The 225,665-nt window shown below is 66.2% G+C and carries 219 protein-coding genes and 2 tRNA genes (2 of these 221 only partly in view); 98 read left to right on the top strand and 123 right to left on the bottom strand.

What is annotated here, in order from left to right; all coding sequences use genetic code 11:
- On the bottom strand, positions 1–929 hold the 5' portion of the coding sequence (locus NP511_RS06295; RefSeq protein ID WP_049964849.1) for an N-acetyltransferase DgcN family protein. Its footprint begins 91 nt before the window's first position; only the first 929 of its 1,020 coding nucleotides appear in the window; the start codon lies at positions 927–929; its stop codon lies beyond the left edge, outside the window.
- 192 nt (positions 930–1,121) lie between these two features.
- On the opposite strand from NP511_RS06295, the gene NP511_RS06290 reads away from it, so the two are divergent.
- Complete coding sequence (locus NP511_RS06290; protein WP_006181288.1) at positions 1,122–1,307, top strand: hypothetical protein; 186 nt, start codon at positions 1,122–1,124, stop codon at positions 1,305–1,307.
- Positions 1,308–1,361: 54 nt separating this feature from the next.
- On the opposite strand, the gene NP511_RS06285 is transcribed toward NP511_RS06290, so the two are convergent.
- Together NP511_RS06285 and NP511_RS06280 are read right to left on the bottom strand one after the other, a co-directional pair.
- Positions 1,362–2,282, bottom strand: a complete 921-nt coding sequence (locus NP511_RS06285) for a Vms1/Ankzf1 family peptidyl-tRNA hydrolase (RefSeq protein ID WP_049964848.1) — start codon at positions 2,280–2,282, stop codon at positions 1,362–1,364.
- A gap of 29 nt (positions 2,283–2,311) precedes the next feature.
- On the bottom strand, positions 2,312–2,695 hold the full coding sequence (locus NP511_RS06280; RefSeq protein WP_006181286.1) for a DUF5802 family protein: 384 nt from the start codon (positions 2,693–2,695) through the stop codon (positions 2,312–2,314).
- 353 nt (positions 2,696–3,048) lie between these two features.
- Here NP511_RS06280 and NP511_RS06275 point away from each other — a divergent pair, with 353 nt between their 5' ends.
- Positions 3,049–3,879 carry a hypothetical protein gene (locus tag NP511_RS06275; protein WP_233274314.1) on the top strand — a complete coding sequence of 277 codons (831 nt, stop codon included), beginning with the start codon at positions 3,049–3,051 and terminating at the stop codon, positions 3,877–3,879.
- A gap of 85 nt (positions 3,880–3,964) precedes the next feature.
- Complete coding sequence (locus NP511_RS06270; protein ID WP_049964847.1) at positions 3,965–4,624, top strand: ArsR/SmtB family transcription factor; 660 nt, start codon at positions 3,965–3,967, stop codon at positions 4,622–4,624.
- Here the strand turns inward: NP511_RS06270 and NP511_RS06265 are convergent.
- A complete protein-coding gene (locus NP511_RS06265; protein ID WP_049964951.1) occupies positions 4,621–5,247 on the bottom strand; it encodes a hypothetical protein in 627 nt (208 codons plus the stop codon). The two genes, NP511_RS06270 and NP511_RS06265, sit on opposite strands and share 4 nt — an antisense overlap.
- A gap of 251 nt (positions 5,248–5,498) precedes the next feature.
- Positions 5,499–7,835 (bottom strand): phosphoenolpyruvate synthase, encoded by a 2,337-nt coding sequence (gene ppsA, locus NP511_RS06260; protein ID WP_049964846.1) that lies wholly within the window; start codon positions 7,833–7,835, stop codon positions 5,499–5,501.
- Between the two features lie 203 nt (positions 7,836–8,038).
- Here ppsA and NP511_RS06255 point away from each other — a divergent pair, with 203 nt between their 5' ends.
- Positions 8,039–8,674: a hypothetical protein gene (locus NP511_RS06255; protein ID WP_211249091.1), complete on the top strand. Its 636-nt coding sequence runs from the start codon at positions 8,039–8,041 to the stop codon at positions 8,672–8,674.
- Here the strand turns inward: NP511_RS06255 and NP511_RS06250 are convergent, their stop codons facing one another.
- The 3 genes from NP511_RS06250 to thiC form a co-directional block, all read right to left on the bottom strand.
- On the bottom strand, positions 8,675–9,574 hold the full coding sequence (locus NP511_RS06250; RefSeq protein WP_049964845.1) for a PhzF family phenazine biosynthesis protein: 900 nt from the start codon (positions 9,572–9,574) through the stop codon (positions 8,675–8,677). It abuts the gene before it with no gap.
- A gap of 48 nt (positions 9,575–9,622) precedes the next feature.
- Positions 9,623–10,957, bottom strand: a complete 1,335-nt coding sequence (locus tag NP511_RS06245; RefSeq protein WP_049964949.1) for an alpha/beta hydrolase family protein — start codon at positions 10,955–10,957, stop codon at positions 9,623–9,625.
- Positions 10,958–11,031: 74 nt separating this feature from the next.
- Positions 11,032–12,477: a phosphomethylpyrimidine synthase ThiC gene (gene thiC / locus NP511_RS06240; RefSeq protein WP_049964844.1), complete on the bottom strand. Its 1,446-nt coding sequence runs from the start codon at positions 12,475–12,477 to the stop codon at positions 11,032–11,034.
- Positions 12,478–12,714: 237 nt separating this feature from the next.
- Here thiC and NP511_RS06235 point away from each other — a divergent pair, with 237 nt between their 5' ends.
- Together NP511_RS06235 and NP511_RS06230 are read left to right on the top strand one after the other, a co-directional pair.
- Positions 12,715–13,413, top strand: coding sequence for a phosphoribosyltransferase (locus NP511_RS06235; protein ID WP_006650259.1), 699 nt, complete (start codon positions 12,715–12,717; stop codon positions 13,411–13,413).
- A gap of 103 nt (positions 13,414–13,516) precedes the next feature.
- Positions 13,517–14,245, top strand: coding sequence for a sporulation protein (locus NP511_RS06230; protein WP_049964843.1), 729 nt, complete (start codon positions 13,517–13,519; stop codon positions 14,243–14,245).
- 63 nt (positions 14,246–14,308) lie between these two features.
- Here the strand turns inward: NP511_RS06230 and NP511_RS06225 are convergent, their stop codons facing one another.
- From NP511_RS06225 to NP511_RS06215, 3 genes are all read right to left on the bottom strand, one after another.
- Entirely contained in the window at positions 14,309–15,463 is a 1,155-nt protein-coding gene (locus NP511_RS06225; protein WP_211249090.1) for a segregation/condensation protein A, read from the bottom strand.
- Positions 15,456–19,046 carry a chromosome segregation protein SMC gene (gene smc / locus NP511_RS06220; protein ID WP_049964842.1) on the bottom strand — a complete coding sequence of 1,197 codons (3,591 nt, stop codon included), beginning with the start codon at positions 19,044–19,046 and terminating at the stop codon, positions 15,456–15,458. Before smc ends, NP511_RS06225 begins: the two co-directional genes overlap by 8 nt.
- Before the next feature lie 76 nt (positions 19,047–19,122).
- Complete coding sequence (locus NP511_RS06215) at positions 19,123–19,431, bottom strand: DUF7518 family protein (RefSeq protein WP_006650263.1); 309 nt, start codon at positions 19,429–19,431, stop codon at positions 19,123–19,125.
- A 147-nt stretch (positions 19,432–19,578) separates the two neighbouring features.
- On the opposite strand from NP511_RS06215, the gene NP511_RS06210 reads away from it, so the two are divergent.
- Complete coding sequence (locus NP511_RS06210; RefSeq protein ID WP_049964841.1) at positions 19,579–20,712, top strand: M48 family metallopeptidase; 1,134 nt, start codon at positions 19,579–19,581, stop codon at positions 20,710–20,712.
- A gap of 5 nt (positions 20,713–20,717) precedes the next feature.
- On the opposite strand, the gene NP511_RS06205 is transcribed toward NP511_RS06210, so the two are convergent.
- Positions 20,718–23,750 (bottom strand): PAS domain-containing sensor histidine kinase, encoded by a 3,033-nt coding sequence (locus NP511_RS06205; RefSeq protein WP_049964840.1) that lies wholly within the window; start codon positions 23,748–23,750, stop codon positions 20,718–20,720.
- A 111-nt stretch (positions 23,751–23,861) separates the two neighbouring features.
- Between NP511_RS06205 and NP511_RS06200 the strand changes: the two genes are divergently transcribed.
- A complete protein-coding gene (locus tag NP511_RS06200) occupies positions 23,862–24,719 on the top strand; it encodes an SDR family oxidoreductase (protein ID WP_049964947.1) in 858 nt (285 codons plus the stop codon).
- Positions 24,720–24,721: 2 nt separating this feature from the next.
- Positions 24,722–26,746: an AMP-binding protein gene (locus NP511_RS06195; RefSeq protein WP_049964839.1), complete on the top strand. Its 2,025-nt coding sequence runs from the start codon at positions 24,722–24,724 to the stop codon at positions 26,744–26,746.
- Here NP511_RS06195 and NP511_RS06190 read toward each other — a convergent pair whose 3' ends face one another.
- Positions 26,747–27,181, bottom strand: a complete 435-nt coding sequence (locus NP511_RS06190; RefSeq protein WP_049964838.1) for a type II toxin-antitoxin system VapC family toxin — start codon at positions 27,179–27,181, stop codon at positions 26,747–26,749. It lies immediately after the preceding gene.
- On the bottom strand, positions 27,182–27,427 hold the full coding sequence (locus NP511_RS06185) for an AbrB/MazE/SpoVT family DNA-binding domain-containing protein (protein WP_049964837.1): 246 nt from the start codon (positions 27,425–27,427) through the stop codon (positions 27,182–27,184).
- Between the two features lie 113 nt (positions 27,428–27,540).
- On the opposite strand from NP511_RS06185, the gene gatB reads away from it, so the two are divergent.
- Complete coding sequence (gatB, locus tag NP511_RS06180; protein ID WP_049964836.1) at positions 27,541–29,037, top strand: Asp-tRNA(Asn)/Glu-tRNA(Gln) amidotransferase subunit GatB; 1,497 nt, start codon at positions 27,541–27,543, stop codon at positions 29,035–29,037.
- A gap of 8 nt (positions 29,038–29,045) precedes the next feature.
- Here the strand turns inward: gatB and NP511_RS06175 are convergent, their stop codons facing one another.
- From NP511_RS06175 to purK, 16 genes are all read right to left on the bottom strand, one after another.
- On the bottom strand, positions 29,046–29,873 hold the full coding sequence (locus NP511_RS06175) for a CBS domain-containing protein (protein WP_006650271.1): 828 nt from the start codon (positions 29,871–29,873) through the stop codon (positions 29,046–29,048).
- A gap of 74 nt (positions 29,874–29,947) precedes the next feature.
- Complete coding sequence (locus NP511_RS06170) at positions 29,948–31,444, bottom strand: DHH family phosphoesterase (RefSeq protein WP_049964835.1); 1,497 nt, start codon at positions 31,442–31,444, stop codon at positions 29,948–29,950.
- Positions 31,445–31,490: 46 nt separating this feature from the next.
- Complete coding sequence (locus tag NP511_RS06165) at positions 31,491–33,017, bottom strand: NADH-quinone oxidoreductase subunit N (RefSeq protein WP_049964834.1); 1,527 nt, start codon at positions 33,015–33,017, stop codon at positions 31,491–31,493.
- Entirely contained in the window at positions 33,017–34,540 is a 1,524-nt protein-coding gene (locus tag NP511_RS06160) for a complex I subunit 4 family protein (protein WP_049964833.1), read from the bottom strand. The genes NP511_RS06165 and NP511_RS06160 overlap by 1 nt, the downstream gene beginning before the upstream one ends.
- Positions 34,537–36,594 (bottom strand): NADH-quinone oxidoreductase subunit L, encoded by a 2,058-nt coding sequence (nuoL, locus tag NP511_RS06155; RefSeq protein WP_049964832.1) that lies wholly within the window; start codon positions 36,592–36,594, stop codon positions 34,537–34,539. The genes NP511_RS06160 and nuoL overlap by 4 nt, the downstream gene beginning before the upstream one ends.
- Position 36,595: 1 nt before the next feature.
- The gene (gene nuoK / locus NP511_RS06150) at positions 36,596–36,901 is read right to left on the bottom strand and encodes an NADH-quinone oxidoreductase subunit NuoK (RefSeq protein WP_006181260.1); all 306 of its coding nucleotides are present in this window, start codon (positions 36,899–36,901) and stop codon (positions 36,596–36,598) included.
- Positions 36,898–37,293: a hypothetical protein gene (locus NP511_RS06145; RefSeq protein ID WP_049964831.1), complete on the bottom strand. Its 396-nt coding sequence runs from the start codon at positions 37,291–37,293 to the stop codon at positions 36,898–36,900. The genes nuoK and NP511_RS06145 overlap by 4 nt, the downstream gene beginning before the upstream one ends.
- Positions 37,290–37,562 carry an NADH-quinone oxidoreductase subunit J gene (locus NP511_RS06140; RefSeq protein ID WP_006650277.1) on the bottom strand — a complete coding sequence of 91 codons (273 nt, stop codon included), beginning with the start codon at positions 37,560–37,562 and terminating at the stop codon, positions 37,290–37,292. The genes NP511_RS06145 and NP511_RS06140 overlap by 4 nt, the downstream gene beginning before the upstream one ends.
- Positions 37,563–37,603: 41 nt before the next feature.
- A complete protein-coding gene (locus tag NP511_RS06135) occupies positions 37,604–38,065 on the bottom strand; it encodes a NuoI/complex I 23 kDa subunit family protein (protein WP_006181257.1) in 462 nt (153 codons plus the stop codon).
- Entirely contained in the window at positions 38,062–39,159 is a 1,098-nt protein-coding gene (locus NP511_RS06130) for a complex I subunit 1/NuoH family protein (protein WP_006650278.1), read from the bottom strand. The genes NP511_RS06135 and NP511_RS06130 overlap by 4 nt, the downstream gene beginning before the upstream one ends.
- Before the next feature lies 1 nt (position 39,160).
- Complete coding sequence (locus tag NP511_RS06125) at positions 39,161–40,816, bottom strand: NADH-quinone oxidoreductase subunit D (protein ID WP_049964830.1); 1,656 nt, start codon at positions 40,814–40,816, stop codon at positions 39,161–39,163.
- The gene (locus NP511_RS06120; RefSeq protein WP_006650280.1) at positions 40,813–41,520 is read right to left on the bottom strand and encodes an NADH-quinone oxidoreductase subunit B; all 708 of its coding nucleotides are present in this window, start codon (positions 41,518–41,520) and stop codon (positions 40,813–40,815) included. Before NP511_RS06120 ends, NP511_RS06125 begins: the two co-directional genes overlap by 4 nt.
- A complete protein-coding gene (locus NP511_RS06115; RefSeq protein ID WP_006650281.1) occupies positions 41,517–41,924 on the bottom strand; it encodes an NADH-quinone oxidoreductase subunit A in 408 nt (135 codons plus the stop codon). The genes NP511_RS06120 and NP511_RS06115 overlap by 4 nt, the downstream gene beginning before the upstream one ends.
- A gap of 274 nt (positions 41,925–42,198) precedes the next feature.
- Positions 42,199–42,840: an AIR carboxylase family protein gene (locus tag NP511_RS06110; RefSeq protein ID WP_049964829.1), complete on the bottom strand. Its 642-nt coding sequence runs from the start codon at positions 42,838–42,840 to the stop codon at positions 42,199–42,201.
- Between the two features lie 52 nt (positions 42,841–42,892).
- Positions 42,893–43,204 (bottom strand): hypothetical protein, encoded by a 312-nt coding sequence (locus NP511_RS06105; RefSeq protein WP_006650283.1) that lies wholly within the window; start codon positions 43,202–43,204, stop codon positions 42,893–42,895.
- Between the two features lie 102 nt (positions 43,205–43,306).
- A complete protein-coding gene (gene purK / locus NP511_RS06100) occupies positions 43,307–44,509 on the bottom strand; it encodes a 5-(carboxyamino)imidazole ribonucleotide synthase (protein ID WP_049964828.1) in 1,203 nt (400 codons plus the stop codon).
- Between the two features lie 147 nt (positions 44,510–44,656).
- On the opposite strand from purK, the gene NP511_RS06095 reads away from it, so the two are divergent.
- The 7 genes from NP511_RS06095 to NP511_RS06065 all read left to right on the top strand — a co-directional run bounded on the left by NP511_RS06095 (position 44,657) and on the right by NP511_RS06065 (position 50,103).
- Positions 44,657–45,490 (top strand): DUF4097 family beta strand repeat-containing protein, encoded by an 834-nt coding sequence (locus tag NP511_RS06095; protein WP_049964827.1) that lies wholly within the window; start codon positions 44,657–44,659, stop codon positions 45,488–45,490.
- Positions 45,491–45,590: 100 nt separating this feature from the next.
- Positions 45,591–46,013, top strand: coding sequence for a 6,7-dimethyl-8-ribityllumazine synthase (gene ribH / locus NP511_RS06090; protein WP_006650286.1), 423 nt, complete (start codon positions 45,591–45,593; stop codon positions 46,011–46,013).
- On the top strand, positions 46,010–47,155 hold the full coding sequence (locus NP511_RS06085) for a pyridoxal phosphate-dependent aminotransferase (RefSeq protein WP_049964826.1): 1,146 nt from the start codon (positions 46,010–46,012) through the stop codon (positions 47,153–47,155). Before ribH ends, NP511_RS06085 begins: the two co-directional genes overlap by 4 nt.
- A 120-nt stretch (positions 47,156–47,275) precedes the next feature.
- Positions 47,276–48,016 carry an HNH endonuclease gene (locus NP511_RS06080; RefSeq protein ID WP_084158243.1) on the top strand — a complete coding sequence of 247 codons (741 nt, stop codon included), beginning with the start codon at positions 47,276–47,278 and terminating at the stop codon, positions 48,014–48,016.
- Between the two features lie 40 nt (positions 48,017–48,056).
- A tRNA-Gln gene (locus tag NP511_RS06075) sits at positions 48,057–48,129 on the top strand.
- A gap of 308 nt (positions 48,130–48,437) precedes the next feature.
- Positions 48,438–48,830: an IS200/IS605 family transposase gene (tnpA, locus tag NP511_RS06070; protein ID WP_049964824.1), complete on the top strand. Its 393-nt coding sequence runs from the start codon at positions 48,438–48,440 to the stop codon at positions 48,828–48,830.
- Between the two features lies 1 nt (position 48,831).
- The gene (locus NP511_RS06065) at positions 48,832–50,103 is read left to right on the top strand and encodes an RNA-guided endonuclease TnpB family protein (RefSeq protein WP_049964823.1); all 1,272 of its coding nucleotides are present in this window, start codon (positions 48,832–48,834) and stop codon (positions 50,101–50,103) included.
- Between the two features lie 48 nt (positions 50,104–50,151).
- On the opposite strand, the gene NP511_RS06060 is transcribed toward NP511_RS06065, so the two are convergent.
- A complete protein-coding gene (locus NP511_RS06060) occupies positions 50,152–50,697 on the bottom strand; it encodes a cupin domain-containing protein (protein WP_049964822.1) in 546 nt (181 codons plus the stop codon).
- A gap of 328 nt (positions 50,698–51,025) precedes the next feature.
- On the opposite strand from NP511_RS06060, the gene glmM reads away from it, so the two are divergent.
- The 5 genes from glmM to NP511_RS06035 all read left to right on the top strand — a co-directional run bounded on the left by glmM (position 51,026) and on the right by NP511_RS06035 (position 58,769).
- Entirely contained in the window at positions 51,026–52,363 is a 1,338-nt protein-coding gene (gene glmM / locus NP511_RS06055; RefSeq protein WP_049964821.1) for a phosphoglucosamine mutase, read from the top strand.
- 196 nt (positions 52,364–52,559) lie between these two features.
- Positions 52,560–54,242: an alkaline phosphatase family protein gene (locus NP511_RS06050; protein ID WP_049964820.1), complete on the top strand. Its 1,683-nt coding sequence runs from the start codon at positions 52,560–52,562 to the stop codon at positions 54,240–54,242.
- A 92-nt stretch (positions 54,243–54,334) separates the two neighbouring features.
- Positions 54,335–55,009, top strand: a complete 675-nt coding sequence (locus NP511_RS06045) for a helix-turn-helix domain-containing protein (RefSeq protein ID WP_006181242.1) — start codon at positions 54,335–54,337, stop codon at positions 55,007–55,009.
- A 280-nt stretch (positions 55,010–55,289) separates the two neighbouring features.
- A complete protein-coding gene (locus NP511_RS06040; protein WP_233274313.1) occupies positions 55,290–56,939 on the top strand; it encodes a right-handed parallel beta-helix repeat-containing protein in 1,650 nt (549 codons plus the stop codon).
- A gap of 192 nt (positions 56,940–57,131) precedes the next feature.
- Positions 57,132–58,769: a flippase gene (locus NP511_RS06035; RefSeq protein ID WP_049964819.1), complete on the top strand. Its 1,638-nt coding sequence runs from the start codon at positions 57,132–57,134 to the stop codon at positions 58,767–58,769.
- A 126-nt stretch (positions 58,770–58,895) separates the two neighbouring features.
- Here the strand turns inward: NP511_RS06035 and NP511_RS06030 are convergent, their stop codons facing one another.
- On the bottom strand, positions 58,896–59,954 hold the full coding sequence (locus NP511_RS06030; RefSeq protein WP_049964818.1) for a glycosyltransferase family 2 protein: 1,059 nt from the start codon (positions 59,952–59,954) through the stop codon (positions 58,896–58,898).
- Complete coding sequence (locus NP511_RS06025) at positions 59,954–61,234, bottom strand: polysaccharide deacetylase family protein (protein ID WP_049964817.1); 1,281 nt, start codon at positions 61,232–61,234, stop codon at positions 59,954–59,956. The genes NP511_RS06030 and NP511_RS06025 overlap by 1 nt, the downstream gene beginning before the upstream one ends.
- A gap of 181 nt (positions 61,235–61,415) precedes the next feature.
- On the opposite strand from NP511_RS06025, the gene NP511_RS06020 reads away from it, so the two are divergent.
- Together NP511_RS06020 and NP511_RS06015 are read left to right on the top strand one after the other, a co-directional pair.
- Entirely contained in the window at positions 61,416–62,390 is a 975-nt protein-coding gene (locus NP511_RS06020; protein WP_049964816.1) for a glycosyltransferase family 2 protein, read from the top strand.
- A 141-nt stretch (positions 62,391–62,531) separates the two neighbouring features.
- Positions 62,532–63,710 carry a PKD domain-containing protein gene (locus NP511_RS06015; RefSeq protein WP_049964815.1) on the top strand — a complete coding sequence of 393 codons (1,179 nt, stop codon included), beginning with the start codon at positions 62,532–62,534 and terminating at the stop codon, positions 63,708–63,710.
- Positions 63,711–63,823: 113 nt separating this feature from the next.
- On the opposite strand, the gene NP511_RS06010 is transcribed toward NP511_RS06015, so the two are convergent.
- A complete protein-coding gene (locus NP511_RS06010; protein WP_049964814.1) occupies positions 63,824–65,152 on the bottom strand; it encodes a polysaccharide deacetylase family protein in 1,329 nt (442 codons plus the stop codon).
- Positions 65,153–65,367: 215 nt separating this feature from the next.
- Here NP511_RS06010 and NP511_RS06005 point away from each other — a divergent pair, with 215 nt between their 5' ends.
- Positions 65,368–67,071: an asparagine synthase-related protein gene (locus tag NP511_RS06005; protein WP_049964813.1), complete on the top strand. Its 1,704-nt coding sequence runs from the start codon at positions 65,368–65,370 to the stop codon at positions 67,069–67,071.
- A gap of 146 nt (positions 67,072–67,217) precedes the next feature.
- Complete coding sequence (locus NP511_RS06000) at positions 67,218–67,766, top strand: hypothetical protein (RefSeq protein WP_233274312.1); 549 nt, start codon at positions 67,218–67,220, stop codon at positions 67,764–67,766.
- On the opposite strand, the gene NP511_RS05995 is transcribed toward NP511_RS06000, so the two are convergent.
- A complete protein-coding gene (locus tag NP511_RS05995) occupies positions 67,759–68,370 on the bottom strand; it encodes a DUF7344 domain-containing protein (RefSeq protein ID WP_049964812.1) in 612 nt (203 codons plus the stop codon). The genes NP511_RS06000 and NP511_RS05995 overlap by 8 nt on opposite strands.
- A gap of 381 nt (positions 68,371–68,751) precedes the next feature.
- Here NP511_RS05995 and NP511_RS05990 point away from each other — a divergent pair, with 381 nt between their 5' ends.
- On the top strand, positions 68,752–69,741 hold the full coding sequence (locus NP511_RS05990) for a DUF1616 domain-containing protein (RefSeq protein WP_049964811.1): 990 nt from the start codon (positions 68,752–68,754) through the stop codon (positions 69,739–69,741).
- Positions 69,742–70,320, top strand: a complete 579-nt coding sequence (locus tag NP511_RS05985) for a metal-dependent hydrolase (RefSeq protein ID WP_049964810.1) — start codon at positions 69,742–69,744, stop codon at positions 70,318–70,320.
- A gap of 340 nt (positions 70,321–70,660) precedes the next feature.
- Here NP511_RS05985 and NP511_RS05980 read toward each other — a convergent pair whose 3' ends face one another.
- The 4 genes from NP511_RS05980 to NP511_RS05965 form a co-directional block, all read right to left on the bottom strand.
- Entirely contained in the window at positions 70,661–72,640 is a 1,980-nt protein-coding gene (locus NP511_RS05980) for a glycosyltransferase family 39 protein (protein ID WP_049964808.1), read from the bottom strand.
- A complete protein-coding gene (locus tag NP511_RS05975; RefSeq protein ID WP_049964807.1) occupies positions 72,630–73,592 on the bottom strand; it encodes a glycosyltransferase in 963 nt (320 codons plus the stop codon). Before NP511_RS05975 ends, NP511_RS05980 begins: the two co-directional genes overlap by 11 nt.
- Positions 73,589–74,662 (bottom strand): DUF354 domain-containing protein, encoded by a 1,074-nt coding sequence (locus NP511_RS05970; RefSeq protein WP_049964806.1) that lies wholly within the window; start codon positions 74,660–74,662, stop codon positions 73,589–73,591. The genes NP511_RS05975 and NP511_RS05970 overlap by 4 nt, the downstream gene beginning before the upstream one ends.
- A 113-nt stretch (positions 74,663–74,775) precedes the next feature.
- Positions 74,776–76,176 carry a nucleotide sugar dehydrogenase gene (locus NP511_RS05965; RefSeq protein ID WP_049964805.1) on the bottom strand — a complete coding sequence of 467 codons (1,401 nt, stop codon included), beginning with the start codon at positions 76,174–76,176 and terminating at the stop codon, positions 74,776–74,778.
- Positions 76,177–76,538: 362 nt separating this feature from the next.
- Here NP511_RS05965 and NP511_RS05960 point away from each other — a divergent pair, with 362 nt between their 5' ends.
- Positions 76,539–77,171, top strand: a complete 633-nt coding sequence (locus NP511_RS05960) for a helix-turn-helix transcriptional regulator (RefSeq protein ID WP_006650307.1) — start codon at positions 76,539–76,541, stop codon at positions 77,169–77,171.
- A 680-nt stretch (positions 77,172–77,851) separates the two neighbouring features.
- Positions 77,852–79,660, top strand: coding sequence for a glutamine--fructose-6-phosphate transaminase (isomerizing) (gene glmS, locus NP511_RS05955; RefSeq protein ID WP_049964803.1), 1,809 nt, complete (start codon positions 77,852–77,854; stop codon positions 79,658–79,660).
- Positions 79,661–80,316: 656 nt separating this feature from the next.
- On the opposite strand, the gene NP511_RS05950 is transcribed toward glmS, so the two are convergent.
- The 6 genes from NP511_RS05950 to NP511_RS05925 form a co-directional block, all read right to left on the bottom strand.
- Positions 80,317–81,237 (bottom strand): carboxypeptidase regulatory-like domain-containing protein, encoded by a 921-nt coding sequence (locus NP511_RS05950; RefSeq protein WP_084158241.1) that lies wholly within the window; start codon positions 81,235–81,237, stop codon positions 80,317–80,319.
- 392 nt (positions 81,238–81,629) lie between these two features.
- Positions 81,630–81,815: a hypothetical protein gene (locus tag NP511_RS05945; protein WP_049964802.1), complete on the bottom strand. Its 186-nt coding sequence runs from the start codon at positions 81,813–81,815 to the stop codon at positions 81,630–81,632.
- 251 nt (positions 81,816–82,066) lie between these two features.
- Positions 82,067–82,459, bottom strand: a complete 393-nt coding sequence (locus tag NP511_RS05940) for a helix-turn-helix transcriptional regulator (protein WP_049964801.1) — start codon at positions 82,457–82,459, stop codon at positions 82,067–82,069.
- A gap of 295 nt (positions 82,460–82,754) precedes the next feature.
- Positions 82,755–83,561, bottom strand: a complete 807-nt coding sequence (gene surE, locus NP511_RS05935) for a 5'/3'-nucleotidase SurE (RefSeq protein WP_049964800.1) — start codon at positions 83,559–83,561, stop codon at positions 82,755–82,757.
- A 51-nt stretch (positions 83,562–83,612) separates the two neighbouring features.
- Positions 83,613–85,160: a small ribosomal subunit Rsm22 family protein gene (locus NP511_RS05930; RefSeq protein WP_049964799.1), complete on the bottom strand. Its 1,548-nt coding sequence runs from the start codon at positions 85,158–85,160 to the stop codon at positions 83,613–83,615.
- Entirely contained in the window at positions 85,153–85,923 is a 771-nt protein-coding gene (locus tag NP511_RS05925) for a prephenate dehydrogenase/arogenate dehydrogenase family protein (protein ID WP_049964798.1), read from the bottom strand. Before NP511_RS05925 ends, NP511_RS05930 begins: the two co-directional genes overlap by 8 nt.
- 198 nt (positions 85,924–86,121) lie before the next feature.
- Between NP511_RS05925 and NP511_RS05920 the strand changes: the two genes are divergently transcribed.
- Complete coding sequence (locus NP511_RS05920; RefSeq protein ID WP_049964797.1) at positions 86,122–87,174, top strand: NAD(P)/FAD-dependent oxidoreductase; 1,053 nt, start codon at positions 86,122–86,124, stop codon at positions 87,172–87,174.
- 4 nt (positions 87,175–87,178) lie between these two features.
- Here NP511_RS05920 and trkA read toward each other — a convergent pair whose 3' ends face one another.
- From trkA to NP511_RS05905, 3 genes are all read right to left on the bottom strand, one after another.
- Positions 87,179–88,516 carry a Trk system potassium transporter TrkA gene (gene trkA / locus NP511_RS05915; protein ID WP_049964796.1) on the bottom strand — a complete coding sequence of 446 codons (1,338 nt, stop codon included), beginning with the start codon at positions 88,514–88,516 and terminating at the stop codon, positions 87,179–87,181.
- Between the two features lie 136 nt (positions 88,517–88,652).
- A complete protein-coding gene (locus tag NP511_RS05910; protein ID WP_006649412.1) occupies positions 88,653–89,174 on the bottom strand; it encodes an SRPBCC family protein in 522 nt (173 codons plus the stop codon).
- A 73-nt stretch (positions 89,175–89,247) separates the two neighbouring features.
- A complete protein-coding gene (locus tag NP511_RS05905; protein WP_049964795.1) occupies positions 89,248–90,447 on the bottom strand; it encodes a M48 family metalloprotease in 1,200 nt (399 codons plus the stop codon).
- A 184-nt stretch (positions 90,448–90,631) separates the two neighbouring features.
- On the opposite strand from NP511_RS05905, the gene NP511_RS05900 reads away from it, so the two are divergent.
- Positions 90,632–91,366 (top strand): NAD(P)/FAD-dependent oxidoreductase, encoded by a 735-nt coding sequence (locus NP511_RS05900; protein WP_049964794.1) that lies wholly within the window; start codon positions 90,632–90,634, stop codon positions 91,364–91,366.
- 90 nt (positions 91,367–91,456) lie between these two features.
- On the opposite strand, the gene NP511_RS05895 is transcribed toward NP511_RS05900, so the two are convergent.
- Positions 91,457–91,756: a hypothetical protein gene (locus NP511_RS05895; RefSeq protein ID WP_049964793.1), complete on the bottom strand. Its 300-nt coding sequence runs from the start codon at positions 91,754–91,756 to the stop codon at positions 91,457–91,459.
- A 115-nt stretch (positions 91,757–91,871) separates the two neighbouring features.
- On the opposite strand from NP511_RS05895, the gene coaBC reads away from it, so the two are divergent.
- The 12 genes from coaBC to NP511_RS05835 all read left to right on the top strand — a co-directional run bounded on the left by coaBC (position 91,872) and on the right by NP511_RS05835 (position 105,663).
- Positions 91,872–93,044 carry a bifunctional phosphopantothenoylcysteine decarboxylase/phosphopantothenate--cysteine ligase CoaBC gene (gene coaBC, locus NP511_RS05890; protein ID WP_049964792.1) on the top strand — a complete coding sequence of 391 codons (1,173 nt, stop codon included), beginning with the start codon at positions 91,872–91,874 and terminating at the stop codon, positions 93,042–93,044.
- A gap of 112 nt (positions 93,045–93,156) precedes the next feature.
- The gene (locus tag NP511_RS05885) at positions 93,157–93,792 is read left to right on the top strand and encodes a DUF7344 domain-containing protein (RefSeq protein WP_006649417.1); all 636 of its coding nucleotides are present in this window, start codon (positions 93,157–93,159) and stop codon (positions 93,790–93,792) included.
- A 116-nt stretch (positions 93,793–93,908) separates the two neighbouring features.
- Positions 93,909–94,478, top strand: a complete 570-nt coding sequence (hpt, locus tag NP511_RS05880; protein WP_006181204.1) for a hypoxanthine/guanine phosphoribosyltransferase — start codon at positions 93,909–93,911, stop codon at positions 94,476–94,478.
- A gap of 239 nt (positions 94,479–94,717) precedes the next feature.
- Positions 94,718–96,490 (top strand): ABC transporter substrate-binding protein, encoded by a 1,773-nt coding sequence (locus NP511_RS05875; RefSeq protein WP_049964791.1) that lies wholly within the window; start codon positions 94,718–94,720, stop codon positions 96,488–96,490.
- A gap of 140 nt (positions 96,491–96,630) precedes the next feature.
- Positions 96,631–97,659 carry an ABC transporter permease gene (locus NP511_RS05870; protein WP_049964790.1) on the top strand — a complete coding sequence of 343 codons (1,029 nt, stop codon included), beginning with the start codon at positions 96,631–96,633 and terminating at the stop codon, positions 97,657–97,659.
- Positions 97,656–99,389 carry an ABC transporter permease gene (locus NP511_RS05865; protein WP_049964789.1) on the top strand — a complete coding sequence of 578 codons (1,734 nt, stop codon included), beginning with the start codon at positions 97,656–97,658 and terminating at the stop codon, positions 99,387–99,389. Before NP511_RS05870 ends, NP511_RS05865 begins: the two co-directional genes overlap by 4 nt.
- Positions 99,389–100,726: an ABC transporter ATP-binding protein gene (locus NP511_RS05860; protein WP_049964788.1), complete on the top strand. Its 1,338-nt coding sequence runs from the start codon at positions 99,389–99,391 to the stop codon at positions 100,724–100,726. The genes NP511_RS05865 and NP511_RS05860 overlap by 1 nt, the downstream gene beginning before the upstream one ends.
- On the top strand, positions 100,723–102,075 hold the full coding sequence (locus NP511_RS05855; RefSeq protein WP_049964787.1) for an ABC transporter ATP-binding protein: 1,353 nt from the start codon (positions 100,723–100,725) through the stop codon (positions 102,073–102,075). The genes NP511_RS05860 and NP511_RS05855 overlap by 4 nt, the downstream gene beginning before the upstream one ends.
- Positions 102,076–102,077: 2 nt before the next feature.
- Positions 102,078–102,521 (top strand): DUF7555 family protein, encoded by a 444-nt coding sequence (locus NP511_RS05850; protein WP_049964786.1) that lies wholly within the window; start codon positions 102,078–102,080, stop codon positions 102,519–102,521.
- 50 nt (positions 102,522–102,571) lie between these two features.
- The gene (locus NP511_RS05845; RefSeq protein WP_049964785.1) at positions 102,572–103,090 is read left to right on the top strand and encodes a DUF7529 family protein; all 519 of its coding nucleotides are present in this window, start codon (positions 102,572–102,574) and stop codon (positions 103,088–103,090) included.
- A 422-nt stretch (positions 103,091–103,512) separates the two neighbouring features.
- Positions 103,513–104,880 (top strand): alpha/beta fold hydrolase, encoded by a 1,368-nt coding sequence (locus NP511_RS05840; RefSeq protein WP_049964784.1) that lies wholly within the window; start codon positions 103,513–103,515, stop codon positions 104,878–104,880.
- Between the two features lie 6 nt (positions 104,881–104,886).
- Positions 104,887–105,663 (top strand): acetoacetate decarboxylase family protein, encoded by a 777-nt coding sequence (locus tag NP511_RS05835; protein ID WP_049964783.1) that lies wholly within the window; start codon positions 104,887–104,889, stop codon positions 105,661–105,663.
- 266 nt (positions 105,664–105,929) lie between these two features.
- On the opposite strand, the gene NP511_RS05830 is transcribed toward NP511_RS05835, so the two are convergent.
- The 3 genes from NP511_RS05830 to NP511_RS05820 all read right to left on the bottom strand — a co-directional run bounded on the left by NP511_RS05830 (position 105,930) and on the right by NP511_RS05820 (position 106,969).
- Positions 105,930–106,004: transfer RNA gene (locus tag NP511_RS05830), tRNA-Met, on the bottom strand.
- Positions 106,005–106,070: 66 nt separating this feature from the next.
- Entirely contained in the window at positions 106,071–106,517 is a 447-nt protein-coding gene (locus tag NP511_RS05825) for a GtrA family protein (protein WP_049964782.1), read from the bottom strand.
- Between the two features lie 173 nt (positions 106,518–106,690).
- Positions 106,691–106,969: an HAH_0734 family protein gene (locus NP511_RS05820; RefSeq protein ID WP_006181193.1), complete on the bottom strand. Its 279-nt coding sequence runs from the start codon at positions 106,967–106,969 to the stop codon at positions 106,691–106,693.
- Between the two features lie 165 nt (positions 106,970–107,134).
- Between NP511_RS05820 and NP511_RS05815 the strand changes: the two genes are divergently transcribed.
- Genes NP511_RS05815 through NP511_RS05795 form a run of 5 tightly spaced genes read left to right on the top strand, consistent with a single transcriptional unit; the run spans position 107,135 to position 109,343 of the window.
- A complete protein-coding gene (locus NP511_RS05815; protein WP_006181192.1) occupies positions 107,135–107,416 on the top strand; it encodes a 50S ribosomal protein L44e in 282 nt (93 codons plus the stop codon).
- Positions 107,417–107,421: 5 nt separating this feature from the next.
- Entirely contained in the window at positions 107,422–107,595 is a 174-nt protein-coding gene (locus NP511_RS05810; RefSeq protein ID WP_006181191.1) for a 30S ribosomal protein S27e, read from the top strand.
- Entirely contained in the window at positions 107,592–108,392 is an 801-nt protein-coding gene (locus tag NP511_RS05805; RefSeq protein WP_049964781.1) for a translation initiation factor IF-2 subunit alpha, read from the top strand. The genes NP511_RS05810 and NP511_RS05805 overlap by 4 nt, the downstream gene beginning before the upstream one ends.
- Positions 108,389–108,568, top strand: coding sequence for an RNA-protein complex protein Nop10 (locus NP511_RS05800; RefSeq protein WP_006649430.1), 180 nt, complete (start codon positions 108,389–108,391; stop codon positions 108,566–108,568). Before NP511_RS05805 ends, NP511_RS05800 begins: the two co-directional genes overlap by 4 nt.
- Positions 108,569–108,575: 7 nt before the next feature.
- A complete protein-coding gene (locus NP511_RS05795) occupies positions 108,576–109,343 on the top strand; it encodes a proteasome assembly chaperone family protein (protein WP_049964780.1) in 768 nt (255 codons plus the stop codon).
- Positions 109,344–109,686: 343 nt separating this feature from the next.
- On the opposite strand, the gene NP511_RS05790 is transcribed toward NP511_RS05795, so the two are convergent.
- A complete protein-coding gene (locus NP511_RS05790; protein WP_049964779.1) occupies positions 109,687–110,466 on the bottom strand; it encodes a DUF7839 domain-containing protein in 780 nt (259 codons plus the stop codon).
- Positions 110,467–110,607: 141 nt separating this feature from the next.
- Between NP511_RS05790 and artA the strand changes: the two genes are divergently transcribed.
- Both artA and NP511_RS05780 read left to right on the top strand, forming a co-directional pair.
- Positions 110,608–111,681: an archaeosortase A gene (gene artA / locus NP511_RS05785; protein ID WP_049964778.1), complete on the top strand. Its 1,074-nt coding sequence runs from the start codon at positions 110,608–110,610 to the stop codon at positions 111,679–111,681.
- A complete protein-coding gene (locus NP511_RS05780; RefSeq protein ID WP_049964777.1) occupies positions 111,678–112,394 on the top strand; it encodes a metallophosphoesterase in 717 nt (238 codons plus the stop codon). The genes artA and NP511_RS05780 overlap by 4 nt, the downstream gene beginning before the upstream one ends.
- On the opposite strand, the gene NP511_RS05775 is transcribed toward NP511_RS05780, so the two are convergent.
- From NP511_RS05775 to NP511_RS05765, 3 genes are all read right to left on the bottom strand, one after another.
- Positions 112,395–112,607, bottom strand: coding sequence for a hypothetical protein (locus tag NP511_RS05775; RefSeq protein WP_006649435.1), 213 nt, complete (start codon positions 112,605–112,607; stop codon positions 112,395–112,397).
- A gap of 164 nt (positions 112,608–112,771) precedes the next feature.
- Positions 112,772–114,070 carry an NAD(P)/FAD-dependent oxidoreductase gene (locus tag NP511_RS05770; protein ID WP_049964776.1) on the bottom strand — a complete coding sequence of 433 codons (1,299 nt, stop codon included), beginning with the start codon at positions 114,068–114,070 and terminating at the stop codon, positions 112,772–112,774.
- A gap of 124 nt (positions 114,071–114,194) precedes the next feature.
- Positions 114,195–114,332 (bottom strand): hypothetical protein, encoded by a 138-nt coding sequence (locus tag NP511_RS05765; RefSeq protein WP_049964944.1) that lies wholly within the window; start codon positions 114,330–114,332, stop codon positions 114,195–114,197.
- Between the two features lie 231 nt (positions 114,333–114,563).
- Here NP511_RS05765 and NP511_RS05760 point away from each other — a divergent pair, with 231 nt between their 5' ends.
- Entirely contained in the window at positions 114,564–115,040 is a 477-nt protein-coding gene (locus NP511_RS05760; RefSeq protein WP_049964775.1) for an acyl-CoA thioesterase, read from the top strand.
- A 48-nt stretch (positions 115,041–115,088) separates the two neighbouring features.
- On the opposite strand, the gene NP511_RS05755 is transcribed toward NP511_RS05760, so the two are convergent.
- The 6 genes from NP511_RS05755 to NP511_RS05730 all read right to left on the bottom strand — a co-directional run bounded on the left by NP511_RS05755 (position 115,089) and on the right by NP511_RS05730 (position 121,068).
- Positions 115,089–115,805 carry an ABC transporter ATP-binding protein gene (locus NP511_RS05755; protein ID WP_049964774.1) on the bottom strand — a complete coding sequence of 239 codons (717 nt, stop codon included), beginning with the start codon at positions 115,803–115,805 and terminating at the stop codon, positions 115,089–115,091.
- Entirely contained in the window at positions 115,805–116,533 is a 729-nt protein-coding gene (locus NP511_RS05750) for an ABC transporter ATP-binding protein (RefSeq protein WP_049964773.1), read from the bottom strand. Before NP511_RS05750 ends, NP511_RS05755 begins: the two co-directional genes overlap by 1 nt.
- Complete coding sequence (locus tag NP511_RS05745) at positions 116,530–117,648, bottom strand: branched-chain amino acid ABC transporter permease (RefSeq protein ID WP_006649440.1); 1,119 nt, start codon at positions 117,646–117,648, stop codon at positions 116,530–116,532. Before NP511_RS05745 ends, NP511_RS05750 begins: the two co-directional genes overlap by 4 nt.
- The gene (locus NP511_RS05740; RefSeq protein ID WP_006649441.1) at positions 117,641–118,531 is read right to left on the bottom strand and encodes a branched-chain amino acid ABC transporter permease; all 891 of its coding nucleotides are present in this window, start codon (positions 118,529–118,531) and stop codon (positions 117,641–117,643) included. The genes NP511_RS05745 and NP511_RS05740 overlap by 8 nt, the downstream gene beginning before the upstream one ends.
- Before the next feature lie 3 nt (positions 118,532–118,534).
- The gene (locus tag NP511_RS05735) at positions 118,535–119,890 is read right to left on the bottom strand and encodes an ABC transporter substrate-binding protein (protein ID WP_233274311.1); all 1,356 of its coding nucleotides are present in this window, start codon (positions 119,888–119,890) and stop codon (positions 118,535–118,537) included.
- 212 nt (positions 119,891–120,102) lie between these two features.
- Positions 120,103–121,068 carry an MBL fold metallo-hydrolase gene (locus NP511_RS05730; protein ID WP_049964772.1) on the bottom strand — a complete coding sequence of 322 codons (966 nt, stop codon included), beginning with the start codon at positions 121,066–121,068 and terminating at the stop codon, positions 120,103–120,105.
- A 269-nt stretch (positions 121,069–121,337) separates the two neighbouring features.
- Here NP511_RS05730 and NP511_RS05725 point away from each other — a divergent pair, with 269 nt between their 5' ends.
- Positions 121,338–122,078 carry an NAD(P)H-binding protein gene (locus tag NP511_RS05725; protein WP_049964771.1) on the top strand — a complete coding sequence of 247 codons (741 nt, stop codon included), beginning with the start codon at positions 121,338–121,340 and terminating at the stop codon, positions 122,076–122,078.
- A gap of 125 nt (positions 122,079–122,203) precedes the next feature.
- Positions 122,204–122,341 carry a hypothetical protein gene (locus tag NP511_RS05720; RefSeq protein WP_006649445.1) on the top strand — a complete coding sequence of 46 codons (138 nt, stop codon included), beginning with the start codon at positions 122,204–122,206 and terminating at the stop codon, positions 122,339–122,341.
- Between the two features lies 1 nt (position 122,342).
- Here the strand turns inward: NP511_RS05720 and NP511_RS05715 are convergent, their stop codons facing one another.
- The 4 genes from NP511_RS05715 to NP511_RS05700 form a co-directional block, all read right to left on the bottom strand.
- Positions 122,343–122,591, bottom strand: a complete 249-nt coding sequence (locus NP511_RS05715; RefSeq protein ID WP_049964770.1) for a DUF6684 family protein — start codon at positions 122,589–122,591, stop codon at positions 122,343–122,345.
- A gap of 28 nt (positions 122,592–122,619) precedes the next feature.
- Complete coding sequence (locus NP511_RS05710) at positions 122,620–123,030, bottom strand: DUF7541 family protein (RefSeq protein WP_049964769.1); 411 nt, start codon at positions 123,028–123,030, stop codon at positions 122,620–122,622.
- A 174-nt stretch (positions 123,031–123,204) separates the two neighbouring features.
- Positions 123,205–123,342: a hypothetical protein gene (locus NP511_RS05705; RefSeq protein ID WP_006649447.1), complete on the bottom strand. Its 138-nt coding sequence runs from the start codon at positions 123,340–123,342 to the stop codon at positions 123,205–123,207.
- A gap of 79 nt (positions 123,343–123,421) precedes the next feature.
- Positions 123,422–123,643: a hypothetical protein gene (locus NP511_RS05700; protein ID WP_049905680.1), complete on the bottom strand. Its 222-nt coding sequence runs from the start codon at positions 123,641–123,643 to the stop codon at positions 123,422–123,424.
- A gap of 146 nt (positions 123,644–123,789) precedes the next feature.
- On the opposite strand from NP511_RS05700, the gene NP511_RS05695 reads away from it, so the two are divergent.
- The 6 genes from NP511_RS05695 to NP511_RS05670 all read left to right on the top strand — a co-directional run bounded on the left by NP511_RS05695 (position 123,790) and on the right by NP511_RS05670 (position 130,023).
- On the top strand, positions 123,790–124,344 hold the full coding sequence (locus NP511_RS05695) for a GMP synthase subunit A (RefSeq protein ID WP_049964768.1): 555 nt from the start codon (positions 123,790–123,792) through the stop codon (positions 124,342–124,344).
- Between the two features lie 157 nt (positions 124,345–124,501).
- Positions 124,502–125,182, top strand: coding sequence for a hypothetical protein (locus NP511_RS05690; RefSeq protein ID WP_049964767.1), 681 nt, complete (start codon positions 124,502–124,504; stop codon positions 125,180–125,182).
- The gene (locus tag NP511_RS05685; protein WP_049964766.1) at positions 125,179–126,489 is read left to right on the top strand and encodes a hypothetical protein; all 1,311 of its coding nucleotides are present in this window, start codon (positions 125,179–125,181) and stop codon (positions 126,487–126,489) included. Before NP511_RS05690 ends, NP511_RS05685 begins: the two co-directional genes overlap by 4 nt.
- Positions 126,490–126,662: 173 nt before the next feature.
- Positions 126,663–127,169, top strand: coding sequence for an LUD domain-containing protein (locus NP511_RS05680; protein WP_049964765.1), 507 nt, complete (start codon positions 126,663–126,665; stop codon positions 127,167–127,169).
- 1 nt (position 127,170) lies between these two features.
- Positions 127,171–129,498 (top strand): LUD domain-containing protein, encoded by a 2,328-nt coding sequence (locus NP511_RS05675; protein WP_049964764.1) that lies wholly within the window; start codon positions 127,171–127,173, stop codon positions 129,496–129,498.
- An 84-nt stretch (positions 129,499–129,582) separates the two neighbouring features.
- Complete coding sequence (locus tag NP511_RS05670; RefSeq protein ID WP_049964763.1) at positions 129,583–130,023, top strand: hypothetical protein; 441 nt, start codon at positions 129,583–129,585, stop codon at positions 130,021–130,023.
- Positions 130,024–130,067: 44 nt separating this feature from the next.
- On the opposite strand, the gene NP511_RS05665 is transcribed toward NP511_RS05670, so the two are convergent.
- The 12 genes from NP511_RS05665 to surE (NP511_RS05610) form a co-directional block, all read right to left on the bottom strand.
- Positions 130,068–130,322 (bottom strand): DUF3194 domain-containing protein, encoded by a 255-nt coding sequence (locus NP511_RS05665; protein ID WP_006649455.1) that lies wholly within the window; start codon positions 130,320–130,322, stop codon positions 130,068–130,070.
- A complete protein-coding gene (locus tag NP511_RS05660; protein ID WP_015299147.1) occupies positions 130,323–130,715 on the bottom strand; it encodes a prefoldin subunit beta in 393 nt (130 codons plus the stop codon). It lies immediately after the preceding gene.
- 85 nt (positions 130,716–130,800) lie between these two features.
- Positions 130,801–131,295 (bottom strand): DUF2243 domain-containing protein, encoded by a 495-nt coding sequence (locus tag NP511_RS05655; protein WP_233274310.1) that lies wholly within the window; start codon positions 131,293–131,295, stop codon positions 130,801–130,803.
- A gap of 109 nt (positions 131,296–131,404) precedes the next feature.
- On the bottom strand, positions 131,405–131,671 hold the full coding sequence (locus NP511_RS05650) for a KEOPS complex subunit Pcc1 (protein ID WP_006181152.1): 267 nt from the start codon (positions 131,669–131,671) through the stop codon (positions 131,405–131,407).
- 1 nt (position 131,672) lies between these two features.
- Entirely contained in the window at positions 131,673–131,807 is a 135-nt protein-coding gene (locus NP511_RS05645) for a DNA-directed RNA polymerase subunit P (protein WP_006181151.1), read from the bottom strand.
- 18 nt (positions 131,808–131,825) lie between these two features.
- Entirely contained in the window at positions 131,826–132,092 is a 267-nt protein-coding gene (locus tag NP511_RS05640; protein WP_006181150.1) for an eL43 family ribosomal protein, read from the bottom strand.
- A 75-nt stretch (positions 132,093–132,167) separates the two neighbouring features.
- Positions 132,168–132,374: a hypothetical protein gene (locus NP511_RS05635; protein ID WP_006181149.1), complete on the bottom strand. Its 207-nt coding sequence runs from the start codon at positions 132,372–132,374 to the stop codon at positions 132,168–132,170.
- 138 nt (positions 132,375–132,512) lie between these two features.
- The gene (locus tag NP511_RS05630) at positions 132,513–133,268 is read right to left on the bottom strand and encodes a DUF2103 domain-containing protein (RefSeq protein ID WP_049964761.1); all 756 of its coding nucleotides are present in this window, start codon (positions 133,266–133,268) and stop codon (positions 132,513–132,515) included.
- Between the two features lie 81 nt (positions 133,269–133,349).
- Positions 133,350–134,921 carry an Ig-like domain-containing protein gene (locus NP511_RS05625; protein ID WP_049964760.1) on the bottom strand — a complete coding sequence of 524 codons (1,572 nt, stop codon included), beginning with the start codon at positions 134,919–134,921 and terminating at the stop codon, positions 133,350–133,352.
- A gap of 2 nt (positions 134,922–134,923) precedes the next feature.
- Entirely contained in the window at positions 134,924–137,209 is a 2,286-nt protein-coding gene (locus NP511_RS05620; protein ID WP_049964759.1) for a type II secretion system F family protein, read from the bottom strand.
- Between the two features lie 3 nt (positions 137,210–137,212).
- Entirely contained in the window at positions 137,213–139,036 is a 1,824-nt protein-coding gene (locus NP511_RS05615) for a type II/IV secretion system ATPase subunit (protein WP_049964758.1), read from the bottom strand.
- An 81-nt stretch (positions 139,037–139,117) separates the two neighbouring features.
- Entirely contained in the window at positions 139,118–139,957 is an 840-nt protein-coding gene (gene surE / locus NP511_RS05610) for a 5'/3'-nucleotidase SurE (RefSeq protein WP_049964757.1), read from the bottom strand.
- A 150-nt stretch (positions 139,958–140,107) separates the two neighbouring features.
- On the opposite strand from surE (NP511_RS05610), the gene NP511_RS05605 reads away from it, so the two are divergent.
- Positions 140,108–140,629 carry a DUF8173 domain-containing protein gene (locus NP511_RS05605; RefSeq protein ID WP_049964756.1) on the top strand — a complete coding sequence of 174 codons (522 nt, stop codon included), beginning with the start codon at positions 140,108–140,110 and terminating at the stop codon, positions 140,627–140,629.
- A 15-nt stretch (positions 140,630–140,644) separates the two neighbouring features.
- On the opposite strand, the gene NP511_RS05600 is transcribed toward NP511_RS05605, so the two are convergent.
- The 5 genes from NP511_RS05600 to NP511_RS05580 all read right to left on the bottom strand — a co-directional run bounded on the left by NP511_RS05600 (position 140,645) and on the right by NP511_RS05580 (position 144,792).
- Complete coding sequence (locus tag NP511_RS05600) at positions 140,645–140,971, bottom strand: hypothetical protein (RefSeq protein ID WP_049964755.1); 327 nt, start codon at positions 140,969–140,971, stop codon at positions 140,645–140,647.
- Between the two features lie 84 nt (positions 140,972–141,055).
- Positions 141,056–141,352, bottom strand: a complete 297-nt coding sequence (locus tag NP511_RS05595) for a hypothetical protein (RefSeq protein WP_049964754.1) — start codon at positions 141,350–141,352, stop codon at positions 141,056–141,058.
- 129 nt (positions 141,353–141,481) lie between these two features.
- Positions 141,482–142,861: a tRNA pseudouridine(13) synthase TruD gene (gene truD / locus NP511_RS05590; RefSeq protein WP_049964753.1), complete on the bottom strand. Its 1,380-nt coding sequence runs from the start codon at positions 142,859–142,861 to the stop codon at positions 141,482–141,484.
- A 165-nt stretch (positions 142,862–143,026) separates the two neighbouring features.
- Entirely contained in the window at positions 143,027–143,800 is a 774-nt protein-coding gene (locus NP511_RS05585; protein ID WP_049964752.1) for an ABC transporter permease, read from the bottom strand.
- Positions 143,797–144,792: an ABC transporter ATP-binding protein gene (locus tag NP511_RS05580; RefSeq protein WP_049964751.1), complete on the bottom strand. Its 996-nt coding sequence runs from the start codon at positions 144,790–144,792 to the stop codon at positions 143,797–143,799. The genes NP511_RS05585 and NP511_RS05580 overlap by 4 nt, the downstream gene beginning before the upstream one ends.
- 365 nt (positions 144,793–145,157) lie before the next feature.
- Between NP511_RS05580 and NP511_RS05575 the strand changes: the two genes are divergently transcribed.
- Positions 145,158–146,114 carry a TIGR03557 family F420-dependent LLM class oxidoreductase gene (locus NP511_RS05575; protein ID WP_049964750.1) on the top strand — a complete coding sequence of 319 codons (957 nt, stop codon included), beginning with the start codon at positions 145,158–145,160 and terminating at the stop codon, positions 146,112–146,114.
- A gap of 60 nt (positions 146,115–146,174) precedes the next feature.
- Here the strand turns inward: NP511_RS05575 and NP511_RS05570 are convergent, their stop codons facing one another.
- On the bottom strand, positions 146,175–147,800 hold the full coding sequence (locus NP511_RS05570) for a potassium channel family protein (RefSeq protein WP_049964749.1): 1,626 nt from the start codon (positions 147,798–147,800) through the stop codon (positions 146,175–146,177).
- Positions 147,801–147,978: 178 nt separating this feature from the next.
- On the opposite strand from NP511_RS05570, the gene NP511_RS05565 reads away from it, so the two are divergent.
- Positions 147,979–148,998: an aldo/keto reductase gene (locus NP511_RS05565; protein WP_049964748.1), complete on the top strand. Its 1,020-nt coding sequence runs from the start codon at positions 147,979–147,981 to the stop codon at positions 148,996–148,998.
- 82 nt (positions 148,999–149,080) lie between these two features.
- Positions 149,081–149,539, top strand: coding sequence for a cupredoxin domain-containing protein (locus tag NP511_RS05560; protein WP_371827949.1), 459 nt, complete (start codon positions 149,081–149,083; stop codon positions 149,537–149,539).
- 158 nt (positions 149,540–149,697) lie between these two features.
- On the opposite strand, the gene NP511_RS05555 is transcribed toward NP511_RS05560, so the two are convergent.
- Complete coding sequence (locus tag NP511_RS05555) at positions 149,698–150,891, bottom strand: M24 family metallopeptidase (protein ID WP_049964746.1); 1,194 nt, start codon at positions 150,889–150,891, stop codon at positions 149,698–149,700.
- 99 nt (positions 150,892–150,990) lie between these two features.
- Here NP511_RS05555 and NP511_RS05550 point away from each other — a divergent pair, with 99 nt between their 5' ends.
- The 3 genes from NP511_RS05550 to NP511_RS05540 all read left to right on the top strand — a co-directional run bounded on the left by NP511_RS05550 (position 150,991) and on the right by NP511_RS05540 (position 154,703).
- Positions 150,991–152,139 carry a LolA family protein gene (locus NP511_RS05550; RefSeq protein WP_049964745.1) on the top strand — a complete coding sequence of 383 codons (1,149 nt, stop codon included), beginning with the start codon at positions 150,991–150,993 and terminating at the stop codon, positions 152,137–152,139.
- A 40-nt stretch (positions 152,140–152,179) separates the two neighbouring features.
- Positions 152,180–153,475 carry a 3-phosphoshikimate 1-carboxyvinyltransferase gene (aroA, locus tag NP511_RS05545; protein WP_049964744.1) on the top strand — a complete coding sequence of 432 codons (1,296 nt, stop codon included), beginning with the start codon at positions 152,180–152,182 and terminating at the stop codon, positions 153,473–153,475.
- 85 nt (positions 153,476–153,560) lie between these two features.
- Entirely contained in the window at positions 153,561–154,703 is a 1,143-nt protein-coding gene (locus tag NP511_RS05540) for a thiolase family protein (RefSeq protein ID WP_006181130.1), read from the top strand.
- Between the two features lie 446 nt (positions 154,704–155,149).
- On the opposite strand, the gene NP511_RS05535 is transcribed toward NP511_RS05540, so the two are convergent.
- A complete protein-coding gene (locus tag NP511_RS05535; protein WP_006649317.1) occupies positions 155,150–155,725 on the bottom strand; it encodes a DoxX family membrane protein in 576 nt (191 codons plus the stop codon).
- Between the two features lie 155 nt (positions 155,726–155,880).
- Positions 155,881–157,053 (bottom strand): MFS transporter, encoded by a 1,173-nt coding sequence (locus NP511_RS05530; RefSeq protein ID WP_006649316.1) that lies wholly within the window; start codon positions 157,051–157,053, stop codon positions 155,881–155,883.
- 255 nt (positions 157,054–157,308) lie between these two features.
- On the opposite strand from NP511_RS05530, the gene aroC reads away from it, so the two are divergent.
- Positions 157,309–158,460, top strand: a complete 1,152-nt coding sequence (aroC, locus tag NP511_RS05525) for a chorismate synthase (protein WP_049964743.1) — start codon at positions 157,309–157,311, stop codon at positions 158,458–158,460.
- 126 nt (positions 158,461–158,586) lie between these two features.
- Here the strand turns inward: aroC and NP511_RS05520 are convergent, their stop codons facing one another.
- Positions 158,587–161,607, bottom strand: coding sequence for an MMPL family transporter (locus NP511_RS05520; RefSeq protein WP_049964742.1), 3,021 nt, complete (start codon positions 161,605–161,607; stop codon positions 158,587–158,589).
- Positions 161,608–162,145: 538 nt separating this feature from the next.
- Between NP511_RS05520 and NP511_RS05515 the strand changes: the two genes are divergently transcribed.
- Complete coding sequence (locus tag NP511_RS05515) at positions 162,146–162,754, top strand: TetR/AcrR family transcriptional regulator (protein ID WP_049964741.1); 609 nt, start codon at positions 162,146–162,148, stop codon at positions 162,752–162,754.
- Positions 162,755–163,549: 795 nt separating this feature from the next.
- On the opposite strand, the gene lonB is transcribed toward NP511_RS05515, so the two are convergent.
- Positions 163,550–165,706 (bottom strand): ATP-dependent protease LonB, encoded by a 2,157-nt coding sequence (gene lonB / locus NP511_RS05510; RefSeq protein WP_049964739.1) that lies wholly within the window; start codon positions 165,704–165,706, stop codon positions 163,550–163,552.
- Positions 165,707–166,030: 324 nt separating this feature from the next.
- On the opposite strand from lonB, the gene NP511_RS05505 reads away from it, so the two are divergent.
- Together NP511_RS05505 and NP511_RS05500 are read left to right on the top strand one after the other, a co-directional pair.
- Positions 166,031–167,059 carry an LLM class flavin-dependent oxidoreductase gene (locus NP511_RS05505; RefSeq protein ID WP_049964738.1) on the top strand — a complete coding sequence of 343 codons (1,029 nt, stop codon included), beginning with the start codon at positions 166,031–166,033 and terminating at the stop codon, positions 167,057–167,059.
- 97 nt (positions 167,060–167,156) lie between these two features.
- Positions 167,157–167,582: a zinc ribbon domain-containing protein gene (locus tag NP511_RS05500; RefSeq protein WP_049964737.1), complete on the top strand. Its 426-nt coding sequence runs from the start codon at positions 167,157–167,159 to the stop codon at positions 167,580–167,582.
- 24 nt (positions 167,583–167,606) lie between these two features.
- Here NP511_RS05500 and NP511_RS05495 read toward each other — a convergent pair whose 3' ends face one another.
- On the bottom strand, positions 167,607–168,203 hold the full coding sequence (locus NP511_RS05495; RefSeq protein ID WP_006649310.1) for a TetR/AcrR family transcriptional regulator: 597 nt from the start codon (positions 168,201–168,203) through the stop codon (positions 167,607–167,609).
- A 319-nt stretch (positions 168,204–168,522) separates the two neighbouring features.
- Here NP511_RS05495 and NP511_RS05490 point away from each other — a divergent pair, with 319 nt between their 5' ends.
- Complete coding sequence (locus tag NP511_RS05490) at positions 168,523–169,335, top strand: polyprenyl synthetase family protein (RefSeq protein ID WP_049964736.1); 813 nt, start codon at positions 168,523–168,525, stop codon at positions 169,333–169,335.
- A gap of 190 nt (positions 169,336–169,525) precedes the next feature.
- Positions 169,526–169,858, top strand: a complete 333-nt coding sequence (locus tag NP511_RS05485; RefSeq protein WP_006181118.1) for a hypothetical protein — start codon at positions 169,526–169,528, stop codon at positions 169,856–169,858.
- 75 nt (positions 169,859–169,933) lie between these two features.
- Here NP511_RS05485 and NP511_RS05480 read toward each other — a convergent pair whose 3' ends face one another.
- Positions 169,934–170,227 (bottom strand): PadR family transcriptional regulator, encoded by a 294-nt coding sequence (locus tag NP511_RS05480; protein WP_049964735.1) that lies wholly within the window; start codon positions 170,225–170,227, stop codon positions 169,934–169,936.
- A gap of 193 nt (positions 170,228–170,420) precedes the next feature.
- Between NP511_RS05480 and NP511_RS05475 the strand changes: the two genes are divergently transcribed.
- Together NP511_RS05475 and NP511_RS05470 are read left to right on the top strand one after the other, a co-directional pair.
- Positions 170,421–171,248 carry an HpcH/HpaI aldolase/citrate lyase family protein gene (locus NP511_RS05475; RefSeq protein WP_006649308.1) on the top strand — a complete coding sequence of 276 codons (828 nt, stop codon included), beginning with the start codon at positions 170,421–170,423 and terminating at the stop codon, positions 171,246–171,248.
- A gap of 47 nt (positions 171,249–171,295) precedes the next feature.
- Positions 171,296–172,018, top strand: coding sequence for a class I SAM-dependent methyltransferase (locus tag NP511_RS05470; protein WP_049964734.1), 723 nt, complete (start codon positions 171,296–171,298; stop codon positions 172,016–172,018).
- A gap of 31 nt (positions 172,019–172,049) precedes the next feature.
- Here NP511_RS05470 and NP511_RS05465 read toward each other — a convergent pair whose 3' ends face one another.
- From NP511_RS05465 to NP511_RS05425, 9 genes are all read right to left on the bottom strand, one after another.
- The gene (locus tag NP511_RS05465; protein WP_006649306.1) at positions 172,050–172,514 is read right to left on the bottom strand and encodes a MaoC family dehydratase; all 465 of its coding nucleotides are present in this window, start codon (positions 172,512–172,514) and stop codon (positions 172,050–172,052) included.
- A gap of 28 nt (positions 172,515–172,542) precedes the next feature.
- On the bottom strand, positions 172,543–174,297 hold the full coding sequence (locus NP511_RS05460) for an acyl-CoA carboxylase subunit beta (RefSeq protein WP_049964733.1): 1,755 nt from the start codon (positions 174,295–174,297) through the stop codon (positions 172,543–172,545).
- Positions 174,298–174,302: 5 nt separating this feature from the next.
- Entirely contained in the window at positions 174,303–176,075 is a 1,773-nt protein-coding gene (locus NP511_RS05455; RefSeq protein ID WP_049964732.1) for an acetyl/propionyl/methylcrotonyl-CoA carboxylase subunit alpha, read from the bottom strand.
- Positions 176,076–176,077: 2 nt separating this feature from the next.
- The gene (locus NP511_RS05450; RefSeq protein WP_006649303.1) at positions 176,078–177,244 is read right to left on the bottom strand and encodes an acyl-CoA dehydrogenase family protein; all 1,167 of its coding nucleotides are present in this window, start codon (positions 177,242–177,244) and stop codon (positions 176,078–176,080) included.
- Positions 177,245–177,292: 48 nt separating this feature from the next.
- Positions 177,293–178,975: an acetate--CoA ligase gene (locus tag NP511_RS05445; protein ID WP_049964731.1), complete on the bottom strand. Its 1,683-nt coding sequence runs from the start codon at positions 178,973–178,975 to the stop codon at positions 177,293–177,295.
- A 186-nt stretch (positions 178,976–179,161) separates the two neighbouring features.
- Positions 179,162–180,559: a UbiD family decarboxylase gene (locus NP511_RS05440; protein WP_049964730.1), complete on the bottom strand. Its 1,398-nt coding sequence runs from the start codon at positions 180,557–180,559 to the stop codon at positions 179,162–179,164.
- A complete protein-coding gene (locus NP511_RS05435; protein ID WP_049964729.1) occupies positions 180,556–182,058 on the bottom strand; it encodes a UbiD family decarboxylase in 1,503 nt (500 codons plus the stop codon). The genes NP511_RS05440 and NP511_RS05435 overlap by 4 nt, the downstream gene beginning before the upstream one ends.
- Positions 182,055–182,552, bottom strand: coding sequence for a hypothetical protein (locus NP511_RS05430; RefSeq protein WP_049964728.1), 498 nt, complete (start codon positions 182,550–182,552; stop codon positions 182,055–182,057). The genes NP511_RS05435 and NP511_RS05430 overlap by 4 nt, the downstream gene beginning before the upstream one ends.
- Before the next feature lie 189 nt (positions 182,553–182,741).
- The gene (locus tag NP511_RS05425) at positions 182,742–183,398 is read right to left on the bottom strand and encodes a lactate utilization protein (RefSeq protein WP_049964727.1); all 657 of its coding nucleotides are present in this window, start codon (positions 183,396–183,398) and stop codon (positions 182,742–182,744) included.
- A 208-nt stretch (positions 183,399–183,606) separates the two neighbouring features.
- Here NP511_RS05425 and NP511_RS05420 point away from each other — a divergent pair, with 208 nt between their 5' ends.
- From NP511_RS05420 to NP511_RS05410, 3 genes are all read left to right on the top strand, one after another.
- Positions 183,607–184,392 (top strand): PHP domain-containing protein, encoded by a 786-nt coding sequence (locus NP511_RS05420; protein WP_049964726.1) that lies wholly within the window; start codon positions 183,607–183,609, stop codon positions 184,390–184,392.
- 226 nt (positions 184,393–184,618) lie between these two features.
- A complete protein-coding gene (locus NP511_RS05415) occupies positions 184,619–186,523 on the top strand; it encodes a 2-oxoacid:acceptor oxidoreductase subunit alpha (protein WP_049964725.1) in 1,905 nt (634 codons plus the stop codon).
- Between the two features lie 2 nt (positions 186,524–186,525).
- Positions 186,526–187,461 (top strand): thiamine pyrophosphate-dependent enzyme, encoded by a 936-nt coding sequence (locus NP511_RS05410; RefSeq protein ID WP_006181102.1) that lies wholly within the window; start codon positions 186,526–186,528, stop codon positions 187,459–187,461.
- Positions 187,462–187,542: 81 nt separating this feature from the next.
- Here the strand turns inward: NP511_RS05410 and NP511_RS05405 are convergent, their stop codons facing one another.
- Positions 187,543–187,863 carry a hypothetical protein gene (locus NP511_RS05405; RefSeq protein ID WP_006181101.1) on the bottom strand — a complete coding sequence of 107 codons (321 nt, stop codon included), beginning with the start codon at positions 187,861–187,863 and terminating at the stop codon, positions 187,543–187,545.
- Between the two features lie 140 nt (positions 187,864–188,003).
- On the opposite strand from NP511_RS05405, the gene lrpA1 reads away from it, so the two are divergent.
- The 4 genes from lrpA1 to NP511_RS05385 all read left to right on the top strand — a co-directional run bounded on the left by lrpA1 (position 188,004) and on the right by NP511_RS05385 (position 190,623).
- On the top strand, positions 188,004–188,432 hold the full coding sequence (gene lrpA1, locus NP511_RS05400) for an HTH-type transcriptional regulator LrpA1 (RefSeq protein WP_006181100.1): 429 nt from the start codon (positions 188,004–188,006) through the stop codon (positions 188,430–188,432).
- A 72-nt stretch (positions 188,433–188,504) separates the two neighbouring features.
- Complete coding sequence (locus tag NP511_RS05395; protein WP_049964724.1) at positions 188,505–188,984, top strand: SRPBCC family protein; 480 nt, start codon at positions 188,505–188,507, stop codon at positions 188,982–188,984.
- 89 nt (positions 188,985–189,073) lie between these two features.
- Positions 189,074–189,658, top strand: coding sequence for a nitrous oxide reductase accessory protein NosL (locus tag NP511_RS05390; RefSeq protein WP_006649295.1), 585 nt, complete (start codon positions 189,074–189,076; stop codon positions 189,656–189,658).
- A 56-nt stretch (positions 189,659–189,714) separates the two neighbouring features.
- A complete protein-coding gene (locus tag NP511_RS05385; RefSeq protein WP_049964723.1) occupies positions 189,715–190,623 on the top strand; it encodes a DMT family transporter in 909 nt (302 codons plus the stop codon).
- Between the two features lie 45 nt (positions 190,624–190,668).
- Here NP511_RS05385 and NP511_RS05380 read toward each other — a convergent pair whose 3' ends face one another.
- From NP511_RS05380 to NP511_RS05370, 3 genes are read right to left on the bottom strand one after another with little or no spacing between them, the layout of a single operon-like run.
- Entirely contained in the window at positions 190,669–191,787 is a 1,119-nt protein-coding gene (locus tag NP511_RS05380; RefSeq protein ID WP_049964722.1) for a cupredoxin domain-containing protein, read from the bottom strand.
- 27 nt (positions 191,788–191,814) lie between these two features.
- Entirely contained in the window at positions 191,815–193,524 is a 1,710-nt protein-coding gene (locus NP511_RS05375) for a pyrroloquinoline quinone-dependent dehydrogenase (RefSeq protein WP_049964721.1), read from the bottom strand.
- Positions 193,525–193,528: 4 nt separating this feature from the next.
- Positions 193,529–194,431 carry a hypothetical protein gene (locus NP511_RS05370; protein ID WP_371827948.1) on the bottom strand — a complete coding sequence of 301 codons (903 nt, stop codon included), beginning with the start codon at positions 194,429–194,431 and terminating at the stop codon, positions 193,529–193,531.
- Between the two features lie 259 nt (positions 194,432–194,690).
- Here NP511_RS05370 and NP511_RS05365 point away from each other — a divergent pair, with 259 nt between their 5' ends.
- Positions 194,691–195,548 (top strand): DUF8054 domain-containing protein, encoded by an 858-nt coding sequence (locus NP511_RS05365; protein WP_049964720.1) that lies wholly within the window; start codon positions 194,691–194,693, stop codon positions 195,546–195,548.
- Positions 195,549–195,553: 5 nt separating this feature from the next.
- Here NP511_RS05365 and fdhF read toward each other — a convergent pair whose 3' ends face one another.
- Both fdhF and NP511_RS05355 read right to left on the bottom strand, forming a co-directional pair.
- A complete protein-coding gene (gene fdhF, locus NP511_RS05360; RefSeq protein WP_049964719.1) occupies positions 195,554–197,692 on the bottom strand; it encodes a formate dehydrogenase subunit alpha in 2,139 nt (712 codons plus the stop codon).
- A 182-nt stretch (positions 197,693–197,874) separates the two neighbouring features.
- A complete protein-coding gene (locus NP511_RS05355) occupies positions 197,875–198,189 on the bottom strand; it encodes a hypothetical protein (protein WP_049964718.1) in 315 nt (104 codons plus the stop codon).
- Positions 198,190–198,404: 215 nt separating this feature from the next.
- Here NP511_RS05355 and NP511_RS05350 point away from each other — a divergent pair, with 215 nt between their 5' ends.
- Positions 198,405–198,959: a hypothetical protein gene (locus tag NP511_RS05350; RefSeq protein WP_049964717.1), complete on the top strand. Its 555-nt coding sequence runs from the start codon at positions 198,405–198,407 to the stop codon at positions 198,957–198,959.
- Between the two features lie 101 nt (positions 198,960–199,060).
- Entirely contained in the window at positions 199,061–199,693 is a 633-nt protein-coding gene (locus tag NP511_RS05345) for a molybdenum cofactor guanylyltransferase (protein WP_049964716.1), read from the top strand.
- Between the two features lie 45 nt (positions 199,694–199,738).
- On the opposite strand, the gene yqeC is transcribed toward NP511_RS05345, so the two are convergent.
- Together yqeC and NP511_RS05335 are read right to left on the bottom strand one after the other, a co-directional pair.
- A complete protein-coding gene (gene yqeC / locus NP511_RS05340) occupies positions 199,739–200,488 on the bottom strand; it encodes a selenium cofactor biosynthesis protein YqeC (protein WP_049964715.1) in 750 nt (249 codons plus the stop codon).
- Between the two features lie 46 nt (positions 200,489–200,534).
- Positions 200,535–200,774, bottom strand: a complete 240-nt coding sequence (locus NP511_RS05335) for a hypothetical protein (protein ID WP_049964714.1) — start codon at positions 200,772–200,774, stop codon at positions 200,535–200,537.
- On the opposite strand from NP511_RS05335, the gene NP511_RS05330 reads away from it, so the two are divergent.
- Complete coding sequence (locus NP511_RS05330) at positions 200,773–201,993, top strand: iron-containing alcohol dehydrogenase family protein (protein WP_049964713.1); 1,221 nt, start codon at positions 200,773–200,775, stop codon at positions 201,991–201,993. The genes NP511_RS05335 and NP511_RS05330 overlap by 2 nt on opposite strands.
- 7 nt (positions 201,994–202,000) lie before the next feature.
- Here NP511_RS05330 and NP511_RS05325 read toward each other — a convergent pair whose 3' ends face one another.
- The 3 genes from NP511_RS05325 to NP511_RS05315 all read right to left on the bottom strand — a co-directional run bounded on the left by NP511_RS05325 (position 202,001) and on the right by NP511_RS05315 (position 204,622).
- On the bottom strand, positions 202,001–202,483 hold the full coding sequence (locus tag NP511_RS05325; protein WP_006649282.1) for a hypothetical protein: 483 nt from the start codon (positions 202,481–202,483) through the stop codon (positions 202,001–202,003).
- Positions 202,484–202,544: 61 nt separating this feature from the next.
- Positions 202,545–203,597 carry a DUF2249 domain-containing protein gene (locus tag NP511_RS05320; RefSeq protein ID WP_049964712.1) on the bottom strand — a complete coding sequence of 351 codons (1,053 nt, stop codon included), beginning with the start codon at positions 203,595–203,597 and terminating at the stop codon, positions 202,545–202,547.
- A 113-nt stretch (positions 203,598–203,710) separates the two neighbouring features.
- The gene (locus NP511_RS05315) at positions 203,711–204,622 is read right to left on the bottom strand and encodes a hypothetical protein (RefSeq protein ID WP_049964711.1); all 912 of its coding nucleotides are present in this window, start codon (positions 204,620–204,622) and stop codon (positions 203,711–203,713) included.
- Between the two features lie 211 nt (positions 204,623–204,833).
- Between NP511_RS05315 and NP511_RS05310 the strand changes: the two genes are divergently transcribed.
- Complete coding sequence (locus NP511_RS05310) at positions 204,834–205,841, top strand: hypothetical protein (RefSeq protein ID WP_049964710.1); 1,008 nt, start codon at positions 204,834–204,836, stop codon at positions 205,839–205,841.
- A complete protein-coding gene (locus NP511_RS05305) occupies positions 205,834–206,118 on the top strand; it encodes a sulfurtransferase TusA family protein (protein ID WP_006649278.1) in 285 nt (94 codons plus the stop codon). The genes NP511_RS05310 and NP511_RS05305 overlap by 8 nt, the downstream gene beginning before the upstream one ends.
- Before the next feature lie 25 nt (positions 206,119–206,143).
- Here the strand turns inward: NP511_RS05305 and queC are convergent, their stop codons facing one another.
- The 4 genes from queC to NP511_RS05285 all read right to left on the bottom strand — a co-directional run bounded on the left by queC (position 206,144) and on the right by NP511_RS05285 (position 208,654).
- The gene (gene queC, locus NP511_RS05300; protein ID WP_049964709.1) at positions 206,144–206,872 is read right to left on the bottom strand and encodes a 7-cyano-7-deazaguanine synthase QueC; all 729 of its coding nucleotides are present in this window, start codon (positions 206,870–206,872) and stop codon (positions 206,144–206,146) included.
- Between the two features lie 29 nt (positions 206,873–206,901).
- Positions 206,902–207,690 (bottom strand): 7-carboxy-7-deazaguanine synthase QueE, encoded by a 789-nt coding sequence (locus NP511_RS05295; RefSeq protein WP_049964708.1) that lies wholly within the window; start codon positions 207,688–207,690, stop codon positions 206,902–206,904.
- 1 nt (position 207,691) lies between these two features.
- Positions 207,692–208,171 (bottom strand): 6-pyruvoyl trahydropterin synthase family protein, encoded by a 480-nt coding sequence (locus NP511_RS05290; RefSeq protein WP_049964707.1) that lies wholly within the window; start codon positions 208,169–208,171, stop codon positions 207,692–207,694.
- 126 nt (positions 208,172–208,297) lie between these two features.
- Positions 208,298–208,654, bottom strand: coding sequence for a winged helix-turn-helix domain-containing protein (locus NP511_RS05285; RefSeq protein WP_015299140.1), 357 nt, complete (start codon positions 208,652–208,654; stop codon positions 208,298–208,300).
- 145 nt (positions 208,655–208,799) lie between these two features.
- Between NP511_RS05285 and NP511_RS05280 the strand changes: the two genes are divergently transcribed.
- Positions 208,800–209,483: a competence/damage-inducible protein A gene (locus tag NP511_RS05280; protein ID WP_049964706.1), complete on the top strand. Its 684-nt coding sequence runs from the start codon at positions 208,800–208,802 to the stop codon at positions 209,481–209,483.
- A 2-nt stretch (positions 209,484–209,485) separates the two neighbouring features.
- On the opposite strand, the gene NP511_RS05275 is transcribed toward NP511_RS05280, so the two are convergent.
- Complete coding sequence (locus NP511_RS05275) at positions 209,486–209,620, bottom strand: hypothetical protein (protein ID WP_006182066.1); 135 nt, start codon at positions 209,618–209,620, stop codon at positions 209,486–209,488.
- 190 nt (positions 209,621–209,810) lie between these two features.
- Between NP511_RS05275 and NP511_RS05270 the strand changes: the two genes are divergently transcribed.
- The 6 genes from NP511_RS05270 (at position 209,811) to NP511_RS05245 (ending at position 214,190) form a co-directional block, all read left to right on the top strand.
- Positions 209,811–210,962 carry an ATP-NAD kinase family protein gene (locus tag NP511_RS05270; protein ID WP_049964705.1) on the top strand — a complete coding sequence of 384 codons (1,152 nt, stop codon included), beginning with the start codon at positions 209,811–209,813 and terminating at the stop codon, positions 210,960–210,962.
- Between the two features lie 130 nt (positions 210,963–211,092).
- Positions 211,093–212,124 carry a phosphate signaling complex PhoU family protein gene (locus tag NP511_RS05265; protein WP_006649272.1) on the top strand — a complete coding sequence of 344 codons (1,032 nt, stop codon included), beginning with the start codon at positions 211,093–211,095 and terminating at the stop codon, positions 212,122–212,124.
- A gap of 132 nt (positions 212,125–212,256) precedes the next feature.
- A complete protein-coding gene (locus NP511_RS05260) occupies positions 212,257–212,442 on the top strand; it encodes a DUF7525 family protein (RefSeq protein ID WP_006182063.1) in 186 nt (61 codons plus the stop codon).
- A 111-nt stretch (positions 212,443–212,553) separates the two neighbouring features.
- Positions 212,554–212,778 (top strand): DUF7123 family protein, encoded by a 225-nt coding sequence (locus NP511_RS05255; RefSeq protein WP_006182062.1) that lies wholly within the window; start codon positions 212,554–212,556, stop codon positions 212,776–212,778.
- 95 nt (positions 212,779–212,873) lie between these two features.
- The gene (locus tag NP511_RS05250; protein ID WP_006182061.1) at positions 212,874–213,308 is read left to right on the top strand and encodes an SRPBCC family protein; all 435 of its coding nucleotides are present in this window, start codon (positions 212,874–212,876) and stop codon (positions 213,306–213,308) included.
- A gap of 27 nt (positions 213,309–213,335) precedes the next feature.
- Entirely contained in the window at positions 213,336–214,190 is an 855-nt protein-coding gene (locus NP511_RS05245) for a nitrilase-related carbon-nitrogen hydrolase (RefSeq protein WP_049964704.1), read from the top strand.
- Between the two features lie 519 nt (positions 214,191–214,709).
- On the opposite strand, the gene NP511_RS05240 is transcribed toward NP511_RS05245, so the two are convergent.
- The 5 genes from NP511_RS05240 to NP511_RS05220 all read right to left on the bottom strand — a co-directional run bounded on the left by NP511_RS05240 (position 214,710) and on the right by NP511_RS05220 (position 219,731).
- Positions 214,710–215,432: a hypothetical protein gene (locus tag NP511_RS05240; protein WP_049964942.1), complete on the bottom strand. Its 723-nt coding sequence runs from the start codon at positions 215,430–215,432 to the stop codon at positions 214,710–214,712.
- Positions 215,433–215,570: 138 nt separating this feature from the next.
- Positions 215,571–216,761, bottom strand: a complete 1,191-nt coding sequence (glmU, locus tag NP511_RS05235; protein WP_049964703.1) for a bifunctional sugar-1-phosphate nucleotidylyltransferase/acetyltransferase — start codon at positions 216,759–216,761, stop codon at positions 215,571–215,573.
- Positions 216,762–216,855: 94 nt separating this feature from the next.
- Complete coding sequence (locus NP511_RS05230) at positions 216,856–218,388, bottom strand: aldehyde dehydrogenase family protein (protein WP_049964702.1); 1,533 nt, start codon at positions 218,386–218,388, stop codon at positions 216,856–216,858.
- A 128-nt stretch (positions 218,389–218,516) separates the two neighbouring features.
- Positions 218,517–218,843: a hypothetical protein gene (locus tag NP511_RS05225; RefSeq protein WP_084158239.1), complete on the bottom strand. Its 327-nt coding sequence runs from the start codon at positions 218,841–218,843 to the stop codon at positions 218,517–218,519.
- A gap of 78 nt (positions 218,844–218,921) precedes the next feature.
- Positions 218,922–219,731: an RIO1 family regulatory kinase/ATPase domain-containing protein gene (locus NP511_RS05220; protein ID WP_049964701.1), complete on the bottom strand. Its 810-nt coding sequence runs from the start codon at positions 219,729–219,731 to the stop codon at positions 218,922–218,924.
- Positions 219,732–219,857: 126 nt separating this feature from the next.
- Here NP511_RS05220 and NP511_RS05215 point away from each other — a divergent pair, with 126 nt between their 5' ends.
- Positions 219,858–221,072 (top strand): DUF7544 domain-containing protein, encoded by a 1,215-nt coding sequence (locus tag NP511_RS05215; protein ID WP_049964700.1) that lies wholly within the window; start codon positions 219,858–219,860, stop codon positions 221,070–221,072.
- 68 nt (positions 221,073–221,140) lie between these two features.
- On the top strand, positions 221,141–222,295 hold the full coding sequence (locus tag NP511_RS05210; protein ID WP_049964699.1) for an acyl-CoA dehydrogenase family protein: 1,155 nt from the start codon (positions 221,141–221,143) through the stop codon (positions 222,293–222,295).
- A 52-nt stretch (positions 222,296–222,347) separates the two neighbouring features.
- Here NP511_RS05210 and NP511_RS05205 read toward each other — a convergent pair whose 3' ends face one another.
- Both NP511_RS05205 and NP511_RS05200 read right to left on the bottom strand, forming a co-directional pair.
- Positions 222,348–223,079 carry a DUF6517 family protein gene (locus tag NP511_RS05205; protein WP_049964698.1) on the bottom strand — a complete coding sequence of 244 codons (732 nt, stop codon included), beginning with the start codon at positions 223,077–223,079 and terminating at the stop codon, positions 222,348–222,350.
- Between the two features lie 111 nt (positions 223,080–223,190).
- Positions 223,191–224,447: a Glu/Leu/Phe/Val family dehydrogenase gene (locus tag NP511_RS05200; RefSeq protein ID WP_049964697.1), complete on the bottom strand. Its 1,257-nt coding sequence runs from the start codon at positions 224,445–224,447 to the stop codon at positions 223,191–223,193.
- A gap of 960 nt (positions 224,448–225,407) precedes the next feature.
- Between NP511_RS05200 and NP511_RS05195 the strand changes: the two genes are divergently transcribed.
- Positions 225,408–225,665 carry the beginning of a Cdc6/Cdc18 family protein gene (locus tag NP511_RS05195; RefSeq protein ID WP_006649260.1) on the top strand. The gene runs 1,029 nt beyond the window's last position, so only the first 258 of its 1,287 coding nucleotides appear in the window; it begins with the start codon at positions 225,408–225,410; the stop codon falls past the right edge of the window.

The following is a 225,665-nucleotide window of genomic DNA, read 5'->3' as shown; positions in this document are numbered from 1 at the left end:
TCGCTGGCGGCCGCGTCGTCCGCCAGCCCGGACGTGTTGAGCGCGCCGGCGACGACCTGCCCGTCCGCGACCGGCGCGGCGACGCTCTCGTAGAGGTCGATGTACGTCGGGATCGACGGCAGCGCGAACGACTCGTAGCCGTGGATCGCCTCCCGGCCGGCCTCGTGACAGAGGACGAGTTTATCGGCCATCGAACCGTGGAGAATGCCGAGCGTGACCGGCGAGTACGCCGGATGGACGATGCTGCCCTGCCCCTCGACGAAGAGGTAGTCGTGGTCGTCGCCGATCTCGAGGATCATCTCCTCGACCGCGCCGGCGGTGAAGTCGCTGACGACGCGGTCGATCGGGGTGCCCCAGCCCTCGATCATGATGCCGGTCTGGCCGGTCGGGACGACGGCGGCGTCGTGGCCGGCCGCGCGGGCGTCCCGGGCCAACTCCATCGTCGTCGTCATCTTGCCGACCGAACAGTCCGTGCCGACGGTGAGGATCACTTCGGCGTCGACCTCGTCGGCGACGCCCTCGGCCACCGTGAGGCCCTCGGGCGGCTTCCGGACGTCGCGCAGTTCGCAGTCGTTTTCCGCCGCCAATCGGGCGAACTCCTCGTCATCGGACAGGAAAGAGTGCAGCCCCGAGATCACGTCATAGCCGTTCTCGAGCGCGACTCGAATATCGTCACGCCAGCTTTCCTCGAGATCGCCGCCGATCGGTGCGATCCCGATCAGTAAGGCGTCGACGGCGTCGGCCTCGAGGTCGTCCATGCCTTCGACGATCGGTGCGTCCTGGACGTCCGGAACGAAGTCCGACACTCGTCGGCCGGCGCTGTCACGGTCGAGGACGGCGATGATGTCGTGGTCGGCGTATCGGAGAACCCCGAGCGCGGTCTTGGCTCGGTCGGGAAACTGTTCGTGGGCAAGAATTGCGACGCGCATATCGGGACCTAGACGGGTGGTGATTAAAGTGGTGCGATCGGAATCGGCATCGGGGCGGTCCGGCGGTCGCCCCCGTAAGCCCTTCTTTCGGTCACGGTCCCGTTCACGGACCCACCGTTTCGGTTCCCGGATCGATCGATCGATCAGCAACGGTCGGTAGACTTATGACCGTGCGGCGTGGCACCATGTGACATGAATGGTGTCCTCAACGAGACGACGAACAAGATCCACAAGCACGAACACGGTCGTTCGGACTTTCAGACGACTTGTGGCGCGACCGCCCACGTCGCCCACGAGGATCTCCGACTGATCCCCGTCGAACAGGCCGACGACGCGAACCGCTGTGGCCGCTGCTTCGAGGACGGCGGCGGCTACTGACCCAGACGTACTATTGTCACCGGTTTCCGGTAACCCGCAGGACGGCGGCGGCTACTAGAGGACTCGCAGTTCCGTCGTCCAGAACGACCGATAGGCGTCCTCGAGCGCGGATTCGGGATCGCCGGTCGCGTCGACCGCGGCGGTTCCCGCCGGCTCGAGGCCGACTTCAGCGACGAGCGTGTCGACGACGCCGCGCTGGCCGACGACGAACAGTCGATCCACGTCGCCACGGCGTGTCGCGACGGCCTCGCGACAGCGCTCGAGGTGGTCGTCGATCTGTTCGTCACGGATCCGTTCGAACCGGGCCTGTGAGAACCCGCCCTTCGAGTGGGTGCCCTTGACGTCGCTTTCGAACCCGCGGTAGTCGATCCGCTCGTTGCCATCGTAAACCCCGAGCGCGAACAGGTCCGTCCGGACCAGCGCGAGGGCGTGGCGGCCGGTCGGCAGGAAGGTCTCGCGGTCGATGGCGAACCCGTCGTCCCACGTCGGCTCGAGCGTCGGCTCGACCGGCGGCGACAGGGCCACCGCGATCAGGCCGTCGTCGTCGACACAGCACAGACACGGCGCGGCGTCCTCGAGCAGCGCAACTCGGTCGCCGAGCGGCTCCTCGAGGGTCGACCGGACCGATTCGGGTAACCCAGACTCATCGACCGCGACGGTCAACGCGCCCTCCGGCCCCGTCCGGAACGAGTCCAGTCGGTCGAGGATCGCCTCGAGACGTCGTCCCCGGACCTGTGTCCGGCGACGGACGGCGACGCCGTCGTCGGCGTCGTCGACCTGCTCGAGTTCGCCCTCGAGTTGGGCGATCCGGTCCTCGAGACGGTTGACCCGCTGTTCGGCCTCCTGTCTCGCCGTGGCCGCCTCGGCCCGGCGGTCGGACTCGGCCTCGTAGCGCTCCCGTAACCGCTCGTTTTCGTCCTCGAGGTCCTCGATGCGCTCTTTGAGCGACGCACGGCCGAGCAGCTCGTCGATCATTCGGCGGAAAACGGGAAGCGAGCCTACTTCTAGGTTCCGGCGTTGGACAGGTCCGTGCCGGCCGGGTCGGGTTGCCAGCCGCCGGCGAACTCGAGCAACCGACGGGCGCAGTCGCGCCGGGCGAGAAACACCTCCCGGAGCGACGGCGGGTTCCTGATATCGGTCCCCTCGAGCATCGACTCGGGGAGCGCGAGCGTGTTCGTCGGGACGTTCTCGCCCCCGTGGACCGCGAAGTGTCGCGACTCGAGTTTCATTACGAGCGGGGTATCGAGCCGCTCGAGGCCGTCGCCGCTGGCGTAGACCTCCTCGTTGAGCCGCTCGTGTTGCTCGCTGTGCATGAGTGCGTGATCGCCCTCCGTGGGAGTCACGTAGAGTCGTCCGAGATAGTAGCTCCGCGAGAACACCTCGAACATGGTGTTTGGTGACAGGGGACGCACCGATATAACCCTTTTCGGACAGGTTTAAATCGACGCGCTAACAGACCGGTCCGTCGGTGAGGCATGATTCGGTTCCGGGTCGCGGCCGCTCGGCGGTCCGGTAGGGAACGTCGACGCTACCGCCGACGGTTCCGCGGTCCGTGAAACGGTTCGAACGGTTGGTGACCGAACCGTTCGTGAGACCCGATCGGCGGCGACGGTCGACCGGAAACGACGACAACTCCGCCCGCCTTGAACGCTCAAACGGTACCTCGACCGACGATGAGATCGATAAAACGGTCCGAACGAAGGTCCGTCTTTTTACTATGTTCCCGCAGACAACACACACGATGACAACCACTCGGTCGGTCGCCCTCCTGGTGGCCCTCGCAGTCGGCCTCACGGTCGCGCCGCTTGCGAGCGGTGCCGTCGTGAGTCCGTTCGCCGAGCCCGCCGCTGGCCAGAACGAGTCGGTAGCGGGGAACGCCTCCGTCGGAACGCTTCTGCAGGCGAGCGCGGCCGATACGGAAAGCACAGTCGATTCCGAGCAGTTCGAAGCCGCCCTCGAGAACGCGGCCAACGAGAGCCGGTTGCTTACCGACCGGACGGCCGACCTCGAGTCGCGGTTGGCCGACCTCGAGGCCGAACGCGATCGCCTCGAGGCCGACTACGAGAACGGCACCATCACGAAGGGTGCCTATCGGTCCCGGATGGCGAAGCTGACGGTCGAACTCGCCAGCCTCGAGCGGTCGATCGAACGGACCGAACGCCACGCCACCGAGGCTGGCGTCGCGGCGGACCGCCTCGCTGATCTCCGCGGAAACGCTTCTGCGGCTCGACAGAGCGCGGCGGAACGCGGTGGGCCCGGCGTCCGCGGCGTCGCTCGCGGGCTAGCCAACGGCGGTGGCCCGCCGGACGATGCCGGCCCGCCGGGCGACCGTGGCGGTTCGGACGGTCCGGCGGCCGACCCGGGCAAGGAGTCACCGGGAAACGGACCGGATAACGCCGGCTCCGCCGGGAACGCGACTGCGAACGGGTCCGGCGGTCAGTCCGCCGGGAACGGCGACGGCGGTGGACCACCCGAAACGACCCCACCGGCGTCCGGTTCGGGGGAGACTCCTGACAAAGGAGCCAACGGCGAGTCCGCAAGCGGTTCGAAGTCGACGGATTCCGACGACTGAGCGTCGTCGCTCCGCCTGAGCCGCTCGCCGTCGCGGATCCGGCAAGCAGACACGCTTTTCAGCGGTGACCACTTACCCACGCTCGATGGATTCCGCCGCGTTGTTGGACTTACTCGGGAACGAAAACCGGAGACGGATCCTTCGGTTGCTCGCCCGCAAACCGTGTTACGTAACCGAGATTTCGGAGTACATCGGCGTAAGTCCCAAGGCGGTCATCGAACACCTGCGGAAACTCGAGGAAGCGGGGTTAGTCGAGAGCCGGGTCGACGACCAGCGGCGAAAGTACTTTCATATCGCTCGGAACGTCCGGCTGGAAGTGAACGTCTCCCCGTACGGCTTCGCCAGCAAGAGCGCGTATCCCGCCAACAGTAGCTTCGATATCACGACCTGTCGACACCTCTCGATGGACGTCTCCTGGGACGACACGGACGACCTCGACGAGCTGCTCGCGGCGCTGGAGGATCTCGAACAACTGGAGAACGAACTGTCGCTGGCCCAGCGCTGGGTGCAGGGCCAGCTCTGTGAGGTCCTCGATCACGTGTCGGAAACCGTCGGCGCCGGCCCGGAGAGCCGGATCTACGCAGACCTGCTCGCGAGCATCCGGACCGAACCCAAGTCAGTCGGCGAACTCAGCGACGACATCGACGCCCCGCGGGAGGTCGTCGCCGAACTCCTCGAGGTGATGGCCGACAACGGCGTGGTTCGACGGACCGAACGCGGCTGGGAGCTGACGACGAACGGTTAGATATCTCGTGCGAGTCCGTCGCGCAGGTCGCGACCGAAGTAGTAGCCGACGACGGCCGCGAGCAACCCAACGGTCGCGCCGACGGCGACCAGCGACTGGCCCGAGCCGACCGCTGCGAGAACGGCGTTGTTCAACACCGCGGCGATACCCCCGACTGAGACGCCGGCGATTCCCACCTCGAGATAGCGCCGCTTCGACGCGACGAGGCCGACGAGGAAGGCGACGCCGAACATCCCGATCAGTCGGCCGGCGACGGGCAGCACGGTCGAACCGCCCACCAGACCGACCCCCAGCAATGCCACGAGTGCGAGGTACTCCTTCGGCGAGAAGTATCGACCCAGCGAGAGCCGCGACGTGATCGGCGCGAGCCACGACCGCGAGTCGTCGCCGTCGTCGGCCGCCTGTTCGGCGTCGCGGTCGGTCCCGGTGCTGGGACCGAGCGACGAGTCGCCCAGCGGGTCGTCGATCGGGGCTGCCGGCTCGCTCCCGGCGGCGTCGGCTGCCGTCCCCGCGTCGCCGACGTCAGTGCCCGAGTCCGAGAGCAGTCGGTCCGTCTCCTCGAGGAGGTCGTCGGTGGCGGCGGGATCCCGACTCTCGGTCACCTCGTCCGAGCGATCGCTCATGCTCGAACGGAGGGCGGCCGTCGGCATGGGCCTTTCCCCGGCCACAGGCTATCGGTCACCGGCCGTCCCACTGGCCCCCGAGCTGGCTCGGCCCGGCGATCGCGGTCGCGGCCCCCGGCGTCGGCCTCGGCTTCCTCGTCTTCGCGGGACAGGCGTACTCGTGGTGACGGCGGCCATCGGGGACTGCGACGGAGCTACTGGAGACTACTCGAGGCGCGGGTGACCGAAAAAGAGCGTAAACGAACGGGCCGTTAGCGGACCGAATCGAGCAGGAGCTTCTGTTCGACGCGTTTGACCTCGTGTTGGACGTCACGGACGGCGTCGATGTTCGCGGAGATCGACGTGATGCCCTCCTTGGCGAGGAACGTGACCATCTCGGGCTTGGAGCCGGCCTGCCCGCAGATGCTCGTGTCGACGCCGTGTTCGCGGCAGGTCTCGATGACGTCGCCGATCAGGCGCAAGACGGCGGGGTGGAGTTCGTCGAACCGGTCGGCGACGTTCTCGTTGTTCCGGTCGACTGCGAGCGTGTACTGGGTCAGGTCGTTCGTCCCGAAGGAGGCGAAGTCGATGCCGGCCTCGGCCAACTCCTCGACCGACAGTGCGGCCGCGGGCGTCTCGATCATCGCTCCCCACTTGCGTTTCTCGGGGTCGATGCCGGCCTCTTTCATGCACTCTTTGGCCCGATAGACGTCCTCGGCGTCGTTGACCAGCGGCAGCATGATCTCGACGTTGTCGTAGCCCATCTCGTAGAGCCGCCGGAACGCCTCGAGTTCGTGGGCGAACACGTCGGCACGATCGAGCGAGCGTCGGATGCCCCGGTAGCCCAGCATCGGGTTGTGTTCCTCGGGCTCGTCGGCGCCGCCCTCGAGCTGACGGAACTCGTCGGTGGGGGCGTCGAGGGTGCGCACGCGGACGGGTCGGGGGTAGAACTCGTCGGCGACGCCGCGGATGCCCTCGACGAGTTCCTTCGTGTAGGCGTCGGTGCCGTTTTCCTCGATGAACTTCTCGGGGGTCTGGTTCAGCGAGAGGATCATGTGTTCGGTCCGAAGGAGGCCGACGCCGTCGGCACCCGTCGCGGCCGCGCGTTCGGCCGCTTCCGGGATCGAGACGTTGACCTTCACCTCGGTCGCGGTCATCGGCTTGACCGGCGACTGCGGGCGGACCTCCTCGACCGGTTCGGTCTCCTCCTCGGGTTCGACCGCAGAGCCCTCGAGGACCGAGCCCTTGTCGCCGTCGAGGGTGACGACCTGCCCGTCCTCCAAGACGGTCGTGGCGTTGGTGGTGCCGACGATGGCGGGCACGCCTAGTTCGCGCGAGACGATGGCGGCGTGGCTGGTCATGCCGCCCTCGTCGGTGATGATTCCCGAGGCCCGCTTCATCGCGGGCACCATGTCGGGCATCGTCATCTCGGTGACGATGATGTCGCCCTCGCCGACCTTGGCCAGATCGTCGAGTTTGGTGACGATCTTCGCGGGACCGCTGACCGTCCCCGGGCTCGAGCCGAGTCCGTCGACCAGAACCTCGCTCGAGCCGCTCGCGTCCGCGCCGGTACTCGCGCCCTCGGCGCTCTGGACGCTCCCGCTGCCGTCGGTCAGTCCGGCCGCGGCGTCGACGCCGCCGGCCGCGTCGGCTCCGTTGCTGGAACTCTCGTCGATGGTCGTGATCGGCCGGGATTGGAGCATGTAGACGTCGCCCCCGACGATGGCCCACTCGACGTCCTGGGGCTCGCCGTAGTGGTCCTCGACGCGCTCGCCGAGATCCATCAGCGCGTCGATCTCGTCGTCGGCGAGGACCCGTTCGTTGCGCTTGTCCTGTGGCACCTCGCGCTCGACGGTCTCGCCGGTCGCCTCGTCTTTCTCGTGTTTGACCTTCTTCTCGGCGACGGTGACGTCGACGTCGCGGTCCTCGCGCTCGACGACGTAGTTGTCCGGTGACACCGCCCCGGAGACGACGGCCTCACCGAGGCCCCACGCGGCCTCGATGATCATCGTCGGCTCACCGGTCGAGGGGTGGCTCGTAAACATCACGCCGGACTTCTCGGCGTCGACCATCTGCTGGACGACGACGGCGATGTTGACCGCCGAGTGGTCGAAGCCCTGCTCCTGACGGTAGTAGATCGCCCGCTGGGTAAAGAGCGACGCCCAACACTCCCGAACCCGGTCGAGCAGGTCCTCCTCGGTGACGTTGAGGAACGTCTCCTGCTGACCGGCGAAGGAGGCGTCGGGCAGGTCCTCGGCCGTCGCCGACGACCGGACCGCGACGAACGCTTCGCCGTCGCCGACCTCGCCGTAGCTCTCGAGTATCTCCGCGCGAAGCTCGTCGGGGAAGGGCGTTTCGAGGATGAGTTCCTGTGCGCGGTCGGCGGCCTCGGCCAGCGCACTCGAGTCGTCGACGTCGACGTCGACGGCCGCGAACAGTTCTTCGTCGATCTCGGCCTCTTCGATGAACGATCGATAGGTCCCGGCAGTTACGACGAATCCCGGCGGAACGGGCAGCCCCGCACCCGTCAGCTCGCCCAGAGAAGCACCTTTACCGCCGACCTTCTCGAGGTCGCCGGCACTGATCTCGTCCAGCCAGAGTACAGCCATCTCTAGTGAGTCACTCGCTGGAACCGATAAAGAAGGTTGCGAACAGTCGCGCCGGATCGCAACTCGGCCGCGAGGTAATTTACGGCACGGTTCCGTCGGTCGCCGCTGTCCGCTCCTGACTGGGTCGGTCGGAACCGCCGCTTTAGCAGTACTGGCGATCGTCTTCCCATAGCGACTATACGATTCCAGCGACTGTCATCGCTATGGGGCTTCGTAACTCGTTCAAGTGGACGATCGTCTATCGGGGAATCACCGTCGGGTCGCTGGTACTCGGGCTGGCGCTCGTCGGTGCCGGGCTGCTCGCCGGCTTCGGCTCCGCGGTCACCACGCTGTTTACCGACCCGCGCAACGCCGAGTCCGCCATCGAGCAGGCGGATCCGATCATCACCCTGCTGTTCGCGGCCGCGGGGATCGTCGTCTGGCAACTCGGCAAGACCTACGCGCTGTTCGTGACCTTGCCCCGTGCGGCGGGTCGGGCCGCCGGCCGGCAACTCGACGCGACCAAACTCGCAAGCGAGGTACAGGACGGACTCGACGACCGGCTCTCGGACCTCGAGGACGACCTCGCCGAGACGAAACGCGCCGTTCGGGCGCTGGAGAGCGACGGGCAAACGACGACCTTCGACGAGACCGACCGCCTCGAGGGCGAGACGGACCGGCCCTCGGAGCTGGAGCCGGCGACTGCGGAGACGAACCCGCCGCCGTCGAGCCCATCCGACGATCCGAGGACGGAGTCCGCGGACGATGGCCCCGCGAACGACCGGTCCGCGACGGGGCTCGACGACGATACCGAGCCGGCGGACGAAACCGGCGACGACGCGGACGACCCGCTGGCCTAATCAGGCCTCGAGGATGTCGTCCTCGTCGGCGGCGGGGACGGTGATCGAGCCGTCGAGGACGGTCACGCCGCGGCCCCCCACTTGCACGCCGTCCGCGAGCCGCACACGGACCGCGCCGGGCCGGTCGACGTAGTGGCCCTGCTCGAGCCGGAGTTCGTCCGGGAGATCGCCGTCGAACGCGCCGAACCGATCGAGGTAGGCGGCGACGGCGCCGCTCGCGGTGCCCGTGACCGGATCCTCCGGGACGCCGGCTCCCGGCGCGAACATGCGGCCATGCAGCGTCGATTCGGGCTCGAGCGCGTCGAAGGTAAAGAGGTAGACGCCGGTCGCGTCGACGTCGTCGGTCAGCGCTTCGATCGCGGCCATGTCGGGGTCCGCGTCCCCGACGTCCGAGAGGTACGTGATCGGGACGATCAGGAACGGCAATCCGGTCGAGGCGACCGCGAGCGGAATGTCCGCGCTCGCACCCTCGAGCGCGGCCCGGTCGACCCCGAGCGCGTCGGCCACCCGGTCGTAGCCCACGTCGACCTCTCGGATCGTCGGGTCGTCCTGTCGCATCCAGACCGTGCCGTCGGCCGCGAGGTCGATCTCGAGAACGCCGACGTTCGTCTCGAGGGTCGTCGTCCCGGGCTCGAGCCCCTCGTCGTGGAGGTGTGCGAACGTCCCGATCGTCGCGTGGCCACAGAGATCGACCTCCTGCGTCGGCGTAAAATACCGGACCCGGCGGTCGGCGGTCTCGCTCGAGCGCAGGAAGGCGGTCTCGCTGACTGCCATCTCCGCGGCAATTCCCTGCATCTGGTCGGCCGAGAGTTCGTCGGCGTCAGGGACGACCCCCGCCGGGTTCCCCGTGTGCGGTTCGTCGGTGAAGGCGTCGACCTGCAAGACTCGCGTCGTCTCCATACGACGTGGGTCGGGCGAGCGGCGTATGAATCCTCGGACCCACGGCGGCTACAACTCGCGAACCCACGTCGCGATGTCGTTGACGACCGCCTCGGCGACGTTGTTCCGGACGGCGTAGGCGACCGCCACCGGCTCGCCCTCGCCGGGCATGAACAGGTGATTGCAGTCCGCGTAGGTTTCGACGGTGGTCGCGCCCGCGAACGAATCGTCCCACTGCTCGAGGTCGTCGGCAACGGACACCTGAAAGTCCCGTTCGCCCTGACACAGCAGGACGGGAAGGTCGGTCGCCGCTGCGACCCCGAGGTGATCGTAGTCGCCGATGCTGTCCCAGAACGCGCCGGGTTTGCCGAGGAGCCGCTCGGCGGGTTCGTACTCGCCCGACCGGACTCGGTCGATCTCGTCGCCCCAGGTCTCGTAGGTTGCCGTCAGGTCCGCCCACTCGTGGCTCCCGACCGAGACCTTGTATTCGAGCTGCGAGAAGGTGAACTCGGGGTAGGGCCGTGCCGGCGGTGCGAGCCCGACGACGCCGGCCAGACTTCCGTCCCGATCGGCGATTCGAGGTGCTGCCCGGCCGCCGAGTCCGTGTCCGGCGACGACGATCCGGTCGGGATCGACGCCGTCGACGTTCCGGAGTCGCTCGATCGCGACCGCGGCGTCGTCGGCGGTGACGCGATCGAGCGTGTACGCCTCGGGCGCGACTTCACAGGCCGGAACCCGCTTGTCGTATCGCAGCGTCGCGACGCCCTCCATCGCGAGTCCCTCGGCCAGATCGGCGAACGTCTTGGTGCCCCCGCGCGGGGTATCGGCCGTCATCGGCCCGTCGTCGTGGACGAGGACGACTCCCGGAACGCCGTCGCCCGCTGCGGGCGTCGTCACCGTCCCCGGCAGCGAGCAGTCGGGCACCGAGAGGGACACCGACTGCGTCGTTATCGCGTCCGGATCGACGTACGACGGCCGCTCGTACTCGTCGCTGAGCCCGTAATTTCGCACCCGCGTCTCGCCGTCAATGACGACGGTACAGTCGTGGTCGCCGCCGTCGAACGCCGCGGTCACTTCGACCGCACGTAGCTGCTGGCCCTCCGTCACTTCCGTCTCGAGGATCTCCTCGAACGAACCGCTCGTAGTCGTCAGTGCCAGCCAGAGCCGCTCGAGGCGGCCGGGATCGCCGTATCTCGAGCGCTGGTCCGACCGGAACCGCTCGCTCGCGCGCTCGAACCGCCCGTCCGCGAGGTCCTCGACGAGCGCCGTCGCGACGTCGGTTGCGGCTGCCGGATCGTCCCCGTCGTCGCTCGTCTCGTCGGTGAGGAAGCCGGCACAGCCGGCCACTGCCGACGCTGTCGCAGTCGATACCGCCGCCAGTACGGTCCGTCGTCGGGGTGCCATCGATACCGAACCGACCACGGTCCGTCGGATAAGCACACTGTCGATTCTCCGTGACTGTAACGGACCCCGAAGGGTCAGTCGTCGCTCGGTTCCTCGAGCGGCACGTCGCCCTCGTGATCGGCCATCGGCGGCAGGTCGCCCGACCGGTGGGTCCCCACGGGCGGGCGGTTGACCGCGGCGGCCGGCGAGGCCTCGAGGTCGGTGCCGTCCTCGCCCTCGATGGTTTCCATCTCACCATCCTCGCGCGCATCTTGGTCGATCCGCATCGAACAGAACTCCGCGCCACACATCGAGCAGAAACGGGCTTCCTTGTAGTTGTCGCCGGGCAGGGTCTGGTCGTGGAACGACCGGGCGCGATCCGGATCGAGCGCGAGGTCGAACTGCTCGCGCCAGTCGAAGTTGTACCGCGCCTCCGAAAGCGCGTCGTCCCAGTCGCGTGCGCCCGGCCGCTCGTTGCCCACGTCGGCGGCGTGGGCGGCGATCCGGTAGGCCGCGAGGCCGTCGCGGACATCGTCCTCCTCGGGGAGCCCGAGGTGTTCCTTGGGTGTGACGTAACACAGCATCGCGGCCCCGGCCTGTGCGGCCATCGCGGCACCGATGGCGCTCGTGATGTGGTCGTAGCCGGGTGCGATGTCAGTGACCAGCGGTCCGAGGACGTAGAAGGGCGCGCCGTCACAGACTTCCTGCTGGCGTTCGACGTTCTCCGCGACCTTGTGCATCGGGACGTGGCCCGGCCCTTCGACCATTACCTGGACGCCGTGGTCCCAGCCGACGCGGGTCAGTTCGCCCAGCGTGTCGAGTTCGGCGTACTGGGCCTCGTCGCAGGCGTCCGCCAGCGACCCCGGGCGGAGGCTGTCGCCGAGGCTGAACGTGACGTCGTGTTCGGCAAAGATCTCGCAGATCTCGGGGAAGACCTGATACAGCGGGTTCTGCTCGCCGTGTTCCTCCATCCACTTGGCCATGATGGAGCCGCCCCGCGAGACGATTCCCGTTTTCCGGCCGTCGGTCAACGGCAAGTATTCGGCGAGGATCCCCGCGTGAATCGTCATGTAGTCGACACCCTGCTCGGCCTGTTTCTCGATGATCTCGAGCAACAGCTCCGTCGTGATCGCCTCGGGACTGCCCGCCTGCTTGACGGCCTCGTACAGCGGCACCGTCCCGATGGGTACCGGCGAGTGATCGACGTGGGCTTCCCGAATCTCGTCTAAGTCGCTTCCGGTGCCCAGATCCATCACCGTGTCCGCGCCGTAGTGGACCGCGGTGTGGAGTTTCTCGAGTTCCGTCTCGAGGTCGCTGGTCGTCTCGCTATTACCGATGTTGGCGTTGACCTTCGTCGCGAACTCGCGACCGATGATCATCGGATCGAGGGCGTCGTGGTGTCGGTTGGCCGGGATGACGGCCTGGCCCGCGGCGACCTGCTCGCGGACGTACTCCGGATCGCGGTTCTCTCGCTCGGCGACCCGCTCCATTTCGGGCGTGACCGTCCCGTCGCGGGCGGCCTGTATCTGCGTTTTCGACATCGATAACTAGGTTGTACTACTAGGTTATAAAACTCTCCCGCTCCCACGGCTCGGCGCTATCGTCTCGCTGACCGCCCGCTCGAGGGGCGGGGATACGTCGGCCCCTCACGGTCGTCGATCCGTTCGACGTCTCGCAGTGGTCCCGGCGACGGGGCCGCAATCGCTCGATCGGGGGTGAAACCAGTTTCAGCCGACTTAAGGGGCGCGGGCTCGAGGGGTCGCGTAGGTGGCCACCAGATGTCCGACTTACCGGACGATTTCGACTGTACGATAACCAACTGGGAGTACATCTACGGACTGTGTCGGGACGTCGCCGACGACGTGCGCGACGACGAGTTCGAGCCCGACGTGGTCGTCGCGCTGGCTCGCGGCGGCTGGTTCGCGGGGCGGTGTCTCTGTGACTTCCTCGGGCTCGACGACCTGACAAGTCTGAAGATGGAACACTACGTCGGTGCCGCCGAGAAGTCCGACGAGCCGAGCGTCCGCTACCCGATGCCCGAAGGCAGCGTCGAGGGCAAGGACGTGCTGATCATCGACGACATCGCCGACACCGGCGGCTCGATCAGTCGCGCGTACGACTACGTCGCCGACCGCGACGCCGGCGAGGTCCGTACCGCGACGCTGCAGTTGCTCGGCACCAGCGAGTTCCAGCCCGACTACGTCGGCGAGCGCTTGGAGGAGTGGACCTGGGTCGTCTACCCGTGGAACTTCATCGAGGACATGGTCGACCTGATCGCCGGTGCCATGGAGGCCAGCGACCGCGAGACGTTCACGGACGAGGCGATCCGCCGTGCCCTGACCGACCACCACGGCATCGAACGCATCGAGATGGAGATCGCCCAGCCCGACCGCCTCCCCGAGGTCCTCGCCGAGATGGAACGCCGCGAGGTCCTCGAGTCGGTCGGTGACGACCAGTGGGCGCTGGCCGGCGAGTAACGCTGCCACGCTCGCGGATCGCTCCGAACCTCGCTTTCTCGCCGTCGTCTCACGCCGCTAACCTAACAAAATATTTATGCCACGGCTGCGGCCTTTCGACCGCATGAAACGAGTCCTATCGAGACTCGGCATCGGTTCGGCGACGGTCGAGACGGTCCTCCCGCCGACCCTCACGGCGGGCGAATCAGTCGACGCGCGCGTCGACGTTACCGGCGGCAACGACAGTCAGGACGTTGAGAGAATCTACGTCGCCCTGGTGACGCGGTACGAGACCGACGAGAGCCACGGAACCGCGAAGCTCGAGACGGACGCCCTCTCGAATTCGTTTACGATCGACCCCGACGAGGAACGCTCGTTTACTGTCACCATCGACATCCCCTACCACACGCCCGTCACGTCGGATCGAACCGACGTCTGGCTCGATACCGGCCTCGACATCGACTGGGCGGTCGATCCGGACGACCGTGATCCGATCGAGATCGAACCCGACCCGCTCCGCGAGACGCTGTTCGACGCCCTCGAGTCACTCGGGTTCGCCCGCAAAACGGCGACGTGCGAGGCCACGGAATCGCTGTTCGCGGACCACCGTTTCGTTCAGGAACTCGAGTTCGTTCCCCGGTCCGGCCCCTTCGTGGACGACCTCGACGAACTCGAGGTCGTCACGCTGCCCGAGGGCGACGGCTTCGATCTGCTGCTCGAGATCGACCGCCGCGGCGGCCTGCTCGCCGAACAGTTCGACGCCGACGAGCGACACGAGCGCCTCTCGCTCCGGCCGGGTGACGAGTCCGACCTCGAGCGGCGACTCCGGACGGCGATCGAGCGAAGTCTCTGAGCGGCGGGCCCGAATGCCCCCGCGTCCTCACTCCCCGTTTCCTCGAGCCGAGACGGCCCGCTCTCAGTCGGCGATCGCCTCGCTCGCGTCCGCGTCCACCGCTGCCTCCCTGATCCAGAGGTCGCCGAACAGTTCGTCCTGCTCGAGCGCGATCCGGCCCCGATGGGCCAGAAAGAGCAACGCCAGATAGCTCATCACGCGCGAGCCGCCGACGGCGTCTATCTCGGCGAACAGCACCTCCTCGCGCCCGTTCTCGTAGTGGACCTCGAGTTCGCCCTCGACGTCGTCGATGACCGCCTCGATGTCCTCCTCGTGGGTGGTGTGGGTGACGTCGTCGCTGGTCGGTTCGTCGTCGACCCGGAAATCGTCGCCCGAGCGGTAGTCAAGTTCCTGCATACCGCGGTCGTACCCCGACGGCGAGTCGCTCGTGTCGTAACTGCGCGACTCCTTCCACCGGGTGTCCCGTTCGGCAGTCCGCAGTTCCCGAACGAGTTCGTCCAACGTCTCCGGCTTCCCGCGGGCGTGCTTGCGCTCGAGGCGACGCTCCATCTCCGCCTCGAGGCTCTCGACGGGATCGAATCCCGGCGGGTGGCGCTCCTCGCCCTCGGCGTCCATCGCGGGATCGTCGGCGAACGGTGCCTCCCACGGCGGGAGTTCTTCCTCCTCGGGCTCGTCGGTCGCGAACAGTTCGTCGCTTTTCATCCGCAGGAGGACGCTCGCGTAGAACAGCGCCCGGCCCGACGTCCGGAGGTCCGCGTCCTCGATCGCCTCGAGGAACTTGTCGGTGACCCGGACGACGTCGATATCCCAGGGATCGATCTCGCCCTCTTCGGCGAGCTGGACCAGCAGTTCGACGGGTTCGACCTCCTCGTCGTCTCCGGCCCCCGCGTCCACCTCGTCCTCGGAGAACTCGAGGACGGAGTCGTCGGCTCTGGGTGCGTGGCTCGCGGCGTTCGTCTCGTCGTCACCGCTCGAGTCCGCGTCCCCGGGCCGCTCGCGGTCCTCGTGGCCCGTGATATCGAGGGGGATCTCGTCGCCGCCGTCGGTATAGAACTCGTCGCGGTCCCGTTCCGTCTCCGAGCCGCATGGCGGATCGCTACCTCGCGGGTCACTTCGTTCCCCGCTCACGGATCGCTCCGCTCCCCGTTCGCTTTTCCGCGGCGCGTCGCGCCGCGCTCCGCTCAGATCATCCGAGTCGCGTGGCGACTCGCTAGTCACTCACGGGCACCTCCTCACCACCGTCGTCGCTATCGCTGAGATCGATCCCGGTCACCGCGCTGACGTTGTCCTGTTGCATCGTCACGCCGATGGCTCGCTCGGAGCGATCGAGCATGGCCGAGCGGTGGGAAACGACGACGAACTGCGCCTCGCCGGCCAGTTCTTCGACCATCTCACCGACCCGCTCGGCGTTGACCGCGTCGAGGAAGGCGTCGATCTCGTCGAGCGCGTAGAAGGGGGCGGGGTTGTGTCGCTGGATCGCGAAGATGAACGCGAGTGCGGTCAGGGACTTCTCGCCGCCGGACATCGCATCCAGCCGCTGGATGGGCTTGTCGCCCGGCTGGGCCTTCATCGTCAGTCCGCCGTCGAACGGGTCGTCCTCGTTCTCGAGATGGAGGCTCCCGGTCCCCTCCGAGAGCTGCTCGAAGATCTCGGTGAAGTGGCCGGCGATCGCCTCGTAGGCGTCCATGAACGTCCGTTTCTTCTGGGTTTCGTACTGCTCGATCCGGTCACGGATACCCTCCGCTTCTTCGACAAGCGTCGCCTTCCCCTCCTCGAGGTCGTCGAGATCGTCCCGGACCTCGTCGTACTCCTCGATCGCGAGCATGTTGACCGGCTCCATCGCGTCCATGTCGGACTGCAACAACTCGATGGTCTCGAGGACGGTCTCGTGGTCGGGCACGTCCTCGGGGTCGTAGTCGCCGACCGCCGATTCAAGCGACTCGATTTCCCACTCGAGGCTGTCGGCCCGCTCGCGGGCATCCTCGAGTTTGCTCTCGACGGTGTTGACCCGATCCTGTTGTCGGTCGCGTTTCGTCCGCGCTTCCGAGAGTTCCTCCTTCAGGTCGCTGCGATCGGCTTTCAGCTCCGTCAGCTCCTCCTCGAGTTCCGCGACGGCCGCGCGTTTCTCCTCGAGACCCTCGCGCTTGCCCTCGATTTCGGCCTCGTACTCTTCGATTCGCTCCTCGTGGTCTGCCTTGCGGTTCTGGGCCGCCTCGATGTCGTCGTGGCGGTCATCGATCGCGTCCTCGGCGTACTCCTTCTCGAGGGTGAGTTCGTTGATCTCGCTGTCGATCTCGGTGATGCGGTCCTCGCGCTCGTCGATCTCGGCCTCGAGGGCCTCGATCCGATCGGTCAGTTCGGGGATCTTCGAGTCCGCGAGTTCGGTTTCGAGATCGTCGATCTCGGCCTCGATCTCCTCGATCGCGGCCGTCTTTTCGTCGATCGTCGCCGAGATCTCGTTCATCCGCTCGTCGACCGACTCCCGTTCCGCCCGCAGCTCTTCGAGTTCGGCCTCGAGGTCGTCGATCTCGCTCTCGACCCGCTCGCGTTTCTCGTCGAGTCCCTCGAGTTCGGCCTCGATCGAGCGCACCTCGTCGGCGGCGTCGGTCTTGCGGTCGCGGGCGTCGTCGAGTCGTTCCTCGACGCCGCGCAGTTCCTCGCGCAGTTCCTCGCGTTCCTCCTGCAGTTCGGTGATCTGCTTGGCGACGCGCTCGAGTTGGCCCTCGCCGCCGCCGGTAAAGGAGTACCGGGAGCCGCCGCCGGAGCCGCCGGTCATCGCGCCGCTTTTCTCGACCAAGTCGCCGTCGACGGTGACCATCCGGTAGTCGCCCATATAGGAGCGGGCGGTCTCGATGTCCTCGACGACCAGCGTGTCCCCGAGGACGTACGAGAAGACGCCGGCGTACTCCTCGTCGAAGTCGACGAGGTTGTACGCGAAGTCCACGACGCCAGGATCGCTGGGGGCGTTGGGTAGCCGGCGCTGGCTCATGTCGGTCAGCGGCAGGAAGGTCGCCCGACCGGCGTTGCGCGATTTGAGGTGTTCGATACACTGCTGGCCGACCACGTCGTCGTCGACGACCACGTTCGCCAGTCGACCCCCGGCAGCGGTCTCACAGGCGACGGCGTATTCGCCGGGCACCGTGCCGAGTTGGGCGACTGCGCCGTGGACGCCGTTGATCCCCGAATTGAGGATCGTCGTCACCGCACGGCCAAACGAGGAGTCGCCGCTCTCGCCGGCCTTTGCCTCGAGTTCGGCGTACTCCTGCTGTTTGGCCTGAATGTCATCGTCGAGTTCGTCGAGGTCCGACTGGAGCCGGCGTTTCTCGCCTTTCAGATCGTCGACGACGGCGGCGATGTTCGACCGGTTCTGCTCGGCCTTCTCGAGTTCCCGCTCTAAGTCGGCCCGCTGGTTCTCGATCTCGGGCAACGTCTCCTGCTTTTCCGCGATGGTCTCCTCGGTCTCCTCGATGGTGGTCGAGCGCCGCCGGGCCTCGTCGAGCAGGCGGTCCTGCTCGCGCTGAAGGTCGTTCTTCTCGGTCTTGGCGGCCTCGAGGTCGTCCTTGCGCTCGGCGAGTTCGGCCTTGAGTTCGTCGAACTCGGTGTCGACGGCTTCGATCTCGGCCTCGAGGTCGTCGCGTTCGGCCTCGCGCTCTTGAATCTCGGTCTTGATCGAGGCTTTCTCCAGCTTGTGTTCGCGGATCTCGTCTTCGAGGTCGTCGATCTGCTCTTGCTTGCGGTCGATCTCGACGAAGGCCTCGCGGCGGTCGGCCTCGGCGGCCTCGATCTCGGCCTCGCTGGATTCGATCTTGTCCTCGAGTCGCGAGATCTCGCCTTTGAGTTCCTCGATCTCGCTTTTGATCCGCAGCTGTTCGTCCTCGCCCTTGCGCTCGATCTCGTCGTTTATGTCCGCGAGGTCCTCCTCGAGCCGGACGACCTTGCCCTCGCGTTCGTCGAGTTCGCGCTGCAGTTCCCGGAGTTCGTCCTCGCGGTCGTCGATCTCCGCCGCGACCGACTCGAGGTCCGTGCGTTTCTCCTCGAGTTCGCTGGCTTTCTTGTAGCCCTCGTACTCCTCTTTCTCGCGGCGGAGCCGGCGATACCGCATCGCCTCGCGGCGCTCGTCCGCAAGCTGCTCGAGCCGGTCGCGTTTCTCCTCGATGCGGAGTTCGGCTTCGTCGATCCGTTCCTGGACCGTCTCGAGTTCCTCGAAGGCGTCTTCCTTCTTGGCATCGAACTCGGCGACGCCCGCGATTTCGTCGATGATCTCCCGGCGGGCGTGGGGAGTCATGTTGATGATTTCGGTGACGTCGCCCTGCATGACGACGTTGTACCCCTCAGGGGTAATCCCTGCCTGAGCCAACAGGTCCTGGATGTCGGAGAGGTTGACCGAGCGGTCGTTGAGATAGTAGTAGGAGTAGTAGTTGTCCTCGGTCTCTTTGACCCGGCGACGAATGCGGATCTCGTCGACGTCGCCAACGTCCTCGCTGCCCGCGGCGTTGACGACCTGCGAGCGAGTCAGCGTCCCGTCGGCGTTGTCGAGGACGACCTCGACGGTCGCCTCCCGGGAGCCGCCGGCGTCGCCGTCACCGTCCTCGTGACCGGGATTGTAGATGAGGTCGGTCAGCTTCTCCGCGCGGATCCCCCGCGTTCGGGCCAACCCGAGCGCGAACAATACGGCGTCGATGATATTTGACTTGCCGGAGCCGTTGGGCCCGGTCACGACCGTGAAGTCCTCGTAAAACGGGATCTTCGTCTTGCGGCCGAAGCTCTTGAAATCGTCGAGAACGATCGACTTGATATACATTCTTGATCCGAGCCCTCCGTCACACACGCGGCCGTCTGCCGGGTTGTCCGTTCCCCGACCGCGGCCGCCGCTGCAGTTATGCGACGATGATGTCGTCGCTACCTGAGTCTTCCGTTTCCTCGTCGGCCGTCTCCGTCTCGTCCTCGGCGTCGGCCGCCGCCTCGGCGACTTCGTCGGGTTCGGCCTCCGGCGTCTCGTCTCCCGCCACCGTTCCCGCCTCGTCGCCCCGCCGATCGGGGACCCGTGTCGGCGTTTCGGCGTCGAGTTCGGCCTCGAGGACCCGGATTCGCTCCTTGGCTTCGATGAGTTCGTCCGTCAGGCCCTCTACCGTCGACTCGAGTTCCGCGACCGTCGATTCGAGCTGCTCGACGCGATCGTTCGACATATCCACTAGGGGCCCGGCCGGCCACATAAACGTACGTCAGACTCATATCTAGAATCTCATATGTGGGCCGACCCCAGAAGCCGCCGGTCGTCCCTCGGTCCGACGACGACCGCAACACTGTTGGAAACACGGTATCGAACTGACAGTATGGCACTCTCGCCGGATCGACGGCTCCAGTTCCGGATCCTCGGTGCCCTCGCGTTGGTGGTCGGCGTCAACGTCGGCGTCCTCTCGGTTCTCGCCTGGAGCGGGCTCCGCGTGGCGGCGGCGAGCGGCTGGTCCCGCCCGGCCGTCGTCGGCGTTCCGTTCGTCGTCGGAGCGGTCCTCCTCGGTGCGGTCGGTCTCGTCGCCCTGCAGGCGCGATACGGCTCGCGATCCGCCGTCGCCGGGCTCGAGTTGACGGCGTCCGAGGGCGACGGTCCGAGAAACGTCGCCGGACGCGTCCAGCGGTTGGCGACGCAGGCGGCCGTCCCGGTGCCCTCGGTGGCCATCGCCGACCGTACCGAACCGACCTGTCTGACCGTCGGGAGCCACCGCTCGCCGACGATCGTAGTGACGAGGGGGCTGCTCGCAGAACTCGACGACGACGAACTCGACGCGGCCCTCGCCCACGAGGTCGCACACATCGCGAACCGGGACCTCCCGGTCGTCACGGCCGTCGCCGCGACCGTCGCGATCGGCGATCGATTGCTCGAGCGCGAACGGCTGCTCCGTCGCGTCCTCGAGAACGCGGTGATGCTCGGTCTCTTCACCGGGGTCGGTATTTTCATCCTCGCGGTGCCGATCCTCGTGATTGGGGCCGTGTACCTCGTCGTGAGCGCGGTCGCACGGGCGCTGCTCGGCGTGAACGCGATCGCGCTCGGCCTGTTTGCGAAGACTCGCGAGTACGCCGCCGACCGCGGTGCGAGTCAACTCCTCGGCGACCCGGCCGCACTGGCGAGCGCCCTCGAGACGCTCGCGGACTCGCGCCCGAAACGGGACGCCCGACTGCACGCGAGCGCGACGCTGGGGATCGTGTCGCGGCCATTGCCCGTCTCGGCGGACGATGACGACGGCGAGGACCACTGGGTCGAACGGTTTCTGCCGCCGGTCTCGATCGAGGGGCCGGCCGATCCCCGCGGACTGAACCGGGGGCTGGTCTGGCTCCACGTGCGCGTCGTCCGCCCGGCGGTCGCAGCCGTTCGTCGGCTGCTCGGATGGCGGCCCGCGACGCATCCGTCGACCGAGGCCCGGGTCGAGCAGTTACGGACGCTCGAGCGGCGGCGGGCGGACGCAAGCTGAGTCGCTCACTCGGCGTCCGCCGCGGGCAACACGACCGAAAACGTTGCCCCTTCGCCCGGCTCGGAATCGACGCGGATCTCGCCGCCGTGGCGTTCGACGATGCGCTGACAGAGCGCGAGCCCGATCCCGGTGCCGGCGTGGGCCTCGCGACCGTGCAGCCGTTCGAAGACCTCGAAGATGCGGTCCTGATCGTCCGGGTCGATCCCGATCCCCTCGTCGTGGACCGAGACCACCCAGTCCTCGCCGCGGCGCTCGGCGTCGACGCGGACGCGGGGCGGCTCGTCGCCGCTGTACTCGAGGGCGTTACCCAGGAGGTTCTGGAACACCTGCCGGAGTTGGCTGGCATCGCCCTCGACGCGGGGCAACTCCCCGACCTCGAGCGCCGCGTCGGTCTCCTCGAGCCGCAACTGCAGGTCCTCGAGGACGTCGTCGAAGACGGTCTCGAGGGCGACGGGCTCGAGCGGGTCGCCCTGGGTTTCGACCCGCGAGTACGCCAGCAGCCCGTCGATCATGTCGCGCATCCGTTCGGCACCGTCGACGGCGTACTCGAGGAACTCCCGTCCGTCCGAGTCGAGGGCATCGGCATAGCGGCCCTCGATCAGCTGGAGGTAGCTCGAGACCATCCGCAGGGGTTCCTGTAAGTCGTGTGAGGCGGCGTAGGCGAACTGCTCGAGGCGTTTGTTCGACTCCTCGAGTCGATCGACGGTCTCCTCGAGTCTGCGCTGGTACTCCTTGCGCTCGGTGATGTCGTGGGCCATCGTCACGCCGGCGAAGACGTCGCCGCGGGTGTCGGTGATCGGGACCGTGTAGACGACCCACTCGCGGCCGGCGTACTCGAGTTCGACCGCCCCTTGTTCGCCCTCGAGTGCGCCCCGAAGCGCCGGCTCGAGCGCGTCGCTGGTCGCCGCATCCCAGGCGTCCGCGTAGTGGTTGCCCTCGATGTCGGCCGGGTCGACCGGGATCTTCTCGAAGCCCTGGCCCGCCGCCAGCGTGTACTCGAGGTCGTGGTCGAACAGCGTGACGACGCCGTTCGGGAAGTTCTCGGCCAGCGTGCGATAGCGCTGTTCGGACTCCTCGAGTTCGCGCTCGCGTTTCTTGCGCTCCGTGATATCCCGGTCCGAGACGACGATCGAGACGACGTCGCCGTCGTCGTTCGTGACCGGCCGGAAGACACCATTCAGGGTGTATCGCTCCCCGTCCGGTCTGGAGAGGTCGGCCTCGAAGTTGACGTACTCGCCGGCGGCGGCTCGTTCGGTCCACTCCCTGACGTCCTCTCGAACGTCCGCGGACTCCCCGCCCCACCACGGCGTCTCACAGAACTGCTCGCCGATCACGTCCGTCAGCTCCGCGTCGACGTACTCCATGGCGGTTCCGTTGACGTCGATCACCGTCCCGTCGGGCTCGAGCAGTCCAACGAGGATGTTCGGGTCCTCGAAGATAGCCTCGAAGCGCCGCTCGGTCCGCTCGAGTTCGCATTCGCGTTCCCGCCGTTCGGTAACGTCCCGGAAGTAGACCGAAATCCCGGTCTCGGAAGGATAGAGGTTCGCCTCGACCCGGAAATCGAGCGTGTCGTAGTAGAGTTCGTAGCTGGTCGGCTCCTGGGACTCCAGGGCCGTATGGAAGGCGTCCCAGACCTCGTCGATCTCGTTGAGGTCGGGAAACACGTCCCAGAGGCGTTCCCCGAGGAGTTCCTCTTCGGAGCGTTCCAGCAGCTCCGCCGCACGATCGTTGACGTGGGTGAACCTGAACTCGTCGTCGACCGCATAGAAAGCGTCGGAGATCCGCCCGAGGATACGCTGCAGTTCGCTCTCGAGTTCGCGCTCGCGCTCCCGGCGGTCAGTCATGTCGCGGGTCACCTTCAGATAGCCCCGATGGGTGCCGTCGTCGTCCCGGACCGACGTGATCGTGACGTTCGCCCAGAACCGCGTGCCGTCCGCGCGAACGCGCCACCCCTCGTCCTCGACGGAGCCGTTCTCGAGGGCCCGCTCGAGGTTCCGTGCGGGAACGCCCGCGGCCCGGTCCGCGTCGGTGTAAAACTGCGAGAAGTGTTCGCCCAGGATCGCCGCGCGCTCGTAGCCCTTGATCTGGCGCGCCCCCTCGTTCCAGCTGACGACGTGTCCGTCGGTATCGAGCCGGAAAATGGCGTACTCCTCGACGGCGTCGACCAGCGACCGGAACGCCGCTTCGCTCTCCCGGAGCGCGCCCTCCGACTCCTTCTGATCGGTGATGTCGTAGTAGAACTCGACCCGTCCGCCGGCGAACTCCCCCGATTCGATCGGTTTGCTCTGGTAGGACAGCCAGCGGCCCTCGCGGTCGTCGTCGCCGGTGATCCGACACTCGAACCCGTCGACGTAGCGCTCGTCGTCGTACGACGACAGGACGGTCGCTGCGAAGCACCCGGGATCGTCGACCCGGTGTTTGAGGACTTCGTCGACGACCGTCCGGGTGTCCCGTCCGATGAGGCTCGCGCGATCGAGGCCGAAGTACTCCTCGACGGACTCGTCGGCCCACTCGATCTCACACTGCTCGTTGAGGACGATGGCGCCGATGTCGGCCCCGTCGATGACGCTCGTGATCGACTCGTAGGAGGCGATCGCCGACGCGAGCGTGTCCTGTCGACGGCGCTTCTCGGAGCGGTCGCGGGCGACGCCGATGGTCCCCCGGAACTCGCCGTCCTCGAGCAGCAGGTTGACGCGGAGTTCGAAGGGGATCGCGTCGCCGTCGGCAGTTCGAACGGCGAGTTCGAAGGTCGCGATCTCGTCGTCGTTCGCGGCGATCCGGGTCGTGATCTCGCGTTCGACGCGGGCCACGTCGTCGTCGGCGAGGACGAGCGAGACGTGTTCGCCGAGGAGGTCCTCGCGGGCGTAGCCGGTCGCCTCGACGATGACGTCGTTGACCGCGACGAAGCAACCGTCGGTGTCGAGCTGGTAGATCGCGTCGTCGATCGTGTTGACGAGCGTCCGATAGCGCTCGAGCGCGACGTCGTCGGTGGCGTCGCCCCAGAAGGCACCCTCGTCGGTCCCGGCTCGAGTACTCATGCTACGTCGAACGCCGTAGAACGGCAAAAGACGTTCGCCGGCGCGAGCGGCCAGCGAACCGCGGCCGCGGATACTTTTATGCCCGTCCGCGGTGAGTGGCAGACGGAAAACATGTCCCAGACGAAAGTCACGGCACCGACGGTCGACGACGACGAGATCTACCGGTTCCCCGATGATTCGTTTACCGACCGCAACGTCTGTCTCGTGACTGGCGGAGCCTCCGGTATCGGCCGAGCGACCGCACTGGCCGCCGCCGGTAACGGCCTCACGGTCGCGGCGACCGACGTCGACGAAGACGGCCTCGACGGGACGGTGGCTCGCGGCGAGGACCTCGGTCTCGAGGGCGAGATCGAGGCGATCCCCGGCGATCTCACGGTCGACGACGACGTCGAACGGATCGTCGACGAGGCCGCGCAGGTTGGCGATCTCAAGTACCTCGCGAACGTCGCCGGGATGCAACACATCGACCCCATCGACGAGTTCCCGATGGAGACCTACGACCTGATGCATCGGATCATGCTCCGGGCCCCGCTGTACCTCTCGAAACTGTGTCTCCCGCACTTCCGGGAGACCGCGGACGGCACGGGCTGTGTCGGCAACATGGCGTCGGTCCACGGCCACTACGTCACGAGCGACAAGGTCGCGTACAACGTCTCGAAGTTCGGCCTGCGGGGACTGACCCAGTCGATCGCCGCCGAGGGCGACGGGCAGATCCGGGCGTTCTCGCTCAGCACCGGCTACGTGAAGACGCCGCTGGTGACCGCCCAACTCGAGGATACCGCCGAACAGCGCGGCATCTCGGTCGACGAGGTGATCGAGGACGTGATGCTCGGTCAGTCTCGAGTCACGGAGATGATGGAACCGATCGACGTCGCCAACCTCTTTTTGCTCGGCTTCTCGGATCTCGGCCGGCACCTGGACGGCGGCGACCTGTTGTTTGATGGTGGCATGACGCTAACCTACGAGTGACAATGTCCGGGAACACGAGCCCAAGCCTCGAGGACATCGACGAGATCGCCCACGAACCGAGCCAGGAGTTCGTCGAGTCGACGAACGTCGCCGAGTTCATGGAGACCTACGGGATCGACGACTACGAGGAACTCATCGAGCGGACGACGACCGATCTCGAGGGCGAACCCGACAGCGGCGTCGAGTGGTTCTGGGACGAACTGGTCGACTACCTCGGGATCGAGTTCTACGAGCCCTACGACGAGGTACGGGACGACAGCGAGGGACCGCAGTTCACCGACTGGTACCCTGACGGCGAACTCAACATCGCCCACAACGTCGTCGACCGCCACGCCGCCCTCGACGAGGAGCGCCGGAACAAGGTCGCCACGATCTGGGAAGGCGAACACGGCGAGGTCCGCGAAGTCACGTACCACGAACTCCACCGGGGGGCGAATCAGGTCGCCAACGCGCTCGAGGAACGCGGCATCGGCACCGGCGACACGGTCGGGCTCTACATGCCGATGGTGCCGGAGGTCGTCTCGATCCTCTATGGCTGTTTCAAGGTCGGCGCGATCGCAGTACCGATCTTCTCGGGCTTCGGCGTCGACGCGGCCGCGACCCGGATCGCGGATTCGGAGTGTTCGGTCCTCTTTACCGGCGACGGCTTCTACCGGCGCGGCGATCCGGTCTTCCTCAAGTCCGCCGCCGACGAGGCGATCGCGGAGGCCGGCCACGTCGAGTCCACGATCGTCTTCGATCGATTGGGCTCGAGCGACGAGCGGAACGAACGGCAAGTCCCCTGGGACGACGACCGCGACGAGTGGTGGGCCGACGCCGTCGAAACCGCCGCCGACGACTACGAGACGAAATCGCTGCCCTCGAGTCAGGAGTCGATGCTGCTGTATTCGTCGGGCACGACGGGCAAACCGAAGGGGATCGTTCACACCCACGCGGGCGTCCAGGTCCAGTGTCCCAAGGAGGTCCACTTCGGGATGGATCTCAAGCCCGCGGACCGCTTCTTCTGGGTCTCCGACATCGGCTGGATGATGGGGCCCTGGAGCCTGATCGGGACCCACACCTTCGGCGGCACCGTCTTCATGTACGAGGGCGCGCCGGACTACCCCGAGCCCGACCGGTTCTGGGAGATGATCGACCGCCACAAACTCACCCAGTTCGGCATCTCGCCGACCGCCATCCGGGCGCTGCGCAAGCACGGGGACGAGTGGCTCGAGGGCCACGACCTCTCCTCGTTGCGAATTCTGGGCTCGACGGGCGAGCCGTGGGATCCCGAGTCCTGGCACTGGTTCCACGAGAACGTGGGCGGCGGCGAGGCCCCGATCATCAACATCTCCGGCGGCACCGAGATCTGTGGCTGTTTCCTGATGCCGATGCCGACCGAGTCGCTCAAGCCCTGTACGCTCGGCGGGCCCGGCCTCGGGATGGACATCGACGTCGTCGACCGCGAGGGCAATTCGGTCAAGGAGGACAACGAACGCGGCTACCTCGTCGCGCGTGACTCCTGTCCCTCGATGACCAAATCGCTGTGGTCGGGCGACGAGCGCTACCTGCACGAGTACTGGTCGACCTTCGAGGACATGTGGGACCACGGCGACTGGGCCCAGAAGGACGCGGACGGCTTCTGGTTCCTCCACGGCCGGGCCGACGACACCCTCAACGTGGCCGGCCGGAAGGTCGGCCCCGCGGAGGTCGAAGGCGCGCTCATCGATCACGCGGCGGTCAATCAGGCCGCCGCCATCGGCGCGCCCGACGACACCACCGGCACCGCCGTCGTCGCCTACGTCGTCCTCGAGGACGGCTACGAGGAGACCGACGACCTCCGCGAGGAACTGCGCGCCCAGGTCGGCGAGGAACTTGGCAAACCGTTCCGCCCGCGCGAGGTGCTGTTCGTCGACGAGTTCCCGAAGACCCAGTCGGGCAAGATCATCCGCCGAGCCATCCAGGCCACCTACACCGGCGAGGACCTGGGCGACATGAGCAGTATCGAGAACCCGGCGGCGCTCGAGGAACTCGAGGACGCGCGGTAGTCAGCCCGGATCGTACGGATTCGTCGCGGTCCCGAGTCGAGTGATCTCGTCGACGCGATCGAAATCGTCGTCGAACGCGTACAGGCATTCGACATCGTTGGCTTGCATATACGCGACAATACAAACGTCGACGAACGAAAGGCCGCTATGCCGGCGAAACAGCGATTTCGCTGTCGCCAACGTATCAGCTGATATCGAAACGAGGTGAAATCTGGCGTTTTCTTCTATACGGTCGAGAAAATCGACGGCCGGCTCGTGACCAGCGTGTGTCGTCAGTCCATTGAGCGTCTCCGCGAGAACGTAATCGAGGACGATCGCCTCGGGCAGGGACTGATCGTCGATCCCGCGAAGAATCGGAAGTGCGGCTTCGTGTGCCCCGTCTCGGCGGTAACTCGCGGCAAACAGCACCGACGTATCGACGACCGCACGCGGCATCTATTCGACTCCCCAGGCGTCGTGATCCGTCGTTGCGTCGGTCTCCTCGTCACCGTCGTATCCGGTGAAATCAGCGAACGAGCCACCGCGGCGGTGAACGACCTCCACTCGGATCGTTCCGTCATCTCCGACGTGCCACCGAAGTCGATCACCGTCATCGATATCGAGTTGTCGACGGATTCGCGCGGGAATATTGGCCTGATTCCCGGAGACCTTGCTTTCGGCGTCGACCCGATCGGTACTCATACTCGATGTTAGTCGCTGAAGGCACAAATATAGTGTGGTGGCACACTACTTGAGCGGCGACGAACCGAGCGCGTCCCGTTACGTTTTACCCCTGTGGGGCCGAATCGCCTCTAATGACTGCCCAGACCGTCCAGCAGGGCGACCTCGTGACCGTCATCGGGCTCGAGGTCCACGTCCAGCTGGAGACCGACACGAAGATCTTCTGTGGCTGTTCGACCGAGCCGAGCGACGAGCCCAACGAGAACGTCTGCCCGGTCTGTCTCGGCCTGCCGGGGGCGCTCCCGGTGCTGAACGAGGGGGCCGTCGAAGCCGCGGTCAAGATCGGCAAGGCGATCGACGCCGACATCCCCGAGGAGACCCGGTTCCACCGGAAGAACTACTACTACCCCGACCTCCCCAAGAACTTCCAGATCACCCAGTACGACGAGCCGATCTGTCAGGACGGCGACCTCGAGATCGCCGTCGAGGGCCAGCGCCGGACCGTTGCGATCGAACGGGCCCACTTGGAAGAAGACCCCGGTAGCCTCCAGCACGTCGGTGGCGGTGGCGGCATCGACTCCGCGGAGTACACCCTCGTCGACTACAACCGCGCCGGGACGCCGCTGATGGAGATCGTCACCGCGCCGGACTTCCGCAGCCCCGGCGAAGTCCGGGCCTTCCTCGCGGAACTCGAGGAGGTCCTCGAGTACCTAGGCGTCTTCGACGCCGAGCGCGACGGCAGCCTGCGGATCGACGCCAACCTCTCGATCATTCCCGAGGAAGACATCGAGGGCGACGACACCGACGAGATCGGGATCGACGCACTCGAGTCGGCCAACCGAACCGAGGTCAAGAACATCTCGAGCCACAAAGGCGCCGAGAAGGCCCTGGCCTACGAGGAGACCCGCCAGAAAAACGCCATCCAACGGGGCCGCGCGGTCGAGCAGGAGACGCGTCACTGGGACGAGTCCCGCGGTATTACGGTCTCGATGCGCTCGAAAGAGGAGGAGAAGGACTACCGCTACTTCGAGGAGGCCGACCTGCCGCCGCTGCGGGTCTCGGACTGGAAAGACGAGATCGCGATCCCGGAACTTCCCTCGGCCCGCCGCGAGCGGTTCCAGGCGGAGTACGGCCTGAGCGAGGAGGCCGCTTCCAAACTCACCTCCACGAAGCAGGTCGCGGACTTCTACGAGGACGTCGCCGGCGAGTTCGACCCCGATCTGGCGGCGACGTGGGTCGCGGACAACCTGCTGGGTGAACTCAACTACCGCGACATCGAAATTACGGAGATCGAGGGCCGCCTCGAGGAGATCAAACGCCTGGTCGAACTCGTCGCCGAGGACGAGATCACGGCGAAAAACGCCCGCGAGACCGTCCTGCGGTCGATGCTCGACGACGGCCGAACCCCCGACGAGGTCGTCGCCGAGGAGGGACTTGGCAAGACCGGCGAGGACGAAGTCCAGCAAGCGGTCGTCGAGGCCATCGACGAGAACCCCGACGCCGTCGACGACTACGAGAGCGGTGACGACGGCGCGATCAACTTCCTGGTCGGGCAGGTCATGCAGAAGACCGGCGGGAGTGCGGATCCGGGCGACGTGAACCAGCTGCTGCGGGCCGAACTCGAGGGCTAAGTCCCGCGCTATTGCTCGTCGTCCGTTCCGCTGCCGTCGGACTGGAGTCGCTTCGTCGTCTGGACGAGCGGGTGACGCGCGTAGTCGACGACGTCGATGTCGTCGATCCGTTCCAAGTCTTCCTTTTCCGCCGTGCGGGCCATTCCCAGATCGATCTCGTGATCGATGACGATGACGTAGGCGTCCATTTCGTCGATGTCCAGCCGGTCGGCCGCCAGCACGCGGTGGTGGCCATCGGCCAGCAGGAGCGTGCCACCGTTGTCGATGACCACCAGCGGCTCGGCCAGCCCCCGCTCGAGTTCGTACCGGCGGCCCTCGAGTTCGTCGGCGTAGACCCGACCCTGGGTGGGTGTGAGGTCGGCGAGGGCGACCGTACGCCGTTCCTCGGCCAGTTCGATCTCGTGGATCTGCTCTAAGGTCCGCTTGAGTTTGCCGACCTTCTCCGGAGTGGCCCGCTCGATCTGGCTGCGGATGACGTCGGCGTTGGAGATGATCCCCACGAGGTTGCCCGCGTCGTCGACGACGGGGAGCTTCTGGATGCCCGATCGGAGGATGACCCGCGCGGCGTCGGTCACCTTCATGTCGGGATGGGCGACCAGCAGATCGGTCGCCATCACGGTGAAGATCGGATCGTCGTCGTCGGCCAGCAGCAGGTCGCGGGCGCTGATGAAGCCCTCGACGCGGCGGCGCTCACAGACCGGAAAGCCGCTGTGTTCGTCGCTCTCCGCGATCCGGGCCGAGACCTCGCCGACGGTTTCGTCCGGCGATACCGTCGCGACGTCGCGCGTCATGTAGTCTTTGACCTTGGGCTTCGTTCGGTCCGACACGACCTCCATACGCGGACCGACGGCGGCCGCGCGCAAAAGTACTGTCACTGACGCCTCATCGCGGCCGCCCACCCGTCACGCGCTCACGCGGATTCGCCGCCGTCCGGCTCGCCACGTTTCGTGAACAGCCACTCGCTGGTCTGGGTGTAGGCCCCGACCGGGACCCCCGGCCGCGTCTCGATCGCCTCGAAGAAGCGGTTGGTGATCACCTCCTCGACGACGCTGACGATCGACTCGATCTCCGCCTCGTCGTCGGCGCTGCCCAGAATGCCGATCTCGAGCTGTGCGCCGGCCATGTCGGCGTGGCCGCCGGCGCTGCCGATCCGGTCGAACGCGTCCCGGAGCGTCTCGCCGAGATCGACGTCGGCGGCCCGCGAGCGGGCCGACACGTAGACCATCTGGTCGTTGAAGCCGAAGACAAGCGTCGTCTCGACGCCCTCCATCGCGAGCAGCTGGTCGGCGGCTTGGGGCAGCGCATCCCGGTCGCCGATCCGGCCGACGCTGGCCACCGCGACCGAGTCGCGCTGGATCCGGTTCTTGATCGCCCGCGCGATCGTCTCGAGGGTGTCGCCCTCGAGCGACGGCTGCTCGATCTGGCGCAGGACCGACGCGTCCGCGTGGGGCGACAGCACCGACGCAGCCCGGAAGTCGGCGGGGGAGACCTCGCGGGTGAAGTCGTTCGTGTCGACCCGGATGCCGTACAACAGCGCCGTCGCCATCGACGGATCGAACCCCAGATCGAACCGCTCGACGTACTCGGTCAGGACGGTACTGGTCGCGCCCGCACCCTGACGGAGGTCGACGAACTCGCCAGGCACCGGCCCGCGCGGCGGGTGATGGTCGATGACGATGTCGACGTGCAGTTCCGTCGGGAGCTGGTCGTTGACCCCCGGCCGGGAGTGGTCGACCAGCGCGAAGGCCGAATACTCCTCGAGCGACTCCGTGGGTCCGAGGTTCCGCAGGTCCAACTCGAGTAAGTTGACCATCGCCCGGTTCTCCTGATGGGAGATGTCGCCGAAGTAGCAGGCGTCGGCCGGGACGCCGACGGACTCGGCGATGTCGGCCAGCGCGACCGCGCTGGCGATCGCGTCGGGATCGGGGTTGTCGTGGGCCATGACCGCGAGCCGGCCGTCGATCCCGGCAAGCTGGTCTCGGAGTTCGATCGCCGACTCGGCCGACGGGCTCGCCGCTTCCGCGAGGACCCACTCCGACAGCGCGCTCGCGGGGCCGACGACTCTGTCCGCGAGGGCGTCGAAGCGCTCTCGATCCGCGGCCGTCGCGTTGCCGCCCAGATAGGCCACGATCGCGGCCCCGGGGAACCGATCGCGTGCGGCCTCGAGCGCGGCCCGGTTGACGTCGGTGCGGTCGCTGCCGACGAAGATCACGTCCGGTTGGTCGACGGCGGCGACGGTCGCTGGATCGCTCGGATCACCGTCTCGAGCCGGGATGCTCTCGTCTCGCAGCGTTTCGACGACGCCCGCGTCGTCGGTGATGACGAGCAGTCGGCCGTCGCGCTCGGCGAGATGATCGATGACTCCCCGACAGACGGAGCCGCAGCCGAACACGAGCCGGAAACACATTTGTCGCGGCTTGCGACCCCGGCGGGTAAAAGCTACCGGGTGCGGCTCAGCCGACGACCGTCGCGGCCGCCTCGGTCGCGACGTCGGCGATCGGACCGAAGGCCGCGAGGATGACCGCGGTCACGACGGCGGCGGCGACGATCGCCGCGTAGAGGCCGGTCGGTTTCGCGAGCGTGTCCCGCTCGCGGAGCGGCTCCTCGATCCACAGCGCCTTGACCAGCCGGGAGTAGTAGTACAGCGAGAGCGTGCTGTTGATCACGAGCGCCGCGGCGGCGGCGAGCAGCGCCGTGTTCTCGGTGGCTGCCTCGATCGTGTGGCTGAACAGGAGGTACTTGCTCCCGAACCCGCCGAAGGGCGGGATGCCCGCGAGGCTGAACATGAAGACGGCCATCGCGGCGCAGGCGACCGGTGCCTGGGTCGCGAGCCCGTTGTAGTCCTCGAAGGTACGGCCGACGCCCCAGTATTCGGCCAGCCCCACGAACAGGAACGCGCCCGTGTTCATGAAGCCATAGACCAGCAGGTGGATCATCGCCGCGCCCATGACGAGGTCGCCGGAGGACGTCGAGAGCGCCGCCAGTCCGATCAGCACGTAGCCCGCGTGGCCGATCGAGGAGTAAGCGAGCATCCGCTTGACGTTCTCCTGGGTCGCCGCTGCGAAGTTGCCGAGCGTCATCGTGACGATCGCCAGGATGACGAAGGCCCACGTCCAGTCGACGCCGATCACCGCCGTCGTCGCCTCGAGCGGGAACGCGGTCGTGAACACGCGGAAGGCGAGTACGAAGCCGGCGGCCTTCGAGGCCGACGAGAGGAACGCCGAGATCGGTGCGGGCGCGCCCTCGTAGGCTTCCGGTGCCCAGAAGTGGAACGGAACGCTGGCAGTCTTGAACGCGATGCCGCCGATCAGCATCAGGATGCCCAGTCCGAGCAGGCCGCCCATCTCGCCGGCCGCGTCGAGGTTCGCCGCGATCGCCTCGAGCTGCAAGGAGCCGGTCGCGCCGTAGACCAGGCTGACGCCGTAGACGAAGATCGCCGACGACAGCGCGCCGATCAGGAAGTACTTCAGGCCGGCTTCGACGCTGCCGCGGTTGTCCTTCAAGATCGCAACCAGGGCGTACGACGGCAGGCTCGTCAGCTCGAGTGCGATGAAGACCGTCACGAGGCTGTTCGAGACGGCCATCATCGACATTCCGGTTGCCGCGAGGACCAGCAGCGAGTAGTACTCGGCCTGGTAGGTGTGGTCCTGCAGGTAGTCGTGGCTCGCGACCGCGACTAAGGCGGTGACGATCGCCACGACGATCATGAAGAACAGCGCTAGCTGGTCGACGACGAACTGGCCGTCCATGATGTCGATGACGCCGTAGTTCTCGATCCCCGTCGCACCGACGCCCGCGGCGGCGTACCAGACGGCGACGGCCAGCGAGGCCAACGCGCCGATAACGGTCGTCCCGGAGAGGACGGTTCGGTTCGTCGAGTGCGGGTTGATGCTGTCGAATACGAACAGCACGAGCGCCGTCGCGGCGAGTATCAGTGCCGGTGCGAGCGCCAGCCACTGGGGGAGGTCGATGACCGCCATCAGAGGTCACCTCCCTGGACGATCGGATCGATTGCGTCGGTTATCATGTCGAAGATCAGGTCGGGGGCCACGCCAAGCAGGACGACGAGTCCGAGCAACACGAGCAGCGACGCGACGTCGTGAACCGGGGCGCGGCCGACCTCGTAGTCGGTTTCGAGTCGATACGGGCCGAAGACGGTCCGCTGGAGCGCGAAGAGGAGATAGCCCGCGACGATGACGATGCCGAACATCGCCAGCGAGGTAAACAGCGCCGAGTACGACAGCAGCTCGGAGCCGAAGGAGCCGAAGAAGATGAAGTACTCGGCGGCGAAGCCGCTCATCAGCGGGAGTCCCATGTAGCCGAACGCGCCGGCGATCAGCACGCCGACCGCGATCGGCATCCGGTCTGCCAGCCCGGACATGTCGGTGACCATCCGGGTGTGGGTCGCGTTGTAGATGACCCCGACGGCCATGAACATCAGTCCGGAGATCAGCCCGTGGGAGATCATCTGGAAGGTCGCCCCGCCGACCCCGAACTGAGTGTACGCGACCAGCCCGAGGATGACATAGCCCATCGACGACACGGAGGAGTAGGCAACGATCCGCTTTAAGTCGGTCTGGGCCAGCGCCAGCATCGCGCCGTAGATGACGCTGATGACGGCGATCGCCGCGATCGGCACCGCGTAGGTCTCGACCTGATCGGGGAACATCGTGAAGTTGAACCGCAGCAGTGCGTAGGTCCCCATCTTCAGCAGGACGCCGGCCAGCAGGATCGAGGCCGGCGTCGGTGCCTCGACGTGGGCGTCGGGCAGCCACGTGTGGAACGGCACGATCGGCACCTTCACCGCGAAGCCGAGGAACAGGCCGATGAAGACGACCGACGCGAGGGTCGTTCCGCTGAGACCGAACAGGCCGTCGGGCCCGCCCTCGAGCATCGCGGTCGCGACCTCCGGCAGCGCGAAGGAGGTCACGTCGCCCAGTCCGAAGACCAGCGCGACGAAGGAGCCGAACATGACCAGCGACGCCACGTTCGTGTAGACGAAGAACTTGATCGCGGCGTACTTCCGGCGCGGGCCGCCCCAGATCCCGATCAGCAGGTACATCGGGATCAGGACCGCCTCCCAGAAGACGAACCAGAGGAAGAAGTCGAGCGCCGAGAAGACGCCGATCAGCATCGCCTCGATGAACAGGATCAGTCCGTAGAACTGCGACTGGCGTTCGTCGATCGGGGTCCACGAGCTGACGATCGCGAGCGTACAGAGGATCGTCGTCAGGACGACCAGCGGGAGGCTGATCCCGTCGAGGCCGACGAACCACGAGATCGAGTAGTCGCCGATCTCGAGCCAGGCCGCCTGTGATTCGAAGGCGAGTTCGCCGCCCCGGAGGGCGTTCCCGCTGCCGTCGAAGGTCCCGAACAGCCACAGCGATAGGGCCGCCGGCACGAGGCTGATCGCGAAGGCCAGCTTGCCGGCGATGCGATTCGGCGCGACGAACGTAACGAGCGCGCCGATCAGTGCGACCGCGATCAGTGCTTCGATCATCATGCGAACCACCCTCCGAGATAGCCGAGGACGAGCAGTAAGGCGATGAACCCGCCCACCAACAGCGCCGCGTAGTTAGTCACGATACCCGTCTGGATCCGTTTCACCCAGTCGCTGCCGAACAGGCTGATCTGTGAGGTGCCGTTGACCACGCCGTCGATGACGGTCTGGTCGAACCGGTCGGCTGCCCGCGCCAGCGGCAGGGTGAAGCCTTCGGCGAGCCAGACCTGATACTCGTCCTGGTAGTAGTTGCTTTTGAGGACGCTGTAGGCGCCGCCGAGTTTCGTCGTGTGGCGGTCCGGGTCGGGCACGTTGTACAGCGTGTGTGCCGTGAACGCGCCGGCAAGTGCGAGCCCAAGCGAGAGCCCAGCACTCAGCAGCATCGTCGTCGTCTCGGAGCCGATGTAGGATTCTTCGAAGGCCATCTCGGCGACCGTCTCGTGGTAGTGGTGGTAGGTCAGTCCCTCGACGTAGCCGTACTCGCCGTCGAGCCAGAACTCGAGGAACGTGATGTCGACCCCCGCGAGCTTCGCGATCGGGGCCATGTTCACGAGGCCAGCGACGGCGGCAAGGGTCCCGAGCGCGAGCAGCGGGACCTTGACCGCCCACCCAACCGGGTGGGGGTCCTCGGCGGTGTCGGACCGGGGTTCGCCGTGGAAGGTCAGGAAGACCATCCGGAACGTGTAGAAGCCGGTGAAGAACACGGCCACCAGTCCCATCGCGTAGGCCGCGAGGATGACTGGTTCGGAGAGGCCGACGGCCAGCGCGTCGAACAGTACCTCGTCTTTCGACCAGAAGCCGGAGAACGGGACGATCCCCGCGAGCGCGAGCGCGCCAGCGAGGAACGTGTAGTAGACGACGGGCGCTTTGTCTTTCAGGCCGCCCATCTCCCACATGTCCTGTTCGTGGTGCATCAGAATGATGACCGCACCAGCACCGAGGAACAGTAAGGCCTTGAAGAAGGCGTGGTTCATCAGGTGGAAGACGCCGGCGACGTAGCCGCCGACGCCCAGCCCGAGCATCATGTAGCCGTACTGGCTGATCGTCGAGTAGGCAAGCACCTGCTTGACGTCGTCTTTGACGACGGCCATCGTCGCCGCGAACAGGGCGGTGAAGCCGCCGACGAAGGCGATGATCGACAGCGCGGTCGGCGAGAGCGCGTAGTAGCCGAACATCCGGGCGACCAGGTAGACCCCGGCCGCGACCATCGTCGCCGCGTGGATGAGCGCGGAGACGGTGGTCGGACCCTCCATCGCGTCGGGCAGCCAGGTGTGGAAGGGGAACTGCGCGGACTTGCCCAGCACGCCGCCCAGTACGAGCAGCCCGGTGATCGTCACCCACGTCTGGGCGTCGAAGCCGAACAGCGTCGCGCCGTCCTCGATCGCCGTCTCGGCGGCCGTGACGAACGACCCCTCGCCGGCGAAGCCGACCGTGCCGAACGTCGCCGCGATGGCGACGACCCCGATCAGGAAGAAGTAGTCACCGAAGCGGGTGACCAGGAACGCCTTCTTCGCGGCCGAAGGGGCCGATTCCGTGCGGAACCAGAATCCGATCAGCAGGTACGAACAGAGGCCGACGAGTTCGAAGAACATGAACGCCATCAGCAGATTGTCCGCGAAGACGAACGCGAGCATGCTGAAGGTAAAGAGCCCGAGTTCGGCGTAGTACCGCCGCAGCCCGGCCTCCCCTTCGGCGTTCATGTAGCCGAGGCTGAAGACGTGGACGAGCAGGGCGACCAGCGAGACGATCACCAGCATGAGCGCCGAGAGCGGATCGATCAGGATCCCGAACGTAAAGGCGATCGTCTCCGCGCCGGTTTCGCTCGCCGCTGCGCCGGCCGTCCACTCGTACAGTTCCGTGTGATGTGCGTCGCCGCCCGCGACGGCCGCGGCCATCACCAGCGAGACGACGAGCGACCCGCCGGTCGCGATGATGCCCGGCAGCGCGCCCTTCTTCGGCAGTTGCCTGCCGAACAGGAGCGTGATCACGAACGCTACGAGCGGGAACACTGCGATCGCCGGTGCGAATCCGAACGGATCTGCTGCTATCGTGGCCATCTTACCACCTCATCGTCGTCGGTACCGTGACGTCGACGTCACGGAAGTTGCGATACAGCACCAGAATGATCCCGAGCCCGACGGCCACCTCGGCAGCGGCCAGCGCCATCGTAAACAGCGCGAACAGCTGGCCGGTGAGGTTGCCGTGATAGAACGCGAACGCGATCAGATTGATGTTGGCCGCGTTCAGCATCAACTCGACGGACATCAGGAACAACAGTGCGTTACGACGCGTCAGGACGCCGAAGAGACCGATACAGAACACCGCCATCGACAACAGCACGTAGTACTGTACGTCGACGGTCATCGGTCGTCACCTCCGGTCTCCGTGCCACCGTCGGCGACGGCCGGCTCCGGCGTCTCGCTCGAGGCCTCGTCCGCACTCGAGAGCGCGGCGACGGGTTCGCCCCCTTCCTCGCGTTTCGCGAGGACGAGCGAGGCGTCGAGCGCGGCATCGAGCGCGACGGCGACGAGCAAGACGGCGGCGAGGAACGGTTCGGTCCCGCCGACCGTTTGCAGTTCGTCGTAGCCAAAGAGTGCGTAGCCGAGTTCGGCCGTAACCGAGATCCCCTCGGGGAACCCTTCCATGCCGCCGAACGAGGCGTTGAGTGTAATCAACGCCATCACGGCGAACAGTCCGACGGCGAGTAGCCCCGGGACCAGCGTCTTTCCGAGTCGGAGTTTCGGGCCGGTCGTCATGCCTGTACCACCTCGTCCGTCTCGGTGTCGTCGCGCTGGGTCAGCATGACGGCGAACGTGATGAGGACGAGGACCCCGCCGACGTAGACGAGGACCTGCATCATGGCGACGAACTCGGCCGCCAGCATCACGTAGTGGACCGCCACGCTGAGCAGCGCCACGCCCAGCAGGAGCGCCGAATGCCACGGGTCCTGCATGAGCACGACACCCACCGCGCTGGCCAGCGTCACCCCGGCGAACAGCGCGAACGCGATCAGCTCGTAGTTCATGGTTGTGTTGATAGTGCCCGTTTACGGGACGGGCGGACCCGTTACTGGTAGTCGACCTCCCCCTCGCCTTCACCGACCCACGCGCCGCGATCAGGTTCGCGGGAGGCGAGCGGGTCGATGTCCTTGTACCACGGGACGGCCTTCAACTGCTCTTTGTTGTAGACGAAGTCGTGTTTCGTGTCCGCGGTGAACTCGAAGTTCTCCGTCAGGAGGATGGCGTCGACGGGGCAGACTTCCTCACAGAGCCGACAGTAGATACACTGTCCGATATGGAGGTTGTACTGTTCGCCCTGTCGCTGATCGTTCGTCACGATCTGAATCGTATCGTTCGGACAGACGTTCTCACACTGGCGACACCAGATACACCGCTCCTGACTGAACTTGTGGACGCCGCGAAAGCGCGGCGAGACGTCCGGTGCGGTCTCCGGGTACTCCACCGTGAATGTGGAGCCGTCCAGTGCGTGTTTCATCGTCGTTGCCATCGATTTGAGTATCCCGATCATGCTATCAGCCCCACGATTACCGCGGTCAAGACGAGATTGGCGAAGGCCAACACGAGCAGGCCCTTCCAGCCGATCTCGATCAGTTGGTCGATTCGAACCCGTGGCACCGCCGAGCGCAGCCACTGGGTCGCGAAGAACACCGCCCAGATCTTGATGATGAACCAGACGATGCCCGGCAGGACGGGGCCGGCCGGGCCGCCGAGGAAGATCGTCGCGATGATCGCCCCGCCGAGGAAGATGTGGAGGAACTCCCCGAGGTAGATCAGCACGAAGTAGACCGAGGAGTACTCGGTCTGGTAGCCGGCGACGATCTCGGTCGGTGCCTCCGGCGTGTCGAAGGGGTTGCGACCGACCTCCGCGAAGTTCGCCACCAGAAAGAGGACGAACGCGAAGGGGTTGATCAGCGCGTACCACGTCGGGATGTCGATCCCGGCGATCGTCACGAGCGTTTCGTGTTGCTCGGCGACGATCGTCCCCATCTGCAGCGACCCGGAAAAGATCACGACCGACATCCCGGTGATGACCAGCGGAATCTCGTAGGCGACGTTCTGTGCCACCGCCCGGAGCCCGCCGAGCATCGAGTACTTGTTCGCCGACGCGTAGCCGGCCATCACCAGGCCCAGACTCGCGATCCCCGAGACGGCGAAGACGTACGCCAGTCCGACTTCGGGGTCCGCGAGGTGGATCCCGTTGCCCATCGGGATCACAGCGAAGCCAAGCAGCGCCGACGACGCGACGACGATCGGCGCGAGGTCGTAGGCCGGGCGGTCGGCGTTCTCCGGGATGACCAGTTCCTTCGACAGGAGCCGGACGGCGTCGGCGACGATGATGAAGAGGCCGGCCGGCCCGAGCCGGTTGACCGCGATCCGGTCGGTGAATGCGGCGGTGATCTTTCGCTTCGCCCACGGCCCCGCGACGCCGGTCATCGCCAGCATCAGGTTCCCGATGAGGAAGGCTGCGAGGAAGGCCGCGAGCAACTCGCCGCCGAGCCCGAATCCGTCGAGGCCGGTCAGCTCGCCGATCCGTTCGGGGAGCAAGACCGTGTCCTGCAGCGGCAGCGCCGGCGTCGCGGTCGCTGTCTGTGTGCCGGGCATACTAGCGGTCCACCTCCCCGAGGACGATATCGAGGCTGCCAAGCGACGCGATCAGGTCCGGGATGTACTCGCCTTCGGACATCTCGGGCAGCGCCGAGAGGTTGTGGAAACACGGACTCCGGATCTTGAACCGGCCCGGCTTGTCGGTCCCGTCCGAGCGGATGTAGATCCCGAGTTCTCCCTTCGCGCCCTCGACGCTGCGATAGATTTCCGTGTCCGCGTCCGGCTTCAGCGTCCGCGGCACGTTACTCTGGACAGTGCGTTCGTCCTCCGGCCAGTCCTCGAGCAGGTCGAGACACTGCTCGATGATCTTCGCGGACTCCTCGACCTCCTGCATGCGAACGAGGACCCGAGAGTAGTTGTCACAGCCGTCCTCGGTGACGACGTCCCACTCGAGGTTGTCGTAGTAGCCGTAGGGGTCGTCTCGCCGGAGGTCGTAGTCGATGCCGGAGCCGCGGGCGACAGGGCCGGTACAGCCGTACTGTTTGGCCACTTCCGGTTCCAGGATTCCGGTGTCGTGGGTCCGGACCTGAAAGATCTCGTTGCCGGTCAGCAGGTCGTGGTACTCGTCGACCTTCGCGGGCAGTCCGTCGAGGAAGTCGCGGGTCTTTTCGATGAACTCCTCGCGGGGTTCGGGCAGGTCCCAGGCGACTCCGCCCAACCGGAAGTAGTTGAACATGAGCCGCTGGCCGGTCAGATCCTCGAGGATGTCCTGGACGACCTCGCGGTCGCGCATGCCGTACTGGAAGATGGCGGTAAAGTCGCCGTAGACGTCGAGTGCGAAGGTCGCGAGCGCGAGCATGTGCGAGGCGATCCGGCACAGCTCCGCGCCCATCGTCCGGATGACCTGTGCGTACTCCGGGACGTCGATGTCCGCGAGGTCCTCGGCCGTGCGCGCGTAGGCCCACTCGTTGAGGAGGCCGGCCGAGACGTAGTCCCAGCGGTCGGGGTAGGGCATGATCTGGTGCCGGTAGGTCCCCTGCTGGCACATCTGTTCCTCGCAGCGGTGCAGGTAGCCGATGTCGGGGTCGACGTCGACGACCGTCTCGCCGTCCAGGACCGTCTCGATGTGGAGGACCCCGTGGGTCGCCGGGTGGTGGGGACCGATGTTGAGAAACATCGTGTCCGACTCGTCGTCGTGGTGGTCCGGCTGGACCGGGTTGGCGTGTTCGCTCAGGGTCACCAACTGCGGCTTCTCCTGGTTGTAGTCCTCGGAGAGCGGATGGCCCTGCCAGGTCTCGGGCAGGAGGATCCGTCGCGGATCGGGGTGGCCCTCGTAGTCGATCCCGACGAGGTCGAAGGCCTCCCGCTCGTGCCAGTCGGCGGTCCGAAAGACCGGCTCGGCGCTCTGGCTGACCGGATCGTCGGTGGTCGTCGGGACGACGACCGACACCTCCTGGGTCGGGTCGGCGTACTTCCGGAGGTGGTAGATCGACTCGTACCGGTCGGCGTACTGCTGGGCCGTGAGGTTCGCGAGGTGGTCGAAGCCGGCCTCGTCACGCAGGTCCGAGAGGACCGATTGGACGTCGTCCGGCCGGACGACGAACCCCGGCGCGTTCAGGTGGTCGTCGCGCGCGAGCGCGCGATCGCCGATCAGCGCCTCGAGGTCGTCCTCCGATACCTCGATCGCCGGGTCGCGCTCGAGTCCCGTACTCATGGCGAATCAGCCCAGTTGTAACGCATGACCAGATCCTCCTCGTCGATGTCGTCGGCGAGTTTCTGGACGAGTTCGTCCTGTGGCAGGTCGCCGAACTCCTCGAGTTCGTAGGGCTTGACCACGACGGGCGTGGACTCGCCGTTGCGGATCCGTTCCTGGAGCTTCGCGATGCCGTAGACGAGCGCCTCCGGCCGGGGCGGGCAGCCGGGGACGTGGATGTCGATGGGGATGATCTCCTCGGCGCCCTTGACGACGTTGTACCCCTCCTGAAAGGGGCCCCCGGAGATGGTACACGAGCCCATGCCGACGACGAACTTGGGTTCGGGCATCTGGTCGTAGACCCGCTTCATGCGGGGGCCGAACTTCGAGACGATCGTCCCGGGGACGATCATCACGTCGGCCTGTCGGGGCGAGGCCCGCGGCACGCCGGCCCCGAAGCGGTCCAGGTCGTGTTTGATCGCGTAGGTGTGCATCATCTCGATGCTGCAACACGCGATCCCGAACTGGAGCATGAACATGGAGTTGCCCCGCACCCAGTTCATGAACTTGTCGAACTTCGTGAGGATGAACGGCGTGGAGCCGAAGGCCTCCCGAAGCTTGGAGTTGAAGCGGTCGTCGGCACCCTCACCGATCCGCGAGTCGCGGGTGTCCGTCGACGGTGCGGTGCTGTCGTAGATCGACTGGCGTGGTTGGTCGCTGCTCATTGTCTGTCAGCCTTCAGTTGTTCGGCCGTCCGGGCCCACTGTACTGCGCCTGTGCGCCACGCCCACGCGAGTCCGACCAGCAGGATACCGACGAACAGCAGCATCGGTCCGAGCGCGCGGACGAGCGAGATTTCCGGCGACGCGAGGGCATCCTGGTAGGCAACCGCCCACGGGAACAACAGGACGGTCTCGATATCGAAGACGACGAACAGAAGCGCAACCATGTAGTACTGAATGTTGAACCGGATGCGCGTGCCGCCGGTCGGAATCTCGCCACTCTCGTAGGTGGCGCGTTTGCTCGTTTCGGGCACGGTGGGTCGCAGGAGAGACGATACCGACATCATCCCGAGCGGTATCAGTACCCCGACGAGTGCCAGCGCCCCGATGGCGATCCAATCATTCATCTCCGTAACGTTCGGGGCTTCAAACCGCACGCACATAAGGGTTGATTCTTCGTTTTTCGGGGAAACACGGGCCGAGACGCGACTTCAGCGAACGCGGAACCCTCGTAATTAATCACCTTATACTATATGTGTCCCTATGAATAGCGAACGAACCGGTAACAGGCTATTACTCACGGCCGAAAACGGCCTGTTTAACGGCGCTATGGCGGTAATATCTTCCTGCCGAATCCGTTCGGATGACCGAACGGTCACTGCCGTCGGCAGGCGACGGCGACTACTCCTCTCGATCCCGGAACGCCGGCGTCCCCCGGTCGTGGAGGTCTCGAGAGACGTCGCCGACGCCCGCTCGTAGGTCTTCGTGGTAGGCGACGAGGCGGTCGCGAACCGCGTCGTGTTGCCGGGCGAGGATCTGGGCGGCCGAGAGCGCGGCGTTGAAGGACTTGCCGGCGTCGACCGCGACCAGCGGCGCGCCCGTCGGCATCCCGATGACGCTGTCGACGGACTTCTCCTGGACCGGAACGCCGATCACCGGTAACGGGTACGCGATGGAGGCGGTCATGTTCGGGAGGTCCGCCGACTTCCCACCGGCCCCGGCGATGATCACCTCGAGCCCGCGCTCCTCGGCCGTCTCGGCGTAAGCCGTCATTAAGTCCGGCGTCCGGTGGGCCGAGGTGACGTAGGTCTCGAAGGTGAACCGCTCGTCGGGTGGGCTCTCGAAGTCGGTCTGCTCGGCGAACCCGAGTTCCTCGACGAAGGCATCGTAGGCCCCTCGGCGCTTCCCGCCGGTCATCATCGTCTCGAGGTCGGAATCGCTGCCCATGACGATTCCCACGTCGGGCGTCTCCGCAGTCGGTCGATCCTGGGTCGCTTCCTCGTGTAGCCGGTCGATTAGGTCCTCGACTGCCGATGCGGTCATACGCCGGGGTTTCGTCCCAGCCGCAATGAAAGGAACGGCTTCGCGGTCCGTGTCAGCGCGACCCCTTACAGCCGCCGCGGAGCCGGCTACACTCGGAGCGACGCGTGCGAAGGCAGAGATCGGTCCCCTCGTACTCCTCGGCCAGGACGTCTTCGAGAAGGCTCAGTTCGCGCTGCCCGTAGCCGTCGTTCGCGATGAAATACGGGACGAGCCGTTGCTCGGCGACCCGCCGGCCACACAGCCCGTCGGCTTTGAACGCCTGGACGACATCACGGAGGTCCGCTCTCGTCGGCTCGGGATCGAGGTCGATGCCCGATCCGCGGCCCTCCGAAAGCCGCTCGAAGACGCGTTCGCTATCTATCATGTCCACGCAATAACAGAGCGATCGGTAAAACGCTTTCTACGGTACGGCGCTCGAGACCGTCGTTTCGGGCGAACACGTTCGTAACGATTCCGCGTGGCGTCGCTATTCGAACGTGACGGACTCGCGGAGTGACACCGCCCGCTCCAGCAATTCGTCGACGCCCTCGTCGTCCCGTCCGGTCACCGTCACGTGTCCCATCTTCCGGAGCGGTCTGGCCTCCCGTTTCCCGTACCAGTGGAGGTTCGCGCCGGGCGTCTCGAGGATCTCGTCGAGGTCGCTCAGTTGCGCGGACCGTTCCTCCTCTACGTCGCCGAGCAGGTTCGTCATCACGGTCGGCGAGCGCAGCGCGGTCGAGCCCAGCGGCCAGCCCAGCACGGCCCGGACGTGTTGTTCGAACTGTGAGGTCTGTGCGCCCTCGATCGTCCAGTGGCCGGAGTTGTGCGGGCGCGGGGCGATCTCGTTGAGCAGGACCTCGCCGTCCGAAGCTTCGAAAAATTCGATCCCGTAGACGCCGCGCCCGTCCATCACGTCGAGTACGTCGCGCGCGATCGCGTGGGCGCGTTCGGTGACGGCCTCGATCGAGCGTGCGGGAACGACGGTCTCCCGCAGGATCTCGTCCTCGTGAATGTTCTCGCCGATCGGGAACGTCGCGATTTCGTTGTCGTTGCGAGGTCCGTCCTCGCGATTCGCCGAACGAAGTTCGGCGACTCCCTTGACCGCGATGACCGAGATCTCGCGCTCGAAATCGACGAACGACTCGACCATCGCGGGGCCGGCGACCGACTCGAGGGCGTCTTCTGCCTCTGACTTCGACTCGACGGGGACGTTCCCCCGGCCGTCGTAGCCACCGGTACGGGCTTTGAGCATCACCGGCGCGCCGTAGTCGTCGATCGCCGCTCGGACGTCATCGGCGTCGGAGACCGCGCGGAACGGCGGGACCGGGACGCCCGCGGCCTCGAGTTCGCGTTTCTGGACGAGTTTGTCGTGGATCGTCTCGAGCGTCGCGGGGTCGGGGTGGACGGGGGTCCCCGTCTCCTCGCTGACGCGGTCGAGGACCTGCTGGTCGGCCAGTTCGATCTCGAACGTGAGGACATCGGCCCGCGTCGCGAGGTCGCGGATCGCCGCCTCGTCGTCGAACTCGGCGACGATCTGCTCGCGGGCCACGGGTGCCGCCGGACAGTCCGGCGTCGGATCGAGGACGATCACCTCGACGCCCAGTGGCGCGGCCGCCTCGGCGAGCATTCGCCCGAGCTGTCCTCCACCGACCACGCCGACCGTCGGGCCCGGCGTTCGGAGCGTCGTCATTACGCCCCGATTCTCGTCGCCCGCGCTTAAGAATTCTCAAACACCACCGCTCGCGGGTCCGTTCTCGTATAAAAACCCTCGGGGAGAACACCCGAGTCGGAAACCCGAAGGGAGTATATATCGAGCTGGCAACCCACAGACACGAACATGCAACGACGAGTCTCCCGACGCCGGGTACTCGCCGGGGGCGGCCTCGGCGCGCTCGCGTCGCTCGCGGGCTGTCTCGCGACCGGTCGAGGGGAAACGGAAACCGTCACCGAAACGTTCGACACCGAAGGGATACGCGAGGTGTCGCTCGACACCGAGAACGGCTCGGTCACCGTCGAGGGAGCCGCGGACGACGCGACCGCGCTCGAGATCCGCGGCCATAAGGCCGCCCCCACGGAGGGGTCCCTCGAGTCGCTGACCCTCGAGAGCGAGCGCAGCGACGACCGGCTCACGGTCGAGACCGTCAGCGAGGACGTCCCGTTCCTGATCGGTCCCGATCCGAAATTCGACCTCGAGGCGACGGTGCCGGCCGAGGTGGGCGTGATCCGAGGCGAGACGACCAACGGCGACGTCACCGTCCGGGACGCGACCGGCGAGGTGGTCGCTGAGACGACCAACGGCGATATCGACATCGAAGGGGTCGACGGTGATCTGACCAGCCAAAACACCAACGGTTCGATAACGGTCTCCGAGGTCAGCGGCGACGTTCTGGCGGAGACGACGAACGGCGACATCGACGTAACCCTCGCAGCGGACGGCGGGGACTTGACCGCCGAGACCACCAACGATTCGATCACCGTCCGTACCCCGCCGTCGATCGACGCGACCGTCACCGCATCGGCGACGAACGGTGAAGTGTCGTTCGAGGGGTTCGACGGCGTGACGGCCGACGACGGGGACGACGCGACGGTAACGCTCGGCGACGGCAGCCGGCGGCTCCGTCTCGAGACGACCAACGGCTCCGTGACGGTGCAACGCGAGGCCGACGACTAGTCACGCAGCCGCCGTCGCGGCGGCTCCGTTCGCCATTGGGCGGCCCCGTCGACCGCCGGAGAACGGTACCTCTTTTACCCGCCCTCCCTACCGCTCGCGTATGATCACGCTCGGACTGGTGGTCGCGCAGTTCAACCGCCCGATCACCGAGCAGATGGAGCAGGAGGCCCTCGAAGCGGCCACCGCCGCTGGTGCCGAGGTGTACGAGACGGTCCAGGTCCCCGGCGCGTACGACGCGCCGCTTGCAGCCGACCGGCTCGCGCGCCGTGACGCCGTCGACGCCGTCGCCGTCGTCGGGACCGTCATCACCGGTGACACGGACCACGATCAGGTAATCACCGACGCCACCGCCCAGCGACTCTCCGACGTGAGTCTCGAGCGTGACACGCCCGTGACCCTCGGCGTGACCGGGCCAGGAATGTCCGCCGCGGAGGCCCGCGAACGCGTCGAGAACGCGGCCACAGCCGTCGAGGGGGCGCTCGATCTCGTCGACGAACTACCGGCTTCCGATTCCCAACAATGACGATGGAATTCACCGACCGCGTCTCCCGAGTCGAACCGTCCGCAACGCTTGCCATCTCCGCACTCGCGACCGAACTCGAGAACGAGGGCGCAGACGTCGTCGACCTCTCGGTCGGCGAACCCGACTTCCCCACGCCCGAGAACATCGTCGAGGCGGGGAAGGCGGCGATGGACGCCGGCCACACCGGCTACACCACCTCCGCCGGCATCCTCGAACTGCGCGAAGCGATCGCCGACAAGCTGGCCGCCGACGGCCTCGAACACACGACCGACGAGATCATCGTCACGCCCGGCGCGAAGCAGGCGCTGTACGAGATCGTCCAGGCCCTCGTCGAGGACGGCGACGAGGTCGTCCTGTTAGACCCCGCGTGGGTTTCCTACGAGGCCATGGTCAAGATGGCCGGCGGCGACCTCACCCGCGTCGACCTCGCCGAAACCGACTTCCAGCTCGAGCCCGCCCTCGACGATCTCGCGGCCGCCGTCTCCGACGAGACCGAACTGCTCGTCGTCAACTCCCCCTCGAACCCCACCGGCGCGGTCTACTCCGACGCCGCGCTCGAGGGCGTTCGCGATCTCGCCGTCGAACACGATATCACCGTCATCTCCGACGAGATCTACAAGGAGATCACCTACGGCGTCGAACCGACGAGCCTCGGCACCCTCGAGGGGATGGCCGACCGCACAGTCACCGTCAACGGCTTCTCGAAAGCCTACTCGATGACCGGCTGGCGGCTCGGCTACTTCGCCGGCCCCGAGGAGCTGATCGACCAGGCCGGCAAGCTCCACAGCCATTCGGTCTCCTCGGCCGTGAACTTCGTCCAGCACGCCGGCCTCGAGGCCCTCGAGACCGAGGAACCGGTCGCCGAGATGGTCGACGCCTTCGAGGACCGGCGCGACCTCGTCATCGACCTGCTCGACGACCACGGCGTCGACGTCGCCGAACCCGAGGGGGCGTTCTACATGATGCTGCCGGTCGACGAGGACGATCAAGCGTGGTGCGAGGGCGCGATCGAGGACGCCCACGTCGCTACGGTCCCCGGCAGCGCCTTCGGCACCCCCGGCTACGCGCGGATTTCCTACGCCGCGAGCGAGGAACGGCTCGAGGAGGGTATCGAGCGGCTGGCCGAGGAAGGTTACCTCTAGAAGCGCTGTCTGGATAGATTTCTTCGATCCGTCCTCGATCGACACCGTTCTGTCGGTTATTCAAACCACTTTCACTCCGGTTTAGTTACTATTATTCTTTTTACCGAATCCATTGTTTCTATGGATTGCCCAACGTGTGAAAGGTCACTGAACACCGAGCGAGGAATGCGGCAACATCATACGAAAATCCACGACGAACCGCTCCCGAATCGTACCTGCACGGGGTGTGGGACGGAATTCTACGATCCGAAATCGAGACGCGAGTTCTGCGACGACTGCAATCCCAACGCCGGAGAACACAATGGGAACTGGAAGGATGCAAAAGAGACGACATCGTGTGAGAAGTGTGGTTCGACATTCGAATATTATCCATCGGACAAATCCGGCGTCTACTGTTCGGATTGCGTCGAAAATGCTGACAGCTTTCTCGGAACGCCTTACTACGAATACCACGATATAGCACGTGTAAAACGGGTCTGTGAGTGGTGCGGGCGAATTTCAACCGTCCTCAAATCGAGAGCGGAACGAGAGCCAGTCCGATTCTGTAGCCAAAACTGCCTTAGCCGTTGGTTATCCGACCAATGGGAAGATTCCGACAACGCGTACAACGGCCGATGGAGAGAGATACGACGGCAAGCACTGGAGCGAGACGAACACACGTGCCAACACTGCGGGATTACACGCGACGAGATCGGTCATGAACCGGATGTCCATCACATTACGCCGGTCCGAGAATTCAACGATCCTCAACTGGCACACACCCTTGATAACGTCGTTTGCCTCTGTCGTAGCTGTCACAGATACGCTGAGATCGATATGATAGACACACTTTCACCCTCAACGTCTCAAGAGAAACAATAACTCCTAAACCGTTCTACCCCCAACAGGGAGTTGCCCGTTCAGTCCCGTGGTGTAGTGGCCAATCATATGGGCCTTTGGAGCCCATGACGGCAGTTCGAATCTGCCCGGGACTATTTTCGAAACTCACACTCAGTGACATATACTCGGAGGTTCGAGTCCTCGAGGTGTGAACCCGTTCTGAGATCTCCGGTAGAGTGAGGATAAACAACTGAACGCCGGGGTCGGCTATCTTGATTCAGCGAGAGAATCCCGCCCTTCCCGTGAGTGACGAGTGTTCCGACGCCCAGTCGGAACCGAGGAGCGAACAGGGCGGGAGTGAATCGCGTAAGCTCTGTGCAACAAACCACTCGGTTTCTCCTTGCTGAATACCCCACGTCACAAGAGTTATTTTTCTTGGGTGTCTTGTATCTGCTAAGGCCAAATGGAGTGTCATCTGCAAACAGGGTCGCACACAGTGTACGCACTCCAGTATCACTTCGTGACCGTCACGAAGTACCGAGCCGATATTCTCACAGATGAGCGGCTGGAGCGTGTCGCTGAAATCGCCCACGATATTGCAGATGACTTCGAGGCCGACATCAAGAACGTGGACGGCGGAACCGACCACGTTCACATCCTGTTTCGGACCAAACCAACCACAGACCTCACGAAGTTCATCAACTCGCTCAAAGGCGTCACGTCTCGCCGGATTCGCTCAGAGTTTCCTGAAGTGACACAGACGCTCGAAGATGCGTTCTGGCAACCGGGATACTTCCTCGCCACGACCGGCCAAGTGAGCATCGACGTGCTGATGGACTACGTGGACGACCAGTAGTATGACCGCGACAACCACGAAAACGCTGGAGGCCACGCTCGCCCCGCCGACAGCCCACAAAGAGCGCAAACTGTGCGACCTGCTCGACACCTACCGGGCAGGACTCCACGAGGCATTCGAGGCCAGGTGCGAGACGATGACCGCCACTAGCGATGTAGTGACGCCCTACAACCTGCCGTATCAGGCGAAGGCGGCCCTGTGTAACTACGTTCCGCAACTGCACGGAACCTACGATGCACAGGAGTTGGACGACGATCACCCAGTTCGACTCACCAACCAAGCAGCCGAGTTCGACCACTCACCGGAACGGGACTACGAGTTCACGTGGTGGGTGCCACAGCCCGGTCGCGGGACGAATTTCTGGATACCACTCCGTATCAACCCCGCTCAAGAAGAACTGTGGCACGACCTCGTGGACGGTGAAGCGTCGGCAGGCCAACTCCGCCTGCAACGTCACCGCACGTCGTGGACGCTTCACGTCACCGTCGGGTTCCCGGTCGAAGAACCGAACTACGAACCGACAGACGACGATGTAACACCAGTCGGCTTCGACATTGGCGAAGCACACCTGCTCGCGGGCTGTGCCTGCGAGCAGGGGACTTCGACTGACCCACTGCTCATCAACGGTGGTCGCGCTCGTCACCTTCGCAAAGAGATGCACACGACGCTCAAGCGCCTCCAAGAGCGTGACGCCGCCGAGTGGCGGATTGACGAACGGTTCGACCACTACCAGAACGCACTCACAGACATCATCGAAAAAGCGTCTCGGCAGGCAATCGAGTACGCCTGTCGATTCGAGAAACCAGTCCTCGTGCTGGAAGACCTTTCGGACATCCGCGAAGACCTCGATTACGGTGAGTGGATGAACCGACGCCTCCACGCATGGGCGTTCGCTCGCTTGCAGGAGCGCATCGAGGACAAAGCACGAGAGGCTGGCATCCCGGTCGAATACATCCGCCCGGAGTACACGAGCCAGACGTGCCACGAGTGCGGCCACATCGGGTATCGGGACGGAGATGAGTTCCGGTGTCAGAACGACGAGTGTTGGGTGTCGGAGTACCACGCAGACATCAACGCGGCGGTCAACATCGCTGACCGCCACAACCCGTGGGGTGAGAGCCTGCCGCTGAAACCGGCGGGCGATGACATCTCACGGGATGGGAGCGCCTGTGACAGCGCCGTGACCCACCGAGAGACGAGCGAGAAATCCTCGCAGATGACCCTCTCGACTTTCCACGGGTCGGAACCCTCTGCCAGCAACAGCGAAACTTAGCTGGTATTCCCATGCCGGGAAGCCGCGCCGTTCACGGCGCGGAGGATGTCACTTCGAGACGAGCGTCTCGTCTTTGGCGACCACCTCGTCACGTTTTCGATCGACGAAGAGCGCGTCCTGCCACTCGGGATCGTCAGCATCCGTGTTCTCCGTTCCCGACTCGTCCTCGAGGGCCTCCAGTCTGGCGGCGGTATCGAATTTGGCAGCCGACAGCGACCTGTGGGCCTGCTCGCCGATCACTTCGATCTTGTGCCGGGCGCCTCCGGGGACGTAGACGAACTCCATCGGGCCGATTTCTATGACTTGATGGCTCCCGTCTTCGCGTTCGAGTGTGTACTTGGCTCGCCCCTCGAGACACAGGTTCACTTCATCGAGTCCGGGAACGTGCGTGTGCCAGTCGATCCGTCCGGATGGCTCGAGTTCGAAGTAGAGGAGTCGGAACTCGTTCGTCCTGATGATCAGCGGCGAATGCCGTACGGCCTCGGAATCCGCGCCGTGCGCCGCCGGCGTCTGAACCTTGTACATCGTTTGCTCGGGGAGGTGCTTGTGGGCAAGGTCTTCCGGTGTCAGCTCCGAGTCGTCTTTCTGATCCATGACTAGGTGTCAAACGACGCGAACGGTATTGTTCTTATGCCCCGTCATCAATCGTCGTGAGCGCCGTTCGTGAACGGTGGTGGCGTGTTCTACTGTCGTGTAACAGAGCGAGGTGTCGCTCCAGATGGAGACCGACGCCGACCTGCGCGCTCTCGAGTAGGACTGGCCGGTCAGGGCAACCGTACTGAACGAAACCCGATCGAATACCGCCGACCGGACGGACAGCACATTCGGGAGACCGCTCCGGTCACGGACTCCGATCCGCAATGGCCGAGTGGCCGGCGCTAACAACTCCATAGTAATCCTCGCGTCCTCGAGGAGAGAGGATATGTTCGGAACGAGCGGAATCCGTGGACCGGTCGGTGAAGAGATGACGGCTGCACTCGCGCTCTCGGTCGGTCGTGCCGTGGCCTCCGAGGGCTACGATCGCGTCGTCGTCGGACGAGACGCCCGGGAGAGCGGCGCGGTCCTAACCGATGCGCTGATCGCCGGGGTACGGGAGTGTGGCGCGGACGTTCTCGAGGCCGGCATCGTGCCGACGCCAACGGTCGCCCGAGCGGTCCAGCGGACCGGCGCGGACGCGGGTGTCGTCGTCACGGCCTCGCACAATCCCGCGTCGGACAACGGGATCAAACTTCGGGCTGCCTCCGGGACCGCCTTCGATCTCGAGCAACGCAAGGCGATCGCGACGCGCGTCGAAACCGACGAGTACGACCTCCGCCCCTGGGACGGACACGGGTCGCTCGAATCGCTCGAGGGCGCGCTCGAGCGACATGCGACGGCGGTGGCCGAGTCCGTGTCGATCGACGATCCACCGAGCGTCGTCGTCGATATCGGAAACGGGAACGGGGGGATCACCGCCCGCGTACTCGCGGATCTCGGCTGTGACGTCGTGACGCTGAACGGGCAACGGGACGGGCGCTTTCCGGGCAGGCCGAGCGAGCCGACGCGGGAGACGCTCGGCGACCTGTCGTCGGTCGTGGCGACGACGGCCGCGAGCCTCGGCATTGCACATGACGGCGATGCCGACCGGATGGTAGCCGTCGACGAGACCGGAACGTTCGTCCCGAAAGACGTCCTCCTCGCCCTGTTCGCACGCGAGGCTGCAACCGCGGGCGACACGGTCGCCGTGCCGGTGGGGACGAGCAGGGCCGTCGACGACGCGCTCTCGAGGACCGGTGCCTCGGTGACCCGAACGCGGGTCGGTGACGGCGCAGTGGCGGAACGCGCTGTGCAACCGGGGGTCGTCTTCGGCGGCGAACCCAGCGGCGCGTGGATCTGGCCGGCCGAAACGCCGTGTCCGGACGGGCCGCTCGCGGCGTGCAAACTCGTCGAACTCGTCGCCGCGCGGGGACCGCTCTCGTCGCTCGTCGACGGCGTCGAGACGTATCCAATCCGTCGTACGTCCGTCAGGGTCGACGAGAAACGGGCCGTGATGGACCGGGTTCGCGAGGACGCCCGAGATCGGTACGACGACGTCGATCTGCTCGATGGCGTCTACGTCGGTGTCGACGACGGCTGGTTGCTTCTTCGGGCGAGCGGAACCGAACCGATCATCCGGCTCACGGCCGAGGCACGGGACGAGTTTCGAGCCGAACAACTGGAAGCGGACGGTATCGGACTCCTCGAGAGCGCGATCACGACCGTGTCGGGACTCCGACCGTGAGCGGGATCTCGTGCTGGTCGCGAGTGCGTCGATCGGCCGTTCTCGAGGCCGAGAGCGTGTTTAACGGAGTGATAATGAAGTGATCCGTCTGCGACGTTGCCGGATAGAGACGTGGTGGAACGAACAACGATGCTGCGGTGGGATGTCCGCAGCAGTCGAGCGAACACGAACGTGACAATGAGGGATAATTGAGCCGATGACTCGGACGTTTCGCCGCGACGACGCGACAGCAGGGAGTACCGAGGTCGAATCGACCGGGCTGGAAACGCTGCTCATCGGTATCGATGCTGGGTGTCTTCCGGTTTTCGAGCGATTGTTCGAGGCCGATCGGATACCGACCATCGAACGGCTCTGCACCGAGGGGGTGACTGCGCCCCTCGAGTCGCAGATCCCCCCGTGGACGCCGAGCGCCTGGCCGTCGATCTATACGGGTGTCAACCCCGGGAAACACGGCGTCGTCGGCTTCGTCAGCTACGACGGCTACGACTGGCACGTGACGAGCAACGACGACGTCCGCGAGCATCCCCTGTGGACGCTGTTGGATCGCCACGGCCGCTCGAGCGTCGTCGTCAACGCGCCGGTCACCCACCCGCCCGACGAGTTCGACGGGGCGATGATCCCCGGATTCCTCGGCCCCGAGGACCCGCCGTGTCACCCCGCCGGACTCTTAGACGACGTCCGCGACGCGATCGGCGACTATCGCGTGTACCCGAGCTACACGCGCGACGACGACTCGCTGTCCGACGACGCAAAGATCGAGGAGTACCGATCCCTCGTCCGGATGCGCGGTCGGGCGTTTCGCTACCTCGTCGACGAGTACGACCCGGACTTCGGCTTCGTCCAGTTCCAGAAGACCGACACGGTCTTTCACGAGTTCAGCGGGGAGCAACGACACGTCGATCGCGTCTACGAGACGACCGACGAGCAGATCGGGGCGATCCTCGAGGCCTGCGACCCGGACCGCGTCTTCCTCGTGAGCGACCACGGGATGGGCCAGTACGAGGGCTACGAGTTCCGGGTCAACGAGTATCTGCGCGATATGGGTTACCTCGAGACGACCACCGGCGGCAAGGGAATGCCGTCGTGGACGCCGATGCGGCGGCGACTCCGCGAGGGCGAGACGGTCGACACCTGGGAGCCGGGCACGGTCGCACGCGCGGCCTCGATCGCCGCCCGGTTCGGGATCACCGCCCGCCGCATCAGAGCGGCGCTCGAGCGGGTCGGGCTGGCCGACGTCGCCATCGAGTACGCTCCGGGCGGCGTCTCCAGAACGGCCAACGAACAGGTCGACTTCGCCGAATCGGCAGCTTACGTCCGTGCGCGGACCGAACTCGGGGTCCGCATCAACCTCGAGGGGCGGGATCCGAACGGCGTCGTTCCGCAGTCGGAGTACGAGGAACTGCGCGAGGAACTCATCCGGGCGCTACAGGCCATCGAAACCCCGGACGGGGAGCCGTTCTTCGAGACGGTCGCGCCCCGCGAGCAGTACTTCCACGGCGACGAGATTGAGGAAACGGTCGACATCGTCACGATCCCCGCCGACTTCGACCACATGCTCTCCGAGCAGTTGGCCGACGGCGACTACTTCGGTCCCGCCGAGCCCTGGAATCACAAGCTCGACGGGATCTTCGTCGCGGCGGGCGAGGGGATCGACGAGAGTCCCTCGCTCGAGCGGGCCCACCTCTTCGACGTCGCGCCGACGATCATGGCCGCGATGGGGGTCCCCTACAGCGACCGCATGGACGGCAGCGTCGTTCCCGTCGTCGACTCCGTGGGGTCGGCCACCTATCCGGCGTACGCGGATCGGGACGACGAGTCCCGGCCGGCGACGGACGAGGCGGTAACCGATCGGTTGGCCGACCTCGGCTACATGAACTGAGTCGCTGACGGTTCGGGCCGTTGCAAGCCGCTTATGCGTGGTATAAGTATAGGTAGGCGGCCCCGACGACCGAATACGATATCTGGATCGCAATGGGAGTTATCGCAGAAGTCCATCTCGTCCACGACGATCTGCCGCTGGTACCGACGATCGAGCGCTGTTCCGGCGTGCCGATCCGATACGAGTACGAGACGACGGTCGACGAGCGACGACTGCAGTTCGTCTCCGCGTTCAGCGATGAACATGCCCCCCTCGAGGAAGCGATGGCCGCCGATCCGACCGTCTCGAATCCGACGCGTGTCGCCGCGTTCGACAATCGGGCGATCTATCGCGTCGCCGTCGATACCGACCTCGAGATCGTGCCCGATCGCTGTGCTGCGGCCGGGCTGTTCGTCTTCACGATCGCGAGCGACGAGGGCGGCTGGGTCACGCGGGTTTCCCTTCCCGACCGGGACGCGCTGTCCGCGTTCCGCGCCCACTGTCGCGACCGTGGGATCTCGTTTCGCGTGAACCAACTGTACGATTCGTCGGTCTCGGACGACCGGACCTACTTCCTGACCGACCGACAGTACGAGATCCTCATGATGGCCTACTACGACGACTATTTCGAGGTGCCACGCGGGGTCACACAGGACGACCTCGCCGAACGGCTCGGGGTTTCGGATTCGGCGGTCTCCCAGCGGCTTCGGCGAGCGATTTCGACGCTGATCGGTGCCACGATCGAAAACGGCCGCCCGCCCGAAGCGTTCGAGAACGATTGCGGTTGAACAATTGGTTAGAAAATGACACTAGTTTACATCGGAGACGATATTGGGTCCACTATGGTCGACCGGAATACGCCTCAAAGAGGCCCAATAGCGGCCCTTATCGGCAGTCGGATTTCCGAAGCCCCGAATCGAAGACACGAATATACGGGTATCCAGTTACTGTCGGTTAACTAATAGTTCTCGCGATCAGTTCGGGGTGATCGGCTCTCGAACTTAAAAGCTTGCCATCCGAATCCATAGATACTGGACCCCATCATCACTCAGGAAAGAGTGACTCTCAATGTCGGATGGAAATGATCTGCAGCGCTCGAATCGTACCAGTTCTCGTCGTTCTCAGTCGGCCGCCAGGGAGGACGGTCGGCGATCCCTCGAGGAGGTAAGTTCACGGACACGCTCGCGTCGCCGGTTCCTGGGAGGGGCGGTCGCGGCGTGTGTCGCCGGAGTCGGACTCACGTCGACTGTCAGTGCATCGACGGATCCGTACAGCCAGTATTACGACGACTACGCGACCGTCGTCGACGTGACCGAGGCCGGGGCGGACGCGACGGGCACCGAGTCGATCACGCCCGTTCTCGAGGAGCTTCGGGGTGACGACACGCTACTCGTGTTCCCGGAGGGGGAGTACTTCATGGACGAACAGTTCAGGTTCACGGGGTTCGAGAACTTCGGCGTCGTCGGCGAGAACGCGACGCTGATTCCGGCGAACTACCACGACTTCGACGGCCCCCAGTATCGGTTGTTCCGCCTCGGCGTCTCGTACAGTCCCGGGGGTCACCTCCGCTTCGAGGGGTTCGACGTCGATCAGTCGGCTCCCGAGACGGGGATCCGAACGATCGAGGCCTACGCGTCAGACCGCCTCGAGGTGCGTGACGTGACGGTTCGGGGCTTCCACGACAGCGGGACGTGGGGGCCGGGGCTGTTCAACGTCACCGACCCCGACGGTCGGGGGATCGTCGAGCGGTTCCGAGCGCCGGACGGCGGCGCGTGGGTGGAAAACACCCCGAACGCGGGCAACCGCTGGCGCGGCCCGATCGGGATCGAAGCGAACCAGAACGCGGGCACGCTCGAGTTCAGACACTGCTGGCTCGGCGGGTTTCCGAACAACGGGCTCTACGCCGCGGGCGGTGACGGGACGATCATCGTCAACGGCGGTTGGTTCCGGAACAGCAACGGTGCGAACGTCCGCGTCGGCGGCCGAGACAGCGAGATCCGATGGCCGACCGTCGAAGTCGATTCGACGCGTCCGGAAGACGTGTCCCAGCGGGGCATCCGGATCGAAAGCGGACGGAACATCGAGATCCACGGTGCCGCCGTGGAAATCACCTCGCCCAAACCGACCAGTCACGCGATTTCGGTGATGAACACCTGTGAGAGCGCACGGATCGACAACACCCGCCTGCACCTCGAAGGGTCGGACGTGAACCACGGCATCGTCGTCTCCCCCGAATGCGGGGAGGCGACGATCGTCGAGACGGAGATCACCCACGAAACGGCGGGCGGCTATCCGCTCTGGATTCGGGACAGCGGCAGGACCGAGCAGATACTCGCCGAATACCTCACGATCACGGGGCAGGCGGGCGACGCCAGCGGCTTCCGAGACGGGATCCGCTGTGAACGCGACAACTGTCGGTTCAGCCACGTCGATGTCGCCCAGCATGGGCGCGACGGGGTGGACCGAAACGCCATCGTCAACACGGGGGCGGACCTGACGGTCTATGAGAGCGATCTCCGCGCCAGTCAGTATCCGTTCGTCGATCTCGGTTCCGACGCACTCGTTCGCGACTCGACGCTCGAGTCGTCGGGCGGTCACGAGGCGGTCTGTCTCTACTCCTCGTCAACGAATCCGACGTTCAAGAAGAACCGGCTGGTCGACGGGATTCGCGACCTCGGTGCAAGCGGCGTCACGACCTGGGAGAACACGTACCAGTAACGAGCGCCCGGGTTCGGGGCCGCGGCGAGGTGGCAGCTACCGGTCGGCGATTCCGGTTCCATGCCGCCGCTTGGCCCCGTTTAACGCCCGTATAATAACGCCACGCTGTCGCCACCGTCTCGCTACAGTGACTCCGTCGGACCGAGGCCGATCGTTGGCGAGAGGGGCGGTCGACCGTCCCGGGGGGAGACCGTGAACAGGAGTATCGCGAGCGGCGTCGTTTCGGTCGTCAGTGCCAAAGTAGTCGTTCTCGTCGTCACTGCGCTCTCGACGCCGCTTTTGTACCGGCTGCTCGGTGCAGCGGCCTTCGGCGAGTACGCGTTTTTGCTGTCGGTCTTCGCGATCTACATGATCTTCGTCAGCTCCGGCGTCACCGACGGCGTCCGGAAATTCCTCGCGGAGGACCGCGCCGCGGCCAACTGGAGCGAACACGTCGTCGGCTTCTACCTGCGGCTGGCGATCTCGCTCTCGGTCCTCGGGGCCCTCCTGCTAGTGGTTGCGACGCGGGTCGGACTCGTCAGTCGGGCGTTCGGACCCGAACTGACGAGCTATTTCTACGTCCTCGCTACACTCGTCGTGACGGCGCAGTTCCGCGATTACGCCCGGAAGACGCTCATGGGCTTCGGCCTCGAGCGGTACTCGGAACCGCTGAAGATCATCGACAAGGTCGGATTCGTCGTCGTTGCAGTGCCGCTGGTTTACCTCGGTGCCGGGGTGTTCGGCGCGCTTGCAGGGCAGTTGGTCGCGAGTACGCTCGTTGCTGCCATCGGGTTAGCCCTCGTCCATCGGCGGGTCTCGTTGTCGTGTCTCTTCAGTCGCCCGACGGAGCGGTTTCCCCGGAGACAGATGCTCACGTTCAACTCGATGAGCATCGCCCTGGTCTTCCTGTTGATGTCGCTCTATCACATCGACATCGTGATGCTCCAGCGGTTCACGGAGAGTTCCGCGGTCGGAAACTACAAGGCGGCGCTCACGCTCGCCGAGTTCCTCTGGTTTATCCCGATGGCCCTTCAGACGGTGTTCGTCCACTCGACATCGGAACTATGGTCCCAAAACCGGCTCCGGGAGATTTCGGATCTCGCGTCCCGGACGACGCGGTACACGTTCTTGCTGACGGCCGTCATGGCGGTCGGTCTCGCGGCGTTAGCTGATATCGCCGTGCCGATCTACTTCGGCGCGGATGCCACGCCGGCGATCACGCCCCTGTTGCTGTTACTTCCCGGATCGCTCGGCTTTGCCCTTGCACGCCCGATCCTGGCGATCTCACAGGGGAAGGGTATGCTCCGATATCCGGTCGCGGCCACCGGCGTTGCGGCCGTGATCAACGTCGTCCTCAACGTCGCTCTGATCCCCCGCTTCGGAATGCACGGTGCCGCTGTCGCGACCAGCGTCGGATACGGATCGATGTTTCTGTTCCACTGTTGGAGCGCTCGACTGGTCGGCTTCGATCCCCTCTCGGACGCCCGGCTCGGGCGTTCGATACTGGCGACCGTCCTCGCAGCCGTCCCGATCGTCACCCTCTCGACGGTCATCGGGAACCCGTGGCTCGCACTCGCGGTCGTTCCGCCCGCCGGCTTCGTGATCTTCGTCGTGTTCGCACTGCTCGTCGGCGCACTCGATCCGGCCGAGCCCTTCGAGGTGCTGTCGACGTTCCCCGACCCGCTCGGCGCGAAGGCGGACGCAATACGCGGTTGGCTCGCGGCCGGCGGGACGAAACAACGGGAGCAAAACAGGTTACACAGTCTGCTGTTCGTCGTCGGATTATCCCTGCTCGTCTCGGGGCTCACACTGGGGCTACTCGGCTCCGGGATCGAGAGCGTCGCGCCCTGACCGAGTCGGTACGTACCACGGACTCTCGAGCCCGGTTACCCCTTCCAATCGATCACTGTCGTGATACCGGAGCCGTCGAGACGTCCGGACAGCTGCGTACGTACCCGATCCTGCGCGTGTCCGGTGTTACTGGATCTGGGTCTCGAGGCTGTCGCTTTCGGCCATGTCGAACACCATCGCCAGCAGGAGAAACGCCGTTCCGGCGACGAACAACAGCAGGCTCGTCACGCTCCCGACGGCCGGTGTGCCGGGACTCGAGAGCGCGGCAGAGACGACCGCGCCGACGCCGAGGACGCCGGTCGTCGCCGTCGCCGCTCCGAAGAGGTAAAACAGTGCGAGCGGGTGGAAGTCCAATACGAGGTACTTCGTTTTCAGCCGCCACAGGAAGTTGCGAAGCAACATCGACGAGACCTTGGGAATGTACCGCCGATACGTAATACTCGACTCCTCGTCGCCGTAGACGGCCGGCATCGCCACGTCGGCGACGCGCATCCCGTGGACGTTTAGCTTCACCAGCAGATCGTTGCAGTAGCCGTAGTACTCGTAGAGGTTCTCGACCTCGATCGCCGCGAGGGCGTCGTGGGAGATCGCCGTATATCCGTTCTGGGGGTCCATCGTTTTCCAGTAGCCGGAGGCGATCTTCGTCAGGAAGGTCAGAACCGCGTTGCCCACGAACCGAAATCGTGGCATCGCGTCCCGGTACTCCCGGGACAGGAGCCGGTTGCCCTTCGCGTAGTCGGCCCCACCGTCGACGATCGGATCGAGGAGCCGCTGCATCTGTGAGAGGTCCATCTGCCCGTCGGCGTCGACGGTGACCGTCGCGTCCACGCCGTCCGCGAGCGCGGCGAGATAGCCGGTCTTGATCGCCCCGCCGGCACCGCGGTTTTCCGTGTGCTTGATCGGGACGACGCGGCCGATGGCGTCGTGGACCGCCGCCCGGTTCGTGAGCGCGGACGCACCGCCGTCGGCCACGAGCCGATCGACGGTCTCGCCGTCGCCGCGCTCGGCCGCGGTCGCGTCCGCCCGGGCAGCCTCGCGGATCTCGTCCCAGGTGCCGTCCGTCGACCGATCGTCGATCGCGTAGATCCGATCGACGTACGCGGGCATCTCGCGGATCACGTCACCGACGAACCCCTCCTCGTTGTAGGCGGGCAACACGACGCCGACGCTCGCGTTCCGGTACATCAGCGATCGCCTCCGCTCGTCCTCTCCAGCAGGTCGGTCGCGGTGACGACGTCGACGTCTTGCGTGTCGACGTACTCGAGCAGGTCCGCGAACGCGCGCTCGCTCATCCCGTTCTCGCCGATGTGTTCGAAGTGCAAGACCGCGAGCTGTCCGTACTCGGCGGCGAAGTCGACGTAGGATTTCGTCACGTCGCCGGCATCGCCGGCGAAGAAACCCGCGTTGTGTGGGTCGGTAAGCGGCAACCCGTTCGGACCGCCACCGAACCGGAACGCCTGCTCGTGGTACTCCCGGACGAGATCGCGGGCGGTCGAGCCCAGGACGTTTCGCGGCGTGACGAAGTGCTTCGCACCGTCCGCGAAGCCGCGGCTCTCGAGGGCCGCTTTCGTCCCCCGAATCAGCTCGTCCTGTGTTTCCGGCGGGAACTCGTCGAGGGACCGCGCGCCGGTTCGCGGCCGGGCCGCCATATCCCAGCCCGCGGCATCGAGTTCGGAGAGTGCAGCGTTCGTGAGCCGTCCCGTTTCGCCGACGGCCTCCGGGATGACTGCTTCGACGCCCGCGAAGCCGTACGCCTGCAGCTGCTCGAACGTGGCCGTGTAGTGGCTCTCGAGCGTGCCGTCGAACAGGAGCATGACCGCGCCGGTTTCGGGACGGTCGACCGCACGAAGGTCGTCGACCCGACAGTCGATCGGGCCGGTTGAGTCGGCACGACGGCGGGCGATCAGCCGTACCTCCCGGACGTCGGTCAGGTCGGGCTGGCCCTCGACCCGATCGGTCCCGAAGTCGACCCGGACCCACCGATCGGTCGGTCCAACGAGCGTACGCTGCATGGCGTGGACGTTGCGCGAGTTCGGTGCGAACAACTCGAGCGTGAGGTGCAGCTGTTCGCGGCCGGTGAAGCTGACGGCAAGCGAGAGGCTCTTGTCGCTCAGATCCAGTCCGTCCGGAATCGTCCTGTAGACGGCTGCATACTCGGTATCCTCGGCGGCCGTGAGGTGGGCCGACTGCGAGCCGACGTACGGGTCGGCCGTCCCGGCCTCGAGTTGCCCGGCGTCGATCATCGGCGTCCATCGGCCGAGATCCTCGAAGCGGTCGATCGGGTCCCCCGGAAGGGACAGTCGGTCGCCGGCCTCGTCGCCGTCGTTCCCGTCGCTCGACTGGGATGTCGCCGGCTCGCCGTCCGCGCCACGCCACTCCCGCATCTGCGAGAGACAGCCGGCGAGGCCGAGCGTTCCGGCCGCTGCAACCGTCGTTACGAACGATCGGCGGTTTCTGTTCGTCATCGACCGCGTCGACGAACCGTTCGCCCTTGCTTATACGGCTATTAGTGCGGGCATCACGATCGAACGCCGTCGATCTCGAGCCGGCCGGTCGCCGAGGGGGCGAGTCGACGCGGCCGCAGCCGTCCGGTGGTGGCGTTTATCGACGCGATAATAATCCGAGACGCGCCGGAACTGCCGGGAAATGACTCGCGTCAGCGTCATCATCCCGACGTACAACAGAGCGGCGACGCTTCCGCGCGCGATCGACAGCGCGCTCGCACAGACGATCGACGACCTCGAGGTGGTCGTCGTCGACGACGGTTCGACCGACGACACCGAGGCGGTGCTGGCCGAGTACGAGGACCCGCGGGTGCGGCCCGTAATCCACGCGACCAACCGGGGCGCGAACGTCGCCCGGAACACGGGACTCGAACACGCCCGCGGCGAGTACGTCGCCTTCCTCGACTCGGACGACGAGTGGCAGCCCGCGAAACTCGAGCGCCAGCTCGCGGCCCTCGAGGATCGCTCGAGCGACTGGGTCGGCGCCTACTGCGGGACGGCGTACGATCTGTCCGGCGCGAGCGGACGGCTCCGGTCGGTCGCCGCGTCCGTACTCGCTCGCTCGGACGACGAACCGACGAAAGAAGGTGGCGAAGAACTGATCGGCGAGATCCTCGCGGACAACGTCCAGCCGGGCGCGGGGTCGACGCTACTCGTTCGCACCGAGGTCGCCAGAGAGGTCGGCGGCTTCGACGAGGACCTCGACCGGTTCCAGGACCCGGAGTTCTGTCTGCGCGTCCTCGAGTGCGGGAACCTCGCGTACGTCGACGCGGCACTCGTTCGCCGCAACGAGACCGGCCATCCGCCCGCGGACGTGACGAGAACTGCGAGCCGACAGTACCTGTCGGCCTACGAATCCGAGGTCGAGCGTTTCGAGGCTGAGGGCTACGAGATCCGCTCGAGGCACGAACTCATCATCGCGAAGCGGTACTTCGCGGAGGGGCGGTTCCTGCGGGCCCTCTGGCACTTCCGCAAGGCTGGGGCGTCGCCGCGGACGTATCCCGGCGTCTGCTGGGTCGCCGGGGCCGGGCTTCGACGGCGATCGCGATCGATCGTCGCGGCGCTCGTCGCCCTGCTGGTCGCGATCACGCTCGGACGGCACACGCGTTCCGAGTGAGCGGTCCCCACCGATCGTCTCGAATCGGCACCGAACAGCGCGAATCGACGCACGATGGGACGGTTGCAGAACTGAAACGGTACTGTTTCCATCGGTTATCGCACCTGTAGTAAACCCGTTCGGAACCGACGGGTCGACCGGATGAGACGTGATATCCACTCACGACGATCCGTATTGGCCGTCACAGCCAGTTGTGTACTCGCGAGTGCAAGCGCCGCCAGCGTCGTCGGCGATACGGCCCGATCGGACGCGGGGACCGTTTCTCGAGCGTCGTTCGTCGTTCGCGAGGGGACGCCCGAAGAGACGACGGTGTACGTGACGACCGCGGACGCCGAGGGACCGACGGCGGTCGTCGTCGGCGGGATCCACGGGAACGAAGTCGCGGGCTATACGGCCGCCGGCCGGATTGCCGACTGGCCGATCGACGCCGGCACGCTCGTCGTGATCCCGGCGGCCAACGCCGTCGCCATCGAACGCGGGACGAGAACCGATGACGACGGAAACAACCTCAATCGACAGTTCCCGGAGGGCGAACCCCCGGGAACGGAACTCGCAGGGGCCATCTGGGACGTCATCACCGAATACGACCCGGACGTCGTCGTCGATCTCCACGAGTCGACGGGCATCTACGCGGGCGATCCCATGGACGGCGTCGGCCAGGCGATCTTTCACGGCGAGAGCGATGCGGCCGCCGACACCGCTGCTGCCGTCGCCGACGCCGTGACCCGGAATTTCGTCGACGACCCCGAACTCGAGTTCCGGCCCGGGCCGTTCTCCAGCCCCGAGAGCGATCCGACCGGCTTGCTCGTCCACAAAGCCGCCCGCGATCTGGGGGCCGATGCGTTCCTCGCGGAGACGCTCTCGACGGGCGTCGAACTGGAAACCCGCGTCCGGTGGCACACGGCGATCGTCGACCGACTCCTCGCGGGCGAGCTGTTGCTCGAGGACGCCGGCGACGGCAGTCCTCCCGAGAACCGGGACGATGCGGAGCCCTCGGAACCGGTCGACGACGGCACCGACGACGAGGGCCAGACCGGGGAGTCACCCACTGCACGGATCACGACCGCCCCGGAATTGGGTTCCGACACGACGCTCGAGCCCGGGCAGACGGTCACGCTCGACGCGTCACAGTCGTCCGACCCGGACGGAGAACTCGTCCGCTACGAGTGGCGTCTCGGTGATACCGGCTCGTTCGACGAGACCGGGGAGACGATCGACGTGACGATCAGCGCGACCGGCGACCACCCGGTGGCGTTGCGCGTCGTCGACGACGACGGAGCGGCTGACGTCGATCGGCTCACGCTCTCGACGGACTGCTAACCGCTTCTCGTTGCAGTCCAGTACCTGCCTCGAAACAGAGACGCATCGTTACCCGCTGTCGGTCGATTCGGTACGCGACTCCCGCTCGACGAAACGCCCTCGTGGGGCCCGAATCAGTGGTCGGCCACACGCAGCTTCCAGAGGTCGTCGAACGTGATGACCTCGATGTCAGCACTGTCGATGTACTCGAGCAACGACTCGTAGTCGTCCTCGGCCATCGTGTTGTTGGCCTCGAACGTGTGGAAGTTCAGAATCGTACACTGGTTGTGTTTGGCAGCCAGATCGACACACCGCTTCGAGATGTCGAGGTCGTGCCCGATCGTCCGCGGGAGGGCGAGCGGATCGAAGCCGTAGACGCTCGTCGTGTTAACGTTGCCGGCCTGGTTGAACCCGCCACAGTAGTGATAGTCGGTCGTCCGCTCGAGGCTCGTCTTGTCGAAACTGTTGTGCGGATGGACGATGTAGTTCGCCCCCTCGAAGCCGTTGTCGATGTACCACTGCTTGTCCCGCCTGAGCCGTTCGTCGATCGTCTCCCCGTCGTCGAGTTCGTGGATCGGGTCGTGGGTTCCGTGGACGACGATCTGATCGCCTGCCTCCTGTCGCTCCTGCAGTTCCGAGATCGACATGTGCCCGTCAACACCCTGTTCGGCCCACCGCGGCACCGGTGCCTGCACCGCTGGAAACCCGTACTCGTCGTGCAGCGGCGCGGCCGTCTCGTAGTAGTCGAGCGTTCCGTCGTCCCAGCTCAACATGACGTAGCCCTGATCGGGCGTCTCGTGGGTGCGCAGGTCGTCGATCCAGACTTCCGCTTCCGGCATCGAGTGCAGCACCTGCACCTCGAGCCGATCGAGGTAATCCAGCGAGGGCTCGGGCTCGCTTTGCTGGAAGACGCCGGGGCTCGTTCTGAACCAGCCGACGTCGGGCGCACGGTACCTGATCTGGCGGAGGGAGTAGACCTTCTCGCTCCCGAACTGGTCGACGAGACGCAGGTTGACGGCGATACTGTCGGGCGTCGTCGTTCGCACCGCGACGGACAGATCCGTCGCCGTCAGGTCCTCGCCGTCGAGGCTCCGTTCCGCGATGACGTTCTCGCTCCCGTTTGACTCGAGCCTGAAGCTCTGTTCGCCGTCGAAAACGACGTCGGTGTCGGCCGTTCCCGAGCCCTGAACGACTGTCCAGGCGTCGAGATCGCCGAAGTCGTCCAGCGATTCGCCCGGCTGCCGGAACCGGTCCCGGCTATCGAACGCCGTCTCGAGCGCTGGGACGCCGTCCGCAAGCCCCGGCGTGGCCGAGTCGTCCGGCGCATCGGTCCCGTTCGACGAACCGGTGTCGTCCCGATCGACCGCCGACTCGATACGATCCGCACAGCCGGCCATTCCGACGGCACCGACTGCACCGGACAGTGCGAGGAACCGACGTCGCGTGGCGCGTTTCCGTGTCATTGGCGAGCCGATGCTACCGACAGCGATCCCATTATTATAGATCCGATAGGCCGGATCGACCGTCGTCGGGATCGGCCCGGCCCCGTCGAACCGGTGCTTAACGGTCGCATAGTAATTGCACGCTCGGCCGGAGGAAGGCTACGGAGGCGGACGTGCGGACGGCCGTTCGGACCCGCCCCCGCATCCGGACGCCGTCTGCGAGGTGGTCTTCGACGATGAACAGGGAACTCTTCGGTGTATTCGGCGGTATCGACACGTTCGAGCAGTTTCGATCCAGCGACGACTTCGACGAGGTACTCGCCGGGCCGACGCTCACGGTCGGAATCAGGGATTCCGACCTCGGCGTTCCGGGCTGGAGCGCCACGTACACCGGCGATGAGGGCCGTTGTCTCGTCTGGGGCGAATCGTACGTCCCCACGGACGACCCGAACGCGGCTCGCTGGCTCCTCGAGCGCTACCGGGCGGACGGTATCGATGCGCTCCGTGATCTCAACGGCTCGTATCTGGCCGTGATCGACGCCGGGCCGACCGACGAGGCGGTTATCGCCACGGACCCGGTCCGTTCCCGCGAGTGCTTCTACACCGACGAACCGGGACCTCGAATCTTCGGAACCGACGCCGCTTCGGTCGGTCGAACCGTCACGGAGCCGACGCTCGACCGAGACGGGGTCCTCGAGTTCCTGCATCTGGGGGTGGCCCTGGGCGAGAAGACGCCGCTCTCGGAACTCCGTCGGGTTCCGCTCGACAGCCGGCTCACGTCGACGGCGATCGACCCGCTCGATCGGTTCGTCTACGATCCCCAGCCGGCAGCGGACTTCGACGCGGTCGGGGAACTCGCCGATCGCCTCGAGCGGGCGCTCCGTCGGCGATCGGTCCTCCCCGGCCGAAAGGGCGTCCTCCTCTCGGCGGGCTATGACTCGCGGATCATCCTCTCGCAACTCCCCGAGATAGCCCACAGCTACACGGTCGGATCGCTAGACGCACAGGAGGTCCGCGGCGCGAGAGCGGTCGCCGCACAATACGGCGCGAGCCACACCGCCTTCCCACCGGACGAGCGGTACCTCCGACCCGACGAGTCGAAGCGCCGGTACTCACAGGGGATCAAGGAGTCGTTGCACATCCATCACGCGGGCTACACCGACGAGATCGATGTCGATACGATGTATCACGGCCTCCTCTGTGATACGTTCTTCCGGGGCCACTTTACCGCCGAGAACACCGTCGACGTCCTCGGCAAGCGGGTTCCGACCGGTCGCCTCGAGTCCGACCCGGACCCCGTCGATGCCTTGCTCGAGAAGTTCGGGTACAGCCGCGAAACCAGCCTCGATCTCGCCGAGCGGACCTCGTTCGCCGTCGATCCGGACGCGTTCGTCCGAGGGGCGATCCGCGACGAGTTCGACTCGAGACGGTCGCGTGCGGACCGGATACAGAACGCACTGACCTGCTGTGGAATCGCCAATCAGCCATCGATGCCGTTTCACAATCACCTCTCAGATAACTTCCTGACGTCGTTTCTGGCGGCCGATCGGGACCTGATCGACTGGCATCTCCGGACGCCGCCGGAACGCCGAACGACGGAGACGTTCCTCCGGGCGTGCGAACGGATCGACGACGACATCTTGCGACACAGACCGCCGGACCGTCCACACGATACGACGCTTTTCAACGAGATCGAAGGCTTCGTCCGCCGGAAGACCCCGTTTCTTTCGTCGTTCGAACCTCCCTGGCCGGACCGGGAGGCACTCTTCGAACGACACGACTTCGATCAGCGGCATCTGGGCGACCTACCGCACGTCCACAGTCTCCCGACCCGCCACAAGCTCAGGGTCATCGACCTCCGCGGGTGGCTCGAGTTCCGGCCGGAGGGAGCAATGCGACTGCGCTCCTGGCTTCGACCCCCGGATCCAGCGGTCGCATAACCAGAGAGCCACAGCGGAGACAGGTCTATTATCCGATATGTGCGGCCGCGGCGAACTCCCGTGAACAGCGCCTAACAGCCACCTATTCAGTTTACGGGAAATAAACCGTGAGAAACCTTATATACCACGGGGAGTTAGCCTGGAATATGCGTCTGACGCCATCTTGGTTGCGCTCTTCGTCGGCGGATTCCGCTGAAGAGCGGTCCGAGGAGTCCGATCCTGATGCCGGGTCGACGACGGTCTACGCCCCGGGCTGCGATTTCTTGGCGGGAGACGACACCGATACTCGGGTGGGGGAGTTCCTTCCGGAGTCCAACGCCGCTCTCGTGACCGTCCTCGACGAGATGGCCATGCCCGCCACCGTCGACGAAATTACCGACGCGTTGGTCGAACCAGCCGACCCGCCGATCGAAACGTGGGCGGCCGTCCACGAGCGCCTCCACGAGGAGCGGCTGCCGGCACTGGACGCATCGGGAGCCATCGAGTTCGACGAAACACAGGGACTGGTCGAGCGCTCGGCGACGCCCGTCGACGGGACTCGCTCGGTTTCGCCGGCCGTACTCGTCGCGATCTCCATCGGTGTACTGCTCGTCGTACTCGCGTTCGGTGTGGTTGTGACGAGCGCACAGATCGAACCGCAGACCTTGCGCCGGTTGTTCTCCCTCGGCAGTGTGACGGCAGCCGCCGTCAGTTGACGAGCCGGCGGATCGTAAGCACGGTGAACAGCGACAGGATGAGTGCGCTCAAGCCGATTCCTGAGAGAAGCGAAGTGAACGGCATCTCCATCACTGCACCGAGGAGGATCGCGTAGGAGACGACCGTCGCGAAGATATAGGAATCCTGCCAGTCGGGACTCTCAGCGGCTGTCTCGTCGGGCGAGTCCTCGGACGGATCCAGCTCGAGGAACGTGTCGACGCGATCGGCGAGGGGCTTTCGTTCGACGATCCCGCGGTTCTTCTGATACTCGATCAGGCCCGCGTTGTCGAGTTTCGAGAGATGGGACTGGTACAGCGGAATGTAGACGCGCTGGCGTTGGGTAGACGTGAGTCCTTCGACGGTAGTATCGTGTTCCCACGCAGCGACCTGTTCTGCGACGTCGCGCATGCGTACGGGCCCGTTGGTGCCCCGGAGATACCGGAGAACCATCCGCCGGCGTTCGTTCTGGAGGAGATGGAAGATCTCGTCTTTCGAAAACGGTGGCTCCTCGGAGGGGCTATCAGCTTCGTCAGCCGGGTCCTGAGCGTCGTCGGTCGTCCCCTGCCCACCTTTCTCTTCGGAGCTGATATGTTTCGCTTTCATTTCGCCAGTCTTCCGTAGTCAGAGGGAGGTAATAAAGCATAGAAACCGTGTATCCGAGAATTACTGATTTTATGTATTTTCATGGAATGCTACCTGTGTTTTCTATGTTTTTAAAACCACGATATTGGTATTTATAGGGGCTGAAAACCACGATATGAATCATCCAATAGGGCATTTATTTCACGTCTAATGAAGATACATCGTTCGGAATCTTATAGCGAGTTTTGGACCGTTCATGACCGCGTGACGTTCACGAAATCCACTGTTGTGAGTGGGCGGCTATTCACTGTCGGCTTCGTTATGGTTCGGTGCCGATCCGACCCGATGGGTCGGGCTTATTCTGGCGATAATAAACCATCACCACCCGCTAGTGACGAGGAAATGAGCGACACCGACTGGTGGTTTTTCGATCTCGCGGTCGTCATCGCAGTCACTGGCGGGCTCACGTTCGGGATCATTTCGGGTCTCTCCGGTATCGAACGAATCGTCTTGACGATTCCCCTCGTCCTCTTTCTACCCGGGTATGCGCTCGTCTCCGCACTCTTTCCGGACGAACCGAACGACGAGTACCAATCCTTCGACGACGAGAAGACGGGACTCGGGAATCCGTTGCTGGTCAGTGGCGGGCTCGAGGCGATCGAGCGGACGATCCTGTCAGTAGTCTTTAGCGTTTCCCTCGTTCCCGCGATTGCCCTTTTCGCGACCGTAACCCCTAGGGGTGTGGCGTTGAAACCGATCCTCCTCGGTCTCTCCATACTCACCGTCGTCCTCGCGCTCCTCGCGATCGTCTCTCGCTACCGTTGTCCGGCCGATAGACGGTTCGTGCCGTCGATTACGTCGGTCTCCCCGTTCTTCGATCGCGGACGGCCGAGTCCGTACGAGCGGACCAGCCGTCGACCGTACAACCTGGCGATCGTGATCGGGCTCGTCCTGTTGCTCGCGAGCGGTGGGTTCGCCCTTGCGAATCCGCCACAACACGACGGGTTCACGGAGTTTTCGGTCGAAACCGAGAACGTCACCGGCGAGACCGACACGATGTACGAGTCGACCTATACTGCGGGCGAGCGACAGGAACTGCAGGCGACGATCACGAACCGGGAACACGAAGAACGGACCTACACGACGGTGGCGTTGCTCCAGCGGGTGAGTTACGAGGAGAACGCGACGACCGTCCGCGAATCGACCGAGGTAGACAGGCGGACTGCGACGGTCGCTGCCGGCGACTCCCACGGACAGACCCTCGCGATCACGCCGTCGATGCGGGGCGACGACCTACGGGTGACCCTGTTGCTCTACGTGGGCGAACCGCCGGCGGAGCCGACGACGGAGAACGCCTATCGTGCGATTCACCTGCCGATCGAGGTGACATAGATGTGGCCGTGGGAACACCTCGCGGTCGCGTACGTTCTCTACTCGCTGGCCGCGAGGGCGATCGCTCGAGAGCCGCCCTCGGCGTGCGGGGTACTCGCCGTCGCCGTCGGGTCACAGTTCCCGGACCTGCTCGACAAACCCCTCGCCTGGACGGTCGGACTGACGGACGCCGGCTACTCCGTCGGCCACTCGATCTTCGTCGCGCCGATCGTCTGTCTCGGTGCGTACGCGGTGGCCGCCCGGTGGGGCCGTCGAACGCTTGCAGGTGCGTTCTCGATCGCGTATCTCTCTCACCCGCTTGCGGACCTGCTCAGCCAACTGCTCAGAGATGGGGCGGTCGATCCCCGAACCGTCCTCTGGCCGATCGCGTCGCCGCCAGCGACCGCTCACGGGGGATTTTTCGACCATCTCGGTCTGTACGTCGGCCGGTACGTGAACCTGCTTCTCGCCGGTGGCATGACGCTGCAGGTCCTGTTTCAGGTACTACTGGGGCTTGCGGTGTTCTCGCTGTGGGTCGCCGACGGCGCGCCGGTCGCGGCTGACATGTGGCGACTACTGCGCGCCCGTCGGGCTCGCTGAGCGGGTTGGCTGCCCGCAGAAGAGTGTCTTGACTCGAGTCGCACTGTGTGTCCGTTCTCGCGGTCGTTCGATGGAGCCCGACCGGAGCGAGAGCGATCGAGTCGACGTCGACAACGGTACCGATCGACTCATCGTCGCGGTGGGGTGACCGGCCGCTCGGCCTCGAACTGTCACTGTTCTTGAGCCGCCGGGCAACGAAAGGGCCGCGATCGGTCGCTCAGCGACCGAACTACCGCCGACGAAACGCGACGGCAGAAGCGCTATTTCGCTCGTCGTCGAATCCGCGGCTCGAGTCCGATCCGGTGCCGTCGACGACGCCGACCCGGTAACGGGGAAGCGATTAGCTCTCCGCCGGGGACGGCGTACACATCGTCACGTCGCCGTTCGTGTAGACCGTCGCTTGCTCCGGCCGGCAGAGCTGCGTCCGTGAGAGGTCCGCAATCCGTGCGTTCTCGTCCGGGTCCGTGACGTACGTGGCATCGGTCGACTGGGCCGATCGATAGACCGTGTAGTCGTGATCCGCTCTACCGCCTTCGGGAACCGTTGCGGTCGTCGTCGACGGATACGCGCCGGTCCGTTTGAACAGCGTCTGATACGGGTGGTCGGTGTGGAGTTGCTGATCCGGCCGGATCTCGTCGCCCTGTGGCGAGCCGGTCAGTTCGGCGATCGACTCGGCCGCGGCGAGTTCCGACTCGTCGTATGCGAGGCGCTCGTGGTGGTCGGAAAACACCGGATCGTCGGCGTTGCTTTCCGGGGCGAGAAACATCGCACCCGGATAGGCGAGGACGACGACCAACAGGACGGCGGTGGCGAGCGACGGCGACAGGTTCCCGCGCAGCGTCTGCAACCCGATCGCGCCGAGAATAGCCATCGGCGCGTAGAGGAACGCGAACCAGCGGGTCGGGATGAACGTCCGGACGCCGAACATCGGTAACCCGAGGACGAACACCAACATGAACGCCGCCGCCAGCAGGAGGGTAAACACCGACTGTTCGGCGCGTCGCCTGTGGACGACGTACAGACACCCGACGAACGTCACACCGAGCAGGAACAGAAAGCCCAGGACGTCCACGTAGGGGACGATCTGGTCCAGCAGCGTCTGTGCGGTCTCGGTCCCCGCCTCGCCGCCGTCGGACGAGGACTCGCCTGCGGTGTTGAGAAAGCCGGCGCTCTCCTTGAGCGTCTGCGTGAAGTAGCTCAACACGGTCGCTAGAAACGACTCCTGCCGGTACGGCGTCAGCGACCACACGAAGATCGTCAGCCCGAGGTTGAAGACGACGAGCCCGACGAGGTTGACCGGCTTTTTCGTTCGGAACACGCTCGTATCGAGGCGCGTGAGCCCGAACGGGCCGACGACGAACACGACCTGAGCGATAAACGCCGCCAGCAGCAAGACGAGCATGATGAACGTCGATACCTGGTGGGTGAGGATGACGGCGACGCTCAGCAGTAACAGCAACGAGAAGTCCCGGATCGAGTACTCGATCCGCATCACCCTGAGCAGCGCGTACAACATCGCGAGGAAGAAGACGAGCCCCAGACTCGTGGGAATGTGATGTGTCCCCCACCGCACGACGTGACTCGCGAACGCGTAGAGGGCCGTCGCCAGTACCGCCCACCGCTGTGTGACGAGCAAGTTCGTCGTCGCGTAGACGAGCAGGACCGAGAGCGGCATCACGAGGCCGACGGAGAGGTACAACGCGGCGCGGATCGGAACGTCGTACAGCAACGACGAGGCGGCGACCAGCAGGTGGTAAAACGGCGATCCGTAGTGTTTGTCGTGGGAGATCGCACTCAGTGACTCCTCCGTGAGGATCGACTCGACGAGTTCGCGATGAGTCCAGATGTCGATCCCGATGTAGCCGGGCGTCGCGTACAGCGCGGTAAACCGGAAGACGACCGCGAAGCAAACGATCTGGAGCAACAACAGCCCCGGATGGAGGTCCCGGTCGCTTGCGAAGACGATCTGGGCGACGACGAGCGTCCCGACGACGCTTGCCGCCCCGAAAAAGAGGGGCGTTCTGGCTCCCTGGACGACCGTCAGCATCACGAGTGCGGCGAGTCCGGCGAAAACGATGCCCGGAAGCGCCATCGTTACCGGCGACGGCAGGGTCGGGACGGCCCGCGCGTCGTCGCGCTGATACAGCGAGAGGAGATACAGCGCACACGCGGTCCCGAGGACGATCGGTACCGTCTGGATGTAGATCTGTGACGCGAGGAATCTGAGCGGGAACAGTACGAGCGCGAGGACGAGTCCGACGATCGCTGCGACGGTGTCGAGTCGCAACGGCCGGAGTTCCGACAGCGAGCTATACGTCATGACTGACCCCCGTCGGATAGCCGGTCGCTTCCTCCCGGTCGAGTACTCGGCGATACAGCCCGGAGAGACGCTCGCCGAGCGAATCGACCGATAGCCCGTCGACGGCGTCGCGACCGTTGGCTCGGTCGCCCGTTTCGACGATCCGCTCGAGGCCGCCCAGGAGGGCACCGTCGTTGTCGCTGACGATACAGTTCGTCACGTCGCCGACCGTCTCGCGGACGAAGCCGACGTCGGTCGAGACGACCGGCAGATTACACGCAGCGGCTTCCTTGACGACCATCGGACCGCTCTCGCGTTTCGACGTGACAAGCAGGAGGTCGCTCGCGTTCATGTAGTAGGGCATCTCCGCGTGATCGACGCCGGTGACCGTTCGGAGTTCGACGTCGACCTCGGCCCGCTCGACGAGTCGCCGAGCCCGCGGGAAGTCCTTCACCGCTCGTGTCCGATCGTACGGGAACAGCGCGACCGGCCGGTCGGTCTCCCACCCGAGGTACTCGCGCGCGTGCGCTCGAGACATCGGCCGAAACAGGTCGGTGTCCACGCCGAACGGAATCAGTTCGTGATCCGTCTCGAGTTCCCGCGACATGGGCCGGCTCGGGACGACCGCGGCGTCCGCCCGTCGGACACCGTACCGACTGACCGATCGGAGCCACGACTGCTGGCCCATGAGGTCCGTTCCCCACAGGGACACCACCACGGGCCGAGTCGGCTGTGCGAGCGCGAACGGCGCGACGAGGCCGTAGTTCGCGTGAACGATGTCGAACGACGACGAACGGACTGCCGAGAGAACGGTCGGATAGAACCGTGCGTACGCCGCGGGCGACCGGCCCGAATCGCCGCTGTGTCGGCCCGGGACTTCGAGGACCGTGCAGTCGACGCCGCGATCTTCGAGGGCCGATACTTGCTGGTCGAAAAACGGTCGCCGCGAAGTAACCAGTTGGAGGACGTTCATGATCGGTCCGGGTTCGCTGCGGGAGCGGGTCGGTCGGCCGTCCGCGTCTGTGCGATCGTCTCGAGCTGTTGCACGACGAGATCCGTCACGTCGATCCGATCCGCGAGCAGGCGCTCGCGCCGGTGGGCCCACGTGTCGTCGGGTTCCGCGAGGACCGAGACCGCCCGCTCGAGGCCGCGGACGTGTCTCTCCTCGCCGGTGTACTCGAACAGGAGTCCGTACTCCGCGTCGAGTTCCGCCGTGTAGCCCAGAGAGAGGGGGTTCACGTAGACGGCCGGCGTGCCGAGGACGGCGGCCTCGGCCGCGGTCGTCGCCCCCTCGCTCAGAACGACGTCCGCGGAGGCGAGCAGATCGTGCATTCGCTCCGGTGCCGTCGTGAACTGGTAGGACTCGAGGGCCGCCGGCGGCTCGCCCTCCGCGGTGAGCAAGACCCGCAGGCCCGCCGCCTCGAGCCGATCGACGACCGCGTGCGGGTCGTCGAAACCGCCGTGGCCGACGTCGTGGGAGGCCGCCCAGCTACTGAGCCGAACCACTGCGAACGACTCCTCGGGCGCGAGATCGACGGCCTCGAGGACGGTCGGATCGGGCTCGAACCGCTCGGGGTGGAGATAGGCGAGTTCGTGATAGCCCGGATACGTCACCTGTTTCGGGCCGATATCGTCTCGGTAACACTCCGGCGTCGAGATCGCGTCCGCGAACGGATAGCTGAGTTTCGTGACGAGGGTCGCGTGTTCGGTGTCGTAGAAGACCAGGCTCTTCGCGCCGACCACCGACGCGACGTGGGCGGCGGCGACGCCGCCGATGGCCGTGATTACGTCCGGCTCGAGTCGCCGCGCCCGCTGGAGCAGTCGGAGTTCGTACGTCGCCTGGACTGCCGCCAGCGAGACCAGCGAATCGGCGTCGCCGGCCAGTACCTCGTGGTCGATGTCGTACGCCTCGAGGAGTTGGACGGCGACGTCGCTCTCGCGGGCGAAGACGTGGATCTCGTGACCCCGATTTTCTAGCTCCGCGATGGCGTGTCGGAAGAAGTGGACGTGACCGGGGTGTTGGATCGTTATCATGACATGCATGTCACGACACCCCCATCTCCGCACAGGCTGGAACAGCGGTTCCGCCCGGCGATGGTCGGGTGGCCGTACGGCCCGTCACCGTCCCGGTTACGTATCGCTGGTCTCGCATCGCCTCACAACCCCCGGTAGACGAATCCCGCATCGACGGCGGCGTCTTCGCCGACCGTCCCGGTCACGTCGATCAGTGCGGGGTCGTCGGTGAGTTTCCTCGCTACCGACTCGAGATCCAACTGTTCGAACTCCGCGTGGGGCGTCGCGAGGACGACGGCATCGAAGTCCTCGAACGCGAGCTGTTCCTGGACCTCGATGCCGAACGATTCCCGGGCCGCGTCGCCGTCGGCGAACGGATCGTACCCGGCGATATCGATGTCGTACTCCTGAAGGGCGTCGATGACGGCGTCGATCTTCGAACTGCGAATGTCTCCGACGCCGGCTTTGTACGCCAGTCCGAGTACCAGAACGCGACTCTCGCGGAGCGTCTTGTGACTCTGGTTGAGCGCTTTGATCGTCAGCTCCGCGACGTGATCGGGGACCGATTCGTTGACCTGCCGACTCGTCTGCATGAGTTCGGGGTCAAAGCCCTCCCGTGCCGATCGGTACGCGAAGAAGTACGGATCGACCGGGATACAGTGGCCGCCGACCAGTCCCGGTCGGTACTCGTGGAAGTTCCACTTCGTGCCCGCGGCCTCGAGAACGGCCCGACCGTCGATGTCCATGTTGTCGAGCGCCATCGAGAGTTCGTTGACGAACGCGATGTTGAGGTCCCGCTGGGCGTTCTCGACGACTTTGCAGGCCTCGGCGACTTCGATCGACGGGGCGGGGTGGACGCCCGCGTCGACGACCGACTCGTACAGCGTCGCGAGGTCTTCCAGCACTTTCTCGTTCTGTGCGCTGACGACCTTGACGACGTCTGCGAGACCGTGTTCGTCGTCGCCCGGTGTGGCGCGTTCCGGGGAGTAGCCGACGAAGAAGTCCGTGCCGGCGGTCAGTCCGGACGCGTCCTCGAGTGCCGGGGCGAGGACCTCGCGTGTCGTCCCCGGGTAGACCGTCGACTCGAGGACGACCGTCGTCCCGGGTTCCATTTTCGAGCCGACGGTGGCCGCCGCGCTCTCGACGTAGCCGAGGTCCGGCCGCTCGTCGTCGTCGATCGGCGTCGGAACGGCGATGATGACGTAGTCGGCCTCGGCGATCGAGGTCGCGTCCGTCGTGTAGGAGATATCGCCGTCCTGAATCGCCTCGTCCGGGAGGTCACCGGTCGTGTCGACACCCTCCTGGAGTCGGCCGACGGTCACGTCGTCGACGTCGTATCCGATCACGCGGTAGTCCGACTGGGCGAACCCGACCGCAAGCGGCAGTCCGACGTACCCCAGTCCGACGACACAGATCGTCGCTTCGCGCGTGGACCGGTCCGTCGGGTGTTCGAGGGCGGTTCCCTCATCGCTCGTTTCGAACGCGTACTGGCCGCTCGTTCCCTCGTCCGCTGTCTCCTCCGTATCGCTGATTATCGTAGTCATGGGTGATGCGTTGTCGCTGGACCGTCACACGACCGCGTGCGACGGCGATGTCCGAAACCGATGCGCCCGCGGTCCGCACGCGGTCCGCGGGCCGTGCCGTAAAATCCGCAAGTCGCTGTCGGGGGTTTACTATACCGCGGCTAAGCGACTGCAAGCGTGAGAGGGAGTGAGACCGGGCCGTGTCGGGGTTGTCGACGGGATCGACCGGTCGAGCCTGAACGGCCGTCTGAGCGCTTAGAACGTTATTAAACTCGCCCATATGGATCCATAATGAAGGGGCCACGGCTCGGATCTCGGGTGCGGTCGGCGAGTCCACCCCATCGGACTCGATCACGCACCGACCGTCACAGAATCGCGTACTCATGGTTTCCCATCCTCAGATCGGTGTCGGCGCCCGGTTCGAATCGATTCACACCGTCGTCTCGATCGACGCCGGTCCGACGTCGATCTCCCACCAGGACGTACACGCGATCCCCCCCGGAGTCGGCGGTCGATCCGGTGGACCGTTGGCCGTGATCCAACTGCTTCGCGTGACGTCGTTCTGGGAAGCTACCCTGATCGTGATTCTGTCCCTGCTGATCAGTGCCCTCGTCGGGATTCGCATTGCAGACGCGCTGTCGGAGCGCGAACTCGAGTTGCCGTCGCTCGCGCTCGGTACGGATCCGACGGGAGCGACGGACGACCCGTCCGACGCAGCCACTGCCGACCGCGAGCCACCCGGCTCGTATCTCTCGCCCGAAACGCCACCGAGGCTCCTGAGCGACGAGGGGACGGTGGTCCGATTGCTCATCGCGAACGACGGCCGCATTCGCCAGCGGACAATCGCGGCGGAGACCGGCTGGTCGAAGTCGAAGGTGAGCAGGATCTGTTCCCGAATGCACGCCGACGGCACGATAGAGAAGCGATCGCTCGGACGAGAGAACGTCATCGTCTTCGCTGAGCGACCGGTCGGCGACGAGACGCAGTCGGACGACGCCGAGAGTCCGGCCGCCTGAGCGCCGGTCACTCCTGTCAGCGCCGTCGTCCGGGTCGGACGACGACCGGCGTCCCCGAACCGACGACCGGCGGCGACGTGGCTCCCGCCGTCGTCGGACCACGTCATCGGCGTCTGTAACGACGTTCGATCGTGTAGTCGACCCCGAAGCCGCTATTTGCTGCCGACCGAAGCCGATCGGGACACCGTTCGGCCGTTTCGTTCCGATGTGCCGTCCCTATCGACGGGTACGGCTCCGGATAGGCACCGTGACCGCCCCGTCGATGCACGACGCCGCTGGTCGCCGACAGTAGCCGCGGGAGCGACGGATCGATCACTGCTACGACAGGAGCGACTCGAGCAGTCGTCCGTGCTTCGTACAGGGGAAACAGGATCGGCTGCGGGGTCGGAACGCGGCGGACGAACGCGTCTTATACAGTCGATAGCCGGCGTCGTATTCGCGGTACCGTCTTATTCGTGCTATAGTAATGGCCGCTATCGTCCACGGGGGAAACGGAGCCCGACCGTCCGCGATGGGCGGCTCGGACCGGAGATACCAATGACACGGAACAGGACTGAACGCAAGGCAGCGGTCTCGAACCGACTCGATTCGTCCGTCCCGCTCGACGAGTATGCCGGTGCACACCGGCCGGGTGGTGCGGTGCAGCCGCCGACGGTCACACGAACGGGGGTGAGTGGCTAATGTGCGGTATTATCGCGCGCATCGGTCACGGGAACGCGGCGGAACCGCTCCTCTCGGGCCTGGAGAACCTCGAGTACAGGGGCTACGACTCGGCTGGGATCGCCGTCCAGAACGGGTCCGGCGTCAAAGTCCACAAGTGTTCCGGCGAGGTGTCCCGCCTCAAATCGAAGCTCGATTCCCAGCCACACGGGAACATGGGGATCGGACACACGCGCTGGAGTACGCACGGGCCCCCGACCGACGAGAACGCCCACCCGCACACGGACACCGCGGGCGACGTCGCCGTCGTTCACAACGGTGTCATTGACAACTACGAGGAACTCAAGGCCTCCCTCCGGGCGGAAGGCCACGAGTTCGAGAGCGACACCGACACCGAAGTCATCCCACATCTCATCGACGAGTATCGGGCGGAGACCGGCGACACCGAACGAGCGGTTCGTCGGGCGGTCGACGTCCTTGAGGGGAGCTACGCGATCGCCGCCATCGTCGACGGCGAGGAGGCGGTCTACGCCGCGCGAAAGGGATCGCCACTGGTTCTCGGGCTCGACGACGAGGAGTGGTACCTCGCCAGCGACGTCCCGGCGTTTCTCGAGCGCACCGAGGACGTGATCTACCTCGAGGACGGTGATCTCGTCGTCCTCGATCCGGACGCCTACCGGATAACCGATCTCGACGGCAATCCGGTCGAGCGGGCCGTCGACACCGTCGACTGGGATCCGGAGGACGCGGGGAAAGGCGAGTACGACCACTACATGCGCAAGGAGATCCACACACAGCCGACGGCCCTCGCGAACACGATCGAGGGCCGGATCAAGGACGGCGACGTCGCCTTCGAGGACCTCCCGGCCGGCTCGTTCGAGGACGTCGAGTGCGTCCAGTTCGTCGCCTGCGGGACGTCCTATCACGCCGCGATGTACGGCGGCCAACTGGTGCGCGAGGCCGGGATCCGAACCGAGGTCCTGCGTGCGAGCGAGTACGAGTCCACGTCGGGGCCGGTCGACGAGAACACGCTCGCCGTCGCGGTCACCCAGAGTGGCGAGACTGCCGACACCCTCGACGCCGTTCGGACGGCGGCCGACCGGGGCGCGCGGACGCTCGCCGTCACCAACGTCGTCGGGTCGACGGCCGCGCGCGAAGCCGACGACGCGGTCTACATCCGTGCCGGCCCGGAGGTCGGCGTCGCGGCGACGAAGACCTACTCCTCGCAGGCGGTCACGCTCACGCTGCTCAGTCAGCGCATCGCCGGCGATGTCCCGACGGCGACCGCCGCCGACGATCGAGCGGCGATGCTCGAGGCGCTCGCGGACCTCCCCCAGCAGGTCGAGACCGTCCTGGAGACGAGCGAGGCCGAACCCCTCGCCGCGGACACCATCGACAGCGAGTCGTTCTTCTTCATCGGGAACGGCCCCGCCCATTCGGTCGCGCTCGAGGGGGCGCTGAAGTTCAAGGAGATCACCTACGAACACGCGGAGGGATTCGCTGCCGGGGAACTCAAACACGGCCCGCTCGCGCTCGTGACCGGGAAGACCCCGGTGTTCGCGGTCGCGACCGGCGATGCCGACGGGAAGACGAAGACGAACGCGATCGAGGCCAAGTCCCGTGGCGCGCCGATCGTCGCCGTCGGACCGGACGACCATCCCCTCGTCGACATCGCCGACGCCCACCTGTCGGTTCCCGATACTCACCCCGTCTGGACGGGGCTGCTCGCGAACGTCCAGTTACAACTGCTCTCCTATCACGCCGCGACACAGCTCGACCGCCCGATCGACAAACCGCGGAACCTCGCGAAGAGCGTGACGGTCGAGTGATCGCCTCACGCGGTCGTTAACTCCTTTTGCGCGCTGTTCGATACCCGGTCCAAACCGAGAGCTTTCTCTAGCAGTGCGGCGACGGAACGATGGGACTGAGAGACGGAAGCGACGGCCCGACTCGAGTCGCACACGGAATCGCGGAGCGCCGACCGTTGGCTTCGGCCGGTGGAGCAGCGCCGTCCTCGGCGCGACGACTCGGTACCAGTGAGTCCAGCGAAGCGACATCGACCGCCACCTGAACCGGGCCCAGGTCATCGTCCCGTCCGAGCCGGCGAAAGATGCACGTGGCTAACGCGTCCACTCGAGGCGGCGGTGGCGGCGCGGTCGCTCACTCGGACTGTCGTACTCGATCCCGTCGCCAGATTCGAGACGCGAACGCGGCGGACGATCGCCGACCGATCACGCGTGGCTCCGACGGCGACTGTGACAGCGTCCGCGACGGCGGCTTATGCCCGCGATTGTCGCGTTCGATGTACGATGCGATCGGCTCGCGGTTCGACGGACGGAGGTTGAGGGTTGGCACACAGTGGCTCGACGGCCGATCAAGAAGACGCCGACCGAGTCGGTCGATCACCGGACTCGAGTGCAACGAGCCGGAACAGCAACAAGAGAGCCGACCCCGCGTGACACACCGAGACCGGCAGCCGATTCGATTACCCGCCGTTCGACGCGAGCGTCAGTGTAATCTCGTCGTCCGAGCCGTCGATCTCGACGTCTCGTGCCGTTTGCTCGAAGCCGTCCGCCGACGCAGTCACCGTGTACTCGCCGTCCTCGAGGGCCGTGAACTCGACCGTCCCGTCGTCGCCGACGTCTTTCTCGTCGGTTTCGCCGGTGGTTAGGAACCCGGTGTCCTCCTCGAGTTGTACGGTCGCGTTATCGATCGCATCGCCGTTCTCGTCTTCGACGGCCACTGACAGCGTGTGACCATCGGTCTCGCTATCGTCGTCGTCAGTACCGCTACTATTGCTCTCGTCGCCGGTGTTTCGTTGTTCGAGTGTCAACGTTTTCGTCACGGCATCGCCGTCGACCCCGACGGTCTCGTTCGAGGGCCGGTATCCGTCGGCGTTCGCGGTCACCGTGTACTCGCCGTCCGCGAGCGAGAACTCGGCTTCCCCGCTTCCGTTGACCGACTCCTGCTTGCTCGAGTCCGGTCCGGTGTCGACGGTGACGGTGGCGGTATCGATCGGCTCCCCGCTCCGATTCTCGACGACCGTCGTCAACGGACGGAGATCGTCGCTGGCATCGGTTTCGTTGTCGCTCCCGGTGTCCGCTCCATCGTCGCTACTGTTACCGCTTTCCGTCTCTCCGTTTCCGTCGCTGGTCTCGTCGGACTCGTCGTCGCCGTCGCCGCTTGTCGTGTCGTCATCCGATGGATTGTCACCGCCGTCAGTCGGCTGGTCGAACCCGTCCACGCTGTCACTGACCGAGCCGATGGCGCTGCTAACTGAGGCACCGCTTGCAGCGAGTGCCAGCCCGGCCAACAGGAAGACGATGCCGGTGACGGTGAGCAAAATCTGGACGCTGCGTTGAATCGATCGGGTTTCCGTCCGGTTTTCTCGGGCATTACGGCGCATTATCGGTGAACGAGGGAAGACGCTGCTGGGTGTTGCATTACACACTCCTCGACTCGCCGACTGCCCCGCTCGAGGAACGTCGGCACTGCTGTTCGTCCGAGACCGGTATTCGAGATATCATTACCCGACAGTTCACCGTCTACCGGTTCACTATACGGTCCATAAGTCCGTTTCAGTCCGAGCAACCGATCGGCTCGCCGCTGCTTCGGCGGTTGCGACAGTGCTGTCTCATCGCCTCGGGGCCGACACGGTGAGCGGCTACCCGGTAGTCGAACGAGGCGGACACGGTACCATCTCGCCCTCGACGAGGAGGGCGGGTTGGGCCGCGCCGATCCGCGTTGCTGCCGATTCGTTCGTCGGTGCCACCGCATGCGTGATCGGCCGCCCGGATCTTAGCCGGCGTCGCTCTCCGTTCCGTCCGCCGAATCGTCGACGAGTTCGAAGTCGGTCGAGCCGCAAGAACATCCGTCCTGCCCGATAATCTTGATTTCGCCGTCCGGCCACTGCCGTGCTGCGTAGACGGAGTTACACGCTGTACACGTCGCAAGCACCCGTGTCACGTCGTCTCTGTGTGCCATCCCCGAGGGTGAGTTTGCAAACCAACTGAATGAAAGTTTCTACTCCGTCGCCGGCCAAAACGAGCGGCGCGACCGAGGCAGTTCAGCCGCGATAGACGGCGTTTCCGCTCGCCTCGATCAGCGAATCGGAGGCTGCGTCCGAGACCCATAGTGGGATACCGATCGGAGAGTCGTGGCCGGCAGCGACCACCGGGCCAATGTGGAGTGATTCGGGGCAGGGGGCGGCGGACATGACGACTGGGAACGCGTTCCTACTCGTTGAGATGCGATCGATACCCGTTGGGTTCGAATCCGCGCCGGCAGATCACGCGCTTGCGACCGACGGTGATCGCACTGATCTGGTCGTCGTCTTCCATCCGATCGATGACGTCCTCGAGGCGGTCCTGTGTCCACCCGGTCTCCTCGCGAACGGTCGATTGATCGACGCGGCCGCCGCGTTTGACGAGCAGTCTGAGGATCTTGTCCTCGTCGGGGAGTTCGCCTTCGTCGACGCCGTACTCGATCTCTTCGGCGTAGCTCAACGTTTCGTCGTCGTGGTCGTCGTCCGGTTCCTCGGTCGCCGCCGCGGACTCGTCCGATTGGGCCTCGTCGGCCGATCCGCTCCAGAGAGAGGAAAGCCGCGTCCAGAGTGTGTTGAATACCATGTGTTGATCACGCTCCGCTGGGACTACCACAGCTTGAACGCCCACCTACCTTGATTTTATGTTTTGTGGATGACATTGGTGTGTGCGGTCGGTTACGGTCTGACTATCGTGACGGGACCGTCGGCGAATAGCGACGGCCTTGCGACCCGCAAGTCAGTTATCACTTTCAGCGACCGACAGGCTTGCCGACTCACGCGATCCGACGGATCACGGATATGTCCCAGCCGGCTGAGAGGGCAGTCGTTCACCTTTCTCCCGCCTCGAGTCGACGCAGGGTCGAAACCGCGGGACCGTCTCAGCGGTCGCTCGAACGGACGGTCTCGAGGTACGTCTCGGCGAGCGCATCGAGCGCCTCGTGGGCGTTCGTCGAGTGGGGTGCCGTCAGCGGCGAGACGCTGATGCGGCCCTCGACGACGGCCCGGCGGTCGGTCCCCTCGGGGTCCGGGAGCGACTCGGGGTTCATGTCCTCCCAGACGCGGTCTTTGAGTGTCACGTGCGTGCCGTCTCGTTCGGCGTCCATCTCGTACCGTTTCGAGGGACGGGTAATCTCGATCGGGGCGGGCTCGCCGTCGGCCACCGGAACGTTGACGTTGAGATACGCAGCCTGGTCGAAGACGCCGGTCTCGAGTGCGTGATCGGCCAGATAGCGCGTCACGCGGGTCGCCTCGGCGTAGTCGGCAGCGGTCAGGTCGGTGTCGGCCAGCGAGGTGCCGTCGACGGGGACGTACATCGACGTGGCGATCGCCGGCACGTCGAAGAACGCGGCCTCGACGGCGGCGCTGATCGTTCCCGATCGGCCGAGAACGTACTCGCCGAGGTTCGCGCCCTTGTTACAGCCCGCGACGACCAGATCGGGGAACGGACCGAGTTCGGCCAGCCCCGCGACGACGCAGTCGGCTGGCGTCCCGTGGACCGCATACCCCAACTCGTGTTCGTCGACCTCGACCTCGTGGGAGAGCGAGCGACCGCAGGCGCTGCGGTCGTCGGCCGGGGCGACGACGGTCACGTTGGCGCGCTCCGAGAGGGCGTCGTACAGCGCCCTGATGCCGGTACTGTCGATCCCGTCGTCGTTGGTCAACAGGATCTCGAGGTCGTCGCTCATATCGCTCCCGTTGGACGGCGACGCGAAAAGCCCACCGCTTCCGGCGACGGCTCAGGCGATCCGGTCGACGATCGTCTCCTCGTCGACGACCAGGTTGTACGCGCCCTCGTCGTCGTTCCACAGCGCGAGGGCCCCCTCGAACGAACAGAGTTCGCCGTAGTCTGCCTCGAGTAGGTCCCGGTTGAGGGCGGTCTCGTTCGTGACGACGGCGTAGTGGTCGGTGTCTTCGCTGCCGTCGCTGATCTTGAAAAGCGGGTTGGCTCCCTCGGCGGAGAGCGAGCGGCTGAGCTTCGCCGCCACCAGATCGATCCGCTCGGTGACGTGGCGTTCCATCTCGGCCATCTTCGCCCACTCGCCGGTATCCAACGACGTGTCGATCCGCCGGCGGCCGTCGACGCGCAACAGCGAGTAGGAGAACTGGACATCGACGTTCTCGAACTCGCCGGGGGCGTGGTCGGCGTCGTCGGCCGGCGTCGCCTCGTCGAGTCGTCGCTGGAACGACGGGGTCTCGAGGTCGGGCCGGACGTCGAACGACCAGCCCCGATCCGACGGCGTCTCGCCGGGCCAGAGGCGAACGGCGGGGCCGTAGACGGTCACCGCGCCGCGACGGTAGTCGGCCGGGTCGTCGCCGTTCTCGTCCCCGTTGTCCGCCGCCACCGCGACCGCGTCGCGCTCCCAGAGCCGCTCGCCCTCGAGTTCCCGTTCGACCTCGCGCAGTCCGACGCTCGTGTTCTTGTCCGCGGGGGCCATCGCGAGGAGGGTCCCCTCGGGCGCAAGCGTCTCGAGGGCCGACCGGGCGACGGCGACGGGGTCCTCGAGTTCGCTCAGGACGTTACAGGCCAGCACGAGGTCGAACCCGTCGTCGGGTGCGGTCGGATCGAAGCCGGCCGACCCCTCGCCGTCGGCGGCCGCCGCGGAGTCGAATTCCTCGGCGGTGGTCCGGTGGATCGTCGGGTGGACGTTCCGGTCGGTCTCCGAGAGCAGCGTCTCGAGGACGTCGGCGGCGGCGCTGGGTTCGACCGCGTGGTACTCGACCAGGGCGTCGTCGGGCAGGTAGTCACAGAGCCCGAGCGCGGGGCCGCCGACCCCCGCGCCGATATCGAGGACACGGAGGTCACGACCCAGCAGCCCCCGGTCGGCGAGGTCGTCGAGCGCGTACTGCACCGCCGCGTAGTAGGCCGGCAGGTGATAGATCGCGTAGCCGGCCGCGGCGTCGTCGTCGTACTCGACCGATCGGCCCTCGAGGTAGTCGGCCTTGAACCGCCGGATCGTCGACCGCAGCAAGTCGCCCGAGGCACCCTCGAACCAGTTCGGTCCGTAGCGGTCGGCCAGCAGGTCCTCGAGGCGGCGTTCGTAAGCGGCGGGGAATCGCTCGACCGGGCCGCGATGGGGCTGGACCGGTTCGTCCGCGACCGGGACGAACGTGCCGTCGTCGCGCTCGATCAGCCCGAGGTCGGCGGCCTCCTCCCTGAGGAGTTGCCGGACCACCGCGGGATGGGGGTTGCCCTCGACGTAGTCACAGATCTCGTCGGGATCGATCGGTCGGACGTTGCGCAGATACTTCGCGTTCGATCGGACGGCCTCGCGTTGGTCACTCATTCTCGGACTCGTTCCGGGTATCGCTTGCTCCGTGCCAGTTCGCCGCCGCCTCCCGGTAGAGCGCGGCGAGTTCGTCGGCGTCGGCGTCGGCGACCGCGGCGGCGGCGTCGGCGACCGCATCCGCGCCGTCGAACGTCGCCTGAATGTCCGCATAGACCCGCGGCGTTCCCGCGGTCACCTGTCTGGCGAGTCGCCCCAGTTCCTCGTAGATCGGCGTTTCGAACCCCTCGGGGACCGGCTCCGCCGCGAGCGCGAACGAAAGCACCGCAGCGTGGGTCGCCGCCTGGACCGTCTCCATGGCGTCGTCGTGTTCGGTCGCCGTCGTCTCGACCAAGTCGTTGCCCCGGGCCGCGAGCCCGGCCAGCAACTCGTCGGTGACCGGCCCCGACTGCTCGCGGACGACGGCGATCGAGCCGGGTGCCCGTTCGGGGGCGAAGAGCGGATGCAGGCTCGCCCGTTCGCGGTCGGGTGCGTGTCGCTCCATGGCCGCGAGCGCGGGCTGCATGACGCCCGAAACGTCGACGATCGCTCGCTCGGCCCGCTCGGACTGGGCGGCGATCGCGTCGGCGACCGTCGCCATCGGCACCGCGAGACAGACGGCGTCGTAGGTCCGGTCGCCCTCGAGGTCAGCGACCTCGCCGCCGACGGTCTCGGCCGCGGCCGCCGCGGCGTCGTCGTCGACGTCGGCGAACGCGATCCGGGCGTCGATCGCCGCCCCGAACCACGACCCCATCGACCCCGCGCCGACGATCAGTACGTCCATCGCCCACCCCTACCCCCCGACGTTGCAAAAGCCGTTCGATCCGTCCGATTCCGTGACTGACCGCGACGGGCGGCCGCTCGAAACACACTTGCCGTGACGGCCCGACCCCGATCGGCGGCATCCGGTAGCGATAGTTCACCCGTCCGGTTGTCGTTGTTTGGGCCGAGCTACTTGAGGCCGCGCCACCGAAGGTCGAGCATGATACGGATCGGAATCGTCGGTGCGGGTGCCGGCGCAGCGGCCGCGACTAACGCGCTCGAGCGAACGGCACCGGACGCCGACGTAACGGTACTCGAGAAGTCCCGCGGGGTCTGCGGGCGGGCCGCGACCAGACGCCGCGACGGGACGGTCTATGACTACGGCGCGAACTACGTCAAGTCCGACGACGAACGGGTCGTCGACGTGCTGACCGAAGCCCTCGACACCGACGGGCTGGTCGATATCGAGGAGCCTGTCTGGACCTTCGACGCCGACGGCGAGGTATCGCCGGGCGAGGACCGCGACGATCACAAGTGGACGTACCGGCAGGGACTGACTCAGATCGCCAAGCGGCTGTTCGCCCGTAGCGACGCGACGATCCACCGGGAGACGCGGGTCGAACGGGTGATTCGGGACGCCGACGGCAGTACTGACGGCGTCTGGCACCTCGAGGACACCGACGGCCGGCGGTGGGGGCCGTTCGACGTCCTCCTGTTGAACCCGCCAGCGCCACAGACTGCCGAACTGCTGCGGTCGGCCGACTGGGAGAGCGACGTTCGGGACCGCCTCGTCGATGCCATCGACGCCGTCCCCTTCCGGACGATCTGGACCGGGATCTTTCACTACCCCTTCGAACTCGAGGCACCCTACTACGCGCTGGTCAACACGGACAAGGCCCACGAGGTGGGCTGGGTGGCCCGCGAGGAGTGCAAACCCGGCCACGTCCCCGACGGCGAGTCGCTGCTGGTCGTCCAGGCCAACCACGAGTGGTCGGTCGACCGCTACGACGAACCACCGGCGGAGAACCTGACCGAACTGGCGGCCCTGACCGCCGACCTGCTCGAGGACGACCGGCTGCGCGACCCCGACTGGACCGACCATCAGGGCTGGCGATACGCCCTCCCCGAGGCCGGCGTCGCCCGCGACCCCCTCCAACTGGCCGAGGCCGACGGCCTCTACTGTCTCGGCGACTGGGTCGCCGGCGAGGCCCGACTGCACGCGGCGTTGCGCAACGGCCTCGAGGTCGCCGAGCGCGTCGCCGACCGCCGGTAATCGATCACAACGCCCCGGCGACCGCGTTCAACACTGCGGTCTCGACGAACAGGACCACGTGATCGCCGCCCTCGACGACCGTCTCGCCGCGGGGCGTTATCAGTTCACCAGCGCGGCTGATCGCGCCGACGACCACCCCGTCGGGCAGGTCGGCCATCGCCGACTGAATCGAGCGTTCGAAGAGAACGCTGTCGGCGTCGATCTCGATCTCGAGGACCTCCGCGCGATCGGACTCGAGCATGGCGACGTTTTCGGTCCGCTGCTCGCGGGTGAACCGAGTGATCTCCTCGGAGGTGACCAGCCGCGGGTTGACCCCGACGTCGATCCCGACCGTCTCGAAGAGGTCGACGTACGCGGCGGACTCGACGACCCCGATCGTCCGCTCGACGCCGATTCGCTTGGCAAGCAGGGAGACGAGCAGGTTCCGCTCGTCGCTTTCGAGGGCGGCGACCACGATATCGGACTCGTCGACGTGTTCCCGGACGAGGAAGTCGATGTCCGTCGCGTCGCTTTCCAACACGAGCGTGTCCGGCAGACGCTCGGCCAGTTCCCGCGCCCGCCCGGGGTCGCGTTCGATCAGTCGCGACTCGACCCCCTCGGCCTCGAACAGCCGAGCGGTCTGGTAGCCGATCTCCGTCCCGCCGACGATGACGACCTCGCGGGCGTCCTCGAGGGTCGGTGCCGGCGTCAGCGCACTCGCGAACGACCGGACGCTCTCCCCGGAGCCGATCACGACCGCCGCGTCGCCGGCCCTGATGACCGTCTCGCCCCGAGGCACGACGACCTCGTCCTCGCGTAACAGGGCCACGAACGTCAGCGACTCGAACCGGTCGGCCGCCGAGACGGTCTCGCCGGCGATCGGGCTCTCCGGGCCGATTTCGAACTCGGCCATCCGGACGAGTCCGCTGGCGAACGTCTCGACATCGTGTGCGCCCGGCAGCCCGGCGATTCGGACGATCGTCTCGGCGGTCTGGAGGTCCGTACAGACCATGAAATCCACACCGAAAGCCCCCATCGATTCCTCCCAGGTGCGAAGCAGGTTCGTCTGCCTGACGCGGGCGATCGTGAACGGGTCGCCGACCGCTTTGGCCGCTCCGCAGACGACGATGTTCGTCTCGTCGACGTCCGTACTGGCGATGACCAGGTCCGCGTCCGCGATGTCGGCCTCCCGGAGCGTCTCGATGTCGGTCCCGTCGCCGCGGATCGTCAACACGTCGTGGGAGTAGGTGACCTCCTCGACCCGCTCCGAGTCCCGATCGATGACCACGACGTGGTGATCCTCGTCGAGGCTCGCCGCGATGTTCGAGCCCACCTGCCCCGCGCCGACGACGATTACGCGCATCGATGGCTCACCCGCGTTCGCGGACTCGAGACGGTGGGGCTGGCGCTCATATCCACAGTGTCGGCAGCGGTTCGGAAGTGGGTTCGGCCTGCTTCTCGAGGCCGGCGGGCGTCGTCGACCCGGCGGCGTCCTTCGGTCAGGGCATCTCGTGGACGGTCAGTTCGACGTCACGCTGGCGGCCCTCGATGTCCGCGACCAGCCGCTCGACGACCGTTCGGGCCTCGTTGAGCAGTTTCGGCTCGACCTTCCGGACGACCCAGTCCAGCGAGACGAGTCTGGGCAGCGAGATGGCATCCTCGTTGGCCGAGTGTGGATCGTAGACGGCCTCGAAGTAGATCCGGCTTGCCGTCTCGGCGTCCGGTGGTGCCGACTCCGGCTCGGGTTCGACGCGCCACTCCCCGCGGGCGTCGAGGTGGTTGACGAGTCGCCACGTGAGCGACGTCGGGGCCGAGATGTCGGTCACCCGCGAGCGGGCCGTGTAGCTGAGCTTCCACCACGCCAACTCGAGGTCGTAGACGGAGCCGACGCCGCCGTCGCCGTTGACGCGGACCTCCTTCAGGTGGTCCGTGTACCGCGGGTACTCGGTGAACGAGCGGACGTACGGAAAGACCTCCTCGGGCGACCGATGGGCGAGCGTGCTGAGGAGAATTCGGTCCACGGCGGCCGTACGACGGGTTCGAAAGTAAGGATTGCCATCCGATCGACGCCGTTGGCGCGAGCGCGCGCCGCTGTCAGCCGCTCGAGGGCGTCTCGCTCCCGCGGGTGTCGCCGGTCCCCTCGATCCCATCGCGGACCGCCTCGATCCGGTCGCCGATCGGCGGGTGATGGGTCGCCAGGCTGTAGAGCAGCCCCGCCTCGCGGCGCGTGTCGTTCGCGTCCGCGAGGCGTTCGAGGGCCGCGACCGTCGCCTCGTGGCCGACGCGTCGGGCAGCGTAGGCGTCGGCCCGGAACTCCTGCCAGCGTGCGAGCCCGCCCAGCAAGACGACGTGATACACCGCATAAAGGCCCATGAACGGCAGGAAAAAGCCGAGGAAGCCAAACGCCTCCTCGAGCGCGCCGAAGCCGACGAGGTCGGCCCCGGCGATCCAGACGCCGAAGACGGCGACGGTCAGAAGGCCGCGTTGCCAGAGGTGCCGGCCCGCGACGTGGCCGAACTCGTGAGCGAGGATCGCGCGCAGTTCGTCGTCGTCGCACTCGGTGAGCAGATAGTCGGTGAGAAAGACGTACCGCAGACCGGGGACCGTTCCCGCGACGAGAGCGTTTGCGGTCTTGGTCGATTCCCCCTCGAGCAGGAAGAGTCCGCGGGGCCGATAGCCCACCTCCTCGCAGAGCCGGTCGACGCGCTCGCGGCGTTGGCCCTCGAGCGGAACCCGATCCTGAAAGAGCAGGATCAGGTACGGCGAGAGGCCGAAGCCGACGAAGACGACGGCCCCGAGCCCGGCGAGCAACACTGGCAGCGACGATCCGAAGACGGACTGAATCGCGAAAAAGCCCGCCAGTGCGACCCCGACGGAGACGGCAGTGATCCCCATCACTGCGAGGACGCCCGTGACGACCCGCCACAGCGAGGCCGACGTGTCCCGGAGCGAACGCACCGTCGGGTAGGTGCCAAGCGCCATCCCAACGAGCGGCAGCGTCACGACCCCGAACGAGACCAGCACGATCGCGCCGAACTCGAGGACGGCGAAGCCGCCGATCTCGAGGCTGGCCGTTCCGATCGCGGCGAGTACTCGGTCGATCACCTCGAGCGCGTACAGCCCGATGATCGCTGCGACCGGGAGGGTGAACCCGCCGACCTGCTGGGCGCGGTTGAGGCGGTGGAGTCGGTCCTCGATTGGTTCGTCCGACGCCTCGACCCGGGCGGCGTACGCGCGGAACCCGAGGAACGGGACGACCGCGAGCGCGAGCAGGAACGCGGCGGCGACGAACATACTCGATCGTTCACCGGTTCGGCTCAAAATACTGTCGGGCGATCCACATGACCGGAATTCGATCCACAGCGTCCCGCGGTCCCGACGCGACTCGGGCCGGGACGAACTCGAACGCCGGGACTGGTCCCGTCCGGCGTCGCGGTCGACGACAACCTTCTATACACCGCCGAGTCAACGGCGAGGCATGCGAGACGTCTGTATCGTCGGCGGGGGCGTCGCCGGCCTCGCCGCTTCGATCTTCACCGCCCGCGCGGGACTCGACACGCTCGTGATCGACGGTGGCGAGTCGATCCTCGCGCGCAACGCCAGCCTCGAGAACTATCCCGGTTTTCCCGACGGGGTCGACGCCCGGCGCTACCTGCAACTGAGCCGCGAGCAGGCCCGCACCGCCGGTGCCGAGTTCGAACTCGGGCGCGTAACGCGTGCGGAACCAGTAGACGAGACGGACCTCGAGGCGGGCTTTCGCCTCGAGACCGAGGGTGGCGAGCCGCTCGAGGCCCGCCGGGTGATCGCGGCTTCGTGGTCGGACAGCGACTACCTCGTGCCGCTGGACGTGGGTCGAATCCAGCGTGGGAGCAAGCACTTCGTGAACGTCGACGGGGCCGGGCGGACGGCCGTCGACGGTGTCTACGCCGCGGGCCGACTGGCCGAGGAACCCCACCAGGCGATCGTCGCGGCCGGCCACGGCGCGAAGGTCGGCCTCGCCGCCGTTCACGACTCGGACGCGAACTTCTATCACGACTGGGTCACCCCCGAGGGCTATTTCACTGGCCGCGGCCGCGAGGTGCCGCCCGGCTGCGAGGAGATCGACGACGACGAGCGCCTCGAGCGGGATGAGACCGCGAGAGCGCGCATGCTCGAGGCGTTTTCCGAGCCGGTAGACGAGGAGCCGACGATGCACCCGAGTGTTTCGGAGTAGTCGCAGACGTTCGATCTGTCACCGTAATCGTGGAGTCCTCGACAGTCGATCGAACCGACAGTCACGTCGTCACCGACTGTGCTACGGTTGCTACTCGCGTAATTCGTAGGTATCGAGCAACGTCTCCGAACCGATCACCTGCAATACGTCGCCCTTGTCGAGCGACTCCCCGCAGTCGCTCTTGTCTACAGTCGTCACATCGCCCTCCTCGAGGTCGCCGCTGCCGTCCCACGTACCGCAACTTCCACCGTCCTGAAGCTTGATTTCCGTTTCACCGGCGGTCAGTCGCTGCACCTCGGTCAGGCCGATCGTGGCCATCCCGATCAGGAGGACGGTCCCGATGACGACCGAGACGCCCCGGTCGTCACGAGATGATCGAGGTAAACGCATTGAACGCACTTACTATCACAGTCACTAACGGTTTTCGGTGGCGGCTTCTGGAGGGAACGACGTGCGATCAGGGGACGACGGTACGCCTAAAGGGACCCCCTTCGAAGTACCCGGCATGCTCGAGGGAGTCAACGTCGCGCTCGGGGTGACGGGATCGATCGCGGCCGTCAAGACGGTCGAACTCGCCCACGAGTTGCGACGGCGAGGGGCGACGGTTCGCGGCGTGATGACCGACAGCGCACAGGGGATCGTCCACCCCTGGGCCGTCGAGTTCGCCACCGAGAACGATGTCGTCACCGAGATCACGGGGGGCGTCGAACACGTCGGCCTCTGTGGGTACGACGGCTGGGCCGACGTGTTCCTGATCGCGCCCGCCACCGCGAACACGGTCGGCAAAATTGCGGGGGCCGTCGACGACACCCCGGTCACGACCTGTGCGACGACCGCGCTCGGTGCCGACACGCCGGTCGTGATCGCGCCGGCGATGCACGAACCGATGTACGACCACCCCGGCGTCCTCGAGGCCATCGACACCGTCACCGAGTGGGGGGTCGAGTTCGTCGATCCGCGTCTCGAGGAAGGGAAGGCCAAGATCGCCAGCGAGGAGGCGATCGTCTGTGACGTCGCCCGCGCGGCCGGCGATCGCCCCTTCGAGGGCGCGTCGGTCGTCGTCACCAGCGGCGCGACCAGCGAGTCGATCGATCCCGTCCGGATCATCACGAACCGCTCGTCGGGCAAGATGGGCCGGGCGGTCGCAAAAGCCTGCTACGTTCGCGGCGCGGACGTGACGCTGGTCCACGACGGCCCCGAGGTACCATACGCCGACGTTCGCGACGTCGAGAGCGCCGCGGAGATGCTCGCGGCGACACGGGCGGCCTGCGAGGACGCCGACGCGCTGGTGTCGGCGGCCGCCATCGGCGACTACACCGTCGCGGAAAGCGACGAGAAGATCCGCTCGGGCCAGGAGTTGACCCTCGACTTCGAGCCGACGCCGAAGCTCATCGACGAGATCCGCGCCGAGTTCCCGGAGCTGCCGATCGTCGGCTTCAAGACCGAAACCTCCGGCGACGAGGAAGCGATGATCGGGCAGGCCCGGACGACCCTCGAGCGGGCGGGGCTGGCCTTCGTCGTCGCTAACGACGCGAGCGTAATGGGTGAGGACCGGACGAGGGCGCTGCTGGTCCACGCCGGCGATGCCGCCCGCTACGAGGGGACAAAGGCCGGACTGGGCGGCGAGATCGCCGAGTCGATCGCGGCGGTACTGAGTGCGGACGAGACGTCGAAGTAATCGGATAGGTCGGTTCAGGAGAATTATATAGGTGCAGTTCATCGCCCGAACCGATGGGAATACGATCGGGTACGGGACCACACGCGCTGCCGGCCGGGACCGGTAGCACGAGGTGATCGCGGTGGCACAACAACACCGTCCGCCGGACGCCGACGCTGACGAGGCCGACGGCAGCGAGAGTGACCACGGTGACGAGGTCGATGATCAACTCACCAAGGGAGAGATCTTCGAAGTACTGCGCAATCAGCGGCGGCGATACGTCCTCCAGTTTCTCAAACAGGACGACCGTCCCGTCGAACTCGGCGACCTCGCCCAGCAGATCGCCGCCTGGGAGTACGAGACGACCCTCGAGGGAGTTACACCCGAACAGCGAAAGCGGGTCTATACGACGCTGCAACAGACACACCTCCCGAAGATGGACACGTCGGGTATCCTCGAGTTCGATTCCGATCGGGGCGTCATCGAGCCGACCGAACGAACTCGGGACATCAGCGTCTACCTCGAGATCGTCCCCGGCCGGGAGTTCGCCTGGCGGGAGTTGTACCTCTCGCTCGGTGCGATCAGCTGTGCGCTGGTCGCCGCGCTCTGGCTGGAGATCTATCCGTTGACCGCCCTCTCGAACCTCGCCTGGACGGCCATCATCGCCGTGACGGTGACGGTCACCGCCGTCGCACACATCTATCACGAACGCAACATGCGGCTCGGCCACGGCGAGCAGCCACCCGAACTCAGCTACGGCGAGCAGTAAGGGGCCCGAGACGCCGTGGCGACGGGACGAGACGGAGAACCGACCGGATTTCGACGCCTGCAATTCTCGTTCGCGCGTATCGTCAAGTTTTACTCCGCTACCGTCCCACCGACGACATGGATCAACTCAAGCAGTCCCTGCTCGAGGCCCCGATCATCGAGAAGAACGGCTATCATTACTTCGTCCATCCGATCAGCGACGGGGTCCCGAAGCTCGACCCGACCCTACTGCGCGAAATCGTCATCCGGATCATCCGGAAGGCCCAGCTCGAGGAGGTCGACCGGATCGTCACCCCGGCCGCGATGGGCATTCATATCTCCACTGCGGTCTCGCTGATGACCGACATCCCGCTGACCGTGATCCGCAAGCGCCAGTACGGCCTCGACGACGAGGTCGCGATCTCCCAGAAGACCGGCTACTCGGAGAACGAGATGTACATCAACGACGTCCGGGAGGGCGAGCGGGTGCTGGTCCTCGACGACGTTCTCTCGACGGGCGGGACCCTTGCAGCGGTACTGGATGCCCTCGACGGGATCGGCGCGGAGGTCATCGATACGGTCGCGGTCATCAAGAAGGTCGGCGGCGAGAACAAGGTCGACGACGCGGGCTACGACGTCAAGACGCTGATCAACGTCGACGTCATCGACGGCGAAGTCGTCATCATCGACGAAGAGGGCGACAACTGAGACGTCTCGATACGTCGCGTTAGCCTTCGAGAACCGACCCGGACCCGAGCCGCCGCGTTACCGAATTCCTGTTTTCACCCCCGATAACGAACGCATCTGTGCATTTGTGTGCCAATCGGTGCAATAAACCCCGGTTCAACCTTCTCTCGTTGTCGGTAAGTTTATAATGATTGTCTTGGTTACTCATGTTTATGTCCGACATACCGGATGTATCAACTGTAGATCGATCGCGACGACAAATGCTTGCTCTCCTTGGTGGCAGTGCATCGGTCGGACTGGCTGGGTGTTCGGCCCTCCTCAGCGACGACGAGGAAGACGAGGAAACGGACTTCGAGACGACAAAACACGCCGAGAAAGCACAGGAGGCCTGGGAGCGCATCGTGAACAACCCGGGTCCCGACGCGGAAGAAACGCGTACTAAGGCGTACATCGATATCGAGGAGGCCGTGCGGGACGACATGGTCATGCTCCCGATGTACCACAGCAAGGGTGAATTCTTCTGGTACGACAACGTCGAGCTTCCCCGGCTCGGTTCCCTCGGCCGTCACCACGTGAAACATAACCGGACGACAGTCGAGGGCGATTCGGAACTGAACCTGATCAACGCTTCCTTCGACGAGCTGGACCCGATCATGTCGACGGACACCGCGTCCGGCGAGGTCATCGTCCAGCTCTACGACACGCTGACCAACTATCCGGCCGGCGTCGCCGAGGTCGAGAATCAACTGCTCGATTCCTTCGAGACGTCCGACGACGGGCTGACGTGGACGTTCACGCTCAAAGATGGCGTCCAGTTCCACGACGGACGAGACCTAACTGCCGACGACGTCAAGTACTCGTTCCGTCGGCTCGCCGAATCCAAGTTCAGCGAACGATCGAATTTCATTACCAGTTCGACGACCGGCCTCGGTATCGAACACGAAACGACCGACGACGGCGGTATCGTCCCCGATTCGCTGGCGATCGACGTCGTCGACGACCTCACGCTCGAGGTCACCCTTCAAGAGCCGAACCCGGCCGTCCTAGACGTCCTCACGCACACCGGATTCGCCGTCGTTCCGGAGGGTCTCGTCGGCGACATCGAGGGCTACGACGGCGAGGTCAGCCACGACGAGTTCCGTACCAAGATGGCCAACGGGACCGGGCCGTTCGAGTTCGACGAGTTCAACCCCGGGGAAGACGTTCGGCTCGTCCGCAACGACAACTTCTACGGGACCGTCGCGAGCGTCGAATCCATCCACTGGGAAATCAACGAGGACCCAGAATCGAAGTTCACCTACGCGATGGAGAAAAACGCCGACTTCTTCGAGATTCCGACCTCGTACTACGATCCCGGCCTCATCGACGCCGAAACCGACGACAACAATCGGGAGTTCGGTACGTACGGGGAGTTCGAGAACGGCGAGACCACGAACTACCTCGCGGTCCCCGAACTCGGCACGTTCTATTTCGCGTTCAACGTCACGAACGTCCCCGCACCCGTTCGAAAGGCAGTCGCGCACGTCGTGAACCACGAGGAGTTCATCAACGACATCCTCCAGAACCGCGGCTTCGAGGCGTTCAGCTTCACGCCGCCGACGATGTGGCCGACCGGACAGGACGGCTATCAGGACTGGAAAGACGAGTGGCCCTACGGCGTCAACGACATGCAACGCAGCGAAGCGAAAGACCTCCTCGAGGAGGCCGGCTTCACCGAGGACGATCCGTTCGAGATGGAAGCGACCGTCTACAAGTCCAGTCCGACGTTCCAGGACATGGCCGACGAGATCAAACGCAGGCTCTCCGGGATCGGCGTCGACCTCAACACCAAGACGACGGAGTTCTCGACGCTCCAGGACCGCGGTGAGGACGGCGATCTCGAGATGTACTCGCTCGGCTGGATCTGGAGTTGGCCGGACGTCGCGTACGGCCACTTCGGCTTCGAGCCGAAGAACACCGATACGTCGAAGATGCCGAACGAAGCGACCGGCTACTACCTCGACTGGCAGGCGAACCTCGAAGACGAGTCCTAACGGCGACGCGACCCCGCTGCCTATCCCCGTTCCTGAGACAAAACGAAGCAAAATATTCAGATGCATGTGGGAAAACTAAGCGAACGGACATCTATGAAAGATTGTTTGAAAAACGACCTCCGAACCGCCCGTAAGCACCCATGAGTCGGTGGAGATACTTCTTCAAGCGGCTCCTGCTCTCCGTACCGGTCCTCTTTCTCGTAATGACGTTCATATTCGTACTATTACGGATGGGACCGGTCGACCCCGTGGCCGCTCGACTCGGCCCCGAGGCGTCGGGAGCCGAGGCCGCGCGAATGCGCGAACGGCTCGGACTCAACGACCCTCTCTGGGAACAGTACCTTGACTTCGTGACGAACTTCCTGACCCTCGACCTGGGTCAGTCCTGGGTCATTTACGGTGACATGGAAGTGACCCGAGTCATCTCGTTTGCGGGTCCGCCGACGCTCTGGCTGGGGTTCTGGGCGATCCTGCTCCCGCTGTTCATCGGTATCCCGCTCGGGTTCTACGCCGGGTTGCGGCCCAACAGCGGGAGCGACTACATCGCCTCCGTGAGCGGTATCCTCTGGCAGGCGATGCCGAACTTCTGGCTGAGCATCATCCTCCTTGCCGTCCTTCGCAAGACCAAAGGCGGTGGCTGGTTCGGGTTCGATTGGTACACGTTCGGCCCGGATATCAGCAGCATCACAGGAACGCCCGATCTGACGTTCGTTACGGCGGCCGGTATCGATTGGAGTACGATCGCTAGTGATATCAAACTCATCCTTCCGCCAGCGCTGGTCCTCGGATCGGCCTCGATGGCCGCGGAACTCCGTATCGGGCGGACCGCCATCCTCGAGACGATCAACTCGAACTACGTCGAGACGGCCAAAGCAAAGGGGCTGACCGACCGCGTCATCATCTGGAAACACGTCTTCAGAAACGCATTGATTCCGCTGGTACCGGTCATCACGAACGAGGCGTTCCTGTTGATCGGTGGCTCGGTCATCGTCGAGTATATCTTCAACATCAACGGTCTCGGGAAGATCTTCTTCCAGGCGACGCTCCAGGGAGACCTACCGCTTGCCGGGGCGTTGCTGTTTATCTTCACGCTGGTCATCATCCTGTTGAACATCTTCCAGGACCTCCTATACACGATCATCGATCCACGAGTGGGGTACGAACGATGAGTATGAGTACATCCTTCGAACCGAACGAGACGACAGACGAATCGAGGCCCCTCCGTAAACGCGTCGCCGACAATCCCGACCCGGCGCGGTTCTGGTTGCTTGGCACCGCCGTATTGGTCGCCCTCGAGTTCGGCCGATACATGGGGTGGGTCTACCAGCTCGTGGGGGCAGTCAAGTACGTCATCGGCCTGGTGGGGCTGCTACCCAGCTGGATCGGCGACTCGGTCGGCGAGGCGACCGTTCCGATAGTCAGCTACTTCGTCAGCGACGCGATCACGTTGCTGTTGCTGTTCGGGCTCTCCGTTCTCGTCACCAGGTTCATGTCTTGGTCCGTCACGGACCGGTTCGATGTCGGTCTGAGCGATCGCATCGTCCGCTTCCTCGAGCGGGCCGTCCTGACCGCCGTTCTGGCCACGATCGCGGTTCTGCTGGCGTTCACGCCGGTCGGCGGACTCGTCGACGGCGCGATCGACGGCGTGTTCAACACCCTGTCGTCGATTCCGACGCTCACGAGCCGCGAAGTCATCTCCAATCAGGGCCACAGAACGCCCGGAGGTGGCTGGGACGGAACGTTCCTCGGCCTCTCACCGGCAGTGGCGTGGGGGATTCGTACGTTACTCGTCTACGGCTACGCGCTTGCCGTGATCGTCTGGACCTGGAAAGGGTATACGATCTTTCGGGAACACTACCGGCAGGCGGACTGGACGCCGCGTGACGACACGCTCAGTCGATTCCGATCCCACTACTGGGGACAGTTCGGCCTGATCGTCGTGCTCATGTTCATCGTCACGGCGTTGTGGGCACCGGCAATCAGTCCCACCACGGCAGACCAGAACATCGCCTCTCCCTACGAGTACGAGGTCGAGTATCTCACCGACGACGGCGAAGTCGCGACGACCACGCCCGGACAGGCGAACCTCAACAGCCAATCGAACGGGCAAAACACCATTAGTCCAATGAGTTACGACGACTACGACCGGTGGGCACCGCTGGGGACGACATCATCGGGACAAAACTTGCTCACCCATATTGCCTACGGCGCGCAGACGTCACTGGTGATCGGGCTGCTCGCGATCGGCCTCGGCGGACTGATCGCGGTCACGATGTCGATGCTGACCGCCTACTACAAAGGACTCGTCGACATCCTGACAGTGATCGCGAGCGACACGATCATCTCGATCCCGGCATTTCTGCTCGTGATGATGTTATCAGTCATCTTCAACCAGGGGAATCACCCGATCGCGGAACCGCTCAACGGCGGACTTCTCCTCGGGCTGATCTTCGCGTTCGTCTACTGGCCGGGGATGTGGCGGACGATCCGCGGCCCGTCGTTGCAGGTCGCCGAGGAGGAGTGGGTCGACGCCGCACGGAGCTACGGACAGTCACCGGTCAACACAATGCGTAAACACATGGCCCCGTACATTGCAGGGTATATAATGATCTACGGCTCTCTCCTGCTCGGCGGGATCATCATCTCCACGGCCGCGCTCTCGTTCCTCGGCCTGGGTATCGAAGGGTCGACCCCCGAATGGGGACGACTCGTCAGCGACGGGCGATCGTTCGTCGGCACGTCGTCGTGGCACGTCGCGACCATCCCGGGGCTGATGATCGTCCTCGTGGTCACCGCCTTCAACGCACTGGGTGATGGCCTCCGAGACGCGATCGATCCGGAGGCGGATACCGGCGGGACAGATGACACTGGTACCGCAGCAGCCGGAGGTGGTGGATAATGTCGGCGGAGACGGCAACCGAGCCGATCCTCGACGTTCGGAACCTCCAGACGGCGTTTTTCACCGACAAGGAGACTATCCGAGCGGTCGACGGGGTCTCGTTCGACATCCGACGGGGCGAAACCGTCGGCATCGTCGGCGAGAGCGGATCGGGCAAGAGCGTAACCGCCCGGTCGATCATGGGGCTCGTCGACTCGCCGGGACGGACCCTTCAGGGCAGTAGCGTCCGTTTCAACCACCTCGAGACGGTTCGAGAATACGCCTCGAAGTTCCCGGATCGTACCGTCGACCTCGAGACGGTGGCGGCCGACTACGACCCGGTTGCCCTGTTCGACCGCGAGACGATCGATATCACGCCGGCGGCGTTCGGCTGCGAGAGGGCCGGTGACGTGCCGCTTGCGGACGTCGTCGCCGCCGGCTACGGCGACGAACTCGGTCTCGTCGACGAGGACGACTGTGTATTCGTCACCAACGGAAGTCCAGAGACGCCGACGGAGATCACCGACGGATTCGTCGAGATCACGCGTCTCAGCGGCGAACCGCGGCGACGCATGCGCGGTGGACGGATCGCGATGGTGTTCCAGGACCCGCTGACGAGTCTCAACCCCGTCTACACGGTCGGAAACCAGATCAAGGAGTCCGTCCGGCTCCACCAGGGACTGCGGGGTGAAGCGGCGACGCAGGAAGCGATCGATCTGCTCGAGGCCGTCGGCATCCCCGACGCGCGTCGCCGCGTCAACGAGTATCCACACCAGTTCTCCGGCGGGATGCGTCAGCGAGCCGTGATCGCGATGGCGCTTGCCTGCGAGCCGGAGTTGCTGATCTGCGACGAGCCGACGACGGCACTCGACGTGACGATTCAGGCCCAGATCCTCGACCTGCTCGCCGATCTACAGGCGGAACGGGATCTCTCGATGATGTTCATCACCCACGACATGGGTGTGATCGCGGAGATCTCCGATCGAGTAAACGTCATGTACGCCGGGGAAATCGTCGAAACGGCCGGCGTGAACGAGCTGTTCTCGGATCCGAGGCATCCGTACACGCGCGGCCTGCTCGAGTCGATTCCGGGACAACAATCCGGAGACCGGCTCCAGACGATCGAAGGGAACGTTCCGACGCCGAACGAACCGGCGACGTCCTGTCGGTTCGCACCGCGGTGTCCGAAGGCGTTCGACGAGTGCGACGCCGTTCATCCCGTTCCGGTCCCGGTCGAAGAGGGGACCGACGATCACACCGCGGCGTGCTTGCTCTGTCCCGGCGACCGCTCGACGAACGAGGCGGTCGACCAGCATCGACGACGAAACGCGAGACGAACCGGAGGCGATACCGAATGAGTCACGAACTGAGCCAGGAGCCGATAGCGACCGAGACCGACGTACCGACCGACAGCGACGGCGACGTGATGATCGAAGTCGAGGGGCTAAAGACCTACTACGAGGACGGCGGCCTCCTCGGTGGAACGCCGGTCAAGGCCGTCGACGGTGTCTCGTTCGATATTCACCGTGGCGAGACGCTCGGCCTCGTCGGCGAGTCCGGCTGTGGCAAGACGACGCTGGGGCGAACGCTCCTCCAACTCGAGGATGCGACCGACGGCGAGGTCCGGTTCGACGGCGTCGATATCACGACCCTCGAGGGCGACGATCTCCACGAGTGGCGACGAAACGCCCAGATGGTGTTTCAGGACCCCGAATCGAGCCTCAACGACCGAATGACGATCGGCGAAATCGTCCGTGAACCGCTGGACGTTCACGAGTGGGAGACGCCGCAAGCGCGACGCCAGCGCGTCAAGGAGTTGCTCGATACCGTCGGTCTCCAGCGCGAACACTACTACCGCTATCCCCACCAGTTCTCCGGCGGCCAGCGCCAGCGGATCAGTATCGCCCGTACCTTGGCGCTCGAGCCGGACTTCGTCGTCCTCGACGAACCGGTCTCGGCGCTCGACGTCTCCGTGCAGGCCGAAATCATCAATCTGCTCGAGGACCTCCAAGACGAGTTCGGGCTGACCTACCTGTTTATCGCACACGACCTCTCCGTCGTCCACCACCTCTGTGACCGGGTCGCAGTGATGTATCTCGGGAACGTCATGGAGATCGGGCCGACCGAGGAACTGTTCACCGATCCGTCGAACCCGTATACGCACGCGTTGCTGTCGGCGATTCCGGAACCCGATCCGACAGTCGAACGCGACCGAATCACGCTCCACGGGACGCCGCCGAACCCGCGGTACCCGCCCGCCGGCTGCCCGTTCAGTACGCGCTGTCCGGCACGAATCCGTCCGGCGGAGTACCGTGATCTCGACGACGAACTCTGGAATCGGCTCAATACGCTTCGTGAACTGCTCAGCGAGCGCCAGCGCGCGGACCGCTCGGTTCGCGATCGACTCCGCGCGGCAGTCGGGAAAGACACGCGCTTCGGGACGGTCGAGGAGACCTACGACGAACTGTTCGGGGACCTGGAGGTGCCCGCGCGCGTCCAGTCGGTTCTGGACGAAATCGCGACTCTCGCTCGGGATCACAACGAGAGCGAGGCGATCGCCGTCTTCAACGAGGCGTTTGGCAGCGCCTGTGACGACGAACCGCCGGCGTATCACGACATGAGCGATGGTGGCCACCAGAGCTACTGTCACCGGCATACCGACGAGTATCGATCCCCGGATGCCGTCATCGAGAACCGCCACGGGTGACGATGCCACCGAGCGACGGGTTCGGTGACCGACTCCGGGTGTTCGGGCGCGTCGGACTGGACGCGATGACGTACGCGATCGCCGTCGCGACACTCACCGGTATCGGTGCCCTGATCATCGGCGTCGCGACCGGTGGCGGAGTCGTCCGTGCGAAGGCCCTGCTGTTCGTCGCCGGATGGCTCCTCCTCGCGTACGCGACGGTCCGGCTGTGGCCGACGTCTCCCGACGACGTGGGACCGCCATCGAACCGTGGCGTCGCCGGAGCGATACCGGCTGCCCGCGATTCGACGCGGTTTCAGTCGCTCGTCCGGTCGCTGCCGCCGCTTCGGTGGATCCAACTGCCGCCGCCGGAAAAGCGACTCACGCCGCCGGGGAAACTCCTGCTCGGCAGTCTCCTGGTGCTGTTGCTGTCGTTTCTCATGGAGACCGCATTCGGGGTCGGCTGAGGTCTCCATCTCCGGAAAGAATTAACCGGCTCCTCTGAGGACAGTGGGGTATGCACGACGATATCGGCGCTGCCGATCCCGGTTCGTTCCGACGCCGGGATCCACAGGGTGTCCAGACGGAAGCCTGGAAACAGACGCTCGAGGATACGGAAGCGATCGCCCAAGAGCGTCGCGACGAGGGCTGGGACGTCGTCACCGTCATGGCCGCACACACCGACACGGTAAGCCGTGACATGGGCGAAGACGATCGATTCGGACTCATGCACGTGATTCCGAACAACTACGTCGAGACCGTTACCGATACCTTCGACAGCGACGAGTTCACCGAGTATCTGGTGTATGGCACCGAGATAGACGGGTTCATGTTCGTCGTCACGGAACTGATCGACCCGGAGACCGAGCGATCGATGCTGATCCCCAGTCGATACGACCTCGCGCGCGCCGACGGCATGATCACGGCCGCCGAGGATGACGGTGCCCTCTATACCCACTTCAAGACGATCGACGGGACGATCCTCGGAACGTTCGAACACGACGAGTACGACCCCTTCATCGCCGGCAACGCATAACCGTCGGAGCCACCGTTCTCGTCGCACTCTCCGTGGCGTGAACCGCCTCGGGGTCAAGCCCCGATGCACTCGGCCTGCTCCGCCTGTAGAGCGACCGATCAGTGTAGTCTTCGTCCCGGTTCACAGCCGGCGTCCTGATGTCACGTGCGCGCGGGCCCGCGAGCGAATGATGAAAATTCAAGCGGGTTGAAACTCCCGAGTCGGCGACGCGGTACGGCGAACCCCAACGGATCCGTCAACGGGATGTGCCGTCGGACGACGATCGCGATGGCGCTTGCCTGCGTCCCCGCCGTCTCTCCGTGACGAGACGCCGTCCGGTCTCTCCTTCATGGCGGGTTCGCGCCAGTTTCCACGACCTTCCGTTCTCTCATCATAGATAGGTAGCATACGATGCTATGTTGGTAGAGAACAACACGCATAGTATGGCACCAACCGAACTGGCCAGCGAGGAGTGGTGGCAGGAGTATCGAGACGTCGTAAACGCAGACCCGGAGATGGCCCAGCACGGCCGCGACGCCTTCGACGAGAACTTCGTTATCGGCATCGGCGACGACCACTTCCTGCTGGAGATGCGGGACGGCGAGGTGCGGGACGTCCGGGCACCGGGGCTGGACGACGCGTGGTCGTTCGGCGTCGTCGGGCCGCGCGAGGCCTGGGACGAGTTCGTCAGCGAGGTCCCGGCGGCCCACCACAACGAGGTGTTTGCCTCCTTCTACCGGACCGCGGTCAAGGGCGAGGAAGGGTACTTCGACCTCATCGGCAATCATAAAACGATCTTCCAGAACTTCCGATCGGTCCAGCGTGCGCTCGAGTTGATGCGAACGGCACACAACGGCGGCGAACCGCCCACTGTGGGGACGCACCGACCGGAAGAGCCGACGGACGAGCCCATTACAGGCCGGTACGTCACCGTCGACCTCGACGGCGTCGACCACCGTATCTACTACGAGGCCGCCGGGCCGGAGGACGGCATTCCCCTGCTCTGTCAGCACACGGCCGGCTGTAACAACCAGCAGTGGCGCCACGTCCTGAACGATCCGGAGATCACCGACCACTTCCGGGTGATCGCATACGACCTGCCGCGCCACGGGAAGTCGGTCCCGCCGTCGAGCGAATCGTGGTGGACCGACCAGTACGATCTCACCGCCGAGCGGTTCACCGACACCATCGTCGCCATCGCCGACGCGCTCGAACTCGAGGAGCCGGTCTTCATCGGCTCGAGCATGGGTGGCACGGTCACGCTCGAACTCGCGGACTGGTTCCCCGAGCGGTTCCGGGCGCTGATCGGCCTCGAGGCGGGGCTGGTCACACCTGGGTTCTACATCCAGTGGCTCGATCACCCACACGTCAACGCGAACGACGTCAACTCCCACGCGACGTGGGGGCTGATGGCGCCACACGCCCCCGAGTGGGCGCGCCGTGAGACGCTCTATCTGTACGAACAGGGTGCCAACGGCGTCCTCAAAGGCGACCTCCACTACTACTCGATGGACCACGACTACAGCGAGTCCGTCGACGAGATCGACGCCACGCAGGTCCGAATGTACCTCATGAACGGCGAGTACGATTACCTGACCAACCCCGACGACGCCCGCGAGGCCGCCGACGCCATCGGCGAGGGAGCGACCGCCCACGAGATGAAAGCAACCGGTCACTTCCCGATGAGCGAGCGCCCAGTGCTGTTCCGGGCCTATCTCAAGCCCATTCTCGACGACATCCGCGGCGTCAGAGACGAACCGGTTCCCGAGGTCTTCGCACCCGACGACGTCGGCGTCGACGCCAACAGGTGATCATTCATGACTGACCACGACTTCCCCGCCGATCCCCTCGAGGGAACGACCGTGTCGCCGCCACAGCTCATCAAGAACGCGCGGATGCTCATCGTCGGCTACGAGGCCGACCCCGAGGTGCTCGAAGCGGCGCTGCCGCCCGGCCTCGAGCCGCACCCGAACGGCCTCGTCCAGATGAACATGTATCGAGTGCCGTCGGCCGAGCAGACGGCCCATCTCGATCCGTACACCCTGACCTATCTGACGGTGGAAGTCGCCGATCACGACAGTCGCGCGGTCAGTGACGCGCAGGGCGAACTGCCGGTTCCCGGCCGGTTCTGGGTGGGCTACTGGACCGATTCGCCCCAGCTGCAGGCGTACACCCGCGAGAACGCCGGAATACCGAGTCTTCCCGGTTCGTGTGCGTGGGCGGAAGACGACGGCGAACTCGTCTCGACGCTCTCGGTCGACAGCGAGCCAGTCATTGAAGCCGAAGCGAGCGTCGGTGACGATCAAATCGACACGCTCACCGGCCACCTCCACTACTACGCCCATCGGAAGCTTCCGGACCCGACGGGGAGCCGCGCACAGATCAGCGAGCTCCTCGAGTTCCCGATCCCCTTCGTCAGCGAACTGTACGAGGCCGACGTCGACCGCATCGACTTCGATTTTCCCGCGGAGTCGGGGTTCCAGCGGTTCGCTCCCGTCGACCCCCTCTCGACGCCGTCGGTCCTCCACGGGACGGTCACATTCACCTACCCGCAGGGCCGCCGGCTCCGCGATTACCTCGTCGAAGAGCCGTAGGCCCACCGTTCGACCGCTTCGAGCGGAGAACAGCGGTTCGACCACGGCCGCAATGGCGGCTCGCGGCCGGGATTCGAACCACGGTCGGAACGATGCTTCCGCTGTCGAGCGCTCTCCGTGCGATACCCGTCACTCGCGGCTTCGGTCACTACAGAATACCAGGGGAGAGATTTGAACCGGCACTCGCACTTCGCTCGAGCGCTGTCCGGTTCAAATCTCCCACTGTGCCATACTCGACGCTCACGAACTTGCTCGCGTCAGAAGTATAGCGGGAGGTAGATTTGAACTACCGATCTGCGGGTTATGAGCCCGCCGGAATCTCCTGGCTATCCCATCCCGCTACCAGTTCATACCCGAGTGTGCTAGTTAAGGGTTGTGATTCGGTCGCCGTATGCGGGTTTCTACCGTTAGTCCTGATGGACCTGCCACGTGTAGAGACTCTCACAGGTGTAGTTGACGAAGAAGCCGATGCCGATGCCGACCATGTTGGCCAGGACGAGCCAGACACCGAACTGCTCGACGAGTACCCGTAACACTGCCAGCGTCACCGCTAGCCCGCCCAGCCGAACGATGTTCGAGCGAAGGAACCGCCAGACCACCGCTCGCGTCCCGACAGCACCGTGGCTCGCGAACGTCCACCGCTCGTTGATCGCAAAGATGACGATGATACCGAGTTCCCAGGATATGAGTTTTGCAATGATCCAGACAAGGGACGTAACGCTGCTTAGCGCGGCGAAAACGAGAATATCGACGGTCGCACCGACGAAGCCAACCCCGGCGAATTGGCCGAACCGGGTCGGTGAGAACAACGCTCGAACCCGCGTCCGGACGGCCTCTGTGAGGGAATCACTCATCGTGGATGCTCGAGCGTATTCCCCAGTGTCGGCGGCAACGATTTCCCTTTTGCGATCGATCCGTGAAGCTGACAGTCACCGAAAATAACTGATCGCCGCTCGGTTCCGTTGGCCGGACCGGCAGGACTGCGACGATGTTCCAGAGACGACTCGCGGCCGCTCGCTCGGTCCGATCAGATCGCTAGGTCGCTTTTCGCCCGGACGACCTCGACATCGTCGGCGTCGACCCGATCGACGTCGAGGAAATGTGGCGTGAAGTTTCGCTTCTCGTAGTCCTCGTACTCGTCCTCGTCGCCGACGGTACACCAGAGCTGGACCCGATCGGGACCGTGGTACTCGCCGTTGCGGTTGATCCCGAAACAGACCACCTCGGCCTCCCCCTCGTCCCCCTCGTACCGAACGATGGCCCCGTTGCGGATGCCGGGATCGCCGTGGATGATGAGCTGTTTCATACGCGAGCGTTCACAGGAGAGACGATTAAACGCTTCGGAGCGGTAGTGTCGATCCGTTCGGGGCCGGCTCGACGACCAATTGTGGAACCGACGGCCGGCGGCGACGGGGACGAACCAAACGGGTTTTAAACAGCGGTGTCTTAGCCCACGCCAAGTGAGATAACCATGCAGATGCCACGCCGCTTCAATACGTACTGCCCGCACTGCAACGAACACCACGAACACGAAGTCGAGAAGTCCCGAACCGGCCGTTCCTCGGGACTGAAATGGGACGCTCGCCGCACCCGGCGAAACTCCTCGTCGATCGGGAACTCCGGTCGCTTCTCGAAGGTGCCCGCCGGCGAAAAGCCCACGAAAAAGACCGACCTCAAATACCGCTGCAGCGAGTGCGGCAAGGCCCACCTCCGCGAGGGATGGCGCGCCGGCCGACTCGAGTTCCAGGAGTGATACCAATGGCAGGAAATTTCTACAGCGTCCGATGCAGTGACTGCGAGAACGAACAGACCGTCTTCGGCAAGGCCTCCACGGAGGTCGCCTGTGCCGTCTGTGGCACGACGCTTGCCCGACCGACCGGCGGAAACGCCGAGATCGACCACGAGATCGTCGAGACAGTCGAGTCACGATGAAATACAGCGGCTGGCCCGACCCCGGCGAACTCGTCGTCGGCAAGATCGACGAGATCGAGGACTTCGGCGTCTTCGTCGATCTCGAGGAGTACGAGGAGAAACGCGGACTGATCCACATCTCCGAGGTCGCCAGCGGCTGGATCAAGAACGTCCGCGACCACGTCCGCGAGGGACAGATCGTCGTCTGTAAGGTCCTCGATGTCGACGAGGGCTCCCAGCAGATCGACCTCTCGCTGAAAGACGTCAACGATCACCAGCGCTCCGATAAGATCCAGGAGTGGAAAAACGAGCAGAAGGCCGACAACTGGATGGAACTGGCCTTCGGCGAGGAGATTGACGACGAGGTCTACACCGCGATCGCGAACGAACTGATCGCGGCCCACGGTGGCCTCTACGACGGCTTCAAACAGGCCGCCATCCACGGCGAAGAGGCCCTCGCGGACACCGACCTCGACGACGACGAGATCGAGTCGATCGTCGACACCGCACGCGAGAACGTCTCGGTGCCGTACGTCAACGTCACCGGCTACGTCGACCTCGAGAACCCATCGCCAAGCGGCGTCGACGGGATCCGCGAGGCGCTGGAAGCCGCCGAGGGCAACGGCGAAGTGCCCGAAGAGGTCGACCTCGAAGTAAGCTACGTCGGCGCGCCCGAGTACCGCATCGAGGTGCAGGCACCGAACTACAAGACCGCCGAATCCGAACTCGAGGAAAGCGCCGATCGAGCGATCGCCGCGATCGAGGGCCACGGCGGTGCGGGCGAGTACCACCGCGAGCGACGCACCGACGACGAATGAAATCGGACATCCGGGTGTGTTCGGCGTGGCAGGACGTCCACGACCGCCCGGTGTATACGCTTTCTGCGACCTGTCCGGAGTGTGGTGCCGACGCCGAAAACAGCGCGCCGGCACCGCTCGACCCCGCGGACCCCCATGGCGAGTACCGACGCTCTCTTAAACGTCGCAACCGCTGATAGGGGTATGGACGAACTCGAGATCGACGCGGTTGCCGAGGTCGAACTGGACGACCCCGTTCTCGTCGAGGGGTTGCCCGGGGTCGGACACGTCGGCACGCTGGCCGTCGAACATCTGCTCGAGGAACTCGAGGGCGAGAGTACGCTCGTCCGGCGGATTTACTCCCGCGAGTTCCCGCCACAGGTCAGCGTCGAGGACGGCGTCTCGTCGTTGACCGGCGCCGAGATCCACGCCGTCGAGGTCCCCGACGGTCGTGATCTCCTGTTGCTGACCGGCGATCACCAGGCCCAGAGCAACGCGGGCCACTACACGCTGACCGATGCCTTCCTCGACGTCGCCGAGGAGTTCGGTGCGACCGAGGTGTACGCGTTAGGCGGCGTCCCGACGGGCGAACTCATCGAGGAGTACGCGGTCGTCGGGGCCGTCAGCGACGAGTCGCTGCTCGAGGCACTCGAGGACGCGGGCGTCGAGTTCCGCGAAGACGAGCCGGCGGGCGGTATCGTCGGCGTCTCGGGACTCCTGCTCGGACTGGGCGAACGTCGCGGCTTCGAGGCGACCTGCCTGATGGGCGAGACCAGCGGCTACCTCGTCGATCCCAAAAGCGCCCGGGCGGTACTGGAGGTCCTCGAAGCCGTACTCGGCTTCGAACTCGACTACGAGTCCCTGGACGAACGGGCCGACGAAATGGAGGAGGTCATCGGCAAGATCCAGGAAATGGAACAGCAACAGGGGATGGACGTGCCGACCGACGACGACCTGCGTTACATCGGCTAGGCGGGGCTGGGACGCGTACCGGTCGATTTCTACGGCTGTTGTGCGAGACGAGGTTCTACCGGGCAGTCGTCTAATTCCGTGTCCGCCGCGAGGACCCGCTCGAGCGCCCGTTCTCGGGGTGTACGACCGTCGCGTTGCTCGACGAACCGCTCGCGTAACCAATCGATTCTATAGTAGCCGCTGAAACGATTCACACACTGATCGCAACGCCGTCGTTCGATCAGGTGTGCAATGACTTTCAGTGGCTACTATAGTCGGATGAAGCGGCTTCGTGGAACCAGCCGGTGCCAACAGTCGGTGGTGAGAACGGCGTTCGCGATCGGGAACGCCTGTAAGACGGCGACTAGCCCTCGAGGACTTCGTAGGAGACGTCGGCGTCGCGAAGCGCGTCGGTGACTCGGCCGACCTCGTTGGTCGTGGCGACGGCCGCCACATCGAGCCCGCGCTTGGCCCCGTCGGCGGCGACGGAGCCCGCGGCGAACGTGACCGTCGGATCGGTCCCGGCCTCCCGACAGGCGACGATCGCTTCGACGCCGGCAGCGACGACGAGGTCGGCGTCGGTACAGCGGTCGGCGACGGTGTCGGACTCGATCGCGCGGCTCCCGCCGGCCCGGACGCCGGGGACTTGCAGGACGGTCACCGAGCCGGGCTCTAAGTCCATGACGCCCTCGAAGCTGGTGACGCCGACATCGGTGCCGGCCGCGGCGTCCGTGGTCGCGACGCCGGTCGCCGGCCCCTCCTCGCCGGGCGTCGCGTGGAGGAGCCCGTTTTTCACCGACAGCGAGACGGTATCACCCTCCTCGATGTCGTCGGTCGCGATGTAGGCGGCCTCGCTCATCGCCCCGAGGATGTCGCCGGTTACGTGGTCCGCGAACCGGCGGATGTCGTCGGCGGTCCGGAACAGCCAGTCGACGCCTTCGTTGGTGACGTGATACCGCGACCGGCCCTCCTTCTCGACGAGACCGTCATCGACGAGTTCCCGGATGTACTCGCTGACCGCCTGACTCGTCACGCCGACTTCCCCGGCGATCTCCCCCTGGCTGACCGCGGGTTGACGTTCCGCGATCTGGACGAGGATCCGAAACCGCGTCGCGGTGCGCTTGTTGTCGAGGACGTCGACCATGTGTCGATGGTTAGCGGGAGCGATGCAAAAAGGTACGCGGTCGCACCGTCGGTCGGCCGCCGCGTCTCGCCGGACTGGAGCGCGGTCACGACCGCGAGGCGTCAAGTTGATAGCGCGAGAGTCCCTCGGGATTACGTGACTATGTCGCCCCTCCCAGTGACGACCGCGGCCCCCGGTACGGTTGTCGACCCCGTGGCGGGACCCGCGACGGTACTCTCGATGAGTATCGGCTCCGTTCCCCTGTCGGACGCCCTCGCCTGGACCGCGATCGGCGCGTTCGTCGTCGCGGCCGTCATCCAATGGTACGGGGCTACCGATCCCGCGCGATACCTCGCAGCGGGCGCGTGGGTCGTCTTCGGCGTCTTTTGGCTGACGCTTGCTCCCCACTACTACCTCGAGGTCAAGAGCCCGATCGAGACGCTGCTGACGGTGGCAGCGCTGCCGCTGTGTGCCTACACCGGCTATCTGCTTGCCACCGGCCGGGAGTCGCTGCTCCTGCTTTCGAAGGCCGTCGCGTTCATGGGGCTGATCTACCTGCCCGTCGAGACGATTCCGGTCGTCCGCACGTGGTTGATCGAGACGACCGCCGCCCAGACCCACTTCGGGATGGAGCTGCTCGGCCACAGCCCCGGCCTCGAGGAGGGGGCAAACGGCTATCAGAGCCGCTTTGCCTTCGATCCCGACGAGACGGTGACCGGCCGGACGACCTACATCATCACGGCCTGTACGGGTATCGGGAGCATGGCCATCTTCGGCGGCCTCATCGCCGCCGTCAAAGCGCCGCTCAAGCGGAAAGCGGTTGCCTTCCCGCTCGCGGTCGGCGTCATCTGGTTCCTGAATCTCGTCCGGAACGTCTTCATCGGGCTGGCTTCGCCGTGGGGCTGGTTCCAGCAGGATATCTTCGTCACCATCGCGACGGAGTTCATGGGCGCGCCGGCCGACCGGACCTCCTACATCGTCGCCCACAACTTCATCGCCCAGTCGCTGTCGATCGTCGCCCTGCTGGGTATCACCTACCTCGTCCTCCGCATCCTCCCCGAGATCCTCGAGCCCCTGGAGGACGTCCTCTACATCCTGACCGGCACGGAGTACGACCTCGCGGACGCCTTGGGCCAGGAGATGCGGACCGACGGCGGTGCGCGAACCGACGCGGGCGCGTCCGCCGACCACGATAGCGGACCGTCCGTGGACGGCGACGACGACGCGGATCGATGACCGACGGCGTCGGGGTCGACGTTCCGTTCGCCGTCCACGACCGGTCGATCTTCCTCCCGACGACCGAGACGCTCGTTCTCGCGGACGTCCATCTCGGCAAGGCCGCCGACTCGAGCGTCGACGCGCCGATCGACGACGGTGCCGACGTTCGCGACCGGCTCGCGGCGGTACTCGAGGCGACCGCGCCGGCGACGGTCGTCGTCGCGGGCGACCTCCTCCACTCGTTTTCGCGGCTGCCACGGGGCCTCGAGCGCGACCTCGAGGCGGTCGTCGCGACCGTCGCGGACGCCGGTGCGGAGTTGGTCGTTACGCCGGGCAACCACGACGCGATGCTCGGGGAGGTCTTCTCGGGGCAGACCGTTCCCGAGTACCGGCCGGACGGTGGCGAGACGGTGATCTGTCACGGTCACGAGCGCCCCGTGGAAAGCGCCGAGCGGTACGTCGTCGGCCACGACCACCCCGCGCTGTCGGTCGAGGGCCGCAAGCTCCCCTGTCTCCTCTACGGGCCGGACTGCTACGAGGGCGCGGACGTGATCGTCCTGCCGGCGTTTACCCGCCTCGCGGCCGGCGCGACCGTCAACGGAATGCGCGGTCGGGACTTCCAGTCGCCGCTGGTCCGTGACCCCGACGCCTTCCATCCCGCGGTCAGGGACGCCGCGACGGACGAGGTGCTGTGGTTCCCGCCGCTCGGACGGTGCCGACGGCTCCTGTAGTCACTCCACTCGTTCCGAGACAGCCGCTCGAGTCGGTCGGGCAGCGGGGACGACGACGGCCACCTGAACGGTGACCACGAGGTTCCGGAAGAAGTCGCTGAACGTGATCAACAGCACGGCGGCCAGCACGATCAAGAGGAGAAAGCTAAAGAAGATGATCGCCGCCTGTCGCCCGGTGAGGTCCGCCCCCTCGAGGAGTTCGTCGATGGCCATGGATGCCTGTCGACGGAACGACGCCGAGCGCCGTAGTCGTTTGGCCGTCGAGTGACTGTCCAGTACGACACACGCCGGATGTCTGCGGTCGCTCGACTGCGGTAGCGTCGCCGGCGCTCGGGTCGACCGTCGGCTGGCCGCTACCGCTCGAGTCGACCGACGGATCAGCCCGACAGATCGTCGATGACCGCTTCGGCCGCCCGTCGCCCGCTCTCCATCGCGCCCTGAATCGAGGACCACTGTGTGTAGTCGCCGGCCAGATAGACCGAGCCCGCGGGGTCGCGAGCGTCGGGGAGCCGGTCGTGGATCCCCGGCGGCTGGTCGAACTGCGCGAACGGGATCCGCTCGGTATGCAGCGTCTCGAGGTCGTCGAACTCCCGGTTGGGAGACCATGACTCGAGTGAGCGGCGGGTCTGCTCGGCCAGGTCTTCGTCGCTCGCCGGCTGCTCTCCGAGATAGGTCGCGCTGATCAACGTCGCGTCGGCCGGCGCGTACTCGGGAGCGACCGCGCTGTGGGGCACCACGTGGTTCGGCCCCCATCCGGTCGCGTTCAACAGGAGCCGACGGCCGGTCCCCAGATCGGTTCCCGCCGGCAGTGCGTAGTACTGAGTGACACAGCTTCGCGCCTCGGTCGGAATCGACTCGACCCCCGTCAGGTCCCGCGCCGTCGGCGGGTCGGTCGCGACGACGACCGCGTCGGCCTCGAGGGGTTCCGCGTCGGTTTCGACCGTAACCGAGCCCGTGGAATCGCTAGCGTCCCCGCCGTCGGCCGCGACCGACTCGACCGTAGTGCCCGTTCGGATCGTTCCGCCGACCTCGCGGACGCAGTCGGCGAGTTGCGCCGGGATCGCTTCCATGCCGGCGGCCGGGACCACCGTCTCGCCCGCCGCGAGGGTCCGGAAGGTGTACTCGAAGACCCGTCGCGAGGTCGCCAGCGACCGATCGAGCGTGATCCCGCCGTAGAACGGCGCGACGAAACCCTCGATGAACCGATCGGAGAACCCCCGAGTACGGAGGAAGTCGTCGATCCGTTCGTCGTCCCCGGCGAAGATGTCGCCGGGATCGGTTCGCCGGAGCCGGTACCAGAGCCGGGCCACCCGGAGTGCGTCGCCCGCCGAAACGTACGGGTTCGACAGCGTCGCCGGAATCGTCCCCGGTTCCCTGAGCGGGTCCGCGAGCGTCGACAGCCCGTCGGGGCCGGCGACGGTCGCTCCCGGCGCGAACCGGCGGAGGTGCAGCGCCGTGAGGTCGAGTTCGCGCCGAACGGCGGGATAGGCGGTAAAGCAGACCTGAAAGCCCCGGTCGAATCGGAAGCCGTCCCGCTCGAGGGTGCGGACCCGACCCCCGGTCGTCTCGCGGCGTTCGAACAACGTCACGTCTGTACCGGCGGCGGCGAGGTGCCGGGCAGCGACGAGCCCGGCCAGCCCACCGCCGGCGACAACTACCTGCGGCGTCGAGTGCATAGCCGTTGATCGATCGCCGACCAATAAAAGAGTCGACCCAACAGTGCAGGACCGGGAGCGCCGGCCACCCGCTCCGCGGCCGCCGTGGCGAGACGCCGATTCGCCGTCGCGTTCCCGCCGCGTCTCACACGTCCGTCAGCAATCGAAGCGCGAGCCCGATGACGATGACGGCGACCCCGCCGAGGGCGCTGGCGATCGGCGGAATCGGGAAGACGAGCATCACCACGCCGGCGAGGACGACGAGCGTCGAGAGCTTGACCATGTGTCCGATACGTCGCCGCGACGGATAGGCCATCGGCACGCATTCACAGCGGGGCGCGAGCGACCGTCGAACCGGGCCGTCGTCCGACCGAGGCCGCGACGCGCGGATCGGCCGTGGCCACGCGGCCGCGGACCGCGAGGCGACGGGGAGGCGTTACGGGGTCGCGGTTGCCCGACTGTGGTTGCTTGCCGTGGCCGGTACGGTTTTGCCCGTCGCGGCGGCGTTGTCGGTATGGGAGCAAACGACACGGAGACCGAAGAGCGAGCGGCGGACGGCCCCGCGTTCCAGCCGGTCTTCGAGAACCGCGTTCGGTTCGCCGAGACCGACCAGCAGGGAATCGTCTTCTACGGGGAGTACTTCACCTTTCAGGACGAGGCCGTCTCCGCGTTCTTCCGCGCGATCGACTACGGCTACGACCGGATGCGCGCGGACGGCTGGCAGATCCACGTCGTCAACACCGAGTTGAACTACCGAACCGGCGCGGAGTTCGAGGACGTGATCGTCAACGAACTCCGGGTCGCGGACATCGGCACCTCGAGTCTCGAGTACGAGTACCGGGCGAAACGGAAGGCCGACGACGCGGTCCTGGCGGACGGCACCGTCACGCAGGTCGCCGTCGATACCGAGAACGAGGAGCCGACCCGGATTCCCGACGCGTTCCGCGAGGCCGTCGCGGCGTTTCAGGGCGGCCTCGAGACCGACGGCTAGCGCCGCTGATTTCGGTCGATCGATCAAAAAACGAGCCCGAACCGCGGATCAGTGGACGCCGACGTACGCCTCGCGGACGTAGTCGTTGTCCGTGAACTCGTCGTGCGGGCCGGAGAGTTCGATCTCGCCGGTCTCGATCAGCGAGAGCCGGTCCGCGTGGTTCAGCGCGAACGTCGAGTTCTGCTCGGCCAGCAGGATCGTCAGCCCCTCCTCTTTCTGGAGTTTCTCGAGCGCTTCGCCGATGTCCTCGATGATGACCGGCGCGAGCCCGAGCGTCGGCTCGTCCAACATGAGCATGTCGGGGTCGCTCATCAGCGCGCGGCCGACGGCGAGCATCTGCTGTTCGCCGCCGCTCATGGTCTCGGCCTCCTGCTCGCGGCGTTCGTCCAGCCGCGGGAACAGGTCGTAGACCATGTCGAGATCGTCCTGTACTGCCGCCTTGTCGTCGCGGAACTGCGCGCCCATCAGTAGGTTCTCGTGGACCGAGAAGTACGGGAACAGGTCCCGGTCCTCGGTGCAGTAGATGAGCCCTGACTCGACGATCTCCTGGGACGGCTGTCCCGCGAGATCGCCACCGGCGTAGCTGATCGATCCCTCGTAGTCGAGGAAGCCGGCGACGGCGTTCAGCATCGTCGTCTTCCCGGCCCCGTTGGGGCCGATGACGCCATAGATTTCGCCTTCCTGGATCGACAGCGAGACGCCCTTCAGCGCGTGTGACTTGCCGTAGTAGACGTTGAGATCGTTGATATCGAGTATCGCGGACATTAGAGTCCCTCCCCAGCGAGGTAGGCCTCCTGGACTTGCTCGTTCTCGGCGATTTCCTCCGGCGTCCCCTCCGCGAGGAAGTCGCCGTTGTTGAGGACGACGATCCGATCGACCAGGTCCATCAGACCGCCCATGTTGTGGTCGACGACGACCATCGACATCCCTTGCTCGCGGAACCGCTCGATCTGGTCGGCCAGTTCGGTGATCTCGGCCTGGTTCATCCCCGCGAACGGCTCGTCGAGCAGCATCATCTCGGGCTCGGTCGCCAGCGACTTGGCGATCTCGAGCCGGCGGACGTCCGCGTGGGGCAACTCGCCGGGCATTTCGTGGAGATGTTCCTCGATGTCGATGCGGGCGGCGTAGTCGTAGATCTCCTCCTCGCTGGCACCGCCGCGCAGCGAGACGATGCTGTTTGGCAGCGTGAACAGCTTGATGTTGCCCGCGACCGACATCGAGTCGATCGGGTTCGACTCCTGGGAGACCCGCGAGAGCCCCTTGTTGACGACCTCGTGGGTCGAATCGTCGGTGATGTCGGTTCCGTTGAACCGGATCGCGCCGTCGGTGACGCCGTAGATGCCCATGATGCAGTTGAACACCGTGGACTTGCCCGAGCCGTTCGGCCCGATCAGGCCGACGATCTCTCCCTCGTCGACCTCGAACGAGAAGTCGTCGACGGCGACGAGCCCACCGAACTTCTTGGTCAGCCCGTCGACCTCGAGGACGCTCATCGGCGGTCACCCCCGAGCCGGTCGAGTCCGTGCCACAGCTTGCGGAACAGGCCGTCACGGGCAAACACGAGGATCAACAGGACGATCAACCAGAGGATCGACCACTTGATCTCGCTCTCGAAGCCGGAGAGGACCACGTCCTCGAGCATAATGACGAGGAAGGCCCCGCCGAGCGGCCCGAGTATCGAGCCCATCCCGCCGACGACGGCCATCGCGATCATCTCGATGCTGTTGTCGACGACGACGAACGCGCCGGGTGTGACGGTCCCGAAGCGGTGTGCCAGCAGGACGCCACCGATTCCCATCGGGATCGAACTGAGAACGAACGACCAGATCTTGAACTTGGTCGCGTTGATGCCTGCGGCTTCGACCGCAGACTCGTTCTCGCGGATCGCCACGAGGATGAGTCCGATGTTCGACCGCGCGACGATCAGGAGCGCGGCTGCGATGAGCAACATCGGAATCATGAACGCGTACGTTCGCATCACCGGATCGGTGCTGTACACCGTCTCGATCCCGCCGAGTCCGGTCTCGCCGCCGGTATATTCACTCAGCGGCCGGATCAGTCGGTAGAAGATCAACACGGCCACGAACGTAATCAGCGAGAAGTACGGCCCGCTCAGCCGGAGCGACGGCAGAGCGATTGCGAGCCCAATGATCAGCGCGATCAGTACCGAGATGGGGATCGTGATCCGCATCGGTAGTTCGGCGTTGACGTTGTTGAGCAACATCGCGGTCGTGTACGCCGCACCGCCGGACAGCACCGAGTGGCCGAAGCTGATGTAGCCAGTGTATCCGCTCTGGATGTCCCAACTCATCGCGAAGATGCCCCAGATACAGGCGAGCCACGTCGCCTGCACTAGGGTGTAATTTCCCCAGAACGGGATCGTCACGAGTCCGAGGAACGCCCCCACCAGCAACACGAACTGGAGGCCGTTCATTTCGCCGAAGTAGCCACCGAGCGTGCGGTTGTAGACGGTTGCGATCGGCCGGAGTGCCCGATCGACGGGCTCGGTAACGGTACTGAGTCCGTCGACGGCCGCACCGCCGACCCGACCTGCGGCGCCGCTTACTCGTCCGCCGATACCACGTCCGGTGTCCGTTTCGCTACTCATGGGCAAACTCCCTCCCGAAGAGCCCCTCCGGCTTGAGGAGCAAGACCGCAACGAGCACGACCAGCGAAAAGATTCCCTGGTAGCCCGTGCCGAGGAATTCGAGCGTGAACTGTTCGAGGTAGCCGATCAGGTACGCCGCGACGACCGACCCCTTGATGGATCCGATCCCGCCGATCACGACGATGATGAAGGCAATCGCGAGCGGGTTGAGCCACATCTCCGGACTAGTCGTCTGGAGCGTTCCGAGGAACACGCCAGCGAGCCCGGCGAGGGCACCGGCGATCAGCCACGTCCGCGATTTCACGGACTCGAGATCCACACCGGTAAGCTGTGCGCCCCGTTCGCTCATCGAGACCGCGAGGATCGACCGCCCTTCGTCGGTCCGGCTCACGTAGTACCACAACAGCCCGATCGCGATCCACGAGACGACGAACCCGAGGATGTACATGTAGTTGATCCGGGTTCCGACGCCCTGGAGATGGAGCGTGCCGTCGGCTATTGGGAGCAGCGTTCGGGGGCTGCTCCCGAACTCGTAGTGGATCAGTTCCGTTAGGAGCAACGCGACCATCACTGTCGAGAGGAACGTGATCACGACGTTGTCCTCGATGTATCGGACCAGCCCGCCGTACAGGACGTAGGAAGCGACTGCCGTCACGAGCGTTGCGATGACGAGTCCGAGGAGCGTCGGGACCGCGATCGAACCGACCACCGACGAGGAGGTCGAGACGAGGAACGCGTACGCGCCGATCATGATCAGCCCGCCGTGAGCGAGGTTCAACACGCCTCCAACGCCGAAGATCATGGTAAACCCGATGGCGACGAGCGCATAGATCGCGCTCATCATCGCCCCCAAGATGAGGACCGAGAGAATTGACTCGAGCATGTCTTACGACATCCAGCTTGGCTTCATGTGTTTTGCAGACCGGTCTTGAACCGGGTAGACGACCTCCTGTTTGCCGCCATCATCGGTCGGCTGCCACTGGGTCATCGGGTAATTGACCTCGCCGCTTTCGGTTTCGGTCGTTTCGACGTCGTTGGGATAGTCCGCGTCCTCGCCGGCCAGCGAGATATTCGCGGCTGCACCGTTGTGTTCGATGCTCAACATAGCATCGACAATGTCGTCGAGGTCCTCCGCGTAGTTGACCGTCCCGGCCTCTTCGGCGGCCTTGGCGTAGAAGTGGATCGCGTCGTAGGTGTTGAATCCCATATACATCGGCTTGCTCGGCGGGTCCTGACCGTTGCCAGTGTACTCCGCTTCGTACGTCTCGACGAAGTCCATCGTGTTGCCCGTCAGTTCGGTAACGCCGCCGCCACCCGACTGGGACGTCGTCTCGAAGACACAGCCGCCTTCCGACTGGTCCCAGAACTCCGGGGACATCGACGCGACGTGAACGCCCTCCACGGCGAAGGGGTATTCGCCGGCCCAGTCCCCGAGGAGCTGTCCGCGACCACCCGCCGCGAAGAAGCGGATCACTGCGTCCGCGCCCTCGCTTTCGATGTCGTCGAGGAACGGCGTGAAATTCGAGGTCTGCACGCTGGGAACCTCGTCATAGACGACATTGAGGCCGCGATCCTCGAGCAGTCCCGGGAGTCGATCGCGGAAGACCGTCGTCCAGGCGGCTTCCTCGGGCAGCAACGCGAAGTCGGTCCAGCCGTGTCTGTCCGAGAGGTGTTCGGCGTATCCCGCCATCGCCTCGGCCTGGTAGTGGGAGTTGATCGGTCCGGTCCGGAAGACGTTCTTGTACTTCTCGTAGTCCTCGCCGTGATAGTCCGTGATCGTATTCACGTCGGCCGAGCCCGTGATGATGAACGGAACGTCCGCCTCGGCGACCGTGTCTATGATCCCCTGCGTGACCTCACTGCTGAACGTTCCCACGATGAGATCGACGTTGTCACGGTTGATCATCTCTTCCACGATCGGAGTCGTGGTACTGGTAGACCGCTCGGTGTTTTCGGTGATTAGATCGATCTCCTGGTCCAGAATGCCCTCGCCCTCTTTGAGTTCGTTGACCGCGATCTCGGCGCTCCGTTCCGACCCCACCCCCATCGACATCCCGGTTGGGGCGAGATGACCGATCGTCAGCGTTCCGTCGTCGCCGCCGCCACTGTCGACGCCGCCGAGACAGCCGGCCAGCGCCGTCGTCACCGCACCGGCACCTGCAGCCCCCAAAAACGTCCGCCGCCCGACACTACCGTTACCAATCTCACCTGAATCGATCGTATCGTTATCTTCGTTAACCATTGTGTGTCACTGAGTTACCGATTCTCACCCACCAGTTTCGAGTCACCCGTAATAAAGGTGAGGGAAGTTAGCAAGGATCTTGTGAACAATACACTAATGTGGAGTTTCTTACTACGGTACCGACAATACTTCGGTTCAGACGCTCTCGAGCGGCTCTTGAGAACAGTGAATACGTGTGGTGTTTGTGACTTCGGACGCCGTCAGTCAGCGGCTCAAACGATCCGTTCCGTGGTGTTCGGTTCCCGCTCGAGGCGATACGTGCCGCCATCGGCCGTGACGAAGCCCTCGTGGCGGAGGTGATCGAGGTGGGCGTAGGCCTCGCCGGGACCGTGGACGATGTGGATTCCCTCGAGGTCGCCGAACAGGTGGGCACTGATCGTCCAGGCATCGGCCGGCCCGTGGTCGGCCAGCAACTCGACGATCGTTGCCGCCCGCTCGCGGTGATGCTCGAGGATCGTCTCGGCGCGGGCAGTCGGGTCGTCGATGGGGTCGCGGTGGCCGGGCCAGGCCCGGTCGTAGTCGCGGTCGGCGAGTCGTTCCAGCGTGTCGACGTACTTTGCGAGGGGGCGCTCGACCCGGACGTCCGCGCCGCCGACGTTCGGGGTGTACACCGGTAGCAAGGCGTCGCCGACGAACGCCTCGTCCCCGCCGTCGATCTCGAAACAGCACAGGCCCGCCGCGTGGCCCGGCGCGTGGATCGTCTCGAGGCGGTGGCCGCCGACCTCGAGGACCTCGCCGTCCTCGATGGGCGTCGGCTCGGCCGGCGGCCCCTCGATCTCGGCTGACTCGAAGAAGGTACGCAGTTCCCGCCGGGCGTCCTCGGGGACGCCCCACTCCGCGAGCAGTTCGCGACGGCGGTCCTCGACGGCCGCGACGGCGTCTTCCGCGTCGGCGACGAGCGGGGCGTCGGCCTCGTGGACGTAGACGGTGGCCCCGCTTTCGGCCTGAATCTCGCCGGCCAGTCCGGCGTGGTCGGCGTGGAAGTGTGTGAGGACGATGTCGTCGATGTCGGCGATCTCGTAGCCGCGGTCGGCCAGCCCGTCGCGGAGGTCCGTTCGGACCGGATCGACCGCGATCCCCGTATCGACGAGCGCGAGTTCGCTCGCGGCGTCGTCGGCGAGAACGTAGGCGTTGTTCCGACCCTCGAACTCGTCGTTGCCGAGCGAAATTCGATCCATGTCGGCTACCCACATGTCCCCAGTTAATAATTGGCGCGGTAACGGATCGGGGGACCGCGACGGCGAGACGACCGGCCGGCTGACTCGAGCCGGAATCGGGATTCGGTCCGGCCGACCATCCCGACTACGAAGTTCGTGACCTGTCCTCACCGGCGAACGACGCGCTCGGTTCCGGTCGTGGCATCGCCCGGCGTCTCGCACTCGGCGGAGACTGTCATGCCCACCGACCGCTGCTGAGCGTTTTCCGTGTCGGTCCAGTAACTGACCCGATGACCGACTCACGCCCACTCGACCGCGTCCTCGTCGCCGGTGCCAGCGGGGCCACCGGCGAGGAACTGCTATCCGTCCTCCGACCGACCGATCTCACGGTCCGCGCGACGACGCGCTCCTACGGGAACGTCGACACGCTCGAGCGCCACGGGGCCGACGAGGTGGTCGTCGCCGACTTCTTCGACTCGGGCGACGCCGTCGCGGCCGTCGAGGACTGTGACCTCGTCTGCTGTGCGCTCGGCTCGCCGCCGTGTCTGCGTCACCTGACCGGCGGCAAACTCGTCGACCGGACCGGCGCGATCAATCTCACGACCGCGGCCGTCGCCGAGGGCGTCTCGTACGTCGTCCTCGAGAGTGCCATCGGCGTGGGTGACTCGAAGGCGGGGCTGTCGCTCCCGGCGCGGCTCGCACTCCGGGGTGTACGACGAGCCAAGCGGGACGCCGAAGCAGCGCTACGACGCTCCGGACTGGGGTACACGATCGTGCGTCCGGGACGACTCACGGACGATCCGCCAAGCGGCGACGTCGTCGTCGGCCAGGGCGGGGACTCCGTCACCGGCTCGATCCCCCGGGCGGACGTCGCACGGATCATGGCGGCCGCACCGTTTACCCCCGACGCACGGAACCGGACGTTCGAGATCGTCAGCCGCGACGGACTCTCGGGAACACCACACCACCGCGTCGACGTCGACTGGGCCGACGACATCCTCACGGCCCGACACGGTCACCGACACGCTTGACCTCGCCGTCGAGCCCGAACGGCGGCGTTCGCAGCAGATCCACCGCCCCCGACGCCGGCTCGTTGCATCGCCCCGGTCCGGCCCGGGAAACGCTCTTTTGGGGCCGCGGTGTAGCCGCCGTGAGGATGCCTCCGAACGAGATCGACGACGGGACCGCTCGGGACGCTCGCGGCCGACTCGCGGAGAAGGAGCTGTTTCTCCTTTTGCTGGTCGGCATCGCCGTCCTGATGGCGATCACCGGGTTCGTGTTGGTGATCAACTGAGTCAGGTGTCGCTCGTGTCGTGGCGGGTCCGATCGTCGGTTTCGATCACCCGCGCGGCCAGATAGGTCGCGACCGCGAGCATCCCCATCGTCGCGAACAGGATCGAAAACTGGAGCGCCGACTGGAGCGGATCGAACCCCCACGGGTTGAAGACGGCAAAGACGCCGACGAAAAACGCCATGATCAGGAACGGCAGCAGGTTGACCGCGAGGTCGAGCGTGACTTCGGCGTCGAAGGCGCGTCTGCTCATTGTCTTGGTCCTCGAGTGGGTTGTGTGGTTATCGGTCTGGACGTTCGTCCGCCGGTCGCCGCGTCAACAGCAGCCCCGCACCGCCGATCGTCACGAATCCGGCGACGACCATCGCCGCGCCGCGACTCGCGAGCCCGGAGAGTGGCTCGAGGGGTGTGATCGGCACCGTTCCGGTTCCGTGGGCGGCAAGTACCGCGCCGACGGCCACGAACGCCGCGCCCGTTTTGGCCGCAAACGGAAGCGGCCGAGCGACGTAGCCGGCATCGGCCAGGATCCCGGCGATGCTGGCGGCGAACACGACGAGACCGGCGACGGCGACGGGACCGAGGCCGACGACGATGCCGACCTCGGAGCCGGCGAGGCCGAGGGCCACGAGGACCGGCCATGGCCTCGTCCTGTCGGCCCGCTCGGGCTTGACGCGCTGCGTGTGGTCGCTCACAGGCGACCGTCCACGTCGAGGGAGTAGTATCTGGCCCTACCCCTCAGCGACCGTGACTGTCGTGAGAACGGATCCGAGAGGACTCGAGCGACTGTCCGGAACTCGTTCGTCGCCGCGAGTGGCACAAGAGTGCCTGCGGTGGGACGGTACCGACTGACATCGAGGGCCGGTCGCCTACAGCGCCGAGAAGACGAGCCACGGGACGATGAACATGGCCAGCGTCAGTACTGCGAGGATCAGCGCGTACCCGAGGCCGGTTCCTGCCACGGTAAGCCACGACGGATGATCGAATTGGCCGAGATCGACTGCCATACCGTTGGCATCCGGTGACGAACGCATAAACGTACCGGAACGCGCAACTCGAGCGGTGCGGTTCCGCCGCGGGATCGGCTCAGCGGTAGACGTTTTGATACCGTTCGCGGTACTCTCGGAGGGCGAGTCGGGCCCTGCGCCGGGAGGTAAAGCCGAAGCCGACCGCCGCGCAGTGGTCGGCATCGCACTCCCAGCGGAAGGTGTCGGAGTCGGGATCTCTCCGAACCGAGACGTCCGTCTCGCAGCGGGGACAGGTCCAGCCCCATCGCACGTCGCCTGCGTGTGTTCGCCGTCGGCTCATGCTGTCTTCGAAACACGTGGTGGCGGCGTTCGGAAACGCGTTCACCTCCACCCGTGGCCGCTTTATAAGATCCAGTCTGTCGGCGCGAGGACTCGCGAGAGCGCGTTCCGGACCGCTTTTATCGGGCCGTCCGCTACGGACACCCAATGACGAAGATCGTCGTGGTGGACAACCACGGACAGTTCACCCACCTCGAGGGCCGGGCGCTTCGCGACCTCGGCGTCGACACGGAAATCGTAGACAACGACACGCCTCCCGAGGACGTCGATGCCGACGGCGTCGTCCTCTCGGGCGGTCCGGACATGGACCGGATCGGGAAGTCCGCTGACTACCTCGAGGCGGACGTGCCGGTACTCGGCATCTGTCTGGGGATGCAACTGATCGCCGCGGAACTGGGCGGCAGCGTCGGGAGCGGGGAGTACGGCGGCTACGCGGACGTGACCGTCGACATCGTCGACGACGACGACCCGCTGACGGGCTCGCTACACCCCGAGACCCGCGTCTGGGCGAGCCACGCCGACGAGGTCACGGAACTGCCCGAAGGGTTCGAGCTGACCGGCCAAAGCGACGTCTGTGACGTCGAGGCGATGAGCGACACCGACCGCGACCTCTACGGCGTCCAGTGGCACCCGGAGGTCGCCCACACCGAGGAGGGCGAGGAGATCTTCGAGAACTTTCTGGCGATCTGCGAGTCGCGGTAGGCGTCGGCGGCCCTGCTCGAGCGCCGCCCATCGGACTGGATCGCGGCGCTTGCGAAGACCGCTGTAAACGTCGCCAGCCGACCGACCGGCTTCGAACGGCATCTCACCGTCCCGCAAAGGGGAAAATTTATGGTATTTATATAGGTTATTTCACGCGATGGCCGTCCGGAGCCGACGCGATCTCCTCTGTGCGACGACCGCGCTGCTCGCGAGCAGTGCCGGCTGTACGACCGAATCGGAAGTGGCGCAGTTCCTCGAGGATCGGAGCCCAACGTGTGAGACGAACTGCGAGGACCGCGACCCCGAAACGACGGTCGTCCGAGGACCGACACGACCGGTCGAATTCGACAAGACGAATGGGGTGGGCTACTGGTCCGCCAATCTAAGTATCCTCTCGTCCCAGCCGGCACGGTATCTCGTCTGGGGCGAGCAGTTCGTCGACGACCTCACGTTCGCCGACGACGGTGCCGGCGACGACGTGGCGGCATTCCTTCGGGAGACGGCCTACGACGAAGCGTCAGTCGCCATAGTGCAGTTGGAGATCGGGACTTGTCGCCGCGTGGAACCGCGTGCCGTCTCGTGGAGCGACGACCGCCTTACCATATCCCTCTGTCTCCCGCTCTACAAGTATGACGTCGACTGTGACGCCGACGGGAAGGAGTGGGTTGCGGCGCTCGTCCGCGTGCCGGACACGTTGAATCCGATCGATATCGGAGACCAGTTCGACGTGACCGTTCCGGACGACTGCGGCTCGTTGGCCGACGCAGCCGAGGAGTCGAACGATACCGACGGGACGACCCCCGGCAACGAAACGGCCGCGGAGGGCGGCGAGACATGACGTTCGGCAGCGATCGATCCAGTATCGTCACGTCCCGACGCGCGCTTCTCGGGACGGTGGGATCCCTCGCGGTCTCGCTCGCCGGCTGTAGCGCGCTCCCCGGATTCTCCGCCTCGCTCGACGGCGACCGCCTCGCCGCGCTCGTCGATGACACCGACCGCCCGACCGTCAGTCACGGGCTTGGCCTGTCGGTGACCGACGAGTACCGCCGGGCCAGCGCGCGACGAGTCGAGATGTTACTCGAGCCGATCCCGGAACCGGTCGGTGCCGAAACGGTTCCCAACGGGGTGATCCGACGGCGGCTCGAGTCCAATCGAGAAGACGCGCGTGAACACGCCAACGCGGCCGCCGACGAACCGACGATCGGGGCTCGTCTCGAGCGCCTTCGGCTGGCCCGACGGAGCGCTGCCGACGCGGCCGGCATCTGGGCAGCGATCGATGAGGGACGCACCCGATCGGAGATCCTCGAGGCGACGGACGCACAACGAACGAGCCTCGAGTCGTTCGACGAGGAGCGGGTGTTTCTCGTCGGTTCGGACCCGATCGCGGCGGTATGGACCCACGCCGATGTCGCTTCGCTGCTTGATACTGCGGCCGACGAACTGGCGTCGGTATCGGACGTCGACGAGCCGGCTCCGTCGCTCGCTGTCGGCGCGATGGACGCTCGTCTGGAGGCCGGCCGCGCGGCATTCGAGGACGCGTCACATGCCTACGAGACGCTCGTCGACTCGCTCGAGGACGCCGAGCGAGCGGCGCTTTCCGAGGCTGCGGCGTCGCTCGCCGACCGTCGGTCTGACAGACGGGAGGTGTTGCCCGACCCGCTGTCGGCCGACCCCCACGAGTACGTCGACCGGGATATCGAACCGGAGTCGACATCCGCAACGGTACTGGAGTTCGCATTATACGAGATCGAAGCCGCGGGGGATGACATCCCCGTCGGGGAACCGGCCCGTTACGTCCGGGACGCCGCCCGAAATCTCGTCGCTATCGAGGGGTTCGAGCGCCTCCGGTCGCGGATCGAAACGGGAGACCCGATCGTGATCGAGACGGTCGACGACGTGGCCGACCGGCGAAACGACGCGATCACCGCGATCGAATCGCTGCTCGAGGCAGGAGCGCTCGAGCGCTGGGTAGCGTCGAACCTGTGTGAGCGACTCGAGCGTGCCGATCAGCTCCTGCGGGAAGCCACCGGGCAGTCGGTCGAGTTGAACGCCGTTCGGACGCCGGTTGCCCTGTACTGCCTGACGGCCGGCATGGCCCGCGCGACACCCGACATCGTCGCTGTCCTCCGTGAGGTCCTCTCGTAACGCTCGAGGGCGCGATTGAGGACGGGGAGAAACCGCGAGTCGAGTTGGCCTGCCAGGCGATCGGGAGCATCCGCCGTCGATCCAACCGAGACGCTATCCCGTTGGGTGGTGGTCGCCGGCGGGTGTCGGCCCGACCGTCACGCTCTTGCCGGTCCGCCCGAACATGAGAGACGATGACAGTCGACACTGTCGGCCGATTCGAACGCGCGCTCGAGGGACTCGAGGTGGGCCTCGAGCGCGTGTCGGCCGCCGACGCGAGCGAGCGGATCGAACGGATCGTCGAAGAGCCGGCAGTCGGCGCGTCACTGCCGTTCGAGGGCGTCTCGCTCCCCGCGAGCGTGACGACCGAGCCGACGGCGGGAGAACTCGAGGCGGCCCGGACCGGCGTCACGCCGGTCGGGTTCGCCGTCGCGGAGTACGGCACCGTCGCGGTCGAGTCGACGGTCGACGGGGCGGAGCCGATCAGCCTCTACCCGGACCGCCACGTGGCCGTCGTCGCCGAGAGCGACGTCGTCCCCGATCTGAGCGCCGGCTTCGAGCGGCTCGCCGAGGGCTTCGACGCGGGCCGGGACAGCGTCGTCTTCGCGACCGGCCGGAGCGCGACCGCCGACATGGGCGACCTCGTCCACGGGGTCCACGGCCCCGGCGATGTCGACGTGATCGTCCTGGAGGACCGATAAGATGGCACAACGATCGCGCGCCGGGACGGCCGATCGCATCCGCCACCTGCTCGAGACCGAGGGCGAAGCTATCCACGCACAGGCCAGTCACTCGAACGAGCGCCGCAATGTGACCTACGAGGCGACCGACGACATCGAGGAACTGCGAACCGAGGCCAGGGCGATCAAGGAAGACGCCATCGATCGGCTGCCGGACCTGATCGAGACGGTCCGCGAGGCCGTCGAGGCGAACGGCGGCACGGTCTACGTCGCCGACGACGCCGCGGACGCGAACGCCTACGTGGCCGACGTGGTCGAGAACCGGACCGAGGAGAACGGGGTGGCCGGGGAGACCGACACGCCGTCGGTCGTCAAATCGAAGTCAATGACGACCGAGGAGATCGACCTCAACGACGCGCTCGCGGCCGAGGGGATCGACGTCACGGAGACCGACCTCGGCGAGTGGGTTCTCCAAGTCGCGGACGATACGCCCTCCCACATCGTCGGCCCGGCGATGCACATCTCCCGCGCGGAGATCGCCGAGTTGTTCAACGAGCGGTTCGACCCCGACGAGCCGTTCGAGACCGCCGAAGAACTCACGCGGTTCGCCCGGGACCACCTCGGCGAGATCATCACCGACGCCGACGTGGGGATCACCGGCGCGAACTTCGTCGTCGCCGACAGTGGGACGATCACCCTCGTGACCAACGAGGGCAACGCCCGCAAGTGTGCGGTCACGCCCGACACCCACGTCGCGGTCGCCGGCGTGGAGAAACTGATCCCGACGCTGTCGGACCTCGAGCCGTTCGTCGACATCATCGCCAAGAGCGCGACGGGCCAGCCGATTTCCCAGTACGTGACGATGCTGTCCCCGCCGACCGACTCACCGACGCTCGACTTCGACTCACCCGACGAGCCGATTACGGACGACGCGACGGATGGAGCCGAGGGCGCTGGAGCGACCGACGGAACCGGCGACCCCGATCGCGATTTCCACCTCGTCCTGCTGGACAACGGCCGCATGGACATGCGCGAGGACGACCAGCTCCGGGAGACGCTGTACTGCATTCGCTGTGGCGCGTGTTCGAACTCGTGTGCCAACTTCCAGTCCGTCGGCGGCCACGGCTTCGGCGGCGAGACGTATTCGGGTGGGATCGCCACCGGCTGGGAGGCCGGCGTCCACGGGCAGGACTCGGCGGCCGAGTTCAACGACCTCTGTACCGGCTGTACGAACTGCGTCGACGCCTGCCCGGTGAAGATCGACATCCCGTGGATCAACACCGTCGTCCGGGACCGCGTGAACCGCAGCAGCGAGCCCGAGTCCTACGACTTCCTCGTCGACGGCCTCACCCCCGACGCGGAGTCGGGCGGGCTCGATCCCGGCAAGCGCTTCTTCGGCAACATCGGTACCGTCGCGAAGGCCGCCAGCGCGACCGCACCCGTCTCGAACTGGCTCGCCGACGCCGGTCCCGTCCGCGCGGCCCTCGAGCGAACCCTCGGGATCGACCGCCGGCGCGACCTGCCGACCTTCCGGCGGGAGTCGCTCGTCGACTGGTTCGAGGACCGAGGTGGCGAAGCCGCCTCGAGCCGACGGGCGGACCAAGCCGCCGCTCGGAGCGGCAGGACCGACCTCGAGCGCGAGGTCGTCCTCTACCCCGACGTCTACACGAACTACGTCGATGTCGAGCGCGGGAAGGCCGCGGTCGAAACCCTCGAGGCGCTGGGGGTCCCGGTCCGCGTGCCGGACCTACCCGAGAGCGGGCGCGCTGCCCTCTCCCAGGGGATGATCGCGACGGCGGACGAGCAGGCCAGCCGGCTCTACGCCGCCGTGGCCGAGGACCTCGATGCCGGTCGGGACGTGGTCGTCGTCGAGCCGTCGGATCTGGCGGCCATGCACCGCGAGTACGAACGCCTGCTCCCCGAGACTTCCTTCGAGCGGCTCCGCGAGAACAGCTACGAGATCTGCGAGTACGTCTACGGCCTGCTCGAGAACGGCGCGGATCCCTCGGCGCTGTCGACCGGCGACGGGGCCGAGCCGATCGCCTACCACTCCCACTGCCAGCAGCGGACCCTCGCCCTCGAGGCACCCACCGTGGCCGTCCTCGAACAGTGCGGGTACGCGCCCACAACCTCCGACGCCGAGTGCTGCGGAATGGCCGGCTCCTTCGGCTACAAGCGGGAGTACTACGAACTCAGCGTGGACGTCGGCGAACGGCTGGCGACGCAGGTCGAGGACGCCGAGACCGTCGTCGCATCCGGCACGTCGTGTGGCGACCAGCTCGAGGCGCTGCTCGAGCGGTCGGTTCCGCATCCGATCGAGTTGCTCGCTCCCGACGGCCGGCGGACGTAGCGGGCGCTCGGCCTCGGTGACGACCGTGTCTCCGCTCGCGGTCGAGCCTCCAGTATTACGTAGTTCCGGCGACGCCGTACCGGTATGCAGTCGCGTTCCATTCGCGATCACGTCCGGCCGACCGACGGCGACTACCCGGGCGGAATCTACCGCGTCGTCGGGACGGGCGACGCCGTGACCCTGCTCCGGGTCGGCGACGCCGACGGCCGGCGGGTCAACACCGGCGAAATCGTCACCGTCGAGGACAGCGATCTCGAGGCGTTCGAACCGGCCGAAAACCCCGACGGGAACCGGCCGCTCGGGGCGACCGTCGCCTCGAGCCTCGAGATGGTGTACTGGCGGCTCAGAGCCTTCGGACAGCAACTGGTGGCACATCCGATCCCCGCCACTCTCGTAGCGGCACTCGTTGCGGTCGGGTACGTCGGTGACTCCATCGGTCCCCTCACGGAGTCCGTCGCGAGCGTGGTGCTGTTGGTCGGTGCCGTCGGACTCGCGTTCGTCGGCGGCGGCTATCTGGACCGATGAGTCGAGAGAAGGGACGACCCCGACCACTGAGGTGAGCCGAGCCGTTAGGCCTCGAACAGGTCGTCGACGGCCTGTCGCGCAGTGAGCGCGGCGTCGTCGGCGACCCGCTCGGGGTCGGGCTCGTCCTCGCCCTCTGGCGCGTTGAGGTAGACGTCGACTTCCAAGACGCCGTCCTCGAAGACGACGGTGACGTCGTAATCGCGCACGTCGGACTGTTTGTACTGTGAAAAGATGACGCCCTCCGCGGCGTCGGCGGCCGTCCGAACGACGGTTTCGTCGGACGGCTCGTCAGGTGACATTTACGCGCCGCCAGCGCCCGGGCCGCCGGGGCCGGCCGGTCCGCCGCCCATGCCGCCGAGCATGTCCTCGAGTTCCTCCTGCAGGCTCTCGAACTGGTCCTGTACGCGCTCTTCCTGCTTCTCTAAGGTCTCGAGGCGGATCTCGAGCGAGTCGACCTTCTCGTCGAGGTCCTCCTCGGCCTGCTCGTAGTCGGTCTCGACGAGGAGTTCGCCGACGTTTCGGTACATCGTCGTCCCTTCGTCGATGTTCTCGAGTTCGTCGAGGGCGTTCTTGGCCTCGGTGAGGTTCGATTCGGCTTCCTGCTTCTGGACGGCGACTTCCTGTGCCGTCTCCTGCAGGTCCTGGAGCTGCTCGATTTTCTCCTGGGCTTCAGGAGGCAGATTTCCTTGCATGTCTCGACCGTCGCCCTCCGGACTGATAAAGACCAGCTTTGTCTTCCGGTCCGATCGCAACCGGTCGACGCCCGCCCGAGCCGCGTTACTCAGGGCCACGCCCGTCGGCTGCGACGGCGTCGTCGCCGGCCGTCGGCGCGGCCACACTGTCGGTTCGGATCACGAGGTAGCCGCCGCTCAGGAAGAGTAGTCCCCACAGCAGGAAGAGCATGTCCCACAGCAAGAGTGGGCCGGGGCCGGCGGGCCAGACGTGGTGGAGTCCGAGTAGCTGGTGGTCGACGAGCCCCTCGACGAGGTTGAACACGCCCCAGCCCATGATCGATGCACCGAGCAGCGTTCGTCCGGACCCGGGTACCGACGGCAGCCGCCACGCGCGAAACAGGAGGACCACGCCCATGATCGTGAAGGTGTAGGTCGCGAGGTGGAAGATCCCGTCGGCCATCACGTTGAGTTCCAGATCAGTCGCGACGCTCGCGTCCGGATACGACGAGAGCATGTTGTGGATCTGGAGGAGCTGGTGAAAGACGATGCCGTCGAAAAACCCGCCCAGCCCGATGCCGAGTGCGAGCCCGGCGATCACCAGCGGCTTGGCGGCGGCGTCGAGCCCGAGCCACGTTCCGGTCGGCCATAGGGCGGGTTCGGTGACGGGAACGAAGACCCCGTTGCCTGCCGGTACAGGGGACGTAGAGCTATCGGGACTCGAGTGCCGTCTCGCCGACGTCGGCTGTCCGTTCCGCGACGTCGATCAGCGAGAACCAGGTGTTCAACGCCGCACGAAGGGCGATGACGTCGTCCGCGTCGATCTCGACGAGAACGCGCGAGTCCGTCCGTTCGAGGGTCGTCCGCGAGCGGTCGTCGTCGATCTCGCCGATCTCGCGGGCGACCGATTCGGCGACGAGCGCGGCCCGCGACGGCCGGTCGTAGTCGAACTCGAGGGTCGCCTCGTGGGCGGCCACGTTACTGAACGTCGACTTCCTTGACGTCGCGGCTGCGTTCCTTCAGGAGGACGCGGTGGCCGCAGTAGGGACAGCGGACGCCGCCGTACTCGTCGAGTTGGACGTCGCGTTTACAGCGGGAGCATTTGTAACTCATACTGAGTACCGAAGGGAGTTATTCGTCGTCGTCCTCTGCGAGGGCAGCGCGGATCGAGCGCTGGGCGGTGCGGCCGGCGGGGGTCTCGGGGCGGTAGGCACCGCCGGTAAAGACCTTGCCGGTCTCTTCGTTCTTCCAGATACCGGTCCCGACGCGGGTGACGTCGTCGCCGTCGACCTCGGCGTTTTCCATGTCGTCTTCGATCTCGCTGACGCGGCGTCGCGCGACGCGACCGTAGCGGGCACCGAAGCGGCCGGCGCTACCGACGCTTCCTTTCTTGGCCATAGTGACCGTCACTATCGGCAGCGGATTCTTAAACCTGTTGAGTCGCACCGATCCCTGCACTCCCCGTGTCGGCGATCACGAGCCGCCGACCCGTTCGGCGACCGGCCACGCGAGCAGTTCCAGAAAGACGACGGCGAGCGCGGCGAGGTAGCCGGCCACGGCAAGCGGTGCAGTGACCAGCCCCGTCCCGACGGTCGGGGCCGCAAGTAGCGTCCGAATCCCGAGGCCGCTGACTGCCAGCAGGGGGATCAGCGTCAGTACCGCGTCCGGTCGCTCGAGCATGCTAATTATATCTAATTACGACCGCCCCATTAAGACTCCGACAACCAGCAGGAACTGACTCCTCCATCGATTCGGTACAATACTTGCCTCGAGAGAGTCACGGCCGGACGACCGGCGGCGGAGTCGGTTCCGTCGCGGTCACTGAAACTCCGCGTCCGAGAGGACGTCGTTCAAGTCCTCGCGAATGCGCTCGCCCATCTCGCGGTCGCGGGCGGTCGTGACGACGCGGTTCTCCTGGACGCTCGAACCGTCTCGGAGCAGCATGCGAACGTTGCCGCCGTCGTCGGCGCGGGTCACCTTCGCGCGCATGCCGGACTGGGAGCCCTTGCCGCCGGCGTCGATGGGGCCGGGAATCACCTTCTTGACGTGTGGATGGCCGGCGACGGTCTGGATGGCGCTCATCCCCGTTCGGCCGCCAATCAGCGTCGAGTGGCTGCCGCCGATCTTCTCGGCCGGTGGCGTCTCGACGACGTCGAGCGCGCGATTGCCGCGGCGCTCGAGGACCGCCTGCACGGGATCGTCGTCGTCGACCCGGTAGAACGGGTGGTGGACGTCTTCGCGGACGGCGCGGATCACCGCCCGCGTCCCGCCGGCGTAGACCTCCTCGGGGCGCTTGCGACGGATCTCGTCGCCGATCAGCCCCGCGAAGTTCCGGAGTTCGATCGGCTCGTTCTCGCCGTCTTCCGGCGTCGTCGTGATCGTCGTCTCCCCGAGGACCAGTTCCTCGGGGTCGGTTGCGTCCGGATCGCGCTCGTCGGGCTCGCCGGCGAGCATCGTGATCGTCGCCCTGTCGCGTGCCGCCTCGAGGACGATCGCTTCCGTGTTCGCCTCCCGGCAGACCAGACAGAAGTCCCCGGGTTTCTCGAGGGGCGATGCGCAGTGACGACACTCCATACTCGCCGTTGAGGGGACGGACCTAAAACAGACTTGCGTTCGAACGGGCACGGTGGCGGTCGCCCGTTGCCGCGGCTGGCGTCAGCCGCTGACGATCCGCTCGTCGCTCGCGACGTTGCCGGCTCCGTCGGTGACGGTCGCGACGATCCGATAGCTTCTGCGGCGGTCGTTCCCGCGTGCCGTTAGTCTCGCGCTCGCGGTGTCGGCGTCGCCGCGCAGGCTTCGTTCGACCCGTTCGATGAGCGTTCCGGTGTCGGGATCCCGCAGTTCGAACGTGGCCCCTGCGAGGTCCCCGTTGACGTCGGTCGCGTTGAGCGTGACGTCGTAGCGGTCGTTTCCGCCGGTATTCGCGACTACGTCGGTGATCGTCGCACTGGGCGCGACGGACGACGCGTCGCCGTTGCCGCGGTCCATCACCCGAATGTCGAAGGACACGGTCCGTGCGGATCCGTCGCCGAACCGCAGGGTCGCTTCGACATCGCGGGTCCCGTCCACGTCGGCTGGGGCCTCGTAGACGAACGTCGCCCGACCCTCGGCGTCGGTGACCGGCTCGACCGGCCGAACCGTTCCGTCACCGGCGAGGCTGCCGGTTACCGTCACGCCACTGACCGGGTTGTCGAACCGATCACGGGCCTCGACGACCAGCCGCTGGCGGCCGCTTTCGGGGATCGCCGTCGCCGTCCCTTCGATGTCGGTGAGATACGCCGCAGCCCCGTCGCTCCCACCGTCGCCGACCGCGACCGCCCCGAGCCGGAGTTCGTAGGTCACCCCTTCCTCGAGCGTCAGGGTCACCTGCCCACAGGGATCGGGCGGGGCCGCTTGACAGTCCACGCTCGTGACGTACCGGTCGTCATCGGAATCGCCCGCGGGATCGAGTTCGGCCGCGAGGAGGTCCCGCCACTCGTCCTCGGAGAGCCGGCTCGGCAGCGTCAGCGTGATCGGCTCGCCTCGGTCGCTGACCGTCACCGTCCGGGCCGGTGCGCTGGTCGGCTCGATGTCGACCGAAACGTCGTCCGCCCGCGAGACCGACCGCTCGCCCTCGAGCGCGACGAGATCGAGCCGGCGACCGTCGACGAGGTCCTGCTCGGACCGCGTAACGGCTCGCTCGTCGAACCGGTCGTAGCGGACCCACGGCTCCACGACGGTCGTCGGTGCGCCCCCGTACTCGTTGTAGTCGGGGACGTACTCGAGCGCGCGAGTGTCGAACGTCCGCGGCGTGCCGTTCCAGTAGTCGCCGGTCTCGCCGGCCGCCGCGGCGTTGTCGATCGCGACGGTCCCGGCGTCGGTCGTCCGCACGGTCCCGGACGCCGGCGGCGGGTTGACGAAGAACAGCCGCGGCGGATAACGGAGTCCGGCCCCGATCGTGACCGTCTCCCCGTTGCCGGACGCGGCCACCCGATCGACGGCTCCGTCGACCTCGCCCAGATCGCTCCGGACCCGGTCGTTGTGCTGGAACTCGAGGTTCTCGTTCAGTGCGGGGATCGCCGTCGTCTGGAGGAGCGCGAGCAAGGCGAGCGCGAGCGCGAACATCAGGATCGCGCCGATGACCGGCGAGACGGCCCGATCGGCATCTGAGCCCGATCCGGGGCCGCCGAACCGCCCGATCGGTCGCGAGTCGGTGCCGTGCCGGTCGTCGGAGTGAGGTCCCGTCATGATTACACCAGGAAGTAGAACGCGACGACGGTGAGGACGACCAGTCCCAGCCCATACTTGAGGCCGCTGACGACGTCGTTGTCGGCTAATTTCCCCGCGATGAGTCCGCTCCCGAACCCCTGAATGAGCGCCGAGTGGAGGAAGAGGGCCTCGTAGGCATCGACGGGAATGTCACCCAGCGAAACCGGACTCTCCGCCGTGGCCGCCGTCGCGTCCGACTCGGCGGCCAACTCCGCGATCGGCGTCAGGTAGCTCGCGCTGACCATGACGATCACCAGCAGGTAGACCAGAAACCCGATCACGACGATCGCCACGTAGGAACCGACCTCGCGACGGCGCTCCCGGGCGATCTTCGCCTGTGCCCGGGTGTTTTTCGCCGCGATCTCGAGCAGGCCGTGGAGGTCGCCGCTCGAGCGGCTTCCCTCGGCGACCAGCGTCATCGTCCGGGTAAGCTGGGGGACGTTCAGCCGGTCGGCGAAGGAAAGCAGGGCACCGGTCAGGTCGTGGTTCCACGCGACGTCGTTGCGGACACGACGGAGTTCGACCGCGAGCGTCCCGCTGGCCCACCGCGTGACCAGTTCGAAGGCGTCGACGACGTCGACCCCCATCTGGTTCGCGCTGGCGAGGATGCCCAACACGTCGGGGAACCGCTCGGTGATCGTCTCGGTCCGCCGGCGTTCGCGTTCGTGAAGGACTGCAAGCGGTGCGGTCGCGGTCACCAGCGGCGCGACGGCCAGCCCGACGGTCGACTGCAGCGGGGCCGCGAGGACCCCGGCGACGGTCGGTTCGGCCATCCCGGACCGGATCGCGAGGCCGGCGACGGCGAGACCCGCGGGCACCGTCACCGCCAGCGAGAGCCGCGGCTGGCGTCGGATCGCCCGGAACGGGTCCGACAGGAACGCCCGGACGCCGGTATCGCGCTTGGCCCGTTCGTAGGCCGCGAACCGCGGGTCATCGGCGACGTCCTCGGGATCGATCGTCCGGTCGTCCGCATCCGCGAGCGCGGCTGTCGGCACCTCGAACGGCCGCGAGAGCAGGTCGACCAGCAGTAAGAAGCCGACCATCGCCAGCGGGAAGCCGACGTAGACGAGGACGGCTATCGCGCCGACCGTCTCCGCGCCGAGGAAGCTCACGACCATCAGGACGACGATCAGAAACAGCGGCGCGGCGACGAACGCGACGACGAACACCTCGCTGAGCATCCCCAGCGTCTCGATGAACGACGATTGGGCCTCGAGTGCGTCGTCGATGGCTTCCTCGGATTCCGCCTCGAGGAACGTCTCGAGATCGCCGCCGGACTCGATGACGCCCAGCAGGTCGTCGAGGAACCGGCGGAACTCGTCGCTGGGGGTCAGCGTCCGGACGTTGTCGAGCGCCCCCAACAGGTCGTTGCCGAACAGGTCGATCTCGCGGACGACGAGGTCGAACTCGTTTGCCACCTCGCCGTAGACCGCCTCGCTGTCGCCCAGTCGGCGACAGACTTCGATGACGTTCATCCCGCCGCTGGTCAGCGCGTACATGAACGTGATCGCGTACGGGAGGTTCAACGCGATGCTGCGGCGTCGCGCCGCGACGACGGTGCGCGGGTAGTAGTAGTTCCGACCGATCCAGACGGCGCTTGCGGCGACGGTCGAACAGACGACCGGCACTACCAGCCCCGCCACGAGCAGCGGGGCCGTCAGGAAGACACCGCGAGTGATACCGGCGAGGCCGAACACCGGCCCCAGTACGTCGGCCAGCGTCCCGGTAAGCGCCAACCCGAGGAGCCCGAGGAACGCGACGACCCCCGCGCCGATCGCCGCGATCGCGGCAAGTCCGACGCTGTCGGTCAGATACGTGTCGTAGGTGGCCCGGATCCGGGCCTGCTTGAGCCGCCGTTGTAGCCCGCGATATCGCTCCGGCCGCGTCTTGAAGAACGCTCGGACCCGCCCGTAGGCCTCGCGCAACTCGAGTCGCTCCTCCGCGCCGAGCTGGCGCTCCTCGAGGAGGGGCTGGCTGAGCGCCTCCTCCGGTTCCGGCTCGGCCTCGCGGCGGTCGCCTCGCCCGTCTCCCTCGAGCGCGTCGAACAACGCGGCCGCCTCCGACTCGTCGCGTTCCGCATCGCCGTCGTCGCCGGTGGTCCGATCACCGTCCCCCGCTTCGAGCGGGTCCGGGCCATCGTCGAATGCGTCCTCGAGGACGGCCGCCGCCGTTTCCTCGTCGACGGCCGGCTCGCGAAAAGCGGGGTCGTCGGCCGCGGGTGCGGAATCGCGGTCGGGAGCGTCTTCGGTTCGGTCGCGGTCGGTCACGGCTCAGTCGTCGGCCTCCGTTACCGCGATGGTCTCGGGGTCGAGATCGCCGGCGCGGACCTCCTCCAGAACGTACTCCGGGTCCCGGATGAACCCCTGAATCACGCGGGCGACGCGCTCGTAGTCGGTGATCTCCTCGTCGAGGAGGTACTCGAGGACGGCCTCCCGACGCTCGAGTTCGCGCTCGATGCGGCCGTGGGACCAGCCCCGCTGGTCAGCGATCCGCTCGAGGACTCGCGAGTCGGCGCTCCGCTCGAACCCGTCGGATGCGGGCTCGTATCGGAACACCTCGTGGGGGTCGACCCCATCGCCATCGTCCTCGTGGTGGCCGAACTCGACGAGCCGACGGTTTCGCCTGACGCGTTTCCCCTCCTGTGTCGTCTGGCGCTGGATGGAGACGATGTCTAGGTTGCCGATCATCCCCGTGGGGACGTTCAGTGGCTCGTTTTGCAAGCGGCTCAGCAGGCCGCGCACCGAGTCGGCGTGGAAGGTCGTGTAGGCCGTGTGGCCGGTGGCGATCGACTGGAAGAAGGTCAGGGCGACGTCGGTCTCGGTCCGGATCTCCCCGATGACGAGGTACTCCGGTCGCTGGCGCAGGGCGGCCTGCAGGAGGTCGAACATCGAGACGGAGCCGCGGCCGCCGGCGGTGACCCCCTCGCGGGTGACGCTTTGAATCCAGTTGTCGTGAGGCAGGGTCAGCTCCGGCGTGTCCTCGATCGAGACGACCTTGCTCTCGGGCGGGACGAACATCGAGACGGCGTTGAGACTCGTCGTCTTGCCCGAGCCGGTACCGCCGGCGAACAGCACGGAGGCGTTGTTCTCGACGGCCAGCCAGAGGTAGGCCATCCCCTCGAGGCTGAAGGTGCCCCAGTTGACGAGATCGACCGGTGTGAAGGGCACTTCGGCGAACTTCCGGACGGTGAAGTTCGGCCCGCCGGTGGTCACCTCGCCGCCCAGCGTCAGCTGGACGCGGGAGCCGTCGGGCAGGGCGGCGTCGACGAGCGGATCGGCCACCGAGAGGTGTTTACCGGCCCGCTGGGCGAGCCGGACGACGTAGGCGCTCAGACGCTCGTCACTAAAGGAGAGGTTCGTCCGCAGGTCCCGGTAGCCGTGATGGTAGACGAAGACCGGCCGGTCCGCGCCGTCACAGGAGACGTCCTCGACGCCCCGGTCGCGCATGATCGGGTCGATCTTCCCGTAGCTCACGAAGTCCCGGCGCAGGTAGTACAGCAGCTGGTGGAGCGAGCCGTCGCCGACGGTAGCCGCGTGTTCGCGCATGACGCGAGGGACCTCCTCGTCGAAGGTTGCCGCCCGGTCGATCTCGCCGTCGAACTCCTTGTACAGCAGGTCGCTGCGCAGCGATCGGATGAGGTCCTCGCGGACGTACTCCTCGAACTCGTCCAAGTCGGGTTCGACGACGTGATACCGGTTGGTGTTGGTCGCCTCGTCGTAGAGGACCGTCACGTAGGCGTAGGGACGGTTCACCCAGTAGCGCTCGACCTCCTCGTAGTCCTCGAGATAGCCGAAATCGAAGAACTCCTCGTCGATGAACGCGTCGGAGGGCCGCCCCGGAAACGCGTCCGCGGGCCGGTCGTCGAAGGACGCGCGAACGTCGGCGAGGACGGCGTCTCTGATCGCGTCCGCAGACCGGGAGTCGTCCGGGGCGATGGCCGAGGTCGGATCCGGGCCAGTCCCCGTCTCGAGCGCGTCGTCAGCGCCGGCGTCGCCATCGTCCTCGAGGCTCGAAGCCGGGCCGATGTCGCTGGGCGGGTTCGAGGGAACGCGGCTTGGGGTCCCGTCTCCTGTCGAATGGTTGCCGTCCGGCATCGATGAACTGCGTCTCCCTTGTGACCGAACCACCTAAACCGTCATGGTCGATGAAGGTCCGGCTGCCGCGACAGTCTCCAGCTACAGGATATCGGCGAGGACGTTCCGAACCGGATTCGTGTCGACGACCTCGTAGGGGACCCGTAGCGGCGAGACCGACACCTCGTTCTCGAGGACGGCGTGGCGGTCGGTATCCTCGCCGTCGGGGATGTCCCGGTTTGCCATCTGTTGCCAGAGGCGGTTGGTCAGCTGGAACCGGCCGTTCTCGAAGGCGGCATCCATCTCGTAGACCTCGGTCGGCCGGGTCAGCGCGTGACCGTTGGGCTCCCGATCGGGACGCGGGACGTTGACGTTCAGGTAATCCACGCGATCGAAGAGGCCGGTTCCGGGTGCGCCGGCCACGAGGTCGGCGGTGATCTTGCCCGCCCGCTCGAAGGCCGCCGGCTCGAGGTCGTCGTCGTAGCCCAGCGTGTCCAGCGAGACGGCGATCGATGGCGTCCCGAGGAACGCGGCCTCCATGGCGGCGCTGACGGTCCCCGACCGGGAGAAGACGTACGCGCCGAGGTTCGCCCCTTCGTTACAGCCCGAGACGACGATATCGGGATTCGGCTCGAGTCCTTTCGCACCGACGATAGCGCAGTCACAGGGGGTGCCGTCGACCGCGTAACCGAGTTCGTGATCGGTGTGGGGGACCGGCGCGGTAAAGGAGTCGGCCTCGAGGTCCAACTCGAGATCGCCGCCGCTCGAGGAGTTCGTCCGCCCGTAGGACAGCGACCGGCCGACGGCGCTCCGGTTCCGGTCCGGCGCGATGACGGTCACCTCGCCGACCGCCGAGAGCGCGTCGTGGAGCGCCCGGATGCCGGGCGCGTCGATCCCGTCGTCGTTCGTCAGGAGGATGTGCGGGTCCGAGTCCAGTTCCATTGGCTGGTGGATTGGGGGCGAGCTACGTAGCTGTTCGGTTCAGCGAAGTCGATTCCCCCGGGGAGACCGCGCGCGAACGAACGGGTCGGCGGCTCGGGCCAGTGCCAAAGCGATACGACCGTTTATATTCCAACCGGACGTTCCGGCAATATGATCGGGTTCGATTGGCCGACCCTCGCAGTCGCGGTGATCATGCAGGTCGATCCCGGGATCGACATCGACGTCGGGACGACCGACGGCCTCCTCGGGGGTGCGATCACGGCTGCCCTGACGACGCTCGTCGTCGGCGCGATCCTCGTCGCGATCGCGCCCGACTACACGGACCGGATGATGGACGACGTCCTCGCGGACCCCTTCGGGACGTTTCTTTACGGGATCGCGTCGCTGCTTGCGATCGGGCTGTTGATACTGCTGCTCGTCGTTACGATCGTCGGGATCGTCGTGGCGATTCCGCTGTTCCTGCTGGCGTATCTCGTCTGGGCGGTCGGCGGCGCGATCGCGTATCTCGCCATCGCCGATCGGCTGGTCGGGCGCAACGACGAGTGGCTCAAACGGCTGCTCGTCGCCGCGGCGATCAGCGGCGCGCTCGCGGTCACCGGCGTCGGTGGTCTCCTCGCGCTCTGTATCGGTGCCGCCGGCTTCGGCGCGGTGCTTCGGAGCTACCTCGAGTGAGGCGTCGGCTCCCGCTCAGTGCAGGCGCGTCCACGCCCGCTCGAGGATGGGGCTCCCCGAGGCGCCGATCGATCGGTACAGCCAGCCCTGCACGAGGATCGAGACGAGGAGTCCGAGGGAGAGAACCGTCGGATACCACCCCGTCGGGAGACCGTGCAGCCACACCCACGACGCGCTGGCGATGCCGGCGACGAGGAACGCGGCCGAACTGCCGAGATGCACGCTCGCGGCCGGTTGCGCGCGCGATCGCTGGTCGCCGGTGAGGACGCGCTGATCGGCCAGTCCCAGCAGGCCCTGAACGACGTACAGCGCCGAGGTGAACAGCGAGAACGGCTCGAACATACGAGCGACTTCTCGTGACAGTCGGGTAACTGTTTCGCCGATCGGTACTGCCGCAGTTCGAACGCGACCGAAACGGGAGACTCGTCACCACGGCAGGTAGCGCCGGAGCCGATCGACCACCGAGCGCTCGCAGCGGACCCGCAGTGTCGTTCCGTCGGCGTCGAATGCGGCCTCGTTCGCGGGGATCCGTTCGCCGTCGGGCATCTCGAAGGACTGCTCGCCGGCCGGGACCGTCCCGCCGCTGCCCGCGCCGAACAGCGTCTTCGACCGGCCCGTCGGCTCCGGGACGGGCTCGCTGTACTCGATGACGTACACCGTGCGCCCGTCCTCCGTCGTCTTCTCCCAGTCGACGATCTCGCGGTCCTCGGTCGTACCGATCATACGCGAGGGCCACCCCGGTTCAGCGGCCGATTGTGTGCGGAGCCCATGATTGTCGTCCACTTCTCATGACGCCGTGCTAAAAGCTTCGCCGCGGTGGTTCGGACGGCAACGCCCGACTCGAGTCCCGCCTTACCCGAGGTCGATCGGATCGACCTTCAGGAACTCCCGGGAGACGACGGTCGCGTACGACCCCTTCGGCAGCGCGAACTCGAGGGTCAGCGGGTCGGTCTCGAGGCCGAGATCGGTCCGCAGGAGGATCGCCCGCCGGGTGCCGGTCGAGCCGAACTCCCCGGGCAGGTCGAAGTCCGCCGGCTCGAGGCCGAGGTCGTCGAGGACGGCGCGTTCGATCTCGCCCTGCTCGCCGTCGGCCAGTTCCGTCTCGGTGCCGACCAGCGGCGCGGTGACGAACGCCCGGCCGCGCTCGCAGTGACGGGTCACCGAGTCGACCCGGCGCTCGTCGACCCGCTGGAGCCGGTCGGTGTCGGGCAGTGCGAGCCCGTCGGGCGCGTCGGTGTCCGAAAAGCAAACTACGTCCCCCTCGACGGGCCGGTCGAACGGCAGCCCGCGCTCGAGCCGTTCCGAGAGCATCAGGTTGAACGCGTAGGACTGGGCCGCGTGGACGAACAGCCGCTGGAGGTTCGAGGGCACCCGCTCGAGGGCCTCCCTGTACTGGTCGGGCCCCGGCTCGCCGTCGCACTCGGCGAGCGCGTGGATCATCGACCGCTCGTAGCGCAGGCGATGGGGAACGCGCTCGAGGGCCTCCTGCCAGTCGCGGGTCTCCTCGACGAACGCTCGAGCCTCCTGGGTCCCCTCCGGCTCCGCGTCGGTCGGATTCCCGAGGTAGGCCATCACCGCGCCCTCCCAGTCGTCGCGGGCGATCGCGAGGCCCACCTCGTGGGTGACCGGCCGGCGGCTGCCGAAGCGCTGCTGGCCGAAGAAGTTGGGGACGCCGATCGAGGTCGCGTCCCCGCTCGAGCCGTCCGCACTGCCGCCGCTCCGGTGTGAGTCCGCGAGTCCGCCGAAGGCCCGCAACTCGTCGGTGATCGCGCCGGCGTTGTCGGGCCGGTCGGGATCGGTGACGCGGAGTTCGAAGGCGTTGCCCGCCAGATCGCCGAACTCGAGGTTTCGGCCGGCCCGGCCGAGGACCTCGATCTCGACGCCGTCGATTTCCGGTAGCTCGTCGGGGTCGGCCTCGTAGACCGAGAACAGTTGGGTGGTCACGGCGTACTTGTCCTTCGTCCCGGCCCAGTTGACCCGCTCGCGGGAGATTTCGAGCGCGTCCGAGAGCCGCGCGGCGAAGTCGTTGGTGTCCCACCCTCGCAGCGTCGCCCGGAAGACGAGGTGGGGGTAGGCGTCGGTCGGTGCGTCAACGGGTTCGGTGTCGAACCGCTCGAGTTCGCGCACCCGGAAGTCGGCGTCGTCCGCGCGGAGGCGGCCGCCGACGCCGTCCGCGTCGCTGACGTAGTACTCCATCCCGACGGTCGCCTCCCTGGGGTGACTCGAGCGCATGTCGGCCGGCGATTCGAGCGCCGCGCGTAAATCGGTTCGTTCTCGCGGCGAACGGCGGGCAACGGACGCCGCCGGTCCGGAGCCGCTTCATACGGTCTACTGTACGTCATTGCCGGTGGGACCTCGTCCTGCGGTCCCACCGGTAAATCGGTACAGCAAACCGTATCAGTCCGTCTGCGGGATCGACCGTGCGCCCAGGGCGAACGCGAGGACGGCGAGGACGGCGAGGATCCCGAGGTTCGCGAGCGCGGGATCGACGCCGGCGACGGCCGTCGTCTCAGCCCCCGAGTAGGTCGCCGCCCGCACACCCCGCGCGAAGTAGGTGAGCGGCGAGAGGTTCACCAGCGGCCCGAACCAGCCGGGGAGCAGCTCGGGCGAGACGAACGTCTCCGAGAGAAAGAGCAGGGGCAGTCCGATCCCGTTGCTGGCCGCGACCGCGCCGTCCTGGGAGTCGGTGTAGCTGCCCAACATTGCGCCGATCCCGCAGAAGCAGACGACGCCGATGAGAACGTAGGGAACGAGCAGCGGCGAGAACGCGATGTTAGCGCCGGTCAGGAGGATGACCAGCCCGAGGATGAGCAGGCTCGCCAGCCCGATGATCGCGGCGTTGACCGCGGTCTGGGCGAGCAGCCACTCCGCCCGCGTCAGCGGGGTCGTCGCGAGCTTCTCGAAGCGGCTCCCCTCGCGGTGGCGTGCCACCTCGCTTCCCATCCGCGACAGCGGAGTGAAGAGGACGACGACGGCCAGATAGCCGGGCACGTAGTAGGCCGGCGGCTCCGTGAACAGCCCGCCGCCCGCGGGATCGGTGCGGACGAGCGCCCCGAAGATGACGATCAGGATCACCGGGAAGAAAAAGGTGAAAAAGACCGCCGTCCGCCGGCGGACGAACGACCGCCAGCCGGCGCTGGTCTCGGCCCTGACCCGCCCCATCCGGCTCATGCGGTCTCACCCGTTCGTGCGAGGTCGGACTCGTCGGCCGCACCGTCCCCGCGCTCGCCCTCGAGCCGTGCCGTCCGCTCCCGCTCCGCGGGTTCGGCCAGCGCGAGGTAGACGTCCTCGAGGTCGGGTTCGGCCCACGAGAGTCCGGTGTACTCGATGTCGCGGGCCTCGAGGTAGTCGACCACGCTCCCGATCGCGGCGGGATCGATCTCCCGGACGACGACCGCCGCCTCGGGCGTTCGGTCGCGGCCCCGTGCCGGCCGTTCGACGGGGTACTCGAGGTCGGCGAACGCGTCGGGGTCGGCGGTCGTCTCGACGGTCAGCCGGCTCGAGCCGCCGTACTCGCGGACGAGGTCGTCGGGCGGGCCCTGCGCGACGAGCGAGCCGTCGGCGAGCAGGCCGACGCGGTCGGCGAGGTGTTCGGCTTCGGCCATGTCGTGGGTGGTCAGGACGACGGTCGTCCCGCTGGCCGCGAGGTCCTCGATCAGCCGCCAGACGGTGCGGCGGCCGGCGGGGTCGATGCCGGTCGTCGGCTCGTCGAGAAAGAGCAGGTCGGGGTCGTTGACCAGCGCGGAGCCGACACAGACCCGCCGTTGCTGGCCGCCCGAGAGGTTCTCGTACCAGGTGTCGCCCGCGTCGGCGAGGCCGACGTCGGCGAGGACGTCAGCGGGGTCGCGCGGGTCCTCGTAGAGCCCGGCGTAGTACGCGAGCAGTTCGCGGGCGCTGAGTCGGGCCGGCGGCGAGAACTCCTGCGGGAGGACGCCGAGCCGGTCGCGGTCGACGGCCGCCGGCGACGCGCCGAGGATCGCCGCCGTTCCGCCCTCGGGCTCGACCGTTCCCGTCAGCGCCCGGACGAGCGTCGTTTTGCCGGCCCCGTTCGGGCCGATCAGCGCGAACACCTCCCCCTGTGCGACCGATAGCGAGGCCCCCGACAGGGCGACGGTCTCGCCGTAGACCTTCTCGAGGTCCGTCGCGTCGACTACGGCTTCCATACGGGCCGGTTCCGGCCCGTCGTGGGTAAGGGGTTCGGTTCGGGGTTCACGTGGGCTCGCGATCGGAGATGGAACTGAATGCGGTGTGGAGTTCGACGGAAGGAGGCGGAACGAAAGCGCCCCGCTATCGTGGCAACACGGAGTTGCCACGCCCTCCCCAGCCGACTCGCTCGCTCCGGAGTCGCTCGCTCATCCCTCGCACGATGTCGAACCGTGCCTCACTCTCGTTCGGCACAGTTCAGCGCGCGCCACCGCGGACCGATACGCGGTCTGGCGTCATCGAAGTCGGAAGTCGTGTGACCGGAACGCGGCCGCGCTCTTGCAGGTGCAACCGTTACCCGCCGGTCCGTGGTAGCGCGCTGGGAATGACGCAACTCGGGTACACCCTCTCGAGCGAGGAGTTCGGGCCGACGGAACTGGTCGACATCGCACGTCGCGCGGAGGCGGCCGGTTTCGACTTCGTCTCGATCTCGGACCACTTCCACCCGTGGGTGTCGGCACAGGGCGAGTCGCCGTTCGTCTGGTCGACGCTAGGGGCGATCGCGGAGGCGACCGACGAGATCGACGTCGGCGTCGGCGTTACCTGTCCGACGATCCGGATCCATCCGGTCAACGTCGCCCACGCCGTCGCCACCGTCGACGAGCTGCTCGGCGACCGCTTCACGTTCGGCGTCGGCACCGGCGAGAACTTGAACGAACACGTCACCGGCGAGCGCTGGCCCGAACACGACGTGCGCCTCGAGATGTTAGACGAGGCGATGGACGTGATGCGCTCGTTGTGGACCGGCGAGACGACGAGCCATCACGGCGAGTACTACACGGTCGAAAACGCGCGGCTCTACACCTGTCCCGACGAGCAGCCGACGACGATCGGAAGCGCGTTCGGCCCGCAGACGGCCGAATGGGTGGCCGAGAACGCGGACGGGCTCTGGTGTTCCGGGCCGAAATCCGAGCCGGTCGCAGCCTACGAGGACGCCGGCGGCGACGGGCCCAAATACACGCAACTGCACGGCTGCTACGCCGATAGCGAAGCGGAGGCGATCGAGACGATCCTCGAGCAGTGGCCGAACGGCTCGCTTCCGGGCGAACTCGGACAGGAACTCCCGACGCCGGCCCACTTCGAGCAGGCTGCGAGGATGGTCGAGGGGGAAGACATCGCCGAGGCCGGAACGACCACTGAACCCGACCCGCAGGCACACATCGACAGCATCGAGCAAGCGATCGACGCCGGTTACGATCACGTCTATTTCCATCAGATCGGTGACGAACAGGAGCAAGCGATCGAGTTCTACGAGGAGGCGGTGCTGCCGTCGTTCGAGTGAGTCGGGTGAGCGCCGCTCGAGGCGGGGAGACAACTGCTCTCGAGCCGACCGTCGGACGTCTCAACACGCCAGCGAGACGAACCGGTTGACCGCCTCGTCACTTCCCGCAACGATCAGCATGTCGTCCTCGCGGACGACGAACTCCGGCCCGAGGTCGGTCAGCAGGTCCTCGCCGCGTTCGACCGCGACGACGGTACACCCGGTCCGCGCCCGCAGGTCCACGTCGCCGAGGCTCCGCCCGGCGAGCTGTGGGGCAGTCGTCCTGACGAGTTCGAACTGGGTCTCCGGCGTGAGGATCTCTTCGTCCTCGATCAGGATGGACCCGAGCATCCGGCCGGTAACCGTCGACAGCGAGAGGACGTACTCCGCGCCCGCCCGGTAGAACTTCGGGATGTTCTCGGTCTCGTTCGCCCGGACGATGATCTCGACGTCGGGGGCGACCTGCTCGAGGACCAGCGTCGCGTAGATCGACGTCGAGTCGTCGTCGAGGGTCAGAATGACCGCCCGGGCGTCGTCGACGTCCGCGGTCTCGAGGACCGCCTCGTCGGTGACGCTTCCGACGATGTCGACACCGGGTTGTTCCTCGAGGTCGACCACGGCCGTCGAGACGCCCCCGGACGCCAGCGTCTCGACGGCAGTCCGGCCGACGACGCCGTAGCCGCCGACGACGACGCGGTCCGGGTTGTGCCGCAGCGCCGACACCGTCCGCGATTTCAGCTCCGTGAGGTCGTCGCGACGGCCCGCGACGAGCAGGATCGTGTTGCCGTCGATCACGTTTTCGGAGCCGGGAACGGGGACGAACTCGCCGTTGAACCACGCGCCGATAACGGTGATCCCCATCCGGTCGCGGACGCCTGATTCGGGGATCGTCTGGCCGACCAGGTCGCTGTGGTCCTGGACGAGCAGTTCGGTCACCGCGAGGTCCTCGCTGAGTTCGATCGTGTCCCGGAGTTCGGCCGAGACGGTCGTCGTCGCCTTCGTCGCGAGGCTCTGGCCCAACACCCGACGCGGCCGGACGATCTCGTCGGCTCCGGCGTAGCGGTGATAGCTCGCGACTTCGTCGTCTTCGACCACGCTGACGATGGTGAGGTCGCTCGAGAGTTCCCGCGCTGTGAGGATCACCATCGCGTTGGTCTCGTCGTCGATGTCGGTGACGAGCGCGTCGGCCCGCTCGGCGTTTGCAGCCCGTAGCGTCTCCTCCTGGTCGAGTGCGCCGTAGATAGCGTTGGTCCCCTCGTTGTTGAGGTCGACGACGAGTTCGGCATCGTCGTCGACGAAGACGTATGGGACGCCCGCCGCCTCGAGTTCACCCGCGAGGACGTCCGAGCGCGGCGTGTACGAACAGATGACGACGTGGTCGGTGAGGTCGGTCGACTCCGGCGGCCGGTCCTCGAGGGCCTGCTGGAAAAGCGGGACGACGATCAGCGGCAGGGCCAGAAAGACCAGCAGGACGCCCGTGAGGTTCATCCCGATCACGAAGAGGTTCATCGCGGTACTCTCCCAGGGGGCGTCGCCACCGAACCCGGCCGTCGTCAGCGACTCGATGACGGCCTGGATCGACTGCGCGTACGTCTTCGTCTCTCCCTCGAAGGCGGCCATCCCCAACTGATAGAGCCCGGCGTAGACGAGAACGAGTACGAGGACGGCGACCAGCGAGAGAACGATCCGCCGCCACCAGTGATTCATCACCGGGTAGTGACTGTCGAGCGGTTTGTAGCTTCGGAAACCGGGAGCGACTTCCGGGCAGTAAACGCGTCGGTCGACCGGTCATCGGGAACGCGTTCGTCGGATCGCCGACGCGCTCGAGCGACCGCCGTTCGCCGCTTCCCCATGCGTTTTGCACTCGGCGGGCGAACCCACGTCCATGGAGTACACTCGGCTCGGCAATACCGGAACGACCGTTTCGAAGCTCTGCTTTGGCACCTGGCGCTTCGGGAAGGAAAGCGACGGCACCGTGGAGACTGACCGCGAGGAGGCCCACGACCTGCTCGATGCCTGTTGGGACCACGGGATCAACTTCATCGATACGGCCAACGTCTACGGCGATCCCAACGGGAAAAGCGAGCGCTGGATCGGCGAGTGGCTCGCGGACCGCGAGGACGTCGACCGCGAGGATCTCGTACTCGCCTCGAAGGTCTACTTCCCCTTCGACGGCCGGGGCGAGCCGGGGCCGAACGATTCCGGCCTCGGGCGCAAGCACATCCGGGCCCAGATCGAGGGCACGCTCGAGCGACTCGACACCGACTACCTCGACCTGTACTACATCCACCGCTGGGACGAGGAGACGCCGATCGAGGAGACGATGCGGACGCTGACCGAACTCGTCCGCGAGGGGAAAGTCCACTATCTGGGGGCCTCGAGCATGGCCGCCTGGAAGCTCACCAAGGCGCTGTGGAAAAGCGACGCGGAAGGGCTCGAGCGCTTCGACGTGACCCAGCCGATGTTCAACGCTGCCGACACGGACGACGTGAGCGACTACCTCGATGTCTGTGCGGATCAGGACATCGCGGTCTGTCCGTACTCGCCGCTGGCCGGCGGCTTCCTCACCGGGAAGTACGAGCGGGCCGACGACGGCACTGTGATCGCGCCCGACGGCGCTCGCGGGAGTCTGACGGACCTGTTCGAGGACCGCTACACGAGCGATACCGCGTGGGAGGTCCTCGAGGCCGTCGAGGGCGTCGCCGACGAGATCGACGCCACGCCGGCACAGGTATCGCTGCGGTGGCTGATGGAGCAGGACCGCTTCACCTGCGTCCCGATCGTCGGTGCGCGGACGCCCGCCCAACTCGAGGAGAACATCGGCGCGGTCGAGCTCGAACTGTCCGACGAGCAGTTCGAGCGGATCGACGCGGCTCGCGGGCCGGACGACGACGGCTATCGCTGAGTTCGGGCGTCGTCCGGGGCGACGTTCTCATTCGTCCGGAATCATCATGCCAGTTATTCCCACTCGATCCAAGGCGAACATGATGACACGAGATGGGGCAGTGTCCCGACGGCGGATGCTCGAGCTGACAGGTGCCGCAGCATCGACGGCGTTTATCGCCGGCTGTGGTGACAACGGCAACGGTAACGGCAACGGCGACGGTGGTGGCGGCATCGAGATCGATCCTGAGACCCAGATCGAGTTCGACGGACAGACGTCCGGCTGGGTCGGCATCGCGCCCGACGCGATCGCTGACGAGGAGAACCCGACGCTCATCCTCCAAGAGGGGGAAACCTACGAGATCGGCTGGACGACCGGCGATGGCGCCGAACACAACATCGCGATCTACGACGAGAACGACGAGGTCGTCGACGACCTCGCGACCGAGCGGGTCACCGAACCCGAAGATCAGTGGCTCGAGTTCGAGGCCAGCAGCGAGATGGTCACGTACATCTGCGAGGTCCACCCGACGACGATGGTCGCCGACATCCAGGTCGAATAGCGCCAGCGGCGACGACGCGGGCGAATACTACCCGCGATTCGAAGACGATCATTTTTCCCGAGAAGACGCCTGCGTACTCGCCGATGTTCGTCGCTCGCTAATCCTCGGCCCTGCGCTCGCGCCTTCGGGCTTGCGTGCAAGTTTCTCTCCGGTGTCGGCTATCGGGTGTCGGTCGTCGGCTCGAGCCCGATCCGATACTCGGTGAGGTTCTCGTAGCCGTCCTCGGTGACGGCGACGAGATCCTCGATGCGGACGCCGCCGACCGCGGGGTCGTAGATGCCAGGTTCGATCGAGATCACGTGGCCGGGCTCGAGGTCGCCGCCGGAGGGGGAGACGCTTGGCTGCTCGTGGATGTCCAGTCCGACCCCGTGGCCGGTGCTGTGGATGAAGCCGGTCTCGGTATTGGGGTCGCTTCGCAGCGTCTCGTAGCCTGCGTCCTCGATCACGTCGCAGGCCGCTGTATGAACGTCGGCTCCGGTCACGCCGGCCGCGACCGTCTCGAGGGCGGCCTCGTAGGCCTCGCGGGTGACCTCGTAGCGTCGTCGGGCCTCCTCGCCGGGGTCGCCGCGGGCGAAGGTGCGGGTCATGTCCGCGAAGTAGCCCGTCTCCTTGTCCCGCGGGAAGATGTCGATCACGATCAACTCGTCGGCCTCGAGTGGCCCGCTGCCCCGGTCGTGTGGGTCCGCGCCGTCGGCCCCGCAGGCGACGATGGTCTCGTCTAACGCACAGCCGTGGCGCAACAGGGTGACCTCGATTTCCTCCGTGACGCGTTCGCTGGTCAGGGGCTCGCCGTCGTGAACGAGCGTGCCGTCCTCGATGTCGGCGGTGGCGATCAGTTCCTCGGCCCGCGCCATCGCGGCCTCGTTCGCCCGCTGGCTCGCCCGGATCCGCTTGACTTCCCACTCGGTTTTCGTCGCCCGGATGTCCGTCACGATCCCCTCGGGTTCGACCGTCACTGCGATCCCCTGCTCGCGCAGGCCGTCGGCGGTCCCCGTCGGGAAGGTCCGCGGGACCGCGAGCGCGTCGACGCCGTGGTCCTCGAGGAAGGCCGCGAGCGTCCGCAGTTTGCCCTCGTACTGGCCGTGTTCGGCCACCAGCCGCTGATAGTCGTAGGCGGCGCGGCGGCTGACCGAGTCCGCGTTCGCCTCGGCGGCGGCGCGTCCGTACTCGAGGCCGGAGACGAGCAGGTGGACGCCATCGGCGGTAACGAGCGTCTGGTAGGGATCCGGTGCGGTAAAGCCCGAGACGTACCGCTGGTCCGCATCCGATGCGTCGTCGTCTATCAGGTAGCCGTCGGCTCCTTCGGCGGCGAGATGCTCGCGCAGCGGGGCGAGATTCACGTCGACGTTCATATTCGGATCGATGACAGCTGGCCACATAATCCCGCGGATCGAGGTTGGATAACGTTTCGAACCCGCAAACTTATGACTAAACGTGGCAATCCCCCGCGTATGAACCGGCGTCGGATTTTGGCGGCAGGAACCGGGGTTGTACTCGCCGGCTGTATCAGCTATCCGAGCAGTGACGAGTCCCCCTCCGGCGCGGAGATCGTTCGGGACGCGGTCGACGCGCGTCGCCACATGTCGGCGCTCCGAGCTCGTCGGTCGGTGACGATCGAAACGCCGGCCGAAACCGATACGCGGACGGAACGGATCGCCCGCGAGCCACCGGCCAAACAGCGTATCGAAGTCCTCGAGTCGACCGACGACGACGTGCCCGTCGGCTCGGTCAGCGTGACGAACCGGGCGCAGACGTGGGAGTACAACCCGTCGACGGGGATCGTCGAACTCCAGTTCCACGGGACTAAGACCGACACGGATCGGACGCTGCGGGTACTCGAGGCCCTGCTCGAGGAGTATCGACTCGGCTACGCCGGGACGGAACCGGTCGACGGGCGGGAGGCACACGTCATCGAGACGCGGCCGCCGCTCGAGGACGAGAGGACCTCCATCGACCTCGTCGTCGGGGACACGACCTACAGCGTTCCGGTGAGCGCCGCCAAACTCGGGGAGTTGGACGTTTCCCGGACGATCTGGATCGACGACGAGACCCGCTACCCGATCAAGGAACGAAACGCGGTCAGCGACGACGGCGAGACGCTGTACGCGCAGACGGTCACGTACGAGGAGTTCGCGATCGACGACGGCATCGACCCGGAGACGTTTACGTACCAACCCCCGGCCGACGCAGAGGTCGTCAGCGACGGCTCGAAACCGGCGGGGATCTTCCGCTCCCGCGATGCGGCCGCGGACACCGTTCCCTACGATCTACCCGATCCCGATCTCCCGGGGTCGTACGTACTGGACCGGATCACGGTCGTCGAGCGAAAGGAACGGTACGGCGGCGTGACGACGACGCTGTGGTACGACGATCCGAACGTCGTCGCCCGGGAACTCTTCGTCGTCGTCCGCGAGGAGGGGCGGTTCGATCCGTCGCTCGACAGCCTCGAGCGAACCGAGGTCGACGGGCAGACAACGTACTTCCGGGACGGCGGCGTCAAGAGCTTCTTCTGGGACTGCGAGGACGTGAGCTACGAAGTCTCGAGTCTGGTCACGGACGACCCACTGCGCGAAATTACGGCGTCGATCGGCTGTTCGTGAGATCGGTATCGGTAAGACGGGGCCACGCCACAGGGTGACCATGAACGTCACCATCTCCCCCTCGAGCGTCGCCGGCACGGCGCGGGCACCACCCTCGAAGAGCTACACCCACCGGGCGATCCTCGCGGCGGGCTACGCCGACAGCGCGACCGTCCGCGACGCGCTCTGGAGTGCCGACACGCGAGCGACGGCCCGCGCGGTCGGCCTGTTCGGCGGCGACGTCGACCGCGGCGACGACGGCCGTCTCGAGATCGACGGTTTCGACGGCCGGCCCGACGTGCCGGCCGACGTCGTCGACTGCGCGAACAGCGGGACGACGATGCGACTCGTCACCGCGGCCGCGGCGCTGGCCGACGGCACCACCGTCCTGACCGGCGACGAGTCGCTTCGCTCGCGGCCCCAGGGGCCACTGCTCGAGGCGCTGGCCGATCTCGGCGCGACGGCCGACAGCACTCGCGGGAACGGGCAGGCCCCGCTGGTCGTCACCGGCCCGCTGTCGGGCGGCGAGGTGTCGATCCCGGGCGACGTCTCCTCGCAGTACATCACCGCCCTGTTGATGGCCGGTGCGGTCACCGACGAGGGGCTCGCGATCGACCTCGAGACGGAACTCAAGTCCGCACCCTACGTCGACATCACGCTCGAGGTCCTCGACGACTTCGGCGTCGACGCCCGCCACACCGAGGACGGCTTTGCGGTCGATGGCGGCCAGTCCTACGCACCCACGGGCGGGGAGTACGCCGTTCCCGGCGACTTCTCGTCGATCTCGTACCCGCTGGCTGCGGGGGCGATCGCCGCCGACGGCGAGGGGATCCGCATCGAGGGCGCGCATCCCAGCGCACAGGGAGACACCGCAATCGTGGAGATCGTCGAGCGGATGGGTGCCGACGTCGACTGGGACCGCGAGTCGGGGACGATCGACGTCGCAGCCGCCCCGCTCGCCGGGATCGAGGTCGACGTCGAGGACACGCCCGACCTCCTGCCGACGATCGCGACGCTGGGGGCGGTCGCGGACGGCGACACGAAGATCACGAACGCCGAACACGTCCGCTACAAGGAGACCGACCGCGTGAGTGCGATGGCCGAGGCGTTGGGAAAGATGGGCGTCGAGACCACTGAGGAGCGCGACTCACTGACGGTCCACGGCGGGGACTCGACGCTCGAGGGTGCGACCGTCTCCGGTCGCGACGACCACCGGATCATCATGGCGCTGGCACTGGCCGGCCTCGCGGCCGACGGCGAGACCACGATCGAGGGAGCCGACCACGTCGACGTCTCGTTCCCCGGCTTCTTCGACCTGCTCGAGGAGGTAGGCGTCGCGCTCGAGCGACGGGCGTAGCCGACGCCAGCCATCGACGATTCGAGACCCACGTTATCTTCCGCCAAGGGTAGCTATTTATCCCCAGGAAAAATGATGGCATACAATGTCAGGCAATACGCCGGTAATCGTTAGCGCTGTTAGGACCGCACAGGGGAAAGAAGACGGAGCCCTCGCGGAGGTTCGGAGCGAGGACCTCTCGATTCCGCTGGTCGACGAGATGCTTGCGGAGACCGGCGTCGAGGGCGACGACGTCGACGATCTGATGTGGGGTTGCGCCCAGCAACGCTCCGAGCAGCGGACGAACATCGCACGTCAGATCGCACTGTTCTCCGAGCTGGGCGAGTCGGTCCCGGCGACAACGGTCGACCGCCAGTGTGCCTCCTCGGCGCAGGCGATCATCAGCGCCGCGGACTCGATCGCCGCGGGCCGCCATCAGGCGGTCATCGCCGGCGGCGTCGAGAGCATGAGCCGCGTGAAGATGGGCGCGGCCGACAGCGGCGAGATGTATCCGAAACTCGACGAGGAGTACGGGATGCGGAACCTCCAGATGGGGATGACCGCCGAGAAGGTCGCCGAGAAATACGACATCAGTCGCGAGGAACAGGACGAGTACGGCGCGCGCAGCCAGCAGCGCGCGGTCGAAGCGACCGAGGCGGGCAAGTTCGACGACGAGATCGTCCCGATCGAGACCGAGGACGGCGTCCACGACGAGGACGAGGGGCTCCGTCCGGGGACGACCCCCGAGAAGCTCGCCGAACTCCCGACGGTGTTCAAGGAGGACGGCACGGTCACACCTGGCAACGCGTCCCAGATCGCCGACGGTGCGGCCGGCGTCATGCTGACCAGCCGGGAGTTCGCCGACGAGAACGACCTCGAGGTCCTCGCCGAAGTCGGGACTAGCTACGTCGCTGGCGTCGACCCGACGGTCATGGGCGTCGGGCCGGTCCCCGCGACGGAGGGACTGCTCGAGCGCGCGGGCCGTGACATCGACGACTACGGGCTGGTCGAGATCAACGAGGCCTTCGCCAGCCAGACGCTGTACTCCCAGCGCGAACTGGGCATTCCGGACGATCAACTGAACGTCAACGGCGGCGCGATCGCGATCGGCCATCCGCTGGGCTGTTCCGGCGCGCGCCTCCCGGTGACGCTGGTCCACGAGATGAACCGCGAGGGCGTCGAGCGCGGTATCGCGACGGAGTGTGTCGGCTTCGGCCAGGGTGCGGCGATCGAGTTCGAACTGCCCTGAGACGAGTCGACTAGGCTTTTTGGTCCAGATTTTGCGAGCGAGGAGCGTGCGGTTTGAAGCGAACGAAGTGAGCGAGAACCGCAGAACGCGAACGGGGAGCAAAGCGATCCGTGAGCGAGCGACGAGCGAGACAAAAGGTGGTCGCGCCAGGGTGCGGAGATCGAGTTCGAACTGCCCTGAGACGAGTCGACTAGGCTTTTTGGCCCAGATTTTGCGAGCGAGAACCGCAGAACGCGAACGGGGAGCAAAGCGATCCGTGAGCGAGCGACGAGCGAGACAAAAGGTGGTCGCGCCAGGGTGCGGCGATCGAGTTCGAACTGCCCTGAGCCGCTCGAGCTGATCGTTTGCTCAAAATCTATCGCGGTGTTCCGTCCACGAGTGAGTCGTAGCCGGCTTCGAGTAGTACAATCGAGTACAGCGACAGCAGGAGAACAGCACGAAGTTGTCTATCCGAGGAGGTACTCGAGTCGGGGATAGCGCTCGAGCAACGTCTCGCCGTCGAGATCGTAGCTTTCGATCCAGGCGTCGAGGCCGAGGATGCGGCCGGCGCCGAAGGCGGCAACGGCGAGGAACACGAGCATGTAGGCGAAGTCGCCGTTGATGACGCCGTGGGCGATGTCCCAGTTCCCGAAGTAGAACATGAGCATCATGAGCGCGCCGAAGAACGCCGCGAGGCGGACGAGCGCGCCGACGAGCAGGCCGAGGCCGATCAGGAGTTCGCCCCACGGGACGGCGACGTTCGCGAACTCGACGAACCACGGCGTCGAGCCCATCCAGGCGAAGAGGCCGGCGAGGGGGTTGCCGTTGGTCGCGGCGACGTTGGTCAGGTAGCCGCCGGCGCTGAACGGTTCGGCCGCGACGAGCTTGGTGAACCCGGAGTAGGCGAAGGCCCAGCCCATCATGAGCCGGAGCGAGAGGACGAACCAGGCCGAGAGGCTGTGGGCGCGACCGCCGACCGTGTAGCCGCCGACGGTGCTTTCGAACGTGTTGCGAGCGTCTGTAGAGATGGGGGATGCAGTCATGGTAACGGAAGAATACTTCCTACTTCCTAGACGGTCACTCGAGTATATATAGATAGATGGATACGTGCTAGCACGGATTTCCATAACGTATTCGAATTATACGCGGGGTGCGAGACGGACCCCCGACGACCGACGACCCGTCGCTGCGCTCGCGGTCAATAGCCGAGTCCAAACGCCCAGTTCACGGCCAGCGCGAGGAACGTGATCGAAAACAGCCCGCCGAGAACGACAAACGCCGCGCCCCAGCCGAACAGGTCGGCCAGCAGGCCGACGCCGACCGAGCCGGCGGAGCCGACGACGGTGTAGCACGTCCGGACGAGCCCGAAGCCGGCCCCGCGTTCGGTGTCGCCGAACTGGTCGAGAAACCGGGGATCGATCGCCGCGAAGAAACTCGAGCCCAGGCCGGCTGCGAGAACGGCGATGCCGACAGTGGCGCGGCTCCCGCCGACGACGAGGCCGAACAGGCCGACCGATCCGGCAAACAGCGACGCGCCGATCACGAGGTCGCGGCCGTATCGATCGGAGAGTTCGCCGACGGCGAACTGGCCGACGGTCCGGACGAAAAAGAAGGCCGAGAAGGCGGTTCCGGCGAGCGTCGCCGAGTAGCGGTGGTGTTCGACGAGAAACGTCGGCAGGAACGTAAGCAACCCCTGGACGATGAAGGTACCGAGCATGGCGATCGCGAGGGTAAAGGCGACCGCCGGCCGCGAGACCAGTTCGAGCAGGGTGGCGAGTTCGAACCGCTCCCGCATCGGCTGGTCCGGCCGCCGCGGTTCGGTCGGGCGGATCCGCCACGCGAAGAGGACGAAGACCGGCAGGCCGACGACGAGTGTGAGCGCGAGCGCCGGCCGCCAGCCGAACCGGACCCCGACCCACGCCGCCCCGACGGGGGCGACGAGCCCGGCCAGCGGGCCGCCGATCGAGTGGATCCCGACCGCGCGGCCGAGTTCGTCGTAGGTCCGCGAGAGCAGCGTCGTCGCGACGGCGTAGTGCAGCCCCGCGACCGAGCCGAGGAGAACGGCGAAAACGACGAAGGCGGCGAAGATCGGCGAGAACGCGAGCAACACGCTCGCGATCACGGTCCCGCCGACGGCGACGAGGATCACCGGCTTCTCCCCGTAGCGGTCGCTGAGGACGCCGCTGGGGAACTGCGAGAGGCCGTAGGCGAGCCACATCCCCGTCAGCGCGAACCCGATCGCCGTGTTCGAGACGGCGAAGTCCGCGACGATGAACGGAACGACCGGACTGATCGCCATCCGGGCGAAGTACGTGACGAAGAACGCGAGCAGACAGAGGCCGAGGACCGTCGTCCGGTACTGCCAGCGCATGTACTCTACCGGCGACTTTCTCGCTGAGCTGTATAAGCGTGATTACATCGGACCGTCGGGATCGACTCGACCGCAGTCCCGCACTGCTGTCGCATGCTTTCGGGTACATATCCGGACGCTTTCATACACGAGGCCGGTCCGAAACGGAACGGCTTCGACTTCCGCAAACTGTTGCCGACTGCTCGGGCAGCGGCGGCCCGCCGGCCGTGGCCGAACCCTGCAGGGCTAAGTGGCCCGGTCCCCGAGGACGTGGTAATGAACGGCAACCGCTTCGGTCGCCTCTTTCAGGTGACCACGTTCGGCGAGAGCCACGGGGAAGCGATGGGCTGTACCGTCTCGGGCTGTCCCGCCGGCCTCGAACTCTCCGAGGAGGACATTCAGGCGGACCTCGATCGGCGCAAGCCGGGCCAGTCGATGATCACGACGTCTCGGGGCGAGCCCGACGACGTCTCGATCAAATCGGGGATTCAGGACGGCTACACGACGGGGACGCCGATCGGGCTGGTCATCCAGAACAAGGACGCCCGCTCGGGCAAGTACGAGCCCTTCATCACCGCGCCACGGCCCTCCCACGGCGACTTCACCTACTCGGCCAAGTTCGGGACGCGCAACTGGGGCGGCGGCGGTCGCTCGTCGGCCCGCGAGACCGTCAACTGGGTCGCTGCGGGCGCAATCGCGAAGAAACTCCTCGAGCGTGAGGGGATCGAACTCAAGGCCCACGTCAACCAGATCGACGACATCGAAGCGCCCGAAGTGAGCTTCGACCAGATCAAGAAACATTCGGAGGAAAACGACGTCCGCTGTGCCCACCCCGAGACCGCCGAGCGGATGCAAGAGCGGATCGAAGAGTATCAGGAGGAAGGCGATTCCATCGGCGGCAGCATCTACTTCGAGGCACAGGGCGTCCCCGTCGGGCTGGGTGCGCCGCGGTTCGACTCGCTGTCCGCGCGACTCGGCCAGGCAATGATGGCGGTGCCCGCCACGACGGCCTTCGAGTTCGGCCTCGGGCGCGAGGCCCGCGAGTGGACCGGTAAGGAGCGCAACGACGATTGGGAGTTCGGCGAGGACGGCGACCCGGTCCCAGTCGAGAACGACCACGGTGGGATTCAGGGCGGCATCTCGAGCGGCGAACCGATCTATGGCGAGGTGACGCTGCACGCGCCGACCTCGATCCCGAAGTCCCAGCAGACCGCCGACTGGGAGACCGGCGAAATAAAAGAGGAGCAGGTCATCGGCCGCCACGATCCCGTCCTCCCGCCGCGTGGGGTCCCCGTCGTCGAGGCGATGCTCGCGCTGACGCTGGTCGACTTCATGCTGCTGTCGGGCCGACTCAACCCCGACCGCGTCGACGACAGCCCGGGGGAGTACGACACCGAGTACCACCCGAGCAACCCGGAAAACGAGTAGCGCCGAAGCTGGGACGGGTCCCGCGATTCTTTTTGATCGCCTGAGTAGCAAACAGGTAGAACGGAATCGGTCCGGTCCGTGTTCCACGTCGCTCGAGCGAGGATCGAACGGCGGAACGGGACCGGGTTACTCCTCGACTCGGTCCGTCGGCTGGCCGCCGTCGCTGGCCGTGGGTGCGGGCGAGTCACTCGGCGCGTCGAACGAGACGTCCGGCCCGAGATACCGCGTCCAGACCACGAGCAGGCTCGGGAGGACGAGGACGCTCGCGAGGAACGCGTAGACGATCGTCAGCCCCGTGATGATCCCGAACTGCTGGAGCGGCGGGAGGATGGCGAACGCGAGGACGCCGAAGCCGCCGACGGTCGTCGCGGCGCTGCCGAGCAACGCACCGCCAGTGCCGGTGACCGTCCGGGACATTGCCTCCCAGACGGAGCCGGTCCGCTCCAACTCGAGGCTGTAGCGCTCGCTCATGTGGATGCTGTAGGCGACGCCGAGCCCAACCGTGAGGCTCGTGATCATCCCCGTCATGACGTTGAACGGGATCTCGAGCAGGGACATCGTCCCGAGAATCCACGAGACGCTGAACACGACCGGCAACAGCGTCACCGCACCGAGGGTCGCACTGCCTTTCGTGAGCCGGTAGGCGATCATCAGGAAGGCGAAGACGGCCACGAGGGTGATCAGCAGGCTCTCGATGACCGTGTCCATGAGTTGGTCCTGGATGATGTCGAACAGGATCGTCTGCCCGGTCGCGGTGGCCTCGAGCCCGTTTCCGTCGATCCCGTCCGCGATGGATCGCATCTCGGTCGTGACGTCGCTCATGGCCGCGGTGCCGCTCGTCGAGATAACCAGTCGGGCGGCCTCGTAGTCACCGTCCGCGGTCCGGTGGAGGACGCCGCTCGCTTCGTCGGGGGCGACCGCGAACAGGTCGTCGTACACCTGCTCGAGGTTCCGGTCGGGGACGCGGTCACCGTCGGTATCCGCCGCGGTGAGCGTCGCGTTGAACGATTCGTTCTCGCGTGCGACCTGCTGCATCGTCCCGATCGGACTTCGGACGTCGGCCTCGCCGCTCGAGAGGGTGGCGGCGACGGAGCTGTTGGCGGCCTCGCGTTCGGCCGCCTCGAGCCGCTGTATCGTCGCCGGATCAGTAACGTTGCCCTCCACGAGAATCTGTGCCTGTGAATCCTCCCGAACGAAGTTCTCGTTGACGAACTCGAGGTTCTCCTTCATCGAGTAGTCGCCGGGTTTGAACGGCTCGGGGAGGTCGTCCGTCCACGCCGGGGGGTCCTCCGCGATGAAGTCCTCCTGGCTGAAGCTGGTATCGACCTGCGTCGCGCCGTAGGCACCGCCAGCGCTCACGAGAAGCGCGAGCAGGATGACGACGATCGGGATCCGGCGTGCCGCCGTCGAACCGGTCGACAGGAGCTGGCTGAACCGCCCGCCGCCGGTCCCGAACGCGCGCTTTTTCCGGTCGAAGCCGCGGCTCTCGAGGAACTCGTCGAGTTCGATCTTGAGCGCCGGAATCAGGACGCCGAACACGAGCAGGGCGACCGTGATCCCGACGGCGCTGACGATGCCGAAGTCCTGAATCGGTGGCACCGGACTCGTGAGGTTCGAGAGGAAGCCGATCGCCGTCGTCGCGGTCACCAACACGAGCGCGATGCCGACGCCGGCCAGCGCGGTCCCCATCGAGCCGCGCGTGTCGTCGGCACCGTACGCGCCGCCCGCCTGCCGCTGTTCGCGGTGGCGCATGAAGATATGGATCGCGTAGTCGATCGAGAGCCCGATCAGCAGGACCGGAACCGCGATGAACATCTGGTTGAAGTCGATTCCGGTCCAGCCCATGAAGCCGAACGTCCAGAGCAAGACGGCGGCGATGCCGAACAGGCCGAGGAGGATATCGAGAAGATCGCGGTACGCGACGATCAGGGCGACGACGACGAACAGCAGCGCGAGCGGCCCGACGATCGCGAGGCTGTCGCCCATCGAATTGTCGATCTCCTCGCCCATGATGCCGCCGCCGAAGACGATGACGTCGGCACCGTCGGATTCGAACGCGTCGGTGGCGATGGACTGCATGGCCAGTTGCGCGTCGACGAGCGCGTCGGAGGCCATTCCGCCCTGGCCGCCATCACCCTCGGTCTGGTGGGTGACCAGCAGCATCGTCGCGTTCGCGCTCGTCGATCCGGCGTCGTAGCTCGTCGGCATGAAGGCCAGACCGCTCGTTCGACCGGACGAGTCCTCGCTCAGGACGGCACCGAGGGCGCGCTCGTACTCGGTGGCGTTCATCGACTCGAGCGCATCGATCTGTTCGGGCAGCGTCGGTGAGGTTGCGTTCTCGAGGGCGGCTTGCTCGGCCGACAGTTCAGCGCCGAGCGACTGGAGTCGCTCGCTCTGTGACTCGAGGGCCGCACTGCGCCGGTCGAGGGCCGCGTACTCGTCTTCGAGGACGCCCTGCGTCCCGAGGCGGTACGCCGCGTCGATCCGTGACTCGTTCTCGGCGGCACGAAGGCGCTGTGCCGATTCGTTGAACGTCGCGTACTGCGTCTCGTTCAGGTCGACCGACGAGTTCTCGTCGACCGCTGCGAACTGTTCACGCGGCGACGCCGACGGATCGGCCCGAAGCGTCTCGAGCGCCCCGCGAAGCTCCACCCGTGTCGCGTTCAGCGCCGCGCTCCGTTCTGCCACGGCGGTGCGTTCCGCCTGGACGGTCGCGTTCAGTTCCTCGAACTCCGCGGCCGTCGCCTCGAGTTCGCGCTGCTGGTCGGCGGTAAGCGACGAGATCGCGACGAGGTTCGCCGCGCCGACCGTCGGCCGGTCGTCGACGAGCGTCCCGGAGACCGTCTCGTTCTCGCGGAACGATTGTTGGAGTCGAAGCGTCTCGACCAGCGACTCCTGGGAGAGGACGTTGTCACCCCTGACGATCACCTGTGCCGCCGACGTGTTCTCCTGCCCGGTCGAGAAGTTCTGCTCGACGTACTCGAGTTTCTGTGCTTCTTCGGTGTCGCTCTGGAACTGATCGAGCGACGAGGACTGCTCGATCATGCCGGCCCCGGAGCCCGCGACGACCGTGAGAACGAGCATGACGGCGATTACGACCCGACTGTGTTCCGTGACGCCGTCGGCGATCCGGTCGATCCAACTCATGTGCCGTTCCTCCCTCCGCGAACCGTCGTGGCGTCAGGACGACGCGATCCCGATCGGGACCGACCGCGACCCACCGGACTCGCGGCCGCGATCGGGCGGCGGGTCCACGTCGGCCGGTCCGACAGTTGTTCCGTCGGGACACGAACGCGTGCCGGTGTCTCCGACGCGGTTCGCGACCGTCTCGATACTGCTCTCCGTTCCGGACGGGAGAACGCTCCGACGACGGCCGTCGGCCACCCGGTCTCGGGAGCCCGCCTCGATTCTTCGGCCATGTACTAACTGAATATTCAGTCAGCACATATCTACTTTCTCCCTCTAGATCGGTCCTGCTACCGACCGTCACACGAGACTCGGACCGAATCGGAAGCGTCTGCAGTTGACCATTCAATCAATTTTTATACGTTGCAGCGGTACGTCGTACTCAGATGGAGGCTGTTACGGCAGCGGATCGGACGGCGGGCGACGCCGGGACTCGAGTCGAACCACCGGAGCGGGGCGACTGTCAGCCGCTCGTTGAGTCGGGGGGAACGCGACCGCTATGACGCAGTTTCCGCCGTTTCTCGAGGAAACGGACGACACGCGAGACGCCATTATGAGGGCGACCTACGTCGCGCTCTGTGAACACGGCTACAACGAACTGACGATCCAGCGGATCGGGGACGAGTTCTCGAAGAGCAAGTCGTTGCTGTATCACCACTACGACAGCAAGGACGACCTCCTGCTCGATTTCCTGTCGTTCATGCTGGACCAGCTCGAGGGACAGATCCCGACGTATCGCGCGGGCGGGGCCGACGACCACATCGCGGAAATCGTTGAACAAACGTTCGATCTCGGTGTCGCCGAGATGGGGACCGACTTCACCCGGGCACTCGTCGAGTTGCGTGCGCAGGCGGCCCACGACGAGGGCTACCGGGAACACTTCACGCGTAGCGATCAGTTCGTCCGCAAACACGTCGCCCACACCATTCGGTCGGGCATCGAACAGGGCGTCTTTCGGGACGTCGATCCACAGGAGACGGCGGCGCTGTTTCAGCTCGTGTTCGTCGGAACGATGACCCAGCGCGTGACCAGCGACGACGACATCCTCGAGGACGGACGGAGTGCGTTCGAACGATACATCCGCGAGTGCCTCCTCGAGGCGGAGTGAATCGCCCCGAGAACGGACTGTCGGACGAACTGGGACCGGGTTACGGACGACGATCCCCCCGTCGCGCTGGGTCTGCGTCGCGTTTCGCAGTCGAACGTCTCAGTTGGTCACCGATCAGTTGCTGACCCGAGACGTGACCCGACCGAGAGCGCGTTTCTGCGCCGGTAAAGCGGTTATCCCGGCCCACGTCGATGACGACTGTCCTGCCGACGGTGCGCTGTCTCCGATAACTAACTGTTCAATTATCGGTTATCACTCGATGGTAGATCGATGTCGCCGCCTCGAGCGTGCGTTACAGAAGCGGACGGGAGACTGCTCCGTGACGACGGATCCGTTCCTCTCTCGCAACGCCGTTCGATCACTCTCTGCGGTGTCCGTTTCCCACGTTGGGGTAGCGACGATACCAGCGACAGCCGCCGGTCTACAGCTGTGTCGCCAGTAACTAACCGATTAGTAATTTTTATAAGTATGCCGGCGGATGTTTCGGTTAGCGATAGCGTCGCTTTTGGTTACATACGTATGGGTGTAAACGGAGGGGCCGGTTTCCGTTCCGGTGCAGTCGCCGACACCCTGCGGTAACCTGTTCTCGAGGTCCTCGCAGCCGAATCCAACGCCGTCGATCGGTCTCTCGCCAAGCATGTGGTGTCCCATCGGCAGTCCGGTCGGCGGTTCCGATGCGTATCGATACCGCGGCGAATCGGATCGAAAGCACTGTCGGCCCCCACTCGAATCGAAGACGCGGACGGCAAAACTGAGAAGCGACGGCGGTTTCGTCGGCCGAGCGCCGTTAGTCGGTTACTGCGGGCTCGGACTCGAGCCGCTGGCGGAGCCGACGGCCTCCTGTTCGAACGCGGTGCCGGTGATCGACCTGAGCCGGGCGACCAGCGAGTCCTTCTTGGGTTCGCCCATCAGGGCGACGTCGAGAACTTCGCTGATGTTCGAGCAGGGAATGATCTCGATCATGTCCTCGTACTCGTCTTCGATCATCACGTCCTGTTCGTTCGCCTCGGGAATGATGACCTTGGTACAGCCGGCCTTGGCGGCGGCCTCGATCTTGTGGGTGACCCCACCGACCGGCAACACGTCGCCGCGGACCGACAGCGAGCCGGTCATCGCGACCGACTGATCGACCGGGATGTCCTCGAGCGCGGAGATGACGGCGGTCGCCACGGTGATCGAGGCGGAGTCGCCGTCCACACCACCTTCGCCGGCCTGAACGAACTGGATGTGGATGTCCTTCTCCGAGAGGTCGACGTCGGAGAACTTCTTGATGATCGCGGAGACGTTCTGGACCGACTCCTCGGCCATCTCCTTGAGCTGGCCGGTGGCGATCACCCGACCGCCGCCCTGCGTGGGGGCGATCTCGGCCATGACCGGGAGCATGATGCCCGAGTCCTCGCCCATGACGGCGAGACCGTTGACCCGGCCCGCCACGCCGTCCGTGGTGACCTGCAGTTCGTAGTCCTTGCGGCGCTCGATGTAGTCGTCGGCGAGCTGTTGCTCGATCGAGCGCGAGCGGTCCTTGGCCCGGAGTACGTCGTCTCGAGTCGTGTGTTCTCGGTCCTCGGCGCGGGCGATGTCACCCGCGACACGGACGAGTCCACCAAGGGTTCGGAAGTGCAGCGTGAGGTGGTTCTTACGACCCGAGCGACGCTTGGCCTCGAGGATGAGTTCCTCGACGGCGTCGTCGGTGAAGTGGGGGAGACGCCCGTCGCGTTCGACCTCCTGAGCGATGAAGCGGGCGTACTTGCGCCGCATTTCGGGGGTGTCCTCGATGGTGTCGTCCATGTAGACCTCGTAGCCGTACCCCTTGATCCGGTTGCGCAGCGCGGGGTGCATGTTCTCCATGGCGTCTAAGTTCCCCGCAGCGACCATGATGAAGTCACAGGGGACGGGTTCGGTCTGGACCATCGCGCCCGAGGAGCGCTCGGACTGGCCCGTGATCGAGAACTCGCCCTCCTGGATCGCCGTCATCAGCTTCTGCTGGGTCTGAATATCGAGCGTGTTGATCTCGTCGAGGAACAGCACGCCCTTGTTGGACTGATGGATCGACCCGGGTTCGACCCGCTCGTGGCTCGGCGTTCCCATGCCGCCGGACTGGAAGGGGTCGTGGCGGACGTCGCCAAGCAGCGCGCCGGCGTGGGCACCCGTCGCGTCCTCGAACGGCGCGACGCGCTGATCGCCGTTGTTGACCAGCAGGTTCGGCACCATCGCGTCCGAGCCCTGCCCCAGCGTCCGGAAGATAAACCAGATGACGCCCGCCGCGAGGAGGCCAAGCAGGAGCGAGGATCCCGACAGAATCGTATAGGCGAGGATCACTGCGATGACGACCCACATCAGGATCGATCGCATCCGGTTTCGCTTGCTGGCTTCCTCCTTGTGAGCGTCGACGATCTGATCGCCCTTGCCGGCGGGAACGGTCCGGACTTTCGGCTCGTTTTCGTCGTCGGGGTTGGGATAGACCAGAACGTCCTGGAGGTCTTCCTTGGGCAGCAGTTGACTCATCGCCTTGGCCAGCATCGATTTGCCGGTCCCTGGCGAGCCGATCATCATGACGTGGCGGCGCTGCTTGGCCGCCTTGATGATGATATCGCGTGCTTCGTCCTGGCCGATGACCTGATCGACGAGCCGATCCGGGACCTCGATGTCCTCGGTGGTATCGATCTTCAGTCCACCGAGAAGGTCGTCTTCGGCGATCTCCTCGTCGACCTCGACGCCGGGATCGACCTCGACCGTACTGCCGAGGTCCTCGACCGTCTCGAGGTCGTCGTCCTCGTCGGACGACGGGTCGACCCCGTCGATCGGATCGTCGGCGCTGTCACGACGGCCGCTCTCGTCCTCGGGCGACGATCGATCTCCCTGACGCTCGGCGGGCTCCTCGGGTCGCTCGTCGGTCGGAGCGGGCTCCGAGGCGTCTTCGGGAGGATCGCCGCCGTTCGTATTCTCACTCATAAAACTCCGTTCAGTATCCGACCCGAGGGGACTGCGACTGATATACTTTCTCCACGTGATAGTTGCGAGCGATCGCCTCGAGCGGCCGATACGACGACTACAGACGGCAGTTCCGGCAGGTGGGTTCCGGTCCGTGCAGACGCCGGAGGGGTGCCGTTCCCGAGCGATGTCTGCGAACGGGTCCGACCGGGCGGACGTGAACTGGGCACCGATACGAACCGGCTCCGACGACGGTACAGCGGGGACGGTGGTGCGGTGGCATCCGGTCGCGTACAGACGTACTGCTAACCGAACCGTTATGTCTCGCAGTCTCCGAGGATCGGTATGGAACTCTCCGCCGTAGACCTCTCTCCGGTCCCAGACGACGGTACCGCGACCGACGCCTACGCGAACACCGTCGAGGCCGCCCGACAGGCCGAGCGGCTCGGTTACTCACGGTTCTGGGTCGCCGAACACCACGGCATGGCGACCAGGATCGCGGGCACCGCACCCGAAGTCTTGCTCGGCCATCTCGCCGCGGAAACCGACGCGATCCGCCTCGGTTCCGGAGCGGTCCTGCTCAACCACTACAGCCCGTTCAAGGTCGCCGAACAGTTCGGCGCGCTGGACGCGCTCGCGCCGGGCCGTATCGACGCGGGTCTCGGGCGGGCGAACGGCTCGCCGGCCGCCGACCGCGCCCTCGGCACGGAGCGACGCGTGCAGAACCCCGACGAGGACCACACCGAGAAGATCAAGGCCGTCGTCGATCACCTCTACGACGACTATCCCGAGGGACACGCCTACGCGGACCTCGAGATACCGCGCTCGGGCGACGCCGAGCCGGTTCCATGGGTCCTCGGCTCGAGTCCGTCCAGTGCGGCGATCGCCGGTGAACTCGGGCTCCGGTACTGTTTCGCGGCGTTCATTCGGCCGCAACTCGCCACGCGATCGTTCGAGGCCTACCGCGATCACTTCCAGTCGTCGCGGCTGGCCGACGGACTCGACGAGCCACAGGGGATGCTCGCGGTGAACGCGGTCTGTGCCGAAACGGACCAAGCGGCGGCGCGGATCCGAGCGGTCGCCGAGGCGACGTACAAGCGGATGCAACGCGGCGAAATCGGGACGAGACCGTCGATCGAGGACGCCATCGACGAACTCGGCGGCGTCCCACAGCCGACGCCTGCGACGCTCGATGCCGACGAGTGGCCGCGTGCGATCTCCGGGAGTCCGGATACGGTTGCAGGCCTCCTAGAGCAACTCGCCGATCGCGTCGGCGTCGACGAGGTGATGATCCAGCACGTCGTCCCCGATCACGACATCGCGCTCCGTTCGCACGAACTACTGGCCGACGGCGTCGGCCTCACGGCCCGTTGAGTGCCCGTTCCGAACGGCTTCCGGATCACTCGTCCGAGAAGGGCCGACGGTGTGAGAGAAACGAAGACTTATGCGATACTAACCGGTTAGTAAGTGTATGCCCAAGTCGATATCCCAGAAGCGACCGTGGCTCGCAGCACTGCTCGCGGCGCTCGCCACCGGGCTCGGGCACCTGTACCTCCGACGGCTGCGCCGTGCGCTCGGCTGGATCGTCGTTTCGTTCGGCGTGTCCGCCGCGTTCGTCGATCCGGCAGCGATCGACACGTTGCTGGCCGGGAACGGGACCACGGAGACACTGCTTGCCGTCGCACCGATGCTTCTTGTCGTGGGACTCAGTACCGTCGACGCGTACCTGCTCGCGTACACACAGCAGACGAGGACGACCCCGTCACCGTCGTCCGAGACGGAAACGACTGACTGTCCCCACTGCGGAAACGAACTCGATCCGGACCTCGAGTTCTGTCACTGGTGTACGAGAGCGGTCGAGAACGCCGATCGAGAGTCGACGCCCGAGGATCGCTGAGGGCACAGATACCGATCGACGCGCTCAGTCTTCCAGAAGAACGCTCGTTACGTACTCGTCGGCGGTCCGTCTCGCCGTTGTAAGCGCACAGTCTTCGTCCAGTACGACCGCTCGAGTTCGGGCTCCGTCGACGATCGTCATGAGCGCGCGTGCGACGTGTTCGGTGTCGACGTCGACGAAGACGCCGTCCTGAATTCCCTGGTCGATCACCGTGCGAAGCAGGTACCGCACGTACTCGTCGTTCTGCCGAAACCGGTCGCTGAACCGGTCCTTGTACGGTGCCTGACTCCGCATCTCCAGGATCGCGACGAGTAAGTCCTGGTGGTCTTCGGGCTCGACGAGCAGTTTGTCGAGCAGTTTGTCGAGTCGCCGTTCCGGATCCGTCGTTTCGACCTCGTGGACGGTGTCTTTGAACCGATCGAGGACGTAATCCAGAAACGCCGCGAGCAGGTCCTCTTTGGTGTCGTAGTGGTAGTGGATCGCGGCCGTCGACTTCCCGTACTCGTCGGCGATCCGTTGGATCGTGAGGTCGGCGTATCCGTGTTCGCGAAGCGCGCGATAGGTCGCACGCATGATCTCCTCGTTCGGGTCGGAGACCGGCTCAGTTGGCGACTTTGCCATTGTTCGAGTGTCGGTCGGGCGGCGGATAACAGTTGTGACCTGCTCGTTAGCCCGTCGCGGGTCGTTCCGACTCCCCCACGTGAGTCTGTCTGATCTCGGCTCCGGAACGCCCCTCTCGAGTCGATACTGTTCCCGAACGTTTTTGACTAACTGGTTAATAGTCAGGAACACGGAACGACATGGATACCGATGCAGTAGCCGAGAGTTCGTACAGTAGGCATCGAACGCGGGACGGGCTCGTGACGTCGGCGACGGTGCCGTCCGAAACGGACGTCGGTGTTCCCGCGATGACCGCGACCCGGTCGGAGACCGACCGTCGATGACTCGTGAACTCTCGCTCAGCGAACGTCGGGACGCGATCGACGAGCGACTCGAGGGGACGCTCGAAACCGCGCGTGGCGACTACCTGCTGCCGGCGCGGACGGCCGTCGTCGACCGGGACGATCGGTGGTACGGACAGCTCGTCGCGCTCGTCGCGAACTCGGTCACGGACGCGCCGGACTCGCCGTCGATACTCCGGGCTGCGACCGCGATGGAGCTGTTCCGGGGCTACTCGCTCCTTCGGGAACGGTTGCTAGCCAGGCTCGACACGCCGGGAACCGAAGCAGTGGCGTGGGAGTCGAACGCGGCGTTACTGGCCGCCGACTACCTCCAGACGGCAGCGTATTCGATGCTCGGATCGCTCGAGGGAACGGCGGGAGGGGCGTGCATCGAGCGCCTCGCAACCGTGTCGGAGCGACTCGTCGAAACGCTCGCCGACGCGGATTTCGACTCGCAGCCGACGCCGGCGGCGTACCGGTCGTTCGTCGACGGAACGGCGGGTGCGCTCGGTCGCGGTGCGGCCGATATCGGCGCGACGCTTGCGGCTGTCGACGACCGGCAGCGAGGTCGCTTCGAAACGGTTGGACGCGGCGGCAGTGTCGAACGGCGCATCCGAGACGACGTTGCAACCGACACGGTGTCGTCCCGTCCCGGCCCCCGAGTCCGTGACGACCGGCAACTGCGTCGGTACGCACGGGCCCAACACGCGGACGCGACTCGAGCGCTTCGGACCCTCTCGTCGACCGCGGACGTCGACTCCCTTCGCGAATTTCTCGGTCGAAACGTCCCGACCGACCCGGAACTCCACTGACTGCCACCGCTTCCCGTCGCCCCGGAAATGACAGCGCAGGCGGTTGTATAATCGTCGTGTCAGTATCGGGCCGAACAGCGACACGAACCGATGAGAGAACTCGCGCCGGTACCGGCACGGTCTCGCTTTCGCCGGTCAACCCACCGGAACGATCTCGGGGTTTATCGCCGATAAACCCATCCGTAAACACATGGCACACCGATTCGTGCGCGCTCGGCCGAAACGCGAGCGACTCCCCGAGTTACGCGACCGGCTCGACGACGGCGATATCGAGCAGTTGGACCCGTTCGGCCGTGCGATGACGACGGCCCTCGAGAACGCACGCTTCGATCCGACGACCGGCGAGGCGGTGTGGATCGAGGAGGACTACTGTACGCCGCCGCTGGCGATGGAGCGGGGCGCGGTCCTCGAGGAGTACTTCGACGAGATCACCGTCGTCGCCGACGACGTCGACGAGGCGGCCGGCTGGCAACGCATCGACGAGCTGCCCGGACTGTGGGGGCAAGTACTTGACGAGGCGTAGTTCCCGCTGCACCCGTCGTCCGGAGAGATGGCCGGGAGCTGAGTCCGGATATCGATGCGGCGATAGCGGCCGTTCTCACTCCGACTCCGAGAGCAACGCCTCGACGTACTGGTCTTCCCACTCCCGACGCGCCTCGAGTTCGCGCCGCCCGCGCGCCGTGATCGTGTAGTAGTTCGTCCGCTGGTCGAGTTCGCCCTTCTCGACGAGACCCTTCTCGACGACGTCGTCGAGATTCGGATAGAGTCGCCCGTGGTGGATCTCCTTCTCGTAGTAGGTCTCGAGTTCGTCCTTGATCGCGAGTCCGTGCGGCTCGTCCTGTCCGGCGATCACGTACAGCAGGTCACGCTGAAAGCCCGTGAGATCGTACATGTCCGGGCTTTGGTCGGGTCGCGTATAAGAACCGCGGAACGAGATCCGGTGTGTCCAATTGGTACAGATCCACAACCGACGAGTCGGGGCTCGCTCGCGACCGGTCGACCGAGCGGACGGCGATCGGTACGATACCGCTTTTCTTGGGATGACGAACCACACCGCTTAATCGGGAGAACTACCAACAGTATGTATGGTTCGCCGAAGCGTTCTGTTCGCCCCGGGAGACGAACCCGAGATCATGCGGAAAGCGGCCACGAGCGAGGCGGATGTCGTCGTCTTCGACCTGGAGGACGCGGTCGCACCGGCCGACAAGGCGGCCGCACGCGAGGCCGTTCGCGACGTCCTCGCCGACGGCGCGGCCGAGCCCGAACGCTGCGTTCGCGTGAATCCGGTCGGCACGTCGGCCGCGACCGATCTCGAGGCGATCCTCGAGGGACCGCGTCCGGACAGCGTGATGCTCCCGAAAACGGAGTCAGCAGCCGACGTCCGAACGGTCGAGCGCCTCTTCGACGAATACGATGCCGATCTCCCGGTCCTGTCGCTGATCGAGTCCGCCGCGGGCGTCCTCCGGGCCGACGAGATCGCCACGGCCGCCGCGACCGACGCACTCTTGTTCGGTGCCGAGGACCTCGCGGCGGACATCGGCGCGACGCGGACGAGCGAGGGAACGGAGGTGTTGTACGCTCGAGAGCGGACCGTTCTCGCAGCCAGCGCCGCCGGCGTCGACGCTATCGATACCGTCTATACGGACTTCACGGATACGGACGGACTTCGCGACGAAACGGCCTTTGCCGCGCGGCTCGGGTACGACGGGAAGATCGCGATCCATCCCGCGCAGGTCCCGGTCATCAACGACGCCTTCACGCCGAGCGACGACGACGTCGAGTGGGCGGAACGCGTTCTCGACGCCCGGGACCGGACGGACGCGGGCGTGTTCGAAGTCGACGGCGAGATGATCGATGCGCCGCTTATCGCACAGGCCGAACGCATCCTCGAGCGTGCCGAGCAGGTGGAGTGAGCCCTCGACCGATAGGAATAGGTGTTTCCCACCGGCCATTGGACGTGATGAAGGCCGCCGTCCGGACGAACTTCGACGAGAGCGTCTCCGCGTACGACGCCTACGAGCAACGCACCGGTCGGTTCACCGCACTCGCGAAGCTGTTGGCCGCCGAGCTGTCGGCTCAAGCGGACGGCCCCGTCGACGCCGTCCTCGACGCCGGTGCCGGCACGGGCGTGAGTACGCGCGTCTTCGCCGAGCGGGCGCGGCGAACGGTCGCGCTGGACATCAGTCGCGAGATGCTGCGCGAACTCGAGGGCGCGCCGCGGGTCGAAGCCGATTTCGATCACCTGCCCTTCGCCGCGGGCTCGTTCGACGCCGTCGCGTTTACCGCGTCGCTCTTTCTGGTCCCGGATCCCGCGGTCGCGACGCGGGAAGCCGCCCGCGTCCTGCGGCCAGGTGGGGTCGTCGGTGCCGTCGCGCCGCTTGGCTGGGTCGACGCCGACGGACGGGACGTCTTCGCGGCCCTCGAGCGGGAGTCGCGATCGCCGACGGGTGCCGATGCGGTCGAAGCGGCCCTCGCCGACGAGTTCACCGTCACGACGGGGACGTGGCGGTTCGCGACGACGGCAGCGGACGTGCGGCGCTTCCACGCGATTCCGGCCATGGCGGCGCGGCTCTACCCGAAACTCGCCGCCGAGGAGCGCGTCGCGCGGGCCCGCGAGTTGCTCGCGGACCTCGAGGGCACCGTCGAACAGCGGTGGCGCTGGATCGTCGGCGTCGCCGACTGATGTCTTCCCGGCGTTCACGCCGAGGGGGATGTCAGTCGGCGTGTTCGCGTTTCAGCGAGAGCGCGGTCCGATCGAACTCACAGACCAGCGGCTCCTCCGGATCGTTCACTTTGAACGCTTCGACGTGCATGGTGACGATGCCGCGCTCGCCGTCGCTGGTCTCGTGCTTGTCGGTGACCGTCGACTGGACCCGGATCGTATCGCCGTGATAGACCGGGTTCGGATGCTCGACGTTGTCGTAGGAGAGGTTCGCGACGATCGTGCCGTCGGTGGTGTCGGGGATCGTGAGTCCGACGGCCAGACTCATCGTGTAGAGCCCGTTGACCAGCCGCCCGTCGAACTGCGTTTCCGCAGCGAACTCGGCGTCGAGATGCAGCGGCTGCTGGTTCATCGTCATATCGCAGAACTGCTGGTTGTCGCGTTCGCTGATCGTCCGTCGCTTCTCGTGTTCGATGGTCTCGCCGACCTCGAACTCCTCGTAGTAGCGTCCTGTCATTGGTGGTTGTGAAACGTTCGAAGGGTAATCAGAGGACGGTGCCGTGTTTCTTATCGGGCAGGTCCTTCTCGACGGTCTCGTAGAAGGCAAAGCGGGCCTCGAGTTCCTCCCGCAAGTCGCTCGGCGGGACGATCTCGTCGACGACGACCTCGCTGGCCATCCGGTGGACGTCGATGTCCTCGCGGTACTCCTCGCGGAGTTCCCGCTCCATCCGTTCGCGCTCGTCCTCGTCGTCGATCTCGGCGAGCTTGCGGGCGTAGACGGCGTTGATCGCCGCCTCGGGGCCCATGATCGCGATCTCGCCGGAGGGAAGCCCGATGACGCTCTCGGGATCGTAGGCGGGGCCGGACATCGCGTAGATGCCCGCGCCGTAGGCCTTGCGGACGACCACCGACTGTTTCGGCACCGTCGCCGAGGAGGTGGCATAGATCATCTTCTTGCCCTGTTCCAAGATCCCGTCTTTCTCGACCTGTGAGCCGGCCATGAAGCCGGGCGTGTCACAGAGGTAGAGCAAGGGGATATCGTAGGCGTCACAGGTCCAGATGAACTCGGCGGCCTTCTCGGCGGCATCGGGGAAGATCGCGCCAGCCCGGTGTGCGGGCTGGTTGGCGACGATCCCGATCGGCCGGCCGTCGATCCGGGCGAAGGCGGTGATGATCTCCGGCCCGTACTCCGAACGTAACTCGAGCGTCGATCCCGCGTCGACGATCCGGTCGATGACGTCGAACATGTCGTAGCCCTTGTTGGGTTCCTGGGGGACGACGGCGTCGATCCCCTCGGGCGAGGCGGCGGGTGCCTGCCCGTCCGTTCGGGGCGGGGTCTCGTCGCTGTTGTTCGGGAGATAGCCGATGAGTTTCGCGACCAGTTTCCGGGCGTGTTCCTCGTCGTCGGCGATGAGGTCCGCGCTCCCGGAGTGGGCGGCGTGGACGTCCGGCCCGCCCAGTTCCTGGAGATCGATCTGCTCGCCGGTGACCATCTCGACCATGCGCGGGCTGGCGATGGCCATCGCGCTCACGTCCCGGACCATGACCGTGAAGTCCGCGAAGACGGGGGTGTAGGCCGCGCCGGCGATACAGGGGCCATAGAGGACGCAGATCTGTGGCACCCGACCCGAGAGCATCGAGTGGTTGTAGTAGTACTTCCCGATGCCCTCGCGGTTGGCGAAGAAGCCGGTCTGCTGGTCGATCCGTCCGCCTGAGGAGTCCATCAGGTACAACACCGGCTTCCCGGTCTTCAGGGCCCGTTGTTGCATCCGGAGGAACTTCTCGACGCCCTTCGCGGCCATGCTCCCGCGTTTGACCGTGTAGTCGTTGGCCATGAAGTGGACGTCTCGCCCCTCGAACTCGGCGGCGCCGGTGATCAGGCCGTCGGCCGGCAGCCGGTCGTCGTCGTCCGCGTCGGTGTTTGCACCGTCCGGATGCCAGTCGTCGAACGCCGCGAACTTCCCGTCCTCGAAGAGGAAGTCGTCGCCGAACCAGAGATCGATCCGGTCGCGGACGAACAGCTTCCCCTGATCGGGCAGCTGGTCTTTGTACTTCTCGGGGCCGCCCGCGAGGATCTCGTCGATCTCCGCCAGCAGCGCCTCCTCGCGGGCCGTCGGTCCGAGTTCCGGTTCCGGCTCGGGGTCGGCCGGTTCGTCGGTCCCGCCGTCGGCGGACGCACTGGCGAGTTCCGCACCGCCGTCGTCGACGACGGTGACGTCCTCCCGGTACTTCGATGCCATCGCTTCGGCGATCGCCCGCGCCTGCGCGTCGGTCGTGTCGCTTGTGATTTTGACTCGCATCGGTATCACTCCAGTGTCACGAGGGTGTCGCCCATGTCGACGGAGTCGCCCGCCGAGATCGGTACCGACCGGACCGTCCCGCCGGTGCTGGCGACCACGTCGTTCTCCATTTTCATCGCCTCGAGGACACAGAGAACGTCGCCGGCCGCGACCTCGTCGCCTTCCTCGACGGCGACCGAGAGGATGGTCCCCTGCATTTCGGCGGTGACGGCCCCGGCAGCGGCGAGTTCGGCGTCGTCTCCGCCCGCGGCCCCACCGCCGGGAGCGGCTCCCGTCTCGGCGCGGTCGGCCGTCGCCTGCGACACGCCGTCCTCGATGACGACGTCGAACCGCCGGCCGTCGACCTCGACGGTGACCTCGGTCGTCGTCGCCGTGGACCCGTTCCCGTCGGTTGCCGTCGCGGAGCCCCAGCGATCGACGGCCGCCGCGAGCGCGTCGTCATCGAGTTCCCGGTCGAGATACGTCGTCGTGTGATCGCCGGCGACGAAGGTCTCGTCGTCGAGCAGCAGCCGGTGGAACGGGATCGTCGTGTGGACGCCGTCGACGGCGAAGTGTTCGAGCGCGCGTTTTGAGCGCTCGAGACAGTGGTCGCGGTCGTCGCCGCTGACGATCAGCTTCCCGATCATCGAGTCGTAGTCGCCGCCGATCTCGTCGCCCTGCGCGACCGCGTGGTCGAGGCGGACGCCGATGCTCGCCGGTGGCCTGTAGGTCGTCAGCTTTCCGGGGGTCGGCGCGAAGTCGGCGGCCGGGTTCTCGGCGTTGATGCGGTACTCGACCGCGTGGCCGTCGATCTCGACGTCCGCCTGGTCGAACGCGAGTTCCTCGCCGGCGGCGACCCGGAGCTGCCACCGGACGATGTCGATTCCGGTTACTTCCTCGGTGACGGTGTGTTCGACCTGGATCCGCGTGTTCACCTCCATGAAGTAGAACTCGCCGTCTTCAACGAGGAACTCGACCGTCCCGGCGTTCGTGTAGCCGGCCTCGCGGACGCCCTGCCGGGCGGCCTCGCCGATTTCGTCGCGCAGGTCGTCGTCGAGCGCCGGACTGGGGGCCTCCTCGATGACCTTCTGGTGGCGGCGCTGCAGCGAACAGTCGCGCTCGCCGAGGTGCCGGACGTTGCCGTGCCGATCGGCGAGTACCTGGACCTCGATGTGTTTGGGCGACTCGAGGTACTTCTCGACGTAGACCGAGTCGTTGTCGAAGTAGGCCTCGCCCTCGCGTCGGGCGCTCTCGAGGGCGTCATCGACTTCGGCCTCGCTGCGGACGATCTTCATGCCGCGGCCGCCACCGCCGCCTTCGGCCTTGATCGCGATGGGGTAGCCGTACTCCTCGCCCAGTGATCGCACTTCGTCGGCGTCGGCGACGGGCTCGGTCGTTCCGGGGACGACCGGGACGTCGGCCGCTTGCATGACGGTTCGAGCGTTCGTCTTTTCGCCGAGCGTCTCCATCGCGTCGCTCGGCGGGCCGACCCACGTGATCCCGTCGGTCGCTTCGACGCGACGGGCGAAGTCGGCGTTCTCCGCGAGGAAGCCGTAGCCGGGGTGGATCGCGTCCGCGCCGGCCCGGTCGGCGACGGCGACGATCGCCTCCTGATCGAGGTACGACTCGCTGGCCGGTGCCGGGCCGACGTTGTACGCCTCGTCGGCGTACTCGACGTGGCCGGCGTCGCGGTCGGCGTCGCTGTAGACGGCGACCGTCCCGATACCGAGTTCTTCGCACGCTGCCATCACGCGGACCGCGATTTCGCCGCGATTGGCGACGAGGACTTTGTCGAACATGGTCAGTAGGATTTGGGGAAGCCGAGTTCCTGGCCGATGTGGTTGTAGGCCATCTGCTGGGAGACCGGTGCGAGTCTCGTGAGGTTGATCTCGCGCCACCAGCGCTCGACGTCGTACTCTTTCGCGTAGCCCCAGCCCCCGAACGCCTGCATCGACTGCTTGACGGCTTCGATGCCGGCCTCGACGGCCGTCGCCTTCGCGACGTTCGTCTCGTAGCCACACTCCTCGCCCTGATCGTAGAGCCAGGCGGCCTTCTCGCGCATGAGCGCGGCCGTTTCCATCCGCGCGTAGGCCTTGGTGATGGGGAACGAGACGGCCTGGTGGCTACCGACCGGGGCACCGAACACCTCGCGGTCGGTGGCGTACTCGATGGCGGTGTCGGCGGCCAGTTTCCCGATCCCCGTCCCGGCCGCGGCGAAGCCGAGGCGCTCGGGGTTCAACATATCGAGCAGCGCCCACCAGCCCTCGTCTTCCGCCCCGAGCAGGTTCTCCTCGGGGACGCGAACGTCCTCGATGAACACCTCACAGGACTTCGAGTAGTTGATGCCGTGTTTGGGGATCGGTGAGACGTCGATCCCGGGGTCGTCCATATCGACGATGAACAGGCTGATGCCGTCGGTGCCACGGTCGACGTCCGCCCGCGGGGTCGTCCGGGTGACGAGGATCATGTTGTCCGCCCGGTCGGCGAAGGTGATCCACGCCTTGTTGCCGTTGAGGACGTACTCGTCGCCGTCTTTCTCCGCGCGCGTGGCGACGTTCAGCGTGTTCGTTCCCGCTTCGGGCTCGGTGATGCCGATCGAGAAGTTTCGCTCGCCGGCGGCGATATCGGGTAAGTACCGCTCCTTCTGGGCCTCGGTCCCGTTCTCGCGGATGCCGACGGCGGCCATCCCCGCGGTAAGGACCAGATACCAGGTCCCGGCCATGCCACAGCCCTCGGCACAGAGCGTCTCCATCGCCAGGCCCATCTCCTGCATGCCCATGCCGGCACCGCCGTACTCCTCCGGAACCAACAGGCCGTGGAACCCGGCCTCCGCGAGTTCGTCCCAGAACTCCTGTGCGAACTCGCCGTCCGCTTCTTTTGCTCGCCAGTACTCCGGTCCGTATTCGGCCGCGACCGCCTCCGCGGTCGACCGGATCATCGCACGTTCGTCGGTAGATTCGAAATTCATGTTGTGGGATAGATCGCTCGTGATCGGGGCGTCTCGAGGGCGGGTCGCTTACGGCGACGCCTCGGACTCTTCTTCCGCGTCGTCTTGCAGTTCGGTTCGGCGGATCTTCCCCGTGACCGTCTTCGGCAGTTCCTCGCGGAACTCGATCTCGCGGGGGTACTCGTGGGCCGAGAGTTCGTCGCGCACGTGGGTCCTGATGTCCTCTTTGAGGTCTTCGGACGGCGTCGTCCCCTCGCTTGGCACGACGTAGGCCTTCACGATGTTGCCCCGCTCCGTGTGGGGCTTGGGGACGACGGCCGCCTCGGCGACGGCCGCGTGTTCGCCCAGCGAACTCTCGACCTCGAACGGGCCGATCCGGTAGCCCGAGGAGAGGATGACGTCGTCGGCCCGTCCCTCGAACCAGAAGTACCCGTCCTCGTCCTTGTGTGCGAGGTCGCCCGAGAGGTACCACTCTCCCTCGGGGCCGTCGACGAAACACGACGCGGTCTTCTCCGGTTTGTTCCAGTACTCGGCGAAGAAGCAAGGGTAGTCGCCGCGCTGGGCGATCTCGCCCGTCTCCCCGGGCTCGAGGACGGCCCCGGTCTCGGGGTCGACGATGTCGGCCTCGATGCCCGGCAGGGGCTTGCCCATCGAGCCGGGCCGCAGCTCCATCGTGGGGTAGTTGTTGATGATCATGTTGCCCGTCTCCGTCTGGCCGTACGTGTCGAGGATGGTGACGCCGAGTTCGTCCTCGCCCCACTCGACGACGCCGGCGCTGAGCGGCTCGCCGATCGAGAGCGCGTGCCGTAAGTCGAGGTCGACGTCCGCCAGTAACTCCTCTTTTTCGCGGAGCATCCGGTAGGCCGTCGGCACCGAGAACAGGACGGTAATCGGGTACTCGTCGAGCAGTTCGGCCCACTCCGCCGGATCGAACTCGCCCTCGTAGGTGAACAGCGACGCGCCCCAGTACCAGGCCCCGAGCGTGTTGATTACGCCGGTCAGCCAACCCAGGTCACCGGTACTCCAGTAGAGGTCGCCGGGCTGGAGGTCGACGGCGTATTTCTGGGTTGCCGCCACGCCGGCCACCCAGCGCTGCTTGTGTCGGACGCCCTTGGCCAGCCCGGTCGTCCCCGACGTGTAGTACAGCAAGGCGTCGTCCTCGCCGCCGGTATCGGCGGCCTCATAGTCCGTACTCGCACCGTCGAGTGCCGTGTTGAACACGACGTCGTCGGCGGGCGCGCCGCCGCCGCGGTCGACGGTGATGACGTGGTCGACCGACGGTGCGTCCGCCAGGGCGTCCGCGACCGTCTCGCGGTTGTCGGTCGTCGTCACGAGGACCTTCGCGTCGCAGTCGTCGAGCCGGTACGAGATCCCGTCCGGCCCGAAGCGTTCGTTGACGCTCCCCCAGACGGCTCCCCGTTTCAGCGTGCCGACCATCGCCACGTAGTGTTCCGGAATCCGTGGCATGTACGAGAACACGCGGTCGCCGCGCTCGACGCCGAGGTCCTCGAGAACGTTCGCGAACTGGCTCGAGCGGTCGGCCAGTTCCCAGAAGGTCGTCTTCGTGAGTTCGCCGTCGGTGTCGACCTGATAGAGCGCGACCTTCTCGCGGTCGGCGGCGTGTCGGTCGACGGTCTCGTGGGCGATGTTCAGGTCCGTCGGTGCGTCCCAGTCGGCTTCCGCGTAGATCTCGTCCCACGAGAACTGATCCCGTTCGGCCTCGTAGTCCGAGAGGTTGTGGCTGGACACCATACACCGCCCCGGATCCCGTTTTCCGATATAATAGTATCGGTAAATTATGCGATGCTAATAGACACATCGTAGAGGGAACTGTTACGCCGAGGTGAGTTTCATCGAGTCAGTCATGCGTAAACGGTCCTGTTTTCAGCACATCCGTTTAGATATGTATTTTTATCGACTGAAAACGCCCTCCTCGTCCTACGCGCCGTCGCGGTTCTCGTCGTCGGCCGCCCCGTCGTGACGCGTGTCCCACAACCGTCGAGCGTCGTCGCGAACGGACGCCGGGAACGACCGGTCGAACGCGACTCGCGGCGCGATATACGCGTCGTCCCACCGCGGGTCCCACGCCGCGTTCACGTACAGCCGGGAGCCGGTCTCCCCGTCCCGGCGATACCGAGGCCGGTCCGCCATCGGTGCCGACGGTTCGCTGAAGATCCAGTCTCGAGACGGATGTGCTTTGACCCAGATATCGCCGAGAACGCGGCCGAGGTCCCGCGGCGAGACGTCGTCGTCGACGACGATGACCGTATCGAACAGCGACGAGAACGCGAAGAGAATGTTGGCGAGTTGCCACTCGAACCCGGCGTAGAGAACGTTCGTCGCGACGACACAGATCCCGAGTTCGGCCGCCGCCGGCACCAGCACCCACTCGACGGGCGAGATCCCCCAGTAGTCGTCGATGCGGTCGTACAGCGTCGCCGCCGTCACCAGTCCCGTCAGCTGCAGGTCGTCCGACAGCGGCCGCTCGAGCGGTGAAAAGGGAAGTACCGGGTCCTCGGTCGCGAGTATCCGTTCGACCGACAGCGCCATCGACGTACTCTCGGTGCCGTACTCCCACGCTTCGCGTCGGTCCGACCGAGAGTCGGGATGGCGGTCGTCGACCGCCGCCTCGATCACGACCTCGGTGGCGCTCGGGACGAGCCCGCCGTTCGTCGGGACGAGCGACACGCGTTCGGCGACGCCACAGTCCTGGACCGGGACCTCGAGGCGGTCCCTGACGGCGAGCAGGTAGGCCGCCGTCACGGCCGCCGGCGGGACGCCGAGGGCGACCGACACCGTCCCACCGTCGAGCAGCGACGACAGCGCCGCGGGCGTCCGTACCCGGAGCGTGTCGTCGCCGATAACGGCACCGTGAACCGGGGCCCAGTGGGTCCCCGCCGCCGTCGATACCGACGCGACGCCGAGCGTCAGGGCGGGCCAGACATCGTCGGCATCGCGCGGCAGGGCCAGTTTCCGTATCCCATCGATGGTGCGTGCGGCCGCCCGCCTGTCGTAGGTCGGCTCCGGCCGATCGCCGGCCGGCCCCAGCCGCGTGATCGTCTCGAGGACGGCGACGAACGACGCCTCGGGGTCCAGTCCCAGACCCAGCGCCAGCCGCGACCACGGCGCCGACTCGCGTCGCTGCAGTTGGTCGGGGCCGCTGAACGCACCGCTGGTGAGATCGGCGCCGTCGGTTCGGCCGTACCGGATCGCCGGGCCGTTCGCACGGAGGGCCTCCGCCGCGATGACGGGCGGCGGCACCTCGAACGGGCCCTCGAGCGTCAGTAGCTCGTCGTTGCTCGCCAACCCTTCGACGTACTGGGCGAACGGGATCATCGCCGCTTCCCCTCCGCCTCGAGCAGGTCGAACCGCGCCGCCGACATGCCCGCGGTGACGAGTCGCTCCTGGGCCCGTTTCCGACGGTCGTCGTCGGCCGTCTCGTTCGCCCGTTCCTCGTCACTGGTCGCGTCGATGTACGCCTTCGCGGTCTTGGCTTTCGAGGTCCCCACGTCGGCGCTGCCTTTCTCCTCGGGCGTCTGGTAGATGTTGAGCGGGACCTTGGGCATCCGTTCGACGCCGAACTGGTGAAAGTCCGCGTCCGGGTCGGCGTCCAGCGCGATCGCCGTCAGCACGGCCCGCGGGTCGAACGGATCGACGTCGGCGTCGACGAACACGAAGAAATCGATGTGGAGCATCCCCCAGGTCGTGAACACGAAGTTGGCCAGTTGATGGAGATAGCCCGGATAGGGACGGTCCGTCGAGATAACCCAGACGGTCCGGGAGGTAAAGCGCCACGGCACGGCCGACTCGACGTCGAAGCCGGCGGCCTGCAGTCCGAGGGTCGCATCCGGGCCGGCCGCGGCGAGTTGGAGCGTGCTGCCGGAGTTTCGCCCGTATCCCACGCCGGTCCCTTCGACGCAAAACGGGACCCGCGGCTCCGTCCGGCGGGTTATCGCGTCGATCGCGAACGCGGGCATCGATCGCCGCGGCCCGTTCATATATCCGAAGTAATCGCCGAACGGCCCCTCGTCGAGTCGTTCGTTCGGGAGGACACGGCCCTCGAGGACGACCTCCGCCGTCGCCGGGACGTACAGGTCGTTCGTCTCACACGGAACGAGGTCGACGGGTCGGTCTTTCATGCCGCCCGCGAAGGTGGCTTCGCTCCGCCCCGCCGGGATCCACATCTCCGTCGTCGACTGGACGACCGGCTCGGCACCGATGACGACCGCCACCGGCATCGGTTCCTCTCGCGGCTCGTAGTCGTAATAATACCGGTTGGGTACCTGTTCTCCCGCCAGAAACAGCAGGCTGGCGAACGGCCCGTCGTGGATCATCAGCCGATGGCTCGACCAGCGGCCCCACCGCGTCTCCGGGTCCGGTGCGACGACGGTGTGGAGGTTCGAGTACCGCCCGCCATCGCCCCGATGGATGTACGGCCACGGGAGCGACAGGAGATCGACGTCGTCGCCGGTCCGAACGACGTCCTTGCAGGGCGCCGCGTCGCGCTCGAGGACTCGCGGCTCTCGAGGTGATCGGAGTCGGTCGATGAGCCGCTCGTAGTACGCCCCACCGGACAGGCCGGTCGGCAGCCCGATCGCCCGGGCGAGGTGATCCCACGGTCGGTTTCGGGGCCCCCGGTACGGATCGCCGACGAGCGACGCGTCAACCGCTGTCTCCGTGACCGACTCGAACACCGGGACGTCGCCGTCGGACCGGTTTGCGATCGTCGTGATCGCGCTCGCCTCGAGGTCCCACGAGACCGGCTCGTCGAACGAGACGAGGGCGTCCGCCTCGTCGAGGCACTGGAGGAATCCCCGGAACGAATCCACCGTCATGGCTCGTTCTCCGAGCGGGCGCGGCGGAGCGGATCGTCCTCGAACTCGGTCCGGACGGTCTCGTAGGCGTCGAGTAACGCGGGGCGGTTCGCCGCGAGATACTGAAACGCCATCTCGCGAAGCGCCTCGGCGGTCGAGTCGTACTGGCCGGATTCGACGAGATACCGGAGGATGACGTTGAGATCGTCGGACCGGGTGTTGACGATGTTCGAGGTCGATTCCTGGTCCGCCGCGAGCCGGCGCAGGAGGTCCTCGTTGATCCCCGCCGCGTCGATCTCGTCGATGAGTTCGACGTACCGTTGCTCGCTGACGCTCTCGTGTGGCCCGGCGACGACGGTCAGCGGCCGTGGATCCGTGAGTTCGTCCGGATCGTTTGCGATCCGGACTCGCGCCTCGAAGATCCGCTTCGTCTCCGCATCGGTTATCTGGAGTGTCGTTTCCGTCCGCTCCTCGTCGGGCAGATGGTCCGCTGCCGTGATGTACTGGTTTGACATGGCCTCCCGTCGCGTATCGTTTCCACGACCCACGTTCGTGGGGTCACGTGCCAGTGGCCCTTATGCTCTTTCTCGTCCGCAGGCGACGAGTTCGGCGGGACGAGATGCGACGGTCGCGACGGGGGCCGCCCCTACTCGAGGGCGTGATCGGAGCGGCGCGTAACTGCAGGCGTCGCTCCGAACGGGACCTCAGTAGCCCAGTTGATCGCGGACCAGGACGACGGTCGTCCGATCGTCCTCGAGTTCTTGTCGGAAGATGAGCTGTTTGGCGATGGCGGACTCGACGCCGTAGGCCTCCTGTGCCCGTTCGTTCTCGAGGGGATAGGCCACCGACTCGAGGCGGTCGAGCGCGTCCTCGAGCGTCGGCACGATCTTGTTCGCGCCGCTGACGATCACGACGTTGCTCGCGGCGAAGGGGTACGCGCCGATCCGGCTGCCCGAGCGGTCGGCCGCGACGAGTTCGCCGGTCTGGGCGATCGCGTTGATGCCGCCGAGGAAGTAGTCGGCGGTCTGGGACTCGCGGCGGGCGGCCTGCCGTTCCGCATCGTCGTCGATGCTCCAGATGTCGTCGGCCAGGCTCTCCCACTCGTGGTCGCCCTCGGAGAGGTAGTCGGCGAACCCGATCTCCTCGAGCGTCGTGGAGTGGCCGTTCATGACCGACGCGCCGGCGGGGATCCGCGACTGGACCGCTTCGAGGGCCTCCGCGGCCGAGTCGGTGACGACGACCTCGAAGCCGTTCGCCTCGAGGTTGTCGACGGTCGCCTCGATGGCCTCGTCGGTCGGCAGTTCGTCGAGCGTCGCGTCGATCTCGGTGTCGTCTACGTAGTCCGGTTTTCGTTGTGACATGTGTCGTTGCCGTACGTTCGTCTGGGGCCGAGATCACCGTAAGTGTTCGCGGATACCGGTGTTAGCTGATTACACCGGTGTTACTTCGTCGTTCGGTCGGCCCGCACTGCCGTCCGCGAGTGCCACACGCTGGGCCCAATCACGAATTACCGGGCCGAATACCGCCAATAAGCAAAACGACTAACACGTCACCCGTGGTCGGCGACGTATGCGTGATTTTCACGTTCACTCGAACTACTCGGACGGAGACTTCCTTCGATCGATGGTTCGGGCGGCCGAGGCGGCCGGTCTCGACGGCATCGGCTTCGCCGACCACTGCAACGTGGCCTCGCGCGAGCGGCCCGAATCGATGCGGGGGGTCTACGGCTTCAACCTCGATCTCACCTACGAGCGCCGCCGTCGGGGGATCGAGCGACTGCGCGAGGCGTTCGACCTCGAGATCTACGACGCCGTCGAGATGGACTACGATCCGCGCGACGAGGCGGCCATCGACGCCTTCCTCTCGGAGGCGGGGTTCGAATACGCGATCGGCAGCGTCCACGACGTCGGCGGCAACAACGTCCAGGTCGCGTCCCGCTTCGCGTCGATGTCCGACGCCGAACGCGACGCGGTCGTCGACGAGTACTTCGATCGGCTGGTCGCGCTCGTCGAGTCGGAACTGTTCGATATCGCGGCCCACGCCGACCTGCTCGAGCGGACGCCGCCGCTGCGGGGGCGGGCGACCGAGGCCCACTACCGGCGCGTGGCGCGGGCGCTCGCCGACTCGCCGACGGTGCCGGAGGTAAACGCCGGGCGGGCGCTTTCCGACGCCGGAGTCGTCCACCCCGCCGAGCGGTTCCTCACCGTTCTCCGCGACCACGACGTGGCCGTCACCGTCGGCACCGACTCCCACCGCCCCGACGAACTCCCCGATCGGGCCGCCTTCCTCGAGGACTTCCTCGACGAGTGGGGACTCGAGGCAGTCGACCCGGACGGGCCCGGGACCGACGCGTGAATCGACGGGAGCCGTCACGTCTGCTTCAACGCTGAGAAACGATACACTCGTTCCCGATCGAATGTGACGAACAGCAACGGGTTCCCGGCTATCGTAATGATCGTTCATACATATTCTTCAATGTACGTCCATTCTTCACGAAAGATCCTTGGTAATCTATAGCAAAGTCTTTAGGTCGCGTGGAGCAAACTCGAGGATACGGTCGATCATCGGCCACTGATCCACTATGAGCGACGATGAACTCATCTGGCGAATCGCGGGCGGTTCCGGCGACGGGATCGACTCGACGAGCCAGAATTTCGCCAAGGCGCTGATGCGCTCGGGGCTCGACGTATTTACCCACCGCCACTATCCGTCGCGGATCCGCGGCGGCCACACCTACGTCGAGATCCGAGCCGCGGACCATGAGGTACAGTCACGCGGCGACGGCTATAACTTCCTGCTCTCGCTGGGTGACTCCTTCGCCCGCAACCCCCAGGAGGAAGCCTACTACGGCAACGAGGAGATCAAGCCCCTCTCGGAGAACTTAGACGAGCTTCGCGAGGGCGGGATCATCGTCTACGACGAGGGCCTCATCAGCGAGGAGGACGTCGAGGCGATCGATCTCCACGAGCGCGCCGAGGAAAACGATTGGCACGTCTTCCCGATGGACCTGCGCGGACTCGCGCGGGAACACGGCCGCGAGGTCATGCGCAACACCGCCGGCGTCGGCGTCACCGCCGCCCTGCTGGACATGGACCTCGATCACATCGAGGACCTGATGTCCGACGCGATGGGCGGCGACGTCCTCGAGGCCAACCTCGAGATCCTCCACGAGGCCTACGAGACGACGCGGGAGGAGTACGAGTTCGAACACGACCTGCGGGCCCCCGAGGGCTCTCACGACGCCGAACAGGCGCTGCTGTCGGGTTCGAACGCGATCGCCTACGGCGCGATCGACGCGGGCTGTCGGTTCATCGCCGGCTACCCGATGACGCCGTGGACGGACGTGTTCACCATCCTCGCGCAGAACTTCCCCGACATGGGCGGAGTCTCCGAGCAGGTCGAGGACGAGATCGCCGCGGCCGCGCTGGCCGTCGGCGCGAGCCACGCCGGCGTCAAGGCCATGTCCGGCTCCTCCGGCGGCGGCTTCGCGCTGATGAGCGAACCGCTCGGGCTCGCCGAGATGACCGAGACGCCGGTCGTCCTCGTCGAGTCGATGCGGGCCGGCCCCTCGACCGGGATGCCGACCAAACCCGAACAGGCCGACCTCGAACACGTCCTCTACACGAGCCAGGGCGACTCCCAGCGGGTCGTCTTCGCGCCCGGCACCATCGAGGAAGCCTACGAGCAGACGCGACTGGCCTTCGACATCGCCTGGGACTACCAGATCCCGGCGATCGTCATCTACGACCAGAAGCTCTCCGGCGAGAACACCAACGTCGACGTCGAGTTCTTCGACCGCGAGGTCTCGCCGGACCTGGGCTCGACGCTGACCGAGGACGAACTCCGGGAGGCCGCCCACGACAACTCCGGGAAGTTCAAGCGGTTCAACTACGAGGACGCCGAGAACGGCGTCGCGCCGCGCTCGATCCCCGGCCAGAAGGGCGGGCGCTTCCTCGCGACCGGCAACGAACACAGCCCGGTCGGCCACATCAGCGAGGACCCCGACAACCGCGTCGCCCAGATGGACCGCCGCCTCGAGAAACTCGAGTCCATCCGCGCTGAACTCGACGAAGAGCGTGAGTCCACCCAGACCTACTTCGGCGACGAGACGGCCGACTACGGCATCATCACGTGGGGCTCGAGCCAGGGCGCGGTCGAGGAGGCCATCGGACGGCTCAACGAGAACGGCCACTCGGTAAAGGGGCTCAGCGTCTCCGATATGATGCCGTTCCCCGAGAAAGAGGTGACCGAGTTCTTAGAGAGCGTCGACGAGGCGATGGTCGTCGAGATGAACGCCACGGCGCAGTTCCGCGGCCTGCTCCAGAAGGAGCTTGGTCGGTTCGGCGAGAAGCTCACGAGCCTGCTGAAGTACAACGGTAACCCCTTCGAGCCCGCCGAAATCGTCGAGGGCTACGAGGTCAACCTCGCCGAGGAGGACCGCGAACCGACCGCACAGGTACGAATCGAACCCGCTGCAGGTGACTGACAATGAGCGCATTCAACGCAATCGGTGAGGAGCGAGAGATCGACCGGGACGAGTTTACCCCCGGCGTCGAACCGCAGCCGACGTGGTGTCCGGGCTGTGGCGACTTCGGCGTCCTGAAGTCCCTGAAACAGGCGCTGCCGGAGGTCGGCAAGACCCCCGAAGAAGTGCTGACCGTCACCGGGATCGGCTGTTCGGGCAAGTTAAACAGCTATCTCGACACGTACGGCTTCCACACGATCCACGGTCGCTCGCTGCCGGTCGCCCGCGCGGCCAAACTCGCCAACCCCGAACTCGAGGTCATCGCTGCGGGTGGGGACGGCGACGGCTACGGGATCGGCGGCAACCACTTCATCCACACGGCCCGGGAGAACCACGACATGACGTACATCGTGTTCAACAACGAGATCTTCGGGCTGACGAAGGGCCAGACGTCGCCGACGAGTCCGAAGGGCCACAAGTCGAAAACCCAGCCCTCGGGCAGCGCGAAGACGCCGATCCGGCCGCTCTCGCAGTCGCTGACCGCCGGCGCGAGCTACATCGCCCGCACCGCCGCGGTCAACCCTAACCAGGCGAAAGAGATCATCAAGGAGGCCATCGAACACGACGGGTTCGCTCACGTCGACTTCCTGACCCAGTGTCCGACCTGGAACAAGGACGCCCGCCAGTACGTCCCCTACATCGACGTCCAGGAGTCCGACGACTACGAGTTCGACGTCACCGATCGCGCGGAAGCCGCCGAGATGATGCGCGAGACCGAGGACGTCCTCAACGAGGGGACCGTCCTCACGGGCCGGTACTACGTCGACGAGGACCGACCGTCCTACACCGAGGAGAAGGCGGCCGTCGGCGAACTGCCCGACCAGCCGCTGGCCGAGCGGTACTTCGACGACGACGCCGAGTGGGAACGCAGCTACGACCTCCTCGAGCGCCACACCTGAGGCCGGTCGCGAACGACCCCGAATCGGTCGGTCCCGTTTCACCGCTTCGGGGAGCCGTTGACGTGACTGGTTAGATCGAACTCAGTCGCGTCCGTCCGCGCCGACCCCTTTGGCGAACAGCTTCGAGACGTAGCTCAGAATCAGGAGGGCGAGGACGAGGCCGGCGAGCAGGCGCGGATCGAACCCGTACAGCGCCTCGCGGACGCCGTAGGCGACGACCAACAGTCCCATTAGCAGTGCCGTTCCGCCGGCCCACCGCGAGGCGTATGCGGGATCGACCGATTCGTCGTAGTTGGCGTGGAGGTCCGCCCGCCCGCGAACGGCGATGAGCCACGCCAGTCCGAGGATCGCGAGTCCACAGCCGATCCAGACAACGCCGCTGATGAGAGTCGGAGCGACCACGATGGTCGCCCTGGGTCCACCACGGGAATAAACCGCGCGATTTCGGGCCTCGAGCCAGCTGTCTCCCCGTGTCTTCCGTTCGGATATACGTCGTTTTCGGATACAAAAGATATTTTTCCGCCGGAGCAAAACGTACGCTCATGAGTACGCAGGCGACGGAAGATCGTATCCTCGAGGTCCTCGAGGAGGACGCCCAGGCGTCCTATGCGGAGATCGCTGATCGGGCGAACGTCTCGAAGCCCACGGTACGAAAGTACATCAACCAGCTCGAGGAGGAGGGGGTGATCGTCGGCTATTCGGCCGACATCGATCCGAAGAAGCTCTCGAGCCAGACGATCGCGATGGTCGGGCTCGACGTGGCCAGCGAACGCTACGTCGAGGCGACGAAGGCGATCAAGGACCTCGAAGCGGTCGAGGCCCTGTACAGTTCCAGCGGCGACCACATGCTGATGGCCGAGGTGCGCGCCGAGGACGGCGACGCCCTGGGCGAGATCATCTCCGAGGACCTCCTCGAGATCGACGGCGTAACTGCGGCCCATCCCTCGTTCCTCCAGGAGCGTCTCAAGTAACGCGCGTCGCCGTTCGTCGCCGGTCGTTGGGACCGACGTTTTCCCCATGGCCGCCGTAGCCGTCACCGAGCGATGCCTACCTACGAACGCGAGACGACCGTTCGATCGCCCTTCGAGGACGTCTGGGCCTTCCACTCACAGATCTCCGGCCTCGAGGGGCTGACGCCCGACTGGATGAACCTGCGCGTCGAGCGCGTGATCGGGCCCGACGGGGAGCCGGATCCGAACGTCCTCGAGCCCGGCTCGGAGATCGCGCTCTCGATGTGTCCCTTCGGCGTCGGGCCGCGCCAGCACTGGACGTCGGTGATCACGGACCGCGAACGCGAGGACGGATCGGCATACTTCCGGGACGAAATGGTCCACGGCCCCTTCGACCGCTGGGAGCACACCCACTCGTTTCACGCCGACGGGCGGCGGACCCGGATCCGGGACCGGGTCACCTACGAACTCCCGATCGGCGGGCTCGGGGACGCGGTCGCCCCGCTCTCGAACCTCGGGTTCGAGGCCATGTTCCGGGCACGCCACCGGCTGGCGAAGGCCCAGCTCGAGTGACCGAGCCGCGGTGACGTGTCGGCGGCCCAATCGGGCGATTCGACACCCGAACCAGTCCCGTTTTGCCCGTTGCCGGCCTACCGGGATGTATGACTGACGACGGGGTCGACCGGCGACGATTCATCGGTGCGCTCGCGGCGGGGACGGGCGTGGGTATCGCCGGCTGTCTCGGCGAGAGCGAGTCCGATGACGGCCCCCCCGCACAGGTGTACGAACCGACGCTCGAGGGCATCGAGGAGGGACCGTTCGAGTACCCCGAGGGGATGTCCTGTGCGGTCTGTGGGATGACCGCCGCGGACTTTCCCGAATCGAGCCAACTCCGTCACGAGAACGGGCAGGCAGCCGTGTTCGAGTCGCCGGGGTGTCTGTTCACGTACGTGGTCTCGTCGACGCCGGACTCGCCGATCGACGGCGCGTGGACGGTCGATCGCGAAACCGGCGAACAGATCGACGCGACCGAGGCCCACTACGTCCTCATCACCGACGAGCGGGCGGTCGACGATCCGATGGGTATCGATCCCAAAGCGTTCGCCGACCGCGCGGACGCCCTGAGCTACCTCGAGGCGTGGGAGGCCGAGGACCTCTCTCCCGAGGACGACATCATCACCGGGCTCGAGCCGGTCGACCTCGAGATCGCGGCGATCTACCGCCCGTATAAGGTGCCAAACGAGTAGCCCGGGTTTGCACGCGACCGGTTTCCGGAAGCCGTTTGTGGGGTCGCGCGGGAGCGATGGACGTGCGCGCCGATCGCGATCTGTCGCCGGTGGCCGCCCTCGCGATTGCGGTAGTTGCGACGAGTACCAGCGCCATCCTCGTCCGCTGGAGTACGGCCCCGAGTTCGGTCGCGGCGCTCTATCGCGTCCTCTTCACGGCCGTCTTGGTCGCACCCGTCGCCGCGACCCGTCACCGCGGGGCCTTCGCACGACTTTCCGTCCGGGACCTCGCGGGTGCGGTCGTCGCCGGCGTCGCGCTGGCGGTTCACTTCGCCGCGTGGTTCGAAAGTCTCGCCCACACCAGCGTCGCCGCCAGCGTCACGCTCGTCCAGAGCCAGCCGGTCTTCGTCGCGCTGGGCGCGTGGCTGGTCCTCGGCGAGCGACTCACGCGCGCGACGGCCGCCGGGATCGCCGTCGCGCTCGCGGGGGCGACGGCGATGTCGCTCGGCGACGCCGGTGGCTCGGCCCTCACCGGGACGACGACGTACGGCAACGCCCTCGCCCTGCTCGGCGCGGTGACCGTCGCCGGCTACGTGCTGGCCGGCCGCTCGATCCGCCAGCGGGTCCCGCTCTTTCCCTACGTCACCGTCGTCTACGGGGTCTGTGCAGTCGCGCTCTTCGCCCTCGTGGGCGTGCAGGGCCACGCCTACGTCGGCTATCCGCCCCGCGAGTGGGGACTCTTCCTCGCGCTGGCCGTCGGCCCCGGCCTCCTCGGCCACACGGTGAGCAACTGGGCGCTCGCCCACCTCGAGTCGGTCGTCGTCAGCGTCGCCTGGCTCGGCGAGCCGGTCGGTGCGACGCTGCTCGCGCTCGTCCTGCTCGGGGAAGTGCCGGGCCCGGTTACGGTCGGCGGCGGCCTCGTCGTGATCGCTGGCGTCGCGGTGACGACGCTCGAGCGGGACCGGCGCGTCGACACGACGGACTGACGGCCGTGGCGGAGTCGTCGACGGAAAAAAGAGCCCGGCAGCGGGCTACTGGACGTCGATCTCGCCGACCGCGTCGAGCTGTGACTGGTCGAGGTAGACGGCCATCTCCTCGGTCGCAACGAACTCGACGGTCTGGGTCTCACCCTGTTCGCTGAGGAAGTCCGAACGGACGTAGGTGTTCCACTCGTTCGTCCCGCCCGCGCTGGCGATCACGAAGTTGTGGCCGGGCAGCGGTTCGTAGGTCCTGTTCTCGCCTTCGGGCTGGTGTTGCCCGATTGCGTTCTCCCACTCGAGGGCGTAGGTCTCGCCGGCCTCGAGTTCGAGCGTCGGGTTCTCCTCGTCGGCGATGGCGTCGGGACCGACCCCGACCCAGCGCCCCTCCTCGAGTCGCATCGAGTAGGTCTCGGCCGGGTCGCCGGGTTCGGTCGCCGACAGGGTGGCGGTGAACGCGGCGTCGTCGCCGTCGATCGTCACCGTGTCGGTCAGTCGCTCGTGGCCGTAGGTCCAGACCTCGACGTCGTACTCCCCGTCCTCGAGCATATCGAAGCGAGCGACCGCGGGCGGTGCTTCCTCCTCCTGTTGGCCCGGTTTGGCGGCGACGTCGGAGAAGGAGTGGTGATCGCCGACGAACACCTCCGCGCCGAGTGGGTCGCCGTTCTCGTCTTCGACCCGTACCCGCAACTCGTGGACCTCGTCGACGTCGATCAGTTCGATCGGGCCGCGCATCTGGACGGGATGGGGAACGCAGTAGTAGCCCGCCATCCCCTCCTCGGCGGTGACCGTCAGCGAGGTCGATTCGCCCTGCTCCTCGACGAAGTCGGTCGCCTCGATCACGTTGCCGTCCTCGTCCTCGAGGGTGAAGTTGTGCCGCGAGCCGTCGCCGTTCGTCCAGACGATCTCGTGGTCTTCGCCTTCGATCAGTCGCAGCGGCGGGTTCGAGCGGCCGTCGATCTCGGCGGGGGCGACGCCGACCCAACCGCCGACGATACCGAGCAGCGAGAGGGTCCGGCCCGCGCCGTCGTTTTGCGTGGCCGGCAGTCGGAAGTCGATCTCGTCGCGGTACGCGCCCGCCGTGCCGGCCGCGGCCGTTCCGGCGATCGCCGCGGTGCCTCGCAGCACGCCGCGGCGGGACACGTCGTCGCGTGAACGTTGTTCGTTCGACATTGTTGTGTGGTGGTGATCGGTCGTCGGTCAGTCCTCCATCGAGAACACGGCGAGCGTGTCCCCGCGCGGTCCCTGCCGGAGCCAGCCGCTGCCCCCGACCTGCACGGCGACGTACTGCTTCCCCTCGTCGGGGTCGTACCAGCTCATCGGCGAGGCACTGATCGGCACGTCGAACTCGTACTCCCAGAGGCGGTCGCCGGTCTCGCCGTCGTAGGCGACGAAGGTGCCGTTCTGGGTGCCGTTGAAGACGAGTCCGGTGGCAGTCGACAGCGAGCCGCCCCACATGTAGTGATCGTCCTCGCTCTCGATCCATTCGCGCCAGACGCGCTCGCCGGTCGTCGGATCGACGGCCGCGAAGGCCGTGATCGCGCCGTTCCACTCGTCGGGGAACTCGCTGGCCGGATCGGCCAACCCGCCGCCCCAGTAGGGGTTGCCCTCGCTGAACTCCTCGTAGCGCCAGTAGAGGTCCTGCGGGTAGTTCTGGTGGATCACGTACACCAGTCCCGTCTCGGGGTTGTACGACGGCGGCTGCCAGTCGTTGCCGCCGGGCGCACCGGGGACGAACGGGACGCGCTCGTCCTCGCTGATGTGGGGGATCATCTCCCACATATTGATGTGCTGGCAGATCTCTTCGCTGCGCTCGTGGAGGTCGCCCGACTCGGCGTCCATCATGTACACCCAGCCGGTCTTGTCCGAGCCGACGACCATGTCCATCGACCCGTCGTCGGTCTCGACGTCCCGAACCAGCACGCGCGGCGCGACCGCGTCGTAGTCCCAAACGTCGTGGGGACTGCTCTGGAACCCCCACTGGAACTCGCCGCTCTCTAAGTCCAGCGAGATCGTTCCACAAGTGGGGAAGTTTGGCCCCGGCCGTACCGTCCCGTCGAAGTCGGGGCCGGGGTTGGCGACCGCCGTGTAGAGGACGCCCGCCTCCTCGTCGATCGTCGGCGTCATCCAACTCGTCCCACAGCCGTGTTCGCGGCTCGCACCGACCCACTCGTCCTCGAGCAGCGTGTCGGTTTGCCACTGTATCTCGCCGCTCTCGGCGTCGATGGCGGCGATGAATCCGAGAACGCCGTACTCGCCGCCGGCGCTACCGGTGTAGATCGTCCCGTCGTGGACGACCGGTGCCCACGTCGCCGAGTACCCCTCTTCGTGGTCGGCGGTACTCGTGTACCAGCGCTCCTCACCGGTGTAGCGGTCCAGCGCGACGACGCCCGAGTCGAGCGTCGTCATATAGACCGTGTCGCCGTGGACGGCGGCCCCGCGGTTGTTGTCGTCACAGCATAACTCGACGCCCATCGGGACTGCGTAGGTGTAGCTCCACAGGATCTCGCCCTCGCGGGGGTCGATCGCCTTCATGTGGTTCGGCCCGTTGGTCTGGTACATCACCGGCGGATCGCCCGGGACGACGATCGGCGTCCCCTCCATGCTCGAGCCCGTCCCGACCGAGAGTTCGTACTCCAGCTCGAGGTCGGCGACGTTCTCCGGCGTGATGACGTCGGCCGGCGTCGCGCGGTGTTGTTCGTAGCTGCCGCCGTACATGAGCCAGGACTCGGGGTCCTCGCCCGTGTCGCTCAGCATCTCCTGGTCGACGTCGACCTCGGGAATCCGGTCGGTGTCGTGTTGTTCGGTGACCGCCTCATCGGGACCCCCGACGAGCGTATAGCCGTCTTCGATCTCTTTCAATTCGATCTCGCGTGCGGCCTGAACGGCCCTGTCGTTGCGTAGTGCCATCGTATCACCGCAGTTCGCTCGGGGCGCGCATCTCGTCCGTGATGTAGAACACGGAGTGACACAGTTCCTCTTGGGCGACGATCCCGACGGCCGACCCCGCGGTGAACGCGGCGGTCAACTGTTCGTCGGTGAGCCGTCGGTCCCCGACGAGATCGCAGGCGGCCGTCGCCGTCACGAACAGTCCGCCCAGCATCGCCTTCGTGTACTGGGCCGCGTCGTCGAGGATCTCGTCGGTGACGAGAACCTCGTACTGGCTGAGGTGCCTGTCGAGCCCGCGGATCCACAGCAAAGCCCCGCCCATCGCCCGCTGATGCAGCGGTGGGACGGTCTCGGTTTCGAACTCGACGCCTGCCGGGATCCCATTCGACGGGACCCACCGCGCGAGCCGCTCGCTGTTGTTCGCGACATCGGTCAACAGTGCCGTCTTCTCGGCCTCGTCGAACCCGACGCCGTCGAGCGCCGACGACAGCGGGTCCGCCAGTACCAGTTCGCGGACCGTCGTCTCGATGTGTCCCGCGGTAAACCGCGGCAGGTTCTCGTCGAGACTCTCGAAGAAGCCCGCCTCGAGCAGGTGGTCGTACAGTCGCCAGCCCGGTGCCGCCAGCGCGGTATACGGGCCGTCCGTCCCGTCGGGGACGCCGCCGTCGCGAACCGCCGGTACGCGACCGATCGCCGCCGCGATGTTTTCCCGTTCCCGCTCGAGTCGGTCCCGCTCGAGTCGCCCATCGAGGTCGGCCCGAATCGCTTCGCCACGGGAGGCAAAGGACGAGTCGGACCGCGGTTCGATCTGTCCCGCGAGCCCCGCCCACGTTACCGCGCCGTCCGACGGATCGTCGACGCCGAGGACCGCTGCCAGATCGCGTTGTTCCGCGGCTGTCATGTTCGCCGCAGTGGATATTTGTGCCATGATACCACGGCACAAAGAACGCCATCACGTGCTTTGATAATGCTTATCAAAGAATTCCGGCGCGATAGGGTCCACCTAAACGAGTGTACGGCCGAGCGGAGAGAACGTGTTGCTGCTGTGGTGGTTCTCACAGACTGTACGGACGACTTACCGGGCGACCGTGGTGCCAGCCGCTAAGGCAGGTCGTCCCGTAGCCGGACCGTACGGGACGACACCCGTTTTTGATCCTCGCGACCGTACGTTCCGTGGGTGAGAGCCGGTGATCGATCTCCGCGACCTCCGGACGCGCCTCGAGCAGCCGGCGTACGTCGGTGAGAACCGGTGTTGGCCGTGTACGGCCGTCAACATCGTGATCGCGGTCGCCGCCGGGATCGCGGCAGGGATCGCCGTCGCCCCGTCCGTCGGCGCGCTCGTACTCGCCGGCTGTCTCGTCGTCGTCCGCTACCGCGGCTACCTGCTCCCCGGAACGCCGACGCTTACCCGGCGGTATCTCCCCGATCGCGTCCTCGCGCTGTTCGGCAAGACGCCGTCGCCGCAGGCGACGATCGGGACCGTGTCGCCCGCGGAGTTGACGGACGTCCTGCTCGCTGCCGGGATCGCGACCGACCGGGCGGGCGAGTTTCGGCCGACCGCCGCCGTCCGAGAGCGGTGGGTCGACGACTCCTCGAGCGACGGGCCCGCCGAACCGAGCGCCGCCGCCGTGGCATCGATCCTGGGTGCGGACGACATCGAACGGATCGACGACGCCGCGTTCGTCGTCGACGGCCGCAAACGCGTCCGCTGGGAATCGCCCGCGGCGCTGCGAGCCGACATCGCTGCGGCCCCGCTGCTTCGCGCCCGCCTCGAGGGCTGGGACGACCTCGAAACCGACGAACGCCGCGACCTCCTTCGAGGGGTCCGGCTGCTCCGGGATCGCTGTCCGATCTGTGGCGGAGCGGTGACGACCGCCGCCGACCGTCGCGACCACTGCTGTCGGCGGCCCCGCGTCGCGATTCGGGCCGTCTGCGAGGACTGCGACCGGCCGCTCGTCGAACTCGCCGTCGCCGAATCGGCGGCCGACCCGTGGCTCGAGGTTGCCGGCCTCGCCCTCGCGGACGAGTCGCCGTCCGAACCCTGAGCGGGTCAGTCCTCGGCCGTCGGATCCGCGGTCTCGCCGAGCGGTTCGACCTCGACGTCGATCTCCGCGGCGGCGGCCTTGTACTCGGGGATCTTCGCGCGCTCGTCGAGGACGTGGTTCGTCAGCTTGTTCGCCGACGCGGCGGCGAAATGCGGCGTCGTCCAGACGACCCCCTCCTTGGTGTCGTCGGTAACGCGGGCCTCGAGCGTGATCTCGCCCCGCCGCGAGTGTAACCGGACGTACTCGCCGTCCTCGATGCCGTAGCGCTCGGCGTCCGCGGGATGCACGTCGACGAAGTTCTCCGGGGTTTGCTTGTTCAGCGTCGGCGAGCGGGTACTCATCGTCCCGGTGTTGTAGTGTTCCTCGAGGCGGGCGGTCGTCAGTATCAGCGGGTACTCGTCGTCGGGGGTCTCCGCGGGCGGGGTGTGTTCGACCCCCTCGATGTGGCCCAGCCCGCTCTCGGTCTCGAACTCGTCCTCGTAGAGGAACGGATCGCCCTCGTCGCCGGGCTCGTAGCAGGGCCAGTGCAGTCCCTCCTCGCCGAGCAGGTCGTAGGTCATCCCGTGGTAGCTGGGACAGACCTGCCGGAGTTCCTCGAAGATCGCCTCGGGATCGTCGAAGTCAAACCCCTCATTGAACAGCCGCGACCCGATCTCGGTCAGGATCTCCCGGTCGTGTCTCGTGTTCTCGTGGACTTTCCCGACGCCGCGCATCCGCTGGACGCGTCGGTCGGTGTTGGTGACGGTCCCGCCGCGTTCGGCCCACGTCGTCGCCGGGAGGATCACGTCGGCGTAGTCCGCCGTTTCGGTGTGGAAGATGTCCTGGACGACGGTGAACTCGAGGTCCGCCAACCGCTCGGCGACGGCGTTGGCGTCGGGTTCGCTCATCACGGGGTTCTCGCCCATGACGTAGAGGCCCTTGATCGAGTCGCCCGCCTCGTAGGAAATCTCGACGTTCGTCAGGCCGGGTTCGTCGGGGATCTCGAACCCCCAGACGTCTTCGACCGATTCGCGGGCCTCGTCGTCGTCGACCAGCTGATAGCCCGGGAGGACGTTCGGCATCGCGCCGACGTCACAGGTCCCCTGAACGTTGTTCTGGCCCCGCAGCGGGTTGACGCCGGTGCCGGGCCGGCCGAGGTTGCCCGTGATCAGCGCAAGGTTGATCTCGTTTTGGACGTTGTCGACGCCACAGGCGTGCTGGCTCATCCCCATCCCGGTGAAGATGGCCGCGTTGTCGGCCGTCGCGTACTGTTCCGCGGCGCGTTCGATCGCCTCGAGCGGGACGCCACATTCCTCGGCCGCGGCGTCTTTGTCGAAGTCCTCGAGCGTCGCTTTGAGGTGGTCGAATCCCTCGGTCCGCTCCGCGACGAACTCCTCGTCGATCCAGCCGTCCTCGGGGTGTTCCTCGTGATGCTCGAGGATCGTCTTCAGGACGATATTCAGTAGCGGGATGTCGGTCCCGGGGTTCAACTGCAGGTGCTGGTGGCGTTCCGTGTCGCCGATCTGAAACGACCGCGTCGTCTTGTTCGCGTGGGGGTCGACCTGAATGACCGTCGCGCCCTCCAGTACCGCCTGCCGGAAGTACTGGCTGTTGGCGATGGGGTGTTGCTCGCCCGGGTTGGCCCCCTGAATCCAGAACACGTCGGCTTCTTCGCGGAGGTCGCGCATGCTGTTGGTCATCGCCCCCGCGCCCAGACTGGTCCGCAGGGCCCAGACCGTCGAGGCGTGGCACATCCGCGTGCAGTTGTCGACGTTGTTGGTGCCGTACCGGCGGGCCAGCTTCTGGAGCAGGTAGTTCTCCTCGTTCATCACCTTCGAGGAGCCGAAAAAGCCCATCGCGTCCGGGCCGTACTCCTCGCGGATCCGCTCGAGTTCGTCGACGACGTACTCGTAGGCCTCCTCCCAGGAGGCCTCGCGGAACTCGCCGTTTTCCTTGATCCGTGGCTCGGTGAGCCGGTCCTCGTGGTCGACTACCTCCGTCGCCGCGCCGCCCTTGATGCAGATCCGGCCCTCGTTGACCGGGGCCTCGCCCCAGGGCATGAACCGGACGTCGCCGGGCTCTTCGCCAGGCTGTACTTTGATCCCGCAGCCGACCCCGCAGTACGGACAGATCGTCTTGACTGGCTCCTGTTGATCGCTGGACATCGTGGGTACACCCGTTAGTCGAACGGGTCCACCTCCGTGTGCATGATACTTTCTACCATGAAACTGGCATGTGACCGTCGGTAGTGGTACGGTTTCTCGAAACTATCCGTGAAATCCGTACTCAGTATCGATGAAGGGTATACCAGTCCGATAGTTCCGCTTTTGATACCACTGTTAGTGGGTTACTCTATCTTGGCGAGTTTCGTCTGGTGAGCTGCCAGCAGTTCTAATACCGGTTTGATTTCGTCAAAGCAAGGGCCCCGTTCGATGGAGTTGACACTCGGCAGCCAGTTGATGTAGCCGTACTCGTCTAACTTGGGGAGATGTTTGTGTCGATAGGCGATTCTGTTGGTTTCGTCGGCGGTCTCTCCGTCGGGCGGAGAGTCGAGATTCATCGGTGAATCGGTCTGTATGGGCGTCTCCAGGAGGGCGAACAACACCCGTCTCCGGTGAGTGTCTGCTACCGCATCAAATACCTTGTCGGCTTTTTGAGCCATTACACTCTACGTAGGCCTTCTGTCCGTTTAGGTACTCGAGGTTTTCACTCCGGGGAGAGTTTTGATTAACTGAGTAAATAGACATTCGTTGCAGTACCGGCTGCCGAACTACTGCTGTGACGGAACCGCCGCACACCGGACCGTGACCGAGCGACAGCCTCCTCTCGAGACCGCCGGGACAACGCCTACGGGCCACCGTGTCAAACGGTTTCACGATGGAACTCACCGACTCGCTCGTCGCCGCGACGGCCCGCGAGTACCGCGAGCGGGAGCCGCTGTACGCCGTCGAGGCCGAACAGCTCGAGACGCTGCCGGCGGCCTTCGCGGCCGGCGAGTACGGCCGTCGGGACGCGGTCTGGGTCGTCCGGTGGTACTACCGGCGCTTCCTCGGCGACTACCCCGACGCTGACCGCCGCGCGGCCGAGGACCGCTTCCGGGACAACGACTTCGAGGCCGTCCGCGACGCCATCGCCGACGCCGTCGTGGCGGACGGCGCCACGGAGGCAGTCGACGCGCTGACCGCCCTCGAGGCCGTCGACGTTCCCGTCGCCTCGGCGTTTTGCATGTTTCTCGAGCCGGACGTGTACGTCGTCGTCGGCCCCCGCGAGTGGGCGACGCTCCGCGACGCGGGCGAACTCGATCGGCCCTACCCCGATCCGCCGTCGGTGGCCGACTACGAACGCTACCTCGAACGCTGTCGGATCCTCGCCGATCGGTTCGATTGCGGTCTCTGGACGCTGTACCGGGCGCTCTGGCGGCTCTCCGACTGAGTACCGACTCCGCTCGACCGCCCTGCCCTGCCCCGGCCGCCGTCACCGGGGTCGTTCCCGTCGGCGGGGCACTTTTGCCATCGCTGGACGAACGCTCGGCTATGTCCCTCGAGTCCGACCAGTCGGCCGTCGTCCTCGCGGGCGGGGGCTCGACCCGCTTCGGCGACGCGGACAAGGCCGTCGCCGACCTCGCCGGGACGCCGATGATCCGCCGGGTCGTCGATCGCCTCGAGCCGGTCGTCGACGAGATCGTCGTCAACTGCCGCGAGGAGCAGGTGCCGGCGCTCGAGGCCGCGCTCGCGGGCGGCCCCGACCCCTCGTTCGCTGTCGACCCGGTGCCGGACCGCGGGCCGATGGCGGGCATCATGACCGGCCTCCGAGCGACGACTGGGGAGTACGCCGCCGTCGTCGCCTGCGACATGCCCTTCGTCGACCCGGCGCTGATCGCCCACCTCTTCGAGCGGGCCGCCGGCCGCGAGGCCGCAGTACCTCGCGTCGACGGGGAGTGGTTCCAGACCACGCAAGCCGTCTACCGGGCCGATCCGATGACCGCCGCCTGCGAGCGTGCCTTGGAGCGGGGCGACCGCCGAGTCGTCGAACCGCTGTCGGACCTCGACTACGTCGTCGTCGAGGACGACGAGATCCGCGAGTACGCGCCGCTCGAGACCTTCGAGAACCTCAATACTCGCGAGGAGTTCGAGGCGGCGGCCGAGCGGCTCGCGGCCGACTCGTGACTACCGCTCGAGGCGGCGGCCGAGCGGCTCGCGGCCGACTCGTGACTACCGCTCGAGGACGTCGACGATCGGTTCGTCGTCGATCATCCGGGCCAGCACGACCCGGGAGACGGTCGGCGCTCGCTCGAGCAGCTCCCGGCCGATCGCCGTGGCGGTCTCGCGCAGTTCCGGCCCGTCGACCTTGTTGAGCAGCGGGACGACCGTCGCGCCCTCGGGGACGCCTCGCAGTCCGCCGCGGTCGCTCGCGAGGACCCGGGCCACGTCGACGGGGCGGATCGCGTCGCCGCGATCGAGGCCGGTGATCGCGGCCACCCGCTCGGGCCGGTGGACCGTCGCGGCGGCTAGCGGCTCCCCGACGGCCTGGACGCTCGCGATCGGGACCACGGTATCGACGCTCGCGGGGAGTTGTGGCTCGCGGTCGTTCGGGGCCTTGAACTCCCGGGTCCGTGCGCCGTCGGCCTTGACGAGGACGAGATCGGCGGCGTCGGTTGCCGCGAGGCCGTCGACGACCGCGGGATCGTAGCCCACGTACCGGTCCTCGCCTTCCCGTTCCGGGACGACGCCGACCGGCCACGATTCGGCGCGCTCGAGCGCCGCCGCGGGGTCGTCCGTGACGACGACGCGCTCGACGCGGCGGTCGAAGATGGGGATCCGGACCGTCGCGGTCACGGCCGCCCGGAGCGACCGATCGTGGGCGGCCCGGGCCGCCAGCGCGTACAGCGTCGTCTTCTTCCCGCCCGCGCCCACGACCGCGACGAGGCCGGACTCGGCCCGGAGCGCCTCGAGGGGGTCCATATCCCAGCTATCATCGGCACTCGCTAAGTAGTTGGGACGCCGCGCTTCACAGCCCCAGTATCTCCCGCGCCTGTGCCGGCGTCGCGAACGGCAGCTGGTGGCGGCCGAAGATCAGCGTCGCGTAGACCGGCTCGGCGAGGTTCCGGCGCTCTAACAGACCGCGGGTCTCGTTAGTGTGGCCGTCGTTGAACACCTCGAGCGACGACTGAACGCCGGCGGCGGGGGACTGAGACCGGATCGCCGCTGCTCGCGCTTTTAACACCGCCCGTTCCGTATGGGTGTCCATGACACTGTCCGACGCGAACGGCCGCGACTCCGCGTTCCGATTCGACTACCAGCCCCCGACGATCCGGTTCGGGTCCGGCTGCGCCGACGACCTCGCGGCCGAACTCGAGGCACAGGGTCTCGAACGGGCGCTGGTCGTCTGTGGCTCGACCGTCGGGAGTACGCCCGCGGTCATCGACCCCGTCACGGAGGGGCTGGGCGACCGGCTGGCCGGCGTCTTCGACGGGACGACCCCCGAAAAGAGGCTCGCGACGGCCGTCGAAGGACGTGAGCGCCTGCGTGCGGCGGACGCGCTCGTCGCACTCGGTGGCGGCAGCAGTCTCGACGTCGCGACGGTGATCAGCGTCCTCGCGGCGGGCGATCGCACCCACGAAGAGGTCGCGGCCGAGTTCGCCGAGACGGGGACGATCGCCGTCCCCGACGAAGGGCTGGTGCCGATCGTCACGGTCCCGACGACGCTGGCCGGGGCCGACCTCTCGATGGTCGCGGGCGTCACCGCCGCGCCCGACTCGAGCCCGGTCGACGAGGAAATCGGCGGCGGGATCTCCGATCCCGACCTGATGCCTGCGGCCGCGGTCTACGACCCGGAACTGGTCGCGACCACGCCGGACGCGATCCTGGCCGGCTCGGCGATGAACGGCTTCGACAAGGGGATCGAGACCCTCTACGCGAGCAACGCCACACCGGTCACCGACGCGACGGCGAGATCCGGCCTCGAGACGCTCGCGGACGGCCTCCGGACGTTCGGCGACGGCGACCGCGGGATCGAGACGGTCGAGACGATCCTCGAGGGGATCGTCCTCGTGCAGTACGGCATCTCCCGGCCCGGCGAGACGACGGCCTCGATCGTCCACGCCTTCGGCCACGCTCTTACGCGGACGGACACCGTCCAGCAGGGCGCGGCCCACGGCATCATCGTCCCGCACGTCCTCGCGTACTGCTTCGAGCAGGACGGGGTCGACGCACGCGCCGGCATGCTCGCGACCGCGCTCGGCGTCGACGACGCGGCCGACCACGGGGCCGCGGTCGTCGAGGCGGTCACGGAGATCCGGGACGCGCTCGGTCTCCCCGCGCGGCTCCGGGACGTCGACGGCCCCGGCCCCGAGGAGTTCACGGCGGTCGCCGAAGCGGTTCTCGCGGACCCGTTCATGGCCAACGCGCCGCCGGGGCTCGAGCCGACCGTCGCGGAAATCGAGGGAATCCTCGAGGCGGCGTGGTAGAGGGGTTTCAGCGGTCGGTGCCGGTCCGCGGCTCTCCGACGGCCGTCGGCGGTTCGACGCCGCGGCGCGGCGGCTCGAGACCGCGATGGAACGGTGAGGCGAGCCTGATGAGGGAGATCAGCATGGCCGTACATCCCGCAGTGAGGAGCAGGGTAACGAACGGGTCGGCTAGTTGGACGATCTCGAGGAGATCGAGCCCGATCCCACCGACCAGTAGCGAGAGGAGTTGACTGGCGGGGGCCCAGTCGGGCAGCCGGTCGACGATGCGGTCTCGATAACGGGTCGTGTAAGAGAACCCGCAGCACGCACCGAGCAACACCGCGGGCCAGTAGTCGACGACGGCGGGCAGTCCAACATAGACGTCAGCGACCCAAGCGTACAGCGGCAGCCCGACGACCAACACCACGAACTCGCCGCGACGGCCCTCGGGAAACCGCCAGTCCCCGTCGTCGTCCCGGAACCACTCGCGGATCGGTTCCCGCCGTTCCATCGCCGGGACCGTCACGGCGAGCGAGTAAGAACGTTTCTATCAGTTGTCGTTTCGATCGCGGTCAGAACGGGGCCTGTGGACCGTCGTCCGCCGCGGCGTCAGAATGGGTTGCCGTCGCCGTCGATGCCGGCCCGCTGCCGGCGTCGGTCTTCCCGATCAGCACGCGGAACTCGCCGGGGTCTTTCAACCGATACTCCCAGTGGAACTCGGGGCCGGCCTCGGCCTCGAACTGGTGGTACAGCGGCTTCGGGTCGTGGTCGTTGACCAACACGAACCCCTCGCCGGCCTCGAGGTCGGCGTAGGACTCGAAGATCAGTTCGTGGCGCTCGGCGGGCGGCCGATCGCGGACGTCCAGTTCGGTCGTCACCGCGAGGTCGTCTCCGGCTTCGTCGGCCCCGCCCGACCCCTTGGTGATCCGGACCCGAACCTCGCCGGGTGATCGATCCATCACCGCCCACTCGAAGGCGTCGCCGTACTGTTGTTGGAACTCTTGGTGGAGCGGTTTGGGTTCGTGGGGGGCGACGATCTCCATCGCGTCGCCAGCCTCGAGGTTGCCGTACCGATGGTGAATCGTCGGATGGCGCTCCGGCTTCGGGATCTCGCGAACGTCGAAGGTCGCGGCCACGCCGTCGTCGGTTGCGGCGTCGCTCTCGTCGGTCTTCGCGATTTCGACGCGCCACTCGCCGGCGTCGCGGCTCGCGTACTCCCAGCCGATGACGTCGCCGTGAGTCGATCGCAGTTCGTGATACAGCGGTTCCGGATCGTGGTCGTTGACCAGCACGAACCCCTGGCCCGGCTCGAGACGGTCGAACGTGTCGGTCAGGACCTCGTGGCGGCGCTTGGGCGGGATCTCTCGGACATCGAAATCGGGAGATTCAGCCGTCGATTCATCCCGTTTCGTCACGTGGACCTCCCACGCGTCGGGGCCGTCCGTCTCGACCGTCCACTCCAGGGCCGTCTCCCGTTCGATGCGGTACTGGGCGATGCTCGGGCGAACGTCAGTGTCGGCGGTGATCGCCACCGTCTCGCCGGGTTCGACCCGATCGAGACGGCCGAACACGCTGTCCCGTCGCTCGGCTCGAGGCTCGTCACGGACATCGAGAGGGTCTTCCATCGGGACGAATCGATGAACCGGATTCGAATAGGGACTCTCCCGAACGTATTCGCCACGTCATAACACCTGTGGGGATCGACGGGCGGTCACGACGGTGATCGCCGGCGGCGATATCACGTCGTCGGATTCTCGAGTCGGAGCAGGTCGTCTCTCGGCTGTGACAGCCGCGGTTCCGTCTCCCGATGGGGATCGAACGCGCCGTACGCGACGGCCTGCCAGAGGACGCGCTCGGGATACGGCCGTTCGGAGAGATCGATACCGAGCGCGGCCGCCAGTCCGCGATCGTCCAGTTCGCCGGCCGCGGTCGGCACGGGGACGGGGTTCGGCAGGGCCTCGAGGTCGAGCCCGAACGCGGGAAAGAGGGCAGCGTCGGAGCCGCGAGCAGGGTGATACAGCGTCCGCGGACCGGGGTAGCGGACGCGGAGCTGCGGCGTCACGGTCCGTGTCTCGTCGCCCGTCGCCGAGCGGACGGACCGGGACGACAGTTCGACCGTCGTCCGCTCGCCGGCCGGCACGGAGAGCGAACCGGCCGGCGTCTCGAGGGACACCGCGTCGGCGTCGGCGGATCGAACGGCGATTGCGGGCGGTGAGTACTCGCGGACGGCGGCGACCGTCGAGTCGCCCGCGACGGTCCCGTCGACGATGATCTCGTGGACAGCATCGGTACCGGAGGCAGCCCCGTCGCCGGTCGTCCCGTCCTGTGGCCACAGCGGCGGCGACCGCGTCCCGTCGGCGGTGAGCGCGCGGAGACCGTGTGTCGTCGCGCAGACGCCGGTCCAGTCGGCGGGTGCCGGCCCGTCGGGGGGAAGCACCGAGCGCCAGTAGAACACGCGCCGTTCGCCCCGGAACTCGTAGGGGATCGCGTCCGGAAAGAACGCGTCGCCGAAGCGGTCGGCCTCGAGCGACGGATGCTCGAGACGGAGTTCGACGTACGGCACCCGTTCCACGAGGGGTGCGGGCCGATCCTGGCTCCCCCTCGTCCACGAAATCGGCGTCGTCGACTCTCGAGCGTCGGTGCCGGGCATGGCGTTGGGCGGCGCTAGGGCGTCGAGACGCTAAGGTCCGGACCCGAACCGATTCGTCCCTGGTTCCGGACCGTTCGGCCGGTGGGGGACAACGTCGCTTGGCCGTCGCGACGCCGAACCGGTTCGACCCGCTGAAACCGCGCGATCGAATATGTCCGCGACCAGCCCTTAGTGGCGACCGACCCAACGACGAGGCGGGTGACCCCACAGTATGGCCGGCTCCACGAGGCAATCCGTCGAGACGACGGCGGACGACCTCTTCGACAAGTACACGCTCCCGAAAATCGCGCTGACGATCATTCTGGCCGCGTCTTTCCTCGGCACGGTGGTGACCGGCCGACTCGCCGGTGGCGGGGACCTCGCGGTGGCGGTCGCCAAGTGGGGCTACTTCGTCGCCCTCGGCGTGCTTGCCGGCGGACTACTCTGGAAACACGGCTTCGTCCGCCCGGGCGATCTCGAGACCGGGGCCGACGCCTACTGCGCGCGGATGTACGACCGGTTCGACCGGATCGCGATCGGCTCGCTCGTCGTTCTCGTCCTCGGGGGCGCCGTCGCGATCGACCGGTACGCCGCGGCCGTCTCGCGGCCGCTTCCCGTCCTCGCTCTCGCGGTGGCGGTCCTCGGACTCGTCGCGATCGGCGGGACGCAGTCGCTTCGCTCCGCGTCGGTCGACACCCAGTTCCGCGGCCCGCTCGGGCTCGCGGCGCTGGCGCTGGCACTGGCCGCCGTCGTCCTGACGGCCGCGCTCGAGGTCGGACTCCGGGCCGGCGACGGCCTCGCGGTCGGCGTCCGCGTCCTCCACCTGCTGGCGTTCGCGGTGTGGGTCGGCGGGGCCGTCTGGAACATCTTCGTCGCCGTCCCGACCGGTCAGGAGTACCCGACGACGCCCGTGATCCGGGCCGCCGGCCAGCAACTCGAGCGGTTCCGGTGGGCCGTCCGCTTCATTATCCCGACCCTGATCGCGACGGGGCTGTATCAGGCCGTCGACGCCCTCGGCACGACGATCGGGACCTATCTGGGAACGACCCTCGGACTCGCGGTCGCGGCGAAACTGGGATCGATCGGCGTCCTCGTCGTCATCTTCAAACTCTGTCCGATGTGGCGGGCCTGTTCGCCCATCGACGGGGTCTGTGACCTCGAGGAGATGGGCGGCCAGCGCGACGGACCGACGACCGATGCCGCCGGCCCCGAGCCGACGGAGGTGACGAGCGATGACTGACGCGGCCGTCCCGACGGAGCTGCCCGACGTCGACCCCGATCGGACCGTCGACAACCGCGGCCGGGGCTGTGCCAACGGCATCGCCGCCGTCCAGCGAGCCCTCGAGGATCTGCCCGACGGGGCCGTCCTCGAGATCCGGAGTACCGACAAGCGTGCGAAACAGGAATATCCGAAACTGGCGGCACAGACCCCCCACGAACTGCTCGGCATCGAGAGCGAGCGGACAGGCCTGTTGACGACGGTCTATACGACGTATCTCCGCGTTCGCGAAGGGTGAGCGACGCGCCGAGCCGTCGGAATCACTACTTGTCAGCGTAGGACGGCCGCTCGGCGTACGCGATCGGATCTCGGACGCCGATGTTCTGGAACGCCTGCAGCCGGAACGCACAGGCATCGCAGGTGCCGCAGGCGGGTTCGTTCTCCCGGTAACAGCTCCAGGTGTGTTCGTAGGGGACCTCGAGTTCGACGCCCCGTTCGGCGATGTCGGTCTTTGAGTGTTCGACAAAGGGGGCTTCGATCGAGATATCGGTCTCGGGCTTGGTCCCGACGTCGACCACGTCCTCGAAGGCCTCGAAGAAGGCGGGCCGGCAGTCCGGATACCCGGAGAAGTCCTCGCTGTGGGCCCCGATGAAGACCGCGCCGCAGTCGTTGGCCTCGGCGTAGGAGACGGCCATCGCGAGCAGGTTGGCGTTCCGGAACGGGACGTAAGAGGTGGGTATCTCGTCACTCTCCATGTCCGCGTCTTCGACGGCCATCTCTTCGTCGGTCAGGCTCGAGGCCCCGATCGCCGCGAGATGGTCGGTCTCGAGTTGCAGGAAGTCGGCCGCATCGAACTCGTCGGCCAGCCGGCGGGCACACTCGAGTTCCCGATCTTCAGTGCGCTGGCCGTAGGAGGTATGCAGGGCGTAGATCTCGTAGCCCCGATCGCGGGCGACGGCGGCGGCGGTAGCGCTGTCCATGCCCCCCGAGAGGAGGACGACGGCGCGTTTTTCTGACGGTTCGTCGGTCGTGGTGTGGGTATCGTCGGTCATGCGTGTCTCGAACGGTCGATCGGTCGGCGTTACGTCTCGGGGGCGTCGTTCCAGAGGTCGACGTGGAGTCGGGGCGTGTACCGAAAGCCGTACTCCATCGCGAGGTCGGCGACCCGGGTTCGGGTCTCCGCGAGGCGCTCGCGGGTCGCGCCCTCGGGCATCAGGAGGACGTCATCGTCGGGGATCGGGACCGCGGTGGCGTCGCGGAGGTCGCCGAGCAACTCGAGGATCTCCGGCATGTCGTCGGCGTCGGTTACGACGAACTTCAACTGGACATCGTAGGCCTCGACCAGTCGGACGAGCGCATCCATGTCGATCCGATCGCGCTCGTGACGTTCCTCCCACTCGCCGGCGGGGGCGTCCTCCGGTGCGCGTTCCGGCGTCGGCGTGCTGCTCGCGAGTTTCGGGCTGATCGAGGCGAGATCGATCGGCGCGTCCCGGTAGATCGTCCCGTTGGTCTCGACGGTGGTGTGATACCCCCGCTCGTCGAGGGCCTCGAGCAGGCCGACGCTCTCGTCGTGGAGCAGCGGTTCGCCGCCGGTCAGGACGACGTGGTCGGCATCGCGGGCCTCGATCTCGGCGAGGATCTCCTCACGGCCGAGCCACGCGTGGGTGGGTTCCCAGGAGGTGTGATAGGAGTCACAAAACCAACACCGGAGGTTACAGCCGCTCGTGCGGACGAACGTCGACGGGACGCCGGCGAGGGTGCCCTCCCCCTGCAGGGAGTGAAACAGTTCGTTGATCGGCAGTCCCTCCGGCGTCTCCTCGTCGCCGCCTTCCGTACCGGACTCGAGGTCGATGGAGTCGGAAACCGGCATCTCAGAACCCGCTCCCCCCGCAGAGTTCGCTCGTCTCGCTGACCCGAACGGCGACGTCGGTGACCGTCTCGGGCAGTGCCGCCACGAGCTTTCGCTCCAAGACGACGCTCATCACCTCCGCGGTCGGCGGGTTCTCGAGGACGACGACGCCGTCCCCGTCGCCGGCCGCTTCGAAGGCCTCGATCAGCGGGTCGCCGGCCTCGAGCAGGAACCGGTGGTCCCACTCGGATATCACGTCGGTAATATCGCCCTTGTCGGCGATCCATCCCTCGTCGGTGAGCCGGCCCGTGACGGTGACGGCGATCTCGTAGTTGTGGCCGTGCGGGCGGGCACACTTGCCGTCGTGGTGTCGTATCCGGTGGCCAGTGCTGATCCTGATCGGCCGGTCGCGGCCGACGTGGAGGGTGCGACGTGTGCCGACGATCGCGTCGTCGGTCGTCGCATCGGGGCCGCGTTCGCGGGGATCGGCGGTGTCGGTCATATCATGAGATTCTCGTGGGAATACTTAAGGATGGCCGAACGGCCGCTACGCTGGGATCGGCGTCGTCGCTTCGAGAACGGAACGCGGACCGTCCCGCCTCCCGGCGGGAACTGCCGGCTCGAGGCGTTAATCCTCGAGTTTGTCCTGGAGCCTGTTTTTCGCCTCGGTCCGGCGCTTGCGGGAGAACTCGGGGGTGTCGTTCGAGAAGTCGATCTCGATCTCGTCGAGCGTCCGTCGGTAGATGTTGGTCCGTCGCCCCTCGTCGGAGAGCTGTCGCCCTTCGCAGGTCAACAGTCCGGCGTCGACGAGTTCCTCGATCCGGCGGTAACAGGTCGCGATCGGGATCTCGATGTCCTCGCTGAGCGCCTGCGCTGATTTCGGCGTTCCCGCCGCACAGAGGATCTCCGCGCTGTATTTGTTCCCTAGCGCGGATAGCACTGTGGCCGAGTCCGCCTCCGTTCGTTCCGTCCGACTCCGAGACATAGTACCCTCCTTACTAATTATCTGGATTGAATCTTGTGGTTACCGTGAGTACTACTTTATCAGACAGGTCGCGGCGAGGCCCACGAGCCGGCGGCGATCCGCCGAGGGCGAGACGCATTTGGGGGTCCGGCCCGAACGACGGGGTATGAACGTCGCGGTCGTAACGGTCGGGGACGAACTGCTCGCCGGACGAACGACGGACACGAACGCCACGTGGCTCTGTTCGGAACTCGACGACCGCGGCGTCACCGTCGGCCGGGTGACCACGGTTCCCGATCGCGTGGCCGACATCGCCCGCGTGGTCAACGAGTACCGCGCCGAATACGACGCCGTCATCGTCACCGGGGGGCTGGGCCCGACCCACGACGATCTCACCATGGACGGGGTCGCGGCGGCCCTCGGGCGAGAGGTCGAAGAACACGACGCCGCACTGGCCTGGCTCGAGGAGGACGGGTACACGCGGGACGACCTCGCGGCCGGCACGGCCGATTTACCCGCCGGCGCGCGGGCCCTGCACAACGACGCGGGCGTCGCCCCCGGCGCGGCCCTCGAGGGGGTCTACGTCCTTCCGGGCGTCCCGGCGGAGATGAAGGCGATGTTCGAGTCGATCGCCGACGAGTTCGCGGGGACGCCGACCTACCGCGAGACGGTCGTCGCCGGCGAGGCCGAGAGCGCCCTGCTCGATCGGATCGCCGACGTCCGCGAGCGGTTCGACGTGTCGGTTGGCAGCTATCCCGGCGAGTCGGTCAGTATCGAACTGACCGGCACCGACGAGGCGACGGTCGCCGACGCTGCCGATTGGCTCCGCGAGCGAGTCGACTCGCCGTGATCTTACCGGTAGAGCGAGACCGCCCAGGCGACCGTCACCAGGAGGCCGAGCGCGAGCGCGCCCCAGCCGACGAGTTGCATCGGCAGTTCCGGTTCCGTTTCCGACGCGAGAACAGCGGCCTCGATCAGTGTTGACATAGTCGGCGATCGGTACCCGTCCCCCTTAATTGTTCAGAAAGCGAGCGGGTCGGCTACGCCGCCCGACCCCAGGGGGTCCCGCTCGACCTCGATCGCGCGCTGCCGCCAGTGAAGGATTCGATCGCCTACCCGCCAAACACCGCCCGCAGGACACGACACGGCTTTCCGACTGGCTTTCCCAGAGACCGGTATGGAGTCCATCGGCGTCGTCGTCAACCCGATCGCGGGAATGGGCGGTCGGGTCGGGCTGAAGGGGACCGACGGGAAACTCGAGGAAGCACGCCGCCGCGGTGCCGAGCCGCGTGCCCCGGACCGGGCCCGCGAGGCGTTGCGGTCGCTCCATCGCCGCGCCCCCGACCTCGCGGTCTCCACGGCCGCGGGCGTCATGGGCGAACGCGCGGTCCGGGACGCCGGCTACGAACCCGAGGTCGTCTACGACCCGGCCGACGCCCCCGACGCGACCGACCGACCGGCTCGGGTCGCCGACCCCGAGACGGCCGAGACGTCGGCCGACGACACGCGCGCGGCCGTCCGAGCGTTACTCGCGGCCGACGTCGATCTCGTCTTTTTTGTCGGCGGCGACGGCACCGCCGTCGACGTCGCCGAGACGCTCGCGGAAGCCGACGGGGAGACGCCGATGCTGGGCGTGCCGGCCGGGGTCAAGATCTACTCGTCGGTCTTCGGCGTGACGCCGGCCGACGCCGGTCGGATCGCCGCCGAGTTCGACCGCGTCGAGCGCCGCGAGGTCAACGACATCGACGAGGACGCCTACCGCGAGGGGGCGGTCCGGACGGAACTCAAAGCGATCGTCCCGGTCCCCGTCGCGCCGGCGGTCCAGTCGGGCAAACAGGTCTCGAGCGGGAGCGTCGACTCGCTGGCGGCGGGGTTCGCCCGCGAGGTCGAGCCCGGGCGGACCTACGTCTTCGGTCCCGGCAGTACCGTCGGCGCGATCGAGACGGAGTTGGGGATCGATCCCTCGCCGCTGGGCGTCGACGTCTGGCGTGCCGGCCCCCGCGAGGACGACTCGGCGGGCGATCGCGGCGAGTTGCTGGCCCGCGACGCCGGCGAATCGGAGATCCTCTCGGTACTCGAGTCGCCGGCCACGATCGTCGTCTCGCCGATCGGCGGCCAGGGCTTTATTTTCGGCCGCGGTAACCACCAGATCTCGCCGGCCGTGATCCGACGGACCGAGGAGATCGAGGTCGTCGCGTCCGACGAGAAACTCGCCGACCTCGACTCGCTGCGCGTCGACACTGACGACGAGGAGATCGACGAGCGGCTCCGCGGGTGGTTACAGGTCCGGACCGGCCGGTTCACGACGCGGCTGATCAACGTCGTGTAGTCGGCCCCGTCACGCTCGAAGCGTATAAGGGGTTGTGTGAAACGGCCACGGAAATCAACCATATAACCATGCGGCGCTATATAATGACCATATAGTCAAGATTAAGGTCAAGTCTCGCCTAGGGGCCCGTATGGAAACGCGGAAAGTCCAACGACTCGGTCCGTCGACGCTCGCGATGACGCTCCCGGCCGAGTGGGCGTCCGAACACGGCGTCGAGAAGGGCGACGAGGTCTCGCTGCGAACCAGTGGCAAGGGCACGCTGACCGTGATGCCCGAGTCCGCGAGTTCGGAGGAGACGGAGGCGATCATCCACACCGACGATCTCGACGCCGACGCCGTCGAGCGTGCGATCGTCGCGCAGTACGTCCTCGGCCGCCGCATCATTCGCATCGAACGCGAGGACGGCGCGCTCGAGTCGGATCACATCAACGCGGTCTACCAGGCCGAGACCCAGCTGATGGGGCTGGGCGTCATCGAGGAAACCCCCGAGAGTATCTCGATCCGCTGTTCAGTCGACCCCGAGGACTTCACGCTCGACAACCTCCTCGAGCGCTTAGAGCGAACGGGACAGACGATGCGCGGCGAGGGGATCAAGGCGCTTGCCCACGGCAACACTGATCTGGCCCAGCGCGCGCTCAACCGGGAGCGCCAGGCCAACAAGATCTTCGTCCTCCTGCTGCGGCTGATCTTTACGGCCTACCAGAACCCCAACCTCGCGCGGGCGGTCGGCCTGAACACCGGCTTCCCCCTGATCGGCTACCGCTCGATCGCGAAGAACCTCGAGCTGACCGCCGACAACGGCGAGGACATCGCCGACATCGTCATCGAGACGGAGGGCCACACGTTGAACGTCGAGAGCGCCGTGATGCGCGAGATCCGGGAACTGAACGAGTTGGTCGACGAGATCACGACCAAGTCGGTCGAGGCGGCCGTCGAGCGCGACTACGACAAGTCCAACGAGGTCCGCGGGCTCTTCCACGAGATCTCCGCCCGCGAGGACGAGATCCTCACGGGGCTGCCGGAGATGGACAACGAGGATCTGCTTCGGGTGCGGGAGGTGCTGGTCAGCCTCGAGCAGACCGCCCAGTACGCCGCCCGAAACGGGGAAATCGCGGCCAACCTCGCGCTCAACGAGGAGTCCGAACACACGACGATCAAGTGACAGCCGCGCGAACGTGGCGAAGACGTTCGGTCGGTTCTCCCGCGAATCGGTGGCCGAGCGGCCGGCGTCCGTTCGACGCTCGATCCGTCAGGAATGGGTGAAGTTAAGGGACCCCACACGCAACCCCCGAGCATGGCTACGGAATCCGAAACGACGGACAAAGGCGTTGGACTGGCGCTCGCACTGGGTGCGCTCGCGGTGATCGGCGCGTTGCTGATGCTCGTCGGCGCACCGGAGATAACGGCGGCCTGGGGCTTCGCCGCGGCCGTTCTCTTTAGCTCGCTGGCGGTCGTCGGGATCCACCTCTTCTCCTACTGAGGCCGTCGGCAGCCCCGGACACATGCCTCCGGTTTCGACCGCTCGCTGGGTATCGCGGGCCGTTGCCGTTAACAGTTAAGAGCGCTGCTCCCCTAGCGGGACGTACGGACGATGACGGACTACTCCGACGAAGAGCAACGGATCCTCTCGTATCTCCGCGAGAGCGCGGCCCGCGGCGAACAGTACTTCCGGGCGAAGAACATCGCGGACGCGATCGGACTCTCGTCGAAACAGGTCGGCGCTCGGCTCCCGCATCTCGCGGAGAAAGCCGACGAGGTCGACATCGAGAAGTGGGGTCGTGCCCGGTCGACGACCTGGCGAGTCACCACCAGTTGACCGGCCACGCCGGACCGCGACGGCCGGGCCCGACTCGAGTCGACGCCGCCGATGGGTCCACGGCCTTTTTATCCAACAATCGCAGAGGTACGGGCATGACTGTACGTGTCGACCGGTCGTTCGACGTGCCCGCCTCGCCCGAGCGGGTCTGGGAGTTCATCGCCGACCCGTCGAACCGCGCCCGGGCGATCAGCGTCGTCGAGGAGTACGCCGTCGACGACGCGGACGGCCGACGCGTGACCTGGCAGGTGGCGCTGCCCATCCCGCTGGTTCGCAAGACGGTGACGGTCAACACCGAAGACGTCACCCGGCGACCGCCCGAGTACGTCAAATTCGTCGGCAAGTCGAAAGTGATGGACGTCACCGGGGAACACGAGATCGTCGAGACCGACGACGGGACACGCCTCGAGAACCACTTCGACGTCGACGGCAAGCTCCCCGGCGTCGAGAAGTTCTTCAAGCGCAACCTCGATTCCGAACTGCGGAACCTCCAGCGCGCGCTCGAGCGGGACCTGCAGACGACACAGTAACGGTGGTGGGGCCGCCACGCTCGAGGTATGAGCATCGAGACGGACGCCGACCACGACGGCGGTGAGTCCGGCGACTCGCTGTCGATCGCGCTCGCACAGATTCGCGTCGAGGCCGGCGAGGTCGAGGCCAACGTCGACCGTGCGCTGGCGGCGATCGCTCGCGCCGCCGACCGCGGCGCGGACCTCGTGGCCCTGCCGGAGCTGTTCAACGTGGGCTACTTCGCGTTCGATCTCTACGCGCGCAAGGCGGAGCCATTCGCGGGCGAGACGTTCGGTCGGCTCCGCGCGGCCGCGGCCGACCACGACGTCGCCGTCCTCGCGGGGACGATCGTCGAGGATCTCGCCGCGACCGAGAGCGTCCCGACCCCGGCCGACGACGGGCTGGCGAACACCGCCGCCCTGTTCGATGCCGACGGCGACCTGCAACTGGTCTACCGGAAACACCACCTCTTCGGCTACGAGTCCGCGGAGTCGGAGCTGCTGGTTCCCGGCCAGCGCCTCGAGACGGCGACGATCGGCGGCCTGACCGTCGGCGTGACGACCTGTTATGACCTGCGGTTCCCGGAACTCTACCGACGGCTGGTCGACGACGGCGTCGAGCTGGTGTTGGTCCCCAGCGCGTGGCCCTACCCCCGCATCGAACACTGGCAGACGCTCTCGCGGGCCCGCGCCATCGAGAACCAGGCCTACGTGGCGACGATCAACGGGGCCGGCGAGTTCGACGACGCGACCCTGCTGGGCCGCTCGAGCGTCTACGATCCCTGGGGCGTCGCGCTTTCCTCGAGCGGGGACGAGCCGGCGCTGGTCACGGCCGAGATCGATCCGGCGACGGTCGCCGAGGTCCGCGAGGAGTTCCCCGCGTTGCGGGACCGACGGCTGTGACGGGGCTGGACCAGCGGCTGTAACGGGACCGGACGGACGGCCGTGACCGCGGGCCGGACACGGGTTCGCCGACCGCTGACTTTTTACTTTCCCACGCCATTTGTTTGGCTGCCGGCACAGACGCTTTTCACGTCTACCCGGCATTGCGCGTCGCTCCGGCCCGTCGCGCGCTCGGGTCCCGGGGCCCGAGCGTTACACCGCGCCCGCCTCCTCGTCCACCCTTTCGCCTCTCGCTTTCAGCCCGATCGCTTGGAAGCAACGTCTCGAGGTCAGATTGCGAGGTACTGGCGTACTCGTGAGAGAGTGTAGTATAATCGCTCGGCCGTGACGGAGCGTCCCGCTACCGTGGCAACGGTGAGTGGCCACGCCCTCCCCAACCGATTCACTCACGCCTGACGGCGTTCGTTCATCCCTCGCACAGTGTCGTCGGCCAGCCTCGCTAGCGCTCGGCCGGCCGACAGCGCGCGCCACCGCAGGGCGAACGGCCAGTTCGGAACGAGCGGCCGCGACCCGGTCGAGTCAGAACGGGAAGCCGCCGTAGCGCAGGTACACCATATCGAGGATGAGGAGTAACTGAAACACGCCCTGGACGCCGCCGAGCATCGCGTTTTGCTTGCCGATCCCGGCGATGATCGACGGATCGGGTTCGGCCGAGCGCATCTCGCGGTACATCCGGATCTCGCCGGGCAACAGGAAGCCAAAGCCCTGTACCGAGAGGACCGTGACGAGGACAAGCGCCACCGCGACGGTCGGTTCGGTCATCGCGAACCCGTCGATCGTCAGGGCGACCCAGGCCAGCGAGCCGACCGTCGCGACGGCGAACGGAATCTGCCAGCGGCGGTCGTCCCAGGCGTCCAGTCGCCAGCCCAGCAGGAGCAGGATCGGAATCACGTTCACCGCGGTAAACAGCGCCAGCCACGCGTCGGCGTGGGGAAAGAGTCCGATCCGCTGGGCCAGCGTGATCCCGCCCGCGATGGTGACAAAGGCCAGCGACGGGAGCAGAAACGCCGTCTTCGGCGTGAGCCGCTGGAACACCGCCGAACTCTCCTCGTCGTCCAAGCCACCGATGACCGGGCCGAGGACCGTACCCATGAAGATGTCGATTCCCGTCCAGAGAACCCCCGCCATCACGTGAACGTAGGTGTGTTGCTGGACCGTCGCGACCGTCACCGCATAGCCCAAGGCGGCCAGCGGAATCAGTATCACCGCGACCGCGAAGGCCGGATTCGCTCGCTGTCCCATCCCCCTGATCGTGCCGCGAACCGTCGCCGTCGACATGTGCGGGAGAAGTCACTAATCCCCCATAAACGATGTTGCCGACGCAACGCTGTCCGAAAGGGCGACCGGCGCGTCGACGCGCGACTCGAGCGCGCCGCCGGACTACCGATCGCGCTCGACGGTTTCGCCGGGCCGCGTGGTCGCGCCGCCCTCGAGTTTCAGTCCGGGAGTCAGACTCGTGTTGATGCCGGTCTTGACGCCATCGCCGGCGACGACGCCGAACTTCCGACGGCCAGTCGAGACGCGCTCGCCCTTGACGGTGAACCGGATATCGGCGTCGTCGTGTCGGAGATTGGCGACGTTCGTCCCCGCGCCGACGTTGACGTTTCGCCCGAGGACGCTGTCGCCGACGTAGGAGAGGTGGCTGACCGAGGTGCCCGGGGAGACGACGCTGTTTTTCACTTCGACCGCGTGGCCGATCTCGGCGTCCCGGCCGATCAGCGTCGCGCCGCGGACGTAGGCGTTGGGCCCCACTTCGGCACCCTCGCGGATCAGTGCCGGCCCCTCGATCACGACGCCGGGTTCGACGGTTGCGCCGTCCTCGACGACGACCGATCCGTCGAGGGTGGCGTCGTCGCTCACGTCGCCGTCGATTCGGCGCTCGAGGGTGGCGAGTTTCCACTCGTTGGCTTCGAGCAGTTCCCACGGGCGGCCGACGTCGAGCCACCGTTCGAGCGTGACCGGTGTCATGTCGAACTCCTCGATCACCCGCGCGACGACGTCGGTGATCTCGTGTTCGCCCCGCTCACTGGCGGGGACCTCGAGCCACTCCCGGGCTTCGGCTGGGAAGGCGTAGGCCCCGGCGTTGGCGAGGTTCGTCGGCGGTTCGTCGGGCTTCTCGATGATTCCGGTAACGGGGCCATCGGGGCCGCCTTCGGTACTCAGGACGCCGTAGTTGGACGGCTCCGCGACTTCGATCGCACAGATCGCAGGACAAGCGTCGAACAGCCGGTCGATCGCCGCCGGATCGTAGAGGTTGTCGCCGTTGAGAACGGCGAAGGGGCCCTCGAGGTGGTCACGAGCGGCGTTGACGGCGTCGGCGGTCCCGGCCTGTCGCTCCTGAACGGCGTAGGAGACGGGGACCCCGCGGTACTCGGGGCCGAAGTAGTCACGGACCGTCTCGGCCTCGTAGCCGATCACGAGGACGATCTCGTCGGCTCCGGCCTCGATCGCCGCGTCGACTGTGTGCGCCGCGAGCGGACGGTCAGCGACCGGTAGCATCGGCTTTGGCACCGATTCCGACAGCGGTCGCATTCGGGTTCCTTGGCCCGCCGCGAGAACGACTGCTTTCATGTCCGGCCCTTCCACGAATCCCCGGATAAGCGATTCGTTTCCGAGTAGGATCTGAAACGCAAGCCGGTCGTTGATAGGGTGGGGCGAAACGGGCTCAGTCCTCGGAGGTCGTGATATCGGCCGACAACCCCTGTGCCATCTCGATCTCGTCGGCGTTGTTCATCGTCCAGGCGGTGCGTTCGGTGACGGCTTCGATCGCCTCGCGGGCGCTCGGGTAGCCGTTGCCGGATTTCTTGACGCCGCCGAAGGGCAACTGGACCTCCGCGCCGATACACGGCAGGTTCGCGTACGCGAGTCCGATATCGGCGTGGTCGCGGAAGTAGTTGAGCTGCCGGTAGTCCTCCGAGATGATCGCCCCCGCCAGCCCGTAGGGCGTATCGTTGTGGATCTCGACTGCATCCTCGATCGTCCCCGAGTACTCGAGGAGGGCGACGTGGGGGCCGAAACACTCCTCGTTGAGACAGCGCAGATCGGACTCGTAGTCGATTTCGTAGACGAACGGGCCGACCCAGTGGCCGTCTTCGTGGTCGTCGGGGATCTCACTGTCCTCGAGTTCGAATCGATCGACCAGGACGTTCGCGCCCTCTTCGCGGGCCAACTCGTTGTGCCGGCGGATCTTCTCGACGTGGTCGGCCTCGATCGCCGGCCCCATGAACGTCGACTCCTCGAGCGGGTCACCGACCGCGATGTCCTGGGCGATGTCGACGAACCGCTCTTTGAACTCGTCGTAGACGTCCTCGTGGACGATCAGGCGCTCGCTCGAGACACAGCGCTGGCCGGTCGTCTTGAAGCTGGACATGACCGCGGAGTGGACCGCGGTGTCCATATCCGCGTTCTCCGTGACGACGATGCCGTTCTTGCCGCCCATCTCGCAGGCCGCGAGCTTGCCGGGTTCGCCGCCGACCGTGTCGGCGATCTCGTGGCCGACTTCGGCCGAGCCGGTAAAGAGGACGGTGTCGACGCGCTCGTCGTCGGTGATCGCCGCGCCGGCGTCGCCAAAGCCCTGGACCATGTTGAAGACGCCGTCGGGGATCCCCGCGTCCTCGAACATCTCGGCGATGATCTGGCCACACCACGGGGTCTGCTCGGCTGGTTTCCAGACGACGGTGTTGCCCTCGACCAGTGCGATGGCCATGTGCCAGAACGGGATCGCGACCGGGAAGTTCCACGGGGTGATACAGCCGACGACGCCCCGCGGTTTGCGGCGCATGTAGGAGTCCTTGCCCGCGACCTCCGACGGCACGACGTCGCCGTGGGGGTGGCGGGCGTTGCCCGCCGCCCACTCGACCATGTGCCAGGCCTCGGTGACGTCCGCCTTTCCTTCGGAAATCTCCTTGCCACACTCCTTGGTGACGATCTCCCCGAGTTCCTGATGGCGTTCGCGCAGCTCGTGGTAGATGTCCCAGAGGTACTCCGCCCGGTCGATGTAGGACAGCTCGCGCCACTCCTCGAAGGCCTCGTCGGCCGCTGCGAGCGCCCGATCGACCTCGGCCGCCGTGCCTCGCCGGAACGTCGCCAGCGTCTCGCCGGTTGCGGGGTTTTCGCTCGCGAAGGTATCGCCCGAGCCCTCCGTCCACTCGCCGCCGATGTAGTGGCCGTATACCTGTTCAGTGGCTTGCTGGCTCATACGGCCGACTACGATCGGCGCGGTGAAAATCCTGCTGGTCGTTCACATGTCACGAACTGATCGTGAGGGTTGCGAGCCGAAGCCGTGGATTCCATCGACTCGAGTACGGCGCTCAACGACGGAATCGTCTATCGGTCCTCCTCGCCGCGTTCCTCGGTGACGGTCCGCTCCTCGCGCTCGATGACACGAGCCGTCTCGCCCGCCTCGTCCGGCGACGACCGCCCCGCCTCGAGCCGGATCGCGGTCGCGGTGACCTCGCCGACGGCCCCGGCGTCCATCGGGACGACGTTCGACTCGCTCTCCCACTCGAGGATCGCCCGGAGCGTGTTCCGGGCGTCGTCGTTCACGTCGACGTAGGCCGTCTCGGGTTCGGTCAGTTCGACGGTGCCGAGGACGTCGCCACCGGTGGTTTCGACCCGCTTGCCGACGTCGTCGTCGGTAAACGTTTGCCCCATGGACGGCCCTAGCGCGACTCCCGAAAAACCCGTGGTGCCTGCAGCCGCCTGTGGTCGGGGCGTGACCGGTCCTCGCCCTCACACCCCGCCCAACTCGGCCGCCTTCTCGAGTTCGCTGCGCAGCGTCGTTGAGTCGAACTCGTGGTCGGGCCGGAGCCGCACGAAATCGAGGAACTCCCGTGCGGCGAGCAAGGTGTCGGGTCCGTAGGCCGTCGCAGCGGCGTCGACGGCCGCTCGAGGCCCGATTCGGGGTTCGAGGACCGCGAGCGCACAGGCTAGATCGTAGGCGGTCGTCTCGTCGACGCGGTCGTCGTGGACGCTGGTCGCGTCGATGAAGTAGAACTCGTCGTCACACAGCAGGATGTTCTCGGCCCGCAGGTCGCCGTGGGCAAGCCCGTGGTCGTGCAGCATCGCGAGCATGGCGAACAGCTCCGGCGCGCGTTCGGCGACGGCGTCGTCGGCCACGTCGTCGAGCGACCGGAACTCCGGGAGGTACTCGAGGACGAGGACGCCTAGTCCGTTGACCTCGAAGGCATCGATCGGCCGGGGGGCGTTGATACCGATCTCGCGCATCCGGAGCGTGGCCTCGTACTCGTGTTCGACCATCTCTCGAGGGGTGTCGAACCGATCGAAAAAGCCCTCGGTACCAGAGGAAAACGCGCCGACGTTCCGACCGGTCGTCAACACCGCATGCACCAGGGCGTTCTGCCGGGAGACGATCTTGACGAACCACTCGTCGTCGATGACGCAGGGCGTCGAGAGCCAGTTGTCCGCCTCGAGGAACTCGACGCGGACCTCCTCGCGGTCGTAGCGATCCGCCAGCGTGCGGACGACACGCTCGATGCGGCTCCACTCGACGGTCCCTCGTGCGAGCCGGCGGATGTCCATACCGCCAGTCAGGAGCGGCGGCGTTAAATGCGTCCCGAAGTGTTATCGGTGGAAGGTGTCGCTGACGGCGGGGGACCAGGGGTTGGAACGCTAACACTATGAGTCGAGACGTTCTACTCGTAGCCAATGTATGCGCTCGACGACCTCAGCGACGCGATCGATGTCACCCGCGAGTTTCTGACGCCGATCCGTCCCTGGATGTGGCTCAAACTCGCCTTGCTGCTCTTTTTCATCGGCGGCGTCGGGTTCGGCAACCCCGTCTTTTCAGGCGGCGGTGGGGGAGTTAGCGACGAGGGGACGTCGGTCGATCCGGGCACCGTCGACGTCGGCGAGTTACTCCCGATACTCGTCGTCGTCACCGTCGCCGTCCTCCTCGTCGGACTCGCGTTCCTGCTGGTCGGATCGATATTCGAGTTCACGTTCCTCGAGTCGCTGCGCTCCGGCGAGGTACACGTCCGTCGGTACACGAAGCGCAACGTCGGACACGGCGTTCAACTGTTCGGGTTTCGGGTCGTCCTCGGGCTGATCGCGCTCGCAGTGATCGGGCTCCCGGTGGCCGCAGTTTTCCTCTCGGGGTCGGACGCCGTCTCGCTGGCGATGATCGGCATCGTGATCCTCGTCGCGATCCCCGTGGTGCTGGCCTATGCGGTCATCAGTCGGTTCACGACGGTCTTCATCGCCCCGACGATGCTGCAGGAGGATCTCGGCGTCGTCGCCGCCTGGAAGCGGTTCTGGCCGACGCTGTCGGGCAACTGGGCGGAGTATATCGTCTACCTCCTGCTGGTCTGGCTCCTGCAGCTGGTCTTCGCCTTTGCGATCGGTATCGCGCTGTTCATCCTGGCGATTCCGATCGTGATCGTCCTGTTCGTTCTCCTGTTCATCCCGTTTCTGAACCTGCTCGTCCTGCTGGTCGCGATTCCGCTGCTCGTGGTACTCGTCCTGTTGGTCCAGGTGCCGGTCGTCGTCTACCTGCGCTACTACGCCCTGCTCTTGCTCGGTGATACCGACGCGGACCTCGATCTGATCCCCGACCGCCGGGACGCGGTTCGCGGCGGCCCGGGCACCGGCGGCTCCTGGGAGACGCCCGACTCTCGAGCCGAGGACGATCGCCGGGACGACCGCGACGACCTCGGGACCGACGACATGTGGGGCGACGACTCGGAATCGTTCGACAGCCGCTGGAACGAACCGGATTCCGACGACTCGAGCGGCTGGGGGGACCGCGACGAGTCGGACAGCGGGGTCGGCGGAGGCGACTCCGACGATGACGGCGGCGGCTGGGGCGACTCGAGCGGGTCGGACGATGATGACGACGATCGGGACGATCGAAGCGGCTGGTAGGAGTGCCTCTCTCGGCCGCCCCCTGCGGGCGGCGGTGCGTTTATTCCCGCCCTCGGCAAGTATTGCGTATGGCCGCCGATCTGCCCGACGAACACCGGATGATTCGGGAGACCGTCAGGGACTTCTGCGAGGCCGAGATCGAGCCGATCGCTCAGGAGATCGAGGACGACCATCGGTTCCCGGCCGAGGTCTTCGACCAGTTGGCCGCCCTCGATATGATGGGGGTGCCGATCGACGAGGACTACGGTGGACTCGGCGGCGATACCCTGATGTATACGCTGGTCGCGGAGGAACTGGGCCGGGTCTCCGGGGCCGTCGGCCTCTCCTACGTCGCGCACACGTCGCTGGCCTCGAAACCCATCGAACGGTTCGGGACCGAGGCCCAGAAGGAGCGCTGGCTGCGGCCGCTGGCCGAGGGCGAGACCATCGGCGGCTGGGCGCTGACCGAACCCGAGAGCGGCTCGGATGCCTCGGACATGAACACCCGGGCCCGGAAAGAGGGCGACGAGTGGGTCCTCAACGGCACCAAGCAGTTCATCACGAACGCCTCCGAGGCCGGATCGATCCTCGTCAAGGCCGTCACCGATCCCGACGCGGGCTACGACGGCATCTCGACGTTCATCGTCGCCCCCGACGCGGACGACGGCTTCGAGGTGACGACCGTTTGGGAGAAGATGGGGCTCAACGCCTCGCCGACCTGTGAGATCGCGTTCGACGACGTTCGCCTCCCCGAGGACCGCCTGCTCGGCGAGGTGGGCGACGGCTGGGAGCAGACCAAGAAGACCCTAGACGGCGGCCGCATCTCGATCGCCGCGCTCTCGACCGGGCTCGCACAGGGGGCCTACGAACACGCGAAGACCTACAGCCAGGAGCGCGAGCAGTTCGGCCAGCCGATCTGCGAGTTCGACGCGATTCGGGACACGATCGTCGATATGCACCGCAAGACCGAGCGGGCGCGGCTCCTGACGCGGCAAGCCGCCCGGACGTACGACCGGGACGACCCCGTCACCAGGGAGTCGGCCCTCGCGAAACTCGAGGCCAGCGAGGCCGCCCGCGAGGTCGCCGAGGACGCCGTCCAGGTCCTCGGGGGCTACGGTTACACGACCGACTTCGCCCCCCAGCGGTTCTACCGCGACGCGAAACTGATGGAGATCGGAGAGGGGACCAGCGAGATTCAGCACCTGGTGATCGGCCGCGAACTCGGCCTGTCGGGCCCACAGTGACCGTCGCCTCGAGCCGCGGGTCGCCGTCCGGACCGAGGTAAAAGCCGGTCGGTCAGCCGAGGATGCCGTCGTCGCTGTCGTTGTCGTCGCTCGTCGAGCCGTTTTCGGCGTCCGAATCGGAGTCGGCGCCGCCGCTCGAGGCGCCCTCGTCGACGTCGGTGGTCACGGCCTCGGTGAGCGTCGCCACGTTCGGCGCTTCCCGCCCCTGGAGGGGCTCGGGATAGACTCCGATCGTCACGAGCAGGTCGTCGTCGGCCTCGACGGCCTCGGTGATGTGGACGTCGACCGCGACGTCTCGGCCGTCGAACTCCGCGTCCGCGCTGTACCGCGACTTGGTCGTCGACTCCCCGAGGATCGTGACGGTGGCGTCCTCGTCGTGAGAGACGTTATCGATGCCGTCGTAGTTGCTCCTGACGAGGTCGATGAGTTCCTCGGTCGACATCTCCTCGACGGGGTTGAGTTCCTGCCCGAGGATGCTGACCTGCGGGGTCGTCAACACGTTGAAGACGGCCGCGCGGCGCTCGCCGAGCCCCTGAATCCCGACCCGCTTTTCGTGTTTGGTCATGTAGTTCGTGACCGTGACGGTTTCGTTCGTGGGGCCGACGTCCCGCTCGATCCCGAGGGGTTCGATGGCCGTCTGTTCGTAGCCGGTCTCCGCGCGGGCCTCGCTCGTGACGCCCGCGGGCGACGATTCGTGTTCGTCCATGCCGAGTAAGCCCAGACAGCCCGACAGGCCGGCCAGTCCCGCCGCACCGAGTCCCGCGATGACGGTTCGTCGATTCATTTCCCTGCAAATGGCGGTCCAGGTGGTAAGTGTTTACTGAAATCCTAACAGTGTGTCACTCGAAAAATGGGTGTCGTCCGAATCGCTCCGGCTACGGCAAGCGACCGTCGGTCAGGGCCAGGTCCCGGCTTCCTCGAAGGCGTCGGCGACCCGCTGGACCGCGACGACGTAGGCCGCGGTCCGGGGGTTCTCGAGGTCGTGTTCCTCGTAGGCCTCGATCAAGGCGTCGAAGGCGTCGACGATGACGCCCTCGAGTTCCTCGTTGACCCGCTGCTCGGACCAGTAGAAGCGCTGGCGGTTTTGTACCCACTCGAAGTAGGAGACGGTGACCCCGCCCGCGTTCGCGAGGATGTCCGGAATCACGAAGACGTCTTTCTCTTCGAGGACCTCGTCGGCCGCGGGCGTCAGCGGCCCGTTTGCGGCTTCCGAGATGACGTCGGCCTCGACGTCTTCCGCGAGGTCGGCGTCGACCGCGTTTTCCAGTGCCGCGGGGATCAGCAGGTCGACATCGAGGGTGAGGACGTCCTCGTTGGTGATCTCCTCCTCGCTTCCCTCGAAGCCGACGACGCTGCCCGTCTCGTTCTTGTGATCCTTGGCCGCGACCGGATCGAAGCCGTCGGGGTTGTAGATCCCGCCGCTCGAGTCGCTGGCGGCGACGACGGTCGCGCCCATCTCGTCGATCAGTCGGGCGGCGATCCAGCCGGCGTTCCCGTAGCCCTGGACGGCCACGGTCGCGCCCTCGAGGTCCTTGTCGAGGTAGTCGAAGGCCTCGCGGGCGGCGATGACCGTCGAGCGGCCGGTCGCGTCGACGCGGCCCTCACTGCCGCCCGAATCCAGCGCCTTCCCGGTCACGACGCCCGGCTCCGACGTGTTCTCGAGGGTCTCGTAGGTGTCTTTGATCCAGTTCATCTCCCGCTGGCCCGTGTTCACGTCGGGCGCGGGCACGTCGCGGTCCTCGCCGACCATGGGCCGGAGTTCCTTCGCGAACGAGCGGGTGAGCCGCTCGAGTTCGCTCTCGGAGTAGTCGGCCGGATCGATGATGATGCCGCCCTTCCCGCCGCCGAGGGGAATGTCGACGATCGCGGTCTTGTAGGTCATCCAGCCCGAGAGAGCCTTGACCTCGTCGCGGGAGACACCCGGGTGGTAGCGGATGCCGCCTTTGTAGGGCCCACGGTCACCGTTGAACTGCGAGCGGAAGGCCTTGAATCGCTCCAGATCGCCGTCGTCGCGTTCGATCGTGAGGTTCGTCTCGAGGACGCGCTCGGGGTGTTTGAGTCGCTCGATCACGTCGTCGCCGACGTCGAGATACGCCGCCGCGTCGTCGATCTGTGATTGCAGGCTTTCGAACGGGTTGGTCTCTTCGCTCATACGCGGGGGGTTTCGGAGACCAAGGGATAAGCGTAGCGAATATCTATCATGGAAAGAGATGCACGTTCTCCAAGGCTGACCTAAGTACCCTATATATTGACCGTTCAGTCGGTTTCGCCGGTTGCTCCGGCCGAGTCACGACGCCGTCGACGCGGGTCCCGTTGGGGGCAACCGCGCGCCCTCGAGGTCGACTTGCAGCACCAAATCGCAACAATCGCACACGATCGCCTCCGCACTCGAGCGGATGGGCGATCGGTCAGTTCTCTACCGCCCGTTTCGGGGCCCGGTCTCGAGCGCGGGCCGATAACCCGGTGGCACACCCCTCGTTCAGAGTGAAAAGCCGGGCGGTGTCGCCGGGCGTTCGGAATCATCCCGGCGATCGACGGATCACGATCGATGGGGTAGTCACACCCCTCGTTCAGAGTGAAACGGGATCGTGAGGGGATGACCGGATTCACTCTGAACGGCGGGGGATCCGATCGAACGCGATCGGACGGTTTGCGATTCGTAGTACCGGACCCACACCCCCCATTCAGAGTGAATACCGAGTGAGCGGTACCTGGTTGTGACCGACGGAATTGACCTGCGGGGGACACAAGCGGTTGTTACGATTTGGTACTGTAAGATGTTGCAATATCTTCTGCTACCGTAATATATAATACTATTTCTAGATGGAGGAGAGGGAGAGGAGACGTTCCGGAAAGCTGCATCCGTCGCACTCTCGACGTTCCACGCGAACTCGGTGTACACTCCGGTTGGCGACTACGGCTTATCGACTGCTTTCAGTCTGAACGGGGTGTGGGCCTGTTCCCGACGGGCGTTCACAGTTCAGTCTGCACCCGGCAGCGAGTACGGATACTCCGAAACGGCCTTCAATAGACAGTAACAGTTCTATCTCTGTTCACTATCAGTCTGAACGGGCTTCCACAGCTTTATAATGTCCGTCTCCAGATCTGAACTATGGCCGAGCAGACCGGTGGGGACCCGCTCTTCGAATCTCATGATCCCATCTTCGATCGGAAGGAACTCCTCCACGTCGGTCACGTTCCCGACGAGGACCGCATCGTCGGGCGCGACGACGAGATCCAGTCCGTCGCCGCCGAAGTCGGTGCGATCACGCGCGGTGATCCGCCGAACAACGTGATGATATACGGCAAAACGGGGACCGGAAAGAGTCTGATCTCACGACACGTCTCGACGCGGGCCCAGGACGCCGCC

The organism is Natrinema thermotolerans, from assembly GCF_031165565.1.
GTDB classification, from domain to species: domain Archaea; phylum Halobacteriota; class Halobacteria; order Halobacteriales; family Natrialbaceae; genus Natrinema; species Natrinema thermotolerans.
Note: the sequence above shows the minus strand (reverse complement) of the source record. Positions and strands in the feature narration are given on the sequence as shown.

Coding starts and splice junctions, on each gene's coding strand:
- NP511_RS06290 (WP_006181288.1), top strand. CDS start 1,122: ATGAATGGTGTCCTCAACGAGACGACGAACAAGATCCACAAGCACGAA.
- NP511_RS06285 (WP_049964848.1), bottom strand. CDS start 2,282: ATGATCGACGAGCTGCTCGGCCGTGCGTCGCTCAAAGAGCGCATCGAG.
- NP511_RS06280 (WP_006181286.1), bottom strand. CDS start 2,695: ATGTTCGAGGTGTTCTCGCGGAGCTACTATCTCGGACGACTCTACGTG.
- NP511_RS06275 (WP_233274314.1), top strand. CDS start 3,049: ATGACAACCACTCGGTCGGTCGCCCTCCTGGTGGCCCTCGCAGTCGGC.
- NP511_RS06270 (WP_049964847.1), top strand. CDS start 3,965: ATGGATTCCGCCGCGTTGTTGGACTTACTCGGGAACGAAAACCGGAGA.
- NP511_RS06265 (WP_049964951.1), bottom strand. CDS start 5,247: ATGAGCGATCGCTCGGACGAGGTGACCGAGAGTCGGGATCCCGCCGCC.
- ppsA (WP_049964846.1), bottom strand. CDS start 7,835: ATGGCTGTACTCTGGCTGGACGAGATCAGTGCCGGCGACCTCGAGAAG.
- NP511_RS06255 (WP_211249091.1), top strand. CDS start 8,039: ATGGGGCTTCGTAACTCGTTCAAGTGGACGATCGTCTATCGGGGAATC.
- NP511_RS06250 (WP_049964845.1), bottom strand. CDS start 9,574: ATGGAGACGACGCGAGTCTTGCAGGTCGACGCCTTCACCGACGAACCG.
- NP511_RS06245 (WP_049964949.1), bottom strand. CDS start 10,957: ATGGCACCCCGACGACGGACCGTACTGGCGGCGGTATCGACTGCGACA.
- thiC (WP_049964844.1), bottom strand. CDS start 12,477: ATGTCGAAAACGCAGATACAGGCCGCCCGCGACGGGACGGTCACGCCC.
- NP511_RS06235 (WP_006650259.1), top strand. CDS start 12,715: ATGTCCGACTTACCGGACGATTTCGACTGTACGATAACCAACTGGGAG.
- NP511_RS06230 (WP_049964843.1), top strand. CDS start 13,517: ATGAAACGAGTCCTATCGAGACTCGGCATCGGTTCGGCGACGGTCGAG.
- smc (WP_049964842.1), bottom strand. CDS start 19,046: ATGTATATCAAGTCGATCGTTCTCGACGATTTCAAGAGCTTCGGCCGC.
- NP511_RS06215 (WP_006650263.1), bottom strand. CDS start 19,431: ATGTCGAACGATCGCGTCGAGCAGCTCGAATCGACGGTCGCGGAACTC.
- NP511_RS06210 (WP_049964841.1), top strand. CDS start 19,579: ATGGCACTCTCGCCGGATCGACGGCTCCAGTTCCGGATCCTCGGTGCC.
- NP511_RS06205 (WP_049964840.1), bottom strand. CDS start 23,750: ATGAGTACTCGAGCCGGGACCGACGAGGGTGCCTTCTGGGGCGACGCC.
- NP511_RS06200 (WP_049964947.1), top strand. CDS start 23,862: ATGTCCCAGACGAAAGTCACGGCACCGACGGTCGACGACGACGAGATC.
- NP511_RS06195 (WP_049964839.1), top strand. CDS start 24,722: ATGTCCGGGAACACGAGCCCAAGCCTCGAGGACATCGACGAGATCGCC.
- NP511_RS06190 (WP_049964838.1), bottom strand. CDS start 27,181: ATGCCGCGTGCGGTCGTCGATACGTCGGTGCTGTTTGCCGCGAGTTAC.
- NP511_RS06185 (WP_049964837.1), bottom strand. CDS start 27,427: ATGAGTACCGATCGGGTCGACGCCGAAAGCAAGGTCTCCGGGAATCAG.
- gatB (WP_049964836.1), top strand. CDS start 27,541: ATGACTGCCCAGACCGTCCAGCAGGGCGACCTCGTGACCGTCATCGGG.
- NP511_RS06175 (WP_006650271.1), bottom strand. CDS start 29,873: ATGGAGGTCGTGTCGGACCGAACGAAGCCCAAGGTCAAAGACTACATG.
- NP511_RS06170 (WP_049964835.1), bottom strand. CDS start 31,444: ATGTGTTTCCGGCTCGTGTTCGGCTGCGGCTCCGTCTGTCGGGGAGTC.
- NP511_RS06165 (WP_049964834.1), bottom strand. CDS start 33,017: ATGGCGGTCATCGACCTCCCCCAGTGGCTGGCGCTCGCACCGGCACTG.
- NP511_RS06160 (WP_049964833.1), bottom strand. CDS start 34,540: ATGATGATCGAAGCACTGATCGCGGTCGCACTGATCGGCGCGCTCGTT.
- nuoL (WP_049964832.1), bottom strand. CDS start 36,594: ATGGCCACGATAGCAGCAGATCCGTTCGGATTCGCACCGGCGATCGCA.
- nuoK (WP_006181260.1), bottom strand. CDS start 36,901: ATGACCGTCGACGTACAGTACTACGTGCTGTTGTCGATGGCGGTGTTC.
- NP511_RS06145 (WP_049964831.1), bottom strand. CDS start 37,293: ATGACGACCGGCCCGAAACTCCGACTCGGAAAGACGCTGGTCCCGGGG.
- NP511_RS06140 (WP_006650277.1), bottom strand. CDS start 37,562: ATGAACTACGAGCTGATCGCGTTCGCGCTGTTCGCCGGGGTGACGCTG.
- NP511_RS06135 (WP_006181257.1), bottom strand. CDS start 38,065: ATGATCGGGATACTCAAATCGATGGCAACGACGATGAAACACGCACTG.
- NP511_RS06130 (WP_006650278.1), bottom strand. CDS start 39,159: ATGCCCGGCACACAGACAGCGACCGCGACGCCGGCGCTGCCGCTGCAG.
- NP511_RS06125 (WP_049964830.1), bottom strand. CDS start 40,816: ATGAGTACGGGACTCGAGCGCGACCCGGCGATCGAGGTATCGGAGGAC.
- NP511_RS06120 (WP_006650280.1), bottom strand. CDS start 41,520: ATGAGCAGCGACCAACCACGCCAGTCGATCTACGACAGCACCGCACCG.
- NP511_RS06115 (WP_006650281.1), bottom strand. CDS start 41,924: ATGAATGATTGGATCGCCATCGGGGCGCTGGCACTCGTCGGGGTACTG.
- NP511_RS06110 (WP_049964829.1), bottom strand. CDS start 42,840: ATGACCGCATCGGCAGTCGAGGACCTAATCGACCGGCTACACGAGGAA.
- NP511_RS06105 (WP_006650283.1), bottom strand. CDS start 43,204: ATGATAGATAGCGAACGCGTCTTCGAGCGGCTTTCGGAGGGCCGCGGA.
- purK (WP_049964828.1), bottom strand. CDS start 44,509: ATGACGACGCTCCGAACGCCGGGCCCGACGGTCGGCGTGGTCGGTGGA.
- NP511_RS06095 (WP_049964827.1), top strand. CDS start 44,657: ATGCAACGACGAGTCTCCCGACGCCGGGTACTCGCCGGGGGCGGCCTC.
- ribH (WP_006650286.1), top strand. CDS start 45,591: ATGATCACGCTCGGACTGGTGGTCGCGCAGTTCAACCGCCCGATCACC.
- NP511_RS06085 (WP_049964826.1), top strand. CDS start 46,010: ATGACGATGGAATTCACCGACCGCGTCTCCCGAGTCGAACCGTCCGCA.
- NP511_RS06080 (WP_084158243.1), top strand. CDS start 47,276: ATGGATTGCCCAACGTGTGAAAGGTCACTGAACACCGAGCGAGGAATG.
- tnpA (WP_049964824.1), top strand. CDS start 48,438: ATGGAGTGTCATCTGCAAACAGGGTCGCACACAGTGTACGCACTCCAG.
- NP511_RS06065 (WP_049964823.1), top strand. CDS start 48,832: ATGACCGCGACAACCACGAAAACGCTGGAGGCCACGCTCGCCCCGCCG.
- NP511_RS06060 (WP_049964822.1), bottom strand. CDS start 50,697: ATGGATCAGAAAGACGACTCGGAGCTGACACCGGAAGACCTTGCCCAC.
- glmM (WP_049964821.1), top strand. CDS start 51,026: ATGTTCGGAACGAGCGGAATCCGTGGACCGGTCGGTGAAGAGATGACG.
- NP511_RS06050 (WP_049964820.1), top strand. CDS start 52,560: ATGACTCGGACGTTTCGCCGCGACGACGCGACAGCAGGGAGTACCGAG.
- NP511_RS06045 (WP_006181242.1), top strand. CDS start 54,335: ATGGGAGTTATCGCAGAAGTCCATCTCGTCCACGACGATCTGCCGCTG.
- NP511_RS06040 (WP_233274313.1), top strand. CDS start 55,290: ATGTCGGATGGAAATGATCTGCAGCGCTCGAATCGTACCAGTTCTCGT.
- NP511_RS06030 (WP_049964818.1), bottom strand. CDS start 59,954: ATGTACCGGAACGCGAGCGTCGGCGTCGTGTTGCCCGCCTACAACGAG.
- NP511_RS06025 (WP_049964817.1), bottom strand. CDS start 61,234: ATGACGAACAGAAACCGCCGATCGTTCGTAACGACGGTTGCAGCGGCC.
- NP511_RS06020 (WP_049964816.1), top strand. CDS start 61,416: ATGACTCGCGTCAGCGTCATCATCCCGACGTACAACAGAGCGGCGACG.
- NP511_RS06015 (WP_049964815.1), top strand. CDS start 62,532: ATGAGACGTGATATCCACTCACGACGATCCGTATTGGCCGTCACAGCC.
- NP511_RS06010 (WP_049964814.1), bottom strand. CDS start 65,152: ATGACACGGAAACGCGCCACGCGACGTCGGTTCCTCGCACTGTCCGGT.
- NP511_RS06005 (WP_049964813.1), top strand. CDS start 65,368: ATGAACAGGGAACTCTTCGGTGTATTCGGCGGTATCGACACGTTCGAG.
- NP511_RS06000 (WP_233274312.1), top strand. CDS start 67,218: ATGCGTCTGACGCCATCTTGGTTGCGCTCTTCGTCGGCGGATTCCGCT.
- NP511_RS05995 (WP_049964812.1), bottom strand. CDS start 68,370: ATGAAAGCGAAACATATCAGCTCCGAAGAGAAAGGTGGGCAGGGGACG.
- NP511_RS05990 (WP_049964811.1), top strand. CDS start 68,752: ATGAGCGACACCGACTGGTGGTTTTTCGATCTCGCGGTCGTCATCGCA.
- NP511_RS05985 (WP_049964810.1), top strand. CDS start 69,742: ATGTGGCCGTGGGAACACCTCGCGGTCGCGTACGTTCTCTACTCGCTG.
- NP511_RS05980 (WP_049964808.1), bottom strand. CDS start 72,640: ATGACGTATAGCTCGCTGTCGGAACTCCGGCCGTTGCGACTCGACACC.
- NP511_RS05975 (WP_049964807.1), bottom strand. CDS start 73,592: ATGAACGTCCTCCAACTGGTTACTTCGCGGCGACCGTTTTTCGACCAG.
- NP511_RS05970 (WP_049964806.1), bottom strand. CDS start 74,662: ATGCATGTCATGATAACGATCCAACACCCCGGTCACGTCCACTTCTTC.
- NP511_RS05965 (WP_049964805.1), bottom strand. CDS start 76,176: ATGACTACGATAATCAGCGATACGGAGGAGACAGCGGACGAGGGAACG.
- NP511_RS05960 (WP_006650307.1), top strand. CDS start 76,539: ATGGTTTCCCATCCTCAGATCGGTGTCGGCGCCCGGTTCGAATCGATT.
- glmS (WP_049964803.1), top strand. CDS start 77,852: ATGTGCGGTATTATCGCGCGCATCGGTCACGGGAACGCGGCGGAACCG.
- NP511_RS05950 (WP_084158241.1), bottom strand. CDS start 81,237: ATGCGCCGTAATGCCCGAGAAAACCGGACGGAAACCCGATCGATTCAA.
- NP511_RS05945 (WP_049964802.1), bottom strand. CDS start 81,815: ATGGCACACAGAGACGACGTGACACGGGTGCTTGCGACGTGTACAGCG.
- NP511_RS05940 (WP_049964801.1), bottom strand. CDS start 82,459: ATGGTATTCAACACACTCTGGACGCGGCTTTCCTCTCTCTGGAGCGGA.
- surE (WP_049964800.1), bottom strand. CDS start 83,561: ATGAGCGACGACCTCGAGATCCTGTTGACCAACGACGACGGGATCGAC.
- NP511_RS05930 (WP_049964799.1), bottom strand. CDS start 85,160: ATGAGTGACCAACGCGAGGCCGTCCGATCGAACGCGAAGTATCTGCGC.
- NP511_RS05925 (WP_049964798.1), bottom strand. CDS start 85,923: ATGGACGTACTGATCGTCGGCGCGGGGTCGATGGGGTCGTGGTTCGGG.
- NP511_RS05920 (WP_049964797.1), top strand. CDS start 86,122: ATGATACGGATCGGAATCGTCGGTGCGGGTGCCGGCGCAGCGGCCGCG.
- trkA (WP_049964796.1), bottom strand. CDS start 88,516: ATGCGCGTAATCGTCGTCGGCGCGGGGCAGGTGGGCTCGAACATCGCG.
- NP511_RS05905 (WP_049964795.1), bottom strand. CDS start 90,447: ATGTTCGTCGCCGCCGCGTTCCTGCTCGCGCTCGCGGTCGTCCCGTTC.
- NP511_RS05900 (WP_049964794.1), top strand. CDS start 90,632: ATGCGAGACGTCTGTATCGTCGGCGGGGGCGTCGCCGGCCTCGCCGCT.
- NP511_RS05895 (WP_049964793.1), bottom strand. CDS start 91,756: ATGCGTTTACCTCGATCATCTCGTGACGACCGGGGCGTCTCGGTCGTC.
- coaBC (WP_049964792.1), top strand. CDS start 91,872: ATGCTCGAGGGAGTCAACGTCGCGCTCGGGGTGACGGGATCGATCGCG.
- hpt (WP_006181204.1), top strand. CDS start 93,909: ATGGATCAACTCAAGCAGTCCCTGCTCGAGGCCCCGATCATCGAGAAG.
- NP511_RS05875 (WP_049964791.1), top strand. CDS start 94,718: ATGCTTGCTCTCCTTGGTGGCAGTGCATCGGTCGGACTGGCTGGGTGT.
- NP511_RS05870 (WP_049964790.1), top strand. CDS start 96,631: ATGAGTCGGTGGAGATACTTCTTCAAGCGGCTCCTGCTCTCCGTACCG.
- NP511_RS05865 (WP_049964789.1), top strand. CDS start 97,656: ATGAGTATGAGTACATCCTTCGAACCGAACGAGACGACAGACGAATCG.
- NP511_RS05860 (WP_049964788.1), top strand. CDS start 99,389: ATGTCGGCGGAGACGGCAACCGAGCCGATCCTCGACGTTCGGAACCTC.
- NP511_RS05855 (WP_049964787.1), top strand. CDS start 100,723: ATGAGTCACGAACTGAGCCAGGAGCCGATAGCGACCGAGACCGACGTA.
- NP511_RS05850 (WP_049964786.1), top strand. CDS start 102,078: ATGCCACCGAGCGACGGGTTCGGTGACCGACTCCGGGTGTTCGGGCGC.
- NP511_RS05845 (WP_049964785.1), top strand. CDS start 102,572: ATGCACGACGATATCGGCGCTGCCGATCCCGGTTCGTTCCGACGCCGG.
- NP511_RS05840 (WP_049964784.1), top strand. CDS start 103,513: ATGGCACCAACCGAACTGGCCAGCGAGGAGTGGTGGCAGGAGTATCGA.
- NP511_RS05835 (WP_049964783.1), top strand. CDS start 104,887: ATGACTGACCACGACTTCCCCGCCGATCCCCTCGAGGGAACGACCGTG.
- NP511_RS05825 (WP_049964782.1), bottom strand. CDS start 106,517: ATGAGTGATTCCCTCACAGAGGCCGTCCGGACGCGGGTTCGAGCGTTG.
- NP511_RS05820 (WP_006181193.1), bottom strand. CDS start 106,969: ATGAAACAGCTCATCATCCACGGCGATCCCGGCATCCGCAACGGGGCC.
- NP511_RS05815 (WP_006181192.1), top strand. CDS start 107,135: ATGCAGATGCCACGCCGCTTCAATACGTACTGCCCGCACTGCAACGAA.
- NP511_RS05810 (WP_006181191.1), top strand. CDS start 107,422: ATGGCAGGAAATTTCTACAGCGTCCGATGCAGTGACTGCGAGAACGAA.
- NP511_RS05805 (WP_049964781.1), top strand. CDS start 107,592: ATGAAATACAGCGGCTGGCCCGACCCCGGCGAACTCGTCGTCGGCAAG.
- NP511_RS05800 (WP_006649430.1), top strand. CDS start 108,389: ATGAAATCGGACATCCGGGTGTGTTCGGCGTGGCAGGACGTCCACGAC.
- NP511_RS05795 (WP_049964780.1), top strand. CDS start 108,576: ATGGACGAACTCGAGATCGACGCGGTTGCCGAGGTCGAACTGGACGAC.
- NP511_RS05790 (WP_049964779.1), bottom strand. CDS start 110,466: ATGGTCGACGTCCTCGACAACAAGCGCACCGCGACGCGGTTTCGGATC.
- artA (WP_049964778.1), top strand. CDS start 110,608: ATGTCGCCCCTCCCAGTGACGACCGCGGCCCCCGGTACGGTTGTCGAC.
- NP511_RS05780 (WP_049964777.1), top strand. CDS start 111,678: ATGACCGACGGCGTCGGGGTCGACGTTCCGTTCGCCGTCCACGACCGG.
- NP511_RS05775 (WP_006649435.1), bottom strand. CDS start 112,607: ATGGCCATCGACGAACTCCTCGAGGGGGCGGACCTCACCGGGCGACAG.
- NP511_RS05770 (WP_049964776.1), bottom strand. CDS start 114,070: ATGCACTCGACGCCGCAGGTAGTTGTCGCCGGCGGTGGGCTGGCCGGG.
- NP511_RS05765 (WP_049964944.1), bottom strand. CDS start 114,332: ATGGTCAAGCTCTCGACGCTCGTCGTCCTCGCCGGCGTGGTGATGCTC.
- NP511_RS05760 (WP_049964775.1), top strand. CDS start 114,564: ATGGGAGCAAACGACACGGAGACCGAAGAGCGAGCGGCGGACGGCCCC.
- NP511_RS05755 (WP_049964774.1), bottom strand. CDS start 115,805: ATGTCCGCGATACTCGATATCAACGATCTCAACGTCTACTACGGCAAG.
- NP511_RS05750 (WP_049964773.1), bottom strand. CDS start 116,533: ATGAGCGTCCTCGAGGTCGACGGGCTGACCAAGAAGTTCGGTGGGCTC.
- NP511_RS05745 (WP_006649440.1), bottom strand. CDS start 117,648: ATGAGTAGCGAAACGGACACCGGACGTGGTATCGGCGGACGAGTAAGC.
- NP511_RS05740 (WP_006649441.1), bottom strand. CDS start 118,531: ATGCTCGAGTCAATTCTCTCGGTCCTCATCTTGGGGGCGATGATGAGC.
- NP511_RS05735 (WP_233274311.1), bottom strand. CDS start 119,890: ATGGTTAACGAAGATAACGATACGATCGATTCAGGTGAGATTGGTAAC.
- NP511_RS05730 (WP_049964772.1), bottom strand. CDS start 121,068: ATGGATCGAATTTCGCTCGGCAACGACGAGTTCGAGGGTCGGAACAAC.
- NP511_RS05725 (WP_049964771.1), top strand. CDS start 121,338: ATGACCGACTCACGCCCACTCGACCGCGTCCTCGTCGCCGGTGCCAGC.
- NP511_RS05720 (WP_006649445.1), top strand. CDS start 122,204: ATGCCTCCGAACGAGATCGACGACGGGACCGCTCGGGACGCTCGCGGC.
- NP511_RS05715 (WP_049964770.1), bottom strand. CDS start 122,591: ATGAGCAGACGCGCCTTCGACGCCGAAGTCACGCTCGACCTCGCGGTC.
- NP511_RS05705 (WP_006649447.1), bottom strand. CDS start 123,342: ATGGCAGTCGATCTCGGCCAATTCGATCATCCGTCGTGGCTTACCGTG.
- NP511_RS05700 (WP_049905680.1), bottom strand. CDS start 123,643: ATGAGCCGACGGCGAACACACGCAGGCGACGTGCGATGGGGCTGGACC.
- NP511_RS05695 (WP_049964768.1), top strand. CDS start 123,790: ATGACGAAGATCGTCGTGGTGGACAACCACGGACAGTTCACCCACCTC.
- NP511_RS05690 (WP_049964767.1), top strand. CDS start 124,502: ATGGCCGTCCGGAGCCGACGCGATCTCCTCTGTGCGACGACCGCGCTG.
- NP511_RS05685 (WP_049964766.1), top strand. CDS start 125,179: ATGACGTTCGGCAGCGATCGATCCAGTATCGTCACGTCCCGACGCGCG.
- NP511_RS05680 (WP_049964765.1), top strand. CDS start 126,663: ATGACAGTCGACACTGTCGGCCGATTCGAACGCGCGCTCGAGGGACTC.
- NP511_RS05675 (WP_049964764.1), top strand. CDS start 127,171: ATGGCACAACGATCGCGCGCCGGGACGGCCGATCGCATCCGCCACCTG.
- NP511_RS05670 (WP_049964763.1), top strand. CDS start 129,583: ATGCAGTCGCGTTCCATTCGCGATCACGTCCGGCCGACCGACGGCGAC.
- NP511_RS05665 (WP_006649455.1), bottom strand. CDS start 130,322: ATGTCACCTGACGAGCCGTCCGACGAAACCGTCGTTCGGACGGCCGCC.
- NP511_RS05660 (WP_015299147.1), bottom strand. CDS start 130,715: ATGCAAGGAAATCTGCCTCCTGAAGCCCAGGAGAAAATCGAGCAGCTC.
- NP511_RS05645 (WP_006181151.1), bottom strand. CDS start 131,807: ATGAGTTACAAATGCTCCCGCTGTAAACGCGACGTCCAACTCGACGAG.
- NP511_RS05640 (WP_006181150.1), bottom strand. CDS start 132,092: ATGGCCAAGAAAGGAAGCGTCGGTAGCGCCGGCCGCTTCGGTGCCCGC.
- NP511_RS05635 (WP_006181149.1), bottom strand. CDS start 132,374: ATGCTCGAGCGACCGGACGCGGTACTGACGCTGATCCCCCTGCTGGCA.
- NP511_RS05630 (WP_049964761.1), bottom strand. CDS start 133,268: ATGGAGTGTCGTCACTGCGCATCGCCCCTCGAGAAACCCGGGGACTTC.
- NP511_RS05625 (WP_049964760.1), bottom strand. CDS start 134,921: ATGACGGGACCTCACTCCGACGACCGGCACGGCACCGACTCGCGACCG.
- NP511_RS05615 (WP_049964758.1), bottom strand. CDS start 139,036: ATGCCGGACGGCAACCATTCGACAGGAGACGGGACCCCAAGCCGCGTT.
- surE (WP_049964757.1), bottom strand. CDS start 139,957: ATGGAACTGGACTCGGACCCGCACATCCTCCTGACGAACGACGACGGG.
- NP511_RS05605 (WP_049964756.1), top strand. CDS start 140,108: ATGATCGGGTTCGATTGGCCGACCCTCGCAGTCGCGGTGATCATGCAG.
- NP511_RS05600 (WP_049964755.1), bottom strand. CDS start 140,971: ATGTTCGAGCCGTTCTCGCTGTTCACCTCGGCGCTGTACGTCGTTCAG.
- NP511_RS05595 (WP_049964754.1), bottom strand. CDS start 141,352: ATGATCGGTACGACCGAGGACCGCGAGATCGTCGACTGGGAGAAGACG.
- truD (WP_049964753.1), bottom strand. CDS start 142,861: ATGCGCTCGAGTCACCCCAGGGAGGCGACCGTCGGGATGGAGTACTAC.
- NP511_RS05585 (WP_049964752.1), bottom strand. CDS start 143,800: ATGAGCCGGATGGGGCGGGTCAGGGCCGAGACCAGCGCCGGCTGGCGG.
- NP511_RS05580 (WP_049964751.1), bottom strand. CDS start 144,792: ATGGAAGCCGTAGTCGACGCGACGGACCTCGAGAAGGTCTACGGCGAG.
- NP511_RS05575 (WP_049964750.1), top strand. CDS start 145,158: ATGACGCAACTCGGGTACACCCTCTCGAGCGAGGAGTTCGGGCCGACG.
- NP511_RS05570 (WP_049964749.1), bottom strand. CDS start 147,800: ATGAATCACTGGTGGCGGCGGATCGTTCTCTCGCTGGTCGCCGTCCTC.
- NP511_RS05565 (WP_049964748.1), top strand. CDS start 147,979: ATGGAGTACACTCGGCTCGGCAATACCGGAACGACCGTTTCGAAGCTC.
- NP511_RS05560 (WP_371827949.1), top strand. CDS start 149,081: ATGACACGAGATGGGGCAGTGTCCCGACGGCGGATGCTCGAGCTGACA.
- NP511_RS05555 (WP_049964746.1), bottom strand. CDS start 150,891: ATGAACGTCGACGTGAATCTCGCCCCGCTGCGCGAGCATCTCGCCGCC.
- NP511_RS05550 (WP_049964745.1), top strand. CDS start 150,991: ATGAACCGGCGTCGGATTTTGGCGGCAGGAACCGGGGTTGTACTCGCC.
- aroA (WP_049964744.1), top strand. CDS start 152,180: ATGAACGTCACCATCTCCCCCTCGAGCGTCGCCGGCACGGCGCGGGCA.
- NP511_RS05540 (WP_006181130.1), top strand. CDS start 153,561: ATGTCAGGCAATACGCCGGTAATCGTTAGCGCTGTTAGGACCGCACAG.
- NP511_RS05535 (WP_006649317.1), bottom strand. CDS start 155,725: ATGACTGCATCCCCCATCTCTACAGACGCTCGCAACACGTTCGAAAGC.
- NP511_RS05530 (WP_006649316.1), bottom strand. CDS start 157,053: ATGCGCTGGCAGTACCGGACGACGGTCCTCGGCCTCTGTCTGCTCGCG.
- aroC (WP_049964743.1), top strand. CDS start 157,309: ATGAACGGCAACCGCTTCGGTCGCCTCTTTCAGGTGACCACGTTCGGC.
- NP511_RS05520 (WP_049964742.1), bottom strand. CDS start 161,607: ATGAGTTGGATCGACCGGATCGCCGACGGCGTCACGGAACACAGTCGG.
- NP511_RS05515 (WP_049964741.1), top strand. CDS start 162,146: ATGACGCAGTTTCCGCCGTTTCTCGAGGAAACGGACGACACGCGAGAC.
- lonB (WP_049964739.1), bottom strand. CDS start 165,706: ATGAGTGAGAATACGAACGGCGGCGATCCTCCCGAAGACGCCTCGGAG.
- NP511_RS05505 (WP_049964738.1), top strand. CDS start 166,031: ATGGAACTCTCCGCCGTAGACCTCTCTCCGGTCCCAGACGACGGTACC.
- NP511_RS05500 (WP_049964737.1), top strand. CDS start 167,157: ATGCCCAAGTCGATATCCCAGAAGCGACCGTGGCTCGCAGCACTGCTC.
- NP511_RS05495 (WP_006649310.1), bottom strand. CDS start 168,203: ATGGCAAAGTCGCCAACTGAGCCGGTCTCCGACCCGAACGAGGAGATC.
- NP511_RS05490 (WP_049964736.1), top strand. CDS start 168,523: ATGACTCGTGAACTCTCGCTCAGCGAACGTCGGGACGCGATCGACGAG.
- NP511_RS05485 (WP_006181118.1), top strand. CDS start 169,526: ATGGCACACCGATTCGTGCGCGCTCGGCCGAAACGCGAGCGACTCCCC.
- NP511_RS05480 (WP_049964735.1), bottom strand. CDS start 170,227: ATGTACGATCTCACGGGCTTTCAGCGTGACCTGCTGTACGTGATCGCC.
- NP511_RS05475 (WP_006649308.1), top strand. CDS start 170,421: ATGGTTCGCCGAAGCGTTCTGTTCGCCCCGGGAGACGAACCCGAGATC.
- NP511_RS05470 (WP_049964734.1), top strand. CDS start 171,296: ATGAAGGCCGCCGTCCGGACGAACTTCGACGAGAGCGTCTCCGCGTAC.
- NP511_RS05465 (WP_006649306.1), bottom strand. CDS start 172,514: ATGACAGGACGCTACTACGAGGAGTTCGAGGTCGGCGAGACCATCGAA.
- NP511_RS05460 (WP_049964733.1), bottom strand. CDS start 174,297: ATGCGAGTCAAAATCACAAGCGACACGACCGACGCGCAGGCGCGGGCG.
- NP511_RS05455 (WP_049964732.1), bottom strand. CDS start 176,075: ATGTTCGACAAAGTCCTCGTCGCCAATCGCGGCGAAATCGCGGTCCGC.
- NP511_RS05450 (WP_006649303.1), bottom strand. CDS start 177,244: ATGAATTTCGAATCTACCGACGAACGTGCGATGATCCGGTCGACCGCG.
- NP511_RS05445 (WP_049964731.1), bottom strand. CDS start 178,975: ATGGTGTCCAGCCACAACCTCTCGGACTACGAGGCCGAACGGGATCAG.
- NP511_RS05440 (WP_049964730.1), bottom strand. CDS start 180,559: ATGATCCCGTTCGCCCAGTACGTCGAAGGGTTGGCGAGCAACGACGAG.
- NP511_RS05435 (WP_049964729.1), bottom strand. CDS start 182,058: ATGACGGTGGATTCGTTCCGGGGATTCCTCCAGTGCCTCGACGAGGCG.
- NP511_RS05430 (WP_049964728.1), bottom strand. CDS start 182,552: ATGTCAAACCAGTACATCACGGCAGCGGACCATCTGCCCGACGAGGAG.
- NP511_RS05425 (WP_049964727.1), bottom strand. CDS start 183,398: ATGTCACAACGAAAACCGGACTACGTAGACGACACCGAGATCGACGCG.
- NP511_RS05420 (WP_049964726.1), top strand. CDS start 183,607: ATGCGTGATTTTCACGTTCACTCGAACTACTCGGACGGAGACTTCCTT.
- NP511_RS05415 (WP_049964725.1), top strand. CDS start 184,619: ATGAGCGACGATGAACTCATCTGGCGAATCGCGGGCGGTTCCGGCGAC.
- NP511_RS05410 (WP_006181102.1), top strand. CDS start 186,526: ATGAGCGCATTCAACGCAATCGGTGAGGAGCGAGAGATCGACCGGGAC.
- lrpA1 (WP_006181100.1), top strand. CDS start 188,004: ATGAGTACGCAGGCGACGGAAGATCGTATCCTCGAGGTCCTCGAGGAG.
- NP511_RS05395 (WP_049964724.1), top strand. CDS start 188,505: ATGCCTACCTACGAACGCGAGACGACCGTTCGATCGCCCTTCGAGGAC.
- NP511_RS05390 (WP_006649295.1), top strand. CDS start 189,074: ATGACTGACGACGGGGTCGACCGGCGACGATTCATCGGTGCGCTCGCG.
- NP511_RS05385 (WP_049964723.1), top strand. CDS start 189,715: ATGGACGTGCGCGCCGATCGCGATCTGTCGCCGGTGGCCGCCCTCGCG.
- NP511_RS05380 (WP_049964722.1), bottom strand. CDS start 191,787: ATGTCGAACGAACAACGTTCACGCGACGACGTGTCCCGCCGCGGCGTG.
- NP511_RS05375 (WP_049964721.1), bottom strand. CDS start 193,524: ATGGCACTACGCAACGACAGGGCCGTTCAGGCCGCACGCGAGATCGAA.
- NP511_RS05370 (WP_371827948.1), bottom strand. CDS start 194,431: ATGGCACAAATATCCACTGCGGCGAACATGACAGCCGCGGAACAACGC.
- fdhF (WP_049964719.1), bottom strand. CDS start 197,692: ATGTCCAGCGATCAACAGGAGCCAGTCAAGACGATCTGTCCGTACTGC.
- NP511_RS05355 (WP_049964718.1), bottom strand. CDS start 198,189: ATGGCTCAAAAAGCCGACAAGGTATTTGATGCGGTAGCAGACACTCAC.
- NP511_RS05350 (WP_049964717.1), top strand. CDS start 198,405: ATGGAACTCACCGACTCGCTCGTCGCCGCGACGGCCCGCGAGTACCGC.
- NP511_RS05345 (WP_049964716.1), top strand. CDS start 199,061: ATGTCCCTCGAGTCCGACCAGTCGGCCGTCGTCCTCGCGGGCGGGGGC.
- yqeC (WP_049964715.1), bottom strand. CDS start 200,488: ATGGACCCCCTCGAGGCGCTCCGGGCCGAGTCCGGCCTCGTCGCGGTC.
- NP511_RS05330 (WP_049964713.1), top strand. CDS start 200,773: ATGACACTGTCCGACGCGAACGGCCGCGACTCCGCGTTCCGATTCGAC.
- NP511_RS05335 (WP_049964714.1), bottom strand. CDS start 200,774: ATGGACACCCATACGGAACGGGCGGTGTTAAAAGCGCGAGCAGCGGCG.
- NP511_RS05325 (WP_006649282.1), bottom strand. CDS start 202,483: ATGGAACGGCGGGAACCGATCCGCGAGTGGTTCCGGGACGACGACGGG.
- NP511_RS05320 (WP_049964712.1), bottom strand. CDS start 203,597: ATGGAAGACCCTCTCGATGTCCGTGACGAGCCTCGAGCCGAGCGACGG.
- NP511_RS05315 (WP_049964711.1), bottom strand. CDS start 204,622: ATGCCCGGCACCGACGCTCGAGAGTCGACGACGCCGATTTCGTGGACG.
- NP511_RS05310 (WP_049964710.1), top strand. CDS start 204,834: ATGGCCGGCTCCACGAGGCAATCCGTCGAGACGACGGCGGACGACCTC.
- NP511_RS05305 (WP_006649278.1), top strand. CDS start 205,834: ATGACTGACGCGGCCGTCCCGACGGAGCTGCCCGACGTCGACCCCGAT.
- queC (WP_049964709.1), bottom strand. CDS start 206,872: ATGACCGACGATACCCACACCACGACCGACGAACCGTCAGAAAAACGC.
- NP511_RS05295 (WP_049964708.1), bottom strand. CDS start 207,690: ATGCCGGTTTCCGACTCCATCGACCTCGAGTCCGGTACGGAAGGCGGC.
- NP511_RS05290 (WP_049964707.1), bottom strand. CDS start 208,171: ATGACCGACACCGCCGATCCCCGCGAACGCGGCCCCGATGCGACGACC.
- NP511_RS05285 (WP_015299140.1), bottom strand. CDS start 208,654: ATGTCTCGGAGTCGGACGGAACGAACGGAGGCGGACTCGGCCACAGTG.
- NP511_RS05280 (WP_049964706.1), top strand. CDS start 208,800: ATGAACGTCGCGGTCGTAACGGTCGGGGACGAACTGCTCGCCGGACGA.
- NP511_RS05275 (WP_006182066.1), bottom strand. CDS start 209,620: ATGTCAACACTGATCGAGGCCGCTGTTCTCGCGTCGGAAACGGAACCG.
- NP511_RS05270 (WP_049964705.1), top strand. CDS start 209,811: ATGGAGTCCATCGGCGTCGTCGTCAACCCGATCGCGGGAATGGGCGGT.
- NP511_RS05265 (WP_006649272.1), top strand. CDS start 211,093: ATGGAAACGCGGAAAGTCCAACGACTCGGTCCGTCGACGCTCGCGATG.
- NP511_RS05260 (WP_006182063.1), top strand. CDS start 212,257: ATGGCTACGGAATCCGAAACGACGGACAAAGGCGTTGGACTGGCGCTC.
- NP511_RS05255 (WP_006182062.1), top strand. CDS start 212,554: ATGACGGACTACTCCGACGAAGAGCAACGGATCCTCTCGTATCTCCGC.
- NP511_RS05250 (WP_006182061.1), top strand. CDS start 212,874: ATGACTGTACGTGTCGACCGGTCGTTCGACGTGCCCGCCTCGCCCGAG.
- NP511_RS05245 (WP_049964704.1), top strand. CDS start 213,336: ATGAGCATCGAGACGGACGCCGACCACGACGGCGGTGAGTCCGGCGAC.
- NP511_RS05240 (WP_049964942.1), bottom strand. CDS start 215,432: ATGGGACAGCGAGCGAATCCGGCCTTCGCGGTCGCGGTGATACTGATT.
- glmU (WP_049964703.1), bottom strand. CDS start 216,761: ATGAAAGCAGTCGTTCTCGCGGCGGGCCAAGGAACCCGAATGCGACCG.
- NP511_RS05230 (WP_049964702.1), bottom strand. CDS start 218,388: ATGAGCCAGCAAGCCACTGAACAGGTATACGGCCACTACATCGGCGGC.
- NP511_RS05225 (WP_084158239.1), bottom strand. CDS start 218,843: ATGGGGCAAACGTTTACCGACGACGACGTCGGCAAGCGGGTCGAAACC.
- NP511_RS05220 (WP_049964701.1), bottom strand. CDS start 219,731: ATGGACATCCGCCGGCTCGCACGAGGGACCGTCGAGTGGAGCCGCATC.
- NP511_RS05215 (WP_049964700.1), top strand. CDS start 219,858: ATGTATGCGCTCGACGACCTCAGCGACGCGATCGATGTCACCCGCGAG.
- NP511_RS05210 (WP_049964699.1), top strand. CDS start 221,141: ATGGCCGCCGATCTGCCCGACGAACACCGGATGATTCGGGAGACCGTC.
- NP511_RS05205 (WP_049964698.1), bottom strand. CDS start 223,079: ATGAATCGACGAACCGTCATCGCGGGACTCGGTGCGGCGGGACTGGCC.
- NP511_RS05200 (WP_049964697.1), bottom strand. CDS start 224,447: ATGAGCGAAGAGACCAACCCGTTCGAAAGCCTGCAATCACAGATCGAC.